At 73.0% G+C, this 230686-nt stretch carries 187 protein-coding genes and 4 pseudogenes (2 of these 191 cut by a window edge); 94 read left to right on the top strand and 97 right to left on the bottom strand.

The window, feature by feature from the left end:
• From IE274_RS40190 to IE274_RS10345, 4 genes are all read left to right on the top strand, one after another.
• Nucleotides 1-741, top strand: partial view of a class II aldolase/adducin family protein gene (locus IE274_RS40190; RefSeq protein ID WP_307822163.1) — the 3' portion only. The gene continues 678 nt to the left of window position 1, outside the view; 741 of the gene's 1419 nt are visible here — the last part of the coding sequence; its start codon lies off the left edge, out of view; the stop codon is at nucleotides 739-741.
• Nucleotides 738-2087, top strand: a complete 1350-nt coding sequence (locus tag IE274_RS10355) for a TRAP transporter large permease subunit (protein WP_190115312.1) — start codon at nucleotides 738-740, stop codon at nucleotides 2085-2087. The genes IE274_RS40190 and IE274_RS10355 overlap by 4 nt, the downstream gene beginning before the upstream one ends.
• Nucleotides 2088-2139: 52 nt before the next feature.
• Nucleotides 2140-2430: a hypothetical protein gene (locus IE274_RS10350; protein ID WP_198897866.1), complete on the top strand. Its 291-nt coding sequence runs from the start codon at nucleotides 2140-2142 to the stop codon at nucleotides 2428-2430.
• 71 nt (nucleotides 2431-2501) lie between these two features.
• Entirely contained in the window at nucleotides 2502-2672 is a 171-nt protein-coding gene (locus tag IE274_RS10345; RefSeq protein WP_190115311.1) for a hydrophobic protein, read from the top strand.
• A 43-nt stretch (nucleotides 2673-2715) separates the two neighbouring features.
• Here IE274_RS10345 and IE274_RS40355 read toward each other — a convergent pair whose 3' ends face one another.
• From IE274_RS40355 to IE274_RS10320, 6 genes and pseudogenes are all read right to left on the bottom strand, one after another.
• Nucleotides 2716-3720, bottom strand: coding sequence for a hypothetical protein (locus IE274_RS40355; RefSeq protein WP_373305723.1), 1005 nt, complete (start codon nucleotides 3718-3720; stop codon nucleotides 2716-2718).
• A 490-nt stretch (nucleotides 3721-4210) separates the two neighbouring features.
• A pseudogene (locus IE274_RS40350) lies at nucleotides 4211-4348 on the bottom strand (hypothetical protein); the annotation flags it as partial.
• Between the two features lie 79 nt (nucleotides 4349-4427).
• On the bottom strand, nucleotides 4428-5552 hold the full coding sequence (locus IE274_RS10335) for a tetratricopeptide repeat protein (RefSeq protein WP_229909418.1): 1125 nt from the start codon (nucleotides 5550-5552) through the stop codon (nucleotides 4428-4430).
• Nucleotides 5549-6853 (bottom strand): ATP-binding protein, encoded by a 1305-nt coding sequence (locus IE274_RS10330; RefSeq protein ID WP_190115309.1) that lies wholly within the window; start codon nucleotides 6851-6853, stop codon nucleotides 5549-5551. The genes IE274_RS10335 and IE274_RS10330 overlap by 4 nt, the downstream gene beginning before the upstream one ends.
• A 67-nt stretch (nucleotides 6854-6920) precedes the next feature.
• A complete protein-coding gene (locus IE274_RS10325; protein WP_190115308.1) occupies nucleotides 6921-8138 on the bottom strand; it encodes an FAD-dependent monooxygenase in 1218 nt (405 codons plus the stop codon).
• A gap of 156 nt (nucleotides 8139-8294) precedes the next feature.
• Nucleotides 8295-9095 (bottom strand): SAM-dependent methyltransferase, encoded by an 801-nt coding sequence (locus IE274_RS10320; protein WP_229909417.1) that lies wholly within the window; start codon nucleotides 9093-9095, stop codon nucleotides 8295-8297.
• 318 nt (nucleotides 9096-9413) lie between these two features.
• On the opposite strand from IE274_RS10320, the gene IE274_RS10315 reads away from it, so the two are divergent.
• From IE274_RS10315 to IE274_RS10300, 4 genes are all read left to right on the top strand, one after another.
• Nucleotides 9414-9896: an ATP-binding protein gene (locus IE274_RS10315; protein WP_229909416.1), complete on the top strand. Its 483-nt coding sequence runs from the start codon at nucleotides 9414-9416 to the stop codon at nucleotides 9894-9896.
• A gap of 185 nt (nucleotides 9897-10081) precedes the next feature.
• Nucleotides 10082-11326: a serine hydrolase domain-containing protein gene (locus tag IE274_RS10310; protein WP_229909415.1), complete on the top strand. Its 1245-nt coding sequence runs from the start codon at nucleotides 10082-10084 to the stop codon at nucleotides 11324-11326.
• A gap of 198 nt (nucleotides 11327-11524) precedes the next feature.
• On the top strand, nucleotides 11525-13807 hold the full coding sequence (locus tag IE274_RS10305) for a LuxR C-terminal-related transcriptional regulator (RefSeq protein ID WP_190115379.1): 2283 nt from the start codon (nucleotides 11525-11527) through the stop codon (nucleotides 13805-13807).
• 357 nt (nucleotides 13808-14164) lie between these two features.
• Entirely contained in the window at nucleotides 14165-14602 is a 438-nt protein-coding gene (locus IE274_RS10300; protein ID WP_190115306.1) for an SRPBCC family protein, read from the top strand.
• A gap of 84 nt (nucleotides 14603-14686) precedes the next feature.
• Here IE274_RS10300 and IE274_RS10295 read toward each other — a convergent pair whose 3' ends face one another.
• Together IE274_RS10295 and IE274_RS10290 are read right to left on the bottom strand one after the other, a co-directional pair.
• Nucleotides 14687-15427 (bottom strand): class I SAM-dependent DNA methyltransferase, encoded by a 741-nt coding sequence (locus IE274_RS10295; RefSeq protein WP_190115305.1) that lies wholly within the window; start codon nucleotides 15425-15427, stop codon nucleotides 14687-14689.
• Between the two features lie 145 nt (nucleotides 15428-15572).
• Nucleotides 15573-16109, bottom strand: a complete 537-nt coding sequence (locus IE274_RS10290; protein ID WP_190115304.1) for a putative immunity protein — start codon at nucleotides 16107-16109, stop codon at nucleotides 15573-15575.
• A 156-nt stretch (nucleotides 16110-16265) separates the two neighbouring features.
• Between IE274_RS10290 and IE274_RS40030 the strand changes: the two genes are divergently transcribed.
• Nucleotides 16266-16397, top strand: a complete 132-nt coding sequence (locus IE274_RS40030) for a hypothetical protein (RefSeq protein ID WP_268255564.1) — start codon at nucleotides 16266-16268, stop codon at nucleotides 16395-16397.
• Nucleotides 16398-16572: 175 nt separating this feature from the next.
• Here IE274_RS40030 and IE274_RS10285 read toward each other — a convergent pair whose 3' ends face one another.
• Together IE274_RS10285 and IE274_RS10280 are read right to left on the bottom strand one after the other, a co-directional pair.
• The gene (locus IE274_RS10285; protein ID WP_190115303.1) at nucleotides 16573-17214 is read right to left on the bottom strand and encodes an NAD(P)-dependent oxidoreductase; all 642 of its coding nucleotides are present in this window, start codon (nucleotides 17212-17214) and stop codon (nucleotides 16573-16575) included.
• Entirely contained in the window at nucleotides 17211-18179 is a 969-nt protein-coding gene (locus tag IE274_RS10280; RefSeq protein WP_190115302.1) for an EamA family transporter, read from the bottom strand. The genes IE274_RS10285 and IE274_RS10280 overlap by 4 nt, the downstream gene beginning before the upstream one ends.
• An 80-nt stretch (nucleotides 18180-18259) precedes the next feature.
• On the opposite strand from IE274_RS10280, the gene IE274_RS10275 reads away from it, so the two are divergent.
• The 3 genes from IE274_RS10275 to IE274_RS10265 all read left to right on the top strand — a co-directional run bounded on the left by IE274_RS10275 (nucleotide 18260) and on the right by IE274_RS10265 (nucleotide 22049).
• Complete coding sequence (locus IE274_RS10275; RefSeq protein WP_190115301.1) at nucleotides 18260-19150, top strand: LysR family transcriptional regulator; 891 nt, start codon at nucleotides 18260-18262, stop codon at nucleotides 19148-19150.
• Nucleotides 19151-19324: 174 nt separating this feature from the next.
• A complete protein-coding gene (locus tag IE274_RS10270; protein WP_229909414.1) occupies nucleotides 19325-21391 on the top strand; it encodes a M6 family metalloprotease domain-containing protein in 2067 nt (688 codons plus the stop codon).
• Nucleotides 21392-21515: 124 nt separating this feature from the next.
• Nucleotides 21516-22049, top strand: a complete 534-nt coding sequence (locus tag IE274_RS10265) for a hypothetical protein (protein ID WP_190115300.1) — start codon at nucleotides 21516-21518, stop codon at nucleotides 22047-22049.
• 92 nt (nucleotides 22050-22141) lie between these two features.
• Here the strand turns inward: IE274_RS10265 and IE274_RS10260 are convergent, their stop codons facing one another.
• The 3 genes from IE274_RS10260 to IE274_RS10250 all read right to left on the bottom strand — a co-directional run bounded on the left by IE274_RS10260 (nucleotide 22142) and on the right by IE274_RS10250 (nucleotide 24257).
• The gene (locus IE274_RS10260) at nucleotides 22142-22528 is read right to left on the bottom strand and encodes a hypothetical protein (RefSeq protein WP_190115299.1); all 387 of its coding nucleotides are present in this window, start codon (nucleotides 22526-22528) and stop codon (nucleotides 22142-22144) included.
• A 204-nt stretch (nucleotides 22529-22732) separates the two neighbouring features.
• Nucleotides 22733-23596, bottom strand: coding sequence for an alpha/beta fold hydrolase (locus tag IE274_RS10255; protein ID WP_229909413.1), 864 nt, complete (start codon nucleotides 23594-23596; stop codon nucleotides 22733-22735).
• A 166-nt stretch (nucleotides 23597-23762) separates the two neighbouring features.
• A complete protein-coding gene (locus IE274_RS10250; protein WP_229909412.1) occupies nucleotides 23763-24257 on the bottom strand; it encodes a hypothetical protein in 495 nt (164 codons plus the stop codon).
• A 520-nt stretch (nucleotides 24258-24777) separates the two neighbouring features.
• On the opposite strand from IE274_RS10250, the gene IE274_RS10245 reads away from it, so the two are divergent.
• Entirely contained in the window at nucleotides 24778-25725 is a 948-nt protein-coding gene (locus IE274_RS10245; protein WP_229909411.1) for a class I SAM-dependent methyltransferase, read from the top strand.
• Between the two features lie 57 nt (nucleotides 25726-25782).
• Here the strand turns inward: IE274_RS10245 and IE274_RS10240 are convergent, their stop codons facing one another.
• The gene (locus tag IE274_RS10240) at nucleotides 25783-26319 is read right to left on the bottom strand and encodes a hypothetical protein (RefSeq protein WP_190115297.1); all 537 of its coding nucleotides are present in this window, start codon (nucleotides 26317-26319) and stop codon (nucleotides 25783-25785) included.
• 191 nt (nucleotides 26320-26510) lie between these two features.
• Here IE274_RS10240 and IE274_RS10235 point away from each other — a divergent pair, with 191 nt between their 5' ends.
• Nucleotides 26511-28070, top strand: a complete 1560-nt coding sequence (locus IE274_RS10235; RefSeq protein WP_190115296.1) for a serine/threonine-protein kinase — start codon at nucleotides 26511-26513, stop codon at nucleotides 28068-28070.
• A gap of 117 nt (nucleotides 28071-28187) precedes the next feature.
• Here IE274_RS10235 and uriT read toward each other — a convergent pair whose 3' ends face one another.
• Together uriT and uriH are read right to left on the bottom strand one after the other, a co-directional pair.
• A complete protein-coding gene (uriT, locus tag IE274_RS10230) occupies nucleotides 28188-29639 on the bottom strand; it encodes a uridine transporter UriT (RefSeq protein ID WP_198897867.1) in 1452 nt (483 codons plus the stop codon).
• Entirely contained in the window at nucleotides 29636-30583 is a 948-nt protein-coding gene (uriH, locus tag IE274_RS10225; protein WP_190115295.1) for a uridine-preferring nucleoside hydrolase UriH, read from the bottom strand. The genes uriT and uriH overlap by 4 nt, the downstream gene beginning before the upstream one ends.
• Nucleotides 30584-30818: 235 nt before the next feature.
• Here uriH and IE274_RS10220 point away from each other — a divergent pair, with 235 nt between their 5' ends.
• Nucleotides 30819-31856 carry a LacI family DNA-binding transcriptional regulator gene (locus IE274_RS10220; RefSeq protein ID WP_190115294.1) on the top strand — a complete coding sequence of 346 codons (1038 nt, stop codon included), beginning with the start codon at nucleotides 30819-30821 and terminating at the stop codon, nucleotides 31854-31856.
• 38 nt (nucleotides 31857-31894) lie between these two features.
• On the opposite strand, the gene IE274_RS10215 is transcribed toward IE274_RS10220, so the two are convergent.
• The 11 genes and pseudogenes from IE274_RS10215 to IE274_RS10165 form a co-directional block, all read right to left on the bottom strand.
• Nucleotides 31895-32548 (bottom strand): GrpB family protein, encoded by a 654-nt coding sequence (locus IE274_RS10215; protein WP_229909410.1) that lies wholly within the window; start codon nucleotides 32546-32548, stop codon nucleotides 31895-31897.
• A 346-nt stretch (nucleotides 32549-32894) separates the two neighbouring features.
• On the bottom strand, nucleotides 32895-33506 hold the full coding sequence (locus tag IE274_RS10210; protein ID WP_190115293.1) for a DoxX family protein: 612 nt from the start codon (nucleotides 33504-33506) through the stop codon (nucleotides 32895-32897).
• Between the two features lie 58 nt (nucleotides 33507-33564).
• A complete protein-coding gene (locus IE274_RS10205; protein WP_190115292.1) occupies nucleotides 33565-34026 on the bottom strand; it encodes a hypothetical protein in 462 nt (153 codons plus the stop codon).
• A 125-nt stretch (nucleotides 34027-34151) separates the two neighbouring features.
• Nucleotides 34152-34682, bottom strand: a complete 531-nt coding sequence (locus IE274_RS10200) for a GNAT family N-acetyltransferase (RefSeq protein ID WP_190115291.1) — start codon at nucleotides 34680-34682, stop codon at nucleotides 34152-34154.
• 286 nt (nucleotides 34683-34968) lie between these two features.
• Nucleotides 34969-35226, bottom strand: coding sequence for a ferredoxin (locus tag IE274_RS10195; RefSeq protein WP_229909438.1), 258 nt, complete (start codon nucleotides 35224-35226; stop codon nucleotides 34969-34971).
• The gene (locus tag IE274_RS10190; protein WP_190115290.1) at nucleotides 35226-36455 is read right to left on the bottom strand and encodes a cytochrome P450; all 1230 of its coding nucleotides are present in this window, start codon (nucleotides 36453-36455) and stop codon (nucleotides 35226-35228) included. The genes IE274_RS10195 and IE274_RS10190 overlap by 1 nt, the downstream gene beginning before the upstream one ends.
• A gap of 262 nt (nucleotides 36456-36717) precedes the next feature.
• A pseudogene (locus IE274_RS10185) lies at nucleotides 36718-37071 on the bottom strand (PHP domain-containing protein); the annotation flags it as partial.
• A gap of 166 nt (nucleotides 37072-37237) precedes the next feature.
• The gene (locus IE274_RS10180; protein WP_190115289.1) at nucleotides 37238-37786 is read right to left on the bottom strand and encodes a DUF1062 domain-containing protein; all 549 of its coding nucleotides are present in this window, start codon (nucleotides 37784-37786) and stop codon (nucleotides 37238-37240) included.
• 327 nt (nucleotides 37787-38113) lie between these two features.
• Entirely contained in the window at nucleotides 38114-38758 is a 645-nt protein-coding gene (locus IE274_RS10175) for a maleylpyruvate isomerase family mycothiol-dependent enzyme (protein WP_190115288.1), read from the bottom strand.
• Nucleotides 38759-38932: 174 nt separating this feature from the next.
• Complete coding sequence (locus IE274_RS10170) at nucleotides 38933-41197, bottom strand: ATP-binding cassette domain-containing protein (RefSeq protein WP_190115287.1); 2265 nt, start codon at nucleotides 41195-41197, stop codon at nucleotides 38933-38935.
• Between the two features lie 114 nt (nucleotides 41198-41311).
• The gene (locus IE274_RS10165) at nucleotides 41312-43219 is read right to left on the bottom strand and encodes a helix-turn-helix domain-containing protein (protein WP_190115286.1); all 1908 of its coding nucleotides are present in this window, start codon (nucleotides 43217-43219) and stop codon (nucleotides 41312-41314) included.
• A gap of 256 nt (nucleotides 43220-43475) precedes the next feature.
• On the opposite strand from IE274_RS10165, the gene IE274_RS10160 reads away from it, so the two are divergent.
• From IE274_RS10160 to IE274_RS10140, 5 genes are all read left to right on the top strand, one after another.
• Entirely contained in the window at nucleotides 43476-44321 is an 846-nt protein-coding gene (locus IE274_RS10160; RefSeq protein WP_190115285.1) for a helix-turn-helix domain-containing protein, read from the top strand.
• Complete coding sequence (locus IE274_RS10155) at nucleotides 44318-45112, top strand: SAM-dependent methyltransferase (RefSeq protein WP_190115284.1); 795 nt, start codon at nucleotides 44318-44320, stop codon at nucleotides 45110-45112. The genes IE274_RS10160 and IE274_RS10155 overlap by 4 nt, the downstream gene beginning before the upstream one ends.
• Nucleotides 45109-46659 carry a helix-turn-helix domain-containing protein gene (locus tag IE274_RS10150; RefSeq protein WP_190115283.1) on the top strand — a complete coding sequence of 517 codons (1551 nt, stop codon included), beginning with the start codon at nucleotides 45109-45111 and terminating at the stop codon, nucleotides 46657-46659. Before IE274_RS10155 ends, IE274_RS10150 begins: the two co-directional genes overlap by 4 nt.
• Nucleotides 46660-46812: 153 nt before the next feature.
• Entirely contained in the window at nucleotides 46813-47505 is a 693-nt protein-coding gene (locus tag IE274_RS10145; protein WP_190115282.1) for a TetR/AcrR family transcriptional regulator, read from the top strand.
• 25 nt (nucleotides 47506-47530) lie between these two features.
• Complete coding sequence (locus IE274_RS10140) at nucleotides 47531-48133, top strand: DUF2867 domain-containing protein (protein ID WP_190115281.1); 603 nt, start codon at nucleotides 47531-47533, stop codon at nucleotides 48131-48133.
• Between the two features lie 33 nt (nucleotides 48134-48166).
• Here the strand turns inward: IE274_RS10140 and IE274_RS10135 are convergent, their stop codons facing one another.
• Nucleotides 48167-49108 (bottom strand): helix-turn-helix domain-containing protein, encoded by a 942-nt coding sequence (locus IE274_RS10135; RefSeq protein ID WP_190115280.1) that lies wholly within the window; start codon nucleotides 49106-49108, stop codon nucleotides 48167-48169.
• A gap of 107 nt (nucleotides 49109-49215) precedes the next feature.
• Here IE274_RS10135 and IE274_RS10130 point away from each other — a divergent pair, with 107 nt between their 5' ends.
• The 3 genes from IE274_RS10130 to IE274_RS10120 all read left to right on the top strand — a co-directional run bounded on the left by IE274_RS10130 (nucleotide 49216) and on the right by IE274_RS10120 (nucleotide 51087).
• Nucleotides 49216-49887: a molybdopterin-dependent oxidoreductase gene (locus IE274_RS10130; RefSeq protein ID WP_190115279.1), complete on the top strand. Its 672-nt coding sequence runs from the start codon at nucleotides 49216-49218 to the stop codon at nucleotides 49885-49887.
• Between the two features lie 92 nt (nucleotides 49888-49979).
• Nucleotides 49980-50540: a cysteine hydrolase family protein gene (locus IE274_RS10125; RefSeq protein ID WP_190115278.1), complete on the top strand. Its 561-nt coding sequence runs from the start codon at nucleotides 49980-49982 to the stop codon at nucleotides 50538-50540.
• 4 nt (nucleotides 50541-50544) lie between these two features.
• Nucleotides 50545-51087 (top strand): DUF1707 SHOCT-like domain-containing protein, encoded by a 543-nt coding sequence (locus IE274_RS10120; RefSeq protein WP_190115277.1) that lies wholly within the window; start codon nucleotides 50545-50547, stop codon nucleotides 51085-51087.
• A gap of 87 nt (nucleotides 51088-51174) precedes the next feature.
• Here IE274_RS10120 and IE274_RS10115 read toward each other — a convergent pair whose 3' ends face one another.
• Entirely contained in the window at nucleotides 51175-51609 is a 435-nt protein-coding gene (locus IE274_RS10115) for a TM2 domain-containing protein (RefSeq protein WP_229909409.1), read from the bottom strand.
• A gap of 187 nt (nucleotides 51610-51796) precedes the next feature.
• Complete coding sequence (locus IE274_RS10110) at nucleotides 51797-52576, bottom strand: DeoR/GlpR family DNA-binding transcription regulator (protein WP_190115276.1); 780 nt, start codon at nucleotides 52574-52576, stop codon at nucleotides 51797-51799.
• A gap of 176 nt (nucleotides 52577-52752) precedes the next feature.
• On the opposite strand from IE274_RS10110, the gene IE274_RS10105 reads away from it, so the two are divergent.
• The 3 genes from IE274_RS10105 (at nucleotide 52753) to IE274_RS10095 (ending at nucleotide 55049) form a co-directional block, all read left to right on the top strand.
• The gene (locus tag IE274_RS10105; protein ID WP_190115275.1) at nucleotides 52753-53637 is read left to right on the top strand and encodes an SIS domain-containing protein; all 885 of its coding nucleotides are present in this window, start codon (nucleotides 52753-52755) and stop codon (nucleotides 53635-53637) included.
• Between the two features lie 20 nt (nucleotides 53638-53657).
• Entirely contained in the window at nucleotides 53658-54515 is an 858-nt protein-coding gene (locus tag IE274_RS10100; RefSeq protein ID WP_190115274.1) for a class II fructose-bisphosphate aldolase, read from the top strand.
• Between the two features lie 192 nt (nucleotides 54516-54707).
• Complete coding sequence (locus tag IE274_RS10095; RefSeq protein WP_190115273.1) at nucleotides 54708-55049, top strand: hypothetical protein; 342 nt, start codon at nucleotides 54708-54710, stop codon at nucleotides 55047-55049.
• Between the two features lie 159 nt (nucleotides 55050-55208).
• Here the strand turns inward: IE274_RS10095 and IE274_RS10090 are convergent, their stop codons facing one another.
• The 4 genes from IE274_RS10090 to IE274_RS10075 form a co-directional block, all read right to left on the bottom strand.
• Nucleotides 55209-56015 carry a S1 family peptidase gene (locus tag IE274_RS10090; protein WP_190115272.1) on the bottom strand — a complete coding sequence of 269 codons (807 nt, stop codon included), beginning with the start codon at nucleotides 56013-56015 and terminating at the stop codon, nucleotides 55209-55211.
• A 422-nt stretch (nucleotides 56016-56437) separates the two neighbouring features.
• Nucleotides 56438-57277, bottom strand: a complete 840-nt coding sequence (locus IE274_RS10085) for a maleylpyruvate isomerase family mycothiol-dependent enzyme (protein WP_190115271.1) — start codon at nucleotides 57275-57277, stop codon at nucleotides 56438-56440.
• Between the two features lie 179 nt (nucleotides 57278-57456).
• The gene (locus tag IE274_RS10080; protein WP_190115372.1) at nucleotides 57457-59154 is read right to left on the bottom strand and encodes an ABC transporter ATP-binding protein; all 1698 of its coding nucleotides are present in this window, start codon (nucleotides 59152-59154) and stop codon (nucleotides 57457-57459) included.
• Nucleotides 59155-59585: 431 nt separating this feature from the next.
• Nucleotides 59586-60056, bottom strand: a complete 471-nt coding sequence (locus IE274_RS10075; protein WP_190115270.1) for a MarR family winged helix-turn-helix transcriptional regulator — start codon at nucleotides 60054-60056, stop codon at nucleotides 59586-59588.
• A gap of 114 nt (nucleotides 60057-60170) precedes the next feature.
• On the opposite strand from IE274_RS10075, the gene IE274_RS10070 reads away from it, so the two are divergent.
• Complete coding sequence (locus tag IE274_RS10070; protein ID WP_190115269.1) at nucleotides 60171-61013, top strand: alpha/beta fold hydrolase; 843 nt, start codon at nucleotides 60171-60173, stop codon at nucleotides 61011-61013.
• Nucleotides 61014-61053: 40 nt separating this feature from the next.
• Here the strand turns inward: IE274_RS10070 and IE274_RS10065 are convergent, their stop codons facing one another.
• Nucleotides 61054-62394 carry an ROK family transcriptional regulator gene (locus IE274_RS10065; protein ID WP_190115268.1) on the bottom strand — a complete coding sequence of 447 codons (1341 nt, stop codon included), beginning with the start codon at nucleotides 62392-62394 and terminating at the stop codon, nucleotides 61054-61056.
• Between the two features lie 228 nt (nucleotides 62395-62622).
• Here IE274_RS10065 and IE274_RS10060 point away from each other — a divergent pair, with 228 nt between their 5' ends.
• The 4 genes from IE274_RS10060 to IE274_RS10045 are packed head-to-tail and all read left to right on the top strand — an operon-like array spanning nucleotide 62623 to nucleotide 67265.
• Nucleotides 62623-63933 carry an ABC transporter substrate-binding protein gene (locus tag IE274_RS10060; RefSeq protein ID WP_190115267.1) on the top strand — a complete coding sequence of 437 codons (1311 nt, stop codon included), beginning with the start codon at nucleotides 62623-62625 and terminating at the stop codon, nucleotides 63931-63933.
• Nucleotides 63934-63941: 8 nt separating this feature from the next.
• The gene (locus IE274_RS10055; RefSeq protein WP_190115266.1) at nucleotides 63942-64961 is read left to right on the top strand and encodes a carbohydrate ABC transporter permease; all 1020 of its coding nucleotides are present in this window, start codon (nucleotides 63942-63944) and stop codon (nucleotides 64959-64961) included.
• Nucleotides 64954-65850: a carbohydrate ABC transporter permease gene (locus IE274_RS10050; protein WP_190115265.1), complete on the top strand. Its 897-nt coding sequence runs from the start codon at nucleotides 64954-64956 to the stop codon at nucleotides 65848-65850. Before IE274_RS10055 ends, IE274_RS10050 begins: the two co-directional genes overlap by 8 nt.
• Nucleotides 65851-65900: 50 nt before the next feature.
• Complete coding sequence (locus tag IE274_RS10045; protein WP_190115264.1) at nucleotides 65901-67265, top strand: GH1 family beta-glucosidase; 1365 nt, start codon at nucleotides 65901-65903, stop codon at nucleotides 67263-67265.
• A gap of 197 nt (nucleotides 67266-67462) precedes the next feature.
• On the opposite strand, the gene IE274_RS10040 is transcribed toward IE274_RS10045, so the two are convergent.
• Nucleotides 67463-68488, bottom strand: coding sequence for an AraC-like ligand-binding domain-containing protein (locus IE274_RS10040; protein WP_190115263.1), 1026 nt, complete (start codon nucleotides 68486-68488; stop codon nucleotides 67463-67465).
• A gap of 140 nt (nucleotides 68489-68628) precedes the next feature.
• On the bottom strand, nucleotides 68629-69342 hold the full coding sequence (locus IE274_RS10035) for a GntR family transcriptional regulator (RefSeq protein WP_190115262.1): 714 nt from the start codon (nucleotides 69340-69342) through the stop codon (nucleotides 68629-68631).
• 161 nt (nucleotides 69343-69503) lie between these two features.
• Between IE274_RS10035 and IE274_RS10030 the strand changes: the two genes are divergently transcribed.
• Nucleotides 69504-70043: a YbhB/YbcL family Raf kinase inhibitor-like protein gene (locus IE274_RS10030; RefSeq protein ID WP_190115261.1), complete on the top strand. Its 540-nt coding sequence runs from the start codon at nucleotides 69504-69506 to the stop codon at nucleotides 70041-70043.
• An 8-nt stretch (nucleotides 70044-70051) separates the two neighbouring features.
• Nucleotides 70052-70592, top strand: a pseudogene (locus IE274_RS10025) (metal-dependent transcriptional regulator).
• Between the two features lie 123 nt (nucleotides 70593-70715).
• Here the strand turns inward: IE274_RS10025 and IE274_RS10020 are convergent.
• The 9 genes from IE274_RS10020 to IE274_RS09980 all read right to left on the bottom strand — a co-directional run bounded on the left by IE274_RS10020 (nucleotide 70716) and on the right by IE274_RS09980 (nucleotide 81579).
• Entirely contained in the window at nucleotides 70716-71894 is a 1179-nt protein-coding gene (locus IE274_RS10020; protein ID WP_190115260.1) for a M6 family metalloprotease domain-containing protein, read from the bottom strand.
• Between the two features lie 85 nt (nucleotides 71895-71979).
• Complete coding sequence (locus IE274_RS10015; protein ID WP_190115259.1) at nucleotides 71980-73245, bottom strand: alpha/beta fold hydrolase; 1266 nt, start codon at nucleotides 73243-73245, stop codon at nucleotides 71980-71982.
• A 103-nt stretch (nucleotides 73246-73348) separates the two neighbouring features.
• Nucleotides 73349-74728 carry an aldehyde dehydrogenase family protein gene (locus IE274_RS10010; RefSeq protein WP_190115371.1) on the bottom strand — a complete coding sequence of 460 codons (1380 nt, stop codon included), beginning with the start codon at nucleotides 74726-74728 and terminating at the stop codon, nucleotides 73349-73351.
• 26 nt (nucleotides 74729-74754) lie between these two features.
• Complete coding sequence (locus tag IE274_RS10005) at nucleotides 74755-75759, bottom strand: proline racemase family protein (RefSeq protein WP_190115258.1); 1005 nt, start codon at nucleotides 75757-75759, stop codon at nucleotides 74755-74757.
• A gap of 55 nt (nucleotides 75760-75814) precedes the next feature.
• On the bottom strand, nucleotides 75815-76723 hold the full coding sequence (locus IE274_RS10000; protein WP_190115257.1) for a dihydrodipicolinate synthase family protein: 909 nt from the start codon (nucleotides 76721-76723) through the stop codon (nucleotides 75815-75817).
• A gap of 125 nt (nucleotides 76724-76848) precedes the next feature.
• Nucleotides 76849-78525: an NAD(P)/FAD-dependent oxidoreductase gene (locus IE274_RS09995; protein ID WP_190115256.1), complete on the bottom strand. Its 1677-nt coding sequence runs from the start codon at nucleotides 78523-78525 to the stop codon at nucleotides 76849-76851.
• Nucleotides 78506-78826, bottom strand: coding sequence for a (2Fe-2S)-binding protein (locus tag IE274_RS09990; protein WP_190115255.1), 321 nt, complete (start codon nucleotides 78824-78826; stop codon nucleotides 78506-78508). The genes IE274_RS09995 and IE274_RS09990 overlap by 20 nt, the downstream gene beginning before the upstream one ends.
• Nucleotides 78827-78966: 140 nt before the next feature.
• On the bottom strand, nucleotides 78967-80121 hold the full coding sequence (locus tag IE274_RS09985) for an NAD(P)/FAD-dependent oxidoreductase (RefSeq protein ID WP_190115254.1): 1155 nt from the start codon (nucleotides 80119-80121) through the stop codon (nucleotides 78967-78969).
• 90 nt (nucleotides 80122-80211) lie between these two features.
• Nucleotides 80212-81579: an aminopeptidase P family protein gene (locus IE274_RS09980; RefSeq protein ID WP_372447164.1), complete on the bottom strand. Its 1368-nt coding sequence runs from the start codon at nucleotides 81577-81579 to the stop codon at nucleotides 80212-80214.
• A 123-nt stretch (nucleotides 81580-81702) separates the two neighbouring features.
• Here IE274_RS09980 and IE274_RS09975 point away from each other — a divergent pair, with 123 nt between their 5' ends.
• Genes IE274_RS09975 through IE274_RS09955 form a run of 5 tightly spaced genes read left to right on the top strand, consistent with a single transcriptional unit; the run spans nucleotide 81703 to nucleotide 87437 of the window.
• Nucleotides 81703-83445, top strand: a complete 1743-nt coding sequence (locus IE274_RS09975; protein WP_190115252.1) for an ABC transporter substrate-binding protein — start codon at nucleotides 81703-81705, stop codon at nucleotides 83443-83445.
• A gap of 14 nt (nucleotides 83446-83459) precedes the next feature.
• Nucleotides 83460-84410 (top strand): ABC transporter permease, encoded by a 951-nt coding sequence (locus tag IE274_RS09970; protein ID WP_190115251.1) that lies wholly within the window; start codon nucleotides 83460-83462, stop codon nucleotides 84408-84410.
• A complete protein-coding gene (locus tag IE274_RS09965; protein ID WP_190115250.1) occupies nucleotides 84407-85393 on the top strand; it encodes an ABC transporter permease in 987 nt (328 codons plus the stop codon). The genes IE274_RS09970 and IE274_RS09965 overlap by 4 nt, the downstream gene beginning before the upstream one ends.
• Nucleotides 85393-86439 (top strand): ABC transporter ATP-binding protein, encoded by a 1047-nt coding sequence (locus IE274_RS09960; protein ID WP_190115249.1) that lies wholly within the window; start codon nucleotides 85393-85395, stop codon nucleotides 86437-86439. Before IE274_RS09965 ends, IE274_RS09960 begins: the two co-directional genes overlap by 1 nt.
• Nucleotides 86436-87437 (top strand): ABC transporter ATP-binding protein, encoded by a 1002-nt coding sequence (locus IE274_RS09955; RefSeq protein WP_190115248.1) that lies wholly within the window; start codon nucleotides 86436-86438, stop codon nucleotides 87435-87437. The genes IE274_RS09960 and IE274_RS09955 overlap by 4 nt, the downstream gene beginning before the upstream one ends.
• A 49-nt stretch (nucleotides 87438-87486) precedes the next feature.
• Here IE274_RS09955 and IE274_RS09950 read toward each other — a convergent pair whose 3' ends face one another.
• The gene (locus tag IE274_RS09950; RefSeq protein WP_190115247.1) at nucleotides 87487-88149 is read right to left on the bottom strand and encodes an NADPH-dependent F420 reductase; all 663 of its coding nucleotides are present in this window, start codon (nucleotides 88147-88149) and stop codon (nucleotides 87487-87489) included.
• A 254-nt stretch (nucleotides 88150-88403) separates the two neighbouring features.
• Here IE274_RS09950 and IE274_RS09945 point away from each other — a divergent pair, with 254 nt between their 5' ends.
• A complete protein-coding gene (locus tag IE274_RS09945) occupies nucleotides 88404-89132 on the top strand; it encodes a type 1 glutamine amidotransferase domain-containing protein (protein ID WP_190115246.1) in 729 nt (242 codons plus the stop codon).
• A gap of 217 nt (nucleotides 89133-89349) precedes the next feature.
• Nucleotides 89350-90222 carry an aldo/keto reductase gene (locus tag IE274_RS09940; RefSeq protein WP_190115245.1) on the top strand — a complete coding sequence of 291 codons (873 nt, stop codon included), beginning with the start codon at nucleotides 89350-89352 and terminating at the stop codon, nucleotides 90220-90222.
• 65 nt (nucleotides 90223-90287) lie between these two features.
• On the opposite strand, the gene IE274_RS09935 is transcribed toward IE274_RS09940, so the two are convergent.
• Nucleotides 90288-91475 carry an MFS transporter gene (locus IE274_RS09935; RefSeq protein WP_190115244.1) on the bottom strand — a complete coding sequence of 396 codons (1188 nt, stop codon included), beginning with the start codon at nucleotides 91473-91475 and terminating at the stop codon, nucleotides 90288-90290.
• A gap of 391 nt (nucleotides 91476-91866) precedes the next feature.
• Here IE274_RS09935 and IE274_RS09930 point away from each other — a divergent pair, with 391 nt between their 5' ends.
• The 5 genes from IE274_RS09930 to IE274_RS09910 all read left to right on the top strand — a co-directional run bounded on the left by IE274_RS09930 (nucleotide 91867) and on the right by IE274_RS09910 (nucleotide 96964).
• Nucleotides 91867-93447, top strand: coding sequence for a methionine--tRNA ligase (locus IE274_RS09930; protein WP_190115243.1), 1581 nt, complete (start codon nucleotides 91867-91869; stop codon nucleotides 93445-93447).
• 91 nt (nucleotides 93448-93538) lie between these two features.
• On the top strand, nucleotides 93539-94462 hold the full coding sequence (locus tag IE274_RS09925) for an ABC transporter ATP-binding protein (protein WP_190115242.1): 924 nt from the start codon (nucleotides 93539-93541) through the stop codon (nucleotides 94460-94462).
• Nucleotides 94459-95178, top strand: coding sequence for an ABC transporter permease (locus tag IE274_RS09920; protein ID WP_190115241.1), 720 nt, complete (start codon nucleotides 94459-94461; stop codon nucleotides 95176-95178). The genes IE274_RS09925 and IE274_RS09920 overlap by 4 nt, the downstream gene beginning before the upstream one ends.
• A complete protein-coding gene (locus tag IE274_RS09915; protein ID WP_229909408.1) occupies nucleotides 95175-96302 on the top strand; it encodes a sensor histidine kinase in 1128 nt (375 codons plus the stop codon). The genes IE274_RS09920 and IE274_RS09915 overlap by 4 nt, the downstream gene beginning before the upstream one ends.
• Nucleotides 96299-96964 carry a response regulator gene (locus IE274_RS09910; RefSeq protein WP_190115240.1) on the top strand — a complete coding sequence of 222 codons (666 nt, stop codon included), beginning with the start codon at nucleotides 96299-96301 and terminating at the stop codon, nucleotides 96962-96964. The genes IE274_RS09915 and IE274_RS09910 overlap by 4 nt, the downstream gene beginning before the upstream one ends.
• A 3-nt stretch (nucleotides 96965-96967) precedes the next feature.
• Here IE274_RS09910 and IE274_RS09905 read toward each other — a convergent pair whose 3' ends face one another.
• Together IE274_RS09905 and IE274_RS09900 are read right to left on the bottom strand one after the other, a co-directional pair.
• Nucleotides 96968-98086, bottom strand: a complete 1119-nt coding sequence (locus tag IE274_RS09905) for an LLM class flavin-dependent oxidoreductase (protein ID WP_190115239.1) — start codon at nucleotides 98084-98086, stop codon at nucleotides 96968-96970.
• On the bottom strand, nucleotides 98086-98598 hold the full coding sequence (locus IE274_RS09900; RefSeq protein ID WP_190115238.1) for an SRPBCC family protein: 513 nt from the start codon (nucleotides 98596-98598) through the stop codon (nucleotides 98086-98088). Before IE274_RS09900 ends, IE274_RS09905 begins: the two co-directional genes overlap by 1 nt.
• 154 nt (nucleotides 98599-98752) lie before the next feature.
• Between IE274_RS09900 and IE274_RS09895 the strand changes: the two genes are divergently transcribed.
• Together IE274_RS09895 and helR are read left to right on the top strand one after the other, a co-directional pair.
• Nucleotides 98753-99151 (top strand): ASCH domain-containing protein, encoded by a 399-nt coding sequence (locus tag IE274_RS09895; protein ID WP_190115237.1) that lies wholly within the window; start codon nucleotides 98753-98755, stop codon nucleotides 99149-99151.
• A gap of 221 nt (nucleotides 99152-99372) precedes the next feature.
• Complete coding sequence (gene helR, locus IE274_RS09890) at nucleotides 99373-101577, top strand: RNA polymerase recycling motor ATPase HelR (protein WP_190115236.1); 2205 nt, start codon at nucleotides 99373-99375, stop codon at nucleotides 101575-101577.
• 93 nt (nucleotides 101578-101670) lie between these two features.
• Here the strand turns inward: helR and IE274_RS09885 are convergent, their stop codons facing one another.
• Nucleotides 101671-102168 carry a winged helix-turn-helix transcriptional regulator gene (locus IE274_RS09885; RefSeq protein ID WP_190115235.1) on the bottom strand — a complete coding sequence of 166 codons (498 nt, stop codon included), beginning with the start codon at nucleotides 102166-102168 and terminating at the stop codon, nucleotides 101671-101673.
• A gap of 104 nt (nucleotides 102169-102272) precedes the next feature.
• Nucleotides 102273-102866 (bottom strand): CGNR zinc finger domain-containing protein, encoded by a 594-nt coding sequence (locus IE274_RS09880; RefSeq protein WP_190115369.1) that lies wholly within the window; start codon nucleotides 102864-102866, stop codon nucleotides 102273-102275.
• Between the two features lie 92 nt (nucleotides 102867-102958).
• Here IE274_RS09880 and IE274_RS09875 point away from each other — a divergent pair, with 92 nt between their 5' ends.
• From IE274_RS09875 to IE274_RS09865, 3 genes are all read left to right on the top strand, one after another.
• Entirely contained in the window at nucleotides 102959-104191 is a 1233-nt protein-coding gene (locus IE274_RS09875) for an MFS transporter (protein ID WP_190115234.1), read from the top strand.
• A gap of 80 nt (nucleotides 104192-104271) precedes the next feature.
• A complete protein-coding gene (locus IE274_RS09870; protein ID WP_190115233.1) occupies nucleotides 104272-104433 on the top strand; it encodes a hypothetical protein in 162 nt (53 codons plus the stop codon).
• A complete protein-coding gene (locus IE274_RS09865; protein WP_190115232.1) occupies nucleotides 104433-104945 on the top strand; it encodes a hypothetical protein in 513 nt (170 codons plus the stop codon). The genes IE274_RS09870 and IE274_RS09865 overlap by 1 nt, the downstream gene beginning before the upstream one ends.
• A 49-nt stretch (nucleotides 104946-104994) precedes the next feature.
• On the opposite strand, the gene IE274_RS09860 is transcribed toward IE274_RS09865, so the two are convergent.
• Nucleotides 104995-105603, bottom strand: coding sequence for a TetR/AcrR family transcriptional regulator (locus IE274_RS09860; RefSeq protein WP_190115231.1), 609 nt, complete (start codon nucleotides 105601-105603; stop codon nucleotides 104995-104997).
• Between the two features lie 110 nt (nucleotides 105604-105713).
• Between IE274_RS09860 and IE274_RS09855 the strand changes: the two genes are divergently transcribed.
• The 3 genes from IE274_RS09855 to IE274_RS09845 all read left to right on the top strand — a co-directional run bounded on the left by IE274_RS09855 (nucleotide 105714) and on the right by IE274_RS09845 (nucleotide 108643).
• Nucleotides 105714-107189: a cytochrome P450 gene (locus IE274_RS09855; protein ID WP_190115230.1), complete on the top strand. Its 1476-nt coding sequence runs from the start codon at nucleotides 105714-105716 to the stop codon at nucleotides 107187-107189.
• Between the two features lie 156 nt (nucleotides 107190-107345).
• Nucleotides 107346-107600 carry a hypothetical protein gene (locus IE274_RS09850; protein ID WP_229909407.1) on the top strand — a complete coding sequence of 85 codons (255 nt, stop codon included), beginning with the start codon at nucleotides 107346-107348 and terminating at the stop codon, nucleotides 107598-107600.
• Nucleotides 107597-108643, top strand: a complete 1047-nt coding sequence (locus IE274_RS09845; protein ID WP_190115229.1) for a glutathione S-transferase family protein — start codon at nucleotides 107597-107599, stop codon at nucleotides 108641-108643. The genes IE274_RS09850 and IE274_RS09845 overlap by 4 nt, the downstream gene beginning before the upstream one ends.
• A 137-nt stretch (nucleotides 108644-108780) precedes the next feature.
• On the opposite strand, the gene IE274_RS09840 is transcribed toward IE274_RS09845, so the two are convergent.
• The 3 genes from IE274_RS09840 to IE274_RS09830 form a co-directional block, all read right to left on the bottom strand.
• Nucleotides 108781-109995, bottom strand: coding sequence for a glycosyltransferase (locus tag IE274_RS09840; protein ID WP_190115228.1), 1215 nt, complete (start codon nucleotides 109993-109995; stop codon nucleotides 108781-108783).
• The gene (locus IE274_RS09835; RefSeq protein WP_190115227.1) at nucleotides 109983-110867 is read right to left on the bottom strand and encodes a MerR family transcriptional regulator; all 885 of its coding nucleotides are present in this window, start codon (nucleotides 110865-110867) and stop codon (nucleotides 109983-109985) included. Before IE274_RS09835 ends, IE274_RS09840 begins: the two co-directional genes overlap by 13 nt.
• Before the next feature lie 89 nt (nucleotides 110868-110956).
• Nucleotides 110957-111502 carry a helix-turn-helix domain-containing protein gene (locus tag IE274_RS09830; RefSeq protein WP_229909406.1) on the bottom strand — a complete coding sequence of 182 codons (546 nt, stop codon included), beginning with the start codon at nucleotides 111500-111502 and terminating at the stop codon, nucleotides 110957-110959.
• A gap of 180 nt (nucleotides 111503-111682) precedes the next feature.
• Between IE274_RS09830 and IE274_RS09825 the strand changes: the two genes are divergently transcribed.
• Together IE274_RS09825 and rpmF are read left to right on the top strand one after the other, a co-directional pair.
• Entirely contained in the window at nucleotides 111683-112048 is a 366-nt protein-coding gene (locus tag IE274_RS09825; RefSeq protein WP_190115225.1) for a DoxX-related protein, read from the top strand.
• A gap of 120 nt (nucleotides 112049-112168) precedes the next feature.
• Complete coding sequence (gene rpmF, locus IE274_RS09820; RefSeq protein WP_190115224.1) at nucleotides 112169-112339, top strand: 50S ribosomal protein L32; 171 nt, start codon at nucleotides 112169-112171, stop codon at nucleotides 112337-112339.
• 326 nt (nucleotides 112340-112665) lie between these two features.
• Here rpmF and IE274_RS09815 read toward each other — a convergent pair whose 3' ends face one another.
• A complete protein-coding gene (locus IE274_RS09815) occupies nucleotides 112666-113376 on the bottom strand; it encodes a TNT domain-containing protein (RefSeq protein WP_190115368.1) in 711 nt (236 codons plus the stop codon).
• A 123-nt stretch (nucleotides 113377-113499) separates the two neighbouring features.
• Nucleotides 113500-114690, bottom strand: a complete 1191-nt coding sequence (locus IE274_RS09810) for a hypothetical protein (RefSeq protein ID WP_190115223.1) — start codon at nucleotides 114688-114690, stop codon at nucleotides 113500-113502.
• A 258-nt stretch (nucleotides 114691-114948) separates the two neighbouring features.
• On the opposite strand from IE274_RS09810, the gene IE274_RS09805 reads away from it, so the two are divergent.
• Nucleotides 114949-116184: a lactonase family protein gene (locus IE274_RS09805; protein WP_229909405.1), complete on the top strand. Its 1236-nt coding sequence runs from the start codon at nucleotides 114949-114951 to the stop codon at nucleotides 116182-116184.
• 119 nt (nucleotides 116185-116303) lie between these two features.
• Here the strand turns inward: IE274_RS09805 and IE274_RS09800 are convergent, their stop codons facing one another.
• Nucleotides 116304-116969: a CGNR zinc finger domain-containing protein gene (locus IE274_RS09800; RefSeq protein ID WP_190115222.1), complete on the bottom strand. Its 666-nt coding sequence runs from the start codon at nucleotides 116967-116969 to the stop codon at nucleotides 116304-116306.
• A gap of 125 nt (nucleotides 116970-117094) precedes the next feature.
• On the opposite strand from IE274_RS09800, the gene IE274_RS09795 reads away from it, so the two are divergent.
• A complete protein-coding gene (locus IE274_RS09795; RefSeq protein ID WP_190115221.1) occupies nucleotides 117095-118060 on the top strand; it encodes a 2-dehydropantoate 2-reductase in 966 nt (321 codons plus the stop codon).
• Between the two features lie 81 nt (nucleotides 118061-118141).
• On the opposite strand, the gene IE274_RS09790 is transcribed toward IE274_RS09795, so the two are convergent.
• The 4 genes from IE274_RS09790 to IE274_RS09775 all read right to left on the bottom strand — a co-directional run bounded on the left by IE274_RS09790 (nucleotide 118142) and on the right by IE274_RS09775 (nucleotide 121495).
• On the bottom strand, nucleotides 118142-118729 hold the full coding sequence (locus IE274_RS09790) for an isochorismatase family protein (protein ID WP_229909404.1): 588 nt from the start codon (nucleotides 118727-118729) through the stop codon (nucleotides 118142-118144).
• Between the two features lie 103 nt (nucleotides 118730-118832).
• Nucleotides 118833-119549, bottom strand: a complete 717-nt coding sequence (locus IE274_RS09785; RefSeq protein WP_190115219.1) for a DUF2470 domain-containing protein — start codon at nucleotides 119547-119549, stop codon at nucleotides 118833-118835.
• 201 nt (nucleotides 119550-119750) lie between these two features.
• Complete coding sequence (locus tag IE274_RS09780) at nucleotides 119751-120410, bottom strand: MBL fold metallo-hydrolase (RefSeq protein ID WP_190115218.1); 660 nt, start codon at nucleotides 120408-120410, stop codon at nucleotides 119751-119753.
• Complete coding sequence (locus IE274_RS09775) at nucleotides 120410-121495, bottom strand: S-(hydroxymethyl)mycothiol dehydrogenase (protein ID WP_190115217.1); 1086 nt, start codon at nucleotides 121493-121495, stop codon at nucleotides 120410-120412. Before IE274_RS09775 ends, IE274_RS09780 begins: the two co-directional genes overlap by 1 nt.
• A gap of 105 nt (nucleotides 121496-121600) precedes the next feature.
• On the opposite strand from IE274_RS09775, the gene IE274_RS09770 reads away from it, so the two are divergent.
• Together IE274_RS09770 and IE274_RS09765 are read left to right on the top strand one after the other, a co-directional pair.
• Nucleotides 121601-122434, top strand: a complete 834-nt coding sequence (locus IE274_RS09770) for an ABC transporter permease (protein ID WP_190115216.1) — start codon at nucleotides 121601-121603, stop codon at nucleotides 122432-122434.
• Between the two features lie 10 nt (nucleotides 122435-122444).
• The gene (locus IE274_RS09765) at nucleotides 122445-122936 is read left to right on the top strand and encodes a glutathione peroxidase (RefSeq protein WP_190115215.1); all 492 of its coding nucleotides are present in this window, start codon (nucleotides 122445-122447) and stop codon (nucleotides 122934-122936) included.
• A gap of 15 nt (nucleotides 122937-122951) precedes the next feature.
• Here the strand turns inward: IE274_RS09765 and IE274_RS09760 are convergent, their stop codons facing one another.
• The 3 genes from IE274_RS09760 to IE274_RS09750 all read right to left on the bottom strand — a co-directional run bounded on the left by IE274_RS09760 (nucleotide 122952) and on the right by IE274_RS09750 (nucleotide 125180).
• Nucleotides 122952-123590 (bottom strand): GNAT family N-acetyltransferase, encoded by a 639-nt coding sequence (locus IE274_RS09760; protein WP_190115214.1) that lies wholly within the window; start codon nucleotides 123588-123590, stop codon nucleotides 122952-122954.
• Nucleotides 123591-123777: 187 nt separating this feature from the next.
• A complete protein-coding gene (locus tag IE274_RS09755) occupies nucleotides 123778-124371 on the bottom strand; it encodes a helix-turn-helix domain-containing protein (protein ID WP_190115213.1) in 594 nt (197 codons plus the stop codon).
• Between the two features lie 59 nt (nucleotides 124372-124430).
• Nucleotides 124431-125180: a helix-turn-helix transcriptional regulator gene (locus tag IE274_RS09750; RefSeq protein ID WP_190115212.1), complete on the bottom strand. Its 750-nt coding sequence runs from the start codon at nucleotides 125178-125180 to the stop codon at nucleotides 124431-124433.
• A 271-nt stretch (nucleotides 125181-125451) separates the two neighbouring features.
• Between IE274_RS09750 and IE274_RS09745 the strand changes: the two genes are divergently transcribed.
• The 5 genes from IE274_RS09745 (at nucleotide 125452) to IE274_RS09725 (ending at nucleotide 130865) form a co-directional block, all read left to right on the top strand.
• Nucleotides 125452-126627 (top strand): MFS transporter, encoded by a 1176-nt coding sequence (locus IE274_RS09745; RefSeq protein ID WP_190115366.1) that lies wholly within the window; start codon nucleotides 125452-125454, stop codon nucleotides 126625-126627.
• A 163-nt stretch (nucleotides 126628-126790) separates the two neighbouring features.
• Nucleotides 126791-127360 carry a GNAT family N-acetyltransferase gene (locus IE274_RS09740; protein WP_190115211.1) on the top strand — a complete coding sequence of 190 codons (570 nt, stop codon included), beginning with the start codon at nucleotides 126791-126793 and terminating at the stop codon, nucleotides 127358-127360.
• A 197-nt stretch (nucleotides 127361-127557) separates the two neighbouring features.
• On the top strand, nucleotides 127558-128646 hold the full coding sequence (locus IE274_RS09735; RefSeq protein WP_190115210.1) for an AF_0692 family protein: 1089 nt from the start codon (nucleotides 127558-127560) through the stop codon (nucleotides 128644-128646).
• Nucleotides 128647-129855 (top strand): D-alanyl-D-alanine carboxypeptidase family protein, encoded by a 1209-nt coding sequence (locus tag IE274_RS09730; RefSeq protein WP_190115209.1) that lies wholly within the window; start codon nucleotides 128647-128649, stop codon nucleotides 129853-129855.
• Complete coding sequence (locus IE274_RS09725) at nucleotides 129852-130865, top strand: Gfo/Idh/MocA family protein (protein ID WP_190115208.1); 1014 nt, start codon at nucleotides 129852-129854, stop codon at nucleotides 130863-130865. The genes IE274_RS09730 and IE274_RS09725 overlap by 4 nt, the downstream gene beginning before the upstream one ends.
• 8 nt (nucleotides 130866-130873) lie before the next feature.
• Here the strand turns inward: IE274_RS09725 and IE274_RS09720 are convergent, their stop codons facing one another.
• The gene (locus tag IE274_RS09720; protein WP_190115207.1) at nucleotides 130874-131596 is read right to left on the bottom strand and encodes a siderophore-interacting protein; all 723 of its coding nucleotides are present in this window, start codon (nucleotides 131594-131596) and stop codon (nucleotides 130874-130876) included.
• A 95-nt stretch (nucleotides 131597-131691) separates the two neighbouring features.
• Complete coding sequence (locus IE274_RS09715; protein ID WP_190115206.1) at nucleotides 131692-132105, bottom strand: SsgA family sporulation/cell division regulator; 414 nt, start codon at nucleotides 132103-132105, stop codon at nucleotides 131692-131694.
• Between the two features lie 181 nt (nucleotides 132106-132286).
• Between IE274_RS09715 and IE274_RS09710 the strand changes: the two genes are divergently transcribed.
• From IE274_RS09710 to IE274_RS09700, 3 genes are all read left to right on the top strand, one after another.
• Nucleotides 132287-133987, top strand: a complete 1701-nt coding sequence (locus IE274_RS09710) for a sigma factor (protein ID WP_190115205.1) — start codon at nucleotides 132287-132289, stop codon at nucleotides 133985-133987.
• 182 nt (nucleotides 133988-134169) lie between these two features.
• The gene (locus IE274_RS09705; protein ID WP_190115204.1) at nucleotides 134170-135486 is read left to right on the top strand and encodes a carboxyl transferase domain-containing protein; all 1317 of its coding nucleotides are present in this window, start codon (nucleotides 134170-134172) and stop codon (nucleotides 135484-135486) included.
• 165 nt (nucleotides 135487-135651) lie between these two features.
• Entirely contained in the window at nucleotides 135652-137226 is a 1575-nt protein-coding gene (locus IE274_RS09700) for an ATP-dependent DNA ligase (protein WP_190115203.1), read from the top strand.
• On the opposite strand, the gene IE274_RS09695 is transcribed toward IE274_RS09700, so the two are convergent.
• From IE274_RS09695 to IE274_RS09675, 5 genes are all read right to left on the bottom strand, one after another.
• A complete protein-coding gene (locus IE274_RS09695; RefSeq protein WP_190115202.1) occupies nucleotides 137223-137750 on the bottom strand; it encodes a DUF3592 domain-containing protein in 528 nt (175 codons plus the stop codon). The genes IE274_RS09700 and IE274_RS09695 overlap by 4 nt on opposite strands.
• Nucleotides 137751-137905: 155 nt before the next feature.
• Nucleotides 137906-139003, bottom strand: a complete 1098-nt coding sequence (locus IE274_RS09690) for a beta-ketoacyl-[acyl-carrier-protein] synthase family protein (RefSeq protein ID WP_190115201.1) — start codon at nucleotides 139001-139003, stop codon at nucleotides 137906-137908.
• Between the two features lie 41 nt (nucleotides 139004-139044).
• Nucleotides 139045-139575: an MmyB family transcriptional regulator gene (locus tag IE274_RS09685; protein ID WP_190115200.1), complete on the bottom strand. Its 531-nt coding sequence runs from the start codon at nucleotides 139573-139575 to the stop codon at nucleotides 139045-139047.
• Between the two features lie 202 nt (nucleotides 139576-139777).
• The gene (gene fabG / locus IE274_RS09680) at nucleotides 139778-140482 is read right to left on the bottom strand and encodes a 3-oxoacyl-ACP reductase FabG (protein ID WP_190115199.1); all 705 of its coding nucleotides are present in this window, start codon (nucleotides 140480-140482) and stop codon (nucleotides 139778-139780) included.
• A gap of 76 nt (nucleotides 140483-140558) precedes the next feature.
• Entirely contained in the window at nucleotides 140559-141536 is a 978-nt protein-coding gene (locus IE274_RS09675) for a helix-turn-helix domain-containing protein (protein ID WP_229909403.1), read from the bottom strand.
• Between IE274_RS09675 and IE274_RS09670 the strand changes: the two genes are divergently transcribed.
• Complete coding sequence (locus IE274_RS09670) at nucleotides 141529-142431, top strand: helix-turn-helix domain-containing protein (protein ID WP_190115198.1); 903 nt, start codon at nucleotides 141529-141531, stop codon at nucleotides 142429-142431. The two genes, IE274_RS09675 and IE274_RS09670, sit on opposite strands and share 8 nt — an antisense overlap.
• A 215-nt stretch (nucleotides 142432-142646) precedes the next feature.
• On the opposite strand, the gene IE274_RS09665 is transcribed toward IE274_RS09670, so the two are convergent.
• The gene (locus IE274_RS09665) at nucleotides 142647-143588 is read right to left on the bottom strand and encodes an MBL fold metallo-hydrolase (protein ID WP_190115197.1); all 942 of its coding nucleotides are present in this window, start codon (nucleotides 143586-143588) and stop codon (nucleotides 142647-142649) included.
• A 428-nt stretch (nucleotides 143589-144016) separates the two neighbouring features.
• Here IE274_RS09665 and IE274_RS09660 point away from each other — a divergent pair, with 428 nt between their 5' ends.
• The 9 genes from IE274_RS09660 to IE274_RS09620 all read left to right on the top strand — a co-directional run bounded on the left by IE274_RS09660 (nucleotide 144017) and on the right by IE274_RS09620 (nucleotide 153989).
• Nucleotides 144017-144487 (top strand): cation:proton antiporter regulatory subunit, encoded by a 471-nt coding sequence (locus tag IE274_RS09660; protein WP_190115196.1) that lies wholly within the window; start codon nucleotides 144017-144019, stop codon nucleotides 144485-144487.
• A 4-nt stretch (nucleotides 144488-144491) separates the two neighbouring features.
• A complete protein-coding gene (locus IE274_RS09655) occupies nucleotides 144492-145799 on the top strand; it encodes a cation:proton antiporter (RefSeq protein WP_190115195.1) in 1308 nt (435 codons plus the stop codon).
• Nucleotides 145800-145914: 115 nt separating this feature from the next.
• Complete coding sequence (locus IE274_RS09650; protein ID WP_229909402.1) at nucleotides 145915-147480, top strand: MFS transporter; 1566 nt, start codon at nucleotides 145915-145917, stop codon at nucleotides 147478-147480.
• A gap of 54 nt (nucleotides 147481-147534) precedes the next feature.
• Complete coding sequence (locus tag IE274_RS09645; protein ID WP_190115194.1) at nucleotides 147535-149055, top strand: MFS transporter; 1521 nt, start codon at nucleotides 147535-147537, stop codon at nucleotides 149053-149055.
• A gap of 183 nt (nucleotides 149056-149238) precedes the next feature.
• Nucleotides 149239-150174 carry a hydroxymethylbilane synthase gene (gene hemC / locus IE274_RS09640; RefSeq protein WP_190115193.1) on the top strand — a complete coding sequence of 312 codons (936 nt, stop codon included), beginning with the start codon at nucleotides 149239-149241 and terminating at the stop codon, nucleotides 150172-150174.
• A 151-nt stretch (nucleotides 150175-150325) separates the two neighbouring features.
• Nucleotides 150326-151087 (top strand): ABC transporter ATP-binding protein, encoded by a 762-nt coding sequence (locus IE274_RS09635; protein WP_190115192.1) that lies wholly within the window; start codon nucleotides 150326-150328, stop codon nucleotides 151085-151087.
• Nucleotides 151084-151878, top strand: a complete 795-nt coding sequence (locus tag IE274_RS09630; protein ID WP_190115191.1) for an ABC transporter permease — start codon at nucleotides 151084-151086, stop codon at nucleotides 151876-151878. Before IE274_RS09635 ends, IE274_RS09630 begins: the two co-directional genes overlap by 4 nt.
• Before the next feature lie 17 nt (nucleotides 151879-151895).
• The gene (locus tag IE274_RS09625; protein WP_190115190.1) at nucleotides 151896-153332 is read left to right on the top strand and encodes a sensor histidine kinase; all 1437 of its coding nucleotides are present in this window, start codon (nucleotides 151896-151898) and stop codon (nucleotides 153330-153332) included.
• Nucleotides 153333-153344: 12 nt separating this feature from the next.
• Nucleotides 153345-153989: a response regulator transcription factor gene (locus IE274_RS09620; RefSeq protein WP_190115189.1), complete on the top strand. Its 645-nt coding sequence runs from the start codon at nucleotides 153345-153347 to the stop codon at nucleotides 153987-153989.
• A gap of 102 nt (nucleotides 153990-154091) precedes the next feature.
• On the opposite strand, the gene IE274_RS09615 is transcribed toward IE274_RS09620, so the two are convergent.
• Nucleotides 154092-154526 carry an SgcJ/EcaC family oxidoreductase gene (locus IE274_RS09615; protein WP_190115188.1) on the bottom strand — a complete coding sequence of 145 codons (435 nt, stop codon included), beginning with the start codon at nucleotides 154524-154526 and terminating at the stop codon, nucleotides 154092-154094.
• A 452-nt stretch (nucleotides 154527-154978) separates the two neighbouring features.
• On the opposite strand from IE274_RS09615, the gene IE274_RS09610 reads away from it, so the two are divergent.
• Nucleotides 154979-156391, top strand: coding sequence for a PP2C family protein-serine/threonine phosphatase (locus IE274_RS09610; protein WP_190115187.1), 1413 nt, complete (start codon nucleotides 154979-154981; stop codon nucleotides 156389-156391).
• 116 nt (nucleotides 156392-156507) lie between these two features.
• Here the strand turns inward: IE274_RS09610 and IE274_RS09605 are convergent, their stop codons facing one another.
• The gene (locus IE274_RS09605; protein ID WP_190115186.1) at nucleotides 156508-158007 is read right to left on the bottom strand and encodes a DNA-binding protein NsdB; all 1500 of its coding nucleotides are present in this window, start codon (nucleotides 158005-158007) and stop codon (nucleotides 156508-156510) included.
• A 234-nt stretch (nucleotides 158008-158241) separates the two neighbouring features.
• Here IE274_RS09605 and IE274_RS09600 point away from each other — a divergent pair, with 234 nt between their 5' ends.
• Together IE274_RS09600 and IE274_RS09595 are read left to right on the top strand one after the other, a co-directional pair.
• A complete protein-coding gene (locus tag IE274_RS09600) occupies nucleotides 158242-159426 on the top strand; it encodes an aminoglycoside phosphotransferase family protein (protein WP_190115185.1) in 1185 nt (394 codons plus the stop codon).
• Nucleotides 159427-159584: 158 nt separating this feature from the next.
• Nucleotides 159585-160370, top strand: coding sequence for a bestrophin-like domain (locus IE274_RS09595; protein WP_190115184.1), 786 nt, complete (start codon nucleotides 159585-159587; stop codon nucleotides 160368-160370).
• A 71-nt stretch (nucleotides 160371-160441) separates the two neighbouring features.
• Here the strand turns inward: IE274_RS09595 and IE274_RS09590 are convergent, their stop codons facing one another.
• From IE274_RS09590 to IE274_RS09565, 6 genes are all read right to left on the bottom strand, one after another.
• On the bottom strand, nucleotides 160442-163579 hold the full coding sequence (locus tag IE274_RS09590) for a ThuA domain-containing protein (protein ID WP_190115183.1): 3138 nt from the start codon (nucleotides 163577-163579) through the stop codon (nucleotides 160442-160444).
• A 67-nt stretch (nucleotides 163580-163646) separates the two neighbouring features.
• On the bottom strand, nucleotides 163647-164498 hold the full coding sequence (locus tag IE274_RS09585; protein ID WP_229909401.1) for a sugar phosphate isomerase/epimerase family protein: 852 nt from the start codon (nucleotides 164496-164498) through the stop codon (nucleotides 163647-163649).
• A gap of 56 nt (nucleotides 164499-164554) precedes the next feature.
• Nucleotides 164555-165799, bottom strand: coding sequence for a substrate-binding domain-containing protein (locus IE274_RS09580; RefSeq protein WP_190115181.1), 1245 nt, complete (start codon nucleotides 165797-165799; stop codon nucleotides 164555-164557).
• Nucleotides 165783-166937 carry an ABC transporter permease gene (locus IE274_RS09575; protein ID WP_190115180.1) on the bottom strand — a complete coding sequence of 385 codons (1155 nt, stop codon included), beginning with the start codon at nucleotides 166935-166937 and terminating at the stop codon, nucleotides 165783-165785. Before IE274_RS09575 ends, IE274_RS09580 begins: the two co-directional genes overlap by 17 nt.
• Nucleotides 166934-167947, bottom strand: a complete 1014-nt coding sequence (locus IE274_RS09570; RefSeq protein WP_190115179.1) for an ABC transporter permease — start codon at nucleotides 167945-167947, stop codon at nucleotides 166934-166936. Before IE274_RS09570 ends, IE274_RS09575 begins: the two co-directional genes overlap by 4 nt.
• Nucleotides 167944-169494 carry a sugar ABC transporter ATP-binding protein gene (locus tag IE274_RS09565; protein ID WP_198897874.1) on the bottom strand — a complete coding sequence of 517 codons (1551 nt, stop codon included), beginning with the start codon at nucleotides 169492-169494 and terminating at the stop codon, nucleotides 167944-167946. Before IE274_RS09565 ends, IE274_RS09570 begins: the two co-directional genes overlap by 4 nt.
• Before the next feature lie 200 nt (nucleotides 169495-169694).
• Here IE274_RS09565 and IE274_RS09560 point away from each other — a divergent pair, with 200 nt between their 5' ends.
• The 5 genes from IE274_RS09560 (at nucleotide 169695) to IE274_RS09540 (ending at nucleotide 175572) form a co-directional block, all read left to right on the top strand.
• A complete protein-coding gene (locus IE274_RS09560; protein ID WP_190115178.1) occupies nucleotides 169695-170918 on the top strand; it encodes an ROK family transcriptional regulator in 1224 nt (407 codons plus the stop codon).
• A gap of 141 nt (nucleotides 170919-171059) precedes the next feature.
• Complete coding sequence (locus IE274_RS09555) at nucleotides 171060-171485, top strand: peptidase inhibitor family I36 protein (RefSeq protein WP_190115177.1); 426 nt, start codon at nucleotides 171060-171062, stop codon at nucleotides 171483-171485.
• Between the two features lie 112 nt (nucleotides 171486-171597).
• Nucleotides 171598-173049, top strand: coding sequence for a WGR domain-containing protein (locus IE274_RS09550; RefSeq protein ID WP_190115176.1), 1452 nt, complete (start codon nucleotides 171598-171600; stop codon nucleotides 173047-173049).
• Between the two features lie 307 nt (nucleotides 173050-173356).
• Nucleotides 173357-174493, top strand: a complete 1137-nt coding sequence (locus IE274_RS09545; RefSeq protein WP_190115175.1) for a PQQ-dependent sugar dehydrogenase — start codon at nucleotides 173357-173359, stop codon at nucleotides 174491-174493.
• Between the two features lie 92 nt (nucleotides 174494-174585).
• The gene (locus tag IE274_RS09540; RefSeq protein WP_190115174.1) at nucleotides 174586-175572 is read left to right on the top strand and encodes an SMP-30/gluconolactonase/LRE family protein; all 987 of its coding nucleotides are present in this window, start codon (nucleotides 174586-174588) and stop codon (nucleotides 175570-175572) included.
• A gap of 63 nt (nucleotides 175573-175635) precedes the next feature.
• On the opposite strand, the gene IE274_RS09535 is transcribed toward IE274_RS09540, so the two are convergent.
• A complete protein-coding gene (locus IE274_RS09535; RefSeq protein ID WP_198897869.1) occupies nucleotides 175636-176280 on the bottom strand; it encodes a MerR family transcriptional regulator in 645 nt (214 codons plus the stop codon).
• Nucleotides 176281-176374: 94 nt separating this feature from the next.
• On the opposite strand from IE274_RS09535, the gene IE274_RS09530 reads away from it, so the two are divergent.
• From IE274_RS09530 to IE274_RS09520, 3 genes are all read left to right on the top strand, one after another.
• Complete coding sequence (locus tag IE274_RS09530; RefSeq protein ID WP_190115172.1) at nucleotides 176375-177673, top strand: flavin-containing monooxygenase; 1299 nt, start codon at nucleotides 176375-176377, stop codon at nucleotides 177671-177673.
• A gap of 115 nt (nucleotides 177674-177788) precedes the next feature.
• Nucleotides 177789-178160, top strand: coding sequence for a DUF488 domain-containing protein (locus IE274_RS09525; protein ID WP_190115171.1), 372 nt, complete (start codon nucleotides 177789-177791; stop codon nucleotides 178158-178160).
• 99 nt (nucleotides 178161-178259) lie between these two features.
• Nucleotides 178260-178691: a nuclear transport factor 2 family protein gene (locus IE274_RS09520; protein ID WP_190115170.1), complete on the top strand. Its 432-nt coding sequence runs from the start codon at nucleotides 178260-178262 to the stop codon at nucleotides 178689-178691.
• 64 nt (nucleotides 178692-178755) lie between these two features.
• Here the strand turns inward: IE274_RS09520 and IE274_RS09515 are convergent.
• The 4 genes and pseudogenes from IE274_RS09515 to sigJ all read right to left on the bottom strand — a co-directional run.
• Nucleotides 178756-179688, bottom strand: a pseudogene (locus IE274_RS09515) (aminoacyl--tRNA ligase-related protein); the annotation flags it as partial.
• The gene (locus tag IE274_RS09510) at nucleotides 179682-180323 is read right to left on the bottom strand and encodes a cytochrome P450 (RefSeq protein WP_229909436.1); all 642 of its coding nucleotides are present in this window, start codon (nucleotides 180321-180323) and stop codon (nucleotides 179682-179684) included. The gene IE274_RS09510 and the pseudogene IE274_RS09515, both read right to left, overlap by 7 nt.
• A 281-nt stretch (nucleotides 180324-180604) precedes the next feature.
• Nucleotides 180605-181795: an NAD(P)/FAD-dependent oxidoreductase gene (locus IE274_RS09505; RefSeq protein WP_190115168.1), complete on the bottom strand. Its 1191-nt coding sequence runs from the start codon at nucleotides 181793-181795 to the stop codon at nucleotides 180605-180607.
• Between the two features lie 81 nt (nucleotides 181796-181876).
• The gene (gene sigJ / locus IE274_RS09500) at nucleotides 181877-182824 is read right to left on the bottom strand and encodes an RNA polymerase sigma factor SigJ (RefSeq protein WP_190115167.1); all 948 of its coding nucleotides are present in this window, start codon (nucleotides 182822-182824) and stop codon (nucleotides 181877-181879) included.
• A gap of 120 nt (nucleotides 182825-182944) precedes the next feature.
• Here sigJ and IE274_RS09495 point away from each other — a divergent pair, with 120 nt between their 5' ends.
• The gene (locus tag IE274_RS09495; RefSeq protein ID WP_190115166.1) at nucleotides 182945-183304 is read left to right on the top strand and encodes a DUF6204 family protein; all 360 of its coding nucleotides are present in this window, start codon (nucleotides 182945-182947) and stop codon (nucleotides 183302-183304) included.
• 52 nt (nucleotides 183305-183356) lie between these two features.
• Here the strand turns inward: IE274_RS09495 and IE274_RS09490 are convergent, their stop codons facing one another.
• Both IE274_RS09490 and IE274_RS09485 read right to left on the bottom strand, forming a co-directional pair.
• Nucleotides 183357-183698: a hypothetical protein gene (locus IE274_RS09490; RefSeq protein ID WP_190115165.1), complete on the bottom strand. Its 342-nt coding sequence runs from the start codon at nucleotides 183696-183698 to the stop codon at nucleotides 183357-183359.
• A 203-nt stretch (nucleotides 183699-183901) separates the two neighbouring features.
• On the bottom strand, nucleotides 183902-185185 hold the full coding sequence (locus IE274_RS09485) for a TolB family protein (RefSeq protein ID WP_190115164.1): 1284 nt from the start codon (nucleotides 185183-185185) through the stop codon (nucleotides 183902-183904).
• Nucleotides 185186-185478: 293 nt separating this feature from the next.
• On the opposite strand from IE274_RS09485, the gene IE274_RS09480 reads away from it, so the two are divergent.
• From IE274_RS09480 to IE274_RS09460, 5 genes are all read left to right on the top strand, one after another.
• Nucleotides 185479-186054, top strand: a complete 576-nt coding sequence (locus IE274_RS09480; protein ID WP_190115163.1) for an RNA polymerase sigma factor — start codon at nucleotides 185479-185481, stop codon at nucleotides 186052-186054.
• Nucleotides 186051-186773, top strand: a complete 723-nt coding sequence (locus tag IE274_RS09475; protein WP_190115162.1) for a hypothetical protein — start codon at nucleotides 186051-186053, stop codon at nucleotides 186771-186773. Before IE274_RS09480 ends, IE274_RS09475 begins: the two co-directional genes overlap by 4 nt.
• A gap of 53 nt (nucleotides 186774-186826) precedes the next feature.
• Nucleotides 186827-187078, top strand: a complete 252-nt coding sequence (locus IE274_RS09470) for a hypothetical protein (protein ID WP_190115161.1) — start codon at nucleotides 186827-186829, stop codon at nucleotides 187076-187078.
• A gap of 162 nt (nucleotides 187079-187240) precedes the next feature.
• Nucleotides 187241-188068 carry a pentapeptide repeat-containing protein gene (locus IE274_RS09465; protein ID WP_190115160.1) on the top strand — a complete coding sequence of 276 codons (828 nt, stop codon included), beginning with the start codon at nucleotides 187241-187243 and terminating at the stop codon, nucleotides 188066-188068.
• A gap of 146 nt (nucleotides 188069-188214) precedes the next feature.
• Entirely contained in the window at nucleotides 188215-189447 is a 1233-nt protein-coding gene (locus IE274_RS09460) for a cytochrome P450 (RefSeq protein ID WP_190115159.1), read from the top strand.
• A gap of 92 nt (nucleotides 189448-189539) precedes the next feature.
• Here IE274_RS09460 and fabD read toward each other — a convergent pair whose 3' ends face one another.
• The 8 genes in view from fabD to IE274_RS09400 are tightly spaced (at most 52 nt apart) and all read right to left on the bottom strand, a layout consistent with a single transcriptional unit that may run on beyond the window.
• Complete coding sequence (fabD, locus tag IE274_RS09455; RefSeq protein WP_190115158.1) at nucleotides 189540-191477, bottom strand: ACP S-malonyltransferase; 1938 nt, start codon at nucleotides 191475-191477, stop codon at nucleotides 189540-189542.
• Between the two features lie 8 nt (nucleotides 191478-191485).
• Complete coding sequence (locus tag IE274_RS09450; protein ID WP_190115157.1) at nucleotides 191486-193771, bottom strand: enoyl-CoA hydratase/isomerase; 2286 nt, start codon at nucleotides 193769-193771, stop codon at nucleotides 191486-191488.
• The gene (locus tag IE274_RS09445; protein WP_190115156.1) at nucleotides 193759-195024 is read right to left on the bottom strand and encodes a hydroxymethylglutaryl-CoA synthase family protein; all 1266 of its coding nucleotides are present in this window, start codon (nucleotides 195022-195024) and stop codon (nucleotides 193759-193761) included. Before IE274_RS09445 ends, IE274_RS09450 begins: the two co-directional genes overlap by 13 nt.
• Nucleotides 195025-195044: 20 nt before the next feature.
• Nucleotides 195045-196268, bottom strand: a complete 1224-nt coding sequence (locus tag IE274_RS09440) for a beta-ketoacyl synthase N-terminal-like domain-containing protein (protein WP_190115155.1) — start codon at nucleotides 196266-196268, stop codon at nucleotides 195045-195047.
• Between the two features lies 1 nt (nucleotide 196269).
• Nucleotides 196270-196524 (bottom strand): acyl carrier protein, encoded by a 255-nt coding sequence (locus IE274_RS09435; protein ID WP_190115154.1) that lies wholly within the window; start codon nucleotides 196522-196524, stop codon nucleotides 196270-196272.
• 52 nt (nucleotides 196525-196576) lie between these two features.
• Nucleotides 196577-209236, bottom strand: coding sequence for a non-ribosomal peptide synthetase (locus tag IE274_RS09430; RefSeq protein WP_190115153.1), 12660 nt, complete (start codon nucleotides 209234-209236; stop codon nucleotides 196577-196579).
• On the bottom strand, nucleotides 209233-223491 hold the full coding sequence (locus tag IE274_RS39360) for an SDR family NAD(P)-dependent oxidoreductase (RefSeq protein WP_198897931.1): 14259 nt from the start codon (nucleotides 223489-223491) through the stop codon (nucleotides 209233-209235). Before IE274_RS39360 ends, IE274_RS09430 begins: the two co-directional genes overlap by 4 nt.
• Nucleotides 223491-230686, bottom strand: the 3' end of a protein-coding gene (locus IE274_RS09400; protein WP_190115152.1) for a non-ribosomal peptide synthetase. Its footprint extends 15373 nt past the window's final position; 7196 of the gene's 22569 nt are visible here — the last part of the coding sequence; the start codon falls outside the window, past its right edge; the stop codon is at nucleotides 223491-223493. Before IE274_RS09400 ends, IE274_RS39360 begins: the two co-directional genes overlap by 1 nt.

Raw genomic sequence — 230686 nt, 5'->3', positions numbered from 1 at the left:
GCCCGCCTCAGTGCGGAGCAGCGTGCCGCCCTCGCCCCTCGCCTCCCCTCCCCCGTGGCCCTGTTCAGCGCGCTCGCCATCAAGAAGGCCCTGGACGACGTCGTCCTGGAGGCGTTCACCAGCGCCACCGGGATCGACGTCGACGGGGTGTACGAGCCCACGAACGTCCTGCTTGAGCAGATCGCGGGCGGCGCGCGCCCCGACGTCATGGTCGGGGTGACGAGCGGCCTGGCGAAGCTGGCCGACGCGGGCGTGCTCGACCGGGCCTCGCTGCGGCCGCTCGCGCGCGTGGGCATCGGGGTGGCCGTGCCGCCGGGTGCGCCCGCCGTGGATATTTCCAGCACGGGGGCGCTCGTGCGGGCGCTGACGTCCGCCCGGTCGGTGGCGTACTCGCGTACCGGCGCGAGCGGTGTCGCGTTCGCCGCGCTGCTCGACCGGCTCGGCATCGCGGCCGAGGTCAACTCCCGGGCCACGGTGGTCGACAAGGGGTTCACGGCCCTCGCGGTCACGGACGGGCGGGCGGACCTGGCCGTGCAGCAGGTGAGCGAGCTGCGGTTCGTGCCGGACGCGCGGGTCGTCGGCGCGTTCCCCGAGGAGGTCCAGCACTACACCGACCTGTCGATCGCGCTGGGCGCACACGCCAGGGACCACCCCGGGGCCCACGCCCTCCTGCGCCACCTCACCGCCGCCCCGGCCCACGCCGCGTACCGCGCGGCCGGACTCGAGGACCCAAGCCGATGAACGCGATCCTCGCCCTGGTGGCGTTCATCGGCGTCATCGTCATCTGGAATGTGGGATTCCGGCGGAACATCGGCGAGGCGATGGTCCTCGGGTTCCTGGCGAGCGCGACGTTCGGCGGGACCGACGCGCCGCGCGTGGCGTGGGAGAGCCTCGTCGAGGGCCTCAAGTCGGAGATCACGTTCGCGGCGCTCGCGTTCGTCTTCGTCAGCGAACTGCTCACGCGTACGGGCCTCGTGCACCGGATGATCGACATCCTCAGCTCACTGCTCGGCCGCCGCAAGGGCGGTTCCGCGTACGCGGCGACGGTGGCCTCCGGCCTGTTCGGAGCCGTCGCGCACAACGGCGCGGCGATCGTCGCCACCGTCGGCTCGCTGGCCATCCCGTGGATGAAGCGGTCGCGGGCCAGCGGCGAGACAGCCGCGCTGGTGCTTTCCGGCAACGCGGGCGTCGGCGCGACGTTCCCGTTCAGCGGCGCGTTCTTCGTGCTGCTCGCCGCGCCGACGGTGGTGCCGGTGCTGTCCTCGCACGACGTCGTGGCCACGCTGTTCGTCACCGGGGCGTGGATGGTCGGGATGCGGCTCGTCATCGCGTACGCGATCGTGCGCTGGCGGGGCGTGGGGACGATGACCGCGGCGGACATCCGGCCGCTGCGCCAGTCGTTCGGCTCGGGCTGGACGTCGCTCCTCGTCCTCGCAGCCGTCGCCGTGCCGGTCCTCCTCACGGCGGGGCCCGGCAGCGACTGGGCGACGGACCGCCTCGACGGGCTCGACGCCACGGACGCGGTGCCGCTGCTCATGTGGCTGCCGGTGGTGATGCTGGTCGCAGGGCTCCTGGTGGAGCGGCGGGCGCTGCCGCACGGCGGCGCCGACTGGTGGCGGACGCTGGGCGAGATCGGCGCGAAGCTGGGGCTCGTGGGCGTGACGATGGTGTCGGCGTTCGCGGCCTCGGAGGTCCTCGCCCGTCTCGGCCTCGGCGAGCAACTCGCCCCGTACCTCAAGGACCTCCAGGACGTCCCGCCCCTGGTCGCGGCGCTCGTGGTGGGCCTGGTCCTCGTCGTCGTCGCGGGCCCCCTCAACACCACGTCCACCCTCGCGGCCGTCGGCCCCGTCGCCTTCGCCGCGCTCACCGCCGCCGGCATCCCCGCCCACGTCGCGTTCGCGTCGGTGATCGTGTGGGCCTCGTCCGAGGGCTGCTCACCGCCGGGCGCGGCGCCCCTGTACGTGGCCGCGGGCATCGCCGACATCAACCCGGCCCGCATCTTCCTGCCCGTGGCCCTGTACTACCTGGTGCCGACCTACCTGTTCGGCGTCCTGATGGCGGTGGGCGTGCTGTGGGTACCCGGCTGAGCCGCACACGGGGTCCCCGGCCGAGCCGCACACGGAGAAACGGAGAGCCACCGTGCACAGCTTCCTGCGTGTCTTCCTGCTGGGCGCGACCCGCGTCCTGCTCATCGCCTTCCTGCTCGGCGGCCTCGTCGTGGTCGCGGGTCAGATCGTGGCCCTCGCGGCGGGCGACCCGCACCTGATGACGCTGTTCGGCACCGACGTCACCGAGGTGGTGTGCGTCATCGCGGGCGCGGCGGGCGCCTGTTCGTTCCTGCTTCTGTACGTACGGGAGCGGGGTCCCGCCGACGGCGCCGCGGGCGGGGACGACGGGGCGGCGGACGAGAGGAAGAGCGTCTGGGACTGAGCCGGACCGGCCGTCACCGCCCGCATAACGCCCGCGCCATCGGGCACTCGGGGTGGCGGAGGTCGATAGACATGGTTCCTTTGCTGCTGGTTCTGCTGATCGCTCTCGTGCTGTTCGGCGCGGGCTTCGCCCTCAAGTTCCTGTGGCTGGTGGCGGCCGTCGTCATCGTGGCGTGGCTGGTGGGCTTCATCGTCCGCCCGGCCGGGGCCGGCGGACGCAGGGGGCGCTGGTACCGCTGGTGAGTCCCGGCGGAGGCCCGCGCCGCCCGCTCGGCCGGACGCCCAGTCAGTCGGACTGGGCGTCCGGTGCCTGTTCTGCGGCGGTGCCGACGGTGTAGGTGTCCTTGACCTTCACCTCGGTCACCCCGCGGCCCTCGGGGAACACCGACCGCCAGTCGCCGATGACGTGGAGTTCGTCGGTGCCCATGGCGCGCACGACACCCAGGCCCTCGCGGTGCGCCTTGTACGCCTTCGTCCAGAGGTTGGAGAACGCCTGGGAGCGGATGAGGTGCATCCAGTCGGGGCGGTACAGCTCACGGTTGTAGTGGGACTCGCCCATCGTGGAGACGAACTTCGAGTACATCGCCTTCACGTACTCCAGCGTCACCTCTTCGTCCCCGGCGATCGCCCCGTCCCGGGCGTCCTTCAGGGCGATGCGGAACTTCTCAAGGAGGTTCTCCGTGGCGCCGGACGTGAACGACTCGTGGATCTCCGGCGCGTCGCACATCCCGTACTTCGGGCCCGACAGGCGCAGCAGCAGGCGGAGGGTCGGCTCGGTGACCCACAGGGGGCCCGGTTCGTCGCGGTTGCCCAGTGGGTTGGGCAGGACGTCGTCGTGGTGCCAGTCGGGCGGGGTGATCAGATGGACGCCCGCGCGGCGGTGGTCGTGGTCGAAGCCGGTGGAGTGCTCCAGCTGGCCGATCGGGAGGTGCGTCTTCAGGGCGGAAAGACAGGCGCCGTTGATGTCGAGCGCCGTCACCTCGTGGGCACCGGGCGGCAGTTCGGCGCGGGTCCACTTGGGGCGGCCCTCCCAGATCTGGTCCGCACCGCGCGCCGTCTGCTTGCGCAGGATGTCCGGGACCCAGGGGTGCGCGACGACGTCGTACCTGGCCCCCTTGCGGGTCTCGTCGAGCAGCGCCATCGCGTCCGGGATCGCCCGCTTCACCAGCGCCGCCGTGGCCGCCTCCACATCCCCGGCGCACTCGGCGAGCGCAGCGGCGACCGCGTCGCCGATCAGGTCGGGGACGTCGGACGCGGCCTGGGCGCGGCGGCCCACGGGCACGACCTTCATGCCTCGGCCCGGGCTGCGGACGACGCGCTGCGGGCCGGAGGCGTTGGGCTGCGGGGCGGAGGCGTTGAGGAGCTGCGGGGCAGCGGCAGCGGGCCGGGGTGGCGGGCCGGGTCGCGGGGACCGGGGGCTCCGGCGCGGGAGCGGCGCACTCGGCGGGGTCGAGGTGCTGCGGATAGCCCTCCACCTGGTGCCGGGCGGGCTGACCGCACAGCACACAGGGGCTCGGCTCGGCGAGTTCGCCCTGGTCGTCGGCACCGGCATCGGCAGAGGCGGCATCGGCAGGCGCGGTCCGCGCGGCAGTCGCCGCGGGCTCCCCCGACGCCTCACCGCCCAGGGCCACGACATCCGCCGTACCGCCACGGCGCCGCTCCTCGTCCAGCTGGCGCAGCCGCTCCCGCTCCTCGGCCTGCCGCAGGAAGTACACGTACCGGCTGCGCAGCTCCCCGCTGGGATCGCGCCCCGTCTCCCACGCCGCGAGCGTCGACGAGCTCACCCCCAGGGCGCGGGCGACCTGCGCCCGCGACCGGCCGAGCTCGTCGCGCAGCAGCCGGCGCCGCTCGGCGGGCGGCAGCGGGTTGGCGTCGGGCGCGGCCGCGAGCAGCGCGTCGATCGCCTCGAATTCACTCACGGCGCTTCTCCTGGACGGTGGGGGCTGTCAGCAGCCAGTACCCAATGTCCGTGGCCGACCGCGGGCTGCCCCGGCCCGGTCAGCCCGTCTTCCTCCGGTCGAACCACACCGTGGCGAACGTCGGCGCCAGACCGGCCCAGAACACCACCATCGGCACGGCCCGGTCCGTCCACGGCACTTGGGTGATGACGAGGGTGCAGAGCATGGCCCAGGCCGCCTGGGCGACCACGATCCGGGCCCAGCGACCGCGCCGGAGCAGCGACTGGACGTTGAGCTGGACGCCGGTGCGCCGACGGCGGTAGCGCAGCAGGGCGCCGACGGCCCAGATCGCGCTCATCGGGACGAGGCACCAGAGCCGTTGGCCGAGTTCGACGGGCAGCTCGCGCTGCGTCTCCCCGTCGACGGCGAACAGGTCGATCATCGACGCGCCGAGGCCGAGGCACAGCAGGGCGAGCCAGCGCACGCCGCGCAGCATGCGGTACGTGGCGTGGTCGAGGCCGCGCCGCAGCTCCTCGGAGTCCGGCGCGGCGGCCAGCCCGGCGGCGTACAGGTCGGCGGCCTCCACGGCCTTGACGCCGGGGGTGTCGGCGGCCTTGCGGGTCTGACGCTCCAGGGCCTGCGGGTGGTGCGGGTCGAGCCGGAGGATGGCGAGGTCGAGCTGGTCGGCGACGGTCTCGTTGCCCGCGAGCGAGGCGATCTTGTACGCGACCTCGTGGCCGTAGACCTCCTCGGGACCCAGGCGCAGCGCCTCCTTGACGTGCGCCTCGGCGAGGCGGGCGGAGACGTCCATGTCCTGGGGCGTGACCTGGCCGCCGTTGGCCTGGCCGCGGCTGACGACGTTCGTGATGAACACGACGTCGGCGAGGAGGGCGTGGCCGAGCCAGTACTCCGGGGCGAGGCGGACCACCTCGCGCAGGACGGTCTCGACCTCGGGCATGCGGGCGCCGCCGACGCGGCGCAGCGCGTAGGACCGCATGAGGAGCCCGCCCACGTCCTGCGGGTCGAGCTCGAGGGCCTCGTCGGCCGCTGCGAGCGCCTCGTCCGGGCGGCCCGCGTCGAGGTGGCAGCGGGAGAGTTTGGCCCAGGCGCGGACGTCGGCCGGGTCCTCGGCGATGCGCTGGGCGAGCAGGGCGCCCGCCTCGTCGTACCGCTCCAGGTCGATCAGGGCGTCGGCCCGCTCCACGGCGGGGTGTATCGCGGTCACAGCTTCCGCTTCTTCTTGAGGTGGGCGACCAGGTCGTCGTACATGCCGCCGTCGTTGGCGTACATCGCCACGTTGCGGGCGGAGGCGAACCACGGCTCGGTGGACGGCAGGACCTGCTGCGCGGCGGCGAGCAGGTCCTTCATGCCGATGAGGCGCACGGTGCCGGTGCGCGCCGAGTCGAGCAGCGCGCGCTCGGCCGCGGCCTCGCACAGGTGGGCCAGGTCGGCGCCGGACAGGCCGTCGGTGGCCTTGACGAGCTTGCCCAGGTCGACGTTCTCGATGGGCCGGTCGCGCAGGTGGTAGCGGAGGATCGCCTCGCGGGCGGGGCCGTCGGGCGGCAGGACGAGCAGGGTGCGGTCCAGGCGGCCGGGGCGGCGCAGCGCGATGTCCACGTCCCAGGGCACGTTGGTGGCGGCGAGGACGAACACGCCCTCGTTGGCGCCCGCGTCGACGCCGTCCAGCTCGGTCAGGAGCTGGTTGACGGTGTTGCGCATGCCGCTGCTCTGGCTGCGGCTGCGCTTGCCGCCGAGCGCGTCCAGCTCGTCGAGGAAGACCACGCACGGGGCCTGGCGGCGGGCCGTCCGGAAGATCTCGTGCATGTTGCGTTCGGAGTTGCCGATCCACATGTCGAGCACGTCGTTGACCGACACCGACAGGAACGCGGCGCCGAGTTCACCGGCGACGGCCCGCGCGATGAACGTCTTCCCGCAGCCCGGCGGCCCGTACAGGAGCAGCCCGCCGCGCAGGCTCTTGCCGTACACGCGCCGCAGCTCGGGGTTGCGCAGCGGCGCGAGGAACGCGGCCTCAAGCCGCTCCTTGACCTCCTGCATCCCGCCCACGTCGGCGAGACGGACGGCACCGGGCCGCTCCACGTCCCACGCGGCGGCGTCCCCGGCGTCACCGCCCCCGTCGACGGTGAGGGGCGCCTCGACGAAGCGGGGCGGGAGGACGTCGCCGACTTGGTCCTGGGCGGCTTTCCAGTCGAAGCCGGGACGGGCGGGCGCGGAGTCGGCTTCCTGGGCTGGGACGACCTCTTGAGCGGGCGCGACCTCTTGCGCAGACGCCACCTCTTGCGCGGGCGCACCTTCCTGAGTGGGCACCCCCAACGCCCGAGCCATCAACCGCCGCGCCTCGACGTCCCCAGGCGCGCGCTGCAGCGCGACAGCCACCTCGGCGACCGCGGCGTCACCGTGCCCCGCGTCGAGGAGCAGCGCGGCGAGGTGCAGCCGCAACGGGACGTCATCGGGCGCCGCGGCGACGGCTGTCCGCAGGCTCTGTATCAGGGGGGATTCCGCCAACATGGCGATAACTCTACGAAGCCGCCCCCGACGCCCGGGCCGCGCCCCCGCGAGGACGCGGCCCCGGACCCTACCGAGGAGCCAACGCCCGCGCGTGCGCGGCCCGTGCGACCTTCGGGCCGAGCCAGCGCTTGAGCCGACGCAGCGCCGTGAGCCGCCCCACGGCCTTGTCGAGGCCGTAGTAGAGCTGCGGCGGTACGTGCGGAAGGAGCGGCGAGTGCCGCTGCCCGAGCAGCGCGAACATGCGGTGCGGCGGCAGCCGCAGGTACCGGGGCAGGTTCTCGTACCACTGGGCGCTGTAGCGGGCGGCGCTCTGCACCGGCAGGAGGGCGGACTTGCGCTCGTGCTCGTACGCGGCGAGGGCGTCCGGCAGGTCCGGGTGCGCGCGGAGCGCGTCGGCGAGCGCGATGGCGTCCTCCAGGGCGAGCGTCGTACCGGCGCCGATGGAGTAGTGGGTGGTGTGGGCGGCGTCGCCGAGCAGGACGACGTTGTCGCGGTACCAGCGCTCGTTGGTGAGGGTGCGGAAGGTCAGCCACTGGGGTCGGCCGTCGCCGGCGGAGCGGCCGATGAGGCGGTGGCCGTCGAGCAGGTCGGCGAAGAGCTGCTCCAGGAGGGCGAGCCCGTCCGCCTCGTCCGCGCGGTCGAGGCCGAGGCCGCTCCAGGTCTCGGGGGCGCACTCGACGACGCAGGTGCTGCCCTCGGCGCCGTACCCGTACGCGTAGCACCAGACCCAGCCGTGCTCGGTCTCCACGAACGCGAAGTTGAAGGCGTCGAAGACCTTGGTGGTGCCGAGCCAGGTGTAGTGGTTGCGCCCGGCCCTGACCTCGGTCCCGAAGTGGTCGGCGTCGTGGGTCCGCAGCGTGCTGTGCAGCCCGTCACCGGCGACGACGAGATCGGCGTCGCCGGGCAGCGCGCCGACCTCCACCTCGTGCGCGAACTCCAGCCGTACGCCGAGGGACCGCGCCCGCTCCGCCAGAATCCGCAACAGCCGGTGCCGCCCGATCCCGAATCCCTCGTCCCCATGGTGACGGGTCGACAGCTCCCGCACATGGGCGACCCCGTCGCTCCACCGCACGGAGTGCTCCTCGACGGCCCGCGCGGACTCGGGGTCGTGCGCGTGCAGCTTGTCCAGCAGCCCGCGCCAGTACGTGACCCCCCACCCGTAGGTCGAGCCCTCCGGGTTGCGTTCGTACACGGTGATCTCGGTGGACGGATCCTGCCGCTTCAACAGGATCGAGAGATACAGACCCGCGGGCCCGCCTCCGACGCAGACGACCTTCACGCACACCTCTACACGTTGCTCATGATTGCCGAATCGCAACGGAGAGTAGCACCAAAAGTCAGAGATCCTACAAAATGCCGGAATTGGGGTTGCTGATGGTGTCTCCGGAATCCCGGCCGACGCGGCGATACCTGGCCGCCGCCCGGCCGTTCCGCCATCGACTCACACCTTGCGCGCCACCCCCACATACACCGGCATCTCCTCGTCCCGGATCCGCATCGTCCGGTCCGGCCGCCACTTCGGGCCGACCACGACGCCCGGATCGCACATGTCGAGGCCGGTGAAGAAGGCGGCGACCTCGGTGCGCGACCTCGCCCTGACCGGTGTGCCGCCGCTGCGGTAGATCTCGTCGATGCGCTCCCAGATGCCGGGGTTGAACTCGTGGGTGACGTGCGACAGGAGGAGATGGCTGCCGGGCGCCAGGGGAGCCAGCAGGGTGTCGATGATCCGCTGGGGGTGCTGTTCGTCGGTCACGTAGTGGAGCAGCGCGATCAGCGACAGGGCGATCGGCTGGTCGAAGTCGAGGTGTGTCCGGGCGTGGGCGACGATCGACTCGGGGTCCCTCAGGTCGGCCTGGACGTACGCGGTGCGCCCCTCGGGCCTGCCGCGCAGCAGCGCTTCGGCGTGGCGCAGGACGATGGGGTCGTTGTCCGTGTAGACCACGCTGGCGTCGGCAGCGACCTCCTGGGCGATCTGGTGGAGGTTGGGCTCTGTGGGGATCCCGGTGCCGATGTCCAGGAACTGCCGCACACCCCGGTTGGCGACGAAGCGCACGGCGCGGTGCATGAACTCACGGTTGGCCCATGCCGTCTCCTTGGCACCAGGCATCAGCTGGACGACTTCCTCCGCGGCCGCCCAGTCGGCGGGATAGCTGTCCTTCCCGCCGAGGAACCAGTCGTACATCCGAGCCGGATGCGGAACGCTCGTGTCGATGTCGCCCGCGGTGAACGCGCTCTCCGTCACGTCAATCCTCCCCGCCGCAAGGCGGCGCGCCGTATTCGGTTCCGATGGATCGCCCGGCATGCGCAGTTGCACACATGGAAGGGGTACGTCGAGGATGGACCGCCCGCGTCCCGCGCGTCCCACACGCCGTCCCCCGCACCCAGCCAACGAGCATGCTCCCACGCCCCGCACCCGCTGGACAGAGGCCCCAGTAAACTTTGCAGAGTGAGAAGTTAGGGCTTGCCAGACGGCTGATCCCGCCACCATAGTTGGGGCGCTCCCCACCGAACTCCCCTCCAGATCAAGGGCGGTCGCGTGCCTTCACTTGAGGAATCAGCCGTGGACTTACGAAGATCCGGTCCGACGCGGGACGTCTCTCCCGCCAGCGACGACCTCCACAGCACCACTCGCCGCGTCTCCTTCGCCCTGCCCGCGGACAGCAGGGCCGTCGGGGAGGCGCGGCACCTCGCCCGGGAGCAGCTCAAGTACTGGGGCGTCGGCGCTGAGAAGCGCGACGCCGCGGCGCTGGTGGTGACCGAGCTGTTCACCAACGCCCTGGCCCACACGACGAGCGATGTCGTCGTGTGCGCCCTGAAGACCACGTCCGATCACCTCGTGATCGAGGTCATGGACGACGGCAGCGGCCCACCCGACCCCGCACCCCGGGAAGCGGGCGCCCACGACGAACACGGCCGTGGGCTCGCCCTCGTGCGGGCCGTGTCGGCATGCTGGGGCGCGGGGCCGTCCGGTGGCGGGGTCGGGCAGGCCGTCTGGGCGGTGCTGCCTCCGGCCCAGGTGCGCGCGGGTACGGCAGGCCGATGACGGGCGGGCCCGCGGTCCCTTGCACGGGTGGCACTCCAGTGAGTCGGCGGCCACCGGGCCCGTTCCCCACGCCCGCTACGATCTCGATCACACGGGCCCGGGACCAGGGCCCGACCGCAGCAGATCAGGCAAGTGGGGAACTTCTTATGGTGAGACATGGGTTCGCTCGTTCGGCGACCGTGGCCGTGACCGGTGTGGTGCTCGCGGCGGTGGGCGCGACCACCGCGGTGGCCCAGCCGGCCGGGAGCAAGGCGGCAGCCGACCCCGCGGCCGTGCGTGCCGCGCTGGAGCGCACCGTCGCCGCGGGCGCGCCGGGCGCGTTCGCGGTGGTCCGGGACCACGGCGGCACCGACCCGAAGCAGAGCGTGGCCGTCGGCAAGGCCGACCTCGACGGCACGCCGATGAACGCCAACTGGCGGTTCCGGGTCGGGAGCAACACCAAGTTGTTCACGTCCGTGCTGGTGCTGCGCCTCGCCGAGCAGGGCCGCATCGATCTGGACAAGCCGCTGCGCGACTCCCTGCCCGCCGGGACCCTCCCCGAGGGCTGGGACATGACCGGGCGGCAGGTCCTGCAGCACCGCTCCGGGGTGTACGACCACACCAACGACCTGCTGGAGCAGCCCGGCGAGGAGACCACCAGCGCGTTCGAGAAGCGGATCCGCAACACCGTCTACCAGCCCGCCGACATGGTGGCGATGTCGGTGAAGCACGGCAAGCAGTTCACGCCGGGCAGCAAGTACGCGTACTCGAACACCAACTACGTGCTGCTCGGGATGGCGATCGAGCACCTCACCGGCGGCTCGTACGGCAAGGCCCTGCGCAAGCAGATCATCGAGCCGCTCGGCCTCAAGAAGACCTCCTACGTGGTCCCCCGCAAGACCATCTCCGGAGCGCACGTCACCGGCTATCTGACGAACGACGACCGCACCAAGCCGCTCCTGGACTCCACCGAGCAGAACGGCAGCTGGGTGGCGAGCTCGGGCGCGGTCATCTCCTCCGCCGCCGACCTGGACCGGTTCCTCACGAAGCTGCTCGCGGGCCGCTCCGGCGGTCTGCTCTCCGACGAGTCGGTGCGGCAGATGACGACCACCCTGCCCACGCCCACGGCGAAGGTCTCCTACGGGCTCGGGCTGCGCGAGATCGAGCTGTCCTGCGGCAAGGTGTACGGCCACGGCGGCATCGTGCAAGGCTTCCAGACCCAGTCCTTCGCCACCCGCGACGGCAAGAAGACCGTCGTCGTCTTCGCCAACGCCTCCAACAACACCGCGGTGACGCAGGGCCTGACCAACACCCTGGAACCCGCCTTCTGCGGCACCAAGCCCCCGGCCGCCGCCAAGGTGCGGCGCTCGGCCGGCGACGGCGGCGACCGGAACGGCTCGACCGTGCCCGCCACCCCGGCGGTCCCGGTGGTCGACGACACCCGGATCTGAGCCCCGCACGCCCCTCGGTGACGCCCCGGACGGTCCCGTCCGGGGCGTCACTGTTGCCTCCTCACGCCGTTGACACTGTGCGGCCGTACGCATACGTACTGAATCGAAAGCACGTATCCCGTACGGCGGTTCAGACCTGCGGTGGAGACGACGGTCGACCCGGCCGGTGATGCGGCGGTCGACGGGCACGGGGGCGTCATGGGATTCGGCTTCGGACAGCGCCGCGGCGGGCAACTGCCCGTGGAGCGGACCAGTTTCGTCGGGCGGACGGCGGAGATCGCCCGGGTGCGGGCGGCATTCACGCAGGCACCGCTGGTGACGCTGGTGGGGCCGGGCGGCGTCGGCAAGAGCCGGACGGCGCTGCGGGCGGCCGAAGGGCTCGGGGAGCGGTTCCCCGACGGGGTGTGGCTGGCGGAGCTGTCGGGGCTGCGGGATCCGGAGCTGGTGCCCGCGACGCTGGCCGCCGTCCTCGAACTGCCCGAGCAGGTGGGGATGGAGCCGCTCGACGCGGTCGTGGCGCATCTGCGGGGGCGGCGGCTGCTGATCGTCCTGGACACCTGCGAGCATCTGGTGGACGCGTGCGCGATGCTCTGCGACGTGCTGCTGCGGGAGGCCGCCGACGCATGCGTGCTGGCCACCAGCAGGCAACCCCTGGACGTGCCCGGCGAGCAGTGCCTGTCCCTCGCGCCGCTCGCCGCCGAGGACGCGGTGGAGCTGTTCGTGCAGCGCGCCACGGCCGTGGCCCCGGGCTTCACGGCGGGTGCGGACAACCGGGCGCAGCTCAGCGCCCTCGTGAGCCACCTCGACGGCATCCCGCTGGCCCTGGAACTCGCGGCGGTCCGGCTGCGGGCGGTGCCCCTCGGCCACCTGGTGGCCCGGCTGGACCAGCGCTTCGGGGTGCTGACGGGCGGGCGGCGCACCTCCCCGGCGCGGCATCAGACGCTGCGTACGGCGATCGACTGGTCGTACGAGCTGTGTCTGCCGCAGGAGCGCGAGCTGTGGGCGCGGCTCTCGGTGTTCGCGGGGTCCTTCGAGCTGGCGACGGCGGAGCGGGTGTGCGGCGGCGGTGAGCTGGCGACGGCGGACGTGCTGGAGACGCTGGTCGGGCTTGTCGACAAGTCGGTGGTGCAGCACCTCAGTTCGGGCACGGGCCGCTACCGGCTGCTCGACACGCTGCGCGCGTACGGCGCCGAGCGGCTGGCCGGGGCGGACCGCGCGGCGTCCGTGCGCGAGGCGCACTTCGCGTACTACCGGCGGCTCGGTCAGCGGCTGTGGGACGAGCTCCTGACGGAGGCGCAGGCCGAGCTGTACCGGACGATGCGCGCGGAGGCCACGGACGTTCGGGCGGCCCTGAGGTACGCGTTCGCCACCCCGGGCCGGGCCCGGCAGGGGCTGTGGCTGGCCGCCCAGTTGGCGCCGTTCTGGCGGGCCGCGGGGACGCTGTCGGAAGGGAAGTACTGGATCGACAAGGGGCTCGACCAGGTGCCCGAGGACTGCTGGGAGCGGGCCTGGGGGCTATTGCTCGGCGGGGTGCTCGCGGTGTGGAGCGGTGATCTGGCGGTGGCGCCGGGCCGCTTCGCCGCGGCCCGGGAGGTCGCCGAGCGGTGCGGGGCGGAGCGGGTGCTGCTGTTCGCCGAGCCGTATCTCGGCGCGATGCGCGCGCTCGGCGGCGAGGTCGAGGAGGGCCTGGCCATGCTGGAGCGCGGGCGGCTGGGGATCGTGGCGGCCGGGGACGCGCTCGGCATCGGCGTCGTGCACTACGAAGCCGCCCTGCTGCGGGCGGTGCTCGGCGACATCGACGGCGCCCTCGACCTGTGCGCGATCGGCCTCGACCGCCTCGAAGGCACCGGCGACCGGCAGTTGTACGCCTCCACTCTGATGGTGCAGGGCGTCATCCTGTGGCTCGCCGGACGCCACGAGGACAGCGCGCCGCCGCTGCGCCGGGCCCTGGAGGCGGTCAGCGAGGTCGGGGACGTGCTGGTCGCGGCGCTGTGCTGCCTGGGCCTCGGCTGGCACGCGGCCGGGCAGAAGCGGTACACCCGGGCCGCGTGGCTGCTCGGGTACGCGGAGAGCGCGCGGCGCCTGACCGGCGACCCGGTGGCGATGCTGCCCTCGCTCCTCGAACAGCAGGAGTCGGCCCAGGCGGCCGTGCGGGACGCCCTCGGCGCCGCCGCGTTCGAGCGCTGGCACGGCCTGGGGGCGCGGATGACGGGCACGGAGATCCTGGAGTCGGTGCGCACCGACGTGGACGTACCGCCGTCGGCGCGGCCCGTGCCGGGAGCCCGGCAGGGGCGGGCCGCCGACTCCCTCACCCCGCGCGAACGGGAGGTCGCCGGGCTGGTGGCGAGCGGCCTCTCCAACCGGGAGGTCGCCGAACGCCTGGTCATCTCCAAGCGGACCGCGGACACGCACGTCGAGCGCATCCTCACCAAGCTCGGGCTCCGCTCGCGGGCGGAGATCCCCGGTTCCCTGGCGGAGTGAGCGGTCCGGGGGCGGGGGCGTACGTACGTATGCCCCCGCCCCGCGCATCCGGGCACGATCAGCTCCCCGCTACGTATACGGATTCTCGCGGATTACGGATGCCGGGACGCCCGGCCGCCCGGGAAGATGAGGCCGCCGCCCGGGGGCCGGGAGCATGGTGGGCGCCGGCAGCGCGGAGGTGTCCCACGCTGCCAGGCACGGGCGCCCGGTACCGCCTCCCCCCTCAGGCGGTGCGGGAGAGGTCCGGCTGCCGGCGTCGGCGGGGCAGCCGCACCTCCGCCCGTGCGTCGTGGGCGCCCGCCGCGCCCACGACGCACGGAGGCGGGGCATCGCCGGTCACCGGCCTACGATCCCGCCATGGCCTACTTCCGCGTCGAACGCACCACCCCGCTCGGCCCGGCCGAGGCCTGGGGGCGCCTGACCGACTGGGAGCGGCACGGCCAGGTGGTGCCCCTGACCCGGGTCACCGTCTCCGGCGGCCTGCCGCGCGGCACGGGCACCGTCTTCACGGCGCGCTCCGGAGTGGGCCCGCTGGCGTTCGACGATCCGATGGAGGTCACCGTCTGGCAGCCGCCGAGCGCGACGGAGGGCGGGCTGTGCCGTCTGGTCAAGCGCGGTGCGGTGGTGCGGGGGTGGGCCGAGATCGAGGTGCGGGCGGCGGGGCAAGGGGCACGGGTGGTCTGGCGGGAGGAGCTGCGGGTCCGCCTGGTGCCCCGGGTTCTCGATCCGGTGGTGGCGCGGGTGGCTGCCCGGGTCTTCGGGCGGGCGGCCGGGGCGCTGCTGGCCTCTCCGTGAGGCGCCGACCGCCGAAGCACCGCCGCCCGGGACATTGCTGACACCGGGTCGGTCAGCGGCACATTCAGCGGCTCATTCAGCGGCTTATTCGGCGGGCTTCTCCCACACCGACACGTGCTGCGTGCTCTCGCCGGTGAACGGCGTACGCGACCACTCCTCCCACCGGTCCCGCAGCCGCATCCCGGCGAGCCGCGCCATCAGGTCCAGCTCGGCGGGCCAGACGTACCGGAACGGCAGGGACCAGTGCTCGGCGCGGCCGTCGGTGATCGTCACGTAGTGGGAGCTCATCGCCTGGGTGGCGACGTCGTACGTGTCGAACGCCCACTCCGTGGGGCCGATGCGGAACGGCACGGCGGTCTGGCCGGGCGGAAGGCGGCGCAGGTCCGGTACGCCGACCTCGACGACGAAGGTGCCGCCGGGGCGCAGGTGGTCGGCGGCGTTGCGGAAGCAGGCGACCTGGGCGTCCTGCGTGGTGAGGTTGTTGATGGTGTTGTAGACGAGGTAGGCGACCGCGAAGGTGCCCGGTACGCGGGTCGTGGCGAAGTCGCCGATGGTGACGTCGACGGCGTCGCCACCGGGCTTGTCCCGCAGCCGGGCCGCCATCGCGCGGGACAACTCGATGCCGTGCACCGGGACGCCCCGGGCCGCCAGGGGCAGCGCGATCCGGCCGGTGCCGATGCCGAACTCCAACGCCCGCCCGTCACCCGCGAGTTCGGCGAGCAGCTCGACGGGCGGATCCACGGCCTCGGGCCGGAACATGTCCGCCGAGGTCTCGTCGTAGGTGGCCGCGATGTCTTCCCCGAAGTATCCGTCCGCACCAGGCATCCCAGGACCGTAGCGCCTGGGATACCGGTGCCGCGCGGCAATTTCCGTGGGTGTCGGGCGCGGAGTTCCGTGGGTGACGAGCGCGGAGTTCCGTGGAGTTCAGACACGGTGCCGCGTGGCGTTCAGGCACGGAGCCCCGTGACGTTCAGACGCGGAGTGCGGCGTCGAGGTCGCGGATGAACTCGCCCACGCGTCCGCCTCCGGCAGGTGCGGCGGGCAGTCGGCCGAGGACGGCGGAGACCGCGGCCGGGGCGTGCTGACGCGCCCATGCGAGGGTCCCCTCGGCGGCGCCCCGCTCGTCGCCGTCGGCCAGCAGTTCCTCAGCCCGCGCCGCGTGCGCCGCCGAGCCGAGGACGTGCTTCACCTGGTGGGCGCTGGCCTTGGGATGGAGGAACGCGGCGGCGGCCGCATGGCTCGCGGCGAAGGCGGCGTCGGCCGCGGCGGGCGACGGGGCCTCCTTCACCGCCTTGTGCGCGGCCCACGCGCTCTGCCGCAGCGCGGTCGTGCGGCGCTCGCCCGCGGCGAAGGCTTCGGCCCCGGCGATGGCGTCACGGGGGCGCGTGTCGTCGGGGAGTTCCCTTTCGAAGATCGCCAGGACGCGGCGGGCGCAGTCGGCCGCGTAGCCCGTGATCTCGCGCAGTTCGTCTTCGCTCAGCTCGATTTTCTCAGTCTCGGTCGGCACGGGCCCATCTTGCCGCAGACCACCGGATCTTTGGCCTCAGGGTTGCCTGGAGTGAGCGCCCGTGCGGCACAGGGCGTGCTCGTACGGAGCGAGACGGAAGCCGACCGACCGGGCTGAGCCCGGAAGCCCGCAGCTCGCCGTGGTGCGCGGGCTCGCGTGCGAAGCGGCCCCGACGTCCGGCGGACGGCCGCCGCCGAGGCCTCCGGCGACAAGGAGCACCCGGCCAACGGCGGACGCCTGCGCACCAGGGGCGCGACCCACGCCGACCTGCTGGCCGCGCCGAGCTGATCGCGGTCCTCCGGCGCACCGCCAGCGCCACCGGAGGACGAGGCTGCCGCGTACGTGAAGCAGCTCGCCCCGGACGGGCGTTACGGCCGCGACGTGTACGGAACCAGCGTGAAACGGATCCGTGCGGGAACGGACCCCTGCGGGACACCGCTTCCCCCCGCGCGGCAGCCGAGCGTCAAGCGTCCTGTTGGCCGACGGTGAAGTGCTTCTCCTGCCGCGGGTTCTCCAGTTCGTCGACGACCGCCACGGCGAGATCCTCGGCGGAGATCCGGGACGTACCGTCCGCGTCGGCGAGGAGAGTGGTCGTCCCGCGCCGGTACGTACCGCTGCGGTGCCCGGGTTCGAGGACGGCGGGCGGGCTGAGGTAGACCCAGTCGGCGTCGTGTGCACGGCAGACGTCCAGTTGCGTGGAGCTGGCTGCGGCGATGCTGCGCCACTGCTCCGGCACGTACTCGGGGCTGTCGACGACGAGTCGGTCGGGGTCGCCCGGATTCCGCAGGGGCCCGGCGCCGCCGACGACGAGGATGCGTATCCCGGCCGCCGCGGCCGCGTCCAGCAGTGCCGTCGTGGTCGTCACCACCCCGTCCTCGTACCCGGGGGCGGGACGGGTCGCGGCCACGATCGCGTCGGCGCCGCCGAACAGGGCGGCCATGCGGTCGGGGTCGTCGGCGTCGCCCTCGACGGCGATCACGCCGGGTGGCAGGTCGGCCGATCTCGTTCTGCGGAAGACGGCGACGAGGTCATGGCCCCGGCTCGCGGCTTCGTCGATGACGCGGGAGCCGACCATGCCTGCGGCTCCGACTACGGCGATCTTCATCGTGGTGTCCCTTTCGATGCGGGGGTGGGAAGAGAGGGGGCTGCGGAATCGTGTGAGCGGGTGGACGGAGGGAGCTGTCCCGCGACTATCGCGGCGAGGGAGAGCCCGAACCCCACGAGTTGAACCGGGCCGAGGGTCTGGCCGAGCACGGCGGCACCGAGGACGGCGGCCACCAGTGGCGAGAACAGGCCGAGCACCGCGACCGAGGTGACGGGCAACGTGGTGATGCCGCGGAACCACAGGACGAAGGTGATCAGGCCGCCGACCAGGCCGAGCCAGAGGTAGCCGAGGACGGCGGACAGGTCGACGGCGGGCGGCGCGCCCTCGGCGAGGACGGTGAGGGGCACCAGGAACAGTCCGCCCGCCGCGAGTTGCCAGCCCGCGAACCCGGTGGGGCTGACGTAGGCGGGCCGCCCCCAGCGCTTGGTGAGGGTCACGCCGAGCGCCAAGGTGGCCGCTCCGCCGAGGCCCGCCAGCACGCCCACGACGTCGAACGCGGCGTTCGGCCGGATGACGACCAGGCCGACCCCCACGGCACCGACCGCACCCCAGACGAAGCGCCGGGCGGAGGGGCGCTCGTGGAGGACCGTCACGGCGAGGACGGCGACCATGAGGGGCGACGCCGCGGCCAGCGTGGCGGCGACACCTCCCGGCAGCCGTTCGGCGGCGATGAACAGCAGCGGGAACAGCAGCCCGATGTTCAGGACGCCGAGCACCGCGGCCTTCCCCCACCATGTCCCGCGCGGCAGCGTCCGGGTCACCGCGAGCGCGATGAGACCGGCGGGCAGCGCGCGCAGCATCCCCGCGAACAGCGGGTGCCCCGGCGGCAACAGCTCCGTCGTCACCACGTAGGTCGTGCCCCACACGGCGGGAGCGAGCGCCGTCAACGCGGTACGGGGCAGGTTCCCTTGAAGAGCACCCACGCCGGTGCCACCGGAACCCGTCGGTGCTGCTGGACTTGTCATACCCGAAGCCTGGCCCGTCGCGATCAATGAGTCCAACACATGTTTGTCAGTCCATCGATCTCGATACAAGATGGATCGCTATGGAGCTCCAGCAGATGCGGTACGTCGTCGCCGTCGCCGAGACGAACAACTTCACCCGGGCCGCCGAGCGGTGCCTGGTCGTCCAGTCCGCCCTCAGTCACCAGATCGCGCGCCTGGAGAAGGAACTCGGCGCGCGCCTCTTCGAGCGCACCAGCCGCCGGGTGCGCCTGACTCCGGCCGGTGAGGCGTTCCTGCCGGCGGCCCGGCAGTGCCTGGCCGCGGCCGAGCGGGCGGCGGCCGAGGTCGCCGCGGCGGTGGGAGAGGTACGCGGACGGCTCGCCGTGGGCCTGATCCCCACCGTCGCCGCGGTCGACGTCCCGGGCGCGCTGCGCGACTTCCGCCACCAGTACCCGCAGGTGCGGATCAGCCTGCGGGTGGGGGCGAGCGACGAGCTCATCGAGCAGGTCCGGGAGGGCGCCCTCGACGTGGCCTTCCTGGGCCTGCCGACCACGGCGCGGCCCCACGGCGTCGCCGCCCACGAACTCGCCCGTGACCGGCTCGTCGCCGTGGTCGCGCCGGACCACCCGCTCGCCGGTGAGACGTCGGTCAGCCTGCGCAGGCTCGCCACCGAGGTCTTCGTGGACCTGCCCGCGGGCACGGCCGGGCGGCTCCAGTCCGACCAGGCCTTCGAGGCCGCCGGGCTGACCCGCGACGTCGCCTTCGAAGTGACCGCCGCCGACTTCATCACCCGCCTCGTCGCCCCGGGGCTCGGCATCGCCATGCTCCCCTCCGCCTACGCGCCCCGGCTCACCGGCGTCACCACCGTCGAGGTCGCCGACGCACCGGCCCGCGTCGAGTACGTCATCTGGAGCCGCCACAGCGGCACACCGGCGGCGGCCGCGTTCCTGGCCGTCCTCGACATCCCGACGCCGGACGCCGACCCCTCGTAACGCGCCCCGCCCGTAAGGGAACCCACCGGTAGGCGCCCCGCACCCGGCCCCGCTCCCGCACCACCGGGCAAACCCGTCCCAAAAGCCTGTTGACTCCTCATCGGGCCCAGGCGGAAAGTACCGCTGACCGGCTTGTCATGTTCTTGTCCACACCCCTCCGACAAGAGGTGAGCCTTGTTCCTCCGCCGCACACGCATACGACGCGCGAGAACGACGCACCCCCGGGCCCGCCGCGCAGGCCTCCTCGCCGCGCTCGCGGCCCTCGTCCTGTCCCCGCTCGCCGCCGTCCCGGCCCAGGCGAACCCCGAGCCGTCCGGCAGCCGTCCCCTCGTCCAGCCGATCGACCCGCAGCGCTGGCAGAACCCCGACGACATGACGTGGGCCGACTACCGGTCCATCCCCGGCACCGACTGGGCCAACCCCGAACTGGAGCCGACGAAGCGGACCTTCAAGGGCGCCCTGGTGCTGCTCGACTACCCCGATGAGGAGTTCACGGTCAGCAAACCAGCGGGATCAAGCCTCTTCGGCAACCCGCAGCCCAGCGCGTCGAACGTGCCGCGCAGCCAAGTACCGGCGTTCTACCGCGACTTCCTCAACAAGCCGGGCAAGCTCAACCACGGCCACACCATCAACGAGTACTGGATGGAGGACTCCGGCGGCCGCATCGGCGTCGACCTGACCTCCTTCGGCGTGTACCGCATGCCGCACAAGTCCTTCCAGTACGGCATCGAGCCGCAGATGAACCCGGGCGCCTGCCCGACCGGCAGCACCTGCGGCAAGGACATCCGCGCCGACGGCAAGGCGGCGTGGGTCAAGGACGCGGGCGAGGCCGAGACCGCGAAGTACGACTTCGTCTTCTACCTCACCGCCGGGCAGGACGAGTCGTCCGTCTGGCAGGAGTTCGGGCAGATGAAGTTCTCGTCCCCGCAGGACGTACCGGCGAAGTGGGGGCCGCCCGCACCCATCAGCACCGGCGGCAACTCCGCCAACACCCGCTACGTGCCGTGGACTTCCTGGGCGGCCGCGGCCCGCATCTGGCCGAACGCCGCCAACGGCTCCTCCACCCAGGCCGAGAGCTCCGGCATGGCCGTGTACGCGCACGAGCTGAGCCACATCCTCGGTATCGCCGACAACTACAACAACCCCTACGGCACGCCGACGCGACGCGCCTACACCGGCATCTGGAGCATGCTGTCGCGCGGCTCGTTCAACGGCCCCGGCGGCCCGCACACCCGCTGGCAGATCCCGGCCGCCAACGGCGCGTCCATGGGCTCCCAGCACGTCCTGCGCGACAAGCTGAAGCTCGGCATCGTCGACGAGAAGAACGTGCTCCGGCTCGACCGGGACGCGCTCAAGGACTCCGGCACGGTCGTCACCCGCGTCACCGCGCGCTCCGCGCCGCCCGGCGACAAGGGCCTCAGCGGCGTCAACATCGCGATGAGCCGGGACCTCTCACCCACCTGCGATCCCGCCAAGGACCCCCTGTGCGACGGCGGCGGCTACAACAACTACACCGTCGAAGTCGTCGACCGCATGGGCATGGACTCCTTCACACCCGACAACGGCGTCCTGCTGAGCAAGACCAAGAGCCAGGACCGCGCCCCGTTCGCCTGGGTCGTCGACTCCCACCCCGAAGACATCGACATGGTCGACTTCAAGCGCCCCGACGGCACCCCCCAGAAGATCACGATGGGTGACTACCGTCAGCTCAGCGACGCGCTCCTGCACGCCGGGGCCGACTCCGGCAGCGAGTACGAGTACGTCGACCAGGCCAACCGTCTGCACTTCTACGTCCTGGACGTGCGCCGCACCCGCACCGGAGTGCTCTCGTACACCGTCGCCGTGAAGTCCCTGGACGGCGCGGGCCCGCAGCGCCGCGGCGCCGACCTGAGCCGCGGCCATGCCAAGGGCGACCCCGGCCGCCGGGCCCTGTGCACCTTCGACCTGGACAACACCGGGCGCGCCGAGCCCCCGCGGTCCGGACACCCCGAGAACCCCAAGGACATCGCCCAGTACCTGTCCTCCGACGTCTACCGGCTCACCGCCAAGTCCTCCGCCCGCGGCTGGTCCGCCTGGCTGCCCAACCGCCTCACCACCGCCAAGGCGGGCGGCTCCGTCGAGGTCGACGTCGCCGTCAAGGCGCGGCCGGGCGCCGAGCGGCACAACCGCGTCACGCTCACCGCCCGGTCGGAGAGCGACCCGGGCAAGACCGCGACCGCCGTCTGCAAGCTCAGGAAGTAGGGGCAGGGGCGGTCGGCCACCCGCCGTGGCCGACCGCCCCTGACGTCCGCGTGGCCGTCGTCACCCCTCGGAACCGGTTCCCTCGCCGCCGGTTCCTCCTAGGCTTACGCCTGGAAAGGTGGGAATGATGGACATACCAAACGTTGTCGGCGACTGGCAGGAATATCAGTCCGAGGAGTGGGCCGGACTGCGCGTCCGCGTGCACCACCTCCGCAGGGCCACACCGCAGCGCGGGCGCGACGAGGACGCCAAGGGCCTGACGTATGTCGCGTTCGACGTCACCCTCGACAACCGCGGCTCCACCTACTTCAGCATCGACCTGCACGACCACCCGCGCCACTACGACGTCCGCGTCGGCAGGGACGGACACGGCGCGTTCGTCGACGAGTTCGGCGGCGCCGTGATCCGCGACTTCAACCTCTACCCACAGCGCCGCGTCACGGCCACGCTGTACGCCGCCGCGCCCGCCTCCAAGCTCAAGCAGCTCGACATCCAGATCAGTCCGGCGGTCGACGACGAGCCCGCGTTCGGATACGTGTGGTCGGGCGGCCTCGGCGTCCATGAGGGCTCCACGCGCACCGACGGCCGCGCCTCGTCGGCCAAGACCGGGGTCGCCAGCGAAGTGGAGCGGTTCCTCCAGGACAGCTCCGGCGACTGAGCCGGTCCGGGCAGCCGTCGGGCCCGGTCACGCACGGGGGCAGCCGTGGTGACCGGGCCCGACGACGCCGGTCAAGGGGTGACGCGCACCCGTCAGTTGGTGATCGTCACACAGGGCAGGCCCACGCTCGACCCACCGCGGAAGCCCTCCGCGCAGAGCCGGGTGCCCGCCGGGAAGTGCCGCTGCGGGTACGCCTGGTCGCGGTACGTCCGGAACTTGGCGACGTCCTCCGTCTTGGTGTGGGCGCTCCAGCCGTTGGTCGTCCACACACGCGCGGAGATCCGGTTCGGCTGGTTGGTGTTGGTGACCGACACCTCGACCCGGCCCAGGTAGGTGCCCGAGTCGTACGTCTCGATACAGACGGAGTGGTTGCACCACTTGCCGTCGGCCACGGCCGAGGGCCCCGCGACGATGACGCAGCCGAGCGCGGCGACCACCGCTCCGATCCCCGCGGCGACCTTCTTGGTGACGTTGTACATGCTGAGCACTCCTTCGAGCGTTTTCCTCATGGCCCCGCGACGAGGCACCGGGAGGCTGACGGTTGGGGTCCCTCTGAGCGGCCACGGCCCGGTCCGGCATCACCGGACGGGGGCGGCCCAGGCGGACCAACGCGGGGCAAGATCATGAGTTACGCCGATGTACCCCTCCGGGGCGTTCACCGCGGCAACGCCGGGGCGGTGGGGTCAGCGGTGCTCGGTCAGCCACTCCAGGGCGGCCGCGCCGGAATCGAGGACGGAGATGTGTCCGTCGGCGGGGCTGAGCCGCAGCTCCGCCGAGGCGCAGCGGCGCGCGAGCCACCGGCCGTGGGCGCTGGGGACGACGCGGTCACTGCCGCCATGCAGGATGAGGACGGGGGCGGTGATCCGCGCGGGGTCGCACCCCCAGGGGGTCACGTACGCCAGGTCGTCGGCGATCAGTCCGCCGGGTCCGGACTCCACGGCGGGGCCGACGACGTCACCGAACCAGGACCAGGCGGCGGCGAGGGCCGCGTGGTCGACCGGGTCGAACATCTCCGGGTCGTACGCGGCGGCCGCCTCGTGGGCCTCCTTCGCCGCGCGACCCGCGACCGCCGCCCGCAGCGACGCCGTGCCGGAGTCCGACATTCCGGCGAACCAGTCGAGGCCTTCGGCGCCGTACGGGGCGAGCCCCGCCACGCTCACCACGCACCGCACCCGGTCGGGCAGCAGCGCGGCGCACGCCAGCGCGTGGGAGCCGCCGCCGGAGTGCCCCATGACCGCGAACCGGCCGATGCCGAGGGCGTCGGCGACGGCGGCGGCGTCGGCGTCGGTGGCCGCGGACGCCAGGTCCCGGCCCGGGACGGCGCTCGACCCGCCGTATCCCGGCCGGTCGTACGACACCCAGCGGATGCCGAGCCGGGACGCCGCCGGGAAGAGGGGTGCGGGCGGGGCGCCGATGTTGGGGGTGCCGTGGTGCCAGAGGACGGTGAGGGCGGGGTCCGAGGTGCCCGCCTCGGCGTCGCGCCCGGTGTCGTAGACGTGCAACTGACGCCCGTCGCCGAGCCGCAGGTCCATCTCCGTCACGTCCACGCTGTCGCTCCCGCCTCGTCGGCCGCCGCTGCACCGCCATTCTGCACCGCTGGGGCGCGCGGGCCCGGCCCGGAACGCACAGAGCCCGGCCGACCGAGGTCGACCGGGCTCTGTCACGCCGTCAGGAGGTCAGGGGCGGTGCCCGGTGCTCCCTCGGCGCCTGGGGTCAGGAACCCCAGTTGCCCTGGTTCACCGCGCAGTTCCAGCCGGAGCCGCGCACGGAGAACTTCACCTTGTAGGACCGCGTGTTCAGCAGCCGCGTGCGCACCTGGACGCCGAGGCTGGCCTTCTTCTTCAGGGTCTTGGTGTGGACGGAAACGGTCCTCGACGTCTTGCGGGTGACCTTGCCGCCCTTCGCCTTGGCGCTGCCGAAGCGAATGTTCTTCACGTTGGTCACCGTGAAGGTGACCTTCTTGAAGCTCTTGGTGCTCTTGTTCTTCAGGCCGAAGTACAGACCGTTGCCGGTGACCCAGCCGTTCGAGTTGGTGTAGAACCTCGACGTGTAGACGATGTCGATCGGGCAGCCGGCGCTGCGCGGCGCGACCTTGGACGCGGACGGGGCGGCCTTCGGCCCCTCGGCCGCGGACGCGGCACCGGCCAGACCGAGCTGAGCGGCGGTGATGGCCCCGGCGGTGGCCAGGACAGCGGCGGACGTGCGCATGCGGTTCACTACGGTGATCCCTCTTCCCCCTGTGGCCCCTGGTGGGACCAACTGACAGCACGATGCAATGCGTTCGCACCGGACGAATCACGTCCCTTGCGGCGCCCCGTATTCCTAGCACGAGGACGACACAGGAGAACAAGTGAGCCATCGGGTCACCGCAGCACCGTGACAGAAGCCGGACAATCGTAAGGCATTCCGAGGTGCACTCGGGAACGGGTTACGCGGGGGGCTTTCCGGGGGGCCTTTCCGGTGAACTCCCGCTCCGGCACTCGCATGGAATTCGATTGCAATGGCTAATTCCCGCGGGATCGGCGCGGCCCCGGCAGGGGGCTTTTCGGCCGCCGCGCGGGCGCCGGGCGTGGCTTGACTGCGTCGTCACGGGGGCCGCTGGGGCGGGTGCAATGGACAGGTGCACGAGAACGGACCTGACGGACCTGACGGACCTGACGGACCTGACGGACCTGACGGACCTGTCTATGCGGGCCCCTGCGGCCCGCACCTGCCGGAGGAGACCACCTTGGCGACGAACCCCACGACGAACCCGACCACCACCCCGAACCCCACGACCCCCACCACCCCGAACTCGGCCGACTCCGAAGGCACTTCGACGGTGCCGTCCCCTGCCGACGTCGGCGCGATGTACGACCGGTTCGGCGACCTGCTCGCCATGACGCTCGGGTCGACCGCCGTGCACATCGGCATGTTCGTGCCGCACGACGAGCCCACGCCCGTCACCTCGCTCGTCGCCCTCGCCGACCTCGCGCAGGACCGGCAGACCGAGTTCCTCATCGACACGATCCAGGGCACGCTCCGCCGGGAACCGGCCCCGCACCTCCTGGACATCGGCTGCGGCACCGGCGGCCCCGCCCTGCGCCTCGCGGAGCGCACCGGCGGCCGGGTCTCCGGCATCACCGTCAGCAAGACGCAGCTCGCCCGGTGCGAGGACCGGCGCCGGGGCCACCCGGCGGGCGAGCGCGTCGACTTCGCGTACGGCAACGCCATGGAGCTCACCCACCCCGACGCCTCGTTCGACGCCGCCTGGTCGATCGACTGCGTGCCCCACCTGTCCGACCGCCCCGCCGCGTTGCGCCAGGCCATGCGGGTGCTCAGGCCCGGTGGGCACCTGCTCTTCACGGAGTTCGCGCTGCGCGGCACCCCGACGGAGGCCGAGTCGTCGGCGTACACGCGCCTGTGGACCTGTCCGCCGCTGCGCCCCTTCGCCACCCTCGTCGGCGAGATCGAGGAGACCGGCTTCCGGGTCGTGCGGGTGCAGGACATGACGGCCAACGCCGTGGTGTGCTCCGAGCTGATGTCGACCCTGTACCAGGACCGGCGCGCGGAGATCGAGGAGCGGTTCGGGAAGGAGGCGCTGATCCACACCGACCCGCTGATGGCCCCCTACCGTTCCTTCTGCCGGGACCACTTGGACTACCACCTGGTTCTCCTGCGCAAGCCGGAGGCATAGCGGGAGGAGTAGGAGGAACGCGCCCGGGCCGACCCCGCGTCGATGGCGCCCACCGGCCTACCCGCAGGCAGCCACCACCTCGTCGAACGTCTCAAGGAGCCCGAGGAACGCCGCCCTCCCCCAGGCCCCCACCGCCAGCGCGGCCGCGAGCACCGCGGCGCCGTGCGCACACGCCGCGCCGTCCTGCCACCAGCCGCGCAGCCCGGCGTCGTCCCCGTCGGCCCAGGCTCGCACGGCCTGGGAGACAGCGAGTTCGTGGTGGGGCGGCCCGACGGCGGCGATCGTGTCGGCGGTGCGTACGACATCCGCCGGGGTGAGGGTGCGCGGGGCCGACAGGACGATGCCGATGACCAGGCGCAGGATGTCGCCGGTGACGGCGGGCAGTTGCCGGGCGACGGCGGGGTCCGCCCCGTCGAGGGCGGCGGCGACCCCGGCGGCGTCCCCGCGCGCGTAGGCGCGCACGAGCGTGAGCCCGCGCCGCGTCGCCTCCCGGCCGGACGGGTCACCGGGCAGGCCCGGCCCCGCTGCCGTCTCCTCCCGGCCCGCTGCCGACAGCGCCCCGTACGGGTCCAGCTCTGAGCGGTACGACGCCATGCCCGATCCCCTTTCACAGGACGTACCTCTGATCCTGCGACCTCAAGTGCGCTCGAGGTCAAATCGGCCACCGGGGCACGCGCGGAGACCTGCGCCCAGCGCGCGCCCGCTGGCGGACCCGGCGCCTCCGGCCGAGAATTGTCCGGCGAAGGGGCGAACAGTCAACGAGCCGCTCCACTAAGGGGGTTGAGATGCGAGGGGCCCTGCTCGGCGGGCGCTATCAGCTCCGCGAACCACTCGGCTCCGGCGGCATGGGCACCGTGTGGCGGGCCACGGACCAATTCCGGCAGCGCGCCGTCGCGGTGAAGATGGTGTACGGCTCCGCCGGGACGGATGCCTCGGACCTGGTCCGCAGATTCCAACGCGAGTTCAAGGTCGCGTCGTCGCTGCGCAGCAAGCACATCGTCGAGGTGCGCGACTCCGGCGAGGCGGTCGTCGACGGCCGCCCGTTGTTGTACCTGGTCATGGAGGAGGTCCCCGGCGAGCCGCTGAGCCACCTGCTCACCGTACGCACGCCCTCGCTCGCGGAGATCGTCCGCTGGGGCACCGAGATCTGCACAGCTCTCTCGATCATGCACGGAGCGAGAATCGTGCACCGGGACCTGAAGCCCGCGAACGTCATGATCGGCCCCGACGGCCACGCGACCGTACTGGACTTCGGCATCGCGCGCCTCGACAGCGACAGCATCGATCTCACCACCCTCACCCACCCCGGCCATCTCCTCGGCACCGTCGGCTTCATGTCTCCGGAACAGGCCGCCGGCGGCACGTCACTCGACGCGCGCAGCGACCTCTACTCCCTGGGCTGCCTGCTGTACGCGACGCTGGTCGGCCGGCCTCCCTTCTCCGAGGGCCCTTGGCAGCGCATCCTGCGGCAGCACCTCGACGACGTCCCCCTCCCCCCGAGCACGGGCCGCCCCGGCCTCCCGCCCGCCTGGGACGCCCTGCTCCTCGACCTCCTCGCCAAACAGCCCGACAGCAGACCGCCGAGCGCGGACGCGACCCGGGAGCGGATCGCGACGCTGCCCGTGCCGCCGACACCGGTGCCCGTTCCGCGGGAAGCACCGCCCGCAGCGGAGCCCCCGGCACCTCCCGACCGCACCGCGACGGTGCTCGACCCCGACGCGGCGACCCACGCCGTACCTTCGAACCCACCCGGCACGCCCAAGGCGCCACCGTCGGTTCACCCGCCCACGTGGCTCGCGGCCCGCCCATGCCCGACGCCCCGCGTGCTGGCGGGAGACGAAGTCATCTCCCGAGGCCTGTCCCTGACCCAACTCGTGGCCCTCTACGCCGCCGTGGCGCTGCTCCTCGGCGCACTGATCACCCTGGTCCTGATCGCCTCGGGCCGCGAGACCGGCCGGTCCCTCGGGACCTCCGGCCTGATCACAGCGGGCGGCTTCGTCGCCGCCGTCGTGCCCGCCTACCTGTACGGCGTCTACGTCTACGCATGGAAGCCACGCCAGGCACGACGCCAGGCGGAACGACTGGCCGAGGAGCAGGCAGCGGCCCGCGGCGCCGGAAGCCCCGCACACCAAGACGCGATCGCGGCGGTCTCCGCTGCCATGTCGAACAACACGCCCCTGTGGGTCGGCTACGAACACCACAACGCCCTCCAGTGGGTCCACCTCCGCCCGACGCACTTCGACAACGGCGACCTCGTGGGCACCGTCGCGCCGACAGGGCAGTGGCGCAGCATCGCCGAGTTCCGGCTGCGGGCCACGTCCGACCACCCGCCGCCCGAAACGTGACGGAGCGAGAACGCACGCGGCGCCCCACCCGCCAAGCAGATGGGGCGCCCACATCACCACGGCCACCGCACCACGGCCGCGTCACCGCAGCCGCTCAGGGCACGGGCCGACCGGCCCTCACTCGTGTGCCTCCGCCTCCACCGGCTTCGGGATCAGGAACGACGTCACGAAGGCCGCCCCGATCAGCACGACCCCGGCGATCATCGCGGCCGAGTAGCCCGCCGTCGACGTCTTGTCGGAGGGTTCGGCGGCGGTCTGGACGGCGTAGAGGAGGGCGAAGCTCAGGCCCGCGCCGAGGTTGAAGGCACCGGCGTTGAGGCCGGGCAGGAAGCCGGGGTTCTCCTTCGGGGAGAGGACGATGCCGAGGCCGTTGAGGACGATGTTGCCGACTCCGGCGTAGGTGACGCCGATGAGGACGGAGGAGACGAGCAGGAGCGCGCGGGAGTCGGACTGGAGGGTCACGAGCATCAGGGCGACGGTCGCGGCCGAGCCGACGAGGCCGAGGCGGAGGATCTTGCCGTAGCCGTGGGTGGCGGCGAGGCGTCCGGCGAGGGGGCCCATGGCCAGGCCCGCGAGGGCGTACGGGGTGAGGGTCCACCAGGCGGACGCCTCGGCGCTCATCCCGAATCCGGCGTCCGCGTTCTGGGCGAACGCGGGGATCAGGCCGTTCATGACGGCGAAGACGCCCGTCATCGTCAGGACGGTGGTCAGGAGCAGCGCCCACGTGGAGCGCTGGCGCAGGTGCCGGGTCGCGACCAGGGGATGCCTGCTGCGGTCCTCGGCGCGCCAGAACGCGGCGAAGGCGAGCGCGGCGGCGACGGCGAGCCCGGCCACCAGCGGCCAGTTGGCCTTGCCGAGCTTCCCGGCCTCGTTGAGGGCGATGAGGGCAGCGCCGACGGAGACGACCAGGAGGGCCACGCCGGGCCAGTCCATGCGGTTGGCGGCGCCGGAGACGCGGGCGGTGGACTCCGGGGTGAGCGTGGCGACGAGGACCATGGCGAGTCCGGCGACGACGGCCATGACCCAGAAGACGGACTGGAAGCCGTAGTGGTCGGCGAGCGAGCCGCCCGCGATGGAGTCGACGCCCGCGATGCCGCCGTTGACGGCGGTGATGACGCCGAGGAGCGTGCCGTACCGCTTCGGCTCGTGGACCTCGTTGCGCAGCATGATCAGGCAGAGCGGCACGGTCGGCCCGGACACGCCCTGGATGACGCGGCCGACGAACAGCATGGGGACGCTCTGCGCGAGCGCGGCCACGACGCAGCCGACGGCCATGAGCGCCATCATCGCGGCGAGGACGCGACGGCGGCCGATGAGGTCGCCGAGGCGCGGCAGGAAGAGGGAGAACAGCGCGGCGGAGGTGAAGAACGCCGTCTGGGTCAGGCCGACCTCGGCGGAGGTCGCGTCGAGGGAGTCCTCGACGCTCTTCAGGGCGGGGCTGAGCATGCTCGCGTTGAGCTGGAAGGCGAAACAGGCCGCAAGCAGCGCGGCGACCAGGACGGCCACGCGGACGGGGCGGCCACCGGGGGTGCCGGCGGGGGTCGCGGGGTCGATGGCGGAGGCGTTCACGCGGACACGTCACCGATCCGCTCGAGGGCGTCCACGACCAGGTCCCAGAAACGCTCGTGGTCCAGGTCGACGGCGACCTGGGTGCGGCAGTCGGCGGGGGCGGGCGCGCGGAAGTCCGCGACGGTCATGCCGAGGGTGAGGGTGCCGGTCAGCTCGATGTCGACGGGGGCCTTGCGTACGGTCATGACGCTCGGGTCGATGACGTACGCGACCGCGCACGGGTCGTGCACCGGCGGGTGCTCGAAGCCCTGTGCCTCGCGGTAGGCGGCGCCGAAGAAGTCCAGGAGCTCGTTCACGAAGACGGCGGGGCGGGTGCCGACCTCGGCGATGCGGCGGGTGACCTCCGGCGTCGCGAGGGCCTGGTGCGTCAGGTCGAGGCCGACCATCGTGACGGGCCAGCCCGCGTTGAAGACGATGTGCGCGGCCTCGGGGTCGATCTTGATGTTGAACTCGGCGACGGCGCTCCAGTTGCCCGTGTGGTAGCCGCCGCCCATGAGGACGACCTCGCGGACGCGCTCGGCGATGCGCGGCTCCTTGCGCACGGCGAGGGCGATGTTCGTCAGGCCCGCGGTGGGCACGATGGTGATCTCGCCGGGCTCGTGCGCCATGACCGTGTCGATGATGAGGTCGACGGCGTGCCGGGGGTCGAGGTCCAGGGTCGGCTCGGGCATGGCGGGGCCGTCGATGCCGCTCTCGCCGTGGATCTCGGGGGCCGTCTCGATGGTGCGCACCAGGGGGCGGGGGCAGCCGGCGGCGAAGGGGACGCCGGTGATGTCCGCGATGCGGGCGACGGAGAGGGCGTTGCGGGTGACCTTCGCCAGGGTCTGGTTGCCGACGACCGTGGTGACCGCGACCAGTTCGACGTCCGGATTGCCGTGCGCGAGGAGCATGGCGATCGCGTCGTCATGTCCGGGGTCGCAGTCGAGGATGATCTTTCGGGCCATCGGCGGAACCTCTTTGTTCGGCTGAGCTGCCACACCGGGGCGGCGCTCGGGAAAACGTTCTCCGAAGACTCTGTGCAGGAGGAGGAATTCTGTCAATGACCTGCGGCACTTCCCGGCGCGCGTCCCGCCGCGCGGCCCTGCTCCACCCCCGCCACCAGGCACGGAAGAAACCCTGGTAGTCGACCCCCGCCATTGATAACGTTTGCCGAAACGCACCGAAGGGGTGGACCGAGGCGTGGCTGACGCAACACTGCGGGACGTGGCCCGGGCCTCCGGCTGCTCCATCGCCACCGTCTCCCGGGTCCTCGCCGGGACCCGCCCCGTCGGCCCGGAGACCGCCCGCCGCGTCCGCGAGGCCGCCGAGGCGCTCGGTTACCGTCCGAACCAGGCCGCCCGCGCCCTGCGCAGCCGCTCCACCGGCACCGTCGGCCTCGTCCTGCCGCAGATCACGAACCCCTTCTACCCGGCCCTGGTGCGCGAGCTGACCCACGCCCTGCACGCCGATGGCCGCGCCGTGCTGCTCGCCGACTGCGACGACGATCCGGCGGCCGAGGCCGAGTACATCGACGACCTGCTGAGCCGTCGCGTCGACGCGCTCCTGGTCATCCCGGCCGACGAGCGCCGCAGCCGCGACGCGGTCGCCGCGGCCGCCGCCCGGGTGCCCCTGGTCCTGATGGACCGCGGCTGCGGCCCGGGCATCGCGGACTCCGTCGCCGTCGACAACGCCGCGGGCATGGCCCTCGTACTCGGACACCTCGCCGCGACCGGCCGCCGCCGCGTCTGCTACCTCGGCGCCGACGGCACGGCCTCGGCCGCCGCCGAGCGCCGCGCCGCGTACGCGGCCGGGGCCGCCGTCCTGGACGCGGGCGCACCGGGCCGGGTGGCGCTCGGCGACTTCTCCGTGGAGTGGGGCCGGGCGGCCGTCGACCTGGTGTGGGACGCCCGGCCCGATGCGCTGGTCTGCGCGAACGACCTCATCGCGGTCGGCGCGCTGCAACGCCTCCAACAACGCGGCGCGGACGTCCCCGGCGACGTGGCCGTCACCGGCTTCGACGACATCCCGATGGCGGCGCTCGCCGCCCCCGGCATCACGACGGTCCGCCAGCCGGTCGCCGAACTGGCGGCGGAGGCAACGCAGTTGCTGAGCCGACGCCTGGCCGCACCGGGCTCCGAGGGGCCGCAGCGGGCGATACGTCTGGCGCCGGAGTTGGTGGTGCGGGAGTCGAGCGCCGTACGGGGTGGGGACGGGGCAGCGGCGCGTTCGACGGGCTGAGCCGGGGCCCAGGGCACGCCACCGGCCGTCGAACCCGGCTAGGGCGTGTCCGATGGGGCGGCCGCACTCCCCGCCCGCCTCAGAATCCCCTCCACCACCCCCGTCTTCGCGTCGGCGTAGTTCTGCAGGTACTCCCACTCCGCCGCGGCCAGCTCCGTCTTGGTGCGGGCGTACAGGTCGCGGTCCTCGTCGTGGGCGCGCAGCCAGTCACGGAACAGGAGCATGCGGGCCGTCTCCGGGCAGTCGTACGGGAAGACGTGCAGGTTCGCCGACGAGGCGCCGGGGGCGAGGTCCTGGCGGCGCAGCACGCGGTGTTCGTACCAGTCGGGTTCCCGGATGGCGAGCGTGTAGCCGACGGCTTCGAGTGCGGGGACGTACGCCGACTCCGCTCCCGGGTCGGGCACGGTCAGGAGGATGTCGATGACCGGCTTGGCCGTGAGGCCCGGCACCGACGTCGAGCCGACGTGCTCGATCGTGTGCCGCAGGTCTTCGAGCGCGCTGCCGATGCGGTCGGCCTCGCGCTCGAAGACCCGCGGCCAGCGCGGGTCGTACGCCGCCAGCGTGACCCGGTCGTTGAGCTTGGGCGCCGCGCCCAGGTTGGCCGCGTCGATCTCTTCGGCGGTCATGGGCACATGGTCGCCGGAGCCCGGCGCGTGCGGCGTCCGCGGATCGTGGTTCCCCTGCTCGGGCATGGCCTGCTGCTCCTCACCTTGGTGTGCGGGTGCTGTACTCCATGATCCCGCAGTGCGATCCGGGGCCGCCCAGGCCGGGCAGGGGCCCTTCGCCGGTTGGTCCGGGAGGAGTTGTGCTTGGTGGTGAGCCGCGCTCCACGGCCGGTCCGGTGAGGGTGGCGCGCACGCGAGCGGCGCGGGTGTCCCACCGCCGTACGCCGCGATCGGTGGGGGCGGCACTGAGAGCGCTCCGACGCCCAAGCGCCGGCGGAAGCCGGGAAGATGGCCGCCGCCCCGCGCGGTGTCGCCTTCGGAGGTGCGGGCCCGCCCGAGGCTCGGGCGGGCCCGCACCGAGGCGGTCGCAGGCTCAGTCCCGCAGCACCACCAGCACGAACGCCGCCGAGACCGCGCCCAGGACGACGGCCGCGACCCCGCGGGCGAAGCGGTGGTCGCGCAGTCCGGGCAGCAGTTCGTCGGCGGCGAGACGGCCGGGTCCGGCCAGGGCCACCGACACCGCGCCGGCCAGCAGCACCAGGTCGTACTCGATGCCCTCGGGGCTGAAGAAGCCGCCGCCCCACTTCACGGCCATGGCGTTGAGCATGATGCCCAGGATCCCGGCACCCGCGAGCGGCGTGAGCAGGCCGATCGCGAGGCCGAGGCCGCACAGGGTCTCGGTGAGCGCGGCGACCCAGGCCATCGCCTTGGCGGCCTTGTAGCCGTCGGAGGCGAAGAAGCCCGCGGTGCCGTCGAGGCCACCGCCGTCGAACCAGCCGAAGAGCTTCTGCGAGCCGTGGGCGGCCATGGTCAGGCCGACCGCGAGCCGCAGCAGCAACAGGCCGATGTCGGACCCGGGTTGGGCGCCGGAGGTGACCGCGAGGGCGTGCCGGTGCGGTGTGCCCGCCGCCGCGGGGACGGGGGAGGACGGGGACGGGGACTCGGCGGATGGGGTGGGCTGAGGGGGAAGGGACGATGAGGACATGCTTGATCTCTCCTTGTACCGAGGGGGGGAAGGACGGAGCCAGGGAGGAGAGGTCCCGCTACGTTCGGATCACGCAGGTTCTGTACAGGTCGACGGCGGTGACGTCCGGGGACGACGTACCGCCGAGGGGGACGATGCCCTGGCCCGGGTCGTGGCGCGGGGAGTCGGCCCGCTGTTCCGGGGTGCTCGGGTGCTCGGGTACGGGAAGGGCGGCCGCGCGCGGCGTCTCGCGCCCGCCGCCACCGTGGCAGCCGCTTTCGCCTGCCTCGCTGCGGCTCTCGCGTACGTCGACGGGTGGCCCGAAGGACGTTGTCGCGCTGGGCCCTTGCCTCTCCTCCCCCACGTCGCCGGGGATGAGGGCGTACGCCGGGCCGAGCGCGAGGACCAGGCAGAGCAGGGCGATGAGCAGACAGGGGGCACCCCCGAGGGGCACGGCGCGCGGCGCGGCCCCGGCAGCCGGGAAGCCCTGCCGGGGCCGAGGCGTTCGCCCCGGCCCGAGGGCGTACTCTCGCCCGCTCATGCCGACCGATGATAGGTCCGGACCAAGTCGGTAAGAAGCCCTCCGACCGTCACAGACCCCGCTCCGGCTCACTGCGGCCGGATTTCACCCCTCGCGGCTCCCCTCCCTGCCGCGCCCCGCCCGGCTTACCGGGCCGCGGCGGCGGACGGCGGCACCGGACGCCGCATGCACACCCGGGGCCAGCGGTCCAGGCCGTGCGCGGCCTCCCTCTCCCGGACGGCCCGCAGACCGGGGCCGAGTTCGGCGTCGTCGAGGAGCACGAAGCCGCAGCGCGCGTAGTACGGGGCGTTCCACGGCACGTCCCTGAAGGTCGTGAGGGTCAGCGCGGGCACCGCCTCGGCCGCGGCGCGGTCGGCGAGGTGGTCGAGGAGGCAGCGGCCGATGCCGTGGCGGGCGTGGTCGGGGTGCACGGACACCTGCTCGACGTGCAGATCGCCGTCGACGCGGTCGGCGAGGAGATAGGCCACCGGTACGTCGTCGGGGTCGGCGGCGACCCAGGCGAGCCCGGCGCGCTGGTAGTGCGCGAGTTCGTCCAGGGCGGGCGGCTCGTCGTCGGCGATCTCCGGCATGCCGACGTCCCGGAAACAGCGGCCGGCCGCCCGCTCGATGTCCTGAAGCCGGGTCAACTCGCTGCGGTGTGCGGCTCGGATACGCATCGCACCATTCTCCCCGGTCAGCGGCACGGGGTGACCTCGGGTCCCGGTGCCACGCTCAGCCGACGGCCCCGTGCCCAGGGGACTCCTGCGTCCCAGAGGACTTCTATGTCCCGGGGACTTCTATGTCCCGGGGACTTCTATGTCCCGGGGACTTCTATGTCCCGGGGACTTCTGTACAGCGAAGCACGCCGAGCGGAACCGCCCCCGGCCTCCGTCGAGGTCAGTGAGGCGACTTCCGCTCGGCCGCTCAGCCGCTTAGGCACTCAGGCACTCAGGCACCAGGCACTCAGGTGTCAACGCGCAGGGGGTCAGCAGGCAAGGTCTCATCAGGTGACGGCTCGGTCTGGAACCTGTCCGTGTGCAGGGTGATCGCCCGCACCGGGCAGGCCCGTGCCGCCTCACGGAGCATGGGGTCGGCCGTGCCCTCCTCACAGCCCGGGAGAAGTTCGCTGAAGCCGTCGTCGTCCTGGGTGAAGACGTTGGGCGCCGTCAGGACGCATTGGCCCGCGCCGATGCAGACGTCCGTGTCGATGGTCACGCGCATCAGCCGCGCCCCCAGGTGACGGGCAGGTCGACCAGGCCCTGGATGGTGTCGCCCGGCTTCATGCGGATCTCCTCCACGGGGACGGCGAGCCGCAGGTCGGGGAGGCGGGCGAGGAGCGACTGGAAGGCGATCTCCAATTCGGCGCGGGCGAGGTTCTGGCCGAGGCACTGGTGGATGCCGAAGCCGAAGGCGAGATGGTGCCGGGCGCTGCGGCGCACGTCGAGGTCGTCGGCGTCGGGGTAGACGGCGGTGTCGCGGTTGATGGTGGCGGCGGTGAGGACCACGCCCTCGTCGGCGCGGATGGTCTGCCCGGCCACCTCGATGTCCTCGGTGGCGACGCGGACGAGCCCGTCCGCGATGGACAGGAAGCGCAGCAGTTCCTCGACGGCGGCGCGCGTCAGGTCCGGGTCGGCGCGCAGGGCCGCGAGCTGGTCGGGGTGTTCGAGCAGGGTGAAGGTGCCGAGCGAGATCATGTTGGCGGTGGTCTCGTGCCCGGCGATGAGCAGGATGAGGGCGAGGCGTACGACGTCGTCGCGGTCCAGGCTCCCGGCGCTCAGCCGTTCGCGTACCAGCTCGTCGATCACGCCCTCGGGGGTGGCGTCGGCGCCCCACCCCGTGCCGCCGTCGGCCGTCTTGGCCTTCCGGTCCACCAAGTCGCCCAGGTAGTCCATCAGTTCTCTGCGGCCCGCCTCCGACTCCTTGGCCGTGGCACCCCGCAGGATCCGGCGTGAGGCCTCTTCGAAGAAGTCGTGGTCGGCGTACGGGACACCGAGGAGTTCGCAGATCACGATGGACGGCACGGGCAGGGCGAAGGCGCTGACGAGTTCTACGGGCGGCCCCTGCGCGATGACGGCGTCGAGGAGTCCGTCGACGATGTGCTGGATGCGGGGGCGCATCGCCGCCACCTGTTTCACCCCGAACGTCGGGATGAGCATGCGGCGTTGTTTGTTGTGCAGCGGGTCGTCGACGCCGAGCAGGGCGAGCGGTTCCCGGCGGGAGAGCTCGAAGCGCGGGGCGATCATCGGGAAGGCCGGGTGCTGCCGGTCGGCGGAGAGGCGGCTGTCGGTGAGCAGGGCCTGGGCCTCGGCGTGGCCGGTGACGAGCCAGGCCTGGCTGTTGTCGTAGAGGGTGACGCGGTTGAGTGGGCCCTGTCCGCCCGACGGCCGGTATCCGGTGGGCGGGTGGTAGGGGCAGGTGCGGTCCTGGGGGAAGGGGGCGGCTTGCGCCATGGGGGCCTCCGATGCGCTCGGACGGGTTGTACGGTGTCCCGACCCTCACTTCATGCCCCATGCATACATCGGGAACATGCCCGGTTCGGCCAACTTCGCACCGGACGCCCCCGAGTTCGGCATGACGGCCGGTTTGTGACGCCGCTCGCATGCCACCGTGCCCCACGACCTCGCAGGGGCCGCAGCTCTCCGCGGGGATTTTCGCGGCAGTCGCTGACATGAATGGCGTGATCGCACCGGTCGCACGCGAGACCCGCGCCGACCGCGAACTCGTCCCCCAAGCCCCGGGCCAGCACCCCACCGGGCCGTACCCCCGACCACCCGAACCCGACACATCGTCGCGCTTCTGGTGCGGCTGCCCCCACTGGATCTTCCGCTTGTTGCGCCGCGACTCCGGCGCCACATACGCCTCGATCCCGATGATCGGCGTCACCCCCGACTTCTTCGCCGTGTGGAAGAAGTCGTACGCCCCGTGCAGATTCCCGTGGTCGGACATCGCGATATGCGACATGCCCATCTCATTGCACGCGTTGAACATGTCCTTCAGCCGCGCGGCACCGTCCAGCAGCGAGTACTGGGCGTGAACGTGCAGATGCGTGAAAGGGGATTTCACCACTACTCCCGGCTCATCACAACGGTCGATTGTCTGGACCGTTATCCAAGTCGGGTGGGAACAGGTGAATCAAACAACTTCGGGCGGACGCGTCACAAGGATTGGTTGTACGGCGGGAACGAGGGCCTGTCCCGCGAGAACCGCCGGACAGGCCCCGCCCCGGGCGGACTCAAGCCTTGAGCGTGAAGGTGAAGTCGCCGGATATCTTGCCGGTCAGGCGGACGGCCGCGACGAGCTTCCCCTCGTCGATCAGTCTCTTCACCTCGCCTCGCGAAAGCCCGAACGCCTCGGCGATCAGGGCCACCGGCCGCACGGGGATCTGCGCCCCGAAGCGCACCGAGACGTCGACGACCTCACGGTCCAGGTGGTCCGATCCCCCGGTGTCGAGGCGCCAGGCGCCGGTCCAGTCGAGGGCGAACCGATTGAGGCGCTGCACGCGCGGGTCCTGGAGCAACTCGGCCGCCAGGGAGGGGTCGTTGCCGTGCAGCAGCTCCAGCATGTCGGGCCGTACGGAGCGGACGTTCGTCCGCTCGAAGACCGTGAACTTCGCCGTCTCCCCGCATGCGGTGCAGAGCGCGAGGAGCCAGGCGTCGAGGAGCTTGTGGTGTGCGTTGACACGGAACTTGCCGTTCGCCCGGAAGCGGTCGGAAGCGCACGCGTGGCAGCGCCGGACAAGGAGAGGCAGGCAGGTGGGAGCGACCACCCAGGTGCTGGACATAGCAGTACACCGGTTTCAGTGAGAAATCCGCAGCGAAAAGGGGCACGGCGCACGAGGTGCGACGCGCGACAGATCAGCGCTAGGGGTGTCTCACTTGGTGTACAACGGCACTTCCTCGACCGGGGGACGGGACTCGGCAGCACCGTAAGGGCGCGGAGCCGCGCGGCTCAACCGGTTTCCGCCCGCCCCGCCCTCGCCCCGGGCAGCACGGACGGCGCCCTGCCCCCCCCGCCGAGCCCGCCACAGGAGGTGACGGTCCGGCTCCAAGCCGCCGGGGACGACGTGCGCGCCGGGCGCGACGCTGACGTCCGGCGCATCGGACAGGCCCTAGAGCGCCGCCGCCAGGCGTTCGGCGCCGGATCCGGACACGCTCGCGAGACCGGCGGGGCGACCTGTTGCCAGGAGCAGCAGGTCGCCCGCCCGTCCCCGGACCTCGTCCGGGCCGTCGCCCGTCGACCAGTCCAGGTCGGTGGCGGTCAGGCGCAGGCCGCGCAGGCGCTTGCGGGCGCCGTAGAACGGGCTGCCCACGACGTGGTCGAGGGCTGTCGCCGTCGGCTCCGGGGGCATGTCCCGCGTGCGTCCGAGCGGGCGCACGATGTCCTGCCCGTGGACGAGGAAGTCGACCAGCGGATCGGCGGGGGCGGCCATGGGTGCCCGGCGGGGCGATCCGGCGGTCTCCCGGATCTGGGCGATCAGCTCCGCGGGCGGGAACGCGGCCGCACGCCGCACGGCGAAGTCGGCCTCCATGCGGTTCCAGTCGCCCCGCGCCCGGACCGCCCCGCCGATCACCATCCGCCACGTCGTGCGCGTCGACAGCGTCAGATGGGCGGCGACGTCCCGCACCGTCCAGCCCGCGCACAGTGAGGGCGTCTGCCATTCGGCGTTGTCGAGATCCGCCAGCAGGTCGGCGACGCCCAGCCGCTCCGTCTCCAGCCAGCCGAGAATCTGTTCCGCGTTCTTCTTCGTGCCCATGACCATGCCTTTCCTGACCTCGAAGGCAGCGGGACTCCGGCGGCACGGGACCGCCGGAACCTCTGCGCGGGAAGTGCAGGTATGACCACCCGCCCGCCGGGAAGTGAGCGATCCATCAATGTGACCCGAGTCACACTGATGGATCGCGGCGGGCGAGGGGGGCACGGCGACCGATCAGGAGCCGACGTACTCCCTCAGGTGACGAGCCGTCAAAGTGTCCCCGTTGGTGACCAGTTCGGCCGGGGTGCCGGTGAAGACGACCTCGCCGCCGTCGTGGCCGCCGCCCGGGCCGAGGTCGATGATCCAGTCGGCGTGGGCCATGACGGCCTGGTGGTGCTCGATGACGATGACCGAGTTGCCGTCGTCGACGAGGCGGTCCAGGAGGGCGAGGAGCTTGTCCACGTCGGCCAGGTGCAGGCCCGTCGTGGGCTCGTCGAGGACATAGGTGGAGGACTTCTCGGCCATGTGGATGGCGAGCTTCAGGCGCTGCCGCTCACCGCCGGAGAGGGTGTTCAGGGGCTGGCCGAGGCGCAGATAGCCGAGGCCGACGTCGGCGAGGCGGCCGAGGATGGTGTGCGGCTGGCCGGAGGGGAAGAAGTCGTACGCCTCGGCGACCGACATGCCGAGGACCTCGCTGATGTTCTTGCCGTTCAGGCGGTAGGTGAGGACCTCCGGCGTGAAGCGTTCGCCCCGGCACTCCTCGCAGACGGAGGCGACGCCCTGCATCATGGCCAGGTCGGTGTAGACGAGCCCGAGGCCGTTGCACTTCGGGCAGGCGCCCTCCGAATTGGCGCTGAACAGCGCCGCCTTGACGCCGTTGGCCTTGGCGAAGGCGTTGCGGATCGGGGTGAGCAGGTTCGTGTACGTGGCCGGGTTCGAGCGCCGCGAACCGCGGATCGGCGACTGGTCGGCGACCACGACGCCGTCCTGCCCGGACACATGGCCGTGGATCAGCGAGCTCTTGCCGGACCCGGCCACGCCGGTGACGACCGTGAGGACGCCGAGCGGCACGTCGACGGAGACGTTCTTGAGGTTGTGCACGTCGGCGCCCTTGATGGGCAGTTGGCCCTTGGGGGTGCGGACGGTGTCGCGGAGCCGGGCGCGGTGGTCGAGGTGGCGGCCGGTGAGGGTGCCCGAGGCGCGCAGGCCCGGCACGTCGCCGGTGTAGCAGATCTCGCCGCCCGCCGTGCCCGCGCCCGGGCCGATGTCCACCACGTGGTCCGCGATCGCGACGACCTCCGGCTTGTGCTCGACGACGAGCACGGTGTTGCCCTTGTCGCGCAGGCGCAGCAGCAGGTCGTTCATGCGCTGGATGTCGTGCGGGTGCAGGCCGATGGTCGGCTCGTCGAAGACATACGTGACGTCGGTGATGCTGGAGCCGAGGTGGCGGACCATCTTCACGCGCTGCGCCTCGCCGCCGGACAGGGTGCCCGAGGGGCGGTCGAGGCTGAGGTAGCCGAGGCCGATCTCGGTGAGCGAGTCAAGGAGGTCGAGGAGGTTGGCGAGCAGCGGGGCGGTGCCGGTGTCCTCGATGGAGCGGACGAAGTCGGCGAGGTCGTTGAGCTGCATCGCGGAGCACTCCGCGATGTTCACGCCGTCGATCTTCGAGGAGAGCGCCTCCTGGGTGAGGCGGGCGCCCTCGCACAGCGGGCAGCGCGCGAAGACCACGGCGCGGTCGACGAAGGCCCGGATGTGCGGCTGGAGTCCGTCGCGGTCCTTGGCGAGCCAGGTCCGCTGCATCTTGGAGACGAGCCCCTCGTACGTGAAGCCGTTGGAGCCGACCTTCACCTTGACCGGGTCCTTGTGCAGGAGGTCCGCCCACTCCTGCTCGGTGAAGTCCTTGAGCTTCTTGTCGGGGTCGTAGAAGCCGGAGTTGACCATGATCTGCCAGCTCCAAGAGTCCACCGTGTAGTACGGGAGGGTGAGGGCGCCCTCGTTGAGGGACAGCTCGCGGTCGAGGAGCTGGTCCACGTCGACGGTCGAGACCTCGCCGGCGCCCTCGCACTCGGGGCACATGCCGTCGGGCAGGTTGAAGCTGAAGGCGCCGGACGTGCCGATGTTCGGTTCGCCGAGGCGGCTGAAGATGATGCGCAGCATCGTGTACGCGTCGGTGGCGGTGCCGACCGTGGAGCGGGAGTTGGCGCCCATGCGCTCCTGGTCGACGACGATCGCGGCGCTGAGGTTGCGCAGCTCGTCGACGTCGGGGCGGCCCACGCTCGGCATGAACGACTGGATGAAGGCGGTGTACGTCTCGTTGATCAGGCGCTGCGACTCGGCGGCGATGGTGGCGAAGACGAGCGACGACTTGCCCGAGCCGGAGACTCCGGTGAACACGGTGAGGCGCCGCTTGGGCAGGTCGAGGGATACGTCCTTGAGGTTGTTCTCCCGCGCTCCGCGGACCTGGATCAAGGTGTGGCTGTCTGCGGGGGTGACCTTCACGGGTGCTCCTTGTACGGCTCGCACGACTGTCCGGCATGAATAGCGTACAGCGTACTCAGTCGCGGGGTGCGGCGCCTCCGGTTTCCGTGCACCTCGTGTACGGCGGTCCGTCGATCACGTCGCCGGGCACAGGACGCCGCGGCTCTCCGCGATGTCGAGCCTCCCGGTCGCGACGTGCAGCGCGAACTGCAGGTCGCGCTGGCCGCTGAGGGTGCCGAGGTCCCGGGACATGTGCGCCTCCAGGGCGCGGAGGTGGGAGCGCACGGTGGCCTCCGACAGGCCGAGGGCCCGTGCGGCCGCCTCCAGATGCGCGTCGTGGGTGAGCCACACCGTGGCGGTGTTCAGGAGGTCCCTGCGGTCGCTGCGGGCCGACCGCAGCAGGGTGTCCGCCCACGCCGTCACCTGGGGCGAGGCCAGCAGGGAGTGGAGGGTCAGCGACAGCGAGCCCGGCGTCAGGGACTGGGCGGGCGGCTCCCGGTGGGTGACCAGCTCCAGGGCGAGGCCGACGGCGATGCGGTCCGCGACGGAGGCGAAGTCCACGCGCAGCGCCTCGGCGGCCCGGGCCACCCGGCGCGTGACGGTGTTGCGGTGCAGGTTCAGGCGCCGGGCGGCGACGGTGTAGGGGTGGGCGAGCGCCATCGAGAGGGTTTCGCGCATCTGCTCCCACTGGCTGTCGTGGCGCATCAGCGGGTCGAGGAGGTTGCGCGCCCAGAGCTGCGCGTCGCGCGGCGGGAGCAGGCTGATCAGGTCCGTGTTCGGCGCGGCCAGGGCGGCCGCGTCCGGCTGCAGCAGGGCGAACCCCTGGGCGGCGCTCGCCTCCCGGAGCGCGTCGGCGAGCAGGGACATGGAGTAGATGCCGCTGCCGCCGACGGAGGCCTCGGCGCCCAGGGCGGCGACGAGCCGGGTGAGGTCGGCGCCCACGCCGTCGTCGGCGCGGCCGGGGCGGACCGGCTGGACGACGATGATCCGGCGGTCGGCGCGCGGGTCCGCTATCACCAGGGCGCGGCCCTCGGTGGCGACCTCGCACCGGCGCACCGCGACGTCCCGGTGGGTGCAGGGGATGTCGACGACGAAGACACGGACCGTGTCGGCGTCGAGGAGGCCGGGCGCCTGCGCGGCGAGGACTCTGCGTGCCTTGTCCACCTCGCCGTCGAGGAGCAGCTCCACCGCCGCTCTGCGGGCCGCGCGGGAGGTCTCGGCGGCCGCGCGGTACTCCCGGCGTGCCTGGTCGAGCAGGCCGAGGAGCTTCGCGGCGTGCCCGAGGAGGCGTATCTCGGCGTCGTCGAAGGGGGCCGAGCCGCGGGCGACGGCCAGGACCGTGCCCGCGCCACGAGCCGGGCCGAGGGATATGAGCCGGGTGTGCGGGCCCGACGGGCGGCCGGACACCGTGCCGTCGAGGGAACTGTGGATGATCGCCGGGGCCAGGGCCTCGGCCGCCGTGGCGGGCGAGACCGCGAGGACCCGGTGCGGGTCGCTGACGAGGACCTGGACGTGCAGGGCGCGCGCGAGCCAGTCAGCGATGCGCTGCATGGCGCGGGGGTCGGCCAGTTCCGACGGCACCTGCTGCACCAGCGTGGTGAGCTGGGAGGCACGCCGCTCCGCTCCGGCGAGTCGGCTCTCCTGGAGGCGGTGGCGCGTCTTGGCCCACTCCCGCAGCGGCGCGGTGGTGACGAGCACCGGCACGGAGAGCGCGTGCGACAGGTCGCGGACGGCCTGGGGCAGCGGCTGGTGCGCGCCGGACGTCATGCTCACCACGAGCCCGGCGCACTGGTCCAGGGCCAGCTGCTCCATGAGCGTCTCCAGGGCGACCTCGGCGCGGCCCCGGGCCCGGAACTGCAGCCCGGTGACCAGGACGAGGCAGCCGGCATCGAGGCGCCGCTGGGGCTCGCCCTCCAGGAGCTGCGACACGGTCAGGGCCGTCAGTCCGATCACGCCGAGGGCCTCGTACCGGGCCGCGTCAACACCTCCGGCGAAGGCGAGCTCGAGCTCCTCCTTGCCGACCAGCGTGCCCAGTGTCAGCACGTCATCTCCCCCTTCTGCCCGAGGAGTTGGTGATGTCCCTCGACGGGGCTCACAGCCGCATGGTGTGCCGACGCGCTCTCTCTCGGGCTCGCCGACACGTCAACTCCAGCCGAAGCAAGCTCAGGCAGTGCACAGCGACTCGACCGGTTTCCCGTGGGCTGTCGCCATGGACATACTCAAAGGGTTGCGCACACAGATTGCAAGCGACAAGGTGTGCACTGTCCACAAGTTGCGGAGAGTGCCGGAAGGAGGGTTCGTGGCCCGCGAAAGGTCAGGTCCGACCCTCGCGCATCTCGTACTGGCCACCCGGCTCAAGATCCTGCGCGAGGCGGCGGGACTGTCGCGCAAGCAGGCCGCCGACGCCCTCGGCGCGCACCCGGTCACGGTCCGCCGGATCGAGGCCGCTCAGACCTCCCTGGACGAGGGCCAGGTCCGCTCGCTGCTCGGGGCGTACGGGGCACCTGACGCGGAGATCGAAGAGTTCCTCGGTAAGCTCGCGACCGCCAACCTGCCCGGCTGGTGGCATCCGTGGCGCTCGGTCATGGACCCCTGGCAACTCGACCTGATGAGCGTGGAATCCGCGACCAGCATCATCCGCACCTGGGAACCGGCGCTCGTACCCGCCCTGTTACGCACCCGGGACTACGCCCGCGCCGTCGACGACGCCCTGCGCCCGGACCTGTCGGCCGCCGCCAAGGAGGCCCGGACGGAGCTGTTGATGGCGCGCCAGGAGCGCCTTCGCACCCAGCAGACCCGGATCTGGGCGCTGATGTCGGCCGTGGCCCTGCACACCCGCGTCGGACCCGAGGGGGTCATGGCCGAGCAGCTGACGGCGCTGCGGGACACCGCCGAGCGGACCGACGTGACCCTGCAGATCCATCCGCTGGACGGCCCCCCGCACGCCCTGACCGGCAAACCGGCCATCACCGTCTACCGCGTCGAGGCCCCGGAGATCCCGGACCGGGTGGTCCGGGAGGGCGGCCCGGTCGGCGCCGCCGATATCTGGGACGCGCCCACCACCGTCACCGACTACCGCCTGCTCCTTGACTACTCCTGCGCCACCGCCTTACATCCCGACAAGTCGAAAGAGGCACTGTCATGACCGAGCCGACAGACCCCCTGCAGATCGACACCTCCGTCGCGCACAGCGCGCGGGTCTGGAACTACTGGCTCGGCGGCAAGGACTGGTTCCCCGCCGACCAGGCCGCCGGTGACGCCTACCGCGACAAGTACCCGATGATCGAGCCGATGGCCCAGGAGTCCCGCGGCTTCCTGATACGCAGCGTGACCTGGCTGGCGCGGGAGGCGGGCATCCGGCAGTTCCTGGACGTCGGCGCCGGGCTGCCCACGGCCAACAACACCCACGAGGTCGCCCAGCGCCTCGCGCCCGAGTGCCGGGTGGTGTACGTCGACCACGACCCGCTGGTCCTGCTGCACGTCCACGCGATGCACAAGAGCACGCCCGAGGGCGCGATGGACTACGTGCTCGCGGACATGCGGGACACCGACGCGGTCCTGGAGGGCGCCGCCAAGACCCTGGACATGACCCGGCCCATCGCCTTAGTGATCAATGACGTGCTCGGCCACATCGTGGACTGGGACGAAACGTTGTCGCTCGTACGCCGCCTGGTGGCCCGGCTGCCCTCGGGCAGCTATGTGTCCCTGAGCCACTCCACCGCCGCCGACGAGCGGCATCGCGAGGTCCAGGAGGAGTACAACAACTCCGGCGCGATCCCCTACATCTTCCGCGAGCCGGAGCAGACCATCGCCTTCTTCGACGGCCTCGAACTGGTCGAGCCCGGCTATGTGTCCTGGCCCAACTGGCGGCCCGACGCCACCACCGGCCGGCTCACCGAGCGCGCCGGGTGGGGCGGGGTCGCCCGGATCTCATGACGAGCGGTGGCGCGGGCCGCGCGCAGCCCGCGCCGACCCCCGCCGCGCAGGACCCGGCGAGCCAGTGGGTGCAGCGGCTCACCCGGGCGGCAGCACGCTCCGGCGCCGTCCTTGTCGCCGAGGCCGCCGCGCTCGCCGACGGCTGGGCCGCCCTCGTCGACCCCTCGGTCGGCGCCGTCCACAGCACTCCCCGGACGGCGGGGCCCGACGGCGAGCGCGCCGCCGCCCACCCGCAGGCCCATCCGCACCTCACCGTCCGGCACGTGGGCGACGCCTCCGGTTCCGTGCTCGTCGTCGGCCCCGGCCGTGCGCCGAGCGCCCATGTCACCCTGATCGCCCAGGCCGCCGCGGACCTGCTGCGGGTACGGGCGCGCCGGGCGGACGACGTGCGCGGCACCGAGCAGCGGCTGCACGCCGCCGTCCTCGCCCTGCTGCAGCACGGCCAACACCGGCTCGCCGCCGAAGTACTCGGCGACGGCACCGCGACCCACGCCACGGTGTACCGGCTCACCGGGCGCACCGTGCACGCGGCCTACCAGTCCCTGTGGCGGGCCGCGCAGCCCGGCGCGTTCCTCGGCGGCCCGCGCATGCTGGTCTGCCTGGACGGCACCGAACTGGTGGCCGTCGCCCGCCATGGCGCGGACGGCGATCACACGTCCGCGCGCTCGCTCATCGCGCGCATCGCCGAACGGCACCAACTGGCCGCGGGCTCCGCGGAACCCGCGCCCCTGGACATGTTCGCCACCGCGTGGTCGGAGGCCGGTGCCGCCCGGCACGGCGCCGCCGTCGGCCGCCTCGCCGCCGCGAGCGGCCTGGGCGCCGACGGGCTGCTGCGCGTCATACCAGGGGACCGTCTCGGCACCTGGTCCGCGGCCGTGCTCCGGCCCCTGGACCGGGAGCAGCGCCGGACCCTGGAGGCGTGGCTGCGGTCGGGCTCGGCGCAGACGGCCGCGCCCGCGCTCGATGTGTCGGAGGGGACGGTACGGGCGCGGCTGCGGGCGGCCGCGGGGCTCTTGGGCGTGGATCTCGACCACCCCACCGTGCAGGCGCAGTTGCTGCTCGCGCTGCGGGCTCCGGCCACGTCGCGGTCGGCGTCCGGTACGGCCCCTCCCCTGTCGGCGTCCGGTCCGGCGACCGCGCAGTCCCTGTCCGCGCCCACGACCGCTCCGCCCTCCTCCCCACCGGCGACCGCGTCGACCCGGCTGCGTACCGACCCGCCGCTGCCCGCCGATCTGCTCAGCGCCGAGTACGCCGCCCGCTGGGCGTCGGGCCTGCTCGAACCGCTGGACACCCGTTTCCGCATCACCCTCCGGTGCTGGCTCCGGCACCGGGGCCGGACCGCTCCGGCAGCCGCCGAGCTGGGGCTGCACCGGTCCACCCTCACGGCCTGGCTCGCCGAGTGCGGCAAGCTCCTGGACCTGGAGCTGTCGTCCGCGACGACCAGGACCGAACTGCACCTGGCCGCCGAGACGATCGCCACCCCCGCCGACACACCGGCGGCGCTGCCACGCCGTGGGGGCAGGACCTATCGAGGGGTACGGCAGTAGGCGTACCCCGTCTGGCACGGGCACGTGCGCAGGGGACCACCCCGCGAAAGAAACATACACACGTGCATGTATGGTTGTTCACGACGGACGGGCAACAGGCGTCCGCGCAGCAGGACTTCGACCACCCGATGCGGCGAACGGAGCGGAGCAGCCATGGGGACCCCGAACGCGCGAGGCGAGGAGCTGGGGATTCCGGCCGCGTCGGACTCCGGCCGTCGCCGCGCCACCCAGGCCGACCGCAGCGCGCGCTCACGCACCGCGATCCTGGAGTCGGCCGCACGGGGCCTGTCCCGCTACGGCTACGGCCACCTCAAACTGGAGCAGGTGGCCCGCGAGGCCGGGTACACGCGCGGCGCGCTCTACCACCAGTTCAAGGACAAGCAGGATCTGGCCCTGGCGGTGTGCGCGTGGTTCCGTGAGACCTACTGGCACGAGGTGGCGCGCTTCGTCGAGCAGGAGCCGGAGCCCGTCACGGCGCTGCTCACCCTCGCCCGCGGCCACGCCGTCTTCTGCCGGCGTGACGTGGCGCGCGTACCGATCGCGCTGCGCCTTGAGTTCAGCGGCCAGGACCATCCCGTGGGCCGCGAGGTCGAGCGGAACTACGAGACGCTCCTCACCCGCTGCGCCGGACTCATCGACGCCGGGCGGGCAGCGGGCACGATCCCGCCCGGCCGGCCGACCAGGGCCCTCGCGCTCGCCTTCGTCGGCGCACTCGAAGGCACCGTGATCGCGCTGGCCGGACAGGCTCCGGACGATGAGCTGTTCGCGGCCCGGGCGGTCGCGGGCGTGCTCGGACTCGCCCCCTCGTCGGCACCCGAACCGGAAGCACTCCCTCGCCCCAACTGAAGCCGAGCAGACGGAGGTTCCACACATGAAGCTCCCCGACACCGCACACACGTCCCGGCCCTGGCGGATCCACGAGATCACGCCCGACTTCCGCCTCTACGACGTGTGGGCCCTGCCGACGCCGGGCGGCCCCGACGACTTCCCGCACCTGGTGCGGCAGACCACCGGGGGCGACACGTCCGACAACCCGTCCCGCGTCGCCCGCGTGCTCTTCGCGATCCGCTGGAAGCTCGGGAAGCTGTTCGGCTGGGACAAGCCCGACGCCGGTGTCGGCGCCCGGGTGGCGACGCTGCGGGACCGGCTGCCGGACGACCTCCGTGACGGCCCCGCGGGGCCGGAGTTCGACCGCCTGCCCTTCCGGTCGGTCTTCCTGACGGACGACGAGTGGGCGTCGGAGATGAGCAACCGGACCATGCACGGGGTGCTGCACCTGACCTGGGTCCCGGACGGCAACGGCGGCTATCGCGGCCAGATGGCCGTCCTCGTCAAGCCCAACGGCCTGTTCGGGAAGGCCTACATGGCCGCGATCGCTCCGTTCCGGCACCTGCTCGTCTACCCGCCCCTGATGCGGGGCATCGCCGCCGAGTGGCGGGCCGACCCGCCCCAGGGCGCCAAGCCCGCGGCCTAGGGCATGTCGGATGCGACGCGGCAGGCCGGGCCGCTACCTCGGTTCCCCCGGGACCGACCGCCGCCGGGCCGAGCCTTCAGCCCGACCCTGGCCGTACTCGGCGATGACGCCCTCCGCCAGCCAGCAGTGGGTCCGCGCCAGGCTCGGCCCGGGGGCGGCGGTGAGGACGTCCAGATGCTGCCAGTAGCGGCGAAGCAGCGGAACGGTGGGCTGCACACCCGTGGCCATGAACGCACGGAAGCCGGCGGTGTCCTCCCTGTCGAGGGCGCGGGCACAGGCCCGGCAGAAGGCATCAAGGGCCTCGCACCTGTGCGGTGCGTGCCCGGCGGCGACGGCGGGTGCGGCACCCGCCGAGGCGTCGAGCAGCGCCGCGTACATCGAGGCCTTGTCCCGCACGTGGGACGCGGCCCAGTAGCCCAGGAACGCGGGCTCCGCCACGAGGAAGTGCAGTTCGGCGTAGGCCAGTACGGCATCGGGTGTGGGCACGAGCGGCAACTCGGGCACGGCCTGCGCGGTGACGGCGTCGGCCAGCCGCGCGGGCAGGCTCTGGGGCAGGGCGCGCCGCCACGCCCGGGTGAAGTCCGCGGTGTCCCGTGGTCGGCGCTGTACCCGGGCCAGCAGCCGCAGCCGACGCAGCCGCTCCGGGCCGTGGCACTCCTCCAGCGCCCGCAACGCCGCCTCCCGCCACCGCAGTTCCGCCAACTGCGTCCGCGTGCCCTCCAACTGCGCGGCCACCAGCTCGCCCAGACCGGACTCCCCCGTCGCCACCTCGGTGATGGCCGCGATCGGTACGTCCAGCGCACGCAACTGGCGTACCAGTTGGAGCTGTTCCAGCGCCTGTGGCGGGTAGCGGCGGTGGCCTCCCCGGCTGCGCGGGGCCGTCGGCAGGAGGCCGATGTCGGTGTAGTAGCGGATGGCCTTCACCGACAGGCCCGTACGCGCGGCGAGTTCTCCGATCGACCAAGTGACATGCATCCCTGCCCCTTGAATCTCCCGTGCGGTGGAGGTTCTAGCGTACGAAGCGTCGGCCCAGCAGCACGAGACGGAAGCCGGATTCCCGGCTCCAGCAATGGAGGAGCGACATGACACTTCCCCCGGGCCAACGTGCCGTGGACGGATTCCCGCGCTTCGGCACGCATCTCCATCACCCACCGCCGCCCGTGCCCGCCGACCCGGTGATCGAGATGGTGGGCCCCCTGACCGAGGACCTCACGCTGTCCGTGGCCGACCTCGCGAAGCTGCAACGACAGGAACTCCGAGCCGACTTCCACTGCGTCGCCGGGTGGTCGGCAACCGGACTGCTGTGGGAAGGAGTCACGTTCGGGGCCGTCTACCGGACCCAGGTCGAACCGCTGCTCAAGGCGGACACGTCCATCAGCCACGTCGTCTTCGAAGGTCTCGACGGCCACCGGTCGATCGTGTGGCTCGAGGACGCCTTGGCCGACGACGTACTCATCGCCGACCGGCTCGACGGGCGGCCGCTCGACAGCGACCATGGCGCTCCGGTGCGCCTGGTCAGCCCCAGCCAGTACGGCTTCGTCAGTACAAAGCACCTCTGCCGCGTCGAGTTCCACACTTCCGCACCCCCGGTTCCCGACCGGTGGTCGCTCATCGCGGCGCACCCCAGGGCGCGGGTCCGGCAGGAGGAACGGCACCGTCGCCTCGCGGGCCGGGTGGTGCGGCCGGTCTACCGGGCGCTGATCGGACCGATCCGCGCGCTCAGCGCGCGCGGCAGCCGCACCGGGGCGGGGTAAAAAGAGCGTTCTACTCAGGAACCGAAACGTAGGATCGAACCTCTGCACCCGGCCCGCTACGACGCCGAATTGACTTCGTTCCTGGAGACGACATGAGCAGCGCCCTTCTCGTGATGGATGTCCAACAGGCCATCGTGGACATCGCCGACGACGGCTCCGGATATCTGCCACGCGTGCGCAGGGCGATCGACGGGGCCCGGGCCGCGGACATCCCCGTGATCTACGTGGTCATCGCGCTGCGTCCCGGGTTCCCTGAAGTCGGCACGCGCAACAAGCCTCTCGCCGCCATCGCGCAGGCCGGCCTCTTCGTCGAGGGCGCCCCGGGAACGGAGATCCACCCCGATGTCGCGCCGCTGCCGGGCGACGTGGTGGTCACCAAGAGGCGGGCGAGCGCGTTCTCGGGCAGCGACCTCGACGTGGTGTTGCGGGCACGCGGTATCGACGACCTCGTGCTCGCGGGCATCGCCACCAGCGCCGTGGTGCTGTCCACCGTGTGCCAGGCCAACGACCTGGACTTCGGCCTCACCGTGCTCGCCGACGCCTGCCTGGACACCGACCCGGAGGTGCATCGGGTGCTCGTGGAGCGGCTTTTCCCGCAGTGGGCGGACGTCGTCACCGTCGACGACTGGGTCAAGGCGACGACGCTATCGTGATCGCATGTCCTCCGTGCCAGAGAACGTATCGCCGCGTGTCACAGAAGTTGACCGTGACTCCGCTGTGCAGCGCCTGCAAGAGGCATTCGCCGAGGGGTTGATCCCTCAGGACGAGATGCACGCGCTGCTCCAGACCGCGCTGACCGCCACGACCCAGGCCGAGTTGGCGTCGGCCCTTGCCCCACTGCCCGCCGAGGACGCGGGACCGACGGTGGTCGTGAACGCCGCCGGCGGGCTGATCCACCGGCGCGGCAGGTGGCACGTGCCACGGAACTTCAAGGTGACCTCCCAGATGGGCAAGGTGTACCTGGACCTGTCACGAGCGGTCATCGAATACCCCGTGATCAACATCGAGTTGCATCTGGGGTACGGCTGGGCCCGGATCATCGTGCCGCCCGACTCGACGGTCAACTACGAGGAACTGGCCGCCGAATGGAAGCAGCCGAGCTACAAGGCGCCGCAGCACAGCGGTGCGAACGGGCCGCGCGTCCGGATCTTCGGGACCATGGGGCACGGCCGGTTGCGCGTCAAGCACGGCCGCGGCTGAGGACACGCCCGCCCGGCGACTTGGCGCAGCCCACGAGGAGCGCCCCGGCAGACGTGCCGGGCCGGGGCGCGGGCGGTGCCGTGGATCTCAGCCGCGCAGGACGCGGCCCTCGGCATCCGTCTTGCCGTTGCTGACGAGCATGAGGACCCCGTCGAACAGCGACCAGACACCGAGTCCGCCCAGGGTGACGAGCTGACACACCGCCATGCGGGTGTGGCCGGTGTAGAAGCGGCCGATGCCGAGCGGGCCCAGGACGATCGAGAGCGCGCCCGCCACGTACTTGGACTTGTCGGAGTAGGGCCGTCCGAACGGGTCGTAGCCGTACGGGGCGTTGGTGTCGGGCCCACCGCCAGGGGCGCCGACGCCCGGGGCCGCGCCCGGCCGGGGGGCCGGAGCCGCGCCCGGCCGGGGGGCCGGAGCCGCGCCCGGCCGGGGCGTGCCGACATGGTCGCCACTGGGCTCCGCCCCGCCCAACTGCTTCATTTCCTGGCCGTATTGGTTCTTCGGGACCGGGTGGCTCACGAGTGTGTTCCTCCGAGCGATCGTGGTGGGGGGACTCTACCCATCGCGAGGGGCATCACCCTGGGAACCCCCGTGCCGCAGTGACAGATCCTGACCATGCTGATCATCCGGAGCGGCAATTGTCCAGTACAGATTTGGACGCTTGAGGCACACACTTTGCCGCGACTGCTGGGCAACCCCGCACGACCTATGCCGTCACTACCGACACTCCTGCGTCCACGAAGCGTGCGGCCATCTCCTCGGAGACCGCCGTGTCGGTCACGAGCGTGTCCACGCGCCCGGTCTCGCAGATGCGCGCGAACGCGCGGCGGCCGAGTTTCGTCGCGTCGGCCGCGACCACGACCCGCGTGGCACTCTCGCACAGCAGCCGGTTGATGGCCGCCTCGTCCTCGTCGTGCGCGGTCGCTCCGTGCACCACGTCGAAGGCGCCGACGCCGAGCACCGCGACGTCCATCGTGATCTGCCCGAGCACCCCGCCGGCCAGCGGGCCCGTGAGCTCGTACGACTGCGGGCGGGCCACCCCGCCCGTCACCACGATCTTGAACTGCGGCCGCACGGCCAGCTCGTTGGCGATGTTGAGGGCATTGGTCACGATGGTCAACGCCGGTGATCCGGAGGCCAGTTCGGTCCGCACGGCGAGCGCCCGCGCGACCTCCGTGGTCGTCGTGCCGCCGGTCAGGCCGACCGCCTCACCCGGGGCGATGGAATCCGCCACCGCCTTGGCGATGCGCTGCTTCTCCGAGGCCTGCCGGGCGGTCTTGTAGCGCAGCGGCAGCTCGTACGAGACGCCGTGGACGACCGCGCCGCCCCGGGTGCGGACCAGCATCTGCTGCTCGGCGAGCTGGTCGAAGTCCCGGCGGATGGTCGCGGCCGAGACGCCGAGCTCCGTCGCCGCTTCCTCGACGTCCAGGCGCCCCCGGTCGACAAGCAGTTCAAGCAGCGCCTGCCAGCGGGCATCGCGCGACATCCGCACCCTCCACTCAGCTCTTCACTCGGTTCTTCACGCACGGTTCTTCACTCACTGTCCGTGATGACCCTAGCTCACGAGCGAATGCTTGAATGTGATTGAAACATGGCTATAGATTGCAGAAACAAGCATCCAGGCGCCCAGGAGCGCCAGCGATCAGAGGGTGGAAACCGGCCATGAGCCATGCCGAGAACGAACTGATGACCCAGCCCGAGTGCTGGACGCGCGCCGCCGAGCTCGCGGTGCGCCACAAGGACGTGCTGGCCTCGCCCGGCGAGCGCGTCGCCGTGGTGGGCTGCGGGACCTCCTTCTTCATGGCGCAGTCCGTCGCCGCGCTCCGCGAGGGCGCGGGTCTCGGCGAGACCGACGCCTTCGCCGCCTCCGAGTTCCCCGCGACGCGCTCGTACGACCGGGTGATCGCCCTGACCCGGTCCGGCACCACGACCGAGGTGCTCGACCTCCTGGCGCGGCTGCGCGGCACGGTCCGCACCACCGCGATCACCGCCGACCCCGACACCCCGGTGATGGGCGCGGCGGACGACCTCGTGGTCCTCGACTTCGCCGACGAGGAGTCCGTCGTCCAGACCCGTTTCGCCACCACCGCGCTGACCCTGCTGCGCGCTCATCTCGGTCTGCACACCGAGCAGGCCGTCGCCGACGCCCGCACCGCGCTCGCCGAGCCGCTGCCCGCGGGCCTCGTGGAGTGTTCCCAGTTCACGTTCCTCGGCCAGGGCTGGACCAACGGCCTCGCCCAGGAGGCCGCGCTGAAGATGCGCGAGGCATCGCTGTCCTGGACCGAGGCGTACCCGGCCATGGAGTACCGGCACGGCCCCGTCAGCATCTCCACCGACACCACCGCGACCTGGATGTTCGGCACGGCACCGGCGGGGCTCGCCGACGAGGTCCGGGCGACCGGCGCGCTGTGGATCGAGGGCGCCCTGGACCCCCTGGCCGAACTCGTACGCGCCCAGCGGCTGGCCGTCGCGGTCGCCGCCTTCCGGAACCTCGACCCGGACCGGCCGCGCCATCTGCGCCGCTCCATCGTCCTCGACGCCGGCTGACCGGGACGGGAGGAGACCTGATGACGCTGGCCCAGACCGGCACCCTCGTCGCCGAGGCCGCCGCCAAGCGCCGCGCCGTCGCGGCCTTCAACATCATCACCCTCGAACACGCCGAGGCCGTCGTCGCCGGTGCCGAGGCCGCCACGTCGCCGGTGGTGCTCCAGATCAGCGAGAACGCGGTCACCTACCGCTACGGCCGCATCCTGCCGCTCGCCCGCGCCGCGCTCGCGCTCGCCGAGGCGGCGACCGTGCCGGTCGCCCTGCACCTCGACCACGTCACGCAGGACGCGCTGCTGCGGCAGGCCGCCGACGCCGGTTTCAGCTCCGTGATGTACGACGCGTCCCGGCTGCCGTACCACCAGAACCTGACCGCGACCCGCGCCGCCGCCGACTGGGCACACAGCCAAGGCCTCTGGGTGGAGGCGGAGTTGGGGCAGGTCGGCGGGAAGGGCGGCAAGCCGCCGCTGGACGCGCACGCCCCCGGCGCGCGCACCGGTCCCGAGGAGGCGTGCCAGTTCACCGCCGAGACCGGCATCGACGCGCTCGCCGTCGCCATCGGCAGCTCGCACGCGATGACCACACGCACGGCCGTCCTCGACCACGCCCTGCTCGCCCGCCTCGACGAGGCCCTGCGGGTGCCCCTGGTCCTGCACGGCTCCTCCGGCGTTCCCGACGACGAGCTGGCCCGGGCGGTCACGGGCGGCATCGCCAAGGTCAACATCGGTACGGCCCTGAACGCCGCCATGACCAACGCCATCCGCGCCTATCTCGCCGACCACCCCAAGGCCGTGGACACCCGCAGCTATCTGACCGTGGGGCGCCAGGCCATGACCACGACGGTCACGCGGCTGATCGGGGTGCTGAACGCTGACTCCTAGCTGACTCCTCCCACTGGACAGTGGATCAGTGGCGGCAGAGCCGACGCTCCGGCTCTGCCGCCTCCTGCTGTGCCGCCAACTCCTGGGCGGCCAGGGCGCATCGTGTACCGCCAACTCCGAGGCGGCCAGGGCACGTCGACGGGCCGGTGATCGAAGAAGTGCTCGTCCGAGCTGTTCGACACCTCCGTCATCGTGTCGAACTTCCCGGTCGCCGACCTGGTCACCGGACTGCCGGGGCTATCCGTAGCCCGTGCGGCGATGCTGGGGCAGGCCGAACTGCCCGTCACCCTCTCGGTCGCCCAGGAGGGGGACCGGCTTGCCCTCGCGCTCCACCACGACACCGTCCGCGTCAGCCCCGAGCGGGCCCCGGACCTCGTCGACCTCCCCTGTCGCGCCCTGACGGCGCTGGCCGACGACCCAGCAACCGTCAGCGAGGTCCACGCGGCGCCGAGGAGGCACAGGCCCGACGAGCGCGCCGCGAGCCGTGCCCGCCGTGCTGCCTGCCTCCCCTCCTCCGTCCGTCGTCGCGGCTGACGCCGACGGCAGGACCGCCGTGGCGCCGACGGCGACTGCCCGTGCCGACACACGACTGCGCCGTACGCCCGCGGGGCGGCCGGAACCGGTCCCCGCGGACGTACGGCGCGAGCAGACTCACCGGACGGGCTCAAGCAGCGGCCCGCCGGTCGACGGGCGTCAGCCCAGTTCGCCCGCCGCCTTCTTGATGTCGGCCGCGAAGTGGCTCACCTCGGTGTAGACACCCGGCTTGGACGGCCGGGCGCAGCCCTCGCCCCAGCTCACGATGCCGACCTGGACGAGCTTGTCGCTGTCGTCCTTGCGGAACATGGGGCCGCCGGAGTCGCCCTGACAGGTGTCGACGCCGCCGGTGTCCATCTTCCCGGCGCACAGCTCCTCGTTCTCGACCAGGTTGGAGTAGGCGCCCTTGCAGGTCGCGTCGTCCACGAACGGCACCTGGGCCTTGAGGAGGTGGCGCTGCTGGTTGCCGCCCTCCTTGTCGGCGCCCCAGCCGGCGATGGTGAAGTCGCCCTTGTCGAACGAGTTGTTCTCGGCTATCGGCAGCGTCGGCTGGTCGATGGCCTTCTCCAGCTTGATGACCGCCCAGTCCTTGCCGGTGCCGTTGTAGCCGGGCGCCTGGATGACCTTGGTGGCCTTGACCGTGACGGCGTCCGGCGACTCCAGGTCCACCACGCCGCCGGTGGCGGTGATGTCGGGGTTGTCGCTGCTGCCGTCGACGCAGTGGGCGGCCGTCAGCACCACGTCCTTCTCCAGGAGCGAGCCGCCGCAGCCCATCGAAAGGCGGACCATGAACGGGAATTCGCCCTGTTCGGCCGGGGTGCCGCCGACGACCCTGGTGCGGGGACCGTCGCCGCCGGGCCCATCGGCGGGCACCGCCCAGGAGTTGGCCGAGTTCAGGCTGAAGGCGGCGAGGGTGACGGCGCCGACAGCGGCGGCCTTCTTGAGGTACGTGACCGTGTTCTTCAACGGACTTCCTCTCGGTGTGGGGGGTTAGCACCCTGATGGGCCCATGCCAACCCCAGAACCGGAGGCGTCCCACGGAAAAACTGCATGCAGAAAGGCAGTTGACCGCAAGATGTCCGGGCCCCGTGGGGTGAGCCCGTGAAGTGCTCCCGTGATTATGGGGACCCAGCGAACAGCGGGCAAGACCTCCTCACACATCACTCACGCCCAACCCACAGCGCCCACACGACACTTCCGCCCTCGGAGGCGGTGACTGAGGATGCTCGCAGGACGGCGGTATCGCTCAGCTCCGGGCACCCGCGGCACGGCCGGGCGACCCGCGCGAGGAGCGCGACCGCCCAGCCGCGCGAGGAACTCGCCACGGCCACCGTCAGGCCCGCGGGGACCTCGCCACGGCCACCGTCAGGCGCGCGACGGCTGCCGCCTCACCTCCGGAGCCACGCGCTGGCCCCCTCCCGCCACTCCTCGAACAGCTCCCGATCCCCGACGATCTCCACCGCGCCGTCCGCCCCGTCTCCCCCGCCGTCCAGGACGGAGTCCCGCTGGTACATGAGCAACAGCAACGCCGCCGCCGCACCGCGCAGGCTCACGGCCGCTTCCCCGGGGGTACGTTCCCCCGCTCCGGAACGCCGCACGGTGGGCGCCTCGCCGGTGAGGTCGATCAGCCAGTCGCCCGCCGCTCCGGGAGCCGCGTCCGTCGCGTGGAAGTGGAGGGTCCGGCCGGGACCCTGCAGGCCGCGCATCGCTTCCGGCGACTCGTAGACCTGCGGCAGTCCGATGAAGCCGAGCCACTCGGCCAGGGCGTCGAGGGCGACGTCGTGGTCCAGGGTGTACGTCCCGTCGACGGCCGCGACCGCGTCCGCGCGGTGCACCACCGTCTCCACCGTCATGCGGCGCGCCCAGAACACCGGGGTGCCGCCCGGCGCCACCGTCCACACCGGCGCGTCCGGCCCCGCCTTCCGCAGGGCGTCCGCGAACAGCGCCGCGCCCTCGCTCAGCCAGGCGCCGAGCGCGGCGGTGTCCGCCCGGTCATCGCCCGACACGTCGTTCACCTGGTCGTCCGGTACCGGGCCCGTCGCCCGGCTGCGGACGATCTCCTCGGCCCAGCGGTGCGCGCCGCCCAGGTGCCGCAGGAGGTCCCCGAGGCTCCAGCCGGCACAGGTGGGCACCGGGGCGGTGAGGTCCGCGCCCTTGATCGAAACGGTCAACTGCTCGGTCTGCGCGATGATTTCGACGGCGTAGCGATCCAAGGTCAAGTCGGTCATGGGGTCACGATAGCGACGGGTGGGCGATGGGGCCGAGCGCATTTCGCCGGGTGCGGAGCACCGCGCTCCGCAGGGCGTGGAGCGCGGCTTTCCGCGCGGCGTGGCGGGCCGGGGGCGGCGGCCACGCGTGCCGCGGCCGCCCTCCCCCGCACCCGTCAGGACCAGTCCGTGACTCCCGCTCAGGCCGACGTCGCCAGGAACTGCGTCGCGGCGAGCTCCCCGTACAGCGGGTCCCCCTCGACGAGTTCGTCGTGGGTGCCGACCGCGCGCACCCGGCCCGCGTCCATGACGACGATCCGGTCGGCCAGCGTGACGGTCGAGAGGCGGTGCGCGACGACGAGTACCGTCACGGTCTTCGACACCTCGGCGACGACGTCGCGCAGCGCCAGCTCGTTGACGGCGTCCAACTGCGAGGTCGCCTCGTCGAGGAGCAGCAGCCGGGGCTTGCGCAGCAGGGCGCGGGCGATGGCCACGCGCTGGCGTTCACCGCCGGAGAGCTTGGAGCCGCGGTGGCCGACCACGGTCTCCAGGCCGTCGGGCAGCTTTTCCACGAGGCTGTCGAGGCGTGCTTGTACGAGGACGTCGTGGATGTCGGCGTCGGTGGCGTCCGGCGCGGCGAACATCAGGTTCTCGCGCAGGGTGCCCGCGAGGACGGGGGCGTCCTGCTCGACGTACCCGATGGTGGCGCGCAACTCGGCGAGCGGCCAGTCCTGTACGTCCTGGCCGTCGACGAGGACGCGGCCGCCCGTCGCGTCGTAGAAGCGCTCGACCAGACCGAAGACGGTGGTCTTGCCAGCGCCGGACGGGCCGACGAAGGCGGTCATGCCGGGGCCGGGGACGGCGAAGGTCACTCCGTGGTGGACGTAGGGCAGGTCCGGGCGGTACCGGAAGGTGACGTCCTCGAAGAGGATGGAGGCGGGCCGCCGCTCGGCCGCGCGACGGCCGGGCCGCGGCGCCGGGGTGCCCGCCGTGCCGCTCTCCTCGGTCTCCATCCGCTCCGCCTGCACGATGCGGGCGACCGCCGCGGAGCCCACCTGGTACTGGGTGACGGCGTCGACGAGGCGGCTCACCGGGTCGATCAGGTAGAAGAGCAGCATCAGGAACGCCACGAGGGTCGCGACGGAGATCGCCTCGGACGCCACCCGCGCACCGCCGACGCCGAGCACCGCGAGGAACGACACCTGGATGGCGAAGCCCATCGAACTCCACGCCACCGCCTGCCACTTGGCCGACTTCACCCCGTGCCGCCAGGCCTCGCGCGCGGCTGCCTCGACCTTGGCGACCTCGCGCTCCTCCGCACCTGACGCCTTCAACGTGCGGAACGCGCCGAAGGCCCGCTCCAAGGCGGTCGAAATCATGCCGACGGCTTCCTGCGACCGCTGCGTCGCCTTGGAGATCTTCGGCATGACCAGGCCGGTCGCGGCCCCGATGAGGACGATCACGCCGAGCGTGACGCCGAGGAGAACCGGGTCCATGAAGGCCATCATCACGATGGTCGCGACGACGGTGAGCGCACCGGAGAACGCGGACACCACGGCCTGTGTGGTGACGGCCTGGAGCAGCGTCGTGTCCGAGGTGACACGGGACATCAGGTCACCGGGCTGCACCCGCTCGATCTCCGAGACCTTGAGCCGCAGCAGCCGCCCGATGAGGGAGCGCCGCGAGTCGAGGACGACGGACTGCGCGGTGCGCTCCAGGATGTAGCTGCCGACGGACTCGACGGCCGTCCCGATCACCAGCAGCCCCGTGAGCAGCACCAGAATCGACGTGATCGACTCGTCGTCCTGCAGCCGGCTCACCAACTGCTCCACCGCGACCGGCTGCGCGAGGCCGGTGGCGGCGCCGATCAGGGTGAACAGCGCGCCGAGCCCCACGATGCCGCGGTGGGGCCGGAAGTGGCGGTAGAGGACAGCCCAGGTCTCACGGGCGGGGAGCCGTTCGGAGCCCTCCTTCTTTTCGGCGCCGCCGACGCTCTCGGAGTCGTCGGCTTGCGCGGAGCCCTCGGCGTTCGCGGAGCCCTCGGGCTTGCGAGCGCTCCCGACGTCGGCGGCGCCGGAGGACTTGCCCGCACGTGCGGGCTTCCCGGCACCGACAGGCTCCTTGCCAGCAGCGCCGCCCTGTCCCTCCTTCTCTTCGTTCAGGCTCCGGTCGGTTGGATCTCTCTCGGGATGCGGCTTTTTATCGAACGTTGGTTCTGGACTAGTCACACACGACAGGACGCGTCAGGACGCGTCCTGCCTGACCGGAAAGGGTGGGAGATCGTGCCGTCCGCCGCGACTTCGCTCCCCCACCGGCCAGCACCCCAGGCCTAGGCCCCCCGCCCACCCAACGCCGCAGCCCGAGCCCCCGCATGGGCCGTGATCCTCCGCAGCACCCCCTGCAGTGCGGCGATCTCCGCCTCGTCGACCCCCATCGCGTCGCCGATCGCCGCAGGCACATGCGCCGCCTGGTCCCGCATCGCCCGGCCGTCGGCGGTCAGGACGACGGCGACCGAGCGCTCGTCGTCCGGGCGTCGGTGGCGCTGCACGAGCCCTCGCGCCTCCAGCCGCTTCAGGAGGGGGGACAGCGTGTTGTAGTCAAGCTGCAGCTCCTCCACCAGCTCACGGACCGTGCTGTCGCCGCGGCGCCACAGGACCAGCATCACCAGGTACTGGGGGTAGGTCAGACCGAGGGGGTCGAGGAGCACCCGGTACACGGACGTGACGCTGCGCGAGGCCGCGTAGAGGTCGAAGCAGAGCAGTTCGGCCAGCGGTGACGTGTCTTTCCTCGTGCCTTCCATGGGGACCACTGTAAGACAGACGAAGCGCGAGCGATTGCCTCGTGTGCGATGTAATCGTGTACGGTGTTTCTACGTCAGCACGCCAGACGACCAGAGGGAACGAAGGGGACTGCCATGCCGTACATCACCGTCGGTACCGAGAACAGCGCGTCGATCGACCTCTACTACGAGGACCACGGCACCGGCCGCCCCGTGGTGCTCATCCACGGCTACCCGCTGGACGGGCACTCCTGGGAGAAGCAGGTGCCCGCGCTGCTTCAGTCCGGGCACCGCGTCATCACGTACGACCGCCGCGGCTTCGGGCGGTCCAGCCAGCCGACCACCGGCTACGACTACGACACGTTCGCCTCGGACCTGGACATACTGATGCGCACGCTCGACCTGCGGGACGCCGTGCTCGTCGGGTTCTCGATGGGCAGCGGCGAGGTCACCCGCTATCTGTCGACGTACGGGACGGAGCGCGTCGCCAAGGCCGCCTTCCTCGGGCTGCTCCAGCCGTTCCTGCTGAAGACGGACGACAACCCGCGCGGCGTCGACCAGTCCGTCTTCGACGGCATCCTCGCCGCCGTACAGGCCGACCGGTACGCCTACTTCGACGCCTTCTACGCCGACTTCTACAACACCGACGAGACTCTCGGCTCCCGCCTCAGCGAGGCGGCACTGCGCGCCAGTTGGAACGTGGCCGCGGGCGCCTCCGCCCACGCCTCGGTCGCGGCCGTGCCGACGTGGACCACGGACTTCCGGGACGACTCCGCCGCCATCGCCGCCTCCGGCGTCCCCACGCTGCTCCTGCACGGCACCGCCGACCGCATCCTGCCGATCGACGCCACCGCACGCGCGTTCCGCGAGATCCTGCCGGACTCCACGTACGTCGAGATCGACGGCGCCCCGCACGGCCTGCTCTGGACCCACGCCCAGGAAGTGAACGAGGCGCTGGTCGCGTTCCTGGAGAAGTGAGCAGGCCGGCAGTGGACGAGTGACCGGGGGCGGGGCCGGGTCAGAGCGCCGCGCGGGGCGCCGAGCCCAGCAACGGCCCCGCCCCGGGCGCCTCCCCCGTCTCCTGGCGCCGCCGCCCGCCCCGCGCCAGGAAGTCCGCGAGCGGCAGCGTCGCCGCGCCCACCGTCACCGCGTCCGGGCCCAACTCGCCCAGTTCCACGACGACTCGGGCCGCCGGATGCCGCAGGGAGTACGCGGCGGCGTGCGCGCGGACGGCGGGCAGGAGGTGCGGGCCGAGGGCGAGTCCGGCCCAGCCGCCGACGAGGACCCGTTCGGGGCCGAAGAGGTTCACGAGGCCGGAGATGCCCGCGCCCAGATACTCGGCGGTCTCGTCGAGCACGGCCCGCGCCACGGGGTCGACGGCACCGCCGTCCACGGGGTGCGCGGCCGCGAGCAGCGCGGCGACCCCGCTCTCCTCCCCGGTCCCGGGCGGCTCGCCCCCCGCCTCGCGCCAGCGTTCCAGGAGTGCCTCCGCCCCCGCGTACGCCTCCAGGCAGCCCAGCGCCCCGCACCGGCAGCGCCGTCCGCGCACGTGGACGGTCAGGTGCCCCCACTCGCCGGGCCCGCCGTGCGCGCCGCCGTGGATCACCCCGTCGGTGACGATGCACGCGCCGACGCCGGAGCCGAAGAGGACGATGACGGCGTCGCGCACCCCGCGGCCGCCGCCGAACCACATCTCGGCCTGGCCGAGCGCACGGGCGCCGTTGTCGATGAAGTACGTGGTGTCGGGCGGGAGTCGGACGGCCTCGCGGAGGAGGGATTCGAGGGGCACCGCGTCCCAGCCGATGGTCTGGCCATGGACGAGGGCGCCGCCGGGGGCGGTCGTCTCGACGATGCCGGGGACGCCGACGCCGACGCCGATGAGGCCCCCGCCGACGGCACTCCCGCCGCCCGGTCCGCCGAGCCCTTCGCCCGCCGTGAGCCCGGCGGCTGCGGTGACCTCGGCGATGCCGTCGCGGATGTGGGCGACGATGGCCTCGACGTCGTGGCCGGTCGGGGTCAACGGGCGTTCGGTGCGGGCGAGTTCGGTGAGGGCGAGGTCGAAGGCCTCGACCCGGACACGGGTCTCGCCGACGTCCACGCCGATGAGGTGGCCGCTGCCGGGGGCCACCCGCAGCAGGGTGCGGGGGCGGCCGCCGTCGGACTCGACGACGCCGGCCTCCTCCAAGAGGTGGTCGGCGGTGAGTTCGGCGACCACGTTGCTGACGGAACCGGAGCTGAGCCCGGTCGCGCCGCCGAGCGCCTGGCGGCTCATCGGCCCGTGGAAGTACAACCGGCGCAGCACCGAAGCCCGGTTGCCCAGACGCAGGTCACGCACGGTTCGGCTGTTCCGCTCGGCCATGTGGCTCCTCTCCCCGTTCGCAACATACCCGTGCCGTACCCCTTGACGCGACTTGTCTTCAGGATTTAACTCACGTCCTAAATTAAGTCGTGAAGCTCGTTCAAGCGCTGAACACAACCGTCGCGGGGACCCCTCTCAGCACACACGGGACGCCCCGACGCGGCGGCGCGCTCCGGCACTTGAGCGCAGCCACCGCCGAGATCCTCCCCGGAAAGGGGCGCATCCGTCATGCGCAGACTCCGTGCCGCAGCCGCCGTCACCGCGGTCACCGCTCTCGCCGCCACCGCGTGCGGCGGCGGCACCGCCACGGGCGGCGGGAGCAACGACTCGCCGAAGACGCTCACGTACTGGGCGTCGAACCAGGGGCCGAACATCGAGGCCGACAAGAAGATCCTCACGCCTCGGCTCGAGAAGTTCGAGGAGCGGACCGGGATCAAGGTCAAGCTGGAGGTCATCCCCTGGTCCGACCTGCTCAACCGCATTCTGGCCGCGACCACTTCGGGCCAGGGCCCCGACGTGCTGAACATCGGCAACACCTGGTCGTCCTCGCTGCAGGCGGGCGGCGCGCTGCTGCCGTGGGACGCGAAGCGGTTCGGGCAGATCGGCGGCAAGGACCGGTTCCTGTCGGCCGCGCTCGGCTCGACGGGCGCGCAGGGCAAGGACCCCGCCGCGGTGCCGCTGTACTCACTCGCGTACGCCCTCTACTACAACAAGAAGATGTTCAAGGACGCGGGCGTCGAGAAGCCGCCCGCGACCTGGGAGCAGCTGGTCACCGACGGCAAGAAGCTCTCCAAGGGCGGCAAGTGGGCGCTCGGGGCGGAGGGTTCGAACCTGGTGAACAACATCCACCAGGCCCATGTCCTCGGCAAGCAGCACGGCGCGGACTTCTTCGACGCCGCCGGGAAGCCGACGTTCACGTCCGCCGGCGCCGTCGCCGCCGTGAAGCAGTACGTCGACTTCATGGCCAAGGACGAGATCATCGCGCCGGGCAACGCCGAGTACGCGCGGAACCAGTCGCTCCAGGACTTCGCCAAGGGCAAGACGGCGATGGTGCTCTGGCAGGCGGCCGCGACGACCTTCGAGGCGCACGGCATGAAGCCCGCCGACTGGGGCGTGGCCCCGGTGCCGGTGCCCTCGGGAACGCCGGGCACCGGCAAGCAGGTCAACTCGATGGTCGCGGGCATCAACCTCGCCGTCTTCAAGAACACCGACAACCTCGACGGCGCGGTGAAGTTCGTGAAGTTCATGACGAGCGACGCCGAGCAGACCGGGCTCAACAAGGCCTACGGCTCGATCCCGCCGGTGAAGGCCGCCCAGTCGGACCCGGCGTTCGCCCGCCCGGAGACCGCCGTGCTGCGCGACACGCTCGCCACGAGCGCGGCGCCGCTGCCGCAGGTGCCCAACGAGTCGCAGTTCGAGACGACGGTCGGCACCGCCATCAAGGAGCTGTTCGCCGACGCCGCCGAGGGCCGCCCGGTGACCACAGGCTCGGTGAAGTCGGCGCTGACCAAGGCGCAGCAGCAGATGCCGAAGGGCTGAGCCGCGCCATGACCGCTCTGACCACCGCCGACGACGAGGCCTCCCCCGACGGGGCGGACACCGCGCCCGTGCGGAAGGAGGCACCCGGCGCGCCGCCGCGGGAACGCCGTCCACGCGGGCGGCTGCGCCGCATCGCCCTGCCCTACTTCCTGCTCCTGCCCGCGCTCCTGCTCGAACTGCTCGTCCATCTGATCCCGATGGCCGTCGGCATCTTCATGAGCTTCAAGGAGCTGACCCAGTTCTACATCAGCGACTGGGGCGCCGCGCCCTGGGCCGGGCTCGACAACTACTCCCTGTCGGTCGACTTCGACGCGCCCGTGGGTGAGGCGCTGCTGCACTCGTTCTTCGTCACCTGCGCCTTCACCGTGGTGTCGGTGGGCCTGTGCTGGCTGATCGGCACGGCGGCGGCGCTGTTCCTCCAGGACCAGTTCCGCGGCCGGGGCCTGCTGCGCGCCCTGTTCCTCACTCCGTACGCGCTGCCCGTGTACGCGGCCGTGATCACCTGGGCGTTCATGTTCCAACGCGACAACGGCCTGGTCAATCACGTGCTGCACGACCAGCTCGGCATCACCGACGGCCGGCCGTTCTGGCTGATCGGCGACAACAGCTTCTTCGCGCTCGCCACCGTGTCGGTGTGGAAGCACTGGCCGTTCGTCTTCCTGATCGTGACGGCCGGTCTGCAGAACATCCCCAAGGAGCTGTACGAGGCGGCCGCCATCGACGGTGCCGGGATGTGGCAGCAGATCCGCCACATCACACTGCCCTCGCTGCGGCCGGTCAACCAGGTCCTGGTCCTGGTCCTCTTCCTGTGGACCTTCAACGACTTCAACACGCCGTATCTGCTGTTCGGCAAGTCGGCGCCGGAGTCGGCGGACCTCATCTCGATCCACATCTACCAGTCGTCGTTCGTGACCTGGAACTTCGGCACGGGCTCCGCGATGTCGGTCCTGCTGCTGCTCTTCCTGCTCGTGGTGACGGCCGCGTATCTGCTTCTCACCTCCCGTGGAAGGAGGGCCTCCGATGGCTAGCGCGACCAAGGCCCCGCCGGTGCCCGCCACCGCGCGACGGCGCTCGCCGATGGCGCCGCCCCGCTCGTTCCTGTGGCTGCGCCGCGTCTTCCTCACCCTCCTCGCCGGGTTCGTGCTCGTCCCCGTGTACGTCATGGTGTCGAGCTCCCTGAAGCCGCTCCAGGACGTCGCGGGCAGTTTCCGCTGGCTGCCGTCCACCGTCACGTTCCGCCCGTACGTCGACATCTGGACGACGGTGCCGCTGGCGGACTACTTCATGAACTCGCTGATCGTGGCGGGCGCGGCCACGGTGTGCTCGGTCGTCATCGCGGTGTTCGCGGCGTACGCGGTGAGCCGCTACCGCTTCCGCGGCAAGCGCGTGTTCACCGTCACCGTGCTGTCCACGCAGATGTTCCCGGGCATCCTCTTCCTGCTGCCGCTGTTCCTCATCTACGTCAACGTGGGCAACGCGACGGGCATCGCCCTGTTCGGCTCCCGCGCGGGCCTCATCCTCACCTATCTCACGTTCTCGCTGCCGTTCTCCATCTGGATGCTGATCGGGTACTTCGACTCGGTGCCCAAGGAACTGGACGAGGCCGCGCTCGTCGACGGGTGCGGTCCGCTGGGCGCGCTGTTCCGGGTCGTCGTGCCCGCCGCGATTCCCGGCATCGTGGCCGTCGCCGTCTACGCGTTCATGACCGCCTGGGGCGAGGTCCTCTTCGCCTCGGTGATGACCAACGACACCACCCGCACCCTCGCCGTGGGCCTCCAGGGCTACTCCACGCAGAACGACGTGTACTGGAACCAGGTCATGGCCGCCTCGCTGGTCGTCAGCGTGCCGGTGGTCGCCGGGTTCCTGCTCCTGCAGCGCTACCTCGTCGCCGGGCTCACCGCCGGAGCCGTCAAGTGACCGCTCCCCCGCCCGGGTCGCCCCGCCTGCCCCCCGCCGAAAGGAACTCCGTGACCGACGCCTCCGACCTCGGCGCGCTCCCCCACCCCTTCACCTGGGGGGTCGCCACGTCGGCGTACCAGATCGAGGGGGCCGCCGGGGAAGACGGCCGCTCCCCGTCCATCTGGGACACCTTCTCCCGCACCCCCGGCAAGGTCGCAGGCGGCGACACCGGCGATGTGGCCTGCGACCACTACCACCGCTGGCCCGAGGACATCGCCCTGATGAAGGAACTCGGCGTCGACTCCTACCGCTTCTCGATCGCCTGGCCGCGCGTGGTGCCGAGCGGCGGCGGAGCGGTCAACGCGGCCGGGCTCGCCTTCTACGACCGGCTCGTCGACGCCCTCCTGGAGGCGGGCATCACCCCCAACGCCACCCTCTACCACTGGGACCTGCCGCAGGCGCTCCAGGACCGCGGCGGCTGGCCCGCGCGCGACACCGCCGAGCGCTTCGCCGCGTACGCCGCCGTGGTCGCCGACCGGCTCGGCGACCGGGTGCCGCAGTGGGCCACGCTCAACGAACCGCTCTGCTCGGCCTGGATCGGCCACCTGGAGGGCCGCATGGCCCCCGGCCTCACCGACATCGGCGCCGCCGTGCGCGCCTCGTACCACCTGCTGCTCGGCCACGGCCTGGCCACCCAGGCCCTCCGCGCCGCCGCCCCCGCCGCCGAGGTCGGCATCGTCAACAACCTCTCCCCCGTCGAGCCCGCCACCTCCCGCCCCGAGGACCACGCGGCGGCCCGGCGCGTCGACGGCCACACCAACCGCTGGTGGCTGGACCCGCTGCACGGCCGGGGCTTCCCCGCCGACATGCTGGCGGTGTACGGCGTCGACCTCCCTGAGCAGCAGGGTGACTTGGACGTCATCGCCCAACCGCTGGACTGGCTGGGCCTGAACTACTACTTCCCCGCGCACGTCACCGACGACCCCGCGGGCCCGCCCCCGCACGCCCACCAGATCCACCGCCCCGGCCGACGGCACACGGGCATGGACTGGGAGATCGACGCGAACGGCCTGGAGACCCTGCTTCTCCGGCTCACCGAGGACTACGGCGCGCGCAAGATCTACGTCACCGAGAACGGCTCGTCCTACCCCGACGTGGTCCGCGCCGACGGCTCCGTCAACGACCCCGAGCGCGCCCAGTACCTGCGCGAACACCTCGCGGCCTGCGCCCGCGCCGCCCGCCGGGGCGCGCCTCTCGCCGGGTACTACGCCTGGTCGCTCCTGGACAACTTCGAGTGGGCGTACGGCTACGACAAGCGCTTCGGGCTCGTCCATGTCGACTACGCGACGCAGCGGCGCACGGTGAAGGGGAGCGGGCGGCTGTACGCGGACGTGATCCGCGCGCATCGGCTGCGGGCGCGGCGGGCGGCCTGAGGGGGCGCTGCGCTGAATGCGAAGGATTCCCGCGCTCCCCGCTATGCCGGCGGGGTCCGGCGGGGGCGACAGTGGGACCGCAGCACACCACGCCGGACCAGGGGGCGTCATGCGGGTCGTTCCGCCCCACGATCAGCTCGATGTACGCACCCTTGCGGCGGCTGGTGGAGGGGGAGCCGCAGGCTGGGCCGGGCCGCTCACATGCCCGGCCCAGCCGCCGTCGGGGGCCGCCCTTCCGGGGGTGCGGGCCGCACGCCCATGGCGGCCCGGCGCCACTCCGCGGGCGGCGTCCCGTACGCGCCGGCGAAGGCGCGGCTGAACGCGGGCGGGCTGTGGAATCCCCATCGGGCGGCGAGTGCGTAGACGGGGATGTCGCGCAGGCCCGGGTTCTCCAGGTCTGCGCGGCAGCGTTCCAGGCGGCGGTGGTGGATCGTGGCGGCCACGGTTCGCTCCCGGGTCCTGAAGAGGGTGTGGAGCGTGCGTACGGAGATGTGGTGCCGGGCGGCGACGGCGCGCGGCGTCAGGGCGGGGTCGGCCAGGTGGTCGTCGATGAAGGCGTCGACGCGGGCGAGGAGCATCCGGGTGCGGGCCTCGGGCGGCATCCGGTCGTGCGCGTTGAGGCGGTCGGCGAGGAAGGCCACGGCCAGCTCCCACACGGCGGGGCCGAGCCGCACCCGCTCCTGGTCGGACATGGACGGCGCCTCGTCCACCACGTGCCGCAGGAACCGGGCGAAGACCGCCGCCGTACCCCGGTCCGTCGCGGTGGCGCTCGCGAGCAGCTGGTCCGTGCGGGAGTCGGAGAAGGGCAGTTCGGCCCGCGGCAGGTGCACCATGATGGCGCGGGAGGCCCCGCCGTCCGCGTGCAGCCCGCGCGCGTCGAAGGGCCGCGAGGTGTTCCACAGTCCGAGGTCACCGGCGCTCATCCGGGCCTCGTTGCGGGCCTGGGTGATCCACATGTCGCCGCCCGCGTTGAGCGTCAGCTCGTACACGTCGGGGTCGGATCTCCTGATGAGCGCGGGCGTCCGCTCGGATCTGATCGCCGGGAAGGACAACGTGGTCACCTGGACGCCGCCGAGCCCGATGGCCCCCGCGCCCGCGACGAAGTCGCCGGTGTACTCGCTGGTGATCCGGGTGGGTGCGACGTCCTGGCTGATCAACTCGCACCACCAGTCGAATCGCTGGCCGGGCGGCACGCAACTGCTGTGGAGCGCCGAGAAGCTCACCGGTCCTCCCCCTGAAAGACACCAGTCACCACACGCGCGAGCCCCAGTCTCCCCGAAGCGGCGGGGGACACAACACGGCGCTCCGACGACATGGCAGACGGCGCACGGCCGCCGCGCGGCCCAGGACCCCGCCGCTCCCGTCAGGTTTCCTTCGCGGGTGCGGGGCGGCCCGATTCGGTCAGGGCCGTCGCGGTCTGGGTGAGGTGCTGGGCCAGGACCTCGGCCGCCGTGTCGGCGTCGCGGGCGAGCGCCGCCTCCTCAAGGCGGCGGTGCTCGCCGAAGCCGTCCCGGTCGGGGTCGCGCTGCGCCGACCAGCGGCGCGCCAGCTCACTCGCGGTCCACATCCGGTCGAAGGTCTCCAGGAGTACGGGGTTGCCGCAGCCTTCGAGGAGGGTGCGGTGGAAGACGCGGTGGGCCTCGGCCCAGGCGCTGGTGTAGTGCTCGCCCTCCTCCGGCTCGTACGCCGGGGTGCGGGCCAATCGGTGGTGGGCGGCTCGTACCCGGGCCTCCCAGTCGACGTCGCCGCGCTCGATGGACAGCCGCAGCACGACCGGTTCGACGGTCCTGCGGGCCTCGGCGATCTCCTGCCAGCGGCGGTCGGAGAAGGCCGGGACGGCGAAGCCTCGGTTGTGCAGCCGGTCCGCGAGACCCTCACCGACCAGCCGCACGAGCGCCTCGCGCACGACGGCCAGGCTCACGCCCTGCTCCTTGGCGAGGTCCTGCGGTTTGAGGGCGTCGCCGGGGGCGTGGTCCCCGCGCATGATCGCGTCCCGCAGGTGTGCGTGGACCTGCTCGGAGAGCATCTGCTTCCCCGACGCGGGTGCCGGGGGTGAGGTGTGGGCCGTCTGCGTCATGCCCTCACCATAGACGATCCTGCCAATAATCGATTATCTCTGTTATCGTCGATTCATCGGCGGCGAGAGACGACGACGGTTCCCGCTGTGCGACGCCGCACGCCCCGTCGACCGGACCACCTCACCGCCACCCCGCAGCACGGCCCGAAAGGAACGACGCGATGACCGCCGACAACCCCTTCGCCCGCCTCCCCGAGGCGGCCTCCTTCACCGTGACCAGCACCACCGTCACCGACGGCGGCGCCTGGCCGCCCGAGCAGCTCTCCGGCATCTCCGGCGTCCCCGGCGGGAAGGACGTCTCCCCGCAGCTCTCCTGGAGCGGCGCACCGGAAGGCACCAAGAGCTACGCCGTCACCGTCTACGACCCCGACGCCCCCACCGGGTCCGGGTTCTGGCACTGGGCGGTCGCCGACATCCCCGCCGCCGTCACCGAACTCGCGGCGGGTGCGGGCGACGACACCGGCTCGGGCCTGCCCGAGGGCGCCTTCCAACTGCCCAACGACGCCCGCGCCGCCCGCTACCTCGGCGCCGCCCCGCCCGCCGGACACGGCCCGCACCGCTACTTCGTCGTGGTGCACGCCCTCGACGTCGAGTCCATCGGCGTCCCGGCGGAGGCCACCCCGGCCTTCCTCGGGTTCACCGTCTCCGGCCACATACTCGGCCGCGCGGTCCTGACCGCCACCGCCGAAACCCCCGTCTGACGAGCGGCATGACCCGATTCATCGACGCCACGGAGATGTACCTCCGCACCATCCTGGAGCTGGAGGCGGAAGGCGTCCCTCCGCTGCGCGCCCGCATCGCCGAGCGCCTGGACCAGAGCGGCCCGACGGTCAGCCAGACCGTCGCCCGCATGGCCCGCGACGGTCTGCTGCACGTGGCCGCCGACCGGCACTTGGAGCTGACGGCGGAGGGCCGCCGGACCGCCACCCGCGTGCTGCGCAAGCACCGCCTCACGGAATGCCTGCTCGTCGACGTGATCGGGCTCAAGCGGGAGCAGGCGCGCGCCGAGGCCTGCCGCTGGGAGCACGTGATGAGCGAGGCCGTCGAGCGCCGCGTCGTGGAACTCCTTGAGCACCCGACGCACTCGCCCTACGGCAACCCGATCCCGGGCCTGGCGGAACTGGGCGCGCAGCACACCGTCGATCCGCAGCGTGGCCTCGTCACCCGGCGGGGTGCTGGTCGGCAGCGGCGGGGAGCCCGCCGGACTCCCCGCGCGGACGGCTGAGCACGTCTTCGTGACGATGCGCTGAGCACAGGCGGACGGCCCAGGACACCGAACGGGGATGGCCCTCGACCACGCATCGTGGTCGAGGGCCATCCCCGTTGGTTCCCGTGCCCGAAGGCCACCCCCAGGGGCAGAGGGCGGAACGTTCTCAGGGCCTGCCGAGTCGGACGGTGTCCCCCTTCCGGCCGCCCTCGACCACGGTGATCCGCGCCCCGGTGTCGGGGTCGGTGAACGTCCGGCCGGGGGCGTGGGCGGCCTGATCGAGCGGGGTGCAGCCGGTGGGCGGGGTGGTGGACGGGTCGGCGTTCATGACCCTGACGGGGCCCTCGCCGGTCTCGGCGGCGGAGTCGACCTTGTAGATGAGGACGCCGGTGGAGCAGGCGTTGCGGTCATGACCCTCGGCCCGACGGGACTCGGCGACGTACGCCGTCGTCCCGCCGGTGCGCAGGACGGCGATCTTGGTGCCGCCCTCGCGCTCCACCGGCGTCAGACGCACCGTGCGCCGACCGCTCCCCGGCAGGCAGGCCACCTGGGCGTCGCGGATCCAGCCGAGCTTCCACGCGTGCCAGCCGAGGTGCTGCGGGGCGCGGCCCGCGATGTCGCCCATGACGTCCCAGCCGCCCACGTACCGGTGCGTGTCGCCGGAGAAGGCGTAGAGGTCGGGCAGGCCGAACGTGTGGCCGGTCTCGTGGGCGACGACCTTGCGCCCCCAACGCCACAGGTCCTGGCCGAAGGTGACGCCCCATCTGATCCGCCTGCCGTCGGCGCTGACGCCGGGCGTGCCCGGGTCGAAGAGGTAGGTCGGGGAGAAGGAGATGGCGGCCGCCGCGCGCGTGGGGACGACGTAGACCATGTCGTAGCGGGAGAAGTCCGCGTGCGGGTCGGCGGCGGTGACGGCGTCGCGTACGTACTTCTCGTGCGCCTCGAAGGTCAGGCCGCGCTCGAACCCGTACGAGGCGGAGTCCGCGGGCATCCGGATCCAGCGGTGCAGCGAGGTGACGTCGAGCCGGGCGCGGCCGTGGCTGGCGCGCTTCAACCATCCGGCGGCGGGGCCGAGTTGGCGGGCGTAGGTCCGGGTGGAGTCGGTGGCGGGCGCGTCGGGGAAGTCGACGAAGAGGGTCAGGGTCTTGCGGGTGCCGGTGGCGCGCTGGAACTGCCGGGGGTCGGTGTCGTGGCCTTCGTCGGTCCAGCCGGTGCGGCCGGGGAGGGCGCAGTCCGCGGCGGGCGCGGCAGGGCCGGGCGAGGCGCCCGCGGTGGGGGCGGTCAGGCAGATGGCGAGGGTGAACGCCGCGGTCAACGGGCGCAGGCGGAGGTGCTGTGCGGGCATGTCTCTCCCGAGTGGTGCGGAACCGGCGGAACCAGGGCCTGTCCGGTGGGTCGGCGCGGCGTCGCGGCGACCCACCGGACAGGCCCTAGGCGCGGCCTGCGGCCATCGCCGTCAGGCGTTCGAGCACCCGGCCGCCGGAGGCGGTGACGCCGTCGTGCTCCCATTCGTTGGTGACCCAGACCCGGACAGCGCCGACCTGGCAGGCGGTGCGCAGGGAGAGACCGGCGTCCACGTACATGTCGTCGTGGTAGACGATCGCGGCGACCGGGACCTTGTTGGCCGCCAGGCGGTCGAGGTCGTACAGCGGGGGCCAGTCGGTGCGTCGGGCCAGCAGGTCGGCGGCGTCCGCGAAGGGGCGCAGGCCCGCGATGTCGTGGAACATCCAGGGGTAGATCATCTCGCCGGTGAGCAGGAGCGGGTCCGCCTTCTCGGTGAACTCGGCGAAGTCCTCCAGGGCGCGGGACGCGGCCCAGCCGGTGGGGCCCGCGCCCTGGCCGTAGAGCGTCTCCTGCATCACGGCGAACAGCGGGTTGTCGGTGAAGCCGGTCACGGCCATCACCTGGTGCAGGAAGGTGTCGGTCAACTCCCCCTCGGCGTCGAGGGCTTCGTCGAGCAGCCAGTGGGTCCGCTCGAACCCGTCGCCCATGCCGAGGACGAGCCCGAGCGTGCGCAGGCGGCGGACGGTGAGGCGGTCCCCGTCGGGCAGGCGGACGTCGGTGGCCGTGAGGAGGTCCGCGATCCGGCGCAGCCGGGTGACGTTCTCCGGGTAGCGGGCGTAGAACGCGTGCACGCGGTCGCGGACGCGCGGGTAGGTGCGGGCGTAGACGTCGTCGGCGGTGGCCGTGAGTCCGGGCAGGCCCCCGGTGACGTAGCAGGCCTTGAGCCCCTCGGGTGCGCGGGACAGATAGGTGAGGGTGAGGAAGCCGCCGTAGCTCTGACCGAGGGTCTCCCAGGGCTCGTCACCGCAGAGTTGACGGCGGATCAGCTCGGCGTCGGCGACGATCGCGTCGGCGCGGAAGTGGCCCAGATACGCGGCCAGTCGGGCCGGGTCGGCGAAGCGGGCGGCGGCCCGGGCGGTGACGGGGGTCGAGCGGCCGGTGCCGCGCTGGTCGAGCAGCAGCACCCGGTAGGTCTTGAGCGCCTCGTCCAGCCAGCCCGGCGAACCGGCCGACGGACGCGGGGACTTGCCGCCCGGACCGCCCTGCAGATAGAGCAGCCACGGCAGCCGCTCGTCAGCGCGTCCCGGGTCGACGACCTCGCGGGCGAAGACCTGGATGGTCGGCCCGGTGGGAGCGGAGTGGTCCAGGGGGACGGTGAAGAGGTGGTCGACGGTCGAGTGAGCGGGGTTCATGGGCCCTTCTTCTGGAGGGGACGGCACCGGGGGCCCTGTCAGGGGCGCGGGGAACTGCGCGACCAGCCTCACCGGCCCGCAGGGGCATCACCGGAACCGGGCGTCACGCTGTCTTCGCGGGCGCCAGGGTGTAGGTCCGGGTCGTGGCATAGAAGTCGAGGGCCGCCCGGCCCTGTTCGCGGGGGCCGTGGCTGGAAGCCTTCGTGCCGCCGAACGGCAGGTGGAAGTCGACGCCGGTGGACGGGGCGTTGATCCGGACCATGCCGGTGTCGAGGTGGTCGAGGCCACCGAGGGCGGCGTCCAGGTCCGCGGTGTGCAGCGAGGTGACCAGGCCGTGCGGGACGGAGTTGGTGATCCGGACCGCGTGGTCGAGGCCCTCGGCGGGCAGCAGGGCCGCGACGGGGCCGAAGACCTCCTCGGACAGCAGCCGATGGCCGGGCGGCACCTTCTCCACCAGGGTCGGGGCCGCGTACCAGCCGGGCCCGTCCGGCACCGTGCCGCCCGCGAGCACGCTCAGGCCGTGCACGGCGTCGCCGACCTGGTCGCGGGCGCGCGCGCCGATGAGCGGCCCGCACACGGTGGCCGGGTCGGCCGGGTCGCCGACCGGGACGGCCCGCAGCGCCTCGCCGAGCGCCTCGCGCAGCGGGTCGAGGGCCGCGCCGACGGCGATCACGCGGCTGGTGGCGGTGCACTTCTGGCCCGCGTAACCGGCGATCGCGGCGGCGATGTGCGCGGCCGCCCGGTCGATGTCGGCGTCCGGCAGGACGATGGCCGCGTTCAGGCCGCCCATCTCGGCCTGGACCGGGATGCCGTGGGCGGTGGCGGTGCGCACGACCGCCTGGCCGACGCCGGTCGAGCCGGTGAAGGAGACCACGTCGGAGGCGGAGACGAGCGCGTTGCCCTCGGTGGCGCCGCCTGGCAGCACGGTGAACACCCCGGCGGGCAGGACCTGTTGGACGATCTCAGCCAGGCGCCGGGCGCAGGCCGTGGCTTCCGGGGCGGGCTTGAGGACCACCGCGTTGCCGACGGCGAGCGCCGGGGCCGCCTTCCAGCTCGGGATGGCGAGCGGGAAGTTCCACGGGGTGATGAGACCGGCGACGCCGTGCGGCCTGCGGCGGCTGAGCAGCAGCCCGGCCCCGGCGGCGCTCTCGTGGACGGCGCCGACGGGGTCGTACGGGGCCTGGGCGTAGTACCGCCAGATCGCGGCGGTGCGCGCGACCTCGGCGCGCGCCTCGGCGAGCGGCTTGCCCACCTCGCGCACGGCGAGCGCGGCCAGCTCCGCCGCCGCGGCCTCGACGGCGGCGGCGACCGCGCCGAGGGCGGACGAGCGGGCGGCCGCCCCGCCGAGCAGCCATCCGGCCTGGGCGGCGCGGGCCCGCTCGACGGTGTCCACGGCGGCGAAGGCGCCCGGCGCGGTGAAGGTCAGGACGACGTCGGCGGGGTCGGCCGGGTTGACGGAGGTGAACGTGGACGGGGACGGCATGGCGGACAGGGGGGATACGGCGGCGGTCACAGGAGGAAGCCTCCGGGGAAGGGGTCGTCCGGGTCGAGGAAGTACTGGGCGGTGCCGGTGACCCAGGCGCGGCCGGTGATGGTCGGTACGACGGCGGGCGCCCCGCCGACCTCCGCCTCGCCGATGAGGCGGCCGGTGAACTTCGTACCGATGAAGGACTCGTTGACGAAGTCGCGGTCCAGGGGCAGCTCGCCGCGGGCGTGCAACTGGGCCATCCGGGCCGAGGTGCCGGTACCGCACGGGGAGCGGTCGAACCAGCCCGGGTGGATGGCCATGGCGTGCCGGGAGTGGTGCGCGTCGGAGCCGGGGGCGGCCAGGTAGACGTGCTTGACCCCGGCGATGTCGGGCCGCTCCGGGTGGACGGGGCGGTCCGGCGACGCGTTGATGGCGTCCATCAGGCCGAGCCCGGCGGCGAGCAGGTCCTCCTTGCGGGCGCGGTCGAACGGCAGGCCCAGGGCGTCGAGATCGACGAAGGCGTAGAAGTTGCCGCCGAAGGCGAGGTCGTAGGTGACCGTCCCGAAGCCGGGGACCTCGGCCTTGCGCTCCAGGCCGACGCAGAACGCGGGCACATTGGTGAACGTGGCGGACCTGACGGCCCCGTCCTCGACGCGTACGTCGACGGGGACGAGTCCGGCCGGGGTGTCGAGGCGCACCGTGGTGACCGGTTCGGTGACCGGGACCATGCCGGTCTCCACCAGGACGGTCGCGACGCCGAGGGTGCCGTGACCGCACATCGGAAGCAGGCCGGAGACCTCGATGAACAGCACGCCGTAGTCGGCGTCGGGGCGGGTGGGCGGCTGGAGGATCGCTCCGCTCATCGCGGCGTGTCCGCGCGGCTCGTACACGAGCAGCGTGCGGAGGTGGTCCATGTTCTCGATGAAGTGCAGCCTGCGCTCGGCCATGGTGGTGCCGGGGATGATCCCGACGCCACCGGTGATCACGCGCGTGGGCATGCCCTCGGTGTGCGAGTCGACGGCGTGGAAGACATGACGCGTACGCACAGGGAGTCCTTTCGGAGCGGGCGGTTGCGGACGGCTCGGTGCACGGCGGTCGCGGTCAGCGGTGGCCGTGGGCGACGGCCTTCTCGGTGGCTTCCCGCACGCCGCGCTCGATCTCCTCCGTGAGCGGGGAGCGGGGCGGGCGGACGGGGCCGCCGCGGCGGCCGACGATGTCCATGGACAACTTGATGGCCTGCACGAACTCGGTCTTGGAGTCCCAGCGGAGCAGGGAGTGCAGGGACCGGTAGAGCGGCAGGGCCGTGGTCAGGTCACCGGCGACGGCGGCGTGGAAGAGCTCGGCGCAGGAGGCGGGCAGGGCGTTGGGGTAGCCCGCGATCCAGCCGACGGCCCCGGCCACGGCGAGTTCGAGCAGTACGTCGTCGGCACCGATCAGCAGGTCGAGTTCCGGGGCGAGTTCGGCGATCTCGTAGGCCCTGCGCACATCGCCGGTGAACTCCTTGACGGCGACGATCGAGCCGTCCCGGTGCAGCGCGGCGAGCAGGGCGGGGCTGAGGTCGACCTTGGTGTCGAACGGGTTGTTGTACGCCACGACTGGCACCCCGGCCTTGGCGACCTCGGCGTAGTGGTCCCGTACGGCCTGCTCGTCGGCGCGGTAGGCGTTGGGGGGAAGCAGCAGGACCGAGCCGCACCCGGCCGCGGCGGCCCGCTCGGCCCAGCGGCGGGCCTCGGCGCTGCCGTAGGCGGCGACGCCGGGCATGACGCGGGCGGGATCGCCCGCCGCCTCGACGGCGGTGTGCACCACGCGGGCGCGCTCCTCGTCGGTGAGCGTCTGGTACTCGCCGAGCGAGCCGTTGGGGACGACGCCGTCGCAGCCGCTGTCGATCAGCCAGCGGACGTGCTCGGCGTACGCGTCGTAGTCCACGGTCAGGTCGTCCCGGAGCGGCAGGGCGGTGGCGACCATGATGCCGCGCCAGGGGCGAGCGGTGTTCCAGGCGGTGTCGGTCATGACGGACGACCTCTCTATAGTGTGTGACATTTTATTGAAGGATGGGTGGGGCCCACAAGGGGGCCGGGGTCATGGGGTAAAGGAGCCGGGGAGCCTGGGAGTCGGCAAGCCGGGTAGGTGCGGGGTCAGCAGGGGTGGTGGGCGCCCCGGGCGGGGTCGCGTCCCGCGTCGCCGGGCGCGTTCCCGGCATCGGCGGGCGCGTTCCCGGCATCGGCCGGTTCGTCGAGCGAGGCGAGCGCCGCCAGCGGCACCGGCGTCGCGAACGGTCGGCGCTCCGCGGGCGGCTCCCCCACCCCGTCGCCCGCCGCGAGGCAGGCCACGCCCGACCCGCACATCCGCCCCTGGCACCAGCCCATGCCCGCGCGGGTGAGGAGCTTGACGGTGCGCGCGTCCCGGGCCCCGAGATCGGCGACCGCCGCGCGGATGCTGCCCGCGGTGACCTCCTCGCACCGGCAGACGTCCGTGTCGTCGGTCAGCCAGCGCGACCAGCCCGCCCCGGGGGCGTGCGCGGCGGCCATGGCGTCGGCGAAGGCCCGCATGCGGTCGCGGCGGCGCTGGAGTTCCCGGACACGGCCTCGGTGGGCGGGGCGGCCGCGCAGCCGGGCGGCGATCGCGAGGCCCGCCAGCTCACCTTCCGCACGCGCCAGTCGGGCGCCGCCGATGCCCCCGGTCTCGCCCGCCGCCCACAGGTCCGGCACCGATGTCTCCTGAAGGTCGTCCAGGAGGAGGGCCGTGGCGCGGTCGGGGGTGGTGCGGGTCGCGCAGCCGAGCGTCGTGGCCAGTTCGATCTGCGGTACGAGGCCGTGACCGACGGCGACCGCGTCGCAGGCGATCCGGCGTGCCGTGCCCGGCAGCGGCCGCCAGTCCCGGTCGAGCCGGGTGACCGTGACGGCCTCCACCCGGTCCCGGCCGTGCACTTCGGTGACGGCGCTGCGGGTGCGCAGCGGCACGCGGTGGCGCAGCAGCGTTCCGCCGTGCACCACCGCCTCGGCCAGCTTGTGCGGGTTGGCCGCGAGGACGCGCGGGTGGCGGGCGTACGCCAGGTAGCCGGAGGCCTCGATCACGGCGGGCACCCGGGCCCCGGCGGCGGCCAGCGAAGAGGCGACCGCGAGCAGCAGCGGGCCGCTCCCGGCCACCACGACCCGCTTGCCGGGCAGCACGAGGCCGGACTTGAGCATGGCCTGCGCTCCCCCGGCCCCGATCACGCCGGGCACCGTCCAGCCGGGGAAGGGGAGTTGGCGTTCGTACGCGCCGGTGGCGAGGAGCACCGCACGAGCCCATACCCGCACCGGCCGCTCCGCGCAGCCGTCGGCGCCGGTGACGGCGTGTACGGTCCAGGGCCCTTCGCCGTCCCCGAAGACGCCCTCACGGGAGGCGCCCTCCCGGAAGGCGCCCTCGCCAAAAGCGCCGTCACCAGAGGCGCCCTCCCGGGACACGGTCCACACGTGGTGCCCGCCGAGACGGGTCACCGTGCTCGCCTCCAGGCGTCGCCGGAGCCCGGCGTAGGCGGACCAGTCGTGGTGCAGGGCTTCGGGGCGCAGGGCGCCGACGGCCGGTGCCGGGTGCCGGTAGAACTGCCCGCCGGTGCCGGTCGCCGTGTCCAACAGGGCGACGGACAGGCCGAGTTCGGCGGCGGTCACGGCTCCGGCGAGACCGGCCGAGCCCGCGCCGATCACCGCGAGGTCGTACAGCCGGGACGGCCCCGACGGTTCGGTCGGTTCGGTCGGTTCGGTCGGTTCGGTCGGTTCGGTCGGTTCGGTCGGTTCGGTCGAGCCAGGAGATTCAGACGCCGAGGCGGTCATGGCCGTGCCCTTCCTGGGTCGTGATCGCGTCGCCGGGACCGGCGGGCACCAGGCAGGCCCGGCGGTTGGGCGTGCCGTTGATGGTGGCGAGGCAGTCGTAGCACTGCCCGATGCCGCAGAAGGCGCCGCGCGGCCGCCCGCCCACCCGGGTGGTGCGCCAGGCCAGGATGTCCGCGGCCCACAGCGCGGCGGCGACGGACTGCCCCGGCAGGGCGGGGACGGGGCGGCCGTCGAAGGTGATCTCGAACGACGGGCCGGGCTGCGCGCCGACCAGGTCGGCGGGGGTTCGGGCACGGGCCACGGTGGGCCTCCTCTCGTAGCAGCAGCTGGTCAGGCGTCGCGGTAGGGGCTGGTCAGGCGTGGGAGCAGGGGCTGGTCAGGCATCGCGGGCAGGGCTCGGCGTCGCGGCGGGAGCTGGTCAGACATGGCAGCAGGTGCCGGTCAGGGCCTGGGCAGGAAGCGGCCCGGGTCGAACGGGCCGATGTCCAGGGGTGGTCGGCCGCCGGTCAGGCACCGCGCCACGATCAGCCCGGTGGCCGGGGCGAGGCCGATGCCCGCGCCCTCGTGGCCGCAGGCGTGCAGCAGACCGGGGACGCGCGGGTCGGGGCCGATCGCGGGCAGGTGGTCGGGGAGGTAGGGCCGGAACCCGGCGTACGTACGCATCGCCCGGACCCCGGCGAGGACCGGGAAGAGGGCGGTCGCCTGGGCCGCGAGGCGCCGCAGGACCTCCGTGGACAGGGTGCGGTCGAAGCCGACCCGTTCCCGGCTCGCGCCGATCAGGACCGGGCCCGCCGCGGTGCCCTCGACGACCGCCGAGGTCTGCAGCGCCGCCGAACCGCTGGCGACGTCGGCGACGTAGTCGGCCGCGTACACCTTGCGCCGCACCACGCGCGGCAGCGGTTCGGTGACGAGGACGAAGCCCCGGCGGGGCAGCACCGGCAGGTCCACGCCCGCGAGCGCGGCGAACTCGCCGCCCCAGGTGCCCGCGGCGTTCACCACGTACGCGGCGTACAGCTCGCCGGTCGCCGTGCTGACCCCGCGCAGTTCGCCGTGGCCGCCGGTGAGCAGGCCGGTGACCTCCTCGCCGAGCCTGAGGCGCACCCGGTCGCCGCCCGCCTTCAGCAGGTGGGCGGCGGCCAGGGCGGGCATGACCTGGGCGTCCTGGGGATAGTGGAAGCCGCCCGCGAGGCCGGGGGCCAGGTGCGGCTCCAGGTCGTGGAGCCGGTCGGCCGCGATCTCCTCCGCCCGCACCCCGGCCTTCTCCTGCCCGGCCGCGAAGTCTCGCAGGGCGCTCATCCCGGCCTCGGCGGCGGCGACGACCAGGCCGCCCTTGGTCTCGTACTCGATCTGCGGCGGGAGCAGTTCGGTCAGCTCCCGCCACAGTTCGATGGAGAGCAGGGCCAGTTCGAGCTCGGGGCCCGGCTCCTTGTCGGAGACGAGGAGGTTGCCCTCGCCGGACCCGGTGGTGCCGCCCGAGACCGGGCCGCGGTCGACCACGGTGACGGTGAGGCCGGCCTGCGCGGCGTAGTAGGCGCAGGCCGCGCCGACGACGCCGGCGCCGACGACGATGACGTCCGAGGAGTTTCTCGTGAGCACGTCAGTAATATTTCACATGGCACTGACGATGCCAAGGCTTTCGCGCGACCGGTCCTCGGTTCAGCCGTCCGGCGGCGTCCCGCGCCGCGCTCAGCCCGCCAGCAACGTCCCCATCCACTCCTCCACCCCGTCCGGCGTCCTCGGCAGCGCGCCCGACATCAGCCGGGCCCCGTCCGCCGTGATGACGAGGTCGTCCTCGATGCGCACGCCGATGCCGCGCAGTTCGCGGGGCAGGGTCTCGTCGTCCGGCTGGAGGTAGAGGCCGGGTTCGACAGTGAGCACCTGCCCCTCCGCCAGCTCGCCGTCGAGATACGTCTCGGCCCTGGCCTGGGCGCAGTCGTGGAGGTCGATGCCGAGCATGTGCCCGCTGCTGCACAGGGTGTAGCGCCGGTGGAACTCACCGTCGGCGTTCTTCAGCACCCCCCAGTCCGCGAGCCCTTCGGCGATGACGCGCATGGCGGCCCGGTGGAAGTCGCGGAAGCGGGCGCCGGGCCGCAGCGCGGCGATGCCCGCGTCCTGCGCCGCGAGGACGAGTTCGTAGACCTGCCGCTGGACCGGGGAGAAACGCCCGGAGAGCGGGAGGGTGCGGGTGATGTCGGCGGTGTAGAGGCTGTCGGTCTCCACGCCCGCGTCGAGCAGCAGCAACTCCCTTGCGTCCAGGGGGCCGTCGTTGCGTATCCAGTGGAGTACACAGGCGTGGGCGCCGGACGCGGCGATGGTCTCGTAGCCGGTACCGTTGCCCTCGGTGCGGGCGCGCAGCCCGAAGACGCCCTCGATCCAGCGCTCGCCGCGGGGGTGGGCGAGGGCGCGCGGCAGGGCGCGGACGACGTCCTCGAACCCGGCCGTGGTGTGGTCGACGGCGAGCTGGAGCTGGCCGACCTCCCAGGGGTCCTTGATGAGCCTCAACTCGCTCAGGACGGTGGCGAGTTCATGGTCTTCGGCGGCGTTCCGGCCCGGCGGCAAGCCGGTGAGCGGCACGCACCGGACGCCGGTCGTGCGCTCGGCCTCCGCGAGGTCGGCGCGGCGGCCCACCCAGAACTCGCCGTAGCGGCGGTCCCGGTAGAACCCGTTGTCGGTGCGCGGGGACCGGGGGCGCAGGTGCAGCACCGCCTCGTGGCCGCCCGGCCCGTCGGGTTCGAGAACCAGCACATGGCCCGCCTGGTCCTCACCGGTGAGTCCGGTCAGCCAGGCGTAGGCGCTGTGCGGGCGGAAGCGGTAGTCGCAGTCGTTCGAGCGGACCCTGAGCTCCCCCGCCGGGACGATCAGGCGTTCGCCGGGGAAGCGGGCCGAGAGGCGGGCGCGGCGGGCCGGGGTGAGGTCGGCGGCGGGCAGCCGGATGCCGTCCGGCAGCGGGGTCGGGGCCCAGTCGCGGGCCATGAAGGACGCGAACTCGGGTGATTCGGGAAGGTCGTGACTGACCGTGCGGATGCCGGTCGACGCGGGCTCGTTCACAGGGATCCCTTCGGACACAGGTGAGTAACGGACGGGTCGATGCCTTGCCAGTACAATTTCACATTACTATGTTACCGGTCACATTCCAGCCACGTTCGGGCTGGCCGACTGTTCTCGGAGTGACCACTGATGAACAAGCGCACCCTCACCGCCGTCGCCGCCGTCCTGGCGACGGCCGTCACCCTTGGCACGGCGGGCTGTTCCGGCTCCGGTTCGGGCAAGGGACGGGGCGGCAAGAATCCCGCGACGCTCAACGCCGGGGCCGTGGTCGGCGGCACTCCGCAGCGCGGCGGCACCCTGACCGTCCTGTCCAACCAGGACTTCACCCACCTCGACCCGGCCCGCAACTGGGTGATGAACGACATGGACTTCGGCACCCGGCTGCTCTACCGCACCCTCGTCACCTACAAGGCCGCCCCCGGCACCGCGGGCGGCGAACTCGTCCCCGACCTCGCGGCCGACCTCGGCACCCCCTCCAACGGGGCCAGGACCTGGACCTTCCGCCTGAAGAAGGGCATCAAGTACGAGGACGGCACCCCCGTCACCGCCCAGGACATCAAGTACAACGTCGAGCGGTCCTTCTCCCCCGACCTGCCCGGCGGCGCCGACTACGCGGCCCGCTACCTCGCCGGGGCCAAGGGCTACCAAGGCCCGGCCGAGGGCAGGCACCTCGACTCCGTGAAGACGCCCGACGCCCACACGATCGTCTTCGAACTGCGCAAGCCCTTCGCGGAGTTCCGCAACGTCACCGTGATGCCGACGTTCGCGCCGGTGCCGAAGAAGCGCGACAAGGGCCCGCAGTACGACAACAGGCCCTTCTCGTCCGGCCCCTACAAGGTCGACTCGTACCAGCGCGGGAAGAAGCTGGTGCTCGTGCGCAACCCGCACTGGAAGGCCTCGACCGACTCGGTGCGCAAGGCCCACCCGGACAAGCTCGTGATGGTGATGGGCCTCAAGGCCAACCAGATCGACGACCGGCTCATCGCCTCGCAGGGCGCGGACGCCTCCGCCGTCTCCTGGGGAGCGGTGCGGCCCGAGAGCGCCGCCAAGGTGCTGCCGAGCGCCGAGGTCAAGAAGCGGCTGATCGCCGAGTCCACCAACTGCACCGACATGGTCCAAATGCACACCGGACGCGGCCCGTTCAGCGAGGTGAAGGTCCGTCAGGCAGTGCAGTACGCCCTTGACCGGGAGTCGGTGCTCACCGCCTCCGGCGGCCCCGCGTTCAATGACCCGTCGACGGCCTACATGCCGGCGTCGCTCTTCGGCGGCAAGCAGCCCGACACCCTCAAGGTCCCCGTCGCCGGTGACGTCGCCAAGGCCAAGCAGCTCCTGAAGGAGGCGGGCAAGCCGGGCGGGTTCTCGACCAAGATGACCGTCTCCACCGGCGACAAGGGCCGGGCCGAGGCGATACAGGAGTCGCTCGGCAAGGCCGGGATCAAGGTCACCATCGAGACCGTCGACCCGTCCGCGTTCTACGCCACGATCGGCGACACCAAGAACCGCACCGACCTGGTCTACACGGGCTGGTGCCCGGACTATCCGTCCGGCTCGACGTTCCTGCCCTTCGTCTTCGACGGCCGCTACATCAAGGAGAAGGGCAACACGGGCAACCACTCGCTGTTCCGCGACAAGCCGACCATGCGGCGCATGGACGAGATCGCCGCCATGACGGACGCCAAGAAGGCCGGCGCCGCCTGGCGGGAGCTGGACGGCGAGATCCTCGCCAAGGCCCCGACCGTCCCGGTCCTGGTGCGCCGCTGGCCGCTGGTCCTCGGCAGCAACATCGCGGGCGCGTACGGCCAGACGTCCTTCGGCGGCCAGCTCGACTACGCCACGGTCGGCCTCAAGGACCCGTCCAAGAGCAACGGCTGAGGGGCGCCCCGACCATGACCACCCTCACCTCGAAGACCCCCGCGGCCACTCCGGAACCGGTCGCGGCGGGCAGCGGCCCCTGGCGCCTCGCCCGCGCGGAACTCCGCCGCCGCACCTCGGCGAAGATCTCCCTCGTCATCGTCGCGCTCTTCGCCGTCATGGCGATCGCCGCTCCGCTGCTGAGCGCCCTGGGCGGCTGGTCGCCCGAGGAGTTCGACAAGACCGCGGTCGACCCCTACCTCGGCGGGCAGCCCATCGGGGCGCTCGGCGGGATCTCCGCCGACCACTGGCTGGGCGTCGAACCCGTCACCGGCCGCGACCTGTTCGCCCGGGTCGTGCACGGCGCCCAGGTCTCCCTGCTCATCGCCTTCGCCGCCACGGCGATCGTCGTGATCGCGGGCACGGCGGCCGGGGTCGCGGCCGGTTACTTCGGCGGCCGCGTCGACGCCGTCCTCAGCCGGATCATGGACCTCACCATGTCCTTCCCCTCCCTGATCTTCATGATCGCGATGATGTCGGTGGCCAAGGACGTCAACCGGATCCTCCTGATGACCGCCGTCATCGGCCTGTTCGGCTGGCCCGGCATCGCCCGCGTGGTGCGCGGCCAGACCCTCTCGCTCAAGCACCGCGAGTACGTCGACGCCGCCCGCGTGGGCGGCTCGGGTCCCTGGCGGATCCTCACCCGCGACATCCTTCCCGGCGTCGCCGGGCCCGTCATCGCGTACACCACCCTGATCATCCCCGGCATGATCGCCACCGAGGCGGCGCTGAGCTACCTCGGTGTCGGCGTCCGGCCGCCGACGCCCTCCTGGGGCCAGATGATCGCCGAGAGCGTCGCCTTCTACGACACGGACCCCATGTACTTCGTCATCCCGAGCACCTGTCTGTTCCTGACCGTGCTCGCGTTCACCCTGCTCGGCGACGCGCTGCGGGACATCCTCGACCCGAGGGGAAGCCGCACATGATCCTGTACATCGGCCGCCGCCTGCTGGCCGTGACGGGCGTGCTCATCGCCATCGCCGCCGTCACCTTCACCATCTTCTACGTCCTGCCGTCCGACCCGGCCGCCGCGGCCTGCGGCAAGTCCTGCAGCACCGAACGCCTTGCGGCCATCCGCGCCAACATGGGCCTGGACCAGCCCATCTGGCAGCAGTTCTGGGATTTCCTGGCCGGGATCTTCACCGGCCGCACCATCGGCACCGGCCAGTACGCCCTGCGGTGCGACTTCCCGTGCCTCGGCTACAGCTACGAGAACAGCGAAGCCGTGTGGGGCCTGCTCATGGACCGGCTGCCGGTCTCCGCCTCGCTCGCGCTCGGCGCGGCCGTGCTGTGGCTGGCGCTCGGCCTCACCGCGGGGGTGACGGCCGCGCTGCGCAAGGACACCCTCACCGACAAGCTCCTGATGGTCGGCGCGGTCGGCGCCGCCTCCCTGCCCGTGTACTTCACGTCGATGATGCTGATCTACGGGCTGATCCGGACGGCCGACCTGCTGCCCTATCCGCAGTACGTGCCCTTCGGCTCCGACCCCCTCGACTGGGCGTCGAACCTGCTGCTCCCCTGGCTCGCGCTCGCCATCCTCTACGCGGCCATGTACGCCCGCCAGAGCCGCAGTTCGATGATCGAGACGATGGCCGAGCCGTACATCCGCACCGCCCGCGCCAAGGGTCTGCCGCGCCGCAAGGTCGTCGTCAAGCACGGCCTGCGGGCCGGCATGACGCCGATCCTCACCCTCTTCGGGATGGACCTGGGCGGACTGCTCGCCGGTGCCGTCATCACCGAGTCCATCTTCGGCCTGCCGGGCATCGGACGGCTCTTCTACGGCGCCCTGTCCACCGGCGACCAGCCGGTCATCCTCGGCGTCACGCTGCTCGCCGCCGCCTTCATCGTCGTCGCCAACCTGGCCGTCGACCTGCTGTACGCCGTCGTCGACCCGCGAGTGAGGTTCTGATGGCCCTGCTGTCCCACGAGGGAGCGCCCGGCCCGACCGAGCGGGACGCGCCCGAACCCCTGTTGTCCGTACGCGACTTGAGCGTCGCCTTCACCACCGCACGCGGTCCCGTCCAGGCCGTGGACCACCTCTCCTTCGAGGTGCGCCGGGGCCGGACCCTCGGCATCGTGGGCGAGTCGGGCTCCGGCAAGTCCGTCACCTCCCTCGCCGTCCTCGGCCTGCACACCGCCGCCGAGGTCACCGGCTCCATCCGCCTGCACGGCCAGGAGCTGATCGGCCTCGACGAACGCGGCCTGAACCGGCTGCGCGGGCGCCGCATGGCGATGATCTTCCAGGACCCGCTGTCCAGCCTCCACCCGTACTACACGGTCGGCGAGCAGATCGCCGAGCACCACCGCGTGCACTTCAACTCCCGTCGTGCGGCGGCCCGTCGGCGCGCGGTGGAGATGCTCGCCGAGGTCGGCATCCCCGAGCCGGAGCGCCGCGCCGGCGAGTATCCGCACCAGTTCTCCGGTGGCATGCGCCAGCGCGTGATGATCGCCATGGCGCTCGCCTGCGAGCCCGAGCTGCTCATCGCGGACGAGCCCACCACCGCCCTCGACGTCACGGTGCAGGCGCAGATCCTGGAGCTGATCGCCCGCCTCCAGGCGGACCGCGGCCTCGCCGTCGTCATGATCACCCACGATCTGGGCGTGGTCGCCCGGGTCGCCCACGACGTACTCGTGATGTACGGCGGCCGGGCGGCCGAACAGGCCCCGGTGGACACGCTGTTCGCGACCCCCGCCCACCCCTACACCCGGGGCCTGCTCGACTCCCTGCCACGCCTGGACGACGCCGACGACGAGCCGCTGCGGGCCATCCCCGGCAGCCCGCCCTCACTGCTCGCCCCGGCCCCCGGCTGCGCGTTCGCGCCCCGCTGCCCCCGGGCCGCGGCGGCCGACGCGAGCGAACGGCTGCGCTGCGACACCGAACGGCCGCCGCTCGGCGGCCCGGCCGGGCATCCGGCCGCCTGCCACTTCCCCGCGTACGAAGGCGTCACCTCATGACCACAGCGACCGAACGAACCTCGGAGTCTCCACCACTGCTCGCGGTAAGGGACTTGACCACGACCTTTCCGGCGAGACGGCGGGGGTCGGCGCCCGTACGGGCCGTCGACGGCATCAGCTTCGACGTGGCCGAGGGCGAGACGCTCGGCCTCGTCGGCGAGTCCGGCTGCGGCAAGTCCACCACCGGCCGCACCATCGTGCGCCTCCTGGAGCCCACCACCGGCTCGGTCAGCTACGACGGCCGCGACATCAGCCGTCTCTCGCAGCGCGCGCTACGACCCCTGCGGCGCGAGCTCCAGATGGTGTTCCAGGACCCGCACTCCTCGCTCAACCCGCGCCAGACCGTGGCCCGGATCATCTCCGACCCCCTCCTCGTACAAGGGAGTTCGGCCACCGACGCCCGCAAGCGCGCCCTCGAACTGATGGAGCTCGTCGGCCTCATCCCCGAGCACAGCGACCGCTATCCGCACGAGTTCTCCGGCGGCCAGGCCCAACGCGTCGGCATCGCCCGCGCGTTGGCCACCGGCCCGCGCCTCGTCGTCGCCGACGAACCCGTCTCCGCCCTCGACGTCTCCGTCCAGGCCCAGATCGTCAACCTGATGGAGCGCCTGCAGCGCGAGCTGGGCCTCGCCTACCTCTTCATCGCCCACGACCTGTCCGTGGTCAAGCGCGTCTGCGACCGGGTCGCCGTCATGTACCTCGGCCGCATCGTCGAGATCGGCGCCAAGGAACGCGTGTACGCGGCCCCGGCGCACCCCTACACCCGGGCGCTCCTGTCCGCCGTGCCGCTGCCCGACCCGGCGGCCGAGCGGGCCCGGGAGCGCATCACGCTCCTGGGCGACCCGCCGAGCCCGGCCGCGCCGCCGCCCGGCTGCACGTTCCACCCCCGCTGCCACAAGGCGCAGGACATCTGCAGGACCGAGGCGCCGGTACTGCGGATCGGGACGCCGGGCGAGGCGCGGGAGGTGGCCTGCCACTTTCCCGAGGAGGCACCTTGAACCGGTCGCCTGGGTCCTTGAACCGGTCGCCCGGGCCCGGAAACAGGCCCTAGGCCCGGAACGTCTCCGGGCGCTCGGGGGACGCCGCCGCGAGCGCGTCGGTGACCGCCGCGACTCCGGCCCGCAGTCCGTAGACGGGGGTGTCGGGCTGCTGGCGCCAGGAGTCGTCGATGCCGCCCGCGTCCACGGTGTCGAAGCCGAGGTCGTCGATCAGGTCGCGGACCACCTTCTTGGCGGCCTCGTCGTCCCCGGCGACGGGCAGCGCGATGCGCTCGGGGTCGCCCTTGGGGAGCGGCTTGTCGAGGATGTCCTGGGCGTAGGTGCCGTTGAACGCCTTGATGACCGGGTGGCCGATGTGCTGCTCGGTCCAGCGGCTCTCCGTCACGCCGCCGTCCTCGATGGCGTCGATCCTGCCGTCGCGCTCCTTGGGGTAGTAGTTGCCGGTGTCGAGCACGACGAAGCCGTCGGCGGCCCCGTCGAACAGGCCGGACGGCAGGTCGGGGACGTTCTTCAGCGGCACGGTCACGACGACGAGCTCGGCGCCGTGCGCGGCCTCGGCGACGGTCACGGGGGTGGCGCCGGTCTCCTCGGCGAGGGCGGTGAGGGTGGCCGGGCCCCGGGAGTTCGCCACGGACACGTCGTGTCCCAGCTTCGTCAGGCGCCGGGTGAGATTGCCGCCGATGTTGCCCGCGCCGATGATGCCGATCTTCATGGGGTCCTCCAGAGCCGTGGCGCGACGGGGGTGCCGCTGCCGCATGTGTGCACCCAACCCCGGGGTGACCGGCACTATTTCCGCTGGATACGGGGAATAAGTGCGACTGCCGCCCGCGCGCACGGCGTCCGTCCCGGTCTGCCTGCTGGGCCTTGGACACCGCCCGGATATTCCCCGCGCACCATTGAATATCCAATGGCTGCCAGTGGCTTTTCTATTGGTTTCCTATGGCGGCGGCCGCCTACGTTCGGGGTATGTCGAAGATTCTTTACGTCATGACCGGCGCCGCGTTCTGGACGCTCGCCGACGGGACCCGGCACCCCACCGGCTTCTGGGCCGAGGAGGCCGTCGCTCCGTACGAGGCGTTCCGGGCGGCGGGCCACGAGATCGTGGTCGCCACGCCGGGCGGCGTCGTGCCGCCCGTGGACCGGGGCAGCCTGGCACCCGAGGCCAACGGCGGCCAGGACGGCGCCGACCGGATCGCCGCCGGGCTCGCGGCGTTCACCGGGCTCCGGTCGCCGGTCCGGCTGGCGGACGTGGACCTGGCCGACTACGCCGCGGTCTACTACCCGGGCGGCCACGGCCCGATGGAGGACCTCGCCGTCGACGCCACCTCCGGCGCACTGCTGACCCTGGCCCTGGCATCGGGCAAGCCACTGGCCGTCGTCTGCCACGCGTCGGCCGCGCTGCTTGCCGCCGCCAAGGCCGACGGCACCAACGCCTTCGCGGGCTACCGCCTCACCGGGTTCACCAACGCCGAGGAGACCCAGGCCGGTCTCGCCGACCGTGCGAAGTGGCTGCTCCAGGACCGCCTCGTCGCGGCCGGGGCCGACTTCCAGGAGGGCGAGCCGTGGGCCCCGTACGTGGTCGTCGACCGCAACCTGATCACCGGCCAGAACCCGGCCTCCTCGGCCCCGCTGGCCGCGGAGCTCCTGAAGCAGATCGGCGGACGGGCCGGAACCGGCGACACGCAGCCGACCTGACGGGCCCCGGAGCCGTGGTGGGCGGGCAACACCACCCGTCCACCTCCCACCAGCGGCTTCCGGCCCTGTCCTGTCCGACGTGACGCCGGGCGACCGCCCGTCCGGCGGTACGCCCGAGGGCTGTCGCTGCACGGCTGAATCCGTGATTCACGCGTTCTTGCACCTAGGTTCGGAACCACACATCTTGTCGTACGCACGCCGTGAAAGGACCGCTCCCATGAGCACCTCGAACACCTCGCGCCCCGCCGACGCCTCGGGCACCTTCGCCCTCGGCGGCGACCTGCCCGTCAACCGGCTCGGCTACGGCGCGATGCAACTCACCGGACCGGGCGTCTGGGGCGAGCCCAAGGACCGGGACGAGGCCGTTCGCGTGCTGCGGCGTGCCGTGGAGCTGGGCGTCACGTTCATCGACACCGCCGACTCCTACGGCCCCATCGTCAACGAGGTGCTGATCCGCGAGGCCCTGCAGCCCTACGCCGACGACCTGGTCATCGCCACGAAGGCCGGCCTGTCCCGGTCGGGACCGGACGACTGGCGCGCCCTGGGCCGCCCCGAATACCTGCGCCAGCAGACGGAGTTGAGCCTGCGTCACCTCGGTCTGGAGCGCATCGACCTGTTCCAGCTGCACCGCATCGACGAGCAGGTCCCGCTGGCCGACCAGCTCGGCGAGCTGGTGCTGCTGCAGAAGGAGGGCAAGATCCGCCACATCGGCGTCTCCGAGGTGACGGTGGATCAGCTCAAGGAGGCCCGCGAGCACGCCGAGATCGTCTCCGTGCAGAACCAGTACAACCTGGTCAACCGCGGCTCGGAGGACGTCCTTGAGTACGCCGAGCGCGAGGGCATCGCGTTCATCCCGTGGTTCCCGATGGCCACGGGTGAGCTGGCCCGGCCGGGCGGCCCGCTCGACGCCGCCGCCAAGGAGCACGGCGCCTCGCCGTCGCAGCTCGCCCTCGCCTGGCTGCTGCGCCGCTCGCCGGTGGTCCTGCCCATCCCGGGCACGTCCAAGGTGGCGCACCTGGAGCAGAACACCGCCGCCGCGGGCATCACCCTGACCGACGCGCAGTTCGAGGCGCTCGCGGCCGCCGTCTGACACCCGTCGCGCCACGGGGCACCCAGGTACTGGCGCCCACCGTCGCACGGTGGGCGCCGCCCAGGTCACCGGCGCAGCCCCGCCGCCCCGACGGCGAGCACCGCCGTCAGCCCGCCGAGCACCATCACCGCCGACGGCGACCCCCGGTCCACCACCGCGCCACCGGCCAGCGCCCCCAGCGAGAGCGTCGCCTGGAACGAGGCCGTGAAGAGCACCGACGCCGCCTCCGGGGAGCGCGGCACCGCCGCCGCGAACCAGGCCCCCGAGCACACCGGCACGGCACCGAACGCGATCCCCCACACCGCCAGCAGCGCCACCGCCCCGCCCGGCCGGTCCCCCAGCACGGGCAGCAGCAGCGCCGCCACGGCGATCAGCCCGGCGGCGCCCGCGAACGCGGCCCGCGGCCGGCGCGCCACCACGGCGCCCCCGAGGAAGTTCCCGGCGATCCCGGCGGCGCCGTACACCAGCAGGAACACGGTGACCACGGCCGGGCCCACGCCCGTGACCCGGCGCAGGAACGGCGCCACGTACGTATAGGCCCCGAAGTGCGCGAGGACGACGAGGAACGTCACGAGCAGCGCCCAGCGGGTGCCGGGCCCGCGCAGCGCGGCCCGCAGCACGCTCACCCGCAGGACCTCTCCCGGCGGCAGCGGCGGCAGCACCGCCAGCATCACGCCCCAGACGCCCACGCTCAGAACTCCCATGACGATGAAGGCCGTCCGCCATCCGGCGGCCTCCCCCACGAAGGTGCCGAGCGGCACGCCGAGCACCGACCCGAGCGGCACCGCGGAGAAGATCACCGCCGTCGCCCTGGCGACGGACTCCGGCGGCACCAGGCGCCCCGCGAGCCCGGCCGCGATCGACCAGAACCCGCCGATGGTGACGCCGACAAGGACCCGGGAGACCAGGACCAGCCAGTACGCCGGTGCCACCACCACGACGAGGTTCGCCGCCGCGAGGAGCGCCATGAAGGCACACAGCATGATCCGCCGGTCCACGCGGGCCGTGGCCGTCGTCACCAGCGGTGCGGACAGCGCGGCCAGGAAGCCCGGCATCGTCATGGTCAGCCCGGCCGTGCCGTCCGTGACGTCGAAGCTCCGCCCGATCGCGGGGAGCAGGCCGATCGGCAGGATCTCCACGGTGACGATGGCGAAGAGCCCCGCTGTGACGGAGCAGACGGCGAGCCAGCTGATCAGTGTGGAGCGGGGATTCGCGCGGGTGCGCTCGGCGGTGGGCGGGGCGGCTTGAGGCATGGGCGGGTCCGTCCTGGCGGAGTTCCGATGGAGAGCGACACATCGACGTATCGACACATCGATGCGGAAGCGCCGACAGCGGCGGGCACACGCATCGATGTGGGCACGCTGAGGGCGCGCATCAGTCCAACAGGAGGTGCGGGGCCCGGTCTGGCAGGTAAGCGACCCCATGGTCGGCCCACAGCGCGTACCCGACGGAAAACAACAGGTCCCGCCACCAGCCCCGCTGCTAGCATCCCCGCATGATCACGCCCGAGTTCCGCGTCGCCATGATGCCCCGCCTGCGGGGCCGCTGACCCGGACGCGCGTGTCCGAGGCCCCGAGACGGGGCCTCGTTCTGTCGCACGGCACGGAGCCCCGCCTCTCCCACCCGGAGATCCTGGAGGCTCCCATGACCACACCCCGTACGACCTACGTCACCACGACCATTCCGTACGTCAACTCCCGCCCCCACCTGGGCTTCGCCCTCGAACTCGTCCAGGCGGACGTGCTGGCCCGCCACCGCCGCCACCGGGGAGACAAGGTCCGCTTCCTCACCGGCACGGACGACAACTCCCTCAAGAACGTCCTCGCCGCCGAGGCCGAAGGCGTCCCCGTGCAGGACCTGGTGGACCGCAACGCGGACGCGTTCGCCGCGCTGCGCGCCCCGCTGGCCCTGTCGTTCGACGATTTCATCCGCACCAGCCGCGACCCGCGCCACCGTGTCGGCGTGGAGCGGCTGTGGCGGCGCTGCGCGGACTCCGGCGACCTGTACCGCAGGCACTACGAAGGCCTGTACTGCGTCGGCTGCGAGCAGTTCTACACGCCCGCCGAACTCGTCGGAGGACGCTGCGCCGAGCACGGGACGGAGCCCCGGCCGGTCGCCGAGGAGAACTGGTTCTTCCGCCTCTCCCGGTACGCGGGCCACCTGCACGAGCTGATCTCCTCCGGCCGCCTGCGCGTCGAGCCCGCCGTGCGCCGCAACGAGGTCCTCGCCCTGATCGAGAGCGGCCTGCACGACTTCTCCGTGTCCCGCTCGGGGACCCGCGCCCGCGGCTGGGGCATCCCCGTCCCCGACGACCCCGAACAGGTCGTGTACGTGTGGTGGGACGCACTCGGCAACTACGTGACGAGCCTCGGCTACGGCACCGACGACCCCGCGTACGACCAGTGGTGGACCGGCGCCGACCGCCGCAGCCACCTGCTCGGGAAGGGCGTCGTCCGCTTCCACGCCGTCTACTGGCCCGCCATGCTCCTGTCGGCCGGCCTGCCGCTGCCCACCGACATCCTGGTGCACGACTACCTCACCGTCGACGGCAGCAAGATCAGCAAATCCAGCGGCACGACGGTCGATCCGGCGGAGCTGGTCGCGGAGTTCGGCACGGACGCGGTCCGCTGGTGGCTGCTGCGCGAGGTGCCCCGGGTCGGGGACGCGGACTTCACCCGGGAGCGGCTCGTGGCGCGCGCGAACGCCGATCTCGCGGGCGGGCTCGGGAACCTCGTCAACCGGGTCGTGACGATGGTGCACCGGTTCCGGGACGGCCGGGTGCCGGGGCGGGGCACGGTGGCCGAGGGGGCTGTGGCCGACGGCGCTGGGGGCGAGGGCGCTGGGGGCGAGGGCGCTGCGGCCGAGGGCACCGAGCGGCTGGTGGCCGTCTGCCGTGACGTTGCCGGTCACGTCGACGACGCCCTCGCGGACTTCGACTTCCGGCGGGCGACGGCCGCCGTGTGGCGGGTCGTTCAGGAGGCCGACCGCTGTATCGACGGCACGCGGCCGTGGGAGCTGGCCAAGGCCGAGCGGGCGGGCGACCGGGCGGCGGGGGAACGCCTCGACGGGGTCCTCGCCGCGCTGGTCGGGGCGTGCCGCACGCTCGCGGACCAACTCGGCCCGTTCCTGCCGGAGTCCGCGGCCCAGGTGGCGGCGCAGTGCGCGGCGACGGACGGCCGCCTGCCGACGGCACGGCCGCTGTTCGCGCGGGTGGGTGCGGAGTAGGCGCCCCTGCGTCGGTCTCCGCCCCTGGTCGGAAGTCAGGTTTCGACCGTGGGCGGATGACGGGGAGATCACCGCGTCGGAGGCTTCACCCATGACTTCTGCACGCACATTCGTAGGGGATCCGGCGGCCATCAGGGTCGAAGGACTCACCAAGCACTACGGCCGCCGAACGGCGGTCGACGACCTGTCGTTCACGGTCGGGGCGGGAAGGGTGACGGGGTTCTTCGGCCCGAACGGGGCGGGAAAGACCACCGCGCTCAAGGCGGTTGTCGGGCTGGCGCGGCCGACGGCGGGCCGGGCGCTCGTCGGGGGCACGCCGGTCATGTCGCTCCGGCCCGACGCCCGCCGGCTCGGCGTGTACATCGAGCCGTGCGGGGCCCATCCCGGCCGCACCGGCCGGGCACACCTGCGGTCGCTGGCCGCGCTGGCCGGACTGCCCCGCCGCCGGGTCGGCGAGGTCCTGGAAATCGTCGGCCTGGCGGCCGCGGCCCAGCGCCGGGTCGGGACGTACTCGATGGGCATGCGGCAGCGGCTCGGGCTCGCCGCGGCGCTGCTGGGTGACCCGGAGATCCTGGTGCTCGACGAGCCGGTGAACGGCCTGGACCCGCAGGGCATCCGCTGGTTGCGCACGCTGCTGCGGGACCGGGCCGCGAACGGCGGCACGGTCCTGCTGTCCAGCCACATGTTGGGCGAGGCGGCCCGGACCGTCGACGACGTCATCATGATCGACCGGGGTCGGCTGGTCCACGAGGGCGCGATCCGGGACCTCGAACGGTCCGGGGGGAGCGTGGTCGTGGTGCGCACCGCCGACGCCGAGCGGCTGTCGAGGCTGGTGGCCGCGGCCGGTGGCCGCAGCACGCACGACGACGACGGCGGGCTGGTGATCGAAGGGCTCGACGGCGCGGAGGTCGCACGCCTCGCGCACCGCGACGGTGTGCTGCTGGAGGAGATCGGCCATCGGACCGCGTCGCTGGAGGACGTGTTCTTCGGTCTCACGGGAGGGGCGGACCGATGAGGCAGCTGGTGCGGGGCGAACTGATCAAGACCGTGACCACCCGGACCCTGCTGGGCTTCGCGGTGGGCGGGGTCGCGTTCGCGGTCCTCAACGTCCTTGTGGTCACCGTGGCGTCGGGCACGCTGGACGAGGTGGCCGAGAAGGAGGAGGCGCTGGCGGGGCTGCCGGTCCTGCTGCTGCTCTGGGGGCTGGTCGGCGCGGCCGGTGAGTACCGGCACCGGACGGCCGCACCGGCTGCTCTGGTGGGCCGCCGTGACCGCGGGGTCGTGCTATCGGCGAGAATTGCCGCCTACGCGCTGACGGGGCTCCTGCTCGGCACGCTGACGACCCTGGTGTCGGTCGGGCTCGCGCTGCCGCTCCTGAGCGACCAGCCGGGGCCCGGTCTCACGTCGGGAGACGTCGGTGCCGTCGTGGCGGGCAACCTCGTGGCGTTCGTCCTGTCCGCGGTTCTGGGTGCCGCCCTCGGCGCCCTGATCCGCAGCCCCGTCCTGGGAGTGGTCGTCCTGCTGATCGTGAACTTCGCCGTGGTCCCGCTGCTGTCCGACGCCTGGGAGTCGGGGGTCAACCTCACGCCGTTCGGCGCGGCCGGCGTGCTGAGCCGGATGACCCACCACACGACCCTGTCGGTGGTCGCGGCCGGCTGGGTGCTGGCCGCGTGGACGGTCGCGGTCACGCTGGTCGCGGTCCTCGTCGAGCGACGGCGCGACCTGGCGTGAACCGGCTCCTTCGGTGGCCCCGGGCGGTGTACGACCTGCTGGTCGCGCACCGCTCGGTGCTGTTCGACGTCGCGTTGGCGCTCATCACGACCGGGGTGGAGCTGGGGCTGCTCTTCGACGACGCGACCCCGATCGGTGTGGTCCCGGTCGTGGTGACGGTGCTCGTCGGCTGCGTCCTGCTCGTCCGCCGCCGCGCGCCCTTGGTGGTGCTCGGCGCGGCCTGTGCGGGTGCGGCGGTGCTCGTGCCGCTGGGCTACTCGCCGGGCGGGGCGCCGGTCGTGGTCGCCCTCGCCTCGGTCGCCGACCTGCGCGACCGCAGGGTCTCGGCGGCGGCGCTCGTCCCGACGGCGCTGTTCCTGCTGTCGGCGAGCATCTCCTCGCTGCCCATCCCGATCGGCGCGTGGGCCCTCGGCTCGTACCTGCAGACCCGGCGGCGCTACACCTGGGCGCTGGAGGAACGCGCGGCCACCCTGGAGCGCGAGCGCGAGCAGCTCGACCAGCTCGCGGCAGCGCGGGAACGCACCTCCATCGCCCGCGAACTCCACGACATCGTCGCCCATTCGGTCACCGTCATGCTGATCGGCGTGCGCGGCGCCCGGGACGTCCTGCCGACCGAGCCCCGGGTCGCGGCTGAGACACTGGAGCGGGTCGAGGCCAGCGCGGAGCAGAGCCTGGCCGAACTCCGCCGGATCCTCGGCCTGTTGCGCACGTCGGACAGCAACGCGCCCTGGCGACCGCAGCCGTCGCTCGACCAGCTCGCCGAGTTGGTCTCGGGGTACCGGACCGCCGGGATGCCCGTGCGGCTTGAGCTCACCGGGGAGGCCCGGGCCCTGGCCGACGGACTCGAACTGTCGGCGTACCGGATCGTCGAGGAGGCGCTGACCAACGTGCTCAAACACACCGACCCCACCCAGGTCACGGTGACGCTGGACTACGGCCGGACGCGGTTGGACGTCACCGTCGAGGACGACGGCGACAGCCGCGACCCGGTCTCGTCGGCCGTCGGGCACGGCATCCTCGGGATGCGGGAGCGGGCGGCGGTGGCGGGCGGCAGCCTGGACGCCCGCCACACCGACAGCGGTTTCCGGGTGACCGCCCGGCTGCCCGTCGAGGACGCCGCATGACCATTCGCCTGCTGATCGTCGACGACCAGGAGCTGATCCGCACCGGCTTCCGGCTGTTCCTGCAGACCCAGCACGACCTCGAAGTCGTCGGCGAGGCCGCCGACGGCCACGAGGCACTCACCCGGGCCGCCGCACTGCGCCCCGACGTGGTCCTGATGGACATCCGCATGCCGCGCATGGACGGCGTCGAGGCCACCGCCCGTCTCACCGCCTCCGGATGCTCGCCACGGGTTCTTGTCCTCACGACCTATGACCTGGACGAATACGTCTTCGGCGCGCTACGGGCGGGCGCGTCGGGCTTCCTGCTCAAGGACGCCTCACGCGACCGCCTCCTGGAGGCGATCCACGTGGTGCACGCCGGTGAGGCCCTCCTCTCGCCGTCGATCACCCGCAGGCTGATCGAGGACTACGCGACCCGTGCCGGACCGCTCCGCCCCCGGGCCAAGGTGGCGGACGGTCTCACTCCCCGGGAGCGCGAGATCCTCCTCCTGGTGGCCAAGGGGCTGTCGAACCCGGAGATCGCCGCGCACCTCGTCGTGACCGAGGCGACGGTGAAGAGCCACATCGGCAGCATGTTCGCCAAGCTCCAGCTGCGTGACCGCGCCCAGGCGGTGGTCTTCGCCTACGAGAACGGCTTCGTCCTCCCCGGCAGCCCGGGCTGAGCCTCACTCGGGCCAGGGCCGACCGACCCAGCCCCGGTCCCGGTCCCGGCCCTGGTCCTGGTCCCGGTCCCGGTCCTGTCGTTCGATGTCCCGTACGAGGTCGAGGGCGCGGCCCAGGGTGGTGAGGCGGGCGGCGAGGGTGGCACCGGCCGGGTAGAGGCGGACGGTGGTGACGCCCGCCGCCCGCCACACCCGCAGTCGTTCACGCACCCGGTCCTCGGTGCCGATGAGCGTCGTGGCGAGGACCATGTCGTCGATGACCAGCTCCGCGGCGCCGTCCCGGTCGCCGCCCTGCCAGCGCTCCCGGACGGCCGCGGCGACGTCGCTCCAGCCCTGGCGGCTGTACGCGTCGTGGTAGAAGTTCGTGGTCGCCGTGCCCATCCCGCCCAGGCTGAAGGCGAGTTCCTTCTTGCGGCCGCCGACCAGTTCGCGCAGGGCGTCCTCGTCGTCGGCGAACGCCACCTCGGCGCCCTGGCAGATGTCCAGGTCGGCGCGTTGCCGCCCGGCTTCGGCGAGCCCGGCGTCGAGGTGGTCGAAGTAGGCCTCCTTGGCGCCTTCGGGTACGAAGCTGGTGCCGAGCCAGCCGTCGGCGACGCGGCCGGTGAGGCGGAGCATGCGGGGTGAGAGCGTGGCGAGGTGGATCGGCAGGTCGTGCTCGGCGCGGATCGCCAGGCGCATGGGGCGGGCGTCGCCGCCGGGCAGCGGGAGGGTGAACTCCCGTCCCCCGTAGGCGAGTTTTTCCCCGGCCACCGCCTGCCGCACGATCTCGACGGTCTCCCGCATCCGGGCCAGGGGCCGGTCGAACGGCACCCCGTGCAGCCCTTCGACGACCTGCGGCCCGGACGGGCCGAGGCCCAGCGCGAACCGGCCGCCGGAGATGTTCGACAGGGTGATCGCGGCGCGGGCGATGGCCACGGGCGTGCGGGTGCCGAGCTGGATGACGCCGGAGCCGAGCTGGATGCGGCGGGTGCGGGCGGCCAAGTAGCCGAGCGGGGACGGCGCTTCGGCGCCCCAGGCCTCGGCCACCCAGCAGGTGTCGAGGCCGAGCTTCTCGGCCTCGGTGACGTAGCTGACGGTGTCCTGCCAGTCGGCGGACGCCTCGACGGTGGTCGCCGTCCGCATCAGGCGTCCCCCTCCGCGAGCGCCTTGATGACGTCGAGGGTGGCGCTCATCCCCCGCTCCAGTTCCCGCATCCGTACGAAGACGATCTTCTGCTCCTGCTCCGGCGCCCGCTCGATCGCGAGCGAGAGGCCGGACCGCCCCGGACCCATCCGCATCCAGTGCGTCAGCTCGGTGCCGCCGTCGCGCTCCCGCAGGCTGAACCGCCAGGAGGCGCTGGGCTGTCGGGGGTCGGTGACCGCCCAGCCGAAGACGCGGGGCGCCTCGCACTCCACGACGTGGGAGGTGGTGGTCCAGGTGCCGAAAGCCGCGTGTTCGTTGTGCCCGGCGAAGCGCGCCCCGGGGGCCGGGACGGCGGCGCCGTCGAGCCACTCCACGGCCCGCAGTTCGCCGCCGCGTCCCGGCATCAGCGTGATGTCGGTGGCGAGGTCCCACACCCGTGGGGGTGGCGCATCGATCCAGGTGCGCACCTCGACGGTCGGCTGGTCCGCGTAACGTATCCCAGTCCACTCCATGACCAGCAGAGTTGCTTAACTGTACTGACGTGTCAAGGAGTTGGTGCGGAGCCGTGGCACCCCTCGGCCACGGCTCCGGCCGCACCCGCGTGGGTCACACTGGTGCCGTCGGATCCCATGAGCGGGGCGAACGAGGCGGGGCGAGGCGAGGACCATGTGGCCGCGAGTCAACGGCATGCGCTCCCTTGAGCTGTGCACCCCGGGCGCGCTGCGGGCCGAGCTGAACGCCCTCGTCCTGGCCGGCGCGAAGACCACGACGACCGGCGTCCTCGCCGACTACGCCAAGGAGACCGAGGACCTGGAGTACCCCGGCGAGCGGCTGGCCGTCCTGGACGACGACGGCGGCTGCGTGGCCACCGTCGAGATCACCGGCACCGAGGTCCTGCCCCTCGCCGACGTGACGTGGGCGCACGCCGACGCCGAGGGCGAGGGCTTCACCGGCCTCGCCGACTGGCGCTCGGGACACGATCGCCACTGGGCGCGGCAGGGGACGCACGTCACGGACGGCACACTCGTGGTGTGCTTGGCGTTCCGGCTGGTGGCGGGTTCTTGACCCGGTGGGGGTCGGGCCCCGCGCGTCGCGCGGGGCCGCGCTCGACCGTGCGCGGGGGCAAGGACTCGACCGTGCGCGGGCAAAAAGAAGAGGCAAGGGGAACTCGCTCTCCTTGCCACTCTTAACTTATAGCGCACCAGGGGGCTTGCGGCAAGGCCCCGTTCGTACCGCAGAATCGCTCACCTCAGCCGGATCCTGCGGAAATCGGAGATTCACCAAGCATGACCTTCCTGATCACCAGTGCGTTCAACCTTCCCGACCGTCTCGACGCCAAGGCCGACCCGGCGCTGATCGCCGCCGACGAGCAGCACTTCGCCGCCATCGCGGAGAGCCTCGCGCAGACGATCGCCGAACTGTCCGACCGTCTCGACGTCGTGCGCCGGGCGCCCGGCGGCATCGGCCGGGAAGCTCTGGACCGGGATTCGGAGGTCCACCGGCTGACCGCCCGCCTGCGCGCCCTGCGCCGCTTCGGCCTCGACCTGTGCCTCGGGCGCATCGTCGGCGCGGACGGCACCGAGCCCCTGTACGTCGGGCGGCTCGGCCTCACCGACAGCGCCGGGCGGCGGCTGCTCGTCGACTGGCGCTCCCCCGCGGCCGAGCCGTTCTTCGCGGCGACCCACGCCAACCCGATGGGCCTGGCGAGCCGCCGCAGGTACCGCTGGACGGGCGGGCGGATCAGTGACTACTGGGACGAGGTGTTCACCGCCGACGGCCTCGAACACCACGCGGCGCTCGACGACCAGTCCGCTTTCGTCGCCAGCCTGGGCAGCAACCGGTCGGCCCGGATGCGTGACGTGCTCGGCACCATCCAGGCCGACCAGGACGCCATCGTCCGCGCGGGTTCCCGTGGCGCGCTGGTCGTCGACGGCGGCCCCGGCACGGGCAAGACGGTCGTCGCCCTGCACCGTTCCGCGTACCTCCTGTACTCCGACCCTCGCCTGGGCCACCACCGGCGCGGCGGCGGCATCCTGTTCGTCGGCCCGCACGAGCCGTACCTGGGCTACGTCGCCGATGTGCTGCCCAGCCTCGGCGAGGACGGCGTGCAGACCTGCACCCTGCGGGACCTCGTCGCCGAGGGCGCCGCGGCGGCGGCGGAGGCCGACCCCGAGGTGGCGCGCCTGAAGTCGTCGGTGGGCATGGTGCAGGCGATAGAGAAGGCCGTCGCGTTCTACGAGGAGCCGCCCACCGAGGCCATGACCGTCTCGACGCCCTGGTCCGAGGTCCGGGTGAGCGCCACCGACTGGGCCGAGGCCTTCAAGGCACCGGGCCCCGGCACTCCGCACAACGAGGCGCGGGAGCTGATCTGGGAGGAGCTGGCCACGCTCCTCATGGACAAGCAGGGTATGGACGAGGAGGAGGACGGCGTCTCGGCGGAGCTGTTCCTGCGCGCGCTGCGGCAGGACCGCGACCTGGTCACGACGCTCCACCGCGCGTGGCCGCTGCTCGAAGCGGCCGACCTCGTCTCCGACCTGTGGACGGTCTCCGCCTACCTGCGGATGTGCGCGCCCTGGCTCGACCGTGACGAGGTGCGCAAACTGCAGCGCAAGGACGCCCCGCAGGCCTGGACGGTGTCGGACCTGCCGCTCCTGGACGCGGCCCGGCAGCGGCTCGGCGACCCGGAGGCGGCACGGCTCAAGCGCCGCCAGGCCGTCGCGGTCGCCGCCGAACGCGAGCGCATGGCCCGCGTCATCGACGAGATCGTCTCGGCCGCCGACAGCCACTCGGCCGGGGACGACAGCGAGGGCGCGGTGCGGATGCTGCGCGGGAAGGACCTGCAGGACAGCCTGATCGACGAGGACGCCCTGCCCACCGCCGACGCGGACCGGCTGGCGGGGCCGTTCGCGCACATCGTCGTGGACGAGGCGCAGGAACTGACCGACGCGGAGTGGCAGATGCTGCTGCTTCGCTGCCCGTCGCGGAGCTTCACCATCGTCGGCGACCGCGCCCAGGCCAGGCACGGGTTCACAGAGTCGTGGGCGGAACGCCTGGAGCGAGCCGGGATCGACCGGATCACGCCGGCCTCCCTGACCGTCAACTACCGCACCCCGGAAGAGATCATGACGGAGGCCGAGCCGGTCATCCGGGCCGCGATCCCGGACGCCAACGTGCCGACGTCCATCCGTAGCAGCGGCATCCCCGTCACCCACGGCTCCGTCGCGGACCTGGACACGGTCCTCGACGACTGGCTGGCCGCGCACGCCGACGGGACCGCCTGCGTCATCAGCACCGGTGCCACGGAGGCCGACGCGCTCCAGGCGTCGCCCCGCGTGCGCTCCCTGACCCCGGAGCTGTCCAAGGGCCTTGAGTTCGACCTGGTCGTCCTCATCGACCCGGAGTCGTACGGCGAGGGCATCGAGGGGGCGGTGGACCGCTATGTCGCGATGACGCGGGCGACGCAGCGGCTCGTGGTCCTCACGAGTTCCTGACGTCATGGGTCCCTGACGTCAGGGACCCATGACGTCAGGGGCCTCCCCCATCGGACACATCCGAGGGGAACTCGACGGAGGGGAGCACCTCCGTCACTCGGCGAACCGGCTGCGCACCTCGGCCCGTTCGGCCAGGCGGGCCGGGAAGCCCGGTCCCATCCGGGGGCGGGTGTCCGCGGCCGTCATGGGCTCCTTGCAGTGCGCGCACACCACCTCGGCGGCGCTGTCGTGGCCGCACGGCTCGTGCCGGAAGACGACCGGAGCGCCGTCGTCGCCGCTGAGCCAGCGGTTGCCCCAGCTGTTCATGGCGGCGAGCACACCGAAGAAGTCGCGGCCCTTCTCGGTGAGTACGTAGTCGTGGCGCACGGGATCGCTCTGGTACGGGCGCTTCTCCAGCAGCCCCTCGTCGACCAGGCGCCGCAGCCGGTCGGCGAGGGTGTTGCGGGCGATGCCGAGTTCCTGCTGGAACGCGTCGAACCGCGTGACTCCGTAGAAGGCCTCGCGCAGCACGAGTGGCGTCCACCAGTCGCCGAGCAGGTCCATGGTGCGGGCGATGGAACAGGGCCAGTTCGCAAAGGAGGTACGCCTCATGGGGTCAGCATAGGAAGGGTTCGCGCACCCGTACGCCCTCCGGAGTCTCCGGTTTTCCCTGCGTTTCCCGTGCCCCTGGCGTCACGGGGGCGTTCTCGGTGCTCCTAGGCCCGGTGCTCCTTGGCGCGGCGGTGCTCCGCCACCCGTTCGCGGGTCGCGCAGCGCGGTGAGCAGTAGCGGCGCTCCGCCCCGCTGCCGCCGGTGACGTACACGTTCTCGCAGCGCGCCGACGCGCACAGTCCGCCCGGTGGCCGCTGCCGGTCCCAGACGAGGACGGCGAGGGCCATGCAGGACGACGCGAGGAACCACTCGGCCCACGGCGCGGAGTCGTCGTTGTCGAGGTGGATGTGCCACGGCGAGCCGCCGCCGTGCGCGGTGAGCCGCACCGGGCCGCAGCCCTCGGCGAGGAGGCGGTTCAGGCGGGTCGCCGCCGCGTCGACGCCGGGGGCGGCGAAAACCTCCCGCAGCCGCGTGGCCACGGTGCGCATGTCCGCGATGTCCGCCGCGGAGACGTCCAGCGGGTCGGCCTCGCCGTATTCGCGCAGGACCGCTTCGAGGGTGTCGATCGTGGGCTCGCCCGCGTCGGCGCCGACTCCGAGGACGTTGACGAGGGCGGCGGCGCGCTGCGCGGACCGCAGCACGGAATGGCGGGTGGACCACTCGCTCGTCGGCTCGCCCCGCGACTCACGCTTCTTCAACGGGGCGGCGGCTGCTGCTTCGTTCGGCCTCTTCACGAACGCCAGCGTAACGCCCTTGGCCGCACTCCCCGTTACCTTGTAACGTGCTGTGAATGTCAAAGCGTTACAGCATGACGCGCTACCTCATCGGCGCCACGGCCGCCCGCACCGGGGACGAGATGTCGGGCCCGGCGCTGCTCCTGGTGGGGCTCTCGGTGACGGGGTCGGCGTCGGCGGCCTCGGCGCTCCTCTCGGGGATCACCGTGTCGGCGGCCGTGGGCGGGCCGGTGTTCGGCGCGATGCTCGACCGGGCGGCGCGGCCGGGGCGGCTGCTCGCGGGTGCGCTGGCCGTGTACTGCGTGGCACTCCTCGTCATTCTGCTGAGCCTCGGGCGGCTGCCGCTGCCGGTCGTCCTCGCGACGGCCGTGTGCGGCGGGCTGCTCGGGCCCGCGCTGGCGGGCGGGTGGACGGCGCAACTCCCGCGGGTGGCCGCGCCGGAGAGCCTGCCGCGCGCCAACGCCCTGGACGCGCTGACGTTCAACACGGCGAGCCTCGCGGGCCCGGCCCTGGCCGGTGCGGTCGCCATGACGGCGGGCCCGGCGGCGGGCGTCGTCGTGTCCCTGGCCCTGATCGCCCTCGCGCTCCCGGCCGCGTGGACGCTCCCGCGACGTGCCGAGGCAGTGCGCGCCAAGCCGTCCAAGCCGTCCACGTCCGTCGTCGCCGACCTGGCCTCCGGCTTCGCCGCCATCGGCCGCACCCGCCCCCTCGCCCGCGCCACCCTCACCTCCGTGATCTCGTACGTCGGCGTCGGCATGCTGGTGACCTGCACTCCCCTGCTCGGCGAACGAGCCCTGGGCACAAGCGGCTCCGGCACGTTCCTCCTCGCCGCCCTCGCCGCGGCGTCCCTCCTCGCGAACGCGCTCCTTGCCCGGTGCCCCGACCTGCTGCGGCCCGACGCCACGATCCTGGGCAGCGCCCTCGCCCTCGCCGCGGCCCTGCTCCTCGCCGCGACCCTGTCGCCCGTCGCGCTGTTCGCGGCGATGGCGGTGGCCGGAGCGGGCGCGGGACCACAACTCACCGCGCTGTTCGCGGTGCGCCACCGGGAAGCGCCGGACCAGCTGCGCGGCCAGATCTTCACCACCGGCGCCAGCCTGAAGATCACCGGGTTCGCGATCGGCGCGGGCATCGGCGGCCCGATCGCCACCTGGTCGCTCTCGGGTTCGCTCCTCGTGGCGGCGGGCTTCGAAGTCCTCGCCGCGCTGGGTTTCGTGCTGCTCACCGTGGGACCCGTACGTCACCCGGACGCGCCGACGTCACACGCGGACCACGCGCGCATACGGCCGTAACGTCCGCTGCGTCCTGCGCGCCCCGCCCCGCTCCCCTCCGGCGGGGGCGCACCCACGCCGTCCTCCGGGAGAACCCCTCCGTGCCCCTGCCCCCGTCATCCTTGAAGAAGTACGGCAACCCGCTCGGCCCGACGGCCGACCGGCAGTTCGCCAAGGACGGCAGTCGGGCGGCCGTGATCAGCGCGGCGACGCACAGCAGCGCCGCCGTCGACCAGGAACCCGGACTGGAGCGCCGCCACTGATGCCCGCCTTAGGGATGCCCTCCGCACCGCCGCCCGCGGTCGTGCTCCAGGACTACGACCGCCACGGGCGGATCTGGTCGCTGGAGATCGCGACGGGGCTGCTCACGCCCGCGTCGGGCCGCTGTCACGGGTTCGTCCGGGTCCTGGACGAACCCGCGCGGGGCGGGCCGCCGGTCCCGGCCGCCCTGTACGCCGAGGGGTCCGGTGCGCGGACCCTCTGGCTGCAGTACGGGCCGGAGCGGTGGGACTGCTCGACGGTGGCCGTGCGGCAGGCGTCCGAGCCGGACGGGCACCGGCTCTTCACCGTGTTCGGGGAGCGCGGCCCGGAGCTGGAGCTGCGCTACCCGGCGCCGGATCCGGGGCCGTTCGACCCGGCGTACGACTGGATCGACACCGTCGCGGACGACTTCTTCCTCTGGGCGGCCGAGCGGCTCACCGATCCCACCGAGGACACCACGGACGCCCGGCGGGCGCTGACGGCGCACTTCGCGACGGGGTTCCTGTCGGCCTGACGACGCCCGGCTCCCGTGTGCCGGGCCACGCCCGCGACCAGGGAACCCGCTACGGCAGGATCGCCCCGAGCAGCGCCCGCGCGCACAGGTCCCGCACCTGTGCGCGCGTCAGCTCCGGCTCCTCCAGCCACTCCAGGCAGACGGCGACCATGAAGGCCAGCCAGCCGCGCACCGCGAGGCGCACCGCGGGCAGTTCGGCGGCCAGGGGCGCCGTCTCGGGGTCGGCCGCGAGGGCGGCGAGGATCTGGCGTTCCTGGGCGGCGAGGCCCTGCCGGTAGACCTCGCGGACCGTGGGGTCGCCCGCCGCCTCCGCCCGGTGGAAGGCGCGGAAGCCCTGGGCGTGGCCCTCGACGTACCCCAGGAAGGCGTCGAGTCCGGCGCCGAGCTGCTCGCGCACGGGCCGACCGGGTTCGGCGGTCGTCAGGCGCAGCATGCGCTCGCTCTCGCGCTGCACGACGGCGGCGAAGAAGTCCCGTTTGGTCGGGAAGTAGTGGTACAGGAGCCCGCGCGAGACGCCCGCGATCTCGGCGACCTGCTCGATCCAGACGTCGTCGTAGGGGTTCTGCGCGAACAGCCGCGCGCCCACGGTCAGGAGTTGCTCCCTGCGCTCCCCGGTGCTCAGTCTGCGGCGCGTGCGCTCCTGCGGATTCGCGGCCATCCGATCACCTTACTTGACGTCGGTTCAACAACCGGACCAGACTGCGAACCGCTATTGAATCCACGTACAACAGGCTTGAACGAGCCGCGTGCACAAGGGAGATGGCGGCCATGGCGCAGACGACCCAGCCGACGGGAAGCACCGAGCCGCTGCCCGGGAACCTGCCGAAGGGCTTTCGCGGCGCGGAGGCCGGCTGGCCCGAGTTGCACCGCATACCACACCCGCCGCGCCGATTGCCGCTGGTCGGCGACGTGATCGGGGCGAACGTGCGCACGCCCGTGCAGGACTCGATGGCCATCGGCCGCGCCCTTGGCCCCGTCTTCCGGCGCAAGGCCTTCGGCAAGGAGATCGTGTTCGTGTGGGGCGCGCGGCTCGCGGCGGAGCTGGCCGACGAGGCGCGGTTCGCCAAGCACGTGGGACTGGGGGTGGCCAATCTGCGGCCGGTCGCGGGCGACGGACTGTTCACGGCGTACAACCACGAGCCGAACTGGCAGCTCGCACACGACATCCTCGCGCCCGGGTTCAGCCGTGAGGCGATGGCGGGCTACCACCCGCTGATGCTGGCCGTGGCCGGGCAGCTCACGGACCGCTGGGACGGCGCGGCCGCCGCGGGGCGGGCCGTGGACGTGCCGGGCGACATGACGAAGCTGACCCTGGAGACCATCGCCCGCACGGGGTTCGGGCACGACTTCGGCTCCTTCGAGCGGTCCCGGCCGCACCCCTTCGTGACGGCGATGGTCGGCACCCTCACCCACGCCCAGCGCCGCAACGTCCTGCCGCCCGCGCTCGCACCGCTGCTGCTTCGCCGGTCCGAGCGGCGCAACGCCGCCGACATGGCGTACCTCAACCGGACCGTCGACGAGGTCGTCGCGACCCGGCGCGCCGCGGACGCCTCGGGCGCCCCCGGCGACCTGCTCGACCGGATGCTGGACGTCGCCCACCCCGACACCGGCGAACGCCTGTCGGCGGAGAACATCCGGCGCCAGGTCATCACCTTCCTCGTCGCCGGGCACGAGACGACGTCGGGCGCCCTGTCGTTCGCGCTGCACTATCTGGCGGCCCGTCCCGAGGTGTGCGCCCGCGCGCGGGCGGAGGCCGAGCAGGTGTGGGGGCGGACGGAGGCGCCCGCGTACGAGCAGGTGGCCAAGCTCCGTTACGTGCGCCGGGTGCTCGACGAGTCGCTGCGGCTGTGGCCGACGGCCCCGGCGTTCGCGCGGGAGGCGCTGCACGACACGGTGCTCGACGGCACGCATCCGATGCGGCGGGGCGCGTGGGCGCTGGTCCTGACGATGCTGCTGCACCGGGACGAGGAGGCGTGGGGCGACCGGCCGGAGGCGTTCGACCCCGACCGGTTCACGCCCGCCGCGGTGCGCGCCCGGCCACCGCACGTCTTCAAGCCGTTCGGCACCGGCGCGCGGGCCTGCATCGGCCGTCAGTTCGCCCTGCACGAGGCGACACTGGTGCTGGGGCTGCTGCTGCGACGCTACGACCTGGTGCCGGAGGCGGACTTCCGGCTGCGGGTCGCGGAGCGGCTGACGCTGATGCCGGAGGGGTTGAGGCTGCGGCTGGTACGCCGGGCCGGGTGAGGGCGGACTCTCAAGGCGCGGCCTCGTTCGGGGTGGCTCCTGTGGCGGTCGTGGGGCACGCGCGCGTGGTGGTTGAAGGGCAATTGTCAGACCCGTGCGCAAGAGTGGGGGTTGCACCTTCGACCCTGGTGACCGCGCGCAAAGGAGCCAACCGACATGACCGGCACGACACATCCCGAACTGGCCGCGGCGCAGGCGTGCCTGCGCCTGCTGCACACCGCACGCGCCGCCCTGTCCGGACCCGTGACGGCGCAGACCGCGACGCTGCTCGCCGTGCCGATCGCGGACGCCGACGAAGCACTGCGGCGCGCGGGCCTCGCGGGCAACGAAGCCGCGCTCCTCAACAGGATCTACGACCTGTCGCCACCCGCGCCCGTCCCCACGCCCCGCCCTGAAGGAAGTCTGCGGTGAGCGGCACGGGGCGGAAGCCCGCAAGCGACACGGCGGCCGGCGGCAACGACACGCTCGGCAAGAGGCCGTTCAAGCGTTCCCGCAGCCACTTCGCCGACCGCATCACGGCCGACGGCCGCGACGGCTGGCCGGTGGCGGCCGGGCGCTATCGCCTGGTGGTGAGCCGCGCCTGTCCCTGGGCGAGCCGCGCCCTGATCTCCCGCAGGCTCCTCGGCCTGGAGGACGCGCTCTCGCTCGCGGTCACCGACCCGATCCAGGACGACCGCAGTTGGCGCTTCACACTGGACCCGGACGACCGCGACCCGGTGCTCGGGATCCGGTATCTCAGTGAGGCGTACGACGCGCGCGAGACGGGCTATCCGGGCGGCGTGAGCGTCCCGGCGATCGTGGACGTGCCGAGCGGTCAACTGGTCACGAACGACTACCAGCAACTGACGCTGGACCTCGCCACCGAGTGGACGGCGCTGCACCGCCCCGGGGCACCCGATCTGTACCCGGAGGCGTGGCGCGACGAGATCGACGCCGTGATGGAGGGCATCTACCGCGACGTCAACAACGGCGTGTACCGAGCGGGTTTCGCCTCCTCCCAGCGCGCGTACGAGGAGGCGTACCGGGATGTGTTCCGGCGCCTGGAGGAGACGTCGGGGCGCCTCGCCGACCGCCGCTATCTGGTCGGCGACAGCATCACGGAGGCGGACATCCGTCTGTTCACGACGCTGGTGCGCTTCGACGCCGTCTACCACGGCCACTTCAAGTGCAACCGCCGGAAGCTGTCCGAGGACCCGGTCCTCTGGGCGTACGCCCGCGACCTCTACCAGACGCCGGGCTTCGGCGACACGGTCGACTTCGACCACATCAAGCGGCACTACTACGAGGTCCACACGGGCATCAACCCGACCGGCATCGTGCCGCTCGGCCCCGACCTCGGCGGATGGCTGACACCGCATCACCGCCAGGAGCTGGGCGGGAGCCCGTTCGGGAAGGGGACGGCGCCGGGACCGCTGCCGGAGGGCGAGGAGGTGGCTGCGGCGGGGCGACCGTGAGGTGTCCCGCTGGCGGGTGCCCTGACCTCGGGCCGTTGGCCAGGGGCGGCGTTGACGCGTGCCGTCGGCCAGGCCGCGGGCCTGACGCGCACCTCGGCCCCGGAGCCGGGTGAGGCACCTCGACGGGTACCGGCGTCTCACCCGCGCCCGAGCCGCTCCACCGCCTTGCGGACCTGGCCCGCCCCGTCCTCCGCCGCCATCGCACGGGAGACAGCCGTGGCGGCGGAGGCGAAGGGCGGTTCGCGGACCACGCGGGTGAGCGCGGCGGCCAGGCGCTCCGCCGTGAGGGCGCGGAAGGGGATGGGCCCGGGGGCGGCGCCGAGTGCGGTCAGGCGGGCCGCCCAGAAGGGCTGATCGGCGGTGACGGGTACGGGCACGGTCGGGACTCCGGCGCGCAGGCTCGCCGCCGTGGTGCCCGCGCCCGCGTGGTGCACGACGGCGGCCATGCGGGGGAAGAGCAGGGCGTGCGGGAGCTCGCCGACCGTGAGGACGTCGTCGCCGGCCCCCGCCAGGCCCGCCCGGCCGGACTGCAGGACGCCCCGGAGTCCGGCCCGCCTGAGCGCCGCCACGGCGAGTTCGCTCAGCCGCTCCCCCTCGCCCGCCGCCATGCTGCCGAAACCGACGAGCACCGGCGGCGGACCGGCCGTCAGGAAGTCCTCGACCCGGGCCGGAAGTCGCTCGTCCGGATCGTGGTGAGGCCACCAGTTGCCGACGATGTCGAGTCCGGCGCGCCAGTCGGCCGGGCGCGGCACGACCGCCGGGCTGAAGCCGTGCAGGACCGGCCACCCCGCCCGTTCCCGCCCCGCCCGGACGGCGGCCGGGGGTGCGGCGGGAAGGCCGAGCCGGGAGCGCAGGTCCCGCACCGCGTCGGCGTAGACGCGGTCGACCATGCGCAGGGAGAAGCGCCCCATGGCGTGGTTGCCCCAGCGGCCCAGGGACCGCGCGCCGCTCACGACCGGGGCGAACTCCCGCGTCGGATGCGTCGGCTGGAGGTAGGCGCCGATCGTCGGCACGTCGAGGGCCTCCGCGAGCTGCCAGCCCGGCGGGGCCGTCGTCGTGGACAGGACCAGGAGTTCGTCACCGTCGTCGACGGCGTCCGCGAGCCCGACGCCGAGGTCACGCACGAAGACACTCGCCGCCCGCATCAGCTCGCGGCGCCCCGCCGCCCGGCCGGAGGCGCGCGCGTCGGCGGGCAGCGGACGGAACCCCAGCCCCGCGCCGCGCACCAGCGGCGCGAAGCTCTCGTGCGTGGCGAGCGCGACCTCGTGCCCCGCCGCCCGCAGGTGGGCTCCCAGGCCGGTGTACGGCGCGATGTCGCCGTAGGAACCGGCGGCGGTGATCAGGATTCGCATCGCGCACCCCCCGCACTCTCACCCTCAGGTTTAGCTTTAGCCCGAGCGTTGGCGTCGGCCACGATTTCGGCCCCGACCCCGGCTCCGGCACCACCACCGGCACCAGCGTCGACGTCGGCATTGGCCCGGACGGCCTCCCACAAGTACCGGGCGAGCCCCGGCCGCTGCTGCGAGGGCGGCACGACCAGGGCGAACGCCCGAGCATCGGTGACGAAGTCATCGGCGATCCGCAGATGCATGTCGGGCGGGCAGTCGGTGAACCAACGGCTGATGTGCCGCCGGTGCTCGTCGGCGAGTGCCCTGGCCCGCTGCCCGTCGGCGGGTTCGTCGGCGTCGAAGGCCGCGAGGAGCCGTTCGCGCCAGGCCGCCGCCTCGTCCATGAGGCGGGCCCAGTCCTCCTGGGAGTGCGCGGCCGCGCGGGCCATGGCTTCCTCGTGCCCGGCGCTGCCCTCCCATTTCGCCTCGGCCTCGGTGGCGTAGCTGAGGTCGAAGGTGATCTCGCCGAAGACCTCGAAGCGTTCGGGCGGGGTCAGTCTGACGCCGGTCTGCTGGACTTTCATGGCGCGGTCGGCGACCTCGACGAGCCGCTCCAGCCGGTCGATCTGCGCGCGCAGCGCGCGGCGCCGGGCACGGAGCAGATCGAGGGCGCCGGCCTGCGGGTCCGTCAGGATCTCGGCGATCTCGCCGAGCGCGAAGCCGAGTTCGCGGTAGAAGAGGATCTGCTGGAGCCGGGCCAGGTCCGCGTCGCCGTACAGCCGGTAGCCCCCGGCGCTGCGCTCGCTCGGCGTGAGCAGCCCGGTCCGGTCGTAGTGGTGCAGCGTACGGACCGTGACACCGGCGAAGCCCGCGACCTGCCCGACGGTATAGCTCATGATCGACACCCTTTCGTCGCGGTACAGCGTGCGGCCTGACGTGACGTGAGGGTCAACCGGCGACGGCCGTACGGGCTCCGGAGCCGCGGTCAGCGGGGCGGCAGCGATCCCGGGGTGCGGCCCAGGAAGTCCCGTGCGGTACGGGTGAGGTGGGCCTGGTCGCAGAATCCGGCAGCGGCGGCCGCTGCCGCGGGACCCGTGCCGCCGTCGACGATCGCACCCACGGCCGCCCGCAACCGCCCCCATCGCCGCATCGCCCCGAGCGGCACGCCGACCTCCGCCCGGACCAACGCCCGCAGCCTCGGCCCCGAGAGGCCGACCTCGGCGGCGACCGCGTCGAGGCGCGCCGCACCCGTGCTGCTCCGCGCGGCATGCAGGACGCGCGGGTCGACGGGCGCGGGCGCCTCGGTGAGCGCGGCGAGTTCACGTCGCAGCGCCTCGGCGTCCAGGTCCGCCCCCGACGCGGCGACCAGCCGCCGGGCACTGCCGCCGTCCAGCCAGGTAGGCCTGCCCGGGTCGGCCCGTACGCACCACGGCTCCAGGAAGACCGCGACGAAACCGGCCGACGTGGCACAGGCGTGCGCGTACTGCGGCGGCACCAGCACCCCCGCCCCGACGACCCCGTCCACACGCACGCCGCCACGGTCGGGAAGGACGACCTTCCAGACCGGATGCCGGTGCCGAGTCACCTCGTACGCACCGGATTCGGCGAAGAGGGAGACGTCGTCCGTGATGGCGAGCAGCGGAGCGCCGCGCCGCTGGGCGCGATCGTTTCGTCCAATACGGCGCCGGGGCCGCGCCCCGACCATCGGCGCATGTCGACTTTCGCGGCCCTCGCCCTTGCCCTGTTCCTCACCACGACCGCCCTCGCGCACTTCGCCCTCCCCGCCTACTTCACGTCGCTGGTTCCCGCCTGGCTCGCCCGCCCCGGCCTCTTCGTCGTCGGCAGCGCGCTCGCCGAGCTCGGCACCGCCGCGCTCCTGCTCACGCCCGGCACGCGCGCGGTGGGCGGGTGGACGGCGGTCGGACTCCTCGCCGCGTTTCAGGTGTCCCACGTGGACGCCGCCCGGCACACCCGCACGCGGTCCGGGATTCTGCACCGCACAGGGGGTGTCGTGGCGCGCCTGGTGGTGAACGCGGGCTACATCGCGTGGGCGGCGGCGGTCGCCCGCACCGCGTGAGACCCACTTTTGTTAATGGGATCCATTTTCATGTAGCCTCGGGCTGTCCCGCCGCGTCGCCCGCACACCCGCCCTCGCACCCGCCCCCCACACTCGCACGCACCACCCCTGGAGGACCCCATGGCCGTACCCAAGCGGAAGATGTCCCGCAGCAACACGCGTCACCGCCGCGCCCAGTGGAAGGCCACCACACCCCAACTGGCGCCCGTGACGGTCGACGGTGCCACCCATCTCGTACCGCAGCGCCTGATCAAGGCGTACGAGCGCGGCCTCATCACCCCCGAGCGCTGACCGCCCCACACCGCCCCACGACGGCGGGCCCGGCCCAGCCCCGGTCAGCCCCGCTCACGTCAGCAGGCTCAGCAGCCGCCCGCACGCCTCCGCCTCGGCAAGGCCCCGGGCCACCGGGTGGTACTTGCCCCCGCTCGTGCACCCCGACCTCCCACGCCCCCTCCTCTTCGGGCTTCCCCGCGCGCTCCCTGCGCAGGTAGGCGAAGTCCGGGGGCGTGGGCGTCGGTTCGTGGACGCCCTCGATCCAGTAGTAGCCGTCAGCCACGCCCGCCTGTTGCAGGGCGGAGGCGAGTTGTCGGGCGTCCATCGGGTGCGCGGTCCTGTCGTCAGGCGGTGGCCGGCTGGAGGTAGCCGTGGTCGAGGAGCCACTTCACGTTCAGGCGCTGGCCCTCGCCAGGGGCGAGGAAGACGGGGTCGAGCTTGATCTGCTCGCCGCCGCCGGGCTGCTCGAACCAGGGAGCTATCCCGCCCTGCCAGACGACGAACGGCTTGGCGACCTTGTAGACGCGATAGTCGCAGGCGTACGCGGCGTCACGGGTGTTGAGGTTCTGCGGCGGCAGCGAACGCTCGGCGTAGGAGTCCCCGGCGGGCGCGAGGAACGAGCCGAGCTCGGAGCCGAAGCGGTCGAGGAGCTCGCCCTTGTCCAACCGCTCCGGGTGCTTGTCGACCTCGCCGTTGACCGTCTCGAAACCGTCGTTGGGCGGGTACTTCCAGGTGCCGGTGTCGGCCGGGCCCTCCCAGTACTTCTTGAGGAAGGCCGACGGCGTGAGCTTGCCCGTCCGCTGCCACTTCTTCAGGAGCGGGCCGACGGGCCGCTGCCACTTCTTGGGCAGCCACTTGGGTCCGAGGCGGGCGTCGTCGAGCAAGGCGCCGGTGCACGGCTCGGGCTTCACCGGCGACGGCGAAGTCGTCCCCGACATGGGCGAAGTCGCACCGGACGCGGGCGAAGTCGTGCCAGATATGGGCGGGGTGGGCGGTGCCGCGTGCGCGGTGGGGGCCACGGCGACGGCCGTCACCACGGCGGCCGTCACCCCCATCGCGGCCAGGGTCGTACGGATCCGGGTCGCACGGCTGTGGTCCACTCGACGGCTCCTCAGGTCTGCGCTCGCACGGGCGCGGGCATCAAGATTCACTCGCACACCGTAGCGACCACCTGCCACTCAGTGGTCAACTCCGGGCAGACGTGGCTGCTTTATGGCCTCCAGGGAATCGACGCAGCGAGGGCGGGTGCGTCCGGCGTACGAACGTGCCGCGACCAACAGCCCCCAGCCGAGCCCGCCGAACGCGAGACCGCCGAACGCCACCATCCAGGCGAGCCCGGAGCCAGTGGTGAACACGCCTTCCGGTTCCGGCTTCGACAGCACCCCGGCGGCCATGAGCAACGACCCGGCCGTGAGCAGCGTCCCGTACAGGGCGAGGGCGAACCCGGTCAGCCAGGCGGGGATCAGCGGCAGGAGTCTGGGCACCCGCCGTCCGGCCAGCGGCAGGGTCCAGCGGGGGAAGACCTGGCCCCAGCGGTGCGTGAGGCCGAGCGTCAGGAACACACCGAGCAGCGCGGCGAGGACCGTCACGTCCACGCCCACCGAAGCGAGCGCCCACGCGCCGCCGGTCGCGTCCGCCTCCATCTCGTGCTGCCAGGCCTCCCCGCTCACCCCGATCGCGTCGCCGCCGAACAGCCAGACGGTCTTCACCACGGACCACGGCAGCAGCCCGCACAGCAGCAGACCCGCCGCCAGGCGCGCCCTGCGGGGCGCGGTGGACGCCTCGGGGTGGGTCAACGGCCCCTCGCCGTCGCCCGGGTGGGACCGACCGCAGCGCGGGCAGCACCCGTGCAGCCGACGGCGGTACGCGACGGCGACCATGCCGAGCAGGGCCGTCCCGGGGGTGAGCACCAGGAGGTTGGCGAGGCCGGTGGCGCTCTCCAGGCCCGAGCCCGACAGGAGAACGACGATGTACAGAGGGAGGCCGATCACACCCCAACCGAGCGCCGGGATCAGCACGGCGAGCGCGATGCCCACGGCGCGGCGGGACCGGCGGGTGCGTGTCCTGGCGGTGGCCAGGCTGACGCCGGACGCGAGCAGGGCGAGTGCGGCCAGGAGGAGTTGGAGGCCGACCGGAGTGTGTCTGTCCCCGGCTATCGGTACGACGGTGCCGGTGGCGGCCCACACCGTCTGGGCCACGGCGTAGGCGACGCCCCAGGCCGCGGTGGCGCGCGGCGCCCAGGTGGGCCAGCGTCGCCACCATGGGGCGGGGCGGGTGGTGTCCGGCGGGGGTGAGGGGCGTGAGGAAGGCGAAGGGGGCGGTGCGGCGGGCAGGGGGGTTGGGCGGGTGGTGGGGGTGGGGAGCGCCACGGGGTCCTCCGGGATGCGGCTGCGCGGGGAAAGGGCCAGGCCACGGCGGGGGCCTGCGCTGTCGACCCTCTCGTCCGGCCGCGGCCCGCACATCGCTCCCCCGGACCACCCGCCTCCCCCGCACGGCGGAAGGAACGCGCGGAATGGCGTTGCGCAGTGTGCAATTCAGGTTGCGCCTCTTGCCTGTTGGCGGGGTTCGGGGCCACTGTGGCTGCCACGTCTGCCCCATCCGTCACCACTGACCCGCGAGGTGGAGTCATGAGTGGAGCCATGAACCGAAGGCGGTTCCTCGGTACGACCGTCGCCGCGGCCACGGCGGTGACGTCCGGCGTGATCACCTCCGGCTCGTCCGGCGGTTCCGGCTCGTCCGGCGCGTCGAGCCCGTCCGGGGCGGGCGCCGCGTCCCCGGTCGCCGCCGAGGCCGCCACGGCCGGGTCCGGCTCGGGCGGGCGCGCGCGACGGCCCTTGTTCCTCGGCACGTACACCTCGCAGCCGGGCGGCGGCAAGGGCATCGGGCTCGCCACGTACGACGAGGAGACGGGCGGCGTGACGGGCGTCGGCACGCTCGGTGGCGTACCGGATCCGTCGTATCTGGCGGTCCATCCGTCGGGGCGGACGCTGTACGCCGTCAACGAGCGGGAGCAGGGCGGGGTGACCGCGATCGCGCTCTCCCCCGACGGCGACCACCGGGTGCTCGGCACGCGCGGCACCGGCGGCGCGGGGCCCTGCCATGTCTCCGTGCATCCCAGCGGGCACTGGCTGCTGAGCGCCAACTACACGTCCGGCAGCGTGGCCGTGCACCCCGTCGAGGAGTCCGGCGCGCTCGGCGAACGCACCGACCTCGTCACGCACTCCGCACCGCCGCCCGGCCCGGGACAGCAGGGCCCGCACGCCCACCAGATCGTCACCGCCCCGGACGGCCGCTACGTACTCGCCGTCGACCTGGGCACCGACACCGTCTACACGTACCGGCTCGACACGAAGGCCGGGAAGCTGAGCCGGGTCTCGTACGCGACGATGCGGCCGGGCGCGGGGCCGCGGCACCTCGCGTTCCATCCGTCGGGGCGGTTCGCGTACGTCGCCAACGAGCTCGACAACACGGTCGTGGTCTGCGGCTACGATCCCGCGACGGGACGCCTTTCGCCGGGCGAGCCGCAGTCCACGGGCACCGGGCCGGGCGTCACGAGCTATCCGGCGATGCCCGTCGTGACCGGCGACGGCGCCTTCGCCTTCCTCGCCAACCGGGGCGACAACAGCCTCACCCGGTACGCCGTCGAGCGGGACGGGGCCCGCCTGCGGCTGCTCGACACCGTGCCGGTGGGCGGGGACTTCCCGCGCCACATCGCCCTCGCGCCGTCGGGCCGCCTGCTGTTCGCCGCGAACCAGCGGTCGGGGTCGGTGAGCGTCTTCCGCGTGGACGGGCGCACCGGTGAACTCGCCCTCGCGGGGAAGCCGTTCGCGGCTCCGATGGCGGTGTGCGCGTTGCCGTTGTGAGGGGGTGGGGGTGGGGGCGCGTGTCTCCGCCGACCGGGGCGCTTGCGGTCGGCGCGGCTCGATCACGATCAGACCAAGACCGTCCCCGATCAGATCAGGGCCGTTCCCGCCGGTGCGGGTCAGCGCGGCCGCTGCCCACCCCGCCCCGCCGTCACCCCGCGCCTGCGCGCCCGGTACTCCGCCATCTTCGCCCGCGCCCCGCACGCGTCCATCGAGCACCAGCGCCGTGCCCCTGCCCGGCTCTCGTCGACGAACAGCAGCGTGCAGTCGGTTGCGGCGCACTCGCGGATCCGCCCGGACAGAGGGCCGCCGAGCAGGTCCGCCGCATCGCGGGCGAGCAGGCCGAGCAGGCCATGGACGTCCAGCGCGGGGGGCATCGGCCGGAGGACGCCGTGGCCGTCGAGGGTGAGGCCCGTGCCCGGGAGCGGTTGGGACGTCCAGTGGTTGAGGAGGTCCAGGTCCGCGGCTGCGGGCGCGGTGGCTCCGGCTTCAGGCGCGGTGGCCTCGCCTGCCGCCACCGAGATCCGGTGCACGGCCTCACGCAGCGCACGCGCGTCCGCCAACTCCGCCTGGGAGACCGGGAGATGATGGTCAGTCATGCCCGCCTCGCGGAACCAGCGCGACAGGTCCGACGGATCCCGCAGCCGCTCGATGGCACCCAGGCCGCGCCTGCCCAGGGTCGCGGTGAAGTTCAGGGACACCCGGCCGCCGCGCCAGCGGAACTCCCGGTCGGCGGCGGACGACTCACTGTCTGCCGCCTCAGGGGCGGTGTGCGGCTTCGCCATGACCGCACGCTAGCAGCGTTACCCCATGAAGCAGTAACGGCTAGGGTGGGTGGCCGGGCCGCCGAGCGTGCGGCCCGGCCGGGTACCGCGCGGTGGCCCGGCGCCGGCACACGGGGAGGTTCTTCATGACGGAGACAGTGCGGGACGCGGGCGGGGCCCTGAAGGTCGCGGTGGTCGGCACCGGCGGCGTGGGCGGCTACTTCGGCGGGCGGCTCGCGGAGGCCGGGCACGACGTCGGGTTCGTCGCGCGCGGCGCCCACCTCGATGCGCTGCGGCGCGAGGGGCTGCACGTCGACAGCCCTGCGGGCGACTTCACCGTCGCACCGGCGCGCGCGAGCGACGACACGCACGACATCGGCGAGGTCGACGTCGTCCTGCTGTGCGTCAAGACCTGGCAACTGCCGCCCGCCATCGCCGCGTTGAAGCCCCTGGTCGGCCCGGACACCGCGGTGGTGACCCTGCAGAACGGCGTCGAGGCGCCGGAGCAGGTGGCCCAGGAGGTCGGCCGGGGCGCGGTCCTGCCCGGCACCGCGAAGATCATCGCGCACCTGGACGGCCCCGGCCGGGTCCGGCACGTCGGCGGCCCGGGCTCCCTGGCCTTCACCGAGTGGGACAACCGCGCCACACCCCGCGTCGAGCGGTTGCGCGCGGCGCTCGCCGGGGCGGGCGTGAGCGCCACCGTGCCCGACGACATCTGGGCCGAACTGTGGGCCAAGTTCCTTTTCGTGGTGCCCTTCGGCGGCCTCGGCACGGTGACGGACGCCCCGTTCGGGGTACTCCGCTCGCGGCCTGGCACCCGACGCCTGCTGGCCGAGGGGATGACGGAGATCGAGCGGGTCGCACGCGCCCTGGACGTCCGCCTCCCCGACGACATCGTCACGCGCACCCTGGACTTCATCGACCAGCAGCCCGCCGAGGGCACCTCCTCGCTCCAGCGCGACATCCGGGCCGGTCGGCCGTCCGAACTGGACGCGTGGAACGGCTCGGTGGTGCGGCTCGGCGGCCGCACGGGGACGCCGACGCCCGTCAACGGCTATCTGTACGAGGTGGCGAGTGTGCTGGCGGCGCGGGCCGGGGACAGCGCGCGCTGACTCCGCGTACGGGACACCCCGGGCAACCGCGAACGGGATGCCCCGGGCGACCGGGGCATCCGCGGCCCGGCGGTCCCGCGGCTACGGCGCCACGAAGCTGATGTCGTCCACGCTCGGCACGATCTCGACCTCGTCGCCGAGCGCCCACTCCGCGACCCGTGACACCGTCGCCGCCGGGATGGCGTCGCTGATGCCGGGCGCCGCCGGGATGTCGTACGTGCCGTGCGCGTCGTGGGCGAGGACGAGGCGGAACTCCAGGTCCAGGGCGGTGCGCGCGGTGGCGCTCACGCACATCTCGGACATCACGCCGCAGACGGTGAGCGCGGTGACGCCCTCCTCGCGCAGCACGTCCTCGAGTTCGGTCTCCTCGAAGCCGTCGTCGACGGTCTTGCGGAACAGCAGTTCACCGCGTTCGTCGTCCACCGGGAAGTGCAACTCCCAGGTGGGGGTGTCCGGTTCGTCCAGAGCGTCGTCCGGTCCGTCGTTCTGCAACTGGATGACGAGCGCGCCGGCGGCCCGCGCCTTGGCGAGGAGCTGCTCGACGCGCGACACCAGGTGGCGCGCGCCGGGCACGGCTTCGTCACCGGTGACGAAGCCCGACTGGGTATCGATGATGATCAGGGCCTGAACAGGCTCGACGGGTTCGTAATCTGCGCTGGCGGGACTCATGTGGCCCATCATCCCCGCGCGTTGCGAGCGCCCGGCACCGGGGGGCCGATCACGCACGCGAGGCGGGCGGCCCGCCGGTCCGCGGCACGGTCAGGCGCGTGCCTCAGGACTCGGGCGGGGCCGGGCGCAGCACGGGCCGACGCAGCAGCCGCGCCTTGGTGAGCAGCGTGTGCATGCGCTCGGTGACCTGGCCGAGGTCCTCGACGGGTTCATGGAACGGCAGCCGTACGTCGGCCTGGCTGCTGACCCGTTCCAGGCGCAGGGTCAGGCCGTGGCGGTCGATGGCGAGCGGTTTGACGTCGACGACACCGGCGAGGCTGTCGGCGGCGACGAGCCGGGTGAGCTGCTCGACGGCCTCGGGGTGGGAGTCGGCCAGGTGCGTGAGGAGCCGGGCCTCGGCGTGCGCGAGGGGGTCGGCGTCGGCGAGCGCGAACTCCTCCAGGTCGATGCCGATGCGGCCGTTCGTGTCGTGCAGCACCGCGCAGGCGGGCTCGAAGACGAGGTGGTCACGGGTCGCCGTGAGGGTTCCCGACAGCCAGAGCCGGGACCGCACCCGGTCCCTGACCGGCACCGGCGCGACGTCCGCGAACTCGACGAGCGTCGACGGCTCGCCGCGCGGCGCGCAGATCAGGGCGGCGGCGAGGGCACTGTCCTCCGGCGGGTGCAGGAGCACCGTGCCCCGCTCGCTGACGGTGTGGGCGCCGACGAGGTCGTCTCTGCCGATCTCCGTGGTCACCGCACAGGACCAGGCGGTGGCGAGCACGGAGCGAGCGCGCGCCGCTGCGTTGGGCATGGTCGTGCTGACGTGTCGGACACCCATCCTCAACCTCCATTAGGTAAGCCTTGCCTAACTTATCGGAGATCGTGGCGTGCTGCCAGCACGCGTGCGGGGCGTCGCGCAGGGGGTGGTGTGTCGCACAGGAGGTGGTGTGCACGCGGCGGCGGATACGACGAGGGCCACCCCCGAGCCGTACTCAGGGGTGGCCCATGCGCCGCGCCGGGCGCGGCGGAACCGGACGGGTCAGTGGCCGCGCGCGATCCACTCCTCCAGGTGCGGCGCCTCCGCCCCGACCGTCGTGCTGTCGCCGTGGCCGGTGCGCACCACCGTCTCCGGCGGCAGCGTCAGGAGCCGGTCGCGGATGGAGTCCACGATCGTCGGGAAGTCGCTGAAGGACCGGCCCGTCGCGCCGGGGCCGCCCGCGAAGAGCGTGTCCCCGGTGAAGACGGTGCCGAGCGCCGGCGCGTACAGGCTCACCGCGCCCTGGCAGTGGCCCGGGGTGTGCAGGACCCGCAACACCGTCCCGGCGACGGTCAGTTCCTGCCCGTCGGCCAGCTCGCCGTCCGGCGCCCGGTCCGGGTGGGTGAGCTTCCACAGCTCCAGGTCGTCCGGGTGCAGCAGGACGGGAGCGCCGGTGCGGGCGGCGAGCGCGGGCGCCGCGTCGACGTGGTCGTCGTGGGCGTGCGTGCACACGATCGCGACCAGGCGCCGCTCGCCCACGGCGGCCGCGATGGCCTCCGCGTCGTGCGCGGCGTCGATGACGACGGCCTCGTGGTCGTCGCCCACGATCCAGACGTTGTTGTCGACGTCCCAGGTGCCGCCGTCGAGCGAGAACGTGCCGGAGGTCACGAGGTGGTCGACGCGCACCCCGCCCGGCGCCGCGGGGCCTTCGGACGCGGCCATCAGAAGACCACCACCGAACGCAGCACGTCGCCGTGGTGCATCCGCTCGAAGGCCTTCTCGACCTCGTCGAGCGCGATCGTCTCGGTGACGAACGCGTCCAGGTCGAGCCGCCCCTGCCGGTACAGGTCGATGAGCATCGGGAAGTCCCGCGAGGGCAGGCAGTCCCCGTACCAGCTCGACTTGAGCGCGCCGCCGCGCCCGAAGACGTCGAGCAGCGGCAGGTCGATCCGCATCTCCGGCGTGGGCACACCGACCAGGACGACCGTGCCCGCGAGGTCGCGGGCGTAGAAGGCCTGCTCGTACGTCTCGGGGCGGCCGACCGCCTCGATGACGACGTCGGCGCCGAAGCCGCCGGTCAGCTCGCGGATGGCCTCGATGGGGTCGTGCTCGCGGGAGTTGACGGTGTCGGTGGCGCCGAGGCCGCGCGCGGTCGCCAGCTTCCGGTCGTCGATGTCCACCGCGATGATCTTCGCGGCCCCGGCGAGCCGGGCGCCGACGACGGCGGCGTTACCGACGCCGCCGCAGCCGATGACGGCCACGGAGTCGCCGCGCCCCACCCCGCCGGTGTTGATCGCGGCGCCCAGCCCGGCCATCACTCCGCAGCCGAGCAGGCCCGCCGCGGCCGGGGACGCCGCCGGGTCCACCTTCGTGCACTGCCCCGCGGCGACCAGCGTCTTCTCGGCGAACGCGCCGATGCCGAGCGCGGGCGCCAGCTCGGTGCCGTCGGTCAGGGTCATCTTCTGCTCGGCGTTGTGGGTGGCGAAGCAGTACTGCGGGCGGCCCCGCTTGCAGGCGCGGCACTGGCCGCACACGGCACGCCAGTTGAGGATCACGTAGTCGCCGGGGGCGACCTCGGTGACGCCCTCGCCCACCGACTCGACGATGCCCGCCGCCTCGTGCCCGAGCAGGAACGGGAACTCGTCGTTGATGCCGCCTTCGCGATAGTGCAGGTCGGTGTGACAGACCCCGCACGCCTGGACCTTCACCACGGCTTCGCCGGGCCCGGGGTCCGGCACGACGATGGTCTCGATCCGTACCGGCTCCCCCTTCGCGCGTGCGACCACGCCCCGCACTTGCTGCGCCATGACTCTCGCCCTTCTCTCGCCTGTACGTCCCGTCCGGCGCCGCCGCCCAGGGGCCGAACGCGCCGGTACGAGGAGCCTAAGGCCACCCGCGCCTAGGGTGGGAGCGTGCGCGAAATCGCTGCTCAGACGCTGCTGCCCGGCAACGTCACGCTCGCCGTCGTCCTGCTCGTGCTGCTGCTCGTCGCGGCGGCCGCGGCCGCCGTTTTCCGGCTCTCGCCGGACGGGTCGCGGGGCCGGGCGCGGGAGATCGTCGTGGCCGGGGTGCGGGCGACGGCCCAACTGGCCGCGGTGTCGCTGCTCATCGGCTGGGTGGTCCACCACACGGCGGCCCTCTTCGCCTTCCTGCTGCTGATGTTCGGCGTGGCCACCCGCACCGCCGGGCGGCGCATCACCCCGAACGCCACCTGGTGGTGGGCGGCCCTGCCCATCGCGGCGCCCGTCGTGCCGGTCGTCGCCGCCCTCACCCTGGCGGGCCTCGTCCCCGTCCACGGCATCGCGATGATCCCGGTGACCGGCATCCTCATCGGCGGCGCGCTCACGGCGACGGTCCTCGGGGGCCGCCGCGCCCTGGACGAACTGCGCACCCGGACCGGCGAGTTCGAGGCGGGCCTCGCCATCGGCCTGCCGGAGCGCGACGCCCGCCTCGAAGTGATCCGCCCGGCCGCGTCCGACGCGCTCCTGCCGGGCCTGGACCAGACCCGCACGGTCGGCCTCGTCACGCTGCCCGGCGCGTTCGTCGGCATGCTGCTCGGCGGCGCGTCGCCGGTGCAGGCGGGCGCCGTGCAGCTCTTCGTCCTCATCGCCCTGATGGCCGTACAGGCGGTGGCCGTGGCCCTGACCGTCGAGCTGATCGCGTACGGAAAGCTGCACCGCGACCGGCCCCCGGACGCCGCCGCGACGCCCGGTGCCGCCGCGTCCGGCTGCGCCGCCGACGCGTAGGCTCCGCCTCATGTCTGTTTACGACGCAGTAGAGATCGACACCCTCCAGGGCGGCCCGGCGGACCTGTCCCAGTACCTGGGCAAGGCCGTCCTGATCGTCAATGTCGCCTCCAAGTGCGGGCTGACCCCGCAGTACGCGGGCCTCGAGCGCCTCCACGAGGCGTACGCCGCGCGTGGCTTCACGGTCCTCGGCGTGCCCTGCAACCAGTTCATGGGCCAGGAGCCCGGCACGTCCCAGGAGATCGCCGAGTTCTGCTCGGCGACGTACGGCGTGACCTTCCCCCTGACGGCGAAGGTCGACGTCAACGGCGACGGACGGCACGCGCTGTACCAGCGTCTGGTGCCGAAGGCGGACGCCGAGGGCCACACCGGGGACGTGCGCTGGAACTTCGAGAAGTTCCTGGTCGACGGCTCGGGCAAGGTCGTCGCCCGGTTCTCCCCGCAGACGGAGCCGGACGCCGCGGAGCTCGTCTCCGCGATTGAGGCGAACCTCCCCGCCTGACGCGCCCGCACCTCCTCAGGGCCGGTACACGCACTCCGTCAGCGGCGTGCTGAGCTGCCAGCCCAGCGTTTCGTACAGCGCGCGCCCGTCGTCGGTCGCGCCCAGGACGCCCACCCTCGCCCCGCGCGCCAGAGCCTCGTCGGCGAGCGTACGCATGACGAAGCCACCGAGGCCGCGGCGGCGGTGGGCCTCCTGGGTCACGACGCGGTCCACGACGCTCGCCTGCCCGAGGACGGCCGTCTGGCCCTGGGCCGCGAGTTCACCGGCGGCGTCGTGCACGCGCACGAAGGTGACGCCGCCGTCCGTCTCGACCGACGCGGTGTAGCCGTCGGGCACCACCGGCTCCGTGCGCCGGAGCCCGGCCGTCATCAGATGGCCCGACTCCTCCTCGTCGACCACCCAGCCCTCGGGGAGCCACGGTTCCGCGTCGCGCGGCTCCCCGGGAAACTTGAGCCAGGTGTGCGGCGCCGCGACCGAGGCGGCCGCCGCGCGCACCGTGGCCGCACTCGGCTCGGGCAGCACGAGACGGCCCACCTCTTTGGGGTCGTCCACCTCCACTTCCACGTACAGCCCCCAGGCCAGCTCCGTCGGCCGGGGCGTCCGTCGTGACACGGCCCAGCCCGCCACCCAGGTCCTGACCAGTTCCGCGACCATGAGTCCCCCTCCCAGGATGGGCACCGCCCATCTCATCGTGTGCGATAAATTGGACTGTAGTCCAGAATACTGTTCATGGCGAGGGGGTGGCGGTCCGCTGCCGCATTCCCCGGACCCGGACAGCGGAAAGCCCCACGGACGAGCGTCCGTGGGGCAGTTGGGCCGTCGGGCAACGACAGGCGCGGCCTCAGTAGAGGCTGGAGAACAGCACGACCATCATCTGTGCCGGTTCGTCGCCGTCGTTGCGGAACGTGTGCGGATGACCCGCCGACCACTGAATGCAGTCCCCGGCGCGCAGCGCGTGGTCGACGCCGTTGTAGCGGGCCACGAGAGTGCCGCGGGTGACCACGACCAGGTCGGTGCCCTCGTGCTGGAGGTCCTCGGTGAGGCCGCAGCCGGGCGCGAAGTCGCCGGTGACGACCTGGTATCCGAGTTCCGGTGAGCGCAGCACGCGGTAGACGACGCCGGGCGCCCGGTTCAGCGTCTCCTGTTCCTCCCTCGGGAAGACCGACGGGGTGGCCCGGCCCCGGGAGAACCCGAGGAACGAGCCGACGTCGTGGTCGAAGACCTTCGCCAGACGGCCGAGCCGTTCCAGGGCGATGTCGGTCTCGCCGCGCTCCAGGGACGCCAGGAACGAGACGGAGAGGCCGCACTCGGCGGCCACCTGACGCAGCGACATGCCCCGCTGAGTACGCAGCCGGTGCAGCACCTGGCCGGGCGGCGGGAAGCCGAGCTCCGGATCCCGCGCGGAGGGACGGGTCGAGGGGTCCGGAGCAGCCATGACGGCATCCTAAGCACCCTCGGCGCCGCCCCGTTCGCGGGCGGTGACCGCAGCGGTGGTCAGGGGCGGCGGTTGTGGGTGCCGGGCGTGCATCCGAAGGACCTGCGGAAGACGTCGATGAACGCGCTCGGCGACGACCAGCCGCAGCGGTGGGCCACGGTGGTCACGGGGGTGTCGTCCGCGAGCATCCGCAGGGCGTGGTAGAGGCGCGACTGGGTGCGCCACTGCGGGAACGTCATGCCCAGTTCGGCGCGGAACAGGCGGCTGAGGGTGCGCTCGCCGACGCCGGTCGCGGCGCCGAGCGCGGCCAGGGTGCGGGGGTCCTCGGGGCGGTCGTGGACGAGGGCGCAGACGGCCGCGAGGCGGGGGTCGGACGGGGTGGGGAGCTGCATCGGCTGCTGCGGGGACGCCCGGAGCTGGTCGAGCAGGACCGCGCGGAGGCGGCGGCGTTCGGGGCCGGTGTCGGCGGGGACCCGGGTGTACTCGATGATCAGCTCCCGGAGCAGCGGGCTCACGGACAGGACGGTGGGCGCGTCCAGGTGCAGCGGGTTCTCGCCCGCCGGGAAGCCGACGAAGTACGCGTTCAGGTGGCCGTGCGCGCGATGCGCGTGGACGGTGCCCGCGGGCACCCAGATGGCGCGGGTCCCGGGCGCGAACCAGGTACCGGCCTCGGTGGTGACGGCGACGACCCCGTTGCCCGGCAGGACGATCTGGTGGTCGTCGTGCCGGTGCGCGTCGATGCGCTGCCCGGCGGCCAGGGTCCGGACGTGGGTGGGGGCCTTGGGGGTGTGACGGACGGGTTCCGGCACGGGAGTGGCACCTCCGGGGCGGGCGGGGGCTGCGGCGGTCGGTCGGCGGGGCCACCGGCAGCGGTCGGTCAGTGGGGCCACCGGCAGCGGTCGACACGGCCCGCTGGCGGGTAATCGACACAGGCTGGCACTTTATCGGAAGCCCGACACCGGGTGCCGTCGCGACGATCGACACGTGCCCACAGACAAGCCCACGGTCCCGCCCCGCCCGCACCCTCACCCCGGCTCCGCCCCGACCCCCCGCCCCGCCCGCAGCCGCCCCCTCACCCTCATGTCCCTCGGCCACGCCTGCGTGGACGTCTACCAGGGGTCGGTCGCCGCCCTCGTCCCGTACTTCGTGGCCGAGCGGGCCTACTCCTACGCCGCCGCCTCCGGCATCGTCCTCGCCGCCTCGCTCCTCTCGTCGGTGGTGCAGCCGCTGTTCGGCGCGCTCACCGACAAGTGGGCGATGCCGTGGCTGCTGCCGGTGAGCACACTGGTGGGCGGCGCGGGTGTCGCGCTCAGCGGTGTCGGCGGCTCGTACGCCCTCACTCTGGTGGTCGTCGCCGTCTCCGGGATCGGCGTCGCCGCGTACCACCCGGAGGCCGCCCGGGTGGCGCGCGTCGCCAGCCGGGGCAGCCACACGGCGATGGGCTGGTTCTCGCTGGGCGGCAACATCGGCTTCGCCACCGCCCCGTTGCTGGTCGCCGCTGTCGTCGCCACCGGTGGTCTGGGCGCGTCCCCGCTGCTCGTCGCGCCCGCCGTGGCGGGCGCGGCGCTGTGCGTGGCGGCGCTGCGGGCCCTGCGGACGCCGGGCGCGTCGGCGGCGGTGGCGCGCGGCGGAGACGCCGTCGGCAGCGACGACTGGCCGTCCTTCCTCCGGCTCTCCGGCGCCGTGGTGTGCCGCTCGATCGTCTTCGTCGGGCTGAGCGCGTTCATCGCGCTGTACGTGCGCGAGCGCGCGTTCGGTGGGGAGTTCGCGGGTACGGCGGCCCTGTTCGTGCTGTACGTCGGCGGGGCGGCGGGCACGGTGGCCGGGGGCCGGCTCGCCACCCGCTACGGCCGCGTGCCGGTCGTGCGGTGGTCGTACGCGCTGAGTGTCCTCGCGGTCGCCGGAGTCGTCCTCGTACCGGGCCCGGCGCTGTACCTCTTCGTCGCGCTCACCTCGGCGGGCCTGTACGTGCCCTTCTCGCTGCACATCACGCTCGGCCAGGACTACCTGCCCCGGCGCGTGGGCACCGCCGGCGGCGTCACGCTCGGCCTGACCGTCAGCGTCGGCGGCCTCGCCAGCCCTCTCATCGGCGCCCTCGCCGACACGGCGTCCCTCCAGGTCGCCCTCGCCCCGCTGATCGCGCTGCCCGCCGTCGGCTGGCTCCTGCTGCGCCCCCTGCGCGAGCCCGCCATGCCGGACGCGGCGCCCGCCCGGAGCGAGGGAGCCGAAACGCCGCCCGTCGAACGCCCTTGCTAGGCTCCGCCGAGGCGTGCGCCGTCCGCGCCCGCCCGAGACTGCCGCTCCGACGAGGGAGGTTGATGAATATGGCCTGCCAGGCCCGTCATCAGCATGCCCTTGTCCGGGCCGCGTACGGATGGTGATCCGCGGCCCGGTCGTCTGAATCGACCAGGAGTTCCGCATGTCCACTTCCGCCTCTTCATCCGCCCCCTCCTCCGGCCCCACCCCCTCCTCCGATCCCGCCGTCGGCGTCGGCACCTGCGCGGACCTGATCACGGAGCGGCTCGTGCTGCGCCCGTGGTCGACGGCCGAACTGGCCGCCGTCGTCGGTGGGTCCCGCCGCCCCGACTGGGCGCCGGACTTCCCCGCCGAGGGCGACCGCGTCATCGCCGGTTTCCTCACCGAGCACCCCGAGGGCCTGACCGCCTGCGGCCACCGCCTTGTCGTCGAGCGCGACGGCGGTCCGGTGGTCGGCTCGATCGGGCTGTTCTGGCCGCCGAGCGAGGGCTCGATCGAGATCGGGTACGGCATCGTCGGCTCGCGCCGAGGCCGCGGCTACGCCTCCGAAGCCACCCGCGCACTGGCCGAGTTCGCCCTGACGGCGCCCGCGGTGGACGCCGTGTACGCAACCGTGGAGCTGGCCAACCCGGCGTCCGTCCGCGTCCTGGAGAAGGCCGGACTGCGGCGCTGCGGCTCGGACGCGACCACGGCACGCTTCCGCGCCGTGGCCGCGGACTTCGCCCGCCAGTAGCCCTCGAAGGAGCCGCGGGCCCGCACCGCACCCGCGTGGGCCCGCGGCTCCCCCAGCCACCCGGCGTACGACAGCACGACCACACGACCCACGGCTCCCCCCGCACCCGGCCTGCCCCCCCGACCTCGACTTTCGTCACCCCACCGTCGACTTCCGGCCGCAGCCCCGCCCGCCCGCACCGCCCTACCGTCGACCTCATGGCCCCCACCCGAAAGCCCGGCCGAGGCTGCCCCGGGCTCGCCGTGCTCGCGCTCTTCCTGCTCGCCCCGTTCGTGGGCGAGTTCCTGCTCGGCAATCTGACCGTGCCCCAGCTCGGCCTCGGCGTGCTGCTCGCCCCGCTGTACGGGTGCGGGGCGCTGCTCGTCCGCGAGGTGGGGCGGCGCACCGGGGGCTGGCCGACGATGGTGCTGCTCGCCGCCGCGTACGCCCTGATCGAGGAAGGGCCCGTCGACCAGCTCCTGTGGAACGACTCCTACGCCGGGCAGGACCTGGTGCACGGCCCGTCGTTCGTGCCCGGACCCGGCACCAGCGTCGAGCTGGTCCAGGCGGTGCTCGCCCTGCACACCGTCTGGAGCGTCTGCGTGCCGATCGCGCTCGTCGAGGCCTGCGTGCCCGCGCGCCGGACCACGCCGTGGCTCGGCCGTCGCGGGCTCGCCGTCACCTCGGTGGTGTACGTCCTCGGCGCGAGCCTGGTGTTCTGGGGCAATTACACCGAGGAGCACTTCATCGCCCCGCCCGCCCAACTGGCCGTGTGCGTCGTCGCGATCGTGGCGCTGGTGGTCGTAGCGCTGCGGATCCCCCGCGACCACCCGAAAGCCCCGAACGCCGACACGATCGCCGCGGCCGCCGCCCTCGGCCCCGCCCCCGCCCCTTGGCGCGTGGGCGCCCTCGCCCTCGCGGGCACCAGCCTCTACTGGGGCCCGTCCGTGCTCCTCACCGCCGACTGGTTCGAGTGGATCGGCGTGGCCCTGTGGTTCCTCGTCGCGGTCGGCGGGGCGCTCGCGGTCGCGCGCTGGTCGCGGCGGCCGGGGTGGGGAGCGCGGCACGTGTGCGCGCTCGCGGGCGGTGCGCTCCTGACGTACGTATGGGCGGCCTTTCCCGTACGCCCGGAGGACGGCGGGTCCCTGACGGCGGATCTGGTGAGCAACGCGGTGTGCGCGGCCCTCGCCCTCGCCGTGCTCGCGCGGGCCGTGCGGACCGCCCGGGCGGAGCAGCCCGAGGGCGGCATACATCCACCCGGGCCAAGCCGATCTGCGCAGTTGGGAGCCCGCTCCTACGGTGGCTGAATGGTCATCAGGTACCTTTCACGCCCGGCCCGGCGCACCACCGCGGTGCGTGCCACAGCCCTCGCCACCGGGGCCCTGGTCTGCCTCACGGGACCGGCCGCGGCCGCCGAACCCGCGCCCCCGAAGCCGCCGCCCGCGTACACCTCGTCCCTGCTCGACCGGCCCGGCACCCAGGTGCGTCCGGGGCCGCACACACCGCCGCTACCCCGCGGGCTGTCCGCCCTGTCCTGGGTGGTGTCCGACGCCCGGACGGGCGAAGTCCTCGCCGCGCACAACGCGCACCGCCGGCTGCCGCCCGCCTCCACCCTCAAGTCCCTGTTCGCGCTGGCGGCCCTGCCCCGGCTGCGCCCCGAGACCCGGCACACCGTCACCGACCGCGAGCTGTCCCGCGTCGGCGGCGGCAGCAGCCTGGTGGGGGTTGCGGCGGGCCGCAGCTACCGGGTCTCCGACCTGTGGCGCGGGGTGTTCCTCAGCTCCGGCAACGACGCCGTGCACGTCCTCGCGGGCATGAACGGCGGCTGGCAGCGCACCGTGCAGCAGATGCGCGAGAAGGCCCGCGCTCTCGGCGCCCGCGACACCCACGTGGTCTCGCCCGACGGCTACGACGCGCCGGGCCAGGTGTCGTCCGCGTACGACCTGGCGGTGTTCGGCCGGGCGGGGCTCGCCGATCCGCAGTTCGCCCGCTACTGCTCGACGGCCGTCGCCCGCTTCCCGCACGGCAACTGGTCGTACCCGATCCAGAACACCAACCGGCTGCTGACCGGCGCCGACGGCGTGGCCCGTTACCCCGGCCTGATCGGCGTCAAGAACGGCTACACCAGCGGCGCCGGGAACACCCTCATCGCCGCCGCCCACCGGGGCGCGCGCACGGTCCTGGTGACGGTGATGAACCCGCAACGGGGCGGCTTCGCCGTGTACGAGGAGGCCAGATCGCTGCTCGACTGGGGATTCGCGGCGTCCGGCCGCCTGCGGCCGGTGGGCTCGCTGCTGCCCGCCAAGCCCCGCAAGGCCCCCGACCGGGCCCGGCAGGCCGCGGCGGCGGCCTCGATCCTGCCGCCCGCCGCGACCGACGACGACTCCGACTGGCCCGCCCTCGTCCTGGTCGGCGTGGGCTCGACCGCGCTGATCGCCGGGGGCGTGGTCATCGTGCGACGGCGGGCGGCTACGGTGGCCCGACGCAGAGCAGCGGAAGGGGAGTTCGTGCCGTGAGCGAACCGTTGGGGGTGGCCGTCCTCGGCGCCGGTCACATGGGCGCCGACCACGTGCGGCGCCTGGCGCGGTCGGTGGCCGGGGCCCGTGTGGTGGCCGTCGCGGACCCGGACCGGGCGCGGGGCGAGGCGGCGGCCGCCGGGATCGAGGGCGTGCGCCTGCACACCGACGCGCTCGCGGCGCTCGCGGAGCCCGGCGTGCAGGCGGTGCTCGTGGCCTCGCCCGACCACGCGCACGAGGAGGCGCTGCTCGCGGCGCTCGCGCGCGGCCTGCCCGTGCTGTGCGAGAAGCCGCTCGCCGCCGACGCCCGGGCCGCGCTGCGCGTGGTCGAGGCGGAGGCACACGGCGGGCGGCGGCTGATCCAGGTGGGGTTCATGCGCCGGTACGACGCCGAGTACCGCGGGCTCAAGACGCTCCTGGACAGCGGGGGCATCGGCCGCCCGCTGATGCTGCACTGCCGCCACCGCAATGTGTCCTCTCCCCCGCACTTCACCTCCGCGATGCTGATCAGCAGCTCGGTGTCGCACGAGATCGACGCGGCCCGTTGGCTGCTGGGCCAGGAGGTCACCGCGGTGACCGTGCTCGGGCCGCGCCCGTCGGCGGGCGCCCCGGCCGGTCTCCGGGACCCGCAGCTCGTGCTGTTGGAGACCGCGGGCGGCGCCCTCGTGGACGTGGAGATCTTCGTCAACTGCGGGTTCGGCTACGAGGTCACGTGCGAGGCGGTCGGCGAGCGGGGCAGCGCCCGCATCGGCGCCGGGCCCGGCATGGTCGTGCGGTCGGCGGGCCGCGCCCACCAGGACATCACGCAGGACTACGTGGTGCGGTTCGCCGACGCCTACGACCGCGAGGTGCGCGCGTGGGTGGCCGGTGTCCGCGAGGGGCGCGTCGCGGGCCCGAGCGCCTGGGACGGGTACGCGGCGGCGGCCGTCGCCGAGGCCGGGGTGCGGGCCCTCGCCGAGGGCGCGCGGGTCGCGGTCGAGCTGGCGGAGCGGCCCGCGCTGTACGGCTGAGGCGGGCGTCAGGCCGGACCGGGCCGCCAGTACCCGAGCGCGTGGACGCGGTGCCGCGGTACGGCCAGTTCCTTGCGGGCGTACGCGGACAGGGAGCGGGTCGTCGTCGTGTCGCAGGTGATCCACACGTATGCGTCGGGCTCTTCCTCGACGGCGGCCGCGAGCCCGGCCCTGGCCTCGCGGTCGATGCCGGTGCCGCGCTCGACCCAGTGGACGTCGTGGCGTGCGGGGTCGACGCGCAGGTCGAGGTCGCGGTCCTCGGTGTGCTGGGTCTCGAACCAGATCGTCGCGGGGGTGTGCGGCATCGCGTCGAGCAGCGAGTTGACCGCGGGCAGCGACGCCGCGTCGCCGACCACGAGCAGCCGTGACGGCGGCGGGCTCGGCACCTCGAAGCCGGTGCCCTGCACGGTCGCGTCGATGGTGTCGCCCGGTGCCGCCTTGCGCGCCCATTCGCTGGCGCTGCCGTCGTGCAGCGCGAACTCCAGGCTGAACGTGCCGGCCTCCGCGTCGGGGTCGACCAGTGTGTACGCGCGCTGATGCGGCTTGCCCGCGTTGTCGAACCACAGCCGCACCCACATCGTGGGGTGCACGCCGGTCGCCGCGAGCATGCCGCCGTCGGTGAGGTGCAGGCGGCGGTAGTGCTCGGTCACCTCGTCGGCGCCGGTCACCGTGAAACGGAAGTCCTTGCCGCGGAGCAGCTTGAGGACGACGCCTTCCCAGCCGTGGCCCACCCTGGTCCCCTCCCTAGAGACGCCCGACCACACTTGATCGAGTTAGGGAAGCCTAACTTATCTAGGGATGGCTCGACCCGCTCCGTTCCCGCCGTTCACACCCCGCCGAGCAGCCTGGTCAGCCCCTGGTCGAGATCGCGGCCCGCCTCCTCGCGGCCCGCGCCCACGACGGCGTACGACCGCATCAGGAACCGCCGCAGCGCGGCCCGGTCGAACTGCACCAGGGCCAGACCGTGCGGCGCGTGGAACTCCAGGACGGTCCGCTCCCGCCCGCACGGCCAGATGTGCACGTCACCCGTACCGGCCGGGGCGTTCAACCCCTCCTCCAGCAGGCCGCGGGCGAAGACCCAGGTGACCTCGGCGCCATCGAGGGACACCTCGGGCGGGAAGGTGACCTGCACCGCGAGCGGGTCGGACGCGGCGTAGCGCAGCGCCACGGGAATCGGCCGCTCGCGGCCCTCGGGAGTGATCAGACGGGCGCGGGCGGACTGTTCGAGCGTGACGGCCATGGTCGATCTCCACTTCTGCTGCTTCCTTGCCCTTTCGACCCCGCAGCGGGTGCCCGCATTACGGGAGTGCACGAAGAGATCTCTGTGACCTGCACCACTCCCCCCTGATAAGTCGGACATTTCTGGCCTAGGCTTCCGAACTCGTCCCCATCCCCGCAGTGGGACAGGAGTGTGTCCTGCCATGTCCGACGTCCCCGCAGACGCCACGCCCGACGTCTCCGCCGACGCCACGCCCGGTGTCCCCGCCCAGGCGTCCGGCCCCGCGACCGCCGCGTACGCACGCGTCTACGAGGCCGAGCACCCTCGGCTCGTCGCGTACGCGCGCTCGCTGACCGGCAACGCCTGGATCGCCGACGACCTGGTCGCCGAGGCGCACTTCCGCGTCTGGCGGCGCCTCGCCGCCGGACACGAGATCGAGAACGTACCGGCGTATCTGATGACGACCGTGCGCCACCTCGCGTCGTCCGCCGGACGCGCCGCCGCGCGCGAGACCCCGCGCGACCCGCAGGACACCGGCGCCGCCGAGACCCTCGACGTCACCACCGTCCCCGACGGCGGCGGCGACCCGGCCGCCCGCGTCTCCTCCGTCGACCTGCTCACGCGCGTGCTCGGCCAGCTCCCCGAGCGCTGGGTGAAGGCGCTGTGGCTCGCGGAGGCGGAGGGCCAGCCGCTGGAGGCGGTCGGGCGCGGCATCGGCGCCGGGAGCGGGGCCACGGCCGTGCTCCTGCACCGGGCGCGCGAGGGCATGCGGCAGGCGTTTCTGCGCGCCCACCCCGGTACGCCCGAGAACCCGGCGTGCGAGACCCACTGGGACCGGATGCCCGCACACATCCGCGGTGAGGCGTCGGTACGCCAGTCCGAGACCCTCGTCGACCACCTCGCCGCCTGCCCCGACTGCCGCACCCGGCTCGCCGTCCTGACCCGCGCCAACAACCGGCTGCCCGCCCTGGTGGGACCGGCGCTGCTGATCTTCGTGCTCGGCGGCGCGGGCAAGTTCCTGGTGCCGCTCGCGGCCGGAGCCGGCGCGGGCGCCGGTGTCGCGGCCTCCGCCGCCGGGTCCGGCTCGTCCGGGCATGCGGGGCTGCTGCACGGCGTACGTCATGTCCTCACCGGGGGCGGGAAGCTGCCCGTCGCCGTGGCCGGGGCGATAGGCACGACGGCCACCGCGGCCGCCGTCGCCGCGGGCCTCGTCCTCAGCGGCGTCGGCACCGGCTCGGCGCCCGCGCGGGCCACGGCGGCGGAGAGCGCGCGGGCGCACGCACCCCAGCCGTCGGCCGCACCTGGGGAGTCCGAGGCGCCCGGGGACGGGGGTGGGGCCGTGCCGCAGCCCAGAAGTGAGGCGGAGCCGAAGGCTCCGGCGCCCGACGCCCCGGACGTGGCCGCGCCGGAAACGACCGCGCCGGACCCGGTGGCGCCGCCCGTGCAGGAGCAGTCCGCGCAGCAGGACGTCCCACCGGCGCCGGTGGCGCCCGTGCCACCGGACGAGCCCGAGGCCCCCGCTCCGGTCAACACCGGACCCGAGAATCCGGCGCCGGAGCCGGAGCCCACCCAGCCGCCGGAACCGACCGAGCCGGAACCGACTCCCACACCTACCCCCACACCGACACCGACACCGACACCGACTCCGACGCCCACGCCCACACCGACGCCAACCCCCACGCCAACACCGACGCCCACGCCCACCCCCACTCCGGTCGACCCCACTCCTACCCCCGTCGACCCCACGCCTACTCCCACACCGACGCCGACCCCGACACCAACTCCCACCCCCACCCCCACGGACCCGCCGCCCACCACGAACCCCGTCTGCCACTGGGTGGGGCCGATCCTCATCTGCTACCGCGGCCAGTGGGTCCTCGACGAACGCGGGACCAGCGGGTAGGAGTACGAGGCGTGCCTCATCCCTCCTCAAACTCCCCGGACTCCTCGAACTTCCCGGGCTCCCCGGGCTCCCCGGGCTCCCCGGACGCTCCCGACGCTCCCGACTCACCGGACGCCCCTGACGCCCTGGCCCCCCAGCCCCCACCGACCCACCCGGCAGCCCAGCCCCGTACCCACGCCCGCATGACCGCGCGCGAAGCCCTCGCCCTCGTGACGGCCGACTTCACCGAGCTGCCGTATCCGCAGGGGGTCGCGCGGCCGGACGGCCCGCTGGCGTGGGCGGGGTACGACACCACGCGGGCCGCCGCCGGGGAACGTACCGGCGAGTCGGAATCCGTGGTCTGCGGGACGGCGACGGTCGGGGGCCGGGCGGCCGTGCTCATCTCGTTCGAGTTCCGCTATCTGGGCGGTTCGCTCGGTGAGCGGACCGGGGACCGCTTGGAGGCGGCCTACACGGCCGCCCGCGAGCGCCGTCTCCCCCTCGTCTCGCTCATCGCGACCGGCGGCAGCCGCATGCAGGAAGGCATGGTCGCGCTGCGCCAACTCCAGCGCGTGGCAGCCCAGTCGGCGCTGAGCCGGGCGGCCGGACTGCCGCAGCTCGCGGTGGTGCGCGATCCGACGACGGGGGGCGGCTGGGCGACACTCGGCGCGGGTGCCGACGTCGTGCTCGCGCTGCCGGGCGCGCAGGTGGGGTTCGCGGGGTCGCGGGTCCGGCCGCCGGACGCGGACCCGGCGGCGTACACGGCGGAGGGCCAGCTCGCGGCGGGCGCGGTCGACGCGGTGGTGCCGCCGGACCGGCTGTCCGCGCGGCTGGGGCACTGGCTGCGGCTGCTCACCTCGCCCGCCACCGGCACGCCCGAGCCGCCGCGCGCCCTCGGGGACGCGGCGCCGCCCGCGACAGGATGGGACGCGGTACGCCGGGCCCGCTCGCCCGAACGGCCGCGCGCCGAGGCCTACTTGGACGCGTACTTCGACTCGCGTGAGCCGATCAGCGGGGACCGCTGCGGCGGCACGGACGACGGGATGCGGTGCGGCGTCGGCCTGCGCGCCGGGCGGGCCGTCGCGTACGCGGCCCAGACCGGCACGCCCACCCGCCCCGCCGGATACCGCACCGCGGCCCGCCTCATCCGCCTGGCCGACCGGCTCGCGCTGCCCGTCCTCACGCTCATCGACACCCCCGGCGCCGCCAACGACGCGGCGGCGGAGCGCGCGGGCGCGGGCGCGGCGATCGCCGACGTCTTCGCGGCCGTCGCCGCAGCGCGCGTCCCGCTCACGTCCCTCGTCGTCGGCGAGGGCGGTTCGGGCGGCGCGCTCGCGCTCGCCGCGCCCGCCAACACCTGGGCCACGCCGGACAGTTACTTCTCGGTGATCGCCCCGGAGGCCGCGGCGGCCATCCTGAAACGCCCGCGGGAGGACGTGCCCGCGCTGGCCGGGGAGCTGCGGCTGCGGCCTCAGGATCTGGTGGCGCTCGGCGTCGTCCGCGGTGTCGTACCGACGTAGCGCGGGCCGGGCCGGTGGTGGCCCGGGTCCGGCCGGACGGGGTGCGGGCCCGGCGGCCGGACGGGGTGCGGGCCCGGCGGCCGGACGGGGTGCGGGCGGGGCGGGTGTCACACGGTCCGCGTCCCGTGCCGTGCGGGATCGGGTGTCGCGTTGCAGGATGGCGGCATGTTGTTCGCCCGGGTCGCGGAGGTGTCCAAGGGGGTGGCCGCGACGTCGGCGCGGTCGCGGAAGATCGAGCTGCTGGCCGAGCTGTTCGCCGCGGCGGAGCCCGACGACGTGCCGCTCGTCATCCCGTATCTCGCGGGGCGGCTGCCGCAGGGGCGCATCGGCGTGGGCTGGAACGCGCTCAAGGAGCCCGTCGCCCCGGCGGCCGGGCCGACGCTCGCGGTCCGGGACGTGGACGCCGCCCTCACCGCCGTCGCCGGGGTGTCGGGCGCGGGCGCGCAGGGTGAACGGCGGCGGCTCGTACAGGAGTTGATGGGGGCGGCCACGGCGGACGAGCAGCGTTTCCTCTTCGGCCTGCTGACCGGGGAGGTGCGGCAGGGGGCCCTGGACGCCCTGGCCGTGGAGGGGCTGGCCCGGGCGACGGGAACGCCTGCCGCGCGGGTGCGGCGCGCGGTGATGCTGGCCGGGGCGACGGCCCCGGTGGCGCGCGAGCTGCTGGCGCGCGGGCCGGACGCGCTGGCGGAGTTCCGGCTGACCGTGGGGCGGCCGGTGCAGCCGATGCTCGCGCACAGCGCCGGGTCCGTGGGCGAGGGCGTCGACAAGCTCGGCCCGTGCGCGGTCGAGGAGAAACTGGACGGCATCCGCGTCCAGGTGCACCGCGACGGCGACCGCGTCCGCGCGTACACCCGCACACTCGACGACATCACCGACCGTCTGCCCGAACTGACCGCCGCAGTCGGCGAGTTGAGCGGGGATCGCGTCATCCTGGACGGCGAGATGATCGCGCTCGGTACCGACGGCCGACCGCGCTCCTTCCAGGACATCGCGGGCCGGGTGGGGGCACGCCTCGACGTGGCCGGGGCGGCCGCCCACCTCCCCCTGTCCGCCGTCTTCTTCGACATCCTGTACGCCGACGGCGAGGACCTCCTCGACCTCCCCCTGAGCGAACGGCACGCACGGCTCGCCCGCCTCGTCCCGGAGCCGATGCGGGTGCGTCGCGCGCTCGTGGCGGATCCCGCCGACGAGGAGGCGCGCCGGGCCGCCGACGCGTTCTTCGCCGAGACGCTGGCGCGCGGCCACGAGGGCGTCGTCCTCAAGGCCCTCGACACCCCTTACAGCGCGGGCCGCCGAGGCGCCGCCTGGCTCAAGGTGAAGCCCGTCCACACCCTGGACCTCGTCGTCCTCGCCGCCGAGTGGGGACACGGCCGACGCACCGGCAAGTTGTCCAACCTCCACCTGGGAGCCCGCCGCGACGACGGCACGTACGCCATGCTCGGCAAGACCTTCAAGGGCATGACCGATGTGATGCTGGCCTGGCAGACCGACCGCCTGCGCGAACTCGCCGTCGAGGACGACGGGTTCACGGTACGGGTCCGCCCCGAGCTGGTCGTGGAGATCGCCTACGACGGCCTGCAGCGCTCCACGCGCTATCCGGCGGGGGTGACGCTGCGGTTCGCGCGGGTGGTGCGGTACCGGGAGGACAAGACGGCGGCGGAGGCGGACACGGTGGAGACGGTGCTGGGGCGGCACGAGGGCCAGGGCGAGGGCTCGGGCGAGGACCGGGTCGAGGGCTAGGGCGCGGGTTGGGTGGAGGGGGTGCCGTCGGCCGGTTCCGGGAACGCCGTGGCGCGGGTCCTGGGTTTGCGTCCGGCGGGGAACAGGACGACCACCCCGGCAGCCATGAGGGCGAAGCCCGCGACCGCCAGGGGGTTCCAGTCGGGCTCCAGGGCGCGCATCTGCGGGGTGCTCGGGACGTCGGACGGGTCGTCCGCGTGGTAGATCACTTCGATGGGGCTCCCCTCCTTCGTCCGCGGGAGGGGCGGCGTGGTGGGCAGGTCCACGGTGACGGGGGCCTTGTCCCTCGGCCGGAAGCGGACGGTGATGCCGCTGGTCCGGCCGTCTCCGTCGGTCCTGACGTCGACGGCCTTGCCCTCGACGGTCACCCCGTTCTGGTACAGCCTGGTCACCCGCGTGTGCCCGCTGTACCCGAACAGCGTGACGACGATGGAACCGCCGACGAACAGCAGCGCCGCGAGCCAGAACAGCTTGACGCCCCGGCTCACCACCGGGCCCGGGTTCTGCGTGGTCGGGTGGGTCATGCGCCCAGCGTGACCGGCCGCCGTGGCGGTGGGGTGACGTCCGTGTCCGGGATGTGCCACAGTCGGCACGGCCGGGGTCCGGGGTCCAGGTGCGGCCGGGGTCCGGGGTCCGGGTGCGGCCGGGGCTCGGCGTCGAGCGCGGTCGAGGCCGGGCCTCAGGCGCGGGTCAGCCTGCAAGCGGCGGCGATGAAGCCGGGGCCGAACCCGAGGAGCAGCCCCTTGTCCGCCGGGGCGGGCTCGTCGAACGTGCGGCGCAGCACGTCGAGGACGGACGCGCCGCCGAGGTTTCCGTACAGCTCCAGGCTGTCCCAGGAGTGGCGCAGCGGGCCCTTGCGGGCGTCGTCCTCGGGTCCGGTGTCGACGCGAAGCACGGACTCGGCGCTCCTCAGGATGGCCGGGCCCCCGGCGTGCACCACGCAGAAGTCGGGGACGAACGCGGTGTCCCCGTCGCCGTCCAGCCACTGGTGGAGGGCCGGTGCGACGAAGCCGATGGCGCGGGTGGCCTCCCGCGTGGAGTCGAAGTGCAGCCCGTAGGAGTCGAGCCGTCCTTCGTAGAAGTTCTGGCTCCTGGGCAGGGCGTACTGCCAGGTGTCCTCGATACGGAACCGCGGCCCGTCCCCGCCCCCGTCCCGGCCGGAGACCACACAGGCCGCGGCGCTGTCGCCGAACAGCACCTTGTAGATCATGCTCTCGCGGCTGGTGTCGACGGGGTTGTACGTCGCGGCACTCAGGCACTCCGCGACCACGACCAGGACGTGCGCTCCCGGGTGGGCGGCGAGGTGATCGTGCGCCAGGGCCAGCGCCTGCGCTCCCCCCGCGCAGCCGTACGAACCGAGAGGTATGCGCGCTACGTCCGACCGCAGCCCCTGCGACCCCAGCAGCTGGACGAGGTCCGTGTCGAGGCTCGGCGCGGTCCAGGAGGTGGTGTGACTGGTGATGACGCAGTCGATGTCCGCCAGCTCCAGCCCGGCGTTCTCCAGCGCCCGCGGCACGGCGAGCAGCGCCAGGTCGAGCGAGTCGGCGTAGGCGGCCCGATTCCGCTCCTCGAAGGTCGCGTCACCCGAGACCGTCGCCGACCGCAGGGGCCTGCTGAAGTACCGCGTCCGCACACCGGTGGACCGCGCGGTCCGCAGATACGCGCTGAGCCGCGGCAGGTCGGCGTGCTGCCGGGCCATGTCCGCGGTGAGATCGTCCATCGAGACGGCATGCTCGGCGAGTTCGATGTGCGGTCTGGAGATCAATGCGGTGGACATGGGCCAGGGACTCCTTCGGCCTGCGGGTCGGCGAGCCCAATCTACGGCAGCGGGGCCCGCGTGCTCAGGGGCAGTGGCAGTCCAGGTCGCTGCGATCCCGCGTGGAACCGCAGCATGACGAGTCGGGCGTCGAACTCGGTGAGCGGGCTGGCGGCGGAGAGCGTCACCCAGCCCGGCCCCGCCACCGCGTGCCGGATCGGGCGTACGACGCCGTCGAGAGGCAGGACCCGCGATTCCGCCGTCGCTTCGTAAAGGGGCCCGACGACGGAATCACCCCGCACCTCGGCAGCCATCTTGATCAGTTCGGCGTCGTCCGGACGGTCCGCGACAGCCCGCCCCAGCGCCGGGCAGGCCGCGGGCGCCCAGTCCTCGGCCCAGTTCGTCAGCGTGAACCCACGGGCCTCGTCGTCCAGCAGCATCCACCGCATGATGTTGGACGGCGCCTGTCCCCGCGGGAAGAGCGCCTCGAACTCGGCGTTGCACACCATGAGGTTCCAGCGCCCGTCGGCGATGTAGGCCATCGAGCCGGAAATCCCCTCGACAACCGTCCGCCACACCGTCTGCATCGCCATCCACCCCTCCGAGCCCCACCGACAAGCATCCCCATACACATGCATTCACGTCATACCGCCCCCCGCAGGGGGGGAGCAGGCACGAAGGTGACACCTGTGCGTGAGGCAAACTTAGCCAGTCTTTGCGACCGGGGGACGGCGGGACTCGGGGAGGGGACACGGCAAGAGGTTCGGACCGGACCCTCCGGCGGCCTCGTCCGCGCTAGTGCCCCATGCCGGCGCCCCCGTCGACGGGGATCACCGCGCCGGTGATGTAGGCGGCCTGCGGCGACGCGAGGAAGGCGATCGTGGCCGCTATCTCCTCGGGCCTGCCCAGGCGGCGCAGGGGGATCTGGTCGACGAGACGCTCCCGCTGCGCCTCGGTGAGCTTGTCGGCCATCTGGGTGTCGGTCAGACCGGGAGCGACCACGTTGAAGGTGATGTTGCGGGAGCCGAGTTCGCGGGCCATGGACCGGGAGAACCCGACGAGCGCGGCCTTGGACGCCGCGTAGTTGGACTGGCCCGCCTCGCCGCGCAGGCCGACCGCCGAGGAAACCAGCACCACTCGGCCGGTCCTGGCGCGGAGCATGCCCTTGCTGGCGCGCTTGACCGCACGGAACGTCCCGGTGAGGTTGGTGTCGAGCACGGAGGTGAACTCGTCCTCGCTCATGCGCATGAGCAGCTGGTCCTTCGCGATGCCCGCACAGCACACCAGGACGCCGACAGGCCCGTGTGCGTCCTCTGCCTCCTTGAAGGCGGCATCCACCTGAGCGGCATCGGTGACATCGCACCGGATCGCGAGAACGTCCGCGGGCGGCTCGGCAGTGCGGTAGGTCACGGCCACGCGGTCACCTAACGCTTGCAGGGCCCGCGCGGTGGCGAGGCCGATGCCCCGGCTGCCGCCGGTTATCAGAACGGAACGAGACACGAGGAGACCCTTCTCAAGACAGTGAACGTTCCTGGCTTAGCACAGTGGAGTCGCCCGGCTCGGACCCAGGGGGCGATCAGTCGGCCAGCGCCTGCATGCCGGTGCGGGTGAGCTGTCGGCTGATGGCACCGGCCGTGTCCATCACGGCGGCCACGAACCGGTTCCGGACCGCGGTGCCGCGCAGCTGCCGGTGCGAGGCCAGCAGGCTGACCGCCCCCGCCACGGTCGATCCCCGCCAGACCGGCGCCGCGATGATGTCCCTGTCCAGCAGCGGGGAGGGACCGACGGCATAGCCGTCCTCGCGAATGCGGTGGAACGGCGGCCGCGCGGCGCCGGTGTCACCCAGGCAGGCCAGGATGACCCAGCCGGACGCGTCGGCCTCCAACGGAGCGCGCCACAGGGCCTGAAGGGATGCTTGCGGAGCGGCGTACAACTGCTGCGCGTGCGCCCCGAGCGCCGTCTCCGCGTGCACCCGCATCGGCCTGCCGATCAGGAGTGCCGCGTATGCCAGCGCAATTTGACCGGTCCGTGACTGTAAGGTGATCAGTTCAGTGCGAACAGTAGCTGAACCCAGACCAGTTGGCGGACCGGACCTACCTAAGGGGAAGTCAGAGAAGAGATGCGGTGTTTCTACAAAGGCGTAGTGGCCGCGTGGACCTTGCCGCTCCACCGCACCCTCGCCGACCAGCGCTTGAACGTAGCGATGGGCCGTCGGGGAGGGCAACGCCGCTTGGGCCGCGATGGCTGCCAGCGGGTGCGTCCCCGGCCCGAGCCGGCGCAGCGCGCGCAGCACGGCGAGCGTCCGGCCCACGGCGCTGCCCGCCTGGTCAGGCGTCATGACGGCAGCATGTTGCGACATCGCGAACTCCCCCTCGCAGTTGAGGACCTGCGCGTCTCCCGCAACGCGATCAGCTCCGGGCAGCCATTGTTGCCGCCCCGCCGCCCCCGCCACCAGGAACGATTTCTTCCGGTACCCGAATTTCAGGAAATTCCCTTTCCGGTAAATGGGTTCACGGTGCGGAGAGCCATCGGCGAAAGGGTGGAAGGTGGACAATAAGGCAGCCTTGCGCCAGCTGTTGCGATGGAAGCGGCAGCAGCTTGACCCCGCGAGCCAGCCCGGGCTCCTGAACTGGCGTCCCCGCAGCGGTCGCGGCCGCCGCGCGGCGGGCCTGTCACAGGCACAGGTCGCCCAGCTCCTGCACGTGTCGGAGCGCACCTACGCGCAATTCGAGCGCGGCGAAATGGCGGCCCCCACGGCCGAGTTCCTCGACAATGTCTCCCGCGTACTGCACCTGCTCGAGCAGGAACGCACCGCTCTGTACGTCTACTCCCTCGGCCATGAAGCACCCCACCCGCAGGACCCGTTGGCCGGCCGGACCGTGCACCCCGCCTGGCACGAGGCCATCCGCCGGGTCACCGGCCAGCCGAGCTACATCAATGACGTCGCCTGGAACGCCGTCGCCTACAACGACGACTTCGTCCGCATGTTCCCCCGTGCCCCGGACGCGGAACCGGCCGTCCCGGAGCGCAATCTCATGCGCTACATGCTGCTCAACGAAGTGGCCCGCGAACACCACCTGGTGAACTGGGAGTCGGAGTGGGCCGTGCCCCTGACCGCCCAGTTGCGCAACGCCGTCGCCCAGCACCCGGAGAACGCGGACCTGCAACGACTCGACCAGGAGGTCGACGCCGATCCGGTGTCCGGCCCCATCTACCGGGCGAACCATGTGGCCTACGTCCATCCGAACGGCGACACGCGCCGCATGCGCTACCCCTGGTACGGGCCGCTGGGCGCGCGGGACGAACCGGACCGGTGCTGTGACCGGCACGCTCCCTCCCAGGAGGGTGACGTCACCATGTGCGCGGCCATGCCCATGGGCTCGCCCGGCGCCCGGTTCTTCTTCCTGGTCTTCAAACCCGGGCCGCCGGGTTTCACTGAGCCGAACTGACACAGTCGCTATTCCGGTCAATGAAATCTGAACGAGTGCCGTGCTCCGCTGCGTTGCGTCGCCAGGAGCCGCTGCTCTTTGATTCACACACCTGCGCGCCGAGCCCTGCACCGGGCGTGTGCGATCAGGCGCCGAAACGGCCGTTCCCCGGCCATCTCATGTTCGGCCTGGTGCCGCCCGTACCCGACCCCATCGCGGCGGGCGGCACCCGATCACTAGCGGTACGACCAGGCCGCCGCCTTGCTGGAGAGCTCAAGGATGCTCGGCGCCGGGGAGCCGCCCCGCAGATGGCTGTACTCCACCGCGATCACTATCATCAGCCGTTCCGGCAGGCCCAGTTGCGGATAGAAGTCCCGCTGGAACAGCTCGTCCATGGTTTCCTCCACGGTACGGTCGGCCTCGTAGCAGCGGCGCACCTCACGCTGCACCGTGCGGAGGTACACCAGGTGCTCCTCCAGCCCGGCTTGATCCGTCGGCCGCCCGTGTCCGGGGATGACGACCCGCGGGTTGAAGCTGAGGACGAGCTCGCACGCGTTGATGATGTTCTGCAGCGGCCCCGCCCAGTGCGGCGGGTGGTCGCCGTGGAAGAAGACGTCGCCGGTGCAGACCACGTCCCCGATGCGGGCCACCAGATCGCTCACGTGATGCGCGGGCCCCACCTCGTACAGTTCCACCTCCTTGTCGCCCACGACGACGGTGTGCCGTCCGGAGAAGGTCAGGGTGGGCACGGTGACTTGAGCCGAGGTGAAGTCGAAGACGCTGAAGTGGTCGCGCAGGTAGCGACCCAGCGGCAGGTCCGGCGGCGAGTCGTGCACGAGGGCGTGCATTTCCTGCGGAGTCGGCTCGTGGTGATCGTGGTGGTCCGCGCCGGTGGCGATGATCTCCGCCTCGGGGAACAGGTGGTTCCCGAAGCTGTGGTCGCCGTTCGCATGAGTGTTGATCACGGTCCGTACCGTGCGTCCGCCGAGCCGGGGCCGAGCGGCAGTGATCATCGCCTCGGTCATCGGCCCGTCGTAAGGAGTGTCGATCACCGCCGCGTCGGCACCCGAAATGATCCACAGGCAGTTCGCGTACCCCCAGAGGCCCGTGCCCTCGGGAGCCCAGAGGTAGAGGCCGTCCGCGCCGGGAACGGGAGAGAGCTGTGTAGGGAGATTCATGGGCGCATTGTGACCGGTCAGGGCGCCGGGTAGCGCTGTGGTGTCGCGCACAGTCCGATTCCGCCAGGGGTCCGACGGGCGGCGCCAAGCTCCCTTGTCACCGGCATCGGTGACACCTGGTCACCACGGGCGTCAGCCGTGCAGCACCGGTGCGTAGTATCCGCAGCACCGCCGTCGCGTGGGCGAGGTCGAACTCGTCCGGTTCGTCCTCCGCCAGTTCGTTCTCCAGGTCTCACATTTCGAGCATGACGGAGTAGCCGACGAGGACGTCCGGGCCGCCCGCACCCTTCTACAACGTCGACGGCACGACCACCTAGCGCTACCCCCCACCAGCGCACCACCAAGTATCAGTAAAATTTGGACCGATAGGGTGGCATGAGCACGAAGTAACCCATGAGCATCAGGGGAGAGCTGTGTCCGCTCCACGTATGAGCCGAACGCCACTGCCAGGCATCGGTACGCGCTACGACCTCACCACCCGCGAACAGCGGCGATTGTCCGTCGTGGCGCACCGGGACGGGGGCCGGACGCTCAGCGCCTACCGCTCCGACGACCCGGACGCGTGCGCGCTCTCGCTGCGGCTGAGCTCGGGCGAGGCGGCGGCGCTCGTGGACGCGCTCCTGCCGACGCACCAGAGCCCCAATCTGCTGCACACCACCGACCTGGGCCTCCTCGCCGAGCGCATCGAGATCGCGGCGACCTCGCACTGGAACGGGCGCGTGCTCGGCGACACCCGGCTGCGCACCGAGACCGGCACCTCCGTGGTGGCGGTGCTGCGGCGGGCCGACGCCATCCCCTCGCCCACGCCGGACTTCCGGCTCGCGGGCGGCGACACCCTCATCGTGATCGGTACCCGGGAAGGCGTCGAGAGCGCCGCGGCGATTCTCGGCCGGGAGTGATCGCGTGCACTCTGCCGTCCTGCTCATAGAGTTCGGCGCGATCATTCTCGCGCTCGGGCTGCTCGGCCGCTTCGCCGGGCGCTTCCAGTTCTCCCCCATCCCGCTGTATCTGCTCGCCGGGCTCGCGTTCGGGACGGGCGGGCTGCTGCCGCTCGGCACCAGCGAGGAGTTCGTCGCCATCGGCGCGGAGATCGGCGTCATCCTGCTGCTCCTGATGCTCGGCCTGGAGTACACGGCCAGCGATCTCGTCAGCAACCTCAAGACCCAGTACCCGGCCGGGATCGTGGACTGCGCCCTCAACGCGCTGCCGGGCGCGGCCGCCGCGCTCCTGATGGGCTGGGGCCCGGTGGCCGCCGTCGTCCTCGCCGGGGTCACCTGGATCTCGTCGTCCGGCGTCATCGCGAAGGTCCTCGGCGACCTGGGGCGGCTCGGCAACCGCGAGACCCCCGTCATCCTGAGCATCCTCGTCCTGGAGGACCTCGCGATGGCCGTCTACCTGCCCATCATCACCGCGCTGCTCGCGGGCGTCGGCTGGGCCGCGGGCAGCCTCACGCTGGCGATCGCGCTCGGCGCGGCGGGCGCCGTGCTGTTCGTGGCGGTGCGCTACGGGCGGATCATCTCGCGGTTCGTGTCGAGCGACGACCCGGAGAAGCTGCTGCTCGTGGTCCTGGGCCTGACGATCCTGGTCGCGGGCATCGCCCAGCAGCTCCAAGTGTCGGCCGCCGTCGGGGCGTTCCTCGTCGGCATCGCGCTGTCGGGTGAGGCGGCGGAGGGCGCGCACAGCCTGCTTGCGCCGCTGCGGGACCTGTTCGCCGCCATGTTCTTCGTCTTCTTCGGGCTGCACACCGATCCGGCGAGCATCCCCCCGGTCCTGCTGCCCGCGCTGGCGCTGGCCGCGGTCACCGCGTGCACGAAGGTCGCCACCGGCTACTGGGCGGCGCGGCGCGCGGGCATCTCGGTCAAGGGCCGCTGGCGGGCGGGCGGCGCGCTGGTCGCGCGCGGCGAGTTCTCCATCGTCATCGCGGGGCTCGCGGTGACGGCGGGCATCGAGCCCCGCCTCGGCCCGCTGGCCACGGCGTACGTCCTGATCCTGGTCGTGGTGGGACCGCTCACCGCCCGCTATGCGGAGCCGGTCGCGGCGCTGGCCGGCCGGTTGTCCCGTCGCCAGGATACCGGCGGGTCCGACGTACCGGCGCCCCTGGAGACCGTGCCCGCGACCCAGGCGGACCCCGCGGACGCGGCGTCGGCCCCCGAAGCCGTGCCGTCCGTGCCCGTGGACGAGCCCGGTGGCAGTGGGGCGCGCCAGCGCTGACCGTCGATCACGGCCCCCGCGCGCGGGGGCCGTGATCACCCAGGTCGCGGGGCCTGGGCGGGGCGCTTAGCGTGTGACGGGGGTGTCTCTCGGCTCGGGGGGTCTGGAGGTCACGATGGACCGCTCGCCCGGCTCCGGCCCCGAGGGCATACCGGAAGGCATTCCGCAGCCGGTCTCACAGCCGGTGACAGCCGACGCCGCCGCGCCGCCCCCGGCCTCCGCCGCCGCCCACACCGGCGGCAAGCACGAGCACCGCTGGCTGATCCTCGCGGTCATCGCCACCGCGCAGCTCATGGTGGTCCTGGACGCGACGATCGTGAACATCGCGCTGCCGTCCGCGCAGCAGGACCTGGGCTTCACCGACGGCAACCGGCAGTGGGTCGTCACCGCGTACGCGCTCGCGTTCGGCAGCCTGCTGCTGCTCGGCGGGCGCATCGCGGACCTGGTGGGCCGCAAGGCGGTCTTCCTCGCGGGCCTCGCCGGGTTCGCGCTGGCCTCCGCGCTCGGCGGCGCCGCCACCAGCTTCGGGATGCTGGTGATCGCCCGCGCGCTGCAGGGCCTGTTCGGCGCGCTCCTCGCGCCCGCCGCGCTCTCCCTGCTCAGCACCACGTTCACGGACCCGCGCGAGCGCGCGAAGGCGTTCGGCATCTACGGCGCCGTGGCGGGCTCGGGCGCCGCGGTCGGGCTGCTGCTCGGCGGCGTGCTCACGGAGTATCTGGACTGGCGCTGGTGCCTGTACGTGAACCTCGCCTTCGCCGCGGCCGCGATGATCGGCGGCTGGCGCCTGCTGCACCCGGGGGCGCCGGACGACCGGCCCAAACTCGACGTGCCGGGCACGGTGTTGGTGTCGGCCGGTCTGTTCTGCATCGTCTACGGCTTCTCCAACGCCGAGACGCATGCCTGGGGCGACCCGCTGACGTGGGGGTTCCTCGTCATCGGCGTCGTACTCGTGACGGCCTTCGCCTGGTGGCAGACACGGGCCGCACATCCACTGCTCCCCCTCAGGGTGCTGCTCGACCGGGACCGGGGCGCTTCGTTCCTCGCGATGTTCATCTCCGGAGCGGGCATGTTCGGCGTGTTCCTGTTCCTGACGTACTACATGCAGCAGATCCTCGACTACACGCCCATCAAGACGGGGCTCGCCTTCATCCCGATGGTCGTGGTGATGGTCGTGATCTCCGTCCTGACCACCAACGTGCTCGTGCCGCGCTTCGGCGCGAAACCGGTCGTGCCGCTCGGCATGGCGCTCTCCGCGGGCGGCATGGTGTGGCTGACGGCGCTCGACACCACCAGCGGCTACGCCCTGCACGTGCTGCCGCCGCTGCTCGTCTTCGGGCTCGGGCTCGGCCTCATCTTCGCCCCGGCGATGAGCATGGCCACCTCGGGCGTCGCCGCGCACGACGCGGGTGTGGCGTCCGCGATGGTCAACACCACCCAGCAGGTGGGCGGTTCCATCGGTACGGCGCTCCTGAACACCCTCGCCACCAGCGCCGCCACCCACTACCTCGTCGGCAAGCGCCCGACGCCCGAGGTGCAGGCCCAGGCCCAGGTGCAGAGCTACGAGACGGCGTACTGGTGGTCGGCCCTCTTCTTCGCCGTCGGCTTCCTCGTTACGTTCGTGCTGTACCGCAAGGGGCGGCCCGCCGACAGTCACCTCGGCGAGGGCGCCGTGCACATGTAGGCCGCGCGTCCCGGCACGGATCCCGCGTACAACGGCCAGGAGGGCGGTGGGTCCATGACGGCGTCCCCCGGCGGCGAACACGCTCCCAGCGGTGACGGCGGGGTCGCCCTCGCGTCGACGCGCGGCCGCTGGGTGCTGACCAGCGCGGTCCTCGCCTCCGGCATGGCCATGCTCGACGGCACCGTCGTGAACGTGGCCCTGCCCACCCTCGGCCGCGACCTCGACGCGTCGATCTCCTCGCTCCAGTGGGTCGTCAACGCCTACATGCTCACGCTGTCCGCGCTGCTCCTGCTCGGCGGGGCACTAGGCGACCGGATCGGGCGGCGGCGCACACTCGTCATCGGCGTGGTGTGGTTCGCGCTGGCGTCCGCGCTGTGCGGCCTCGCGCAGGACGCGGGCACCCTCATCGCGGCGCGCGCCCTGCAGGGCGTGGGCGGTGCGCTGCTCACGCCCGGCTCCCTCGCGCTGGTGCGCTCGTCGTTCCGGCCGCGGGACCAGGCCAGGGCGGTGGGCGCGTGGTCCGGGCTCGGCGGGGTCGCGGGGGCGGTCGGTCCGTTCCTCGGCGGCTGGCTGATCGACGGTCCCGGCTGGCGCTGGATCTTCCTCATCAACCTGCCGCTGGCCGCGCTGGTGCTGTTCGCGGTGCGGCACGTGCCGGAGAGCCGCGACGAGCACGCCGCGGGGCAGCGCTTCGACGTCCCGGGCGCGGTGCTCGCGGCGCTGTTCCTGGCGGGCGTGAGCTTCGCGCTGATCGGGGCGTCCGGCGACTCCTCGTTCGTGGCAGGGGTGCTGCCGGGACTCGTGGGCCTGGCGGCGGGCGCGGCGTTCCTGCTGGTCGAGCACCGGCGGCAGGACCCGATGCTGCCCTTGGAGCTCTTCCGTTCCGGCCTGTTCTCCGCGGCCAACGTCATGACGCTGTGCCTGTACGCGGCCATCGGCGGCATCCTGTTCATGCTGCCCGTGCAGTTGCAGACGACGCTCGGCTACGACGCCCTCCAGGCCGGTACGGCGACGCTCCCCATCACCGTCCTGATGCTGCTCCTGTCGGCCCCCGCGGGCGACCTGGCGCGGCGGATCGGCCCGCGCCTGCCGCTGTGCGCAGGCCCGCTGATCGCCGCCGCGGGCGTCCTGCTGATGCAGCGGATCGGCCCCGGAGCGTCCTACGCCGCCGACGTGCTGCCCGCCGTCGTCGTGCTCGGCCTCGGCATGAGTGTGTTCGTCGCCCCGCTCACGGCGACGGTGCTCGCCTCGGTGGACGCGGGCCGCGCCGGGCTTGCCAGCGGGGTCAACAACACGGCGGCCCGCATCGCCCAGCTCCTGGTCGTCGCCGCGCTGCCGCTCGCGGTGGGCCTCACCGGCACGGCCTACACCGACCCGGACGCCCTCGACTCGGCCTTCGGCAAGGCATCCTGGGGCTGCGCGGGGCTGTTCGTCCTGGCGGCCGCCGCGGCCTTCGCGTTCATCCGCCCGCGCCCCGCGGACTGGCACGAGGAAGAGGGCAACACCCCGCACTGCACGGCCAACATGTCCGTGACGTCGCCACCGCTGGAGCCAGGGGAGTGCGGCCGGGACTGACCCGGTACCGAGAGGTAGGACTGCCTGCGGCAGGACCATCCGCGAGCCCGAACACGCCCCGTGCGCACGCCGGTCCGCAGTATCCCAGCCACCCACCCGGCCCATCAACCGCTCAGCGCGATAACCCAGTTGGCGCAGTCTCGGGTGCCGGACCGCCGCCGCTCAGGGCCTAAGGTGTACGCCATGTCCGCTCCCGAGCTGATCCGCATCGTCTCCCGCTCCTCCCCCATGGCCCTCGCCCAGGTCGAGCGCGTGCGCGCCGAACTCGCCGCCCGCCACCCGGGCATCCGCACCGAGGTCCTGCCCGTGACCACCTCCGGCGACCGGTGGATGGGCGACCTGGCCAAGCTCGGCGGGAAGGGCGCGTTCACCAAGGAGGTCGACGCGGCGCTGCTCGCCGGGGAGGCCGACCTCGCGGTGCACTGCGTCAAGGACGTACCGGCGGACCGGCCGCTGCCCGCGGGCACGACGTTCGCGGCGTTCCTGCGGCGCGACGACATCCGGGACGCGCTCATCCACCCCCAGGGCCTGACCCTCGACGAGCTGCCCCCGGGCACCCGCATCGGCACCTCGTCGGTGCGCCGCATCGCGCAGCTCTCCGCGTCCCACCCGCACCTGAACTGCGTACCGATGCGCGGCAACGCGGGCCGCCGGCTGGCGAAGCTGGCGGGCGGGGAATGCGACGCGCTGCTCCTCGCGGTGTCCGGCCTGGAGCGGATCGGGGCGATGGAGCACGTCTCCGAGGTGCTCTCCGTCGAGACGATGTGCCCGCCCATCGGCGCCGGGATCCTCGCCCTGCAGTGCCGCGAGGACGACGCGGTGACGATCGACGCGGTGAGCGGCCTCGGCGACCGGGACGCCTGGCGGGAGGCCACCGCCGAGCGGATGTTCCTGCACGTGCTCCAGGGGCACTGCAACTCGCCGATCGCCGGGTACGCCCGCAGCGAGCCGAGCGGCGACCTGTCCCTGCGCGCCCGGGTGTTCACGCCCGACGGCAAGACGGTCCTGAACGCCCACGAGTGGGCCGGACCGCTCGACCCGGCGACCCTCGGCACGTCGGTGGCGGTCACGCTGCTGCGCCAGGGTGCGCGCGAGCTGATCGACTCGATCGCCCACTGACGGCGTCGGTCGGGACGGCCGACGGCGGTCCCGACCGAAACGCCTGGGGGAAAACCCCCAGCTCAGTCGGAGGAAAGCCGCGTTACGGCGGCACCTGCCCCAGACCTAGCGTGAGCTGCATGACAACGCCAGGTTCGCGGCAGGAGTGGTGATGATCCAGGTCCAGGGCCTGACCAAGCGGTACGGGCCGAACACCGCCGTCGACGCGCTGAGTTTCGACGTGACACCCGGAGCCGTGACGGGCTTCCTCGGCCCGAACGGCTCGGGCAAGTCGACCACCATGCGCATGATCATGGGCCTCGACCGGCCCGACGCCGGACAGGCGCTGATCGGGGGACGCCCGTACGGCGAACTGCGGCAGCCGCTGCGCGAGGTGGGCGCGCTCCTCGAAGCACGCACCTTCCACCCCGGACGCAGCGCGCGGGCGCACCTGTCCGCCCTGGCCGCGGCGGGCGACATCCACCCCGCGCGCGTCGCCGAGGTCCTCGCCACCGTCGGCCTGAGCGACGTCGCCGGGCGCCGCGCCGGAACGTACTCCCTCGGCATGGCGCAGCGCCTCGGCATCGCCGCCGCGCTGCTCGGCGACCCCGGGGTGCTCCTCTTCGACGAGCCGGTGAACGGGCTCGACCCCGAAGGCGTGCGCTGGATCCGGGACCTGATGCGGTCGCTGGCCGCGGAGGGCCGCACGGTGCTGCTGTCCAGCCACCTCATCAGCGAGATGGCGCTCACCGCGGACCACCTGGTGGTGATCGGCCAGGGGCGGCTGCTCGCGGACACGTCCGTGCGGGAGCTGACCGCGCGGGGGCGGTCCCTGGAGGAGGCGTTCTTCACGCTCACGGAGGGCGCGTCCGTCCACCGGGGCACCGCTCACCACGCGGGCCACGATGCCGCCCCGGAAAGGAACGCCCGATGACCACGCTCACCGTCCCCGCGCCAACCCGGCGCTCCGCCCCCTTCGCGCGCGCCGCCCGCATGGAGTGGATCAAGCTGCGCAGCCTGCGCTCCACGGCGTGGGCGCTGCTGCTCACCGTCGCGGGCATGATCGCCGTCGGTGTCGTCACGATGGCCAACACCAAGGCGCCGTCGGCCGACAGGGCCGCCCAGTTCGACCCGACGAACAACGTGCTCGCGGGCGTCGCACTCGGCCAGTTGGTCGTCGGTGTGCTCGGCGTCCTCGTCGTCACCGGGGAGTACTCCTGCGGCTCCATCCGCTCCACGCTCGCCGCGATCCCCGACCGGCGCACCCTGCTCGCGGCCAAGGCGGCCGTGTACGGCACCGTCACGCTGGTCGTGGGTGAGGCGGTCGCCCTCGTGACGTTCTTCGCGGGCCGCGCGGCGCTCGCCGAGGGCGTGCCGCGTCCCGGCATCGGCGACCCGGGCGTGCTGCGGGCGGTGCTCCTGGCAGGCGCCTATCTGAGCCTCGTCGGGCTGCTCGGCATCGGGATCGGCGCCCTGCTCCGGCACACGGCGAGCGCCATCGCCGTGCTCGTCGGCGTCACCTTCGTGCTGCCCGCCGTCATCGGCGGCCTCTCGGGCCCGACCGTCGCGAAGTTCTTCCCGACCATGATCGCCGGGAACTCGCTGGCCGTCGCCAAGCCCGTCGCCGACATGCTCGCGCCCTGGACCGGCTTCGCCGTGCTCTGTCTGTACGTGGCCGCCACCCTCGGCGCGGGCGCCCGGCTGCCGGCCCACCGCGACGCCTGACAGGGAAACTGATCACCATGCACGACTCCCCCCGGGCCACCCCGCACCCCACACCCGACGCACCTCCGGCGCTCGTCGCCACGGTCCTGCGCGCCCCGTTCACCCGCCGCGCCTGGACCGAGGCGGCGTACTGCCTGATCGCGTTCCCGCCCGCCCTGGCGGGCGGTGTCGTCCTGCTCGTGTTCCTCGCCCTGGGCGCGGGTCTGACGGTGTCGCTGCTGGGCGCCGTGATCGGCGCACTGGTGCTGGTGGGGTGTCTGTGGTTCGCGCGGCGGCTCGGGGCGCTGCACCGGGGCCTCGCGTCGGGGCTGCTCGGGGAGCGGGTGCCGGGGGCGGGGGCGCCGGGGCCCGGCTCCGGGGTGTTCGGCCGCCTCGACGCGCGGCTGCGGGACGCGGCGGGCTGGCGGGCGGTCTGGTACGCGCTGGTGAAGCTGCCGGTGGGCGCGCTCGGCTGGTACGCGGTGCTGTTCTGGGTCACCGGCCTGATCAACGTCACGGCGCCGCTGCGGTGGGGCGTGTTCGGGCAGAACGCCGCACCCGGGGACGGGGAGGGCATGCCTGTGGTGACGCCCGTCCCCGTCGGCGGCTTCGAGGTGCACACCTTCGCCGGTACGTTCGTGGCGCTCCCGCTCGGCCTCGCGCTGCTGCTGCTCGCGCCCTGGGCGACGCGCCTCGCCGTGGAGGCCGACCGGCGGCTGCTGCGCGCCCTGCTCGGGCCGAACCTCCTGGCAGCGCGCGTACGGGACTTGGAGGAGACCCGGGCCCTTGCGGTCGACGACTCGGTGGCGCTGCTCCGCCGGGTCGAGCGCGATCTGCACGACGGCGCGCAGGTGCGGCTCGTGGCGGTGGCGATGAGCCTCGACATGATCAAGGAACGCCTCGGCGCGCCGGTCGGCGGGAGCGACGGCGGCGAGGGAGCCACGGGCCCGGGCAGCGCAGGTCCGCACCCGCCCATCGACCTCGACCGCGTACGCCAACTCGTCGACGGCGCGCACCGCAACGCCACGGAAGCCCTCACCGAACTGCGCGACCTGGCCCGGGGCATCCACCCGCCGGTCCTCGACGACGGCCTGCCCGACGCCCTCGCCACGCTCGCCGCCCGCAGCACCGTGCCCGTCGAGCTGACCGCGGACGTCCCGCACCGCCCGACCCCCGCCATCGAGACCATCGCGTACTTCTGCGCCGCCGAACTCCTCACGAACGTCATCAAGCACAGCGGCGCCTCCCAGGTCGTGATCACGGTGACCGAGGGCGTGGCCGACAGCGGCGGGAGCACCGGCGGCGTGCTGCGGCTGCGCGTCGCCGACGACGGGCGCGGGGGCGCCGCCGTCGGCACGGGCAGCGGCCTGATCGGGTTGACGCAGCGGGTGCGTACGGTCGACGGGAGTCTGCGGGTCCACAGTCCCGAGGGCGGGCCGACGGCGGTCGTCGTCGAGCTGCCGCTGCACGCGTGAGAGCATGCCGACATGCGTGTCGTGATCGCTGAGGATGCCGCCGTACTGCGGGAATTGCTGGCCCAGATGCTGGTCGAGCGCGGCCATGAGGTGTGCGCGGCCGTCGGCGACGCGGACGCGCTGCGTGCCGCCGTCGCCGAGCACCGCCCGGACGTCACGGTCGTCGACATCCGGATGCCGCCGTCGCACACCGACGAGGGCCTGCGCGCCGCCATCGACATCCGGCGCGACCACCCGGGCACGGGCGTGCTCCTGTTCTCCCAGTACGTCGAGACGAAGTACGCCACGCGGCTGCTGGCGGCCGGGTCGGCGGGCGTCGGCTATCTGCTCAAGGACCGGGTCGCCAACATCGCCGAGTTCACGGACGCGCTGGCCCGGGTCGCCGGCGGCGGCACCGCGCTCGACCCGGAGGTCGTCACCCAGCTCGCGGGCGCGAGCAGCCGCGCGGCCGAGCTCGCGCCGCTCACCGCGCGGGAGCGGCAGGTCCTCTCGCTGATGGCGGAGGGCCGCTCGAACGCCGCGATCGCACAGGCCCTCGTGGTCTCCGCGGGCACGGTCGAGAAGCATGTGGCCGCGGTCTTCGACAAGTTGGGGCTGCCCGCGTCGCACGACGCCAACCGGCGGGTGCTCGCGGTGCTGCGCTATCTGCGGAGCTGACGCGGCACGGCGCGCGGCGGGCCGCCACGCCTCGGCCGGGCGCCCCGACCCGCCCGCGGGCCGACACCACCCCCGTGTGTCTCGGCCCGCGGGCGGACGTGCTCAGCCGACGGCCGGGGCGTCGACGGCGGCGTTCTGGCCGACCACGATCTTCCAGCCGTCCCGCTGCCGCGCGATCACGTAGGTCGTCGCGCCGTGCGGGCCCGCGACCGGGTTCCCGGAGCTGTCCGTGGGGGTCTGCCGCACGTTCACCCCGATCACCTCGGGGGCGATCCGGAGGAGCTTGACGACGTCGTAGCGGGCGTAGGAGTCGCGCAGGAAGCCCTTCATCGCGGGCCCGCTGAACTCGGCGATCGCCACGCGGCCGTCGAGGCGCGTGCCCACGGCGTTGGTCCACGACGCCTCCTGGGTGAACTGCTCGCTCAGGGCGACGGGGTCATGGGCGTTGAAGGCCTTCTCCAGATCCTTCACGACCGCCGTCACCGCCGCCTGGACCTGCGCCGGAACGGCCCCCACCACCAGGATCTCGTTCGTCATGACCGCGCCCTTTCTCCACCCGGTCAGGCCGACCGGATGCTCGTCTCCGGATCCCCTCCGGGGCGACGTGTTCGCCGCCATCAGCAACTCAACAACCTCAAGCGGACTTGAGGTCAACCCGGCCCGATTTCCCCTCCGGCAAGGGCCCGCTGACCAGTCATGACAGGTGTCGCCACCGCAAGGACAGCGACATATGCCAGAAGCACCACCGCATCGGGTGTTGCCAAATCCCTTACGAGCGTGAGTCCGCTGTGCCAGAGTCGTTACCGGTCGAAGAGTTGTCACTGAAGTCAGTACGGAAGCCGCCACGCACGTCACACACGTCACGCGCGTAAGTCACGTACCCGACGCACGAAGGCCAGTACGAACGCCACACCGCTACCGGTCGAGGAGCCATGACCGGCGATCCCCACAGCAACCCCGGTCGCACCGCATCATCAACGGAGCACCCCATGCCGTCCCATGTGTTCGCGGACCGCCCCGACCGGCCGCAGGAGCACGGCGCGGTCGACGCGCTGATCTCGCAGACGCGCCGACTGCGGGGCGAGGTCGACGCCGTGCGCCGCGAGGCCGGGGCCGACCACAGCGACCCCGCAGGCCGCTGGCAGCGCGCCCTGTGCGAACTGGCGGTCCATCAACTCAACGACCTGCACGGCCACTTGGCCCAGCTGCGGGACGGCCCGCCGCGCACCCACGCCCCGGACACCGGGCCCGCGCGGCCGGAGCCGCAGCACGGCTCCCTGCTCAGCCGGGTCGGCAGCGCGGAGTGGAACCTCCTCACCGACGAGGCCACCTGGTCCGGCGAGCTGTTCCAGATCCTCGGCCGCGACCCGGCCGCGCCGCCCCTCTCCCTCGACGAGCTGCCCTCCCTGGTCCACCCGGACGACCAGCCGATGCTGACGGTGATGGTCACGGACTGCCTGATCGACGGCAAGCCGATCGACGGCGAGTTCCGCGTCGTCCGCCCCGACGGTGGCGTCCGGCAGGTGCACATGATGGGCGAGCCCGTGCTCGCCCCCGACGGCTCCACCGCCTCCATGTGGGCGGTCCTGCGGGACGTCAGCGAGCTGCGCCGCAGCCAGTGCGTGGTCCGCGAGACCCGCGACTCGCTGCAGCGCCAGCGGCACATCGCGCAGACCGAGCACCGCCTCGCGGTCGAACTCCAGGAGGCGGTTCTGCCGCCCTGGCGCGGCTCCCTGCGCTTCCCGCACGGCGGCTCCGCGAACCTGGACCTGGCCGCCCACTACCTCCCCTCGTCGTCGACCGCCCTCATCGGCGGCGACTGGTACGACGCGCTGGAACTGGCCGAGGGCCGCACGCTGCTGAGCGTCGGCGACCTCACCGGCCACGGCGTCACCGTCACCTCGGGCATGGCGATGCTCCTCGGCGCGCTGCGCGGCATGGCCGTCGCCGGAACCGGCCCGGGCCGCCTCATGGGCTGGCTGAACCAGTTACTGGACGCGTCCATGCAGCCCGCGCTCGGCAGCGCCGTCTGCTGTCTGTACGACGCCAAGGAGCACACCCTCACCTGGGCGCAGGCCGGACACCCCGCCCCGCTGCTGTTCCGCGACGGGACGGGGCGCGCGCTCACGCCACCGGACGGCGTGCTCCTCGGTGCGACGTCCGGCGCCGCCTACGAACAGGCCGAGGAACGGCTGCGCCCCGGCGACCTGCTGTTGCTGCACACGGACGGCCTGGTGCCGCGGCGTTCCCGAGAGGCCGCGACCCAGCGGCTGCTCACCCTGGCACCGCGTTTCGCCGAGGCGAGGGCGGCGCAGGACTGTGTGCGCATCGCTGTCGAGGAGTTCGGCGTGGCCCCGCGCGAGGACGACGCCTGCCTGCTGGTGGCCAAGGTCGAGGCCTAGGCCCTGCTCCCTGCTGGTGGCCGAGGTCGAGGCCCGAGCGGCGTACGCGGACGAAGACGAAGACCTAGCCACGACTTCGTCACCCCTGCGCCGGCCGACCCCGGCCCGGCCGTTTCCTATGCCTGGACCCACTTGCCTCCCCCCGGTCGGCCCGCCGGCCTCGGCAGCGCCTGCTTGATCTCCGCACGCAAGTCCTCGATCTTCGGATAGCCCGCGTACTGGCCGGTCAGCCGGTACATCTCGCGCAGCCGGTCCCAGGTGCGGTGCGAGGAGTTGGCGCCCATCGACACCAGCGCCAGGCGCGCGTACCGGTCGGCCTGCTCGGGGTCGTCGGCGATGAAGCAGGCCGACGCCAGCGAGATGTAGTCGAAGATCGTCGAGCGGTCGCGGCCCTTGGTGCGCAGCTCGATGGCCTCCTTGGCGTGGCGCTGGGCGAGCTGCGCCGCGGCCGGTTCGTGCTCGGCGAGGGTGCGGTACGCCAGGGCCTGCATGCCGTGCAGGTCCGCCTCGTCGAACATCTGCATCCAACTGGGCGGTGGCACATCGCCCTTGTCGGAGACGAACAGGTCCTCCGCCCGGCCGAGGGTGCGGCGCATCGCCTGGCCCTTGCCCATCGACGCCTGCGCCCAGGCCTCGATGGTGTGCAGCATGGCCTGCGTGCGCGGCAGGGTCTGCTCGCCCGATCCGGACTTGGCGAGCTTCATCAGGTCCAGGGCTTCGTCGGGCTTGCCCAGGTGCACCATCTGGCGCGCGGCCCGGGACAGGGCCTCGCCCGCGCGCGGTCGGTCGCCGCCCTCGCGGGCCGCGTGCGCGGCGATCACGAAGTACTTCTGGGCGGTGGGTTCGAGGCCGACGTCGTGGGACATCCAGCCCGCGAGGACGGCGAGGTTGGCGGCGACGCCCCACAGGCGCCGCTGGAGGTGTTCGGGGTGGCGGTAGGCGAGCATGCCGCCCACCTCGTTGAGCTGCCCCACCACGGCCTTACGTTGCAGGCCGCCGCCCCGGGACGCGTCCCAGGCGCGGAACACCTCGACCGAACGCTCCAGAGCCTCGATCTCCTGGGACCCGATGGGGGCGGCCTCGTAGCGGTCGAATCCGGCGGGGTCGGCGTGCAGGGGATCGTCGGTGCGGGGGGCGTCGGCCTTCAGGGTCGGATCGGTGTGCAGCCAGTCGTGCATGGCGCTGCTGAGTGCGGAGCCGGCGGCGAGCGCGGCACCCGCGCCCACCAAGCCGCGTCGGTTGAGCATGAGGTCCATTCCCGTGAATTCGGTGAGGACCGCGGCGGTTCGCTCGGGCGCCCACGGCACGCCGTCCGGGTGCTCCACGCCCCCGTCGCCGCGCTGTTTGCCTACGCGCCCGTGCCGGACCAGACCGAGGTCCTCGATGGTCACGACACGGCCGAGACGCTCGGTGAACAGCACAGCCAGGACCCTGGGCACCGGATCGCGCGGGATCTCTCCCATGTCGATCCAGCGTCGTACCCGCGAGGTGTCGGTGGCGAGCTGCGGATGACCCATCGCGGCCGCCTGCCGATTCACCATTCTGGCGAGTTCGCCCTTGGACCAGCCCGCCAGGCCGAAGAGATCCGACAGTCGGGTGTTGGGTTGTCCGTTCACGTCAAGCCCCCAGGTTCTCGGCTGAATTGACAGTAACCCTCTGTCAGTTGCTGAGCGACTATTCGCCAGGGTTCGCCAGGGTGCGCCACATGGTGTGCCACGGGCTCACGGGTGTCAGGTAGGAATGCGCCACCCCGACCCGGCCGCCTCAAGGCATTCCCCAGGGTGCACCCACAGCGGCCGGGGCGGGAGGGCGCCGCAACTCGCTGGCACACGAAGGGATCTGTATCGCCCATGTACGCAGCATCGTCCTCCGTGTCCGCCCCGCCTCGGCCGCTGCGCCCGCACCCTTCTTCACGCGGCCCGGCCCGCGCGGCGGAGGTCCCGCTGACCGGCGGCGGCCCTTATCTTGCTCCGGCGCGCACCGGCGCCGCGCCGCTCGGCACCGGTCGGCCCCGGCGCGTTCCGGCGCCCGGTGCCGGACCGCTCAGCGGGAGACTCGACCTGTCCGGCCCCCAGGGAGCGCAACTGCGCACCGCGATCGCCTCGGTGCACCGCATCTGCCCGGAATTCCAGCCCGTACAGGTGCTGCGCCGCAGCGGACGCACCGTGCTCCTGGTCGGCACCGCCGGCCGGGCCACCGTCGTCGCCAAATGCCTGCTCGACCACTCGCCCCTGTGGGCCGAGCGGATCAGGCACGAAATAGCTGCTTACCGTTCGTTCGTCAGGCATCGTCCACCCGTGCGCGCGCCGCGGCTCATCGCGGCCGACCCGGACGACTGCACGCTGGTGATCGAGCGGGTTCCGGGCCGGGTGGTGGCACTCCAGCGCCACCCCACGGAGCCCCCGCCGCGCGCGGACGTCCGGGCGGCGATGGGGGCGGTGTGCCGGCTGAACCAGTGGCGGCCGCCGCAGGAGATGTTCGGCAGGCCGCTGGACTACGGCCGCCGGATCTCCCGCAGCCATGAGCTGGGCCTGCTCACGGACCGCGACATGGGCGACCTGCAGAAGCTGCTGCACGGGATAGCCCACGCCCACCCGTCGGGTCCGCAGCTGACCTGGCAGTTCTGTCACGGCGACGCGTTGCTGTCGAACGTGCTGCTCTCCCCCGCCGGTCCGGTCCTGGTCGACTGGGAGCACGCGGGCTGGTACCTGCCGGGCTATGACCTGGCGACGCTGTGGTCGGTGCTCGGCGACTCGCCCATGGCGCGCCGTGAGATCAGCCAGCTCGCCCAGGCGGCGGGTCCCGCCGCGCGGGACGCGTTCCTGGTCAACCTGATGCTGGTGCTGACCAGGGAGATCAGGATGTGCGAGACAGCCGTGCAGCGCACGCTGCACGAGCCGGCCCCGACGGCACCGGGTCAGGGCCACCCCGGTGCCGCGCCGACCGGCGAGGAACAGCGGCTGCTGCTGCGGCGGCTGCACGACGACTGCCAGATGGCCCGCCGGGCCGTCCGCGCGGCGGTCGGAACTCGCTGACGGGGAGACGAGGACCCGCGGTGCCCCGACGGACAGGGGGCGCGCCGCGGGTCCTCGTGTGTCCGGGCTCCGGGCGCACGCCGCGTGCGTGAGCGAGGGCGGTGCGACGGCGGGCGCCGCGGAGCGTAACCGGCGGGCGCGCCGGGCGTTGGGGGACCGTGGGGATCTGGCTGCTGAACAACTTCCGTACGCTCACGCTCGCCGGGCTGCTCGGCGGCGGTGCCGTACTCGTCGCCGTGCTCGGCGCGCTGCTGGTGCGGCGCACGCACTCCCGGGTGACGGAGGGCAAGTACAACGACATGGTCGGCGTCGTGCTCAGCATGTACGCCGCGATCTACGGCATCATCCTGGCCTTCGTCGTCGTGGCCGAGTGGGAGGCGCTCAACGACGCGGAGACGAACGTCGCCGCCGAGGCCAGCCAGACCGCCGAGGTGCTGCGGGACGCCTCCGCGTTCCCGCCGGAGCAGGAGCGCAAGGTCGCCTACGCCGTCGGGGAGTACGTCCACGCGATCGTGGAGAAGCAGTGGCCGCTGATGCGCGAGGGCCGGCCCGACCCGGGCCTCACCAACCACGAAGTGGTCGCGCTGTACCAGGTGTTCCAGGCGTACGAGCCGAGGACCAAGGCCGAGAAGGCCTATTACGAGCAGTCGGTGGCCACGCTGGGTGAGGTCGCGCAGGCACGCCGGACCCGGCTCGCCGACGCGCAGCAGTCGCTGCCGTCGCTCCTCAACGTCCTGATCTACGGCGGTGCGCTCGTGATGCTGCCGCTGACCCTCCTCTACGGCATCAAGAGCCTGCGCGCCCAGCTCATGTTCGTCATCTCGGTGGCCGGTCTGATCGGCGTGAGCCTGCTGCTGTGCCTGACCATGGACTATCCGTACGCGGGGGACCTGGCCGTCTCCCCCGCCCCGTTCAAGGAGGGCGTGCTCGCCCAGTTCTGGTAGCGCGGACCACCGGCCCGCGGCCCCTGCGCGTCCAGCGCGGAGGGGCCGCGGTGTGCCGGCCGTCGAGCCGCTCAGCCGGTCGCGGCCGAGAACGCGACGGCGTCCACGTCGAAGGAATTGTCCTGGGGTGACCTGAAGACCAGATACAGCTTGTGGGTTCCGGTCAGGGCTTCGATGTCCACGGCCGGGGTGTTCTGGTACGTGTCCCAGCCGCCCGTGTTGAGCGCGGGGGTCGTGGCGAGGAGCTTGCCGTCGGGGGCGTCCGCGCGGAGTTCGATGCTGCCGACTCCGTACGGGGACGACATCCGGTACGTGACCTTGCTGACGCCCTCGACGCTCATCGGGGCGAACGCGATCCAGTCGCCGTCGCTGACGTCGCCGATGCGCTTGCCGTTCTCGGCGCCCTCCTGGGAGACCATCCGGGTCCCCGACTGGTCGTCGTGGTACTCGGCCTGCTTGTGCTTGGGCTGCAGGACCGAGCGGCCGTAGCCGGTCAGGGCGCTGGTGCCCGCGGAACCCTTGTCGGTGTACTTGGCGTTGAGGACGTAGGTGAGGTCGGCGCCCTCGGGGTGGCCGCCCAGGTCGCCGGTGTCGACGGTGCCCTCGCAGCCGGGGAGGTCGGTGGTCGGGTGCTCGTGGTCGTCGTGGCCGAGGGCCGGGTTCACGAACACCTTGGAGCAGTCGATGTCGCCGTCCTCGGGGTCGGTGACCTTCACCTTGTACGGGATCTTGTCGCCGAAGGTGATGAGCTTGCCGTCGACCGGCGTCTCGACGGCCACCTTGGGCGCGGTGTTGCCCGCCGTGATGGGGATGTTGGCGTAGCCGGACTTCCCGGAGGGGTCGGTGACCTTCAGCTGGGCGTTGAAGTCGCCCTTGGTGGTGTAGGTGTGCGCGGGGTTGGCCTCGGTGGAGTCGTAGGTGCCGTCGCCGTTGAAGTCCCAGGCGTAGGTGAGGGGGTCGCCGTCCGGGTCCTTGCTGCCCTCGCTGGAGAAGTCGGCCTTCAGCGGCACCGGCCCGTTGGTGGCGGACGCCTTGGCCTTGGCGATGGGGATACGCTGCCCCTGCGCGTAGTCGATGCGATAGAGCCCCGAGTCGTTGTTGCCGCCGCCGAACTCGCTGCCCCACTCCAGGACGTACAGCGAGCCGTCGGGACCGAAGGTCATGTCCATGGGCTTGGCGAACTTCGCCGACTTCAGGAAGTCATTGATCTTCAGGAGCTTTCCGGAGTCGTCGAAGCGCATCTCCTTCACGGAGTCGCGCGCCCACTCGTAGAAGAAGTTCGCGCCGTCGAAGTACTGCGGGAACTTGGTCGTGGAGGGGTTCTTGGCGTCGTAGCGGTAGACCGGCCCGCTCATCGGCGCGGAGCCGCCCGCGCCCATCTCGGGGAATTCCTTGGAGGCGCCGTAGCCGTACCAGACCTCGGGGAGCGTCAGCGGCGGCAGGTCCTTCAGGCCGGTGTTGTTGGGTGAGGGGTTGACCGGCTTCGCGCAGTCGAACTTCGGTCCGGCCTTCTGGGTGTCGGGGTCGTAAGGCGCGTACGCCTGGTTGTTGCCGTGGCAGAACGGCCAGCCGAAGTTGCCGGGCTTCTTGATGACGTCGTACTCGACCAGGCCCTCCGGTCCCCGGTCGGTGGTGGGGGCGCCGCGGTCGGGGCCGTAGTCGGAGACGTGCACGTCGCCCGTCTTGGGGTCGACGGTGAAGCGGAAGGGGTTGCGGAAGCCCATGGCGTAGATCTCGGGGCGGGTCTTCTCCGTGCCGGGCTTGAAGAGGTTGCCCTGGGGGATGGTGTAGCCGCCCTTGTTGCCGGGCTTGACGCGCAGGATCTTGCCGCGCAGGTCGTTGGTGTTGCCCGCGGTGCGGGCGGCGTCGAGCATCTGCTTGCCGGGGCGCCAGTCGAGCGGCGCGTAGCCCTGCCAGTTCGGGTCGAGGTTCGGCGGTACGTCGTCGCCTACGCCCAGATACAGGGTGCGGTCGGGGCCGAACTCGACGGCGCCGCCGGTGTGGCCGGGCTCGGGGAAGGTGCGGTCGCGGTAGGCGGGGACGTCGAGGATCTTCTTCTCGCTGGCGAGGTCGAGGGTGTTGTCCTTCTTGACCGTGAAGCGCGCGAGGCGGTTCACGTCGTCCTTGGCCTCCTTGGGCGCGTAATTGAGATAGATCCAGCGGTTCTTGGCGAAGGCCGGGTCGAGTTCCATGCCGACGAGGCCGTCCTCGCCGCCGGTGTAGGTGTCGACCTTGCCCGCGGTGGTGGTGGCGTGCGTCTTCGGGTCGAAGACCTTCACCTCGCCGTTGCGCTGGGCGTAGAAGACCTTGCCGTCCTTGGCGACGTCCAGCTCCATGGGGTCGGCGGTGTTGTCGTCGAGGGTGACCTTCTCGTAGCCGGACCAGACGGTGCCGCCGCAGTCGCCGGGCTTGTTCCCGGCCGCCCACTGGATGCCGCCGAGGACGTGGTCGCGGAAGGCGGGTTCGCTGTAGGAGGCCTTGTCGTGGCCCATGGCGGTGGCCCAGACCTTGCCGCCCTCGGCGTTGCGGCACCAGGAGATGGGGTGGTCGGCGCCCATGGCGGAGCCGCCGGGGTTGTACGTCGTCTCGTCGGCGGAGACCAGGACGTGCACGTCGCCGCGCGGATTCTTGTCGAAGTTGTACCACTCCTCGGGGCGCTCCCAGCGCTCGGGAAGGCCCTTGGTGGAGGGGTGCACGTGGTCGGCGACCTTGGCGGTGCCCTTGAGGACGCCCGGGGAGTGGGCGGGCATGTGGGCGCCGCCGTTGACGGTGTCGTCCCACCACGGGAAGGAGTCCTCGATGCCCATGTCGAGGGTGTTGTGCAGGGCGACGATGCCCTTGCCGCCGCGCACGTACTTCTGCACGGCCTCGCGCTGGGCGTCGGTGTCCCAGACCATGCCGGAGTTCTGCAGCATGACGATGACGTCGAAGTCCTTGAGCCTGGCGTCGTCGAAGACGGTCGAGTCGTCGGTCTGGACGACCTCGAAGTCGTGGGCGGCGGCCTGTTCCTTGACCATCTGGATGCCGGCCGGGATGGAGTCGTGGACGTATCCGACGGCCTTGGTGAACAGCAGCGCGCGGAAGGCCGGGGCCTTGTCGGCGGCGGTGGCTCCGGTGGCGGGCAGGAAGCCCACGGCGAGCAGCAGCGCCGTCAGGACGGCGATGACCGCTCTTCGTACGCCTCTGATGTCACGAGCATGACATCCCATGAGGTGGTCCTCTCTGTGTGGACGGAACGGTGCGGGTGCCGGATGCCGGAAGTACGGGGGCGCGTGCTCAGCGGGCGGCCAGGGCGCGACGCAGGAAGGACAGGCCGTCGGTGGCGAGCGCGTCCTGGCTGGGGGCGAGCGGGCGCCACACGGAGGCGGCGACCGCGATGGCGGCGTTGTGCGCGGTGAACGACTCGACGCACAGGGCGCCTTGATAGCCGACCGCGCGCAGGGCGCCGAGGAAACCAGCCCAGTCGAGGTGGTCGGCGCCGGGCGCGCCGCGGTCGTTCGCGCACACCTGGACGTGGACGATGCGCTCCCCCGCCGCGTGCACGGCCGCGGGCAGGGAGCGTTCCTCGATGTTCTGGTGATACGTGTCGAGGGCGATGCCGATGCCGTCCTCGGGCAGGCCCGTGAGGGCGTCGAGGGTTCCCGCGACCGTGTTCAGGAGGCTCGTCTCGTAGCGGTTGAGGGGCTCGACCGCGATGCGCACGGCGGCGGCGCGCGCGTGGTCGACGACGGGTGTGATGTGCTCGCGCCACTCCTCGTACGCGGCGGCCCGCTCGGCGGGGTCCAGGCGCCAGGTGCGGCCGACGGCGGCGTAGACGGGGCCCGCGACGACCGGGGCGCCGATGGTGCGGGCGGCGTCGACGCAGCGGCGGAGGTAGTCCTGGGTGGCGCGCACGGTCGCGGGGTCGGCGCGCACGAGGTCGCGGCCGGGCGGCATCACGGCGATGACGGCGGCGGGGGCGAGGCCGGTGCTGGTGAGGAGCTTGGCGGTGGCCTCGGGCTCCCAGTCGTCGGGCTGCTCCAGCGGGAGTTCGGCGCAGTCGAAGCCCCAGGCGGCCAGGCGCGGCAGGACCTCGGCGAGGGCCCGGGCGGTGACCGGCGAGTGCCAGATCCAGGGGTTCGCGCCCACCGGCCAGTCGGTACCCGACGGCCGGGCAGCACGCCCCGACTCCCTTGCGGGCGACGTCACTTCTTGCCTCCCCAGTCGCCGGGGAACCCGGGCAGCCGCTGGCAGCCGCACATCGCGTAGTGCAGCGGGGGCATGCCGTCCTGGAGGTAGTCGTCGAGGTTGCCCTGGGTGACGGTGGGCTGGGGCAGCTTCCATTCCTTGGGCACCTGCTCGCCCTTGAGGATCCTCAGGGCGGCGATGACCGGGGTGCGCCACTGGAAGGTGGGATAGGTGGGGGCGATCGCGGTGAGCTTCTTGTCCTTCCAGGTCTCCAGGAAGTCCTGCTGGTCCTCGCCGGTGATCGGCGGTACGTCGGCCCCCGAGTCCTCGAAGGCCTCCACCGCGGCCACCGCCGTGGCACCGGAGTCCATCCACACGCCGTCGATGGAGCCGTGCCGGGAGATCGCGTCGGACACGACGGACTTGGTCTTCGCCGGGTCGCCGTCGGTGAACTTCACGTCGACGACGTCGAGTTCACTCTTGTCGAAGGCGAGCTTCGCGGCGGACCAGCGGGTCTCCAGGACGTCGACGCCGGGCGAGATCCGCAGCGCGAGGATCTTGCCCTTTGGCTTCACCTTGTCGACGAGGAAGTCGGCGGCGACGGCACCGTAGCCGTAGCCGCCGATGGGGTTGATGAAGGTGACGGCGCAGTCGGTCTCCACGCCCCGGTCGAAGACGATGACGGGCAGCTTGCCGCAGGCCTCCTTCACCGCGGGGGTGAGGGTGGCGGTGGTGTTGGGCGAGACGATGAGGGCGTCGCAGTCCTTGTTGCCCGCGAGCTCCTGGATGTCGGAGATCTGCTTGTCGTCCTTGCCCTGGGCGTCCAGGACGGTGAAGTCGTCGATCTCGTCGTGCAGTTCGGCCTCGGCCTTCATGTTCTTCAGGCCGACCTGCCGCCAGGGGTTGAAGACCCCGGCGTTGGAGAAGCACAGGTCGACGTCGTCGTCGCCCTTCTTCCGGTAGCGGACGGTGTCGGCCATCTCCGGTTCGAGCATCTGCTCCCACGGCTTGGCCGCGGGGCCGCGCGGGGTCTGCCCGGCGAGCTTCAACTGCCGTTCGTACTCGGTGCGGTCGAAGAACTTGGACGGCTTGTCGCCGCTGTCGTTCCGCTGCTCGGCGCTCTGCCCGGACGCGGCGGGCGCGTCGGCGGGGGCGTCGCTGGAGCAGGCGGTGAGCGCGGCGAGCAGGGCGGCGGCGAGGACGGCGGCGGCCACGGTGGTGGCGGGGCGGTGGCGCGGTCGCGGGCTAGGGCTGCGGGTCATGGGGGTGTCCCTCCCGGGGGGTGCGCGATGGGGTGGCCGGTGGGGGTGGGGTGGGCGCCGGTGGGCCCGGCGCGGCGCCCGGCGGGGTGACCTGCGGAGTGTCCGGTGGGGTGCCCGGCGGGTGAGTGCGGCGGCGCAGCCGGGAGAAGTCCGCCGCGCCGATCCCGACGGCGGCGATGACGATGACGCCCTGGACGGTGGACTCCAACGCCCCCGACACGCCTTGGAGGTTGAGCAGCGTGAACAGCGCCTGCAGCGAGAAGGCCCCCGCCATCGCCGCCACGACGCTGCCGCGCCCGCCGCCTAGGGCCACCCCGCCGAGCACGACGGCGGTGATCGCCTCGAATTCGTAGCCGCGGCCCGCCTGCGCCGACACCCCCGAGAAGCCGCCGACGAGCACGGCGGCCAGCGCGGCGGCGACGCCGGACAGTACGAACGCCAGGACGCGGGCCCGGCGCACCCGCACCCCGGCGAGGTGGGCGGCGCGTTCGCTGTCCCCGGTGGCGACGAGCGTGCGGCCGAAGTCGGACCGCATCAGGAGCACCACGAGGACGCCCGCGACCCCGCAGGCGAGCACGGCCCAGGGCAGCCAGCCGAGGGCCGTGTCCCGGCCGAGGCGGCGGAAGTCCTGCGGCAAGCGGCCCTGCGGGGAGCCGCCGGTCCAGTAGAAGACGGCGCCTTCGAGGATCAGCATCATGCCGAGCGTGGTGATGAACGACGGCACCCGCAGCACGGTGGTGATCAGCCCGTTCAGGAGCCCGGCCGCGGCGCCCGCGAGCAGCAGTCCGGCGGTCATCAGGGCCCAGGGGGCGTCCGGGTACGTGCCGTAGACCTCGGCGGCCGCGACGACTCCGGCGGTGACGACGGCGCCGACGGACAGGTCGAACTCACCGCACACGATGACCAGGTACTGTCCGGCGGCGAGGATCACCAGCGGCGCGGCGCGCTTGACGAAGGCGAGGAAGCGGTCGGGTTCGTAGAAGCCGGGGTCGGTCGCGGCGAGCGCCACGAGGAGGACGATCAGGAGGGCGTAGACGGGGGCGCCGGTGCCGAGGGTGCGGGCGAGGGAACGGTACGTGGCGGTGGCGGCCGTCACCGTCCGGCTCGCCGTCGCGTCCGTGGCCGTGCCGGTGCTCATGCCGACCTCCTGGCGCCGCGCCGGGCGTAGAGGGCGACGGCGGCGATGATGACGACGCCGCGCACGACGTTCTTGAAGAAGGGGTCGACGCCGAGCTGGTTGAAGACGGAGTCCAGGACGGCGAGCACGAGGACGCCGCCGAGGGTGCCGACCACTCCCCCGCGCCCGCCCGCCAGCACGGTGCCGCCGAGGACGACGGCCGCGATGGACTCCAGGTCGTAGCGTGCCTCGGTGCCCGCCCACGGCGCCCCGGCGCCCAGGCGCGAGGCGAGGAACAGGGCGGCGGCGCCCACGCACAGCGAGCACAGGACGTGCGCGGCGATCACGGTGCGGCGGGTGCGGACGCCGGACAGGCGGGCCGCGTGCTCGTCGCCGCCGGTCGCGTACAGGTGATGGCCGAAGCGGGTGCGCCGGGTGATCAGCCAGAGCACGGCGGTGACCGCCAGGAGCAGGAAGAGGGAGACGGGGACCGGGCCCATGCGGTCGTAGCCGAGGTGCTGGAAGGAGGCGGGGACCTTGCCCGCGGGCCCGGTGTAGTTGTCCTCGATCCAGCCGCGCAGGATGAACGCGGTGCCGAGGGTCGCGATGAACGCGTTGACCTTCAGGCCGGTGACGATGAGCCCGTTGGCGAGCCCGACGGCCGCGGACAGCGCGAGCACGGCGAGCACCCCGGTGACCACGGAGCCGTCCTCCATGGTGGTGGCGGCGACCAGGGTGCCGAGGCTGATGAGGTACGCCACCGACAGGTCGAGGGAGCCGGTGAGGATGACCGCGGTCTGGCCGACGGCGACGAGTCCGAGGGCGACGCAGTTCTGCAGGATGCCGACGACGTTGGCGAGCGTGAGGAAGTCGCCGCCGCGTGCGGCCACGACGATCCAGCCGAGGGCGGTGACGGCCCCGGCGGCGAGCCAGACGCCGACGGCGGGGTCGGCGAGACGGCCGCGGCCGCGCGGGGCGCGGCTCTTCGCGGCGGCCCGAGCGGGCTGCGGGGCGAGGGCGGTGCCGGTCATGCCGCTCCTTCCTGCGGGTCGGGGGTGGTCGGCGCGGGGGCGTCCGGGTCGGCGCGGTCCGGTGTGGTCGTCCCAGGCGTGCCCGAGGCCGTCGTCGCGAGCCGCATCACGGCCTCCTCCGTTGCCCCGGCGGGCAGTTCACCCGCGATGCGTCCCTCCGCCATGACGAGGATCCGGTCGCTCATGCCGATCAGTTCGGGCAGCTCGGAGGAGACGATGAGGACGGCGAGGCCTTCGCGGGCGAGGTCGCGTACGAGCGTGTGGATGGCCGCCTTGGCGCCGACGTCGACACCCCGGGTCGGTTCGTCGAAGAGCAGCACCCGGGGACGGGCGGCGAGCCACTTGGCGATGACGACCTTCTGCTGGTTGCCGCCGGACAGATAGCGGGTCTCCTGGTGTTCGCCGCGCGCCTGGAGCCGGACCTTCGCCAGCAGGGCCGTCAACTCCTCTGCCGCTGCGGGTCGTTCGCGGTCGGGGACGGCGCGGGTGACGAGCAGGGCGTTGTCCCGTACGGACTGGCGCAGGGCGAGCCCCTCCGCCTTGCGGTCCTCCGTGACGAGGGCGACACCGGCGCGGATGGCTTGCCGCGGCGAGGTGGGCCGCAGCGCCGCCCCGTCGACGGTCATGGTCCCCGTGGTGAACGGCGCGGCGCCGAACAGGGCCCGGGCCAGGGAGGTGCGGCCCGCTCCCTGGAGGCCCGCGACGCCGGTGACCTCGCCCGCGCGCAGCGTCAGGTCGATGCCGGTGAGCCGGGCATTGCCGCCGCCGCGCACGACGAGACGCGGCTCGCCGACCTCGTCGGGGCGGGCGCGCGGTGGGTAGTAGGCGCTGAGTTCGCGGCCCACCATGGCCCGTACGATCCGGTCGGTGTCGGTGTCCTGGGTGCGTACGGTCGTCACCTGGCGGCCGTCCTTGAGGACGGTGACGCGCTGGGACAGGTCGAGGACCTCGCGCAGCCGGTGCGAGATGTACAGGATGCCGAGGCCGCGTGCGGCCAGGCGGCGCACCAGCGCGTGCAGCAGCCCCGCCTCGTGGTCGGCGAGCGGCGCGGTCGGCTCGTCCATGACGAGGACGCGCACGTCGGAGGCGAGTGCCTTGACGATCTCGACGGTCTGCTGCCGGGCGACGGACAGGTCGCGTACGTACGTCCGCGGTCCGATGCCGTGCTCGCCGAGGTCGGTGAGGAGCCGGGCGGTGCGGTCCTCCATGGCGCGGCGGTCGACGAGGCCGTAGCGGGTGGGCTCGCGGCCGAGGAAGACGTTCTCGGCGACCGTGCGGTGCTCCAGGAGCGCGAACTCCTGGTGGATGATGCCGATCCCGGCGGCCTGGGCCTGAGCGGGATGGCTGAAGCGGTGGCGCTTTCCGTCGAGCGTGATGACGCCTTCGTCCGGTGCGTGTTCGCCCGCGAGGACCTTCATGAGCGTCGACTTGCCCGCGCCGTTCTCCCCGACCAGGGCGTGCACCTCGCCCGCGGCGAGGTCGAGCGAGACGCCGTGCAGCACGCGCACGCCGAGGAAGCTCTTGGACACGCCGTGCATCGCCAACATCGTGTGCGTCGCCTGCTTCGCATGCATCGCCTGCACCCTCAGCTCCTTCGGCAGCGGCCTGCAGAGCAATGTGATGAGGAGGCTTTCACCTGTCAAGGGTCCAAGCACGGTTGTCTGCAAGTGATTTGACGGTGACTTAGGTCGACGATCAAACATCATCGGCCTTGTGAGCAGCGAAAGTCGTCCCTAGGGTGACGGGCATGCCTGGAGCGCCGGATACTCCCCCGTCCGTCCCGTCCCCGGACGCCGCGCCCGCGCCGGCGGCCTCCTCACCCGGCGACGTCCTCGCCCTGCTGCGCGCGGGCGCGGCGGCCACCCGGGCAGACCTCGCCCGCCTCACCGGCCTCGCGCGCTCGACGGTCTCGCAGCGCGTGGACGCGCTCATCGCGCACGGGTTCGTGGCGGAGGAGGCCGACGGCAACTCCACCGGCGGCCGCCCGCCCCGGAAGTTGCGGCTGCGGACCCGTGAACACGCCGTGGCGGGCGTCGACTTGGGCGCCTCGCACTGCCGGGTCCTCCTGATGGACGTCGGCGGCGAGACCCTCGCCCTGCGCGAGGACCCGCTGTCGATCGCGGACGGCCCGCAGTCGGTCCTCGGCCATGTGGAGCGCACCCTGCACGCGCTCCTGAAGGAGACCGGGCGCGAGCCGACGACCCTCCAGGCCATCGGCGTGGGCGTGCCGGGGCCCGTCGAGTTCTCCACCGGCCGCCCCGTCGACCCGCCGATCATGCCGGGCTGGCACCAGTACCCGATCCCGGAGTTCTTCGCGGACCGGTTCCAGGTGCGCGCGCTCGTCGACAACGACGTGAACGTGATGGCCCTCGCCGAGCAGCGCCGCGCGTTTCCGGACACCCGCTACCTCCTCTACATCAAGGTCGGCACGGGCATCGGCTGCGGGATCGTCGCCGACGGCAGGCTGCACCGCGGCGCCCAGGGCAGCGCGGGCGACATCGGCCACATCCGCGTCGGCGACCTGGAGGAACCGTGCCGCTGCGGCAACTCCGGCTGCCTGGAGGCGGTCGCGGGCGGCGCCGCCCTGGCCCGCCGCCTCTCCGCCCTCGGCCTGGCGGCCGCGTCGGGGAGCGATGTCGTACGCCTGGTGAAATCCGGCCACCGGGACGCGGTCCGCATGGTCCGGGAGGCGGGGCGCGCGGTGGGCGAGGTCCTTGCGGGCCTGGTGAACTTCTTCAACCCGGACACGGTGGTGGTCGGCGGCGCCCTCGCCGCGGTCCACGACCAGCTCCTCGCGGGCGTACGCGAGGCGGTGTACCGCCGCTCGCACCCGCTGGCCACCCACGTCCTGCGCATCGAGCCGAGCCGCACCGGCGAGAACGCGGCGGCGATCGGCGCGGGCATCCTCGCGGTGGAGCACGCGCTGTCGCCGCGGGAGGTGGACCGGGTGCTGGCGGGGGGCGGGTACTGAGGCGGGCCGCGCGTCCCTCCTTCGGGGGATAGCGGCTCGCGGCACAGATCAACGAGCCTGGTTCTTCCACGGCCCGCGTACCGCTGTTCCAGCGGCCGCCCCTCGCGGACCTGCGAGCCCTGAAGACGAAGGTGGACCAGCATGCGCAAGGCCCTCGCGCCGAGGAAGAAGCTCCCCCTCCTGTTCGTGGCGGCGGTGGCCGCGGCCGCCATCACGGTGCCGGTGTCCACGGCGCACGCGGCCGACGGGTACGACCGGTGCCCCGACGGCTCCTACTGCATGTTCTCGGGCCTCGACGGCACCGGCGACATGATCGCCCTCAAGGGCAGCACCCCGGATCTCGCGGCACTCGGCATGAACGACCGCGCCAGGTCGGACTGGAACAGGACACCCTCGACCATCTACCTCTGGTCGGATGCGGGCTACTCGGGCTGCACGGCCGTGACGTCGTCCGGTCCGACCGGGAAGGGCAACTTCTTCCCCGCCTACCAGGACTTCTTCAGCGCGGTGCAGTTCGACGGGCCCGGCGGCCCGAGCTGCGGCACCCCGCCCGGCGAGGACGGCTGAGCGGCGGGCCGACCGCGCGGAGCAGGGCGGTCGTTGTCAGTGGCTCCTCCTACGGTGTGAGCAGTGAGACCCGCGGGAGAGGCCGCGGGTCCGCCCTGGGGAGGGGTCTGCCATGCCTGCCGGGACCACCGTGTCGACGACGTATCTGGAACTGTCACAAGAGGGCGAGGGCGCGCACAAGTTCTACGAAGTGACCGTCGCCGACCAGTCGGTGACGGTGCGGTACGGGCGCATCGGCGCCATCGGGCAGACGCAGACGACGGCGTTCGCCTCCGCGGCGAAGGCGCGCGCCGCGGCCGCGAAGAAGGTCGCCGAGAAGGTCCGCAAGGGGTACGCCCCGGCCGTTCCCGGGCAGCGGGCGCCGCGCGCGGTGACCCGCCGCCAGGTGGCGTCGGCACCGTCCACCGCGCGTGCCGTCGCACCCGTCCTGTGGCGGTTCCGCACCGGCTCCTCGGCGTTCGGCATCCACGTCGACGACGACCACTGCTGGGTGGGCAACCAGGCGGGGGATGTGTACACGCTGGACCACAACGGCGGCGTCCTCGCCCGCTTCCAGCTGCCGGACGGCGTGAAGTGCCTGGTGGCCGACGACTTCTGGATCTACGCGGGCTGCGACGACGGCAGCGTCTACGACCTGTCGTCGAAGCTGCCCTTCGCGGCGTACGACATCGCCGCCGACGTCGACATCTTCTGGCTGGACATCCACGAGGGCGTCCTGAACGTCTCGGACCGAGAGGGCCGGCTGACCGTCATCGACCACGAGGACGAACACCAGTGGGCGCGCCGCAGCCAGGGCGAGCACGCCTGGATGGTCCGCGCCGACGACCGGGCTGTCTACCACGGCCACACCGGGGGCGTCACCGCCTACGCGCCCGACGGCGGCGGCGAGTTGTGGCACACGCCCACCCGCGGCGGCGTCCTCTTCGGCTGGCAGGAGGACGACGCCGTGTACGCGGGCACGGCGCACCGCGCGGTCCAGCGCCTCGCGAAGGCGACGGGCGCGGTCGAGGCCACGTACGCCTGCGACAGCCCGGTGTACTCGTGCGCCACCTCGCCGAACGGGCGGTTCGTCTTCGCCGGTGACGCGGCGTCGTCCGTGTACTGCTTCGACCGGGACGGCACGCGGCTGTGGAAGCTCGGCACGGGCGGCGGCTCGGCGCTCTCGATGCAGTACCGCGCCGGGCGGCTGTACCTGGTGACGACGGACGGCTCGCTGGTCTGCGTGGACGCGAGCGAGGCGGCCGTCTCCGCAGCGCAGCAGGGCACGGTCCCGCAGGCGCGGGACGTCAAGCTGGCCGCGGCACTGCCGACGTACGCACCGGCCACGGCGGCGACCGCGGTGGCCACCGTGACCCGGGTGCCCGCCGGGGCGGTCGTCGTCGAATGCGTCCAGGACGCGGGGCGCCTGCGCGTGCACGTGGTGTCCGAGGGCTACGACGGCTCCTGGAACGTCCAGTTCCCCCGCGCGATACGGCAGCCCGGGGCGCGGTACGTGGTGGACGCGCTGCACGCGGCGGCCGGGGGCTTCTACCGGGTGCGGGGGGACATCCGGCGACTGCAGTGAGGGGGGCCGAGGGGGCGGCCAGAGGGGAGGCAGGCGCCGGGGCGGCCCGAGGACGGACGGGCGCCAGGGAACGGGCGGCGGCGGGCGCGCGGTGCGGAGGCCGCGGCGGACGGCGGAGCGGGCATAGATGAATGCCGAATAGATGAACTCTTGGTCTATACCACGCACCGCAGTCTCAGTATCCTCATCCGTGGCCAGTAGCACACCATCCCCCACCCAGGTTGCGTGCTGGCACGGGCGACGCCCCCTACCTCTGCCCCCAGCAGCTGGGTGACCTCCCCCATTCGCCGCCTCCAGGAGGATCACGGTGAGAGTTCGCACCAGAAGCTCGGCCATCATCGGCACCCTCAGCCTCGTCGCTTCCCTCGCCCTGACCACGGCGTACGCCGACGAGTCCGCCGCCCCGCGGCAGCAAGCGAAGGTCGCGCTCACGAAGGTGACCACCGCCAAGAATCCGACCGCCGGCACCGCGGGTCCCGGCGGCACGGTCTGGATCGCCGAACGCGCCGGCACCGTCCGGGTCCTGAACGCCCAGGGACTCGGCAACCCCGTCCTCGACATCACCAAGGAGACCACCACCGACGGTGAACGCGGCCTGCTGGGCATCGCGTTCGACAAGGAGTTCACGCACTTCTACATCTCGTTCACCAACCTCCAGGGCACCAGCACCATCGACGAGTTCGCCGTCCGGAAGGGCAAGATCCAGCCGAACACCCGGCGCACCGTCCTCACCCAGACGCAGCCGTACTCGAACCACAACGGCGGCGACATCACGTTCGGCCCCGACGGCTACCTCTACATCGCGTTCGGCGACGGCGGTTCCGGCGGCGACCCGCACGGCAACGGGCAGAAGCTCGACACGCTGCTCGGCAAGCTGCTGCGGATCGACCCGAAGGGCGGCAAGCCGTACGCGGTCCCGCGGGACAACCCGTTCGTGAAGGACCCGAAGGCGAAGGACGAGATCTGGTCGTACGGGCTGCGCAACCCGTGGAAGTTCTCCTTCGACGCGGGCACCGGCGACCTGCTGATCGGTGACGTCGGCCAGAGCGCCTGGGAGGAGATCGACTGGGCCCCGGCGAAGAGCGGGGGCGGCGAGAACTACGGCTGGTCCCAGATGGAGGGCACCCATCCCTTCCGGGGCGGCACGGAGCCCGCGAACCACGTACCGCCCGTCTTCGAGTACGACCGCAACGGCCTCGGCTGCTCGGTGACCGGCGGATACGTCTACCGGGGCAAGGCGATCCCCGACCTCAAGGGCCAGTACGTGTACAGCGACTACTGCGACGGCACCCTCCGCGCCCTGAAGATCGAGAACGGCAAGGTGACCGGCACCAGCGACCTCGGGGTCAACGCCGGTGAGGTCGTCGCGTTCGCGCAGGGCGGCAACCGCGAGCTGTACGTCTTCGACATCGGCGGCAGCGTCTACCGCGTCGACCGGGCGTAACACCCGGACGTGCGGCGCGGCCTGCCGCCGGTCCCGGACCGGCGGCAGGCCGCGCCCTTCGCGACGGCCGGACCGGGGTAGGGATGTACGCCATGGCAGACCATGACACTTCCCGTGCCTCCGCCTCCCGCCGCACGATGCTCGGTGCCGGTGCCGCCCTGGGGGCGCTGACCGCCCTCGGGCCGCTCGCCACGGCGGCCCGCGCCGAGCCCGCGGGCGCCTCCTGGCCCACGGACTTCTCCCTCCCGAACGGCTTCCAGCCCGAGGGCATCGCCATCGGCCCGGGGCCGACCGCCTGGTTCGGCTCCCGCAACAGCGGCGCCCTGTACCGCGCGAGCCTCGCCACCGGCCGCGGCGAGACCTTCGCGACCGACATGGATCCGATGAGCCTCGGCCTCAGGACCGACGGGCGCGGGCGCCTGTTCATCGCGGGCGGCTTCACCCGGCAACTGCGCGTCTTCGACACCCGCACCGACCGCGTCCTCGCCACGTACGAGGTCGGCAAGCCGAGCACCGTCGTGAACGACGTCGTCCTCACGCCCCGGGCGGCCTGGTTCACCGACTCCACCCAGCAGCAGTTGTACGGCCTGCCGTTCGGCCCCCACGGCGAGCTGCCCCCGGCCCGGGACATCGTGACGCTGCCCCTGGTGGGCGAGTGGGTCCAGGCGCCCGCCGACGGCTTCACCACCAACGGCCTGGAGCGGACGCCGGACGGCCGCGGGCTGCTCGTCATCAACGTCCACGCCCACGGCGGGAGCCTCTACCGCGTCGACCCGCGCACCGGCGACACCCGCCGCGTCGACCTCGGCGGCAGCAAGCTCCCCGACGGCGACGGCGCCCTCCTCCTCGGCCGGGCGCTCTACGTCGTCCAGCAGGTCCAGAACGCCGTGGACGTGTTCCACCTGGACGCCACAGGCCTGCGCGGCACCGCCATCGCCCGGATCACCGACCCCCGCTTCCGCATCCCCACCACCGTCGCCCCGTTCGGCAACCGCCTCTACCTGCCCAACTCCCGCTTCACGGAGGAGACCACGCCCTCGACGCCGTACAACGCAGTGGCGGTGCGCCAAGTCCACTAGGCGCCCCAGCTCCGCCAGGCCGGCCGAGCGCGTCAGGTGCGCCAAGTCCACCGGACGCGCCAGTCAGGCCCGGCCGCTTCGGCGTATGCGATAGGCGCGCTGCCGACACGCACGCGAACAGTACGTCCGGGGCCGCCCCCGCGACCCCCGTGTCAGCGGCCCCCCGCAACCGAGACAGCCCCCCGGGCTTTCGTCACCCGGGGGCCGCTCCACGCTCGCCTTTCCGTCACGGTCCGCCGCCCCCTCCCTCCGCTGCCCGCCGCCCCGGGCAGCGCGCGCGGCGCTCACGAGGTCGGCCACGGCGATGCGCCCCCGTGGCGTGCGCGCTCTCAACTCGGCCTCCAGGACAGGGCACTCGGCCATGTCGTCGTCCGTGCAGCTCAGCAGATGGCACAGGTAGTCCCGGGCCGCCTCCAACTCCCCGATGCGCTCCTCCAGCTGAGTGATCTGCGCGCCGACCGTGCCCTGCCAGGCGCTGTGCGGGGACGTGCCCGAGGTGACGATGGCCGCCTGGTCCAGCGGCATCGTCCCCACCACGCAACACAGGTAGGCGACGCCGATCCGGCGGAGGTCGGGGTCGCCGTAGCGCCGTTTGACCCCGTAGCGGGCGGGCGTGTTGAGCACGCCCTGCTGCTCCCACCACCGCACCGTGGACGGGGCGAGGCCGTACAGCGCCGCCGCTTCGCCGATGGAGACCGCACCGCGCATCACAACTCCCTTTGACATCAAGCCGACTTCACGAGGCAAGGTTCCAGTAAGGCAAGCCTAAGTAGTCGCGGCGTCGCGGCAGAAGGGTGTGGTCATGGGAGCAGTCGAGTACGCGGAGACCGTCGTCATCGGCGCCGGGCAGCAGGGGTGCGGGGTGGCCGCGTCCCTGCAGGAGCTCGGCCGGGAGGCGGTCGTCCTGGAGCGGGCGGAGATCGGCCAGGCCTGGGCGCACGAACGGTGGGACAGTCTGCTCGTGGGCAGCGGGAACCGCTCGGTCCGGTTCCCCGGCTGGGACTACGACGGCGACGACGTCGACGGATTCATGTCGGGACGCGAGTTGGCGTACCACCTGCGCCGCTACGCGAAGGAGCGCGAGCTGCACGTGCGGGAGCACACGTCCGTGCGGGAGGTCGAGTGCCCGCCGGACGCCGACGACAGCGACGAGGTGCGGTTCCGGACCCATCTGTCCGAGGGCGGTGTCATCGAGTCCCGCAACCTCGCGGCGGCGGTGGGCGGTTATGCGGCGCCCCGCGTGCCCGCGCTGGCGTCCGACGTCGACCCGGCCGTGGATCAGCTGCACTCGCGCTCCTACCGCAACCCCGAGGCCCTGGTGGACGGGGCTGTCCTTGTCGTGGGCGCGGGGATCAGCGGTCAGCAGATCGCCGACGAGCTCGTGGACGCCGGGCGCGCGGTCTTCCTGTCGGTCGGACGCCACCGCGCGTGGCCGCGCCGCTATCGCGGCCGGGGCCTCCATGAGTGGATGTTCGCCCTCTCCCTGTACGAGGACTTCGTCACCGTCGGCGGCCACGGCACGCCCGTGCTGCCGGGGCTGCCGGTGACCGCCGTGCGGGACAAGAGCGGCGACCTCCACCTCGGCACCCTGGCGGCGAAGGGCGTCGTCCTCGTCGGTTCCGCCCGCGCGGCGGACGGCCGCACCCTCCTCCTCGCGGACAATGTCCTCGCTGTCGCGGAGGAGTCCGCGCGCGCGTTCCGGCAGGCGATGGACACCATCGACACCCGCATCCGCCAGCGCGGCTTCGTGGCTCCGGAACAGCGGCCCGCACCGGGCATCGACATGTCTCCGCTGTCCGACTTCGGCACGCGCCTCGACCTGGCGCAGCACAACATCACGACGATCATCTGGTGCACCGGTTTCGGCCCGGACTACCGCATCCTGCCGGACCGGGTGCTCGACGAGCACGGCGCGCCCCTCCAGCAGCAGGGCATTCTCGGCTCGCTCCCCGGCCTCTACTACGCCGGTCTCCCGGACGGGAACTCACTCGCCCCGGTGGCCATCTCGGCCAGTGTCGAGAACGGCCGGTTCATCGCCCGCCAGATACACACCGACCACATCATGCGAACCGACTCGTCGGCATCGGTCATCACACCATGACGCGAGGGCGCCCATGACTAGGCGGCCCTCCCCGGAACCCGTCCCGGGGAGGGCCGCCACCCGTTCGCACCACCGCCGGGCACCCCTGCCGACGCACCGGACGGAAAATACCGACATGACGACAAGGCGCCCCCTCGACATCCAGGTCAAACGCATCTACGACCCCGCCGCGCCCGACGACGGCTCCCGCGTCCTCATCGACCGGCTGTGGCCCCGCGGCGTGTCCAAGGACCGGGCCGGGCTGGACGCGTGGGACAAGGAGCTGGCGCCCTCGAACGAACTGCGGCGCTGGTACGGCCACGACCCCGACCAGTACGACGAGTTCGCCGAGCGCTACCGGCAGGAGCTCGCCGACCCGGAGCGCGCCGCGGAACTCGACCGGCTCCGCGCACTCGCCCGCGCGGGCCGACTCACCCTCCTGACCGCCACCAAGGATCTCCCGCACGGGCACGTGCGGGTGCTGACGGACGTCCTGACCTCGGGGTGACGGCCGACGGGACAGAGGGTGTCGCCCTGAACGGTGGGCGCGGCGGAATCGTCCCTGTGATGATGGTGCTCCCCGTGTCCGATTTCCAGGGAGACCGCCGTGTCCCGAACGCCGCAGCAGATCTTCGAGAGTTACGTCCACGCCGGGCCCCTGACCCAGAACGCCGACGCCCTCGCCGAGAACTTCACCCCGGACGGCGTCATCGAGCTGCCGCTCATGCCCGGCGACGCCGCCCTCCCCAAGAGGATGGTGGGGCGCGAGGAGATCCGCGGCGCGATGGCGGCGTACTACGAGCGTCAGACGAAGGACCAGCGCGCGCCGAACCTGGAGAAGTCCGGATTCGTGCTGCACGTCACCGCCGATCCCGATGTGTTCATCGCCGAGATCGACACGGTCTTCGACGGCGGGGGAAGCGAGGACGGGAACGGGGACGGGGAGGACGTCACCGTCTCCCTCGTGCAGATCTTTCGTGTCCGTGACGGGAAGATCGCGCGACTGCGTGACTACTTCGCACCCGAGGTGATCAGCTGATGCGCTGAGGGTCCGCCGACCCGGGTCGGCGGACCCTCAGCCACGGCCGCCACCACCGTGGCCGCTACGAACTGACCTCGTCCTCCCACACGTTGGCGCTGTGGGCCCCGACGAGCGCGCCGATGCGGGCGAGGACGTCGGCCGCGGGGCGTGGGTCTAGGCGGCGGCCGTCCCGCAGGCGCAGGGCGACGTGGTCGTCGGCGGCTTCCTTGGCGCCGATGACCGCTTGGTACGGGACCAGGCGGGCCTCTCGGATCCGGGCGCCCAGGCTGCCCCGTTCGGGCCCGGCGACCTCGGCGCGCAGGCCGAGGTCGGCGCAACGCCCGGCGAGCGCTTCGGCGTTGGGCCGCTCGCTGTCGGAGATCGGCAGGACGACCAGCTGAGTGGGGGCGAGCCAGGCCGGGAAGGCACCGCCGTGCTGCTCGATGAGGTGGGCGGCGGCCCGCTCCACACTGCCGACGATGCTGCGGTGGACCATGACCGGGCGGTGCTTGGCGCCGTCCGCGCCGATGTAGTGCAGGTCGAACTGCTCGGGCTGGTGGAAGTCGACCTGGACGGTGGACAGGGTGGACTCGCGGCCCGCGCTGTCGGCGACCTGGACGTCGATCTTGGGCCCGTAGAACGCGGCCTCGCCCGCCACGGCCTCGTAGGGCAGCCCGGAGCGGTCCAGGACCTCGGTCAGCAGGGCGGTGGCCCGCTGCCACAACTCGGGCGCGGCCACGTACTTCCCGCCGGCGTCTGGCAGGGACAGCCGGTGGCGGACCGGGGTGATGCCCAGCGCCCGGTACGCGCTGCGGATCATCTCCAGAGCGCCGTACGCCTCCTCCGCTACCTGGTCGAGGGTGCAGAAGATGTGCGCGTCGTTGAGCTGGATGGCCCGCACGCGGGTCAACCCGCCCAGGACGCCCGAGAGTTCGGAGCGGTACATGCCGCCGAGCTCGGCCATGCGCAGGGGCAGCTCCCGGTAGCTGTGGGAGCGGGAGCGGTAGATCACCGCGAGTCCCCCTCCCCCACCGACTCCCTCACTGGCTCCCCCGCCGACTCCCCCACCGAGGAATCCCGCAGCACGCGGTCCACGATCTCGTTGAGGTTCCGCAAGGCCCGCTGGTGCCGGAGGTTCGCGGGCAGGGGGAGACGCAACAGCGCCGGGGGCATGAACATCTGCCGGAAGAAGCCGCTGAACGCGATGTCGAAGGAGTGCTGAATGCCCTGGACGACATCGTCGGTGACGCGCGTCGAGAAGAGCGTGCGCGTCACGGTCCGCAGGGCGAGGGCGTAGAGCACGGGATACGCGTCGATGACCTCGGCATCGCCCCAGGAGTCGGTCAGCGACTTCACTTCCTGCTCCATGGTCACCGCATGGCCCGCCAACTGCGACGCATGGAAGGCGGGTTGGAGCATCCGTCGTTGCCGGCGGTGGTCCTGGTGCGCGCAGGTGGCCACGCCGTTCCCGGCCAGGGCGCGCGCCCTGTCGTAGTACTTGCCGCCCTTGTCGAAGGTGCGGTCGTCGGTCAGGGTCCGCCGCAACAACTCGGGGTGGCACGGTACGTACACGCGCGTCGGGCCGAGCCTGATCTCCACCAGGTCGCCGTGTTCCGGGAGCGAGGTCAGGAACTCGATGGGGCGTCGCATCAGGGGCCAGATGTGCCCGAGGCCGGGGAGTGCCCCGGGAGCCGCACCGGTCGTGAAGGGCGAACTGGACATGGTTCCCTCCTGCCGACGGACAGGCACCTCACTCAACTCACCCCGTGCGACCGCGACAAGGCGCCCCGCGGGGCGCACCGGTCACCGTCGGCGCGGGGCGGCCCCATTGGCAGGGCCGGAACACGCGGCGTACAGAATCGCTTCCTTCGCACTTCCGTACGCCGCGCGAGCCCGGCGCTGGACCGGCGCGTCCGGCTGCCGCGACCGCGTCACGCGGTGACGGGCCGGGGCTCCGCCGCGGCGGTCGCCGCGATGCGGTGGCGGCGGGTCGGCATCATCATCGTCGGGTGCGAGACGCTCCAGGCCGCGCCCGAGCAGATGAGTTCCTTGATGCGGGCGCCGGCCCGGCCCGTGAACACCGAGGACGTCATCTGGTCGTCGGTGGTGACGCGCTGGAGGATGCCGTCGCGGCGGCCGAGGCTGATGCACTGGGCGTTGTAGCCGATCGTGGTCTCGGGGACCTTGCGGCCGGTGAGGCGCGCGGCGAGGGCATCGGCGGCCTGCCAGGCCATCGGGGTGGCCGTGGCGCAGGACATCCGCAGGTGCTTGCCGCCCGCCCCTTCGGCGAGCGCGGCGTCCCCGACGGCGTACACGTCGGGGTGCGAGACCGAGCGCATGGTGCCGTCGACGACGATCCGCCCGGTGTCGGACACCGCCAGGGTGGTGGCGGCCGCGATCGGGTGGACGGTGAAGCCCGCGGTCCACACGGTCACGTGGGCCGGGATCTCCCCGGCCGCGTCGGTGACGACCCTGTTCGCCTCGACCCGGGTGATGTCGGCCCGCTCGTGGACCGTGATGCCGAGCCGGTCGAGTACGACACGGAGGTGGCCCTGGGCCTTGTCGCTGAGCCAGTCGCCGACGCCGCCGCGGGCGGCGATGGCGACCTTGAGGTCGGGGCGGGCCTCGGCGATCTCGGTGGCCGCCTCGATGCCGGTCAGGCCGCCGCCCGCGACCAGTACGGTCCCACCCGGCTCCAACTCGCCGAGGCGGTCCCGCAGTCGCAGCGCGTCCTGCTTCCCGGCGACGGTGTGGGCGTACGCGGCGACGCCGGGGACACCGTGGTCGGCGGCGGTGCTGCCGAGCGCGTACACGAGGGTGTCGTAGCCGAGGGTCTCGGCGCCGTGCTCGCCGGTGAGGGCGACGCTCTTGCGGTCGGCGTCGACCGCGGTGACCCATGCCTGCCGGACCCGCACCCCGGTGCCCGCGTAGAGGTCGCGCAGGGGGCGGCTCGGCAGGTCCTGCCCGGTCGCGAGCTGGTGCAGGCGCACCCGCTCGACGAACTCGGTGTCCGCGTTGACGAGGGTGATCTCGACGTCGTCGCGGTGCAGTCGCTTGGCGAGGCGGCCGGCGGTGATGGCTCCGGCGTATCCGGCTCCGAGGACGACGATGCGGTGCTTCATGACTGGCTCCCTATCCGGTTGGACTCACCCCCTGAACCGGACAGCCGCGCGATCCCTGACAGGAATCCGTTGTGACGTGGGTCACCACAGTTTCATGAGGGGGTGGTGCGGGCCGTCGGCCGCCCACTGGCGCGTGACGCGTGCGAGCTTGTCGGGGTTGACCTGGATGTGCAGCGCCTCGACGCCGTCGGGGGTCGGCGCGAGGCAGATGACACCGAGGATCTCCGCGCCGACCACGATCAGCGCGGCGGGACCGCCGTTGACGACGGCGGCGTGCAGGGCGGCGCCGCCGTCGCCGACACGGGCCCGCTTGGCCTCGTTCGGCCGGAACAGGCCACGCAGGTACCGGGCGATGGCGAGCGCGCCGAGGACGGGGGTCCTGCGGGCCTGGACCTTGGCTCCGCCGTCGGCCACGCTGACCGCGTCGTCCGTGAGCAGCCGGATCAGCGGCTCGGTGTCGCCGCTGAGGGCCGCGGCGAGGAAGCTCTCGACGGCCTTCCCCGCGGCGGCCGCGTCGACCTCGACGCGGGCCCGGTCGGTGCTGAGGTGCTGCTTGGCGCGGCGGTAGATCTGCTGGCAGTTCGACTCGGTGAGGTCGAGGATCTCCGCGATCTCGCGGTGCCCGTACCCGAACGCCTCACGCAGTACGTAGACGACGCGCTCGTTGGGCGAGAGCCGCTCCATGAGGGTGAGCATCGCGATCGAGACGGACTCGCGCTGCTCGACGGTGTCGGCGGGGCCGAGCATCCGGTCCCCGGCCAGGACCGGCTCCGGGAGCCACTGCCCGACGTAGGTCTCGCGCCTGGCCCGCGCCGAGGTGAGCTGGTTGAGGCAGATGTTGGTGAGCACCTTGGTCAGCCACGCCTCGGGTATCTCGATCCGCTCCCGGTCGGCCGCGTGCCACCGCAGGTACACCTCCTGCACCGCGTCCTCGGCGTCACCGGCCGACCCCAGGAGTCGGTAGGCGATCGCCTCCAGGCGGCCCCGGGCGTGCTCGAACAGATCGGTCTCGTACGTAAGCAGCGACATCAGGCCATGATCGACTATGTCTACGCGCCACGTCCACCGTCCGCCCCGCCTGGGCGGCCCGTCGCCGGTGCTGCCGAAATGCGGTGGAGACCCGGCGATCCCCGTGCCTAGGGTCGGGGCATGAGCACTCGCACCTTCCGCGTCATGGTCCGCGGCGTCTTCGACGGCCTGAGCGCCGACCAGCGGGCCGAACTCCTGGCCCGTGCCGCGGAGCACGACATCCTGAGCGCGTCCTTCACCCCCGAGGGGCACCTCAGCTACGACCTGGCGGCCCGCCCCGCCTTCACCTTCCGCTTCCTCGACTCCGGCGAGGCCGAGGAGGACATCCTCACCGCGACCGAACACGCCGAGGAGACGGCGAGGGCCTGGCTGACCGAGCGCGGCTACGGCTACAAGAACCTGCGGGCCCAGGCCGAGGACCTCTCCCAGGCACCCCTGGGCAAGCGGCAGCGCCGGGAGGCGGCCCGCAAGAACGGCTGATCCGCCGCGCCGGGACGGTGCCCGCGGACACGCACGTCGGCCGCTCGGGAACCTACTGCGTCGGCACCCCGGTGTCCCAGAGGAGTTCCGCCACCAGGAAGCGGCACGTCCACCGGCGGCTGCTGCGGACGCCCTCCGTGATCATCATGAAGCCGTCGACGGTCCGGTAGAACTGCGTCCGCCGCCGGTTCCAGGGGTGCTCGGGCACGTAGTGGCGCGCCCTGTCCGCCAGCATGGCCAGGGCCTGTTCGCGGGTCCCGACGCACTCGCCCAGCAACTCGGTGCCCCAGAAGCCGCCTCCGGTCGCGGTCTCGTGCCGTTCGACGATCAGATGCCACGTCGCCGTGGGCGCGTGCGGGCCGCCCATGGGCCGCTGCGGTATCGGCTGGGGCATGGTCACGGTCTCGTCTCTCCCGTCGTGTCGCGGCGCGGGCGGGCGGTTCCGTCCGCCCGCGCCGCGACCTCGCCGATCCCTCTGTCGAGCATCGCCGGGAGAGATCACACACCGACCGCCGTCCCGTCACGGGCCTGCCACAGGAACGGTTCACCTCCCCGCGCCTCCCGCGCCCGCCAAGACCTCTCACACCCCTGCTGCCCCTAGCGCTTCTTGCGTACGAACACGAACACGTCCTCGGCGCCGTTCGTGTCGCCCGCCACGAAGTTCGCGCTGTCGAACCCGGAAAAGACGACGGTCCGCGCGGCGCCGTCCGTCCGCGCGTCGATGGCGTTGCCGGGCCGTCCGTCCTTGTCCGGGGAGACCAGGACGTTGGAGCCGGTGCGCAGGTCGCGGACGTACTCGGCGTCGTCGACGGTCAGGACCGGCCAGGTGTCGAGGAGCAGCTTCGACCCGTCGGCGGACACCCCGTCCACGGACAGCACGCCTTCGGGCCCGGGCAGCACCGCGTCGATCCGCTGGACGGTTCCGGTGCGCAGGTCGCACACGAACGGGTTGTGGCTGTTGTTCGGGTCGCGGCCCGGGACCAGGTTGGAGGCGCTGGAGTCGAAGGCGAGGGTGTCGCCGTCGGCGCTGAACAGCGGGTTGGTGGCGGCGCCGTCGGCGGGGCTGCCGTCGTGGGTGGTGTCGACCTGGGTCTCGCCGCCGGTGTCGCGGTCGTAGACGTAGAGGTCGGACCAGTCGCCGCGCGGCGGGGTGCCGTGCACGTACTGGTAGGCGACGCGCTGTCCGTCGGCGCTCAGGGCCGGGGCGCGGAAGCCGCGGAAGGTGTCGTCGGGACCGGCGGGGAGGGTGACGCGTTCGGTGCGCCCGGCGCGCAGGTCGCGCAGATAGACCGCGAGGGCACCCGGAAAGGCCGGGTCGCCGTGGACGGCGAACGCCACGGTGCGGCCGTCGGCGGAGAGGGCGGGTGCGTGGCCGTCGGAGTGCTCCATCGAGAGGTCCACGTCGGCGCGTTCGGCAGTGCCCTTCCAGAGATCCCGCACCATCACGGCGGAGCCCTCGGCGCCGGTCGCCGTGTAGGCGAGGTACCGGCCGTTCGCGCTGAGCGTCGGCGAGGTGATCTCCCCGTAGGGGTCGAGGACCCGTCGGGTGTTGCCGCCGCGCAGGTCCCGTACGAACAGGTCGGAGCGGTCGTTGGTGTCGCCGGTGACGAGGTTGGTGGCCCGCGAAGTGAACGCCACGACATGGCCGTTGGCGCTGATGACCGGCCGGTCCGAGTGGCCGTCCGCCGGGCCGCCGTCGGCGGCGACGCTGAGCAGTCGGGTGGTCCCGGGGGCCACGGCGGGCCCTCGGGGCGTCGGTGCGGAGGCACCGTCGGGTGCTGCGGCGGCCGTGGGCAGGGCCCCGGCCGAGAGTAAGAGCGCCAGCGCGCCCGCGCTCACCGCGCGTACGACACGTCTCTTGTGCAGGCCGGCTCCGGCCATGTGTTCCCCCCACGAGGCGCGGCCCCGGCCCGGTGCCAGGGCCCTCGGTGATGCAAGCGCACACCGGGCGGACGGTCAATCGGTTGGACGCGTACAACCGGGACGGGGTGGCGGACGTCCGCGACGACTCCCCCTCCTCGGCCCGTCGGCGGCGCGCGCCGAATTCCCGACGGCCGGGCAGTCGCCTTTTCCGTGCCGCCGTCGGCTCTATAGACATGAGCGAAGCCGCACAACACGCTCGGGACGGTACGGTCCACGAGCTTGGGTGGACCCGGACGAGGGGTGGGCGCCCTGTGATACGCCGTGCCCTTCCGCACCGGCCCGAACTGGACGCCCTGTTCACCGAGACGTACAAGAAGTATCGGCCCGGAGTGCGTTCCGTGATCTACACGGTGGCCGGACCCGGAACCGATGTCGACGCCGTCGCCCACGACACGTTTCTGCGCTACCTCCAGATCCTGCGCGAGGACGGGCCCGTCGAGTCCCCCTGGCCGCTGCTCCGCAGGATCGCGTCCGGCAAGGCCGTCGACGCCGTCCGCGTCGCCCGGCGGAGCCCCTGGGCGCCCGCGGGCGAACTCCCCGAGGACAACGGGGAGTGGACATCGGTGAGCCGAACCCTGGGCCCGGACCGGGCACTTGAGATCGCCGAAGTGCTCCGGGAGATCAACTCCCTCAACGCCGAACTGCGCTGGGCGCTGCTCCTGCGTGAATACCTGGGGTTGTCCCGTACGGAGACCGCGGACGCCCTCGGCATCGCCCCTGCCTCGGTCTCCGCTTCCGTACGGCGCGCGAAGAAGAAGCTCCGCGAGCGCGCCGCCGAGGCCGAACTGCCCAGCCCGCCCCACCGGATGGAGGGAGGATCACAGTGAATTCCCACGACCGTGAACGTCGAGCCGACAGCGTCGACGCGTTGCACACCGCCCTGGTCCGGCACTACGAGGATCACCCCGGCGACATCGACAGCGAACTGCGGGCGCTGTACGCCGCGGAGTCGGCCGCGGCGGATCCGCCCGAGCCGGACACCGCGCCGGAAGCGGTGGTCCTCCTCCATCCCACCGGCCAGTCCCCCGCGCCGACCCGCGCGCAGGTCCGGCCCGCGCGCCGCGCATGGCTCGCGGGCCTGGGGATGGCGGCCGCGATGGCGTGCGTCACCGTCGGCTGGCAGGCCCGTGACCTGCACAGTCCGTCCCCGGCCGGATCCGCGGCGCCGGGCGCCGTGCAGCCCCTTTCGAGCCCTCTCAAGGCACGCTGGATCGCCCAACTGGCCTCCGTGGCACACCAAGAGGGCGAGAAGCACGCCCGCCGGGCCCTGGCGGCGATACGGGAGTCCGTCCCGTACGCGCAACTCCTCGACAGCAGCGACTTCGCCTCGCTCAACCCCGGCTACTGGGTCATCTACGAGCCCGGCCCCTACCGGGACGGAACCCGGGCGCTGCGGTTCTGCGAGTCCGTCGGCCGCACCCAGGCCGACGACTGCGTGGGCCGCTACCTCTCGCACGACCGGCGCGACCGGGACCTGGTGTGCCTGCCGCAGTGGCCCCGCGAGCCGGTGGGCGGCTGCACCAGGGAGAGGGAGCAGGGCAGGTAGCCGCCCGGCACGCCCAAGGGCACGCGGAAACCCGGAACCCCCAAGGAGAAGACATGCCCGACGAGAAGATCGTTCTAGGCAAGCTGGTCCACGACAAGCACGGCGCAATGTTCCTGGTGCACGCCGACGGCACCTGCCGGGAGGTGACGGACGTACCGGCGCAGGCGCGGCAGCAGGCCGACGACACCGGGCCGAGCACCGGCACGACCTTCCGGGGGCACGCCTCCCACGGTGCCCGCCGCCTCGTGTCCATGGCCACCGTCGTCGCACTCGCCGTGATCACCGGTGGCGACTTCCCCCTCTGAGACCCGCTGGGGGCGGTCGCCACAGCACTCTCGGGCCATCCTCGCGCACTCTGCGTAGTCGGCACACGACCTCCCTCCCGGCCCGCGTACCCGGGAGGTCCCCGGCCGAGGGACAATGGAGGCGTACGCCCGCCGCACGCCAGAGCATCAGGAGTCACCGCCTTGTCCGAGCGCATCTCGCACGCCGCCAAGACCGAACTGCAGGCCGACTGCGGCAACTGCTTCGGGCTGTGCTGTGTGGCGCTGCCGTTCTCGCGTTCGTCGGACTTCCCGGTGAACAAGGCGGCCGGGACGCCGTGCGGCAACCTCCAGGACGACTTCCGCTGCGGCATCCACGAGCGGCTGCGCGACAAGGGCTACAACGGCTGTACGGTCTTCGACTGCTTCGGCGCCGGTCAGAAGGTCTCCCAGGTGACGTTCAAGGGCGTGAGCTGGCGGGAGGAACCCGACACGGCCCGCACGATGTACGAGGTCTTCCCCGTCGTGCGGCAGCTGCAGGAGCTCCTGAAGTACACCGCCCAGGCCCTGGACCTGGCCGCCGCCCGCCCCGTGCACAAGGAGCTGCGCCGGGCGTACTCCCGGATCGACGCGCTGACCCGGGACACCCCCGAGACGCTCCTCGGCGTGGACGTGGACGCGCTGCGCGGAGAGGTGAACCCGCTGCTGCTGCGGGCCAGCGAGCTGACCCGGGCGGCCGTCCCCGGCCGCAAGAAGGACCACCGGGGCGCCAACCTCATGGGCAAGCGCCTGCGCGGCGCGAAGCTGCGCGGCGCCAGCCTGCGCGGCGCCCTCCTCATCGCCGCCGACCTGTCGGACGCCGACCTGCGCGAAGCCGACCTGATCGGCGCGGACATGCGGGACACCAACCTGTGCGGGGCCGACCTGACGGGCGCCCTGTTCCTCACCCAGCCGCAGCTGAACGCCGCGCGCGGCGACGCCCGGACGAAGGTGTCGAGCCCCCTGGAGCACCCCGCGCACTGGGCGGCGTAGTCACCCCCGCCCCCCGCCGGGTACCCTCCTGCTCTCCTCGTGGTCACACACCGCCGGTTCACCTGGCCGCACTAGCGTGACCTGCGAACTCTCATCGAATCCGGGCGGGAGATCCCTCCTGCCGGGGCAACAACAAGGAGCACCAGATGACCGGGGGCGTTCCTCCTCAGGAGCACATACCGCTGTTCAACCCCTTCGCCGAAGGGTTCACCGACAATCCGTACCCGCAGTACGCGATGCTCCGTGAGACCGCGCCGGTCTATCCGCACCCCATGGGGTTCTGGGTGGTCACCCGCTACGCGGACGTGTTCGCGCTGCTGCGTTCCGGCGCCTCGGTCGAGCTGCGCAACGTCACCGCGGGCGCGATGGTGAACCTGCGGCAGAAAGACGAGTCCCGCAGGACCCCGCTCATCGACGGCTTCTCGATGATCGACCGGGACGCCCCCGACCACACCCGGCTGCGCCGCCTGGTGCAGAAGGCGTTCACGCCCAAGTCCATCCAGGCGCTCGCGCCCCGCATCGGCGAGCTCGTCGACGGCATGCTCGACCGGATCGCCGCCTCCGGCCGCGCGGACCTGGTGCCCGAGCTGGCCTCGCCGCTGCCGTTCGCGGTGATCGCCGAGATGCTGGGCGCCCCGCCCACCGACCACGAGCGGATCCGTGAGCTGAGCGCCACGATGGTCCGCTCCCTGGAGCCGGTCGCCGACCCCGCCGTCATGCAGGCCATCGAGGCCGCGGACGAGGAGCTGGCGGGCATCACCGCCGAGATGATCGCGTGGAAGCGGAAGAACCCCGCCGACGACCTGATGACGGCCCTGATCGAGGCCGAGGAGGACGGCGACAAGCTCAGCGACGACGAGCTGATCGCCCAGATCACGCTGCTCTACATCGCGGGCCACGAGACGACCGTGAACCTGCTCGCCAACGGCACGCTGGCCCTGCTGCGCCACCCCGACCAGCTGGCCGCGCTCCGCGCGGACGCCGCACTGCTCCCCAACGCCGTCGACGAGCTGCTGCGCTACGACAGCCCGCTGCAGTCCAGCCGCCGCATCACCGTCGAGCCGACGGTGCTCAGCGGCGTCGAGATCCCCGCGGGCTCGTTCGTGATCGGCGGCCTCGCCTCGGCGAACCGTGACGAGGCGCACTGGGGCCCGGACGCGGACAAGCTGCGCCTGGACCGGGAGGGGGCACGCGGACACCTGGCGTTCGGCTCCGGCTCGCACCACTGCCTCGGCGCGGCCCTCGCGCGCCTGGAGGCCACCATCACGTTCGAGCGGATGTTGCCGCGGTTCCCGAAGCTGGCCCTGGACGGCGAGGTGTCCTGGAACGGCCGGATCAACGTCCGCGGCGTGGCGTCGCTGCCGGTGGCGGTCGGCTGATACGGCCGCTGGTCCGAAGAGGCATCGGGGGCCCACCGCTGTGCGGTGGGCGCCCTCGCCGTCAGGCCCCCTCGCCGTCAGGCCCCACGGCCTCACACCAGGGCGGGTACTCCCCCGGCGACCTCGCGCAGTCCCTCGCGCAGCCTCCCCATCGACGCCGCGTTGTTGCCGAACTGGTTGATCGCGAAGGTGCCGCGGTGGTCCGGGCCGTAGCCGTGCTTGAGGAAGTTCACGAAGGAGCCGCTGGCGCTGAGGTCGACGAAGTAGTGCCGTGCCGGGTCGCGGAAGGCGGTGGCCATGAGTTCGTCGAAGCGCACCCGGCCCCGGATCACGTCCCAGGCGTAGTCGTCCCAGCGGTTCAGGGTCTCCCCGTCGAGCTCGCCCGCGTACGCGCACGAGTACACCGGCACCCGGGGCGCGCTCACCCGGACCGCGCGGCCGAGGCTGCGGCACTCGTGGCGGATGTCGTCGACGAGGGCGGAGTGGAAGCCGTAGCGCACCGGGAGGCGGACGGCGACCACTCCTTCCCTGTCGAGCGCGGCGCGGGCCTCGGTGATCCGGTCCGCGTCGCCGCTGACGACGAAGTTGCCGCGGGCGTCGGCGCCGAAGTTGACGCCCGCCAGGGCGAGTCCGGCGAACAGGTCGCGGCGCCGCTGGTGCAGGGCGGGCGGGGCGAGGACGCTGAGCATGCCGCCGGTGCGGCAGCGCAGCTTCAGCAGGTGCGCCTGCTTCATCACCAGGTCGAGGCCGTCCTCGAAGGACATCACCCCGGCGACGGTGGCCGCGACGTACTCGCCCAGGCTGTGCCCGAGGACCGCGTCCGGCTCGAAGCCCTCCGCGCGCAGGGCCTCGGTGAGGCCCCAGCCGATGCTGTAGAGCGCGGCGTGCGTGTGCAGGATGTCGTCGAAGTCCTGGCCGCGGCGCGAGCTGTCATGCATCGCGGCGACGAGTGATGTGCCCTGGGCCGCCTCGTACAGGGCGCTGCCGCGGTCCATGGCGTCCCGGAAGGCCGGATGGGTGTCGTACAGCTCCTGGCCCATCCGGTAGTACTGGGTGCCCTGGCCGCCGTACATGAAGACGAGCTCGGGGCGCCGCGAGGTCCGGCTCGGGGCGGGGCTGGGCGCGGGCCGCCGGGGTGGGGCGGGCGCCTCGACGCGCGGGGGCTCCTCGATCCGCAGGGGTTCCTCGCGGATCTTGCCGGTGAGCTTGGTGAGGACGTCGCCGGGGCCGATCTCGCGGAAGTCGTCGTGGCCGCGCGCCAGCAGCCAGGACAGGGACTCGTACCACTTGACGGGGCTCGATATCTGCCGGGCGAGCAGGTCGGCGTGGCCGGTCGCCGGGTAGGGCCGGGCCGTGCAGTTGGCGATCACGGGGATGCGCGGCGCACGGAAGTCGACCCCCGCCAGGTGCCGGGCGAACTCCTCCTGCACGTCGGTCATGCACCGGGAGTGGAAGGCGGCGCTCACATTGAGGGGGATGAAGGAGCCACCGGCCGCCGTGTACGCGGCGCGGACGTCGGGCGCGTGGATCTCGTCGTAGACGCCGGAGAGGATGCACTGGCGGCGGGAGTTGATGTTGGCGATGTCGATGTTGTGGTGCGGCAGGCCCGCGAGGATCTCCGCGACCCGCTCCTGGTCGAGGTTGACGACCGCGGCCATCGCGCCCTTGGGGGCCCGGCTCATCAACTCGCCGCGCCTGCGCACTAGGTCGAGGCCGGTGGTGAAGTCGAAGGCGCCCGCGGCGAAGAGGGCGCTGTACTCGCCCAGGCTGTGCCCGGCGACGACGGCGGGCGGTGCCTCGCCGGAGTCGATGTGGTCGAGGTACTGCAGGGCGCTGACCGCGTACAGGGCGGGCTGGGTGTACTCGGTGCGGTTGAGGACCCGGTCGGGGTCGTCGAGGCACAACTCGCGCAGGGAGTAGCCGAGGAGCCGGTCGGCCCGTGCGACCAGGTCGGGGTACTTCCCGAACAGCTCCTTGCCCATGCCCTTGCGCTGGGAGCCCTGCCCGGGGAAGACGTACACGGATGTCATGTGATCACTCAGCCGTTGTCGGGAGCGGTGGCTCCGGTGGTCAGGGCGCCGAAGGCGGCGAGGCGCTCCGCGAGCAGGGCCGCGGTCCCGTGCAGCAGCCGCTCGGCGATGACGTCGACCCCGCGGTTGCGCCACGGCTCCAGGTCGGTGCCCCGCACCCAGGAGTTGAAGGCGCCGAGGGCGGGGCCGCAGTGGATCTGGTAGTCGACCCGCTGGTCGGGGGCGCCGTGCAGGGCGAGCCGGGTGGAGTGAACGAAGTACCAGCGGAAGACGTGGGCCATCTTCTGCTTGGGGCTCCGCTCGACCTCGGCGAGCCGGGCGGGGTGGCGGCGCGCGAGGTGGTCGCGGGTCTCCCGCCACACCTCGTCGAGGGACCGCTTGAAGTACTTGCCCTCCAGGGTGGCCCGGGTCCGCGGGTCGAGGTCGTCGAGGGAGTCGTGCCGCAGATAGAGGTCGTACAGCTTCTGGGCGCGGGCCGGGAAGAAGGTGCCCTTCCTGACGGCCTGCACCCGGGCGCCGACCTCGAACATGTCGCCCGCGGGCGCGTATTCGGTGTCGTGCACGCCGAGGCCCTGCAGGACGTCCTTGACGGCCTCGCTGGTCCCGGCCTCGATCGTGCACTGGTTGATGGAGCCGGTGACGAGGAAGTCGGCGCCCAGGGTCAGGGCCGCGAGGGCCGCCTCGGGGGTGCCGATGCCGCCCGCCGCGCCGACGCGCACGGCGGCCTCGCCGGGGTAGCGCTCCTCGCGCGTGACGCGGTCGCGCAGGGCGCGCATGGCGGGCATCAGGACGTAGGCGTTGCCGCCGTCGGTGTGTCCCGCCGAGTCCGCCTCGACGCACAGGTCCTGGGCCAGCGGCAGCCGGGCGCCGAGTTCGGCCTGTTCGGGGGTGATGAGTCCGTCGTCGAGGAGGCGGCGGACCAGCGGGGCGGGCGCCGGGCGCAGGAAGGGCTCGGCGACCTCGGTGCGCGACACCTTGGCGATGATGTGGTGGTCCTGGCGGAGCCGCCCGTCGGCGTCGGTGCCGAGGCCCGCGAGGCGGTAGTGGACCAGGGGCAGCGTGGGCCGGAGGTAGGCCGACGCCTCCACCGAGCGGACGCCGTGGCGCAGGAACAGCTCGACGGTGCGGGCCTCCTGGTCGGGGTCCTCCGGGTTGCTGAGCAGGTTCATGCCGTAGGCGCGGCCGGGGTCCAGGCCCTTCTTGATGCGGGTGATCGCGTCGTCGACGGCGTCCAGGGCGAGGCCGCCGGTGCCGAAGAAGCCGAGCATGCCCGCGTTGCCGAGCGCGGTGACCAGGTCGACGGAGGCGATGCCCTTGTACATCGCCCCGGCGGCGTAGGCGTAGTCGACGCCGTGGGCCTCGCGGAAGCGGGGGTTGCCGAGGGCGCGGGGCGAGAGGGCGGGCGGCGGGGCGGGGCGCTGGCCTTGAGGTGGCACGGTCACGGTGTTCTCGATCGGTGAGGGCTCGGGGCGGGGCGCGGGCGGTGTCGCCGGGGCCGGGTCGGTGTCCGCCGTCCGGCTCTCCCAGGGGAAGACGCCGTCCTCGGCGTAGCGCCGGATCGCGCGGACGTTGTCGGGGTCGGCGAACACCTCGCGGTTGGTGGCGAGGGCGACGTCCTTGGTGTGCTCGGCCAGCGGGGACAGGGCGCGCAGATACGTCTTGTAGCGGGCGACGCCCTTCTTCGACAGGCGCCCGAGGCGTTGCAGATGGCGGCGCAGCAGCGCCTCGCTGTCGGGGCCGAGCGCGTCGACGAGCCCCCACGCGTGGGCCTGCCGGGCGTCGACGGTCCGGGTGGTCGCGGCGAGGTAGTGGGCGTGCTGGAAGCCGGTCCTGCGGATCAGGTACGGCAGGACGACGGCCGGGATCAGGCCGAAGAGGAGCTCGGAGAGGCTGAAGGTGGCGCTCTCGTCGGCGATCACGATGTCGCACGCGGCGACGAGGCCGACGCCGCCCGCGTTGGCCTTGCCGCGCACGTGCGCGACGGTGAGCACGTCGGCGTACGCCATCCGCCGGAACAGCTCGAACATGGGCTCCGGGTCGAAGGCCGTGTCCTGGCCGGAGCGGGCCGCGTCGCTGATCACGCCGAAGTCGGCGCCGAAGCAGAAGACTTCGGGCAGCCCTTCGAGGACGACCACGGTGGTGTGATCCGCCTGCGCCGCCCGGGCGAACACGTCGTCCAGCTCGTGGACGAGTGTCGCGTTGATGGCGTTGTCGGCCTCGGGCCGGTGGATCCGGGCGAAGAGGACGCTGCCCTGCTCGCGCACGCGCAGGGTGGAGTAGGTCAGTCGATCCATGCGTACTCCCGGTGGAACTCCTTGATCGCGCGCAGCACGAGACGGGGCGACGCGCCCGCGGTGCCCGGTGCGGTCCGGTCGGCGAAGTCCTGGTTGACGACGGTGTCGCGGGTGCCGACGCGGACGAACGCGCTCTCCCGCAGGAGCTGGTCGTACTCGTCGAGGGACAGCCGGTAGCGCGCGTCGAGGTGGTCCTCGACGCCCATGCCCCGCAGCCGGGACGCGCCGTCCGGGGTGACGACGCCGCTGTAGAACTCCGAGCAGCAGCCGGATCCGTAGGAGAAGAGCCCGACGCGCCGCGGGTCCGGGTAGGCGCCGTTGCAGATGGTGCTCGCGAGGGAGAGGAAGACGGTCGCGCCCATGATGTTGCCGACGCGCCCGCAGTAGCCGAGGCCGGGCAGCACGCGGCGCTCGAAGTCCGCGGCGATCTCGGCGCCCTTGGCCTTGGCGACCTTGCGCATCATCGTGCGGTGGGCGCCCTTGACCATGCCGCCGAAGGGGGTGTGGAAGGCGAGGTACTGGAACGTGTCGCGGTAGTCGGCGCCCTCGACCTTGGCCGCGTAGGCGCGATAGGCCTGCTCGCAGCAGTCCAGGTACGACATCAGGGACAGGTCGACGTCACCGGCCTCGCTGTCCGGGGCGGGGCGGCAGGTGTCCATCACCTCGTAGCCGTAGGTGCCGCTGGCGCCGACGTCGAGCTGGAAGACGTGCGGGGTGTCGCTGACGAGCAGGGCCACCGCGCCCGCGCCGCCGCTCGGTTCGGCGTACGCCCAGTCCTGCGCGGCGACGTCGGCGCCGTCCTCCAGGATGTAGCGCGAGATGTCGGTGGCGATGACGAGGGCCTTCGCGCCCGGCGAGGTGTTGGCGAGGATGAAGTTGCAGGCCATCTGGAGGCCCGCGGTGCCCGCGTAGCAGGCCTGCTTCAGCTCGAACATCCGCACGTTGCGGCTCAGGCCCAGCTGGTCGTGGAGGTAGGTGCTCGCCGACTTCGAGAAGTCGAAGCCGGACTCGGTGCAGGTGATGAGGAGTTCGATGCGGCCCTTCTCCTCGTCGCTCATCCGGTCCAGGAGCGGCCGGGCCGCGTTGGCCCCGAAGGTGACCGGGTCCTCGAAGGGCAGCGCGACGGTCTTCTCCTTCATCAGCAGGTTGTTCAGGCGCGCGAGGTCGAGGTCGCGGTGGCGCGCCAACTGCATGACGTCGAGCACGGCCGTGCCGCCGAACACGTTCATCGCTTCGATACCGACGCGGGACATGGGGTTCGCTCTTCTGCTCTCTAGGCGTCGCACGCGCTCAGGCACAGTGCGGTGTTGATGCCGCCGAAGCCCATGCTCAGGCTCAGGCAGTGCTGGATGTCGGCCTCGACGGCGGCGTCGCGCACCCAGTGCGGGGCGTCGTCGATGGGGTCGGTGAGGTTGCGGGTCGGGTGCAGCCGTCCCTGCCGCAACTGCAGCAGGGCCGCGGCCGCCTCGACGGCTCCGGCCGCCGTCAGGCCGTGCCCGGTGATCGACTTCGTGGCGTTGACGGCCGCGTGCGTGAGGCCGCAGGCCTTGAGCGCCGCCACCTCGGTGGTGTCCCCGGCCGGGGACGCGGTGCCGTGCGGGTTGACGTAGTCGATGTCCCGCGCGGTGAGGCCCGCGTGGTCGAGGGCCCCCCGGATCGCCGCGGTCTCGCCGTCCAGGGACGGGTTGGGGTCGCGGTTGCCGTCCAGGCGTACGGACCAGCCGCTGAGCCGCGCGTACGGGGCGGGGGCGTCCGGGCGGGCGCCCGCGCGCTCGACGACCAGGGCCGCGCAGGCCTCGCCGTACACGAAGCCGGACCGCCCCTGGTCGAAGGGGCGGCAGGCCTCGGCGGGCGCGTCGGCGTGGTCCTCTGCCGCCATGGCGCCCATCGCACGCAGGCCGAGCAGCTCCCAGTGCGACAGGTCGGCGAGCGCGCCGAGCGCGACGCACACGTCGACGCGGCCGGAGGCGACGGCCTCGGCCGCCTCGATGACGGCGAGCTGCCCGCTGGCCGAGGCGCCGCCCACGGTGTGCGCGAAGCCGCGGATCCCGAAGGCCGTCGTACACAGCCCGCACAGGTCGCTGTCCAGGTAGGACAGGCCGTAGCTGGGCCGCAGGAAGCGCGGCTTGGCGCGGTGCCGGTCCTGGGCGAGCACGAGTTCGCGCTGCTGGAGGTTGCTGCCGCCGATGACGAGCCCGACGCGGTCGGCGTCGTAGCCGTCCAGGCCGGCCTCGGTCCACGCCTCTTCGAGGGTGGTGAGGGCGACCTGTCCGGTGAGGGAGGCGGTGCGCAGCTCGCGGGCGCCGAGCCGGCTGGTCGGCTTCGGGACCGGCAGTTCGGCGCCCACGAAGCGGGTGCCGAGCTGCCGTCCGGGCCGCTCCATGACGGCGAAGCGGTGCGCCCCGGCGAACAGCGCGTCGGTGAAGGCGGTCTTGCCCTGGCCCACGGCGGTGGTGACGCCGAGGCCGGTGACGACGAGCCCTGCGGGATGCCTCATGTCACCGGGCCTTGGCCGCTGCCGTGTCGCTGAGGTGCTGGGCGAGCTCGCCCAGGTTCTGCGGCCCGTGGGTCTCGACGAGGGGGATGTCGAGGTCCATCTCCTCCAGGACGGTCATGACGATCTCCGCGCGGTCCATGGAGTTGGCGCCGAGCGCGTCCAGGGTGTCGGACTCGCTGAGGTCACGGTCGGCGAGCTCCGGCAGGATCTCCCGGACGGCCTCGGTGATCAGGGTGAACGTCTTGTCCTTGGTCATGTGCGCGCCTTCGCTGGAGGGGTGGGTGGGTGGTTGCCGACGAGGCCGGGGCTCATCCGAGAGCTCCGTCCGCCGCCGCGTCGCGCAGCTTCGCCAGGCTCGCGCCCGGCCGCGTCACGATCTTGAGGAGCAGCCGCTGGTAGTCGGCCGCCATCTCCTCGACGGTGCTCCTGGCGTACAGGTCGGTGCTGTACTCCAGGTATCCGTGCAGGCCGTCGGGGGTTTCCCGGACGACGAGGTTGAGGTCGAACTTCGCCGTGCCGCTGTCGGTGGGCAGCGGCAGGAAGCCGAGGGCGCCCGGGTCGGCGGCGCCGGGCGGCGCGCCCTCGGCGGCGGGCACCAGGTTGAACATGACCTGGAACAGCGGCGAGTGGGCCGGGTCCGGCTCGGGCACGAGGGCCGCGACCAGGTCGGCGAACGGGATGTCCTTGTGCTCGTGGGCCGCCGCGGTGACGCGCCGGGTCTGTCCGAGCAGTTCGTCGAAGGCCTGGTCGGGGCGTACGTCGAGGCGCAGCACCAGGACGTTGATGAAGTATCCGACAAGGCGTTCGAGGTCCGGGTGCGGCCGGTTGGTCACGGGCGAGCCGATGGCCAGCTCCCGGTCCTGGGTGTGGGCGCCGAGGAGCGTGGCGAAGGCCGCCAGGAGCGTCATGTAGAGCGTGCCGCCGCTCTCCTGGCTGACGCGCTTGAGCTGCCCGAGCACGTCCGCCGGCACCTTCACCTCGACCGCGGCTCCCTGGTACGACTTCGTCGCGGGCCGCTGGTAGTCGGTGCGCAGGCCCGCGCGTGCGGGCAGTCCGGCGAGCTGGGCACGCCAGTACGCCTCCTGTCGTCCGCGCGCCTCGGCGTCGACGACCTGCCGCTGCCAGTGCGCGAAGTCCGCGTACTGGACGGGCAGTTCGGGCAGGTCCGGCTCCTCGCCCCGGGACAGCGCCTGGTAGGCGGTGTTGAGTTCGGCGACGAAGACGCCGGTCGACCAGCCGTCGAAGATGCCCCAGGGGCGGGTCACGACGGCGACATGCTCGTACGGCGTGAGCGTCAGGATGTGGACGCGCAGCGGGAACTGGTCCTCGGGCCGGAACGGGCGCGGCCGCTCGGCGCGCAGCAGCTCGGCGACCGCGCTGTCCCCGCCGACGTCCTCGAAGGCGACGGCGAAGCCGGTGGCGTCGTTGACCCGCTGGACGTAGCCCTCGTCCGTCCGCAGGTAGCTGGTGCGCAGCACGGCGTGCCGGGCCACGAGCGTCTCGAAGGCGCGGGCGTAGGCGGCGCGGTCGAGGCGGCCGATGATCCGGTAGGCCATCTGCACGTTGTCGTACGCCGAGCCGAGGTGCTCGCGCGGGTTCAGGAACCACAGTTCGCGCTGCTGGTACGAGAGCGGGGCGTCGCCGCCGGTGACGGGCGCCAGCGGGACGGTCTCGGCGTCGGTGGGCCGGGCCGCGGCGTCGAGTCCCGCGGCCAGCTCGCCGAGCGGGGCCCCGGCGAGGATCGACTGCAGCGGCAGCTCCTTGCCGGTCTCCTGCTTGACGCGGATGGTGAGCCGGGTGGCGAGCAGCGAGTGCCCGCCGAGGTCGAAGAAGCTGTCGCCCAGGCCGACCCGCTCCAGGCCGAGGACGTCCTGGACGAGGCGGCACAGCGCCTGTTCGGTGGCGGTGGTCGGCGCGACGTAGGCCTCCTTGTGGAGGTCGGTCTCGTCCGGCGCGGGCAGGGCGCGCTTGTCGACCTTGCCGTTGGGGGTGAGCGGCAGCTCTTCGAGGGCCACGAAGACGCTGGGCACCATGTAGTCGGGGATCTTGCCCGACAGGTGGTCCTTGAGTGCCCGGGTCAGGGCCTGGCCGCAGCTCGCCACCTGCGGCACGTTCGCCAGGTACGTCGCGCTGTAGGCGGCGCGGGCCCTGGCGTGCGGCCGCTCCCCCTTGGCGAGGATCACGTCGAGGCCGTCGAGGCGGTCCTGGGACCAGGTCACGGCGACCCGGTAGCCGAGGTCCTCGGCGTGGGCCAGGGCGTCCTCCAGGTCGCGCGCCCGCCGGTCGGCGGCGGCCGTGAGACGGCGCGCGCCGAGCGGCTCCACATGGCTGTGCGCGGTGGCGCCGCGCAGGCTCTCGGCGACGCGCACGTCGTCGGCGATCCGCGGGTTGTCCAGGCCCGTCACGCCGAACCGCGCGGGCCCGCCGTCGGCGAGCAGGGCGCGCAGTTCGTCGGGCGTGGTGGCGTGCAGCCAGGGCAGTTCCCCGGTACGTGGAGCGGCCGCGCCCTTGGTGAGCACGACGTCGTAGCGGTAGCTGAGCATTTCGTTGTCGCCGGTGCCGCGCTTGACGGTGATGTCGACGGCGCCGATGTCCGCGAAGCGTCGGGTGAGTCCGGCGAACCAGCTCGGGCTGACGAGGAGTTCGCCCTCCTGCTGGCGGCGGCGCTGCACCTGGCGGGCCAGCGTGGGCACGGTGACGGGCACGGCGAGGCGGCTGCGCTCCACGGCCGTGACGTGCGCGGCGAACAGGTCGAGGTTCCTGACGTCGCCGACGAGGATCCGGCCGCCGTCGGCGACCAGCGGCAGCAGCCGCTCGATCACCTCTTCCAGATACAGCCGGTTCGGGAAGTACTGGACCACGGAGTTGATGACGACGGTGTCGAACTTCTCCGGACCGTCGGGGCCCTCGGGCACCGTCACCGACCGGGCGTCGCCCTGCGCGAGGGTGACGTGCGACCAGCCGCGGCGGTCCGCGCCGCGCCGCACTCCGGCGAGGGCGGACGCGGAGATGTCGACGGCGTGCACGGCCTCGCAGGCGCCCGCGTAGCGGAACAGGAGCAGGCCCGTGCCGCAGCCGACCTCCAGGAGCCTGCGGGGGCGCAGTGCCTCGATCTGCTCGACGGTGCCGTCGATCCAGGCGCGCATCTCGGCCTCGGGGATGGCGTCGCCGGAGTAACTGCTGTTCCAGCCGATCAGGTTGAGGTCGTCGCCGGGCGCGGCCGACCGGGCCGCCTCCCGGGTGTCGGACGCGTCGCTTCCGTACTGGTCCTCGAAGAGTTCCTGCCACTGCTCGAGGTGCTCGGCGTTCTGCTCGCGCGCGGTGTCGTCCAGCCATGCGGTGGTGGGCCGTACGTAGGCGACGAGCTTCTTGGTCTCGCCGGTGGCCTGGGTGGTGACGACGGCGCCGCGTACGCCGGGGTGGGACTGCAGCGCGTTCTCGATCTCGCCGAGTTCCACCCGGAAGCCGCGGACCTTCACCTGGTCGTCGACGCGGCCGATGAACTCCAGGTCCCCGTCGGGCCGTCGGCGCACCAGGTCACCGGTGCGGTAGAGCCGGGCCCCGGGCGCCGTGGCGAAGGGGTCGGCGACGAACCGGTCGTCCGTCAGCTCGGGGTTGCCGAGGTAGCCGCGGGCCACGCCGGGGCCGCCCACGCACAGCTCGCCGACGACGCCCAGGGGCACGGGGTGCAGGTGCGCGTCGAGCACGTGGGCGGTCGACTGGGCGATGGGCCTGCCGATGGGGATGACCGCGTCCTCGGCGAGGTCCCGGGGGATCACGTGGCAGGTGGAGGCGATGCTGTTCTCGGTGGGGCCGTAGGCGTTGACGACGGTCAGGCCGGGGTGGGCCGCGTGCAGGCGGCGTACGTCCTTGGCGGAGAACGCCTCGCCGCCGACGCCCAGATAGGTGAGCGGCAGCCGCCGCCCCTGCGCGGCCTCGGCGTAGGCGGGCAGGAAGGCCGCGGACAGAGCCATCATCGTCACGCCGGAGCGCTCGACGCGGTCGAGGAGCGCGCCCACGTCCTTGGCGTCCCCGTCGTGCAGGACGAGCCGGCCGCCGCACAGCAGCGGGCCGAGGACTTCCTGGGAGCCGACGTCGAACGAGATCGACGAGTGGTGCAGGACGACGGTGTCGGGGTCGGTCGGGAAGTAGTCCGGGTTGCGCACCAGGCGGACGACGCCACGCTGTTCCACGAGGACGCCCTTGGGGACCCCGGTGGAGCCGGAGGTGAAGATGACGTACGCCAGGTGCTCGGGCGTGAGGCCGAGCGCGGCACGGGACAGGCCGTGCTCCGGGCGGTCGGCGAGGACCTGGGCCCCGTCGGCGGCGCGTTCGCCGGTGTCGAGGTGGACGACCTCGACGCGCTTGCCCCCGCCCGTCCCGTCGCCGTCGCCGTCGAGGAGCACGGACGACAGGTGGGACTGGCTGAGCACGATCTCCACGCCGGACGTGGCCACCAGGGTGCGGATGCGCTCCTGGGGGTAGTCCGGGTCGATGGGCACGTACGCGCCGCCCGCCTTGAGGATGCCGAGCAGGCCGGTCACGAGCTCCGGCGAGCGGCGGGCGCACAGGCCGACCAGCGTGTCGGGGCCGACGCCCTGGTCGCGCAGGTGGTGCGCGACGCGGTTGGCGCGCGCGTCGGTCTCGGCGTAGGTCAGCCGCTGGTCGCCGTACTCGACGGCGATGGCGTCGGGGCGCAGCCGGACGTGCTCTTCGAAGAGTTCGAAGAGGCAGTGGTCGTCGGGGTACGGCTTGTCGGTGTCGTTCCACTCGGTCAGCAGGCGGTGGCGTTCCGCCGCCGGGAGGATGTCGATGTCGAGCGCCCGGGTGCCGGTGCCGTCGGCGGCGGCCAGTGCGTCGACGAGGCCGGACACGGCGGCCTCCAGGTAGCCGAGCACGGCGTCCGGTGACAGGGCCGCGTCGACTTGGGCGTTGAGGGACAGTTCGGTGCCGGTGTCGTCGACGGACACGCCCACCGGGTAGTTGGTGCGGTCGAGGGAGCCCAGCCAGCGGATGCCGAGTTCGTCGAGGGTGGCCGCGCCCTGGTCGCCGCGGCGCGGTTCGAAGTACCGGTAGTTGATCATCGAGCTGAACAGGGTGGCGTCGCTGTCCAGGCCGCTGGAGCGCTGGGCGAGGGTGAGCGCGCTCTGCTCGAAGGAGATCAGCTCCTTGAGCGAGGTGTCCACGGCGGACACCAGCTCCTTGACGCTGCGGCCTTCGAGGCGGACCCGCAGCGGCAGGGTGTTGATGAAGTTGCCGAGCATCCGCTCGACACCGGGGACGCCCTGGAGGCGGCCGGAGAGGACCGTGCCGAACACCACGTCGTCGCGCCCGCTGGTGGCCGCCGTGACCAGGGCCCACCCGGCGTGGAACAGCGCGGCCGGGCTGATCCGCAGCCGCTGCGCCTGCTCGCGCAGCCGTCCCGTGAGGTCGGCGGGCAGCGAGCGGCGCAGGTCACGTACGCGGCTGCCGTCGCCGTGCACGTCTACGAGCTGGAACGGTGTGGTGGGCTCGGTGAGGTCGCCCAACTCGCGGCGGAAGTACGCCTCGGCGTCGTTCGTGGCTAGCTGGTGCAGGGTGTGGCCGACGAAGTCCCGGTAGGCCGGGGGCGCGGTGAGGTCGGCGGTGCGGCCCGCCAGGTGGGCGGCGAGCTCTTCGAGGATGAGGCGCAGCGAGGTCGCGTCCTCGATGAGGTGGTGCACGCGCAGCAGCAGGAAGCGCCGCTCGGAGTGCGGGTCGGCGGCGACGGCGAGCCGCAGCAGCGGTGCCCGGTCGAGCGCGATGCTCCCCGGGTCGGCGAGCCAGCCGCGGGCCTGGGCCTCGGCCGCGTCGGAGTCGGCGGCGTCGAGCGCCCGGTGCTCGACGTCGAGGGGCACCGCGCGCAGCACCACCTGCACGGGTTCGCCGAGGCCTTCGGTGACGACGGCCGTGCGCATCACGTCGTGCCGGTCCACGAGCTGCTGCAGGGCGGCCACGAAGGCGTCGCAGACGTCCTCGTCGGGGACCGTCAGCAGGATCGGGATGACGTACGGGTCGTTGCCGGGATCCATCAGGTGATGGAAGAGGATCCCTTCCTGCGACGGTACGAGGGGGTAGACGTCCTGCACGTTGGGGGCGCCGCCGGGTACGCGGGACACGACGGCGTCGATGTCGGCCTGGCTCAGCTCGGCCAGCGGCAGCATCGGCGGGGTGATCCGCTCGCAGCCCGCCGGGATCGCCCGGGCGGGCACGGTGTAGCCGGTGGCCTCCGGGTCGGCGCTGTCGATCTCGGCGGCGAGGTCGGCGAGCGTGGGGCTGCTGAAGACACTGCGGACGGCGACCTCGAGCCCGTGCTCCTTCAGGCGGGCGATGAGGACGGTGATGAGCAGCGAGTGCCCGCCGAGCGCGAAGAAGTTGTCGTGCGCGCTGATGCGGTCCTCGTCGAAGCCGAGGAGTTCGGCCCAGGCGGCGGCGAGCGTCCGCTCGGTGGCGGTGCCCGGCGCGGTGTACGCGCGCTGCGCGAAGGCCTCGATGCCGGGGGCGGGCAGCGCCTCGCGGTCGAGCTTGCCGTTGCCGGTGATGGGCAGCCGTGCCAGGTCCACGAAGGCGCCGGGGACCATGTAGTCGGGCAGGCTCCGGCGCAGGTGGCGGGCGAGGTCGGCGCGGAGGTCCGGGTCGGCGATGGTCTCGCGCGGGTGCGGGGCGTCGGCGGCGGCCTCGCGTGCGTCCGGCTCGGCGGCGCGCTCGCGCAGGACGGTGTAGGCGACGAGTTGCTTGTCGCCGGGGGTGTCCTCGCGGGCGATGACGCGGGCGTCCTGGACGGCGGGGTGTTCGGTGAGGCGGGCCTCGATCTCGCCCAGCTCGATCCGGAACCCGCGGATCTTCACCTGGTCGTCGTTGCGGCCCAGGTATTCGAGGGAACCGTCCACCTGCCAACGGGCCAGGTCACCCGAGCGGTACATCCGCCCGCCCGGCTCACCGCAGAACGGGTCCTCCAGGAACCGCTCGGCGGTCAGCTCGGGCCGGTTCAGATAGCCACGGGCCACCCCCGCCCCGCCGACGTACAACTCCCCCACGACACCGACCGGCACCGGCTGGCCGTGCCCGTCGAGGACGTAGGTGCGCAGGTCGGGGATGCGTTCCCCGATCGGGCTGACCGACCGCTCGGTGTCGGCCTCGGTCAGCAGCCGGTACGTCACGTGCACGGTGGTCTCGGTGATGCCGTACATGTTCACCAGCTCGGTGCCCTTGTTCACCGCGCGCCGCAACCACGGCTTCAGCGAGGCCATTTCCAGGGCCTCACCGCCGAACACGACCACGCGCACCGCGTGCGGTTCGGGGTCGTCGTCGCCCTGGGCGGCGATCAACTGCCGGAAGGCGCTGGGTGTTTGGTTCAGGACCGTCACACCCGAGGCGCACAGCAGCCGGTAGAAGTCCTGCGGGCTGCGCGTGACGGCCTGCGGTACGACCACCAGACGGCCGCCGTGCAGCAGCGCGCCCCAGATCTCCCACACCGAGAAGTCGAACGCGAACGAGTGGAACAGCGCCCACACATCCCGCTCCCCGAAGCGGAACCACTCGTCGGTCGACGTGAACAGCCGCACCACATTGCCGTGCTCGACCATGACGCCCTTGGGCACACCGGTCGAACCCGACGTGTAGATGACGTACGCGATGTTCGAGGGGCCCACGCCCGTGCCGGTGACGTCGTCCGCCGACAGGTCGGCCCACTGGTCGGCGTCCGCGCGTACATCCACGACCGGGACCGACGGAACGGTCAGCCCCTCGGGCAGCGCCCCGTCCGACACCAGCACGCGCGGCGCGCTGTCGTTGAGGATGTGCGCGAGCCGGTCCGCCGGAGACGCCGGATCCACCGGCACGTACGCGCCACCCGCCTTCAGCACCGCGAGCACGGCCACAACCAGCTGCTCGCTGCGCGACAGGCACAGCGCCACCAGCACATCCGGCCCCACACCGAGCCCCCGCAGATGCCGCGCCAGCCGATTCGCCCGCGCATTCAACTCCCCATACGAAACACGGCAGTTCTCAAACTCCACCGCCACCGCATCCGGCGACCCGGCAGCCACCTCCTCGAACCACTCATGCAGGCACCGCCCCACCGGAGCCACCGGAGCCACCGCGGGCACCGCGTTCCACTCCGCCACGACCTGACGGCGCAGGGCGTCACTCAGGACGGACAGCTCCAGCGCGGGGCGCCGCTCCGCGCCCTCGGTGGTGAGGGCGTCGACGAGGCGCGTCATGGCGGTTTCCAGGTAGCCGATGACGAGTGCGGCGTCCTGGGCCTGGTCGATCTGGGCGTCGAGGGAGAAGGAGTGCCCGAGGTCGTCGACCGAGAGGGCGATGGGGTAGTTGCTCCGCTCGATGACACCCGCCAGGGACCTGACGCCCGCGCGCTCCAGCTCGCTGTCGTCGATGCGGTCGTCGGACTCCAGGTGCCGGTAGTTGAAGATCGCGTTGAACAGCGGGGTCTCGGGCGGTACGTCGCTGTGCCGGTGGGCGACGGCGAGCGGGGTCTGCTCGTGGCGTACCAGCTCGCGCAGCGCCCGGTCCGTGGCGCGCACGAGGGCGGCCACACTGGCGCCGGTCAGGTCGACGCGCACGGGCAGGGTGTTGATGAAGTTGCCGAGCATCCGCTCGATGCCCCGCGGCCCCTGGAGGCGCCCGGACATGACGGTGCCGAAGACCACGTCGTCGCGGCCGCTGCACGCCGACGCGACCAGGGCCCAGCCCGCGTGGAACAGGGTGGCGGGGCTGACCCGCAGTTCCTTCGCGCAGGCCCGGACGCGTTCCCCGAGTCCGGTGTCCAGGGGGCGGCGCAGGTCCAGGACCCGGCGCCCGTCGCCGTGGACGTCCTGGAGCCCGAACATCACAGTGGGTTCGGTGACGTCCCCGAGGACGGCCGCGAAGTGCTCCGCCGGGTCCAGCTGCCGGGCGCGGTGCTGGACGTGGGCGATGAAGTCGCGGTACGGCGCGGGCGGGGCCAACTCGGCCTCGCGGCCGGTCATATGGGCGACGATCTCGCGGAACAGCAGGCCGAGCGAGGTGGCGTCGTCGACGAGGTGGTGCAGGTTGAGGGCCGCGAACCAGGTGGCCGTGCCGGGCTGCCGGGTGGCGCGCAGCCGGATCAGCGGGGCCCGGTCGAGGCGCATCGGCTGCGGGCGGGCGAGCAGGTCGCGGATCTCGTCCTCGGTGTCGGTGCCCGCGGGCAGCTCGAACTCCTCCGGCTCAAGGTCGGCGTGGCGCACCACGACCTGGACGGGCTGGGACAGGCCCTGAGTGAGGACGGCGGTGCGCAGCGCGTCGTGCCGGGCGACGGCCGCGCGCAGGGCGCGGACAAAGCCGTCGAGGTGGGAGCGGCTGTCGAAGGAGAACACGCCGGAGAGGACGTAGGGGTCGCGGCCGCCCTCCTTGAGGTGGTGGAAGAGCATTCCTTCCTGGAGGGCCGCCAGCGGGTAGACGTCCTGGATGTTGCGGGCGCCGCCGGGCACCGCTGCGGCTACCGCCTTGAGTTCGTCCTCGGTGAGGGAGACCAGGGGCAGCATGTCGGGGGTGAGGCGGTCACAGTCGGCGGGAATGCCGTTCGGCGGGACGGTGAACGCGGTGCGCGCCGGGGTGGCGGCGGTTCCGGCGTCCGGGGTGTCGGGGTCCGCCGCGTCGTGCGCTGCCGCCGCGTCGATGGCGGCGGCCAGGTCGGCGAGCGTGGCGGCGGCGAAGACGCTGCCCAGGTCGCAGTCGATGCCCTCGTCGAGGAGGCGGGCGGTCAGCTTCGGGATGAGCAGGGAGTGGCCGCCCAGGGCGAAGAAGTTGTCCTGGACGCCGATGCGGTCCTCGTCGAAGCCGAGCAGGGTCGCGCAGAGGGCGAGGAGGGTCCGCTCGGTGGCCGTGCCGGGGGCGACGCGCTCGCCGGACCCGGCGTAGGCGTCGGCGTCGGGTGCCGGGAGGGCCTTGCGGTCGAGCTTGCCGTTCGCGGTCAGCGGCAGGGCGTCCAGGCGGACCAGGGCGCCGGGGACCATGTGCTCGGGCAGGGACTGTCCGAGGTGGCGCAGGAGTACGTCGTGGAGGTCGCCGGTGTGCGCCGGGTCGGGGACGACGTAGCCGACAAGCTTCGGGTCGCCGGGGGTGTCCTCGCGGGCGAGGACCGCGCAGGACCGCACGGCGGGGTGGCGGGAGAGGCGGTCCTCGATCTCGCCGAGCTCGATGCGGAAGCCGCGCAGCTTGACCTGGTTGTCGATGCGACCGAGGTACTCCAGGGTGCCGTCCGGCAGCCACCGGACGAGGTCGCCCGTGCGGTACATGCGGGCGTCCGGGGCGTCGGCGAAGGGATTGGGGACGAACCGCTCACGCGTCAGGCCCGGGTTGTTGAGATAGCCGCGGGCCAGGCCGACGCCGGCGATGTGCAGTTCACCGGCGCAGCCGACGGCCTGGCGCTGGCCCAGGTCGTTCAGGACGTGCAGCTGGATGTTCTGGATGGGGCGGCCGATGGGCACGGTGTCCGCCGCCGCGCCGGGCGGGCAGGTCCAGTGGGTGACGTCGATGGCGGCCTCGGTCGGCCCGTACAGGTTGTGCAGCGCCGCGCCGTGCAGGGCGTGGTGCCGGGCGGGCAGCTCCGGCGGCAGGGCCTCGCCGCTGCAGAAGACCTGGCGCAGCGACGTGCAGCGGGCCCACCCCTCGTGGTCGAGGAGCAGCCGCAGCATGGGCGGCACGAAGTGCACGGTGGTGATCTGCGCGGCCCGGATCAGCGACACCAGGTAGGCGGGGTCCTTGTGTCCGCCCGGTGCGGCCACGACCAGGCGGGCACCCGTGACGAGGGGCCAGACGAACTCCCACACGGACACGTCGAAGCTGAACGGCGTCTTCTGCAGTACGGCGTCGTCGGCGCCGAGGGCGTACGCGTGCTGCATCCACTCGATGCGGTTGACGGCCGCGCGGTGCTCGACCATGACGCCCTTGGGGCGGCCGGTGGAGCCGGAGGTGTAGATGACGTACGCGAGGTCGCCGGGGGCGATCCGGGCGGGCGCACCCGCGTCCTGGGCGCCCGGCGCCCGGGTGGCCAGGGCGCCGTCGGAGATCGGCCGTCCGTCGCAATCCAGGCGGAGCACCGTGCACGCCCCGGTCAGGGCGGACGTGTCGGTGGCGGACTGGGTGAGGACGAGGGCGGCGCCCGAGTCCTCGATCATGTACCGAAGGCGTTCGGCCGGATAGTCCGGCTCCAGGGGGAGGTAGGCGCCGCCCGCCTTCATGACCGCCCACAGGGCGATCACCATCTCAATAGAACGTTCGATACAGAGGCCGACGACAGTGTCCGCGGTGACGCCCCGGCGGCGCAGTTCGGCGGCCAGGGCGTCGGTGCGCTCGGCGAGTTCGGCGTACGTCAGGGACCGCTCGCCGTACACGAGGGCGGTGCGGTCGCCGTGGCGGGCGACGGCGTCGGCGAGCAGGTCGGGCAGGCTGCGCTCTACGGAGAAACGGCGGTGGGTGTCGTTCCAGTCGTCGAGTCGGCGGAGTTCGCCGTCCGAGAGGTGCGAGGCGCCCGAGAGGTGTTGTTCGGGGTCCGCGGCCAGGGCGCGCAGCAGGGTCTCGTAGTGGCCGAGGAAGCCCTCGACGTCGGCCGCGGCGAACCGCTCGGCGTCGTACTTGAGGTGCAGCGTGTAGGCGTCGGCGGCGTGCTCGACGACCTCCAGGTGGAGCTTGAACTCCCCCTCCTGGGATATCTCCTCCACGAACCGCAGCGACCGGGCGAGGTCCGAGCCGTGCACGTCGTCGCCGGTCAGGCGCATCATGCGCTGGTTCTGGAAGACGTACGAGACCTGGAAGACCGGCGAGGTGCCGGGGTCGGTGCGCAGGTTCAGGTCCTGCACCATGCGCGGGAACGGGTACGCGGCGTGGTCGAGGCCGTCGGCCATGACGAGCGTCAGCTCGCGCAGGAAGTCGGTGAACGGCACGTCGCCGCGCACGCCGTGGCGCACGGGCAGCATGTTCACGTAGTAGCCGACGGCGTCGTCGTAGGAGGCGTCCGGCCGGCCCAGGGACGGCACGCCGACGATCAGGTCGCGCTCGCCGCTGTAGCGGTGCAGGAGCAGCTCGTACACGGCGAGGAAGAGCACCGCGGGCTTGACGCCGCGGGCCGCGCACAGGTCGCGTACCCGCGCGGCGAGCTCCGGGGGCAGCGGCAGGGCGACCGTCTCGCCCCGCACGGCGGTGCCCGGCGCGGGCGTGCGCTCGATGTCGAGGCGCAGCGCGGGCAGGTCGCCCGCCAGGGTGTCCTGCCAGAAGGCGCGGTGGCGGGCGCCGTCGGGCCCCGCGAGGAAGTCCGCCTCCCAGCGCACGAACGCGTCGTAGGCGTCGTGCCGCGCCGACGCGGGCTCGGGGGTGCCGCCGCGCAGCAGCGTCTCGTACGTGCGCAGCAGGTCGCGGAGCAGGACGGGCGTGGACGCGCCGTCGAACACCAGGTGGTGGAAGGCGAGCAGGACGAGGGTCCGGGGCGCGTCGGCCGTGCCCGCCGAGTACACGACGGCCCGCGCGGGGGCGTCCTGGTACAGGTCGAAGGGCGCCTTGGCCTGCTCGCGGGCCAGGGCGATCAGGACGTCGTCGGGCAGGCCCTGGGGCACGGTCTGGTGCCGGAAGGGCAGCTCGGCGTCGGCCGGGCGGCGCACCAGGTACGGGGTGCCCTCGTCCTCGGCGACCACGCTGTGCAGCAGCGTGTGCCGGGACGTCACCTGCCGGAAGGCCTCCTCGAACACCGCGACGTCGAACGGCGCGGACGTGCGGAAGCACACCGGCACGTTGTACACGTCGGCGGTGGGCCGCAGCTTGTGCAGCAGCCACAGGCCCTGCTGCCCCGCGGACAGGGGACGCCGGTCCCCGGTGCCCGCCCGCGCGGAGTCCTGGAGCCGCTCGTAGAACGCGAGCACGTCGTCGGCGGAGTAGAGGCCCGCCTTGAAGCCCGCCAGAATCTGATCCTCGTTCACGCGCCCGGTGCTTCCTTCATGAGTGACTTGAGTTCTTCGAGTCCGACGTGGCCCTGGCGGAACTCCTCCAGGGCCTTGGCCCGCGCTTGGCGTGCGTCTGGTGCGGCTGGTGCGGCTGGTTCTTCGTGCACGGCTGGTGCTTCTGGTTCTTCCGGTACGGCTGCTGCGGCTTCGCGTACGTCGGGTCGGCCGGTGTCGGGGGCGCGCTTGGCGGTGAGCCGCTCCGCGATGCGCTCCAGGGTGGCCAGCTCGACGATCTCCCGTGTGGTGAGCGTGAGCCCGAGGTCGGCGTCGACCGCGCGCTGCAGGCGGACCCACAGGATGGAGTCGGCGCCGACGCTGTGCAGGTCCTTGTCCAGCGGGAGTTCGCCCGGGTCGAGGCCGAGGGCCGCGGAGAAGTAGTCCGCGAGGTAGCGCAGGATGTCGGCGCCGCCGGTCGCCGGACGCGCATCGCTCTCGGCCTCGGCCGGTGCGGCCGGGTCGGGTGCGGGCGCCGTGAGCGTGCCCGTGTGGCCGACCCAGTACCGCTTGCGCCGGAACGCGGTCGTGGGCAGCGGCACCAGTCGGCGCCCCCGCCCCGTGTGCAGGTCGCGCCACGGGATCCGGCCGCCGCGCACCCACAGCTCGGCGAGGCGGTCGAGCTCGCCGTCGGCGAGGAGCGCGCGCACGAAGGCCTCGCCGTGGCCGCCCGCGAGCAGGTCGCCGAGCGTGCCCGCCCCGGCGTCGGCGTCGCCCACGTACAGCTGGGCGTACGGCGGGTGCCCGGCCAGGAACTCGGCGAGCGCGCGGAGCAGCCCGGCGCGGGAGTCCGTGACGAACGCGAGGCGCGCGGGCAGGGCTTCCCGGCCCGCCTGGAGGGTGTGGGCGATGTCCGCGAGCGCGGCGCCGTCGCCTTCCCCGTCGGCCCGCTCGACGAAGTCGCGCAGCAGCCGGGCCGCGGTGCGCAGCCGGTCGGCGTCACCGGCGGAGAGCACGATCAGCTGCGGCTCGTCGGTGCCGGGGCGCGGGGCCTCGGGGGCCTCGGCGGCCGGCGCCTCCTCCACGACGAGGCTGACGTGGCTGCCGCCCGCGCCGACGGAGTTGAGCAGCGCGCGCCGGGGCCCGCCGGCCCGCGGCTCCCACGGCGTCAAGGTCTCGCACAGCCGCAAGGGACCCTCGTCCAGGCGGAGTTCGGGGTTGGGGGCACCGACCGCCGTACGCGGTGCGAGTTCCCGGTGGCGCAGCTGGAGGACGACCTTGGTGAGCTGGGCGATGCCGGACGCGGCCTCGGGGTGGCCCAGGTTGGACTTCACCGAGCCGAGCGCGATGGGCTCGGTGACGTCGCCGAACACCTCGCGCAGGGCGCCCGCCTCGACGGCGTCGCCGAGCGCGGACCCGTTGGCCGCGGCCTCCACGTAGCCGATCGACGCGGGGTCGCAGCCCGCCTTCTCCAGGGCCCTGCGGGCCACGTTGACCTGCGTCCTGCGGCTCGGCGCCATGAACTGACCCGCGCGGCCGCCGTGCAGCGAGGCGCTGCCCTTGATGACCGCGTGCACGGTGTCGCCGTCGCGGCGGGCGGCGGCCAGCGGCTTGAGCAGCACGGCGCCCACCGCCTCGGCGGGCAGATAGCCGTCGCCGTCCCGGAAGCTGCGGCTGCCGGGGCCGCTGCCGAGGAGGCCCGCCCGGGACAGCGCCCGGTATTTGTCGGGGTGGACCGTCAGGTTCACGCCTCCGGCGATCGCCAGCTCGCTGTCGCCGCTCAGCAGATCGGCGCAGGCCAGATGGATCGCGGCGGCCGACGACGCGCACATGCCGTCCACGGCCAGGCTCGGTCCTTCGAGTCCGAAGAAGTGCGAGACGCGGTTGGCGATCAGGTTGTACGAGGCCGCCGAGGTCAGGGCGGAGCGCACCACGTCGGCGGGGTCGGCCCGGTACATCTGGTACATCGCGCCGACGTACACGCCGACCCGGCGGCCGTAGCCGTGCTCGATGGCCTCCTGGGTGACGCCGCTCCCCTCCAGGAGCTGCCACACCGTCTCCAGGAACAGCCGCTGCTGCGGGTCCATGGTCTCGGCCTCGCGTGGCGAGATGCCGAAGTGCAGCGGGTCGAACTGCTCGACGCCGTCGAGGAATCCGCCCCACTTGCCGTAGCTCTTGCCGGGCGCGTCCCGGTCCGGGTCGAACAGCGCGTCGTGGTCCCAGCGGTCGGCGGGGACCTCGGTGACGCAGTCGGCGCCGGTGCGGAGCAGGCCCCACAGGGCGTCGGGGTCGGCGGCGCCCGGGTAGCGTCCGGCGAGGCCGATGACGGCGATGCCTTCGTCGCGGGGGTTCCGCGTGGGCGGGGTGGGGCGGGGGGCCGGGGCGGGAGCGGGCCCGGGAACAGGCGCGGGCACGGGTACGGCCACCGGCACGCCGAGCAGCGCGCGCAGCGCCTCCTCGTGCTGGGCGACGAAGTACTCGGCCAGCTCGCGGACCGTCTGGACCTCGAAGAACAGCGTCTTGGGCAGGGTGCCGAAGTCCGTCTCCAACTGGGCGATCAGGTTCATCGCCAGGACGGAGTCCATGCCGTAGCGCTCCAGGGGCACTTCGGCGTCGAGCCGGTCCTGGCCGAGCTTGAGGGCGGCGGCCAGGTGCCGGCGCAGGTGCCGCCGGGTGCGGTCGAGCAGGGCGCGGTCGTCCCCGGCCGTGCTCGTACGGGGCTCGGCCGGAGCCGGGGGCTCCACGCCCGGAGCCGGGGTTTCGGCCCGCGGAGCCGGGCGGTGCCGGTCCTCCGGAGTCCCGCCGGGTCGCGCGGTCAGCCGCGGCAGCAGCGCCTCGCGCCGTCCGGCGACGACGAGCAGTTGGCCGTCGTCCAGGCCGGTGCGCCGGGCCGCGACACCGGTGCGCAGGGCCCGCAGCCCGCTCTCGGTGTCGAGGGGGGTGAGGTCCATGCGCCGCAGCCGTTCCTCGGTGGCGGCGTCCACGCTCATCCCGCCGTCCGCCCACAGGGGCCAGTTCAGGGAGAGGGTGAGGCCGTGCCGGAGCCCGGCGGTCACGAGGCGGCCCCGGTGGGCGGCGTAGGCGTCCATGAAGGCGTTGCCGGCCGCGTAGTCGGCCTGGCCCGCGTTGCCGAGGGCGCCCGTCATCGACGAGTAGCAGAGGAACAGGTCAAGGGGCTGGTCCCGGGTCGCCTCGTCCAGGTGCACGAGGCCCGCGGCCTTCGGCGCCAGGACACCCTCGAACTCCTCCGGCGTCTTGTGCACGGCGAAGTTGTCGCGCACCGCGCCCGCGGCGTGCACGACGCCGGTCAGCGGCCCGTGGGTGCGGGTGATGTGCGCGACGAGCCGCTCGACGTCCGCGCGGTCGGTGACGTCCGCGCGCTGGTGGTCCACGGTCAGTCCGGCGGCCCGCAGGTCCTCGACGGCCCGCCGCTGTGCGTCGCCGAGCGCCGAGCGTCCGGTGAGGACGACGGTGGCGCCCGCGGTGGCCGCGGCGATGTCCCCGGCCGTGTGCAGGCCCAGGGCGCCGGTGCCGCCCGTGATCAGGTAGACGCCTCGCGCGCGCCACGGCACGGTGGGCTCCGCGGGCCGCGCGGCGAGTTCGGTCAGCCGCCTGACCTGGCGGCGGCCCGCGCGGTACCGCACCTCGGGGGCGGTCTCGGGGGCCGTCTCCGCGTGCAGTCGCCCGGCGACGACGGCCGGTGCCGCGCCGTCGAGGCAGTCGACGAGTTGGGTACGCAGCTTCGGGTTCTCCAGGGACACGGTCTTCAGCAGCCCGCTCAGACCGCCGAACACGGTCCGGCCCGCCGGTTCCCGGCCGCCGTCCCCGCTGCCGTCGCCGACGAGCACGACCTGCAGCAGCGCGCCGCCGCGCACCCCACCGCTCAGCAGGGCGCGCGCGCACGCGAACACGGCCTGCGCCGCCGCCGCGTAGGCCTCGTCCAAGGGGGCGTCGTCCGCCACCCGCACGGCTTCCAGGTGCACCGCACCCGGCAGCGCGGCCGTCAGAGCCGCCGTCAGCGCGGAATCCTCGTCCGGTGCGAGGCGGCCCACGACGACGACGTGGCGCTCCGCGACCGGCACGGCCGCCGCGTCGGCGGCCGGTTCCGGGTGCTGTCCCGTGCCGGGAAGCTCCTCGTTCTCCCACACGGGATACGTCAGGAGCACGTGCTCGGACTCGACGTCCCGCGCGACCGAATCGACGGAACCGACGGGCGCGGCGGAAGCAACAGGCTGGGCGGTCGGGACGACCCCGCCGCCCGCCTCCAGGTCGAGCCAGTGCCGCTCCCGCGCGAAGGGATAACCAGGCAGACTCAGCCGCCGCGGACGGGCCGCACCGTCCTCCGCGTAGGGCCCCTCCCAGTCCACAGCCTCGCCCCGGACCCACCGGCGCACGCACTCCTCAGGCGCGAGGACCCCGCCCGCACCCGTGGCCCGGGCAGGGCCGTGGTCCTGCTGGACGCGACCGCGCACCCAGTCACCGGACGCGCCGGGGGCGGCCAGGAACGTGTCGAGGGTGCGACGCAGCGACGCCAGGGAGTCCGCGGTGAACGCCAGCCGCTCCTCCAGCGCGACCCGCCCGGTCTGCAGCGTCCAGGCGAGGGAGGCGAGATCACCGTCGGCCAGCTCGTCCACGCGGGTACGCAACCGCCTTACGGCTTCGACCAGTTGGGGCTCGGTCGCGGCCGACAGGGGCACGGTGACGGTACGCGGCGAAGCGGCGGGGGCGGCCTCGCCCCGCGCCGGGGGAGCGGCCAGGACGACATGGGCGTTGGCGCCACCCGCGCCGAAGCTGGAGACGCCCGCGACGCGCTGCCCGTGCCACGGCTGCACGCTGCGCTGCACGGTGAACGGCGTCCCCTCGAAGTCCAGGTTCGGGTTGATCGCCTCCGCGTGCAGGCTGGGCACCAGCTCGCCGTGGCGCATCTGGAGGAGCACCTTGGTGACCCCGGCGATACCGGCGGCGCTCTCGCAGTGGCCGATGTTGGACTTCACGGAGCCGATGGCGCAGGTCGCGGCGGACGTCCCGGTCGCACCGGCCGTGCGGCCGAACGCCTTGACCAGACCGGCCAGTTCGATGGGGTCACCGAGCGACGTGCCGGTACCGTGCGCCTCCAGGTAGCTCAGCTCGTGCGGCGCGACTCCGGCGCGGCCGAGCGCGCGGGCGATGACGTCGCCCTGGGCGGCCGGGTTCGGCACGGAGAAGCCGTGGGTCCTGCCGCCGTGGTTGAGCGCGGTGCCCTTGACGACCGCGTGGATCTGGTCTCCGTCGGCCAGGGCCCGCCGCAGCGGCTTGAGCAGGACCGCGCCCACGCCCTCACCGGGCACGTAGCCGTCGCCGCCCGCACCGAAGCTGCGGCAACGGCCGTCGCTGGACGTGAAGTTGCCCTGGCTCAGCATCACGTACTTGTTCGGGTGGACGCTCACGTTGACGCCGCCCGCGACCGCCGCCTCGCACTGGCCGCTCCGGATGGCCTCGCAGGCCAGGTGGATCGCCGTGAGCGAGGACGAGCACATCGTGTCCACGGCCATGCTCGGGCCGTGGAAGTCGTAGAAGTACGAGACGCGGTTGGCGATGGACGACGGGCTGCCCGACAGCGCGATGCGGTGGCCCCGTGCCTGCGCCTGGGCGCCGTACAGCTGGTACTCCTCGTACATCACGCCGACGAACACGCCGACCTTGCCGGTGGCGACCAGGCCCCCGGTGCCGCCGGGCTCGGCGGATTGGCGGGCCAGGGACTCGCCGGTGTACCCGGCGTCCTCCAGGGTGTGGTGGACGCACTCCAGGAACAGCCGCTCCTGGGGGTCGAGGAACTCCGCCTCGCGCGGCGACACCCGGAAGAACAGCGGGTCGAAGCGGTCGACGCCGTCGAGGAACCCGCCCCACCGCGAGGTGCCCTCGTGGTCACGGGGGTCCCAGCGGTCCGCCGGAACCTCGGTGACGCAGTCCCGGCCGGAGCGCAGGTTGTCCCAGAACTCGTCCAGGTTCGCCGCCTGCGGGTAGCGCCCGCTGACGCCGACGATCGCGATGTCGTCGGTGAAGGGGGCGGAGGAGGGAGCAGAGGGGACCGACGCCGATACGGAGCCCACCGTGCTGGGGGCGTCCGACTGCGCCGGAGCGGCCCGCACGCGGTCACCCGCACCGGTGTCCCCGGCCTCCGCGCCGAGCGCGGCCCGCAGCCGCTCCGGGTACTCGACCGCGAAGTGCTCGCTCAGCGCCCGGATCGTACGGACCTCGAAGAACAGCGTCTTAGACAGGACGCCGAAGGTGTCCTCCAGGTGCCGGGTGAGCTCCATCGCCATCATGGAGTCCATGCCGTAGAACTCCAACGGCGTGTCTGCGTCGAGGCGTTCGGGGTCGACTTCGAGCGCGGCGGCGAGCTGGCCGCGCAGGTACGGCAGGGCGCGCTCGGCGAGGGGCGCGCCGTCGGTCGGCTCGGCGGGCAGCACCCGCGCGAGCAGGCCGGTCAGCTCCGCGCACACCCGTCCCCCCTCGTCGAGGAGGGTCACGTCGAGCTTGGCGGAGGTGTCGCCGGGACGGCTGCCGTCCTGGTAGCGGATCCAGGCGTACGCGGTCGCCGGGGTGGCGGCCAGGACGTCGAGCTCCTGCAGGGCGAAGGGCAGCGCGGGCCGGGCGGGCGGCTCGCCGGGGCCGGTGCGGGCGCCGAGGCCGAGCCCGATGGTCGCCTGCAGGGCGCCGTCGAGGATGCTCGGGTGCAGGCCGTAGCCGCCGATGGCCTCCGCCGCCGCGGGCAGGCGCAGTTCGGCCAGTGCCTGCGGGCGTCCGGCGGTGTCGGTGCCGACGGTCAGCGTCGTCAGGGAGCGCTGCGCCGGGCCGTACGCCATGCCCACGCGGTCGTACAGGGCGTAGATCTCGGCGGCGGAGAAGCCGGCCGTGGCGCAGGCGGCCCGCAGGTCCGCCAGCGGGAGCGCGGGACGCTCGGCGGGCGCCTCGGCCACGCTCGCGCGGCCCTGGCTGGACAGCAGCGGCTCGCCGTCGGGTCCGACGGTGTGCAGCGTGTACGCGTACGTGTCCGCCGTGGCCGTCGGCTTCAGGTCGAGCCGCGTCTCCAGGCGATCGGCGGCGCAGGTGGCGGGCCGCAGCCACACCACGTCGCCGAGCCGGACGCGGCTGTCCGCCCCGGCGGTGCGGGCGACGGCGGCGCGCGCCATTTCGAGGTGCGCGGCGCCCGGCAGGACGCGGTGGCCGCGTACCTGATGGTCGTTCAGGAAGGGTTCGCGGCCGTCGAAGACGGTGCGGTACGCCGTCGGCGCGCCGTCGCCCGCGACATCCGGTGCGGCGTGGTGCAGCATCGGGTGCGCTCCGGACGCGGACGGGTCGGGCAGGGGCGGCGCGGGCGTGGCGGCCGTCTTGGGGGTGGTGCCGCGTCCGGCCCAGTAGCTCTCGTCGGCGAACGGGTACGTCGGCAGGGCGATCCGCGTGGGCCGGGGGCCCGCCGTGGACAGCGCCCGCCAGTCGACGGGGTGGCCCGCGACCCAGTCGGCGAGCACCTGGTCGTACGCCCCTGCGGCGAGCGCGCGCCCGGACTCGGCGAGCCGCCCGGCATCCGGCGCGGCGGCCGTCGACCGGCGGGACACAGCCCCCCGGTGCCAGCCCTCGTGGGCGTCCGGGTCCGCCACGAACGACTCCAGCCTGCGCTCCAGTTCGGCGAGCGAGTCGACCCGGGTCGCGATGCGCTCCTCCATGGCGTCACGGCCCACCTGGAGCGTGAACGCGAGGTCGGCGAGGCGCTGCCGGTCGACGCGCCCGGCCCGCAGGTGGTCGCGCAACTGGCCGGCCCGCGCGCGGAGTTGTGCGGCGGTACGCGCGGACAGCGTGATCAGTGCCGGGACCGCTGCGGGCGTCTGGGCCGTCCCGTGCCGCGTGCCCGTGTGCGCGTCGGCGTGCGAACCCATGACGGTGTGCTCCTCGTGCTGCTCGTCGGTGCCGGTGCCCGCGCCGGTGGAGTCGTCGGCGTACTCCTCGATGACGACGTGCGCGTTCACGCCGCCGAATCCGAAGGAGCTGACGCCCGCCCGGCGCGGGATCTCCCGGCCCGCGGCGTCGCGCGGACGCTGCCACGGGCGGCGCTCGCGGACGACCTCGAAGGGGCTGCCCGTGAAGTCCAGATAGGGGTTGAGGTCGGCGCAGTGCAGGCTCTCGACCAGGGTGGCGTGCCGCATCTGGAGCAGCACCTTGATGACTCCGGCGACGCCCGCGGCGAGTTCGAGGTGCCCGATGTTGCTCTTGACCGAGCCGAGGCCGCAGCGGGCCGGGGTGTCGAGGCGGTCCGGCGTCCCGGCGGTCTCGGCGTACAGCTCGCCGAACGCGCTCTTCAGGCCGTTCAGTTCGACGGGGTCGCCGAGTTCGGTGCCGGTGCCGTGCGCCTCCACGTAGGTGACGGTGCGCGGGTCGACGCCCGCGTCGCGGTAGGCGTCCTTGAGGAGGTCGGCCTGGGCGCGCGGGTTGGGCGCGGTGAGCGAGTGGGCGCGGCCGCCGTGGTTGACGGCGGTGCCGCGGATGACGCCGAGGACGCGGTCACCGTCGCGGCGGGCCGCGCGCAACGGCTTGAGGAGGAGGACGCCGACGCCCTCGCCGCGTACGTAGCCGTCGGCGCGGGCGGAGAACGTCTTGCAGCGGCCGTCCTCGCACAGCATGCCCGCGCGGCTGTAGCCGATGTGCAGGTCGGGGCTCACGATCGTGTTGACGCCGCCGACGAGCGCGAGGGAGCTGCGGCCGGAGCGCAGCAGCTCGACGCCCCGGTGCAGGGCGACGAGGGAGCTCGAACACGCCGTCTCCACGGGCTCGCTGGGGCCGTGCAGGTCGAGCAGGTAGCTGACGCGGTTGGGGCCGACGGAGCCGGAGACGCCGGTCGCCGCGTAGCCGTCCTCGCCCTCCGGCTCCCCCTGGACGAGGGTGCCGTAGCCGCTGGGCGCGGTGCCGATCAGGACGGCGGTGTCGCTCCCGGCGAGGCTCGACGGCGCGTACCCGGCGTCCTCCAGTGTCTGCCAGGCGTGGGTGAGCAGCAGGCGCTGCTGCGGGTCCATGGTGCGCGCCTCGCGGGGCGAGATGCCGAAGAACAGCGGGTCGAAACGGTCGACGCCGTCGAGGAACCCGCCCCACCGCACCGGCTTCCTGCCGCGCGACACGCTCGGGTCCGCCGCCAGGGCACGCCAGTCCCAGCGGTCCTCGGGTATCTCCGTGACGCAGTCCCTGCCCTCGTACAGGTTGTCCCAGAAGGCGGACAGGTCGGGGGCCTGCGGGAAGCTGCCGCTCATGCCGATGATGGCGATGGGTTCGGCGCCGGGGGTGCCGGTGGAGTCGGTGGCGCCGAGAGGGCTGGGGCCCGCGGAGGGGACTTCGGCGGCCGGGAAGACGGCGGATGCGGGGGCCGACGGCTGCGGCAGCGCCGTCGGCCCGGCCGTCTCCGCCAGGTGCGCCACCACGCTGTCCACGGTCCGGTGCTCGAAGAACACGGTCGGCGCCAGGCGCAGGCCGAACCAGTCGCCGAGGCGCTCGGCGAGCCCGGTCAGGCTGATCGAGTCGAAGCCGTACTCCCCGAACTCCCCGTCCCCGTCGATCTCTTCGGCCGGAACCTTCAACTGCTCGGACACGGTGGCGATGACCGCGTGCCGGATCGCGTCGAGCCGGTCCGGATCGGCGACGGCAGGCTCCGGCGCCACGGAAGCGGGGGCGGCGGCACGGGCCGGTGCGGCAGGCGCAGGGGCGGGTGCGGCAGGCGCCGGGGCCTGCTCGGCGAGGTGGGCGGCGAGCCCGGAGACGGTGGTGTGCTCGAAGAACACGGTGGGCGCGAGGTGCAGGCCATGGGTGTCGTTCAGGTGCCGCGCCAGCTCGGTCAGGCTGATCGAGTCGAAGCCGTAGTCCCCGAACTCCCCGTCCCCGTCGATCTCTTCGGCCGGGACCTTCAGCTGGTCCGACACGGCGGCGACCAGGGTGTGTTCCCAGGTGCGCCGGGTGTGGCCCGCGTCGGCCGGGTGGTGCTCGCCGGCCGGAGCGCCGACGGGGGTCTGCCGCACCGGCGGGAGCGCCCGCGGGTCCGTGGTGAGCTGCGCGGACAGCCGTGTGCGCAGCAGCGCCGGGTCGCCGCAGAGCAGGAGCGGGTGGCTCCGCCCGCCCGCTACCGCGGCGGACAGGGCGCGCAGGCCGTCGTCGGTGGCCAGCGGCGTGACGCCGATCCGGCGCAGCCCGGCGAGGGCCGCCTCGTCGACGCGCATGCCGCCGTCGGCCCACAGCGGCCAGCCGATCGACAGGGCGCGGCCGGAGCGCAGGCCGCGCGCGGCCAGGTCGGCGCGGTGGTCGACGTAGGCGTCGAGGAACGCGTTGGCGGCGGCGTAGTCGCCCTGTCCCGGGCTGCCGAGGGCGGCGGCCGTGGAGGAGAAGACGATCAGGTGGTCCAGCGGCTGGTGGGCGGTGGCCTCGTCGAGGTTCACCAGGCCGGTGGTCTTGGGGGCGAGGACGGCGCGCAGGTCCGCGTCCGTCTTCGTGGCGAGGTAGCCGTCGTGGAGGACTCCGGCGCAGTGCACGATGCCGTGCAGCGCGCCGTGCCGGGTGACGACGTCCTCGACGAGCGCGTCCACGGCCAGGCGGTCGGTGACGTCCGTCTGCCGGTACTCGACGGTGACGCCCGGGGCCGCGAGGGCGGCCACGCGCTGTCGTGCCGTGTCGGCGGCGGAGCGGCCGACGAGGACGACGGTGCCGGTGCGCAGGGCGCGGCACAGCTCCCCGGCGACGAGCGGGCCGAGCCCGCCGCTGCCGCCCGTGATCAGGTACACGCCGCCGTCCCGCCACGGCGCGGCGGCTCCGGGCGCCGGGTGCGCCGTCGTCTCGGTGAGCCGCCTGGCGTACCGCTGTCCGCCTTGCTGGCGGATGTGGTGCTCGGTGCGGGCGCGGGCGCCCAACTCGACGGCGTCGGTGAGCGCGGCGGCGGACCGGGCGTCGGCGGCATCGAACGGGTCGTGGTGCTCAAGGAGTTGGGTACGCAGCCACGGGTGCTCCAGGGTGGCCGTGCGCAGCAGTCCGGACACCCCGGTGAGGACCTGGGCGGCCGGTGCGGCGTGCGCCAGGACCACCATCTGGACGAAGCTCCCGCCCGGCCGCTCGCCACCGGCGATGCGGGTGCGCAGCTCCCCCAGCACGTCCTGCGTCAGACGCGTGTACTCGGCGTCCAGGGCGCCCTTCGCGTCGACGTCGAACGTCCGCACCACCGTGGTGCGGGGCAGCCGGGCGCGCAGCGCGTCCCCGGCGCCGGCGTCCGCTCCGCTGCCGACCAGCCACACGACCCGGTCGGCGGGCTCGGCGGCGGGCGCGGCGGGCGTCGTCAGGGGCGTCCAGCAGGGCTCCAGGGACAGCACCGCGCCGGGGCCGGAGACGGGCCCGTCGGACGGCTCAACAGGCGGCGCGGCACCGGCAGGTGACGGGCTGTCACTATCAAGCCAGTAGGAGTCCCGCGCGAACGGGTACGTCGGCAGGGTGACGCGGGCCGGGCGCCGGTCGGGGGCGTAGAGCTGCGCGAACGCGACGGCCGCGCCCTGGGCGTACCCCTCGGCGAGGGCCCGCAGCCGCGCCGCGTCGGTCACCTCGTGCCCCGTCCGCGGGTCCTGCCGTGCCGGGCGTGCGGGCTTGTGGTCGCCCGCGTACGCGTACGGCGCGCTGCCGGTCTCCAGCCAGGTGCGCAGCCGTCGCGCGGTCTCGGCGGTGCTGTCCGCGACGAGCGCGAGGCGGTGCCGGAAGTGCTTGCGGCCCCGGCCGAGGGTGTGGCTGACGTCGCGCAGGCCGAGGCCGGGGTGCGCTTCGAGGTGGGCGGCGAGCTGCTCCGCCCGGTCCCGGAGCTGACCGGCGGTGCGGGCGGACAGCGCGACGAGCCGGGAGCCGTCGCGCTCCCCCGTACCGGCGGTCGCCGCGGGGGCCTGACCCAGCACGATGTGGGCGTTCGTGCCGCTGTACCCGAAGGAGCTGACGGCGGCCAGACGCGGCCGGTCGCCGCCGCGCCAGTCGCGCGCCCGGGTGTTGACGTAGAAGGGCGTGCCGTCCAGGTCGATGTGCTGGTTGAGGCGTTCGTACTGCGCGGTCGGCGGCAGCGTCGCGTGTTCCAGGGCCAGGACGGCCTTCAGGGCACCGGCCGCTCCGGCGGCGCACGCGCTGTGGCCGATGTTGCTCTTCACCGAGCCGATGGCGCAGTGGCCGCGGCGGTCGGTGCGCGCGGTGAAGCTGTCGACGAGGCCGTCGATCTCGACGGGGTCGCCGAGGGCGGTGCCGGTGCCGTGCGCCTCGACCAGCTCGATGTCACCGGGGTCGATGCCGAACTTGTCGTACACGTGCTTCTGCAGCCGGGCCTGCGCCTCGGCGCTGGGCGCGGTGATGCCGTTGGACTTCCCGTCCTGGTTCACGCCCCAGCCCTTGATGACGGCGTGCACGCGGTCACCGTCCGCCCGGGCGTCGGCGAGCCGCTTCAGGAGCAGGACGCCGACGCCCTCGGCCGGTACGAATCCGTTGGCACGCTCGTCGAAGGCGTAGCAGCGCCCGTCCGGCGACAGGGCGCCCAGCTGGCTCATCGCCACGTGCACGCCGGGTCCGGGGATGACCCAGACGCCGCCCGCGAGCGCGGTGTCGCTGTCGCCGAGGCAGAGGCTGTCGCAGGCCTGCGCGAGGGCGACGAGGGACGACGAGCAGGAGGTGTCGATGGAGAGGCAGGGGCCCTTGAGGTTCAGGGTGTAGGAGATGCGGCTGGCGAGGATGGCGCTGCTGGTGCCGAGGTTCTGGTGCGCGCTCAGCCCGGTCGCGTCGACGTTGCCGCCGTACCCGTTCACGGAGCAGCCGATGAAGACGCCGCACCGCGTGCCGGAGAGGTCGTCGGGGTCGTACCCGGCCTCCTCGACGCACCGCCAGCTCTCCTGCAGCAGGACGCGCTGCTGCGGGTCCATGTGCTCGGCCTCGCCGGGCGAGATGGAGAAGAACAGCGGGTCGAAGCGGTCGGCGTCCTCCAGGACTCCCATCCACTTGCTGGCGGACTTTCCGGGTACGCCGGGCCGCTCGTCGTAGTACGTCTGCACGGGCCAGCGGGAGGGCGGCACCTCGGACACGCAGTCCCGGCCGTCCAGGATGTTCCGCCAGAACGCGTCCAGGTTCGCGGCCTTGGGGAACGCGCCGGACATGCCGATGACGGCGATGTCGACGAGGCCGGGCGTGCGGGCGGGGGCGCCGGGCGGGGTGGGCTGTGGTGTCTGCCCGGCGGCGGGCTCGGGGGCGGGCTCGGGGGCGGGCTCGGGGTCAGCCTCGGGCTCGGGCTCGGCCGCGACGGCGGGCCGGGGCGCCGGCTCCGCCTCTGCGGCGGGCGCGGGCTGCGCCGCGGTCCCCGTGTCCGGGGCCACCGTGCCGTGCTCCGCCGCCAGGTACCGCGCCAGGTCGCTGATCGTCGGGTGGCCGTACACCGTCGTCGCGGACAGCGAGAGCCGCAGTCGGGTGTTCAGGTTGCGGGTCCAGGTGACGCCGGAGATCGAGTCGAGGCCGAGCTCGACGAACGGGGCGTCGTCGTCGAGTTCGGACGCGTCGAGCTCCAGCTCCTTGGCGAGGCTGGCGCGCAGCCAGGCGGCGAGGGCGTCCTCCGCTCCGGGCGAGGGCTCCGGCTCGGGGTGCGCCTCGGCGGCGGGCTCGGGCACCGGCTCGGCGGCGGGCTCTGCCGCGGGCACTTCGGCGGGCTCTGCCGCGGCCGCGGCCGGTGCCGTCCCGCCCAGCAGCTCCGCGAGACGCCCCGCGAGTTCGTCGACCGTGGGATGGCTGTAGACCTGGGTGGCGGACAGCGACAGCTGGAAGTGCGTGTTCAGCTTCCGGGTCCAGGTGACCCCGGTGATCGAGTCGAGGCCGAGCTCCACGAACGGCGCGTCGTCGTCGATGTCGGCCGCCACCAGCTCCAGCTCCGCCGCGAGGCTCTCGCGGAGGTACGCGGCGATGGCCGGGTGCCCCGGCGCGGACGCGTCGCGGGCGGCCGCGGACCCAGTGGGTGTGGCACTCATCTGTTCTCCCATGGCGCCCTCGAACAGGGCGGACAACGAACGGAACGTGGGGTGACCGCAGACCTGGGCCACCGTGAGGGAAAGCCCGAGGGTTCGGTTGACCCGGTGCAGCCACTGGGCGCAGCTGAACGAATCGAGACCCAGCTCGACGAGGGACGTGTCGTCACGGCTCGGAGCCACGTCGGTTCCGAGGACGCCGGCCAGGGTGTCGCGCAGGAACCGATGCAGGTCGCTTTTCGCGTGGATCTTAGTACGTGAACCAGCCATCAGAAACCAGCCCCTGCCCCCGCGACGGTGCCGTCGCCACCGCCCTGACCTGCGACGGGAGCGATCCGCTCCAGGTGCCGCCGCAGCGCCGCGTTGAACACGTCGGGGGCTTCGAGCATCACGAAGTGCCCGACGTCGTCGACCAGCTCCACCTCGACGCCGTAGCGGCGCGCGGCGGTCAGGTTCGTCGGCATCCAGGACGTCGAGTTGATCAGCACCAGCGGTACGTCGAAGTGCTTGGGCAGGTCCTGGAGGTACGTCAGCATCTCGCGGAACGCGCCCGAGACGACGTCGGCGCCGGTCGCCTCGCGCGTACGGGCGACCAGGTCGACGAGGTCGTCCGGCGCCCCGTCCAGGAACAGCTCGCGGGGCTCGACGGGCTGGTCGGTGAAGGTCCGCACGAACCGGTCGAGCTGCGCGGCGTCCAGCGCCTTGGGCTCGAAGTTGTGCAGCGTGTCCACGCCGACCAGGCCGCGTACCCGCCCGCCCAGGAGCCGTTCGGCGGCCAGCATCACGGGCCCCCCGAGGGAGTGGCCGACGAGGATCACGTCGTCGAGCCCGGCGTGCTCCACGACGGCCGCGACGTCCTCGGCGAAGGCCTCGACGGTCCACCGCCGCCGGTTCCCGCCCGACCCGCCGTGCCCGGCGAGGTCGAGGGCGACCACGGTGTGGCGGCGCGCGAAGTGCGCCAGCTGCCGGTCCCAGTACGAGGCGTCGCAGCCGAGGCCGTGGACGAGGACCAGGGCGGTCGGCCCGCTGCCGCGCAGGCGGTAGCGGATGCGGCTGCCGTCCGCGGAGACGGCCGTGGTCGCGGAGTCGGTGGCGGGCACGGACTCGGGCGCGGACCCGGCGGTGGGCGCGGCGGCGGCCGCGGCCGGCGGCTTGCGGGCGATGACGCCCACGTGCTCCATGTCGGGAGCGGGCGCCCCGTACGACTCCCGGTCCACGCCCACGGCGCCGAAGAACCCGGCCCGTTCCACGACGAACCCCGCGGCCTCGCACTCCCGGCGGAACACGTCGGGGTCGATGGCGTTGATCCGCGGCGGGCCGCCGATCACATGGGCTTCCTCGAAGTGCGCGGCGACGTCGTCGATGTAGCCGGGCCACGGGTCTCCGGCGCGCTTGCGGGCTTCGTAGTCGGCGGCCTTGGACGCCCAGTAGCCGAAGTACGGCGAGTCCGAGCTGAGGAAGACCTTCCCGCCCGGCACCAGCCAGTCGTACATCTTGCGCAGGGTGACCCCCACGTCGTCGGGCGTGAGGAAGTGCATCACGCGGCTGGCGTGCACGGCCGTGAACCGTCCGGCCTCGAAGTCGACGTCGGGCAGCATGCCCCGGCGCAGCGAGAGCCGTTCGCGGGCCTCGTCGTTGACGCGCTGTTCGAGGATGTCGAGGTGCTTCTGCTCCATGTCGAGCGCCACGACCCGCGCCCCCCGCTCCAGCGCGGCGATGCTCGCCACGCCGTAGGCGCAGCCCAGGTCGAGGACTTCGCCGTCGCCCTCCCCGGCGTACTCGGCGAACTCCTCGGAGTACGGGATCAGCCGCTCCACCATCACCCCGGTGCGGTTCAGGGTCGCGACCATGCCGCCGAAGTCGAGGGAGGCCGCCGCCTTGAGGTCCTCCAGGACGTCGTGGTCACGCGTGACGGGGCGGGCCGCCGTCTCCGGGGCCGCGAGCGGTGCCAGGGCGACGCGCGGCCGCCCGGGGACGGGCGGGGTGTCGGAGGTGTCGAGCCGGTGCGGTACGTCCGCGAGGTCCCGCAGGACGACGGGCTTGCGCGGCACGGGGGTGGCCTCGGCGGCCGGGGCAGCGATGGGTTGCCGCTCCGGCTGCTCGGCGGCCGGGGCCGGGGGCGGGGTCGCGGCCGGGGTCGCGGCTGGGGTCGCCACCCAGTACCGGTTCCGCGCGAACGGGTACGCGGGCAGCCGCAGCCGCGCCACGCGCTGTCCGTCGGCCCGCGCGACCGGGCTCGGGACGGTGTGCCCCGCCACGTAACCGCGGGCCAGCTCCACGAGGGCCGCCCGCCGCGCCGCCGGGGCGAGCGCGGTGTCCCGGGCGCTGTCGGCGGACGCCGTCACGCGGGCCTGCTCCTGCGCCGTCGCGGTGAAGCCGCGGGGCACGACACCCTCGAAGCAGGCGTCGGAGCGGGTGCTGCGGGCGCGGCGCCATGCGGTCCAGAGCGCGGTGGCCTCGTCGAGGGAGCCCACGACGAGGGCGCAGCGGTGCCGGAAGTGGTGGCGTCCGGTGACGAGCGTGGCGCTGAGCCGGGGCAGGTCTGCGTCCGTCAGGGAGCCGCTCGCGATCCGGTCGAGCAGACCGTCGACGACCGCTTCCAGCGCGGTCCCGGTCTTGGCGGACACCGGCAGCAGGTAGGCGGGCTGCGCGGGGGCGGGCGCCGGGCTCGGGCCGGTGTACTCCCGTACGACGACGTGGGCGTTGGTGCCGCTCATGCCGAACGCGCTGACCGCGCCCGTCCGGTGCCCGTGCCGGGGTGCGGGCCACTCCTTCGTGACCTTGTTGACGTAGAAGGGACTGTCGTCCCAGTCGATGTACTCGTTGTCGCGCTCGCAGTGCAGGCTCGGCGGGATGGTGCGGTGGCGCAGCGCCTCGGACAGGCAGATCAGGCCGACCAGGCCGGAGGCGGCGAAGGTGTGGCCGATGTTGGGCTTGGTCGAGGTGAGGGCGCAGAACCCGCGCTCGTCGGTGTGCCGGGCGAAGGCCGCGCGCAGCGCGTTGACCTCGACGGGGTCGCCGAGCTTGGTGCCGGTGCCGTGGGTCACGACGTAGCCGACGTCGGCCGGGTCGATGCCGCCGCGCTCGTGGACGGACTCCAGGAGAGCGCGCTGGGCGTCGCCCGAGGGCGCGGTGATGCCGTTGGTCCTGCCGTCGTAGTTGAGGCCGCTGGCCGTGATCACGCTGTGGACGGGGTCACCGTCGGCCGCCGCCGCCGCGAGCGGGCGCAGCACCAGGGCCGTCACCGCCTCGCCGGGCACCATGCCGTCGGCGTCCTGGTCGAACGTGGCGCACCGGCCGGTGGCGGACAGCATCCCGGCGTCGCTCATGGCGGCGAGGGACTGCGGGGTGAGGACGAAGTTCGCCGCCGCGACGACGGCGATGTCGCACTCCCCCGCGCGCAGGCTCGCGCACGCCTGGTGCAGGGCCACCAGGCCCGACGAGCAGGACGTGTTGACCGCGAGGACGGGGCCCTTGAGGTCGAGGAAGTACGACAGGCGCGCGGCGAGCACGCCGTCGTGGTTCGACGTGACGTTTCCGCCCGCCCCGTCGAGGAGCTGGTAGTCGCCCTGCTCCACGCCGACGAACACGCCGACGCGTCGGCCCTGAAGCTCCTGGGCGCCGAGGGCGGCGTCCTCCAGCGCCTTCCAGCACTCCTGGAGGAGGTGGCGCTGGCGCGGGTCGAGGGCGCGCGCCTCCTTGGGCGCGATCTCGAAGAAGGCGGCGTCGAACTCGTCCGCCCAGTCAATGCCGCCCAGCCACCGGTAGCGTCCGGCCTCGTCGCCGTCCGCCGGTGCCGTGGCCGCGCCGAAGCGCGTGGGCGGCAGTTCACGGACGAGGTCCTTGCCGTCGGTGAGCGCGCTCCAGAAGGCGTCCACGTCACGGCAGCCGGGGAAGATGCCGCTCATGCCGATGATGGCGACGGGGGCGTCGGCACCGGGGGCGGTCGGGGCGAGCTCGGCCGTCGGAGCGGGCTCGGCCGTCGGTTGCGGCACGGGTTCGGCGGCCGGAGCCGGGGCGCGCTCGGCGCCCCGCTCCCCCGCCGCAGTGCGTCCGCCCGCACCCGTGTCCGGCACCGGCACGGCCGCGTCGGCCACGAGGTGGTCGATCAGGCGGCGTACGGACGGGTGGTCGTACAGGACGGTGGGCTGGAGCGGGGTGCCGAGGCGTTCGGCGAGCCGGTGCGCGAGCTGGGTGAGGCGGATGGAGTCCAGGCCCAGGTCGTGGAAGCCGCTGTCGTCGTCGAGCTGGTCCACGGGGGACTTCAGGACGTGGGCGACGATGTCGCGTACGACCTCGGCGAGGGCGGCACGACGCCGGTCGTGCGTGCCGGACGGCTCCGCCGCGGCGGGCACCCCCTGGGTGGCGGGTACCCCGTGTGACGCGGCGAACTCCTGGGCGGCAGCCGGTCCTTGACGGAGCGTCACTCGCGTGACGGCGCGTTCGGCCAGGACCCGGGCCCGCTCGGCGGGCGCGTGCAGGACCAGCGGCGCCACCGTGCCGGACCGCGCCGCCAACAGCCGTTCCAGGACGGCGAGGCCGGTGTCGGCAGGCAACGGCCGCTGGCCGCTGCCGTCCAGGTATGCGGCGACGAAGCCGTGGTCCGCCGCGCGCTGGGCGGCGGCGCCCATGCCGCCGTCCTCCCACAGCGGCCAGGCCACGGCCAGCGGGCGGGCGCCCGCGCCGCGCTCGGCGAGGGCACGCGCATACGCCGTCTGGAAGCGGTTGGCGACGGCGTAGTCGCAGCTCCCGAAGTCGCCGAGGGCCGCGGAGCTGGACGAGAAGAGGCAGACGAACCCGTCGGGCCGGACGGCTCGGGCGCGGGCCAGGGCCCGTTCGAGCACGAGCGTCCCTTCGACCTTGGCGGCGAGGACCTGGCGCGCCGCCGTACGCGTCGCGTCCGTCACGGCCAGTCGCTGTGCCGTGCCCGCGGCGTGCACGACGCCGTCGAACGCGCGCAGCCCGGACGGCAGGTCGCCCAGAACGGCGACGAGGGCGTCCTCGTCGGTGATGTCGGCGCGGCGGCAGAACACGTCGCCGCCGTGCTCACCGAGGGCAGCGGCCCAGGCCTCGTCGGCCGCGGTCAGCGGGGAGCGGCCGAGCAGGACGAGACGGGCGCGATACGAGCGGGCCAGATGCTCCGCGACGCGACGGCCGAGTCCGCCGAAGGCGCCGGTGATCAGGTACGTGCCGCCCGCACGCAGGCCGTCCGGCCCGTCCGTGGCGGGGCCCGGCGCGGGCACGCCCGTCACCTGGCAGACATGCCGCTCGCCGTTCCGGTACAGGGCGGAGACCTTGTGCTCCTGGTGCTGCTCGGTCAGGAGCAGCTCCGCCCAGCGGCTCGCGGGCGCGGCGCCCTCGTGCAGCACGATGCGCAGGGCGGTGCCGGGCAGCGGTCCGGCCAGGGACCGCTCGTAGCCGATCAGAGCGTCGAGAACAGCCTCACCCACCGCGCCGTCGGCCTCGCCCGCCTCCTCGAAGTGCCCGCCGACGAGCACGTCGGGGACGGCGTGTCCGGTGGCGGCCACGGCCCGCACCAGCTCGCCGACGTCGGCGAGTTCCCGCAGCGGCGGCGTGCCGCCCGCGTGCTCGGTGGGCCACAGGTAGTGCACGGCGTCCAGCGGTCCGTGGGCGTCGGCGACGGCGGCGAGCACCCGCGACCAGGGGTGCTCGTCGTCCGGGTCGAGCCGGTACACCGTGGGGTCGGCCGCGTCGTCCCGCGCCGCGGCATCGGCCTTGGCGACGAACACCAGGCGTGTGCCCGGCGCCTGCCGCGACATCGAGGCGCGATACGCCTCTTGGGCCGCGCGGTCCGACAGGAAGGCCACGACCAGGCGCGGCGCGACGGCGGAGCCGTCCGCCACCGCTTCCGCCGCCCGTGCCACCCAGCGCTCCTCGAAGTACCGCGGGGCGACGGCCTCTTCGGCCGCACCGGGCCCGGCGGCCGGACGCTCCGCCCGCAGCCAGAAGTGCTCCTCGGCGAACGGGTACGCGGGCAGGCTGACCCGACGCGGCCGGGCCCCGTCCGCGTACAGCTCACGCCACGCGACGGACTCCCCCGCCTCCCACAGCCGGGCCACCTTGTCGAGCCTGCGCCCGGCGAGCCACTGCTGGACGAGGGCGCGCCGGTCCGCGTCGTCGAGGACGTCGGAGAGGGCACTCGCGGCACCGGAGGCAGCCGCCGCGGCCGCTCCGGGGTGATCCTCGCGCACCGCGAAGTCATCGAGCGCGGCCACGAGTTCGGCCACGGTCTCCACGACGAACGCCACCCGGCACGCCATGGCGGTGCGGCCCACCTGGAAGGTGAACGCGACGTCGGCGAGGCGGGGCGCGTCCGTGTCGTGCCGCTGGTCGGTGAGGTGCCGGGCCAGCGCGCGGGCGTAGCGGCGCAGGGACTCGGGGGTCCGGGCCGACAGGGGTACGAGGTGCGGTCCCGTGTGGTCCGTGGTGCGGCCGGGCCGGGGCGGGGCCTCTTCCAGGACGGCGTGGACGTTCGTGCCGCCGATGCCGAAGGAGCTGACGGCGGCACGCAGCGGGACGGCCGATTCGGGCAGTGGGGTGAGTCGGTCCACCACGTAGAAGGGCGAGTTGGCGAAGTCGATCTGCGGGTTGGGCGCGTCGTGGTTGATGGTCGGCGGCACCGTGCGGTGGCCGAGGACGAGGGCGGACTTGACGAGGCCCGCGAGGCCCGCGGCGGCGTCGAGGTGGCCGACGTTCGCCTTCACCGAGCCGATGCCGCAGAAGCCGGTGGCGTCGGTGTGCCGCCGGTAGGCGGCGGAGACGGCGTTCACCTCGACGGGGTCGCCGATCACGGTGCCGGTGCCGTGGGCCTCCAGGTACCGCACGGACTCGGCGCGGACACCGGCCCGGTCAAACACGGAGGCGACGAGCTCGCTCTGCCCCGCGAGGCTCGGCGCGTAGTAACCCGCCTTGCGCGCGCCGTCGTTGTTCATGCCCACGCCCCGCACGAGCGCGTGGATGTGGTCGCCGTCGCGGACGGCGGCGCGGGCGTCCTTGAGCAGGACGACGACGGCGCCCTCGCCGCCGATCATCCCGGCGGCGTCCGCCGCGAACGGCTTGCAGTGCCCGTCCGGCGACAGCGTCATGCCCTCCTCGTAGAGGTAGCCGACGGTCTCCTCGCCGTACATCGCGCAGCCGCCGACGAGGGCGTGCGTGGTCTGGCCCGCCTGGATGCCCTGGCAGGCCAGGGCGAGTCCGGCGAGGGACGACGAGCAGTTGCTGTGCACGAACAGGCTCGGGCCGCGCAGGCCGAGCCGGTGCGACACGGTCGTGGGCGCGGTGCCGGGCTGGGCCTGGAGGAAGCCGACCAGGGCCTCGGAGTCGCGGCGGACGCCGGGGCCGGTGACGGGCGCCTGGTACAGGGCGTTGGCGGTGGACATGTACACCGCCGCGTCGGCGATGTCCGTCGGCAGGTACGCGGCGTCCTCGACGGCCTTCCACGCGT

Origin of the sequence: Streptomyces flavofungini (genome assembly GCF_014650815.1) — a bacterium.
Classification (GTDB): Bacteria; Actinomycetota; Actinomycetes; order Streptomycetales; family Streptomycetaceae; genus Streptomyces; species Streptomyces flavofungini.
This window is presented reverse-complemented; position numbering and strand designations above follow the sequence as displayed.

Coding starts and splice junctions, on each gene's coding strand:
- IE274_RS09575 (WP_190115180.1), bottom strand. CDS start 166,937: ATGAGCACCGGCACGGCCACGGACGCGACGGCGAGCCGGACGGTGACG.
- IE274_RS09435 (WP_190115154.1), bottom strand. CDS start 196,524: ATGACCAAGGACAAGACGTTCACCCTGATCACCGAGGCCGTCCGGGAG.
- IE274_RS10060 (WP_190115267.1), top strand. CDS start 62,623: ATGCGCAGACTCCGTGCCGCAGCCGCCGTCACCGCGGTCACCGCTCTC.
- IE274_RS09700 (WP_190115203.1), top strand. CDS start 135,652: ATGTTGTTCGCCCGGGTCGCGGAGGTGTCCAAGGGGGTGGCCGCGACG.
- sigJ (WP_190115167.1), bottom strand. CDS start 182,824: ATGTCGCTGCTTACGTACGAGACCGATCTGTTCGAGCACGCCCGGGGC.
- IE274_RS09590 (WP_190115183.1), bottom strand. CDS start 163,579: ATGGGATGTCATGCTCGTGACATCAGAGGCGTACGAAGAGCGGTCATC.
- IE274_RS09660 (WP_190115196.1), top strand. CDS start 144,017: ATGAGCCGAACGCCACTGCCAGGCATCGGTACGCGCTACGACCTCACC.
- IE274_RS39360 (WP_198897931.1), bottom strand. CDS start 223,491: ATGGCTGGTTCACGTACTAAGATCCACGCGAAAAGCGACCTGCATCGG.
- IE274_RS10285 (WP_190115303.1), bottom strand. CDS start 17,214: ATGAAGATCGCCGTAGTCGGAGCCGCAGGCATGGTCGGCTCCCGCGTC.
- IE274_RS10105 (WP_190115275.1), top strand. CDS start 52,753: ATGAGCCATGCCGAGAACGAACTGATGACCCAGCCCGAGTGCTGGACG.
- IE274_RS09965 (WP_190115250.1), top strand. CDS start 84,407: ATGATCCTGTACATCGGCCGCCGCCTGCTGGCCGTGACGGGCGTGCTC.
- IE274_RS10195 (WP_229909438.1), bottom strand. CDS start 35,226: ATGCGCGTGACCATCGACACGGACGTCTGCATCGGCGCGGGCCAATGC.
- IE274_RS09785 (WP_190115219.1), bottom strand. CDS start 119,549: ATGGGTGTCCGACACGTCAGCACGACCATGCCCAACGCAGCGGCGCGC.
- IE274_RS09565 (WP_198897874.1), bottom strand. CDS start 169,494: ATGTTGGCGATGCACGGCGTGTCCAAGAGCTTCCTCGGCGTGCGCGTG.
- IE274_RS10235 (WP_190115296.1), top strand. CDS start 26,511: ATGCGAGGGGCCCTGCTCGGCGGGCGCTATCAGCTCCGCGAACCACTC.
- fabD (WP_190115158.1), bottom strand. CDS start 191,477: ATGACATCCGTGTACGTCTTCCCCGGGCAGGGCTCCCAGCGCAAGGGC.
- IE274_RS10135 (WP_190115280.1), bottom strand. CDS start 49,108: ATGCATGTCACTTGGTCGATCGGAGAACTCGCCGCGCGTACGGGCCTG.
- IE274_RS10010 (WP_190115371.1), bottom strand. CDS start 74,728: ATGCCGTCCCCGTCCACGTTCACCTCCGTCAACCCGGCCGACCCCGCC.
- IE274_RS10130 (WP_190115279.1), top strand. CDS start 49,216: ATGACACTTCCCCCGGGCCAACGTGCCGTGGACGGATTCCCGCGCTTC.
- hemC (WP_190115193.1), top strand. CDS start 149,239: ATGTCCGCTCCCGAGCTGATCCGCATCGTCTCCCGCTCCTCCCCCATG.
- IE274_RS09580 (WP_190115181.1), bottom strand. CDS start 165,799: ATGACCCGCAGCCCTAGCCCGCGACCGCGCCACCGCCCCGCCACCACC.
- IE274_RS09945 (WP_190115246.1), top strand. CDS start 88,404: ATGTCGAAGATTCTTTACGTCATGACCGGCGCCGCGTTCTGGACGCTC.
- IE274_RS40355 (WP_373305723.1), bottom strand. CDS start 3,720: ATGAAGGTCGTGCCCGTGGGCCGCCGCGCCCAGGCCGCGTCCGACGTC.
- IE274_RS09440 (WP_190115155.1), bottom strand. CDS start 196,268: ATGAGGCATCCCGCAGGGCTCGTCGTCACCGGCCTCGGCGTCACCACC.
- IE274_RS10210 (WP_190115293.1), bottom strand. CDS start 33,506: ATGTCCTCATCGTCCCTTCCCCCTCAGCCCACCCCATCCGCCGAGTCC.
- IE274_RS10100 (WP_190115274.1), top strand. CDS start 53,658: ATGACGCTGGCCCAGACCGGCACCCTCGTCGCCGAGGCCGCCGCCAAG.
- IE274_RS10265 (WP_190115300.1), top strand. CDS start 21,516: ATGATGGACATACCAAACGTTGTCGGCGACTGGCAGGAATATCAGTCC.
- IE274_RS10260 (WP_190115299.1), bottom strand. CDS start 22,528: ATGTACAACGTCACCAAGAAGGTCGCCGCGGGGATCGGAGCGGTGGTC.
- IE274_RS09745 (WP_190115366.1), top strand. CDS start 125,452: ATGTCCCTCGGCCACGCCTGCGTGGACGTCTACCAGGGGTCGGTCGCC.
- IE274_RS10175 (WP_190115288.1), bottom strand. CDS start 38,758: ATGGGCACGAAGAAGAACGCGGAACAGATTCTCGGCTGGCTGGAGACG.
- IE274_RS09530 (WP_190115172.1), top strand. CDS start 176,375: ATGGGAGCAGTCGAGTACGCGGAGACCGTCGTCATCGGCGCCGGGCAG.
- IE274_RS09705 (WP_190115204.1), top strand. CDS start 134,170: ATGACCGCGCGCGAAGCCCTCGCCCTCGTGACGGCCGACTTCACCGAG.
- IE274_RS10200 (WP_190115291.1), bottom strand. CDS start 34,682: ATGCGTATCCGAGCCGCACACCGCAGCGAGTTGACCCGGCTTCAGGAC.
- IE274_RS09855 (WP_190115230.1), top strand. CDS start 105,714: ATGGCGCAGACGACCCAGCCGACGGGAAGCACCGAGCCGCTGCCCGGG.
- IE274_RS09875 (WP_190115234.1), top strand. CDS start 102,959: ATGTCAAAGCGTTACAGCATGACGCGCTACCTCATCGGCGCCACGGCC.
- IE274_RS09525 (WP_190115171.1), top strand. CDS start 177,789: ATGACGACAAGGCGCCCCCTCGACATCCAGGTCAAACGCATCTACGAC.
- IE274_RS09805 (WP_229909405.1), top strand. CDS start 114,949: ATGAGTGGAGCCATGAACCGAAGGCGGTTCCTCGGTACGACCGTCGCC.
- IE274_RS09610 (WP_190115187.1), top strand. CDS start 154,979: ATGCCGTCCCATGTGTTCGCGGACCGCCCCGACCGGCCGCAGGAGCAC.
- IE274_RS10355 (WP_190115312.1), top strand. CDS start 738: ATGAACGCGATCCTCGCCCTGGTGGCGTTCATCGGCGTCATCGTCATC.
- IE274_RS10000 (WP_190115257.1), bottom strand. CDS start 76,723: ATGACCGACACCGCCTGGAACACCGCTCGCCCCTGGCGCGGCATCATG.
- IE274_RS09900 (WP_190115238.1), bottom strand. CDS start 98,598: ATGGAGTGGACTGGGATACGTTACGCGGACCAGCCGACCGTCGAGGTG.
- IE274_RS09460 (WP_190115159.1), top strand. CDS start 188,215: ATGACCGGGGGCGTTCCTCCTCAGGAGCACATACCGCTGTTCAACCCC.
- IE274_RS09850 (WP_229909407.1), top strand. CDS start 107,346: ATGACCGGCACGACACATCCCGAACTGGCCGCGGCGCAGGCGTGCCTG.
- IE274_RS09600 (WP_190115185.1), top strand. CDS start 158,242: ATGTACGCAGCATCGTCCTCCGTGTCCGCCCCGCCTCGGCCGCTGCGC.
- IE274_RS09710 (WP_190115205.1), top strand. CDS start 132,287: ATGTCCGACGTCCCCGCAGACGCCACGCCCGACGTCTCCGCCGACGCC.
- IE274_RS10345 (WP_190115311.1), top strand. CDS start 2,502: ATGGTTCCTTTGCTGCTGGTTCTGCTGATCGCTCTCGTGCTGTTCGGC.
- IE274_RS09555 (WP_190115177.1), top strand. CDS start 171,060: ATGCGCAAGGCCCTCGCGCCGAGGAAGAAGCTCCCCCTCCTGTTCGTG.
- IE274_RS09505 (WP_190115168.1), bottom strand. CDS start 181,795: ATGAAGCACCGCATCGTCGTCCTCGGAGCCGGATACGCCGGAGCCATC.
- IE274_RS09490 (WP_190115165.1), bottom strand. CDS start 183,698: ATGCCCCAGCCGATACCGCAGCGGCCCATGGGCGGCCCGCACGCGCCC.
- IE274_RS09960 (WP_190115249.1), top strand. CDS start 85,393: ATGGCCCTGCTGTCCCACGAGGGAGCGCCCGGCCCGACCGAGCGGGAC.
- IE274_RS10205 (WP_190115292.1), bottom strand. CDS start 34,026: ATGAGCGGGCGAGAGTACGCCCTCGGGCCGGGGCGAACGCCTCGGCCC.
- IE274_RS09695 (WP_190115202.1), bottom strand. CDS start 137,750: ATGACCCACCCGACCACGCAGAACCCGGGCCCGGTGGTGAGCCGGGGC.
- IE274_RS10065 (WP_190115268.1), bottom strand. CDS start 62,394: ATGGCCGAGCGGAACAGCCGAACCGTGCGTGACCTGCGTCTGGGCAAC.
- IE274_RS09840 (WP_190115228.1), bottom strand. CDS start 109,995: ATGCGAATCCTGATCACCGCCGCCGGTTCCTACGGCGACATCGCGCCG.
- IE274_RS10085 (WP_190115271.1), bottom strand. CDS start 57,277: ATGACCGACTTGACCTTGGATCGCTACGCCGTCGAAATCATCGCGCAG.
- IE274_RS09560 (WP_190115178.1), top strand. CDS start 169,695: ATGCCTGGAGCGCCGGATACTCCCCCGTCCGTCCCGTCCCCGGACGCC.
- IE274_RS10035 (WP_190115262.1), bottom strand. CDS start 69,342: ATGACGCAGACGGCCCACACCTCACCCCCGGCACCCGCGTCGGGGAAG.
- IE274_RS09930 (WP_190115243.1), top strand. CDS start 91,867: ATGACCACACCCCGTACGACCTACGTCACCACGACCATTCCGTACGTC.
- IE274_RS10280 (WP_190115302.1), bottom strand. CDS start 18,179: ATGACAAGTCCAGCAGCACCGACGGGTTCCGGTGGCACCGGCGTGGGT.
- IE274_RS09825 (WP_190115225.1), top strand. CDS start 111,683: ATGTCGACTTTCGCGGCCCTCGCCCTTGCCCTGTTCCTCACCACGACC.
- IE274_RS09620 (WP_190115189.1), top strand. CDS start 153,345: ATGCGTGTCGTGATCGCTGAGGATGCCGCCGTACTGCGGGAATTGCTG.
- IE274_RS10015 (WP_190115259.1), bottom strand. CDS start 73,245: ATGAACCCCGCTCACTCGACCGTCGACCACCTCTTCACCGTCCCCCTG.
- IE274_RS09905 (WP_190115239.1), bottom strand. CDS start 98,086: ATGCGGACGGCGACCACCGTCGAGGCGTCCGCCGACTGGCAGGACACC.
- IE274_RS10215 (WP_229909410.1), bottom strand. CDS start 32,548: ATGCCCGAGCAGGGGAACCACGATCCGCGGACGCCGCACGCGCCGGGC.
- IE274_RS10050 (WP_190115265.1), top strand. CDS start 64,954: ATGGCTAGCGCGACCAAGGCCCCGCCGGTGCCCGCCACCGCGCGACGG.
- IE274_RS09910 (WP_190115240.1), top strand. CDS start 96,299: ATGACCATTCGCCTGCTGATCGTCGACGACCAGGAGCTGATCCGCACC.
- IE274_RS09645 (WP_190115194.1), top strand. CDS start 147,535: ATGACGGCGTCCCCCGGCGGCGAACACGCTCCCAGCGGTGACGGCGGG.
- IE274_RS09760 (WP_190115214.1), bottom strand. CDS start 123,590: ATGGTCGCGGAACTGGTCAGGACCTGGGTGGCGGGCTGGGCCGTGTCA.
- IE274_RS09775 (WP_190115217.1), bottom strand. CDS start 121,495: ATGGCGCAGCAAGTGCGGGGCGTGGTCGCACGCGCGAAGGGGGAGCCG.
- IE274_RS09510 (WP_229909436.1), bottom strand. CDS start 180,323: ATGCGACGCCCCATCGAGTTCCTGACCTCGCTCCCGGAACACGGCGAC.
- rpmF (WP_190115224.1), top strand. CDS start 112,169: ATGGCCGTACCCAAGCGGAAGATGTCCCGCAGCAACACGCGTCACCGC.
- IE274_RS09800 (WP_190115222.1), bottom strand. CDS start 116,969: ATGGCGAAGCCGCACACCGCCCCTGAGGCGGCAGACAGTGAGTCGTCC.
- IE274_RS09550 (WP_190115176.1), top strand. CDS start 171,598: ATGCCTGCCGGGACCACCGTGTCGACGACGTATCTGGAACTGTCACAA.
- IE274_RS09925 (WP_190115242.1), top strand. CDS start 93,539: ATGACTTCTGCACGCACATTCGTAGGGGATCCGGCGGCCATCAGGGTC.
- IE274_RS09765 (WP_190115215.1), top strand. CDS start 122,445: ATGTCTGTTTACGACGCAGTAGAGATCGACACCCTCCAGGGCGGCCCG.
- IE274_RS10295 (WP_190115305.1), bottom strand. CDS start 15,427: ATGCCTGGTGCGGACGGATACTTCGGGGAAGACATCGCGGCCACCTAC.
- IE274_RS09885 (WP_190115235.1), bottom strand. CDS start 102,168: ATGAGGCGTACCTCCTTTGCGAACTGGCCCTGTTCCATCGCCCGCACC.
- IE274_RS09445 (WP_190115156.1), bottom strand. CDS start 195,024: ATGTCCCGCGTCGGTATCGAAGCGATGAACGTGTTCGGCGGCACGGCC.
- IE274_RS09895 (WP_190115237.1), top strand. CDS start 98,753: ATGTGGCCGCGAGTCAACGGCATGCGCTCCCTTGAGCTGTGCACCCCG.
- IE274_RS09935 (WP_190115244.1), bottom strand. CDS start 91,475: ATGCCTCAAGCCGCCCCGCCCACCGCCGAGCGCACCCGCGCGAATCCC.
- IE274_RS09975 (WP_190115252.1), top strand. CDS start 81,703: ATGAACAAGCGCACCCTCACCGCCGTCGCCGCCGTCCTGGCGACGGCC.
- IE274_RS09795 (WP_190115221.1), top strand. CDS start 117,095: ATGACGGAGACAGTGCGGGACGCGGGCGGGGCCCTGAAGGTCGCGGTG.
- IE274_RS09690 (WP_190115201.1), bottom strand. CDS start 139,003: ATGTCCACCGCATTGATCTCCAGACCGCACATCGAACTCGCCGAGCAT.
- IE274_RS10110 (WP_190115276.1), bottom strand. CDS start 52,576: ATGTCGCGCGATGCCCGCTGGCAGGCGCTGCTTGAACTGCTTGTCGAC.
- IE274_RS09450 (WP_190115157.1), bottom strand. CDS start 193,771: ATGGATCGACTGACCTACTCCACCCTGCGCGTGCGCGAGCAGGGCAGC.
- IE274_RS09495 (WP_190115166.1), top strand. CDS start 182,945: ATGAGCACTCGCACCTTCCGCGTCATGGTCCGCGGCGTCTTCGACGGC.
- IE274_RS09665 (WP_190115197.1), bottom strand. CDS start 143,588: ATGAATCTCCCTACACAGCTCTCTCCCGTTCCCGGCGCGGACGGCCTC.
- IE274_RS10055 (WP_190115266.1), top strand. CDS start 63,942: ATGACCGCTCTGACCACCGCCGACGACGAGGCCTCCCCCGACGGGGCG.
- IE274_RS09625 (WP_190115190.1), top strand. CDS start 151,896: ATGCACGACTCCCCCCGGGCCACCCCGCACCCCACACCCGACGCACCT.
- IE274_RS10145 (WP_190115282.1), top strand. CDS start 46,813: ATGGGGACCCCGAACGCGCGAGGCGAGGAGCTGGGGATTCCGGCCGCG.
- IE274_RS10330 (WP_190115309.1), bottom strand. CDS start 6,853: ATGTTGGCGGAATCCCCCCTGATACAGAGCCTGCGGACAGCCGTCGCC.
- IE274_RS09635 (WP_190115192.1), top strand. CDS start 150,326: ATGATCCAGGTCCAGGGCCTGACCAAGCGGTACGGGCCGAACACCGCC.
- IE274_RS09570 (WP_190115179.1), bottom strand. CDS start 167,947: ATGACCGGCACCGCCCTCGCCCCGCAGCCCGCTCGGGCCGCCGCGAAG.
- IE274_RS10155 (WP_190115284.1), top strand. CDS start 44,318: ATGACCGAGCCGACAGACCCCCTGCAGATCGACACCTCCGTCGCGCAC.
- IE274_RS09630 (WP_190115191.1), top strand. CDS start 151,084: ATGACCACGCTCACCGTCCCCGCGCCAACCCGGCGCTCCGCCCCCTTC.
- IE274_RS09535 (WP_198897869.1), bottom strand. CDS start 176,280: ATGCGCGGTGCGGTCTCCATCGGCGAAGCGGCGGCGCTGTACGGCCTC.
- IE274_RS10030 (WP_190115261.1), top strand. CDS start 69,504: ATGACCGCCGACAACCCCTTCGCCCGCCTCCCCGAGGCGGCCTCCTTC.
- IE274_RS09715 (WP_190115206.1), bottom strand. CDS start 132,105: ATGGCCGTCACGCTCGAACAGTCCGCCCGCGCCCGTCTGATCACTCCC.
- IE274_RS10190 (WP_190115290.1), bottom strand. CDS start 36,455: ATGGCGCAAGCCGCCCCCTTCCCCCAGGACCGCACCTGCCCCTACCAC.
- IE274_RS10180 (WP_190115289.1), bottom strand. CDS start 37,786: ATGTCCAGCACCTGGGTGGTCGCTCCCACCTGCCTGCCTCTCCTTGTC.
- IE274_RS09865 (WP_190115232.1), top strand. CDS start 104,433: ATGCCCGCCTTAGGGATGCCCTCCGCACCGCCGCCCGCGGTCGTGCTC.
- IE274_RS10070 (WP_190115269.1), top strand. CDS start 60,171: ATGCCGTACATCACCGTCGGTACCGAGAACAGCGCGTCGATCGACCTC.
- IE274_RS10120 (WP_190115277.1), top strand. CDS start 50,545: ATGTCCTCCGTGCCAGAGAACGTATCGCCGCGTGTCACAGAAGTTGAC.
- IE274_RS09685 (WP_190115200.1), bottom strand. CDS start 139,575: ATGGCGATGCAGACGGTGTGGCGGACGGTTGTCGAGGGGATTTCCGGC.
- IE274_RS09730 (WP_190115209.1), top strand. CDS start 128,647: ATGGTCATCAGGTACCTTTCACGCCCGGCCCGGCGCACCACCGCGGTG.
- IE274_RS10020 (WP_190115260.1), bottom strand. CDS start 71,894: ATGCCCGCACAGCACCTCCGCCTGCGCCCGTTGACCGCGGCGTTCACC.
- IE274_RS10240 (WP_190115297.1), bottom strand. CDS start 26,319: ATGGCGTCGTACCGCTCAGAGCTGGACCCGTACGGGGCGCTGTCGGCA.
- IE274_RS09955 (WP_190115248.1), top strand. CDS start 86,436: ATGACCACAGCGACCGAACGAACCTCGGAGTCTCCACCACTGCTCGCG.
- IE274_RS10250 (WP_229909412.1), bottom strand. CDS start 24,257: ATGCGCACGTCCGCCGCTGTCCTGGCCACCGCCGGGGCCATCACCGCC.
- IE274_RS09755 (WP_190115213.1), bottom strand. CDS start 124,371: ATGGCTGCTCCGGACCCCTCGACCCGTCCCTCCGCGCGGGATCCGGAG.
- IE274_RS09940 (WP_190115245.1), top strand. CDS start 89,350: ATGAGCACCTCGAACACCTCGCGCCCCGCCGACGCCTCGGGCACCTTC.
- IE274_RS09470 (WP_190115161.1), top strand. CDS start 186,827: ATGCCCGACGAGAAGATCGTTCTAGGCAAGCTGGTCCACGACAAGCAC.
- IE274_RS10150 (WP_190115283.1), top strand. CDS start 45,109: ATGACGAGCGGTGGCGCGGGCCGCGCGCAGCCCGCGCCGACCCCCGCC.
- IE274_RS09970 (WP_190115251.1), top strand. CDS start 83,460: ATGACCACCCTCACCTCGAAGACCCCCGCGGCCACTCCGGAACCGGTC.
- IE274_RS09540 (WP_190115174.1), top strand. CDS start 174,586: ATGGCAGACCATGACACTTCCCGTGCCTCCGCCTCCCGCCGCACGATG.
- IE274_RS09780 (WP_190115218.1), bottom strand. CDS start 120,410: ATGGCCGCGTCCGAAGGCCCCGCGGCGCCGGGCGGGGTGCGCGTCGAC.
- IE274_RS09740 (WP_190115211.1), top strand. CDS start 126,791: ATGTCCACTTCCGCCTCTTCATCCGCCCCCTCCTCCGGCCCCACCCCC.
- helR (WP_190115236.1), top strand. CDS start 99,373: ATGACCTTCCTGATCACCAGTGCGTTCAACCTTCCCGACCGTCTCGAC.
- IE274_RS09860 (WP_190115231.1), bottom strand. CDS start 105,603: ATGGCCGCGAATCCGCAGGAGCGCACGCGCCGCAGACTGAGCACCGGG.
- IE274_RS10075 (WP_190115270.1), bottom strand. CDS start 60,056: ATGGAAGGCACGAGGAAAGACACGTCACCGCTGGCCGAACTGCTCTGC.
- IE274_RS09920 (WP_190115241.1), top strand. CDS start 94,459: ATGAGGCAGCTGGTGCGGGGCGAACTGATCAAGACCGTGACCACCCGG.
- IE274_RS09835 (WP_190115227.1), bottom strand. CDS start 110,867: ATGAGCTATACCGTCGGGCAGGTCGCGGGCTTCGCCGGTGTCACGGTC.
- IE274_RS09735 (WP_190115210.1), top strand. CDS start 127,558: ATGGCCCCCACCCGAAAGCCCGGCCGAGGCTGCCCCGGGCTCGCCGTG.
- IE274_RS10300 (WP_190115306.1), top strand. CDS start 14,165: ATGGCCTACTTCCGCGTCGAACGCACCACCCCGCTCGGCCCGGCCGAG.
- IE274_RS09485 (WP_190115164.1), bottom strand. CDS start 185,185: ATGGCCGGAGCCGGCCTGCACAAGAGACGTGTCGTACGCGCGGTGAGC.
- IE274_RS09950 (WP_190115247.1), bottom strand. CDS start 88,149: ATGAAGATCGGCATCATCGGCGCGGGCAACATCGGCGGCAATCTCACC.
- IE274_RS10140 (WP_190115281.1), top strand. CDS start 47,531: ATGAAGCTCCCCGACACCGCACACACGTCCCGGCCCTGGCGGATCCAC.
- IE274_RS10305 (WP_190115379.1), top strand. CDS start 11,525: ATGGGATTCGGCTTCGGACAGCGCCGCGGCGGGCAACTGCCCGTGGAG.
- IE274_RS09815 (WP_190115368.1), bottom strand. CDS start 113,376: ATGGGGGTGACGGCCGCCGTGGTGACGGCCGTCGCCGTGGCCCCCACC.
- IE274_RS09995 (WP_190115256.1), bottom strand. CDS start 78,525: ATGACCGCCTCGGCGTCTGAATCTCCTGGCTCGACCGAACCGACCGAA.
- IE274_RS09650 (WP_229909402.1), top strand. CDS start 145,915: ATGGACCGCTCGCCCGGCTCCGGCCCCGAGGGCATACCGGAAGGCATT.
- IE274_RS09790 (WP_229909404.1), bottom strand. CDS start 118,729: ATGAGTCCCGCCAGCGCAGATTACGAACCCGTCGAGCCTGTTCAGGCC.
- IE274_RS09615 (WP_190115188.1), bottom strand. CDS start 154,526: ATGACGAACGAGATCCTGGTGGTGGGGGCCGTTCCGGCGCAGGTCCAG.
- uriH (WP_190115295.1), bottom strand. CDS start 30,583: ATGGCCCGAAAGATCATCCTCGACTGCGACCCCGGACATGACGACGCG.
- IE274_RS10125 (WP_190115278.1), top strand. CDS start 49,980: ATGAGCAGCGCCCTTCTCGTGATGGATGTCCAACAGGCCATCGTGGAC.
- IE274_RS10275 (WP_190115301.1), top strand. CDS start 18,260: ATGGAGCTCCAGCAGATGCGGTACGTCGTCGCCGTCGCCGAGACGAAC.